Here is a 230,686-nt window from a genome sequence, read left to right as displayed (position 1 = left end):
GGTGGGATGGCCCCATGACCCGGTATTGATTAACACGGTGCGCCTGATGCAGAAGGAAATCGACGTGTGCCCGTCCAGAAACTCCAACGGGAAATTCCCGGAGGCCATCGGTCTGGTAAACGAGGGCAAGGTACCCACAGACGCCATCATAACAAAAATGATTGAACTGGACCAGGTGGAGGATACCATAAAGGATATGATTCAGTCCCCGTCCGATTATCTGAAAGTCATCGTGAACATCTGAGAAGGAGAAAAGCATGCTGACAACCACTTATGAAATGCTACAGAAGGCTTATGAAGGACATTATGCGGTTCCCGCCATCAATACCCAGGGGGGAACCTATGACATCATACGGGCCGTATGTATGGCTGCGGAGGAGCTTCGTTCCCCTGTTATATTGGCCCACTATGTGAATACCGGGGCCTATTCAGGCCATGACTGGTTTTATGAGACGGCAAAATGGATGGCCGGCAAGGTATCTGTGCCGGTTGCAATCCATCTGGATCACGGGGACAGCTTTGAGCGCTGCATGGAGATGCTGAAGCTGGGATTCACCTCTATTATGTTTGACGGTTCCGCCCTGCCTGTGGAGGAAAATGCGGCTGCCACAGAGGCAGTGGCCAGGGTGTGCAGGTCCTTTGGCGTGCCGCTGGAAGCGGAAATCGGCGAGCTGTGCCGCTTGGATGACAGGGGAAACAAGATAGGCGCATCCAATATTGCGGATCCGGATGTGGTGAGGCAGTATCTTAAGCTCTGCCATCCCGATTCACTGGCCATCGGCATCGGCAATGCCCACGGGTTTTACAGCGGCCCTGTGGATATCCGGGTGGAGGTGCTGGAGGAGTGCAGGAAGTTTACAGATATACCCTTTGTTCTTCACGGCTGTACGGGTATGGATGAGGAGCTGGTGAAGCGCTCCATTGACAGCGGAGTGGCCAAAATCAATTTCGGCACCCAGGTGCGCTGCCAGTATGTGAACTATCTGAAAGAGGGGCTGGCTGAGGGGAAGGACCAGGGCCATGCCTGGAAATTATCACAGTACGCGGAACTGCGGCTGCGCGAAGATATAAAAGACATTATCCGGCTTGCAGGTTCTAAGGAAAAGGCATGACGCTGCAGGGGATGAAACGTCGGAAAAGGAAGGTAAAATATGACATTGATTCCATTGAGGCCTCTCATGGAGGCTTCTGTTAAACATGGATTTGCCCAGGGCGCTTTCAACGTCAATGCGGTGGCCCAGGCAAAGGCTGCCATCCAGGTCCATGAGATGTTCCGCTCCGCTGCCATACTGCAGGGGGCCGACCTGGCAAACGGCTTTATGGGGGGAAGATGCGACTTTATGAACGCGACCCTGGAGGATAAGAAAAAGGGCGCTGAAAATATTGCCGGGGCCGTGAAAAAATATGGGGAGGACAGCCCCATACCCATTGTCCTTCATCTGGACCATGGGCGGGATTCTGACTCCTGTGCGGCCGCCATAGCAGGGGGATATACCTCTGTGATGATAGACGGGTCGTCCCTTGCCTTTGATGAGAATGTGGAGCTGACCCGGGAGGTGGTGAAATACGCGCATGCAAGAGGCGTCAGCGTGGAAGGGGAGCTGGGAGTGCTGGCCGGGGTGGAGGACCATGTGTTTTCAGAGGGATCCACTTATACCAATCCCTTAAAGGCAGTTGAATTTTTCAGGAAGACCGGCGTGGATGCCCTGGCCATATCCTACGGAACCATGCACGGGGCTTCCAAGGGAAAGAATGTAAAGCTGCGCAAGGAGATAGCGGTGGCCATCCGGGAGTGCCTGAATCATGAGGGTATTTTCGGGGCACTGGTATCCCATGGCTCGTCCACGGTTCCGGCCTATATTGTGGATGAAATCAACGGGCTGGGAGGCACGCTGACCGGCACCTATGGAATTGCCGTCAGTGAACTGCAGGAAGCGGCCAGATGCGGTATCAACAAGATTAATGTGGATACGGACATCAGGCTGGCTGTTACCCGCAATATGAAGGAGTTTTTCGCAGGGAACCCGGAGAAGAGAAACAGCAGCTCCATCGGGGCCATCTATGAGCTTTTAGAGTCTAAAAGAGAGCAGTTTGACCCAAGGGTATTCCTGACTCCAATCATGGATACGGTGATGACCGGCGTCATACCGGATGAGGACACGGCAGCCATAACGGACTGTATTGAACGGGGCGTGAAGGAAGTGGTGGGAACCCTCATCGTACAGTTTGGCTCTTACGGCAAAGCTCCCCTGGTGGAACAGGTTTCCCTGGAGGAGATGGCTGAGCGCTATAAGAAAATGCAGATTTAATAAAATCCAGATTGAATCAACAAGAAAGGTGGTAGAGGCAATGTCGGCAAATGTTCTGGTGGTCCATGGCGGCGGCCCCACAGCTGTTATCAATGCTTCCCTGTATGGCGTAGTGGAGGAAGCCAAAAGCTCCGGCAGCATAGGCAGGGTGTACGGGGCAATTGGCGGAAGTGAAGGAATCCTGAAGGAGAGTTTTCTGGATTTGATGCAGTATCCGGAGGAAAAGCTGAGTCTTCTGCTTCAGACGCCGGCCACCGCAATCGGATCCTCAAGGTATGCCCTTAAACAGGAGGACTACAATGCCATGGCGGGAATCTTCCGGAAATATGGAATACGGTATGTACTCCTCAACGGGGGAAACGGAACCATGGATACCTGCGGCCGCATCTTTGAGGCGTGCAGGGGAGAGGACATCTATGTGGTGGGAATTCCCAAGACCATTGACAATGACATTGCCATAACAGACCATACTCCGGGATATGGAAGCGCGGCCAGGTTCATTGCCGCGTCCGCCGCAGAGGTGGGAGCGGATGTCAAAGCCCTGCCCATCCATGTGTGCGTCATGGAGGCCATGGGACGCAACGCAGGATGGATTACAGCTGCGTCTGCCCTGGCCAGGAAGAAGCCGGGGGATGCGCCCCATCTGATTTATCTGCCGGAGCGTCCCTTTCATGAGGAGGAATTCCTGGAGGATGTAAAACGCCTTTACGATGAAAAGGGAGGCGTGGTGGTGGTTGCCAGCGAGGGGCTTAAAAATGAAAAAGGAGAGCCCATTGTGCCTCCTATTTTTAAGGTTGGGAGAGCTACTTACTATGGGGATGTCAGCGCTTATCTGGCGAATCTGGTCATTCAGAAGCTGGGAATCAAGGCCAGAAGCGAAAAGCCCGGTCTTTGCGGAAGAGCGTCCATTGCCTGGCAGTCTCCTGTGGACCGGGACGAGGCAGTTCTGGCCGGCCGTCAGGCACTGCGCACAGCCATGGCCGGCCGCAGCGGCGTCATGGTCGGCCTTATACGGGATGAGAAAGAGGACAGCGGGTATCATGTCCATACCTCGGCCATACCCATCAAAGAGGTGATGCTTCATGAGCGGGTTCTGCCGGATGAGTACATAAATGACAGGGGCAATGATGTGACGGACGCGTTTCTGAAATGGTGCAGGCCTCTTATCGGACCAGAACTGAGGGATTTTGTGGATTTTAAAGAAGAGTATGAAAAGATGGGAGTGGGAAAATGAAACACATATTTCTGAACCTGAAACGGTTCGATATACCCAGGGAGTACGGAGGGGTCAACGGTGTGGCGCCCATGGAGGAATGGGGAAGCTATATTGTTCAGAACACCCAGGAAAAGCTGAAGGCGTACAGCGCAGAGGATGTGGAGTTCGTCATGTATTTCCCGGAAGCCCATCTTATTCCGGCAGTAAAAGCCCTGTGTGAGGACAGTCCGGTTAAGATTGGCTGTCAGGGAGTGTACAGGGATGATACGGCTGAGAACGGCAATTTCGGCGCATTTACCACCAACCGCACGGCCAATGCAGCTAAGGCAATGGGATGCAGTTCTGTCATTATCGGACACTGCGAGGAGCGCAGGGATAAGGCCGGAATCCTGGAAGAAGCCGGGGTCACGGATGAAGACGCAATAGGAAGGCTGCTGAATCAGGAAATCAAGGCAGCCATCCAGGCCGGTCTTACCGTTCTTTACTGTATCGGAGAAACAGCCGGTGAACAGGAACACTGGCAGGAAGTACTGAAATCGCAGCTGGAAACAGGGCTTAAGGATGTGGACAAGGAGAAGGTGGTCATTGCTTATGAACCCATATGGGCCATCGGGCCAGGCAAGACGCCGCCGGATGAAGCATATATCACGAAGATTGGTACCTATATTAAGGAGATGACCGGAGGGATGGATGTGGTCTATGGAGGCGGACTTAAGACGGACAATGCCAGGATGCTGGCTTCGGTTCCTGTCATGGACGGCGGCCTGATTGCCCTCACCAGGTTCCAGGGACAGATTGGATTCTATCCTGAGGAGTATCTGGAGATCGTGCGCACCTATCTGGAGCGAGACTGAATATTACGAACCCAATTGAAAATCACAGGAGGATTATCATATGAAGTTATCATTTGAATATGGTGCGGGGCTTATGGCGGCAGAGCTTCCTGACAACACCGACGTGTTCATACCCGGCGAGACTGTGGCAGACCCGCCCTGTATCCCGGAGGACCAGCTGGTGGAGAAAACCCTGGAATCCATACGAAACCCCATGGGAATGGAGCCACTGTCCAAACTGGCCCATAAGGGCTCCAAAGTGACCATCATTTTCCCGGACAGGGTAAAGGGAGGGGAACAGCCCACTTCCCACAGAAAAATATCCATTAAATTGATACTTAAGGAGCTGTACGGCGCGGGAGTGGAGAAGAAGGACATCCTTTTAATCTGTTCCAACGGACTTCACAGGAAGAACACGGAGACGGAAATCCACAACATCCTTGGGGATGAGCTGTTTCATGAGTTCTGGCACACACATCAGATTATCAACCATGACAGCGAGGATTACGAGCATCTGGTGGACCTGGGCACCACGGACCGCGGCGATCCGGTGCTCATGAATAAATATGTGTATGACAGCGATGTGGCAATCCTGATCGGACACACCCAGGGCAACCCCTACGGCGGCTACTCAGGAGGGTATAAGCACTGCGCCACGGGCATCACCCATTGGCGATCCATAGCCTCACACCATGTACCTGAGGTCATGCACCGGAAGGATTTTACTCCGGTCAGCGGAACGTCGCTTATGAGGACAAAATTTGATGAGATTGGCCAGTACATGGAAAAATGCATGGGAAAGAAGTTTTTCTGCTGTGACGCAGTGCTGGACACCAGGTCCCGTCAGATAGAGATTAACAGCGGATATGCAAAAGTCATGCAGCCCCACTCCTGGATTACGGCGGATAAGAGGACCTATGTGCCGTGGGCTGAAAAGAAGTATGATGTAATGATATTCGGCATGCCCCAGTTCTTCCATTACGGCGAGGGCATGGGCACCAATCCCATTATGCTGATGCAGGCCATCTCGGCCCAGGTCATCCGGCATAAGCGTATCATGAGCGATAACTGCGTGATTATCTGCTCTTCCCTGTGCAACGGCTATTTCCACGATGAGCTGTGGCCCTACACCAGGGAAATGTATGAGATGTTCCAGCACGATTTTATGAATACCCTGCCGGACATGAACCGGTACGGCGAATACTTCGCCACCAATGAGGAATACATCAGAAAATACCGTTACTGCAATGCGTTCCATCCATTCCACGGCTTTTCCATGATTAGCTGCGGTCATATAGCGGAAATGAATACCTCCGCCATCTATCTGTGCGGCGCCCAGGAACCGGGCTATGCCAGGGGGATGGGCCTTAAGACCAGGGCCACCATCGAGGAAGCGCTGGCTGACGCCAGAAAAAAGTTCGTGGGACAAAATCCCAATATCCTGGCCCTTTCCCAGACCTTTAAGCTGGGCGCCGTCCATCTGATGATGAAGGATGAGGCGTATGAAGGTAAGGGACAGGAGGACTGCGGGTGCGCGTGCCATATGCATGGTAAGCTGATGTAAACCTTAGGAAAACAGAATAAAGAGGCAATGTACACTGCCGTATCAACACCCTCCCTTTTATGGTATTGCGTTTATTTTGCGCAAACATCCATAAAACGGGAGGGTGTTTTGCCGGTTTCTGATGACTCATAAAAACTGGTATAGAATTAAGCTATAAACCCGGCTTCCATCTTAGTTATTTTAAATTGTACAGTCCGTTGAATTTGGATTAAAATAAAAACGCGATATTTTAATGCTTTAATATCCATCACATGCAGAGGAGAAGGACTATGTCAACTACTATGGAGGAAAAGCCTGTCTCTGGCAGCAGCCAGATAAATCCGCTGGGACATCTGACGAGACAGCAGCTAAAGGAACTGGAGCAGAAGGAAAAAACACGCGGTCAGAAAATCCTGGACCTCGTTATTATGCTGCTTCCGGTTATCTGCGGTTTCATCGCTGTTATCGAGTACTGGGAGGTCCCAAACGGAAGTCCAAACAGCCATCCTTACACCTATGTGTGGGCAGTGGCAGCCTTTATGACTGCATACGCGCTCTATGCCCTTGCAGCCGGGATTAAATACAGGAAGGGGGACAGGCGGACTGCGGAGGACCTGCGCTACCGAGCGCCTTTGTTTTCTGCTTTTTTTCTCCTGCTTACCTTTTATGATTATCTGACTCTGAAAACTGGCATCCTGTCCCAGCCCTTTGTTCCGTGTATGAACAGCATATTGAACATTGCATGGGAGGACCGGGCTTATCTGCTTGAATGTACGCTTCACACGCTGCGCCTGCTGTTTTTGGGATATTTTATCGGAATTGCCCTGGGATTGGTTACGGGAATTACCTGTGGTTATTCTGAGAAGGCGCGGTACTGGATTAATCCCGTTATCAAATTTCTGGGCCCCATTCCCACCGCAACCTGGATTCCCATTATCATGGTTGTGGCAGCCTCCCTGTTCAGGGGAGCCGTGTTTATCATCGCCCTTGGATCCTGGTTTGCAGTTACCGTGGCATCCATGTCCGGCATCCAGAATGTGGACAAGGATTTCTTCGAGGCCGCAAGGACCCTGGGGGCAAGTGAGGGGCAGCTTGTATTCCGGGTGGCGATTCCTCATGCAATGCCCTCTATTTTACAGGGCTGCACCCAGGCCATGAGCTCCTCCTGTGTTGCAATCATGATTGCGGAGATGATGGGGGTAAAGGCAGGACTTGGATGGTATATGAACTGGGCTAAATCCTGGGCGGCCTACGACAAAATGTTTGCAGCGCTGTTTGTCATCTGTTTTATTTTTACTATTGTGACAAAGGTGCTGGATTTGATTAAACGCCGGGTTCTCAGGTGGCAGAACGGAGTAGTGAAATAATGGCAGAAAATACAGTTATCCTTCGGTTGGACAATGTATCAAAAAGTTTTGCAAAGGTGGAGCACGACGAGGTTACCCACGCGTTAAACGAGGTGAATCTTTCCATGAAGAGCGGTGAATTTATCAGTCTTGTGGGGCCGTCGGGATGCGGAAAATCCACCATACTCCGCCTTGTGGCCGGGCTGATTCCGCCTACCACCGGCTATCTGACCGTAAATGGGGCGCAGATTACAGGGCCGTCGCCGGAGCGGGGAATGATGTTTCAGAAACCCACCCTTTTTCCATGGCTGACAGTGGAAAAAAATATTTCCTTCAGCTTAAAGCTGCAGGGAAAGCTGAAGGGGAATGAGGAGAAGGTAGAGAGGATGCTTAAAATTATCGGTCTTGAATCCTTCAGGAACGACTACCCGGGACAGCTTTCCGGCGGCATGGCACAGCGGGTTTCACTGGTGCGGTCTCTGATTAACGAGCCGGATATACTGCTGTTAGACGAGCCCCTGGGAGCGCTGGACGCATTCACACGTATGAATATGCAGGATGAAATCTTAAAGGTGTGGCAGGAGAAAAAGCAGCTTGCGCTCATGGTTACCCATGATGTGGATGAAGCTATTTATATGGGAACCCGGGTCATTGTCATGGACGCGCATCCGGGGCGGGTGGTTTCTGATATTAAAATAGACCAGGCCTACCCCAGGGAGCGCTCATCGCAGACCTTTGTGGCCTGCCGGAATGAAATCCTCAACTGCCTGCACTTCGGCGGAAAAAACAGAGGTCAGCGGTAAATCGGACAGGACCCTGCAAAGAAAAAAACGCAGACCCCATGGTTTGTGTACATAAATAACTATTAAAAGCAAAAAGGAGAACAGTATGATGAAAAAGACAAATGCGAAACGCATTCTGGCGGCAGCGCTTGCGGGAATGATGGCCTTATCCCTGAGCGCCTGCGGGGAACAGGGGGGAGGCTCTCCCACAGAAGGCGCAACCACAGAAAGCGCATCCACAGCAGCTGTGGCAGCGGAGACAAAAGCGGAAGCAGGGTCAGCGGCAGAGCCACAGGATTCCGGGAAAACCGGTGAGGAGGCAACCGGAGGCGCCGCCCGCCCGGAGGCTGTGTCCCAGGAGGATTGGGAGGCCATGCAGAAGGAGCCTGCCTTCGGAACAACATTAAATTATCTGTTTAACGGAGGGGCCTGCGTGTCTGCGGTATACCTTGCCGAGGCACTGGGCTATTATGAGGATTACGGTATTAACGCGGAATACATTGAAGGAGAGTCTGTTGTGATCACGGTTGGCACAGGGAAGTGCCTGTGGGGAACAGACCATATCGCAACCATGCTTGTGCCGGTGACAAACGGTGTGGATATGACATTCGTAGCAGGAGCCCACATGGGCTGCAAATCTATCTACGTATTCAATGACAGCGAGATAAAGACGGCTGAGGATTTAAAGGGAAAGACCATTGCCATCCATGACGGCATCGGAAACTCCGACCAGAATATTATCTACCGAATGCTGGACGGGGAGGGGATAGACCCTACCTCTGAGGTGGAATATCTTGATATCGCAGACAGCGCGGCCAGCGTTGCGGCTATGGAGAGCGGCGAGATAGACGCTTCCATTTTCTCGGATTATTTTGTAATCGCCAATTACAGAGATAAGATGCGCAAGGTATGCTCCATTACCCCCGGCGATGAGTTCGAGGGAGAGGTGTGCTGCGCAACCGCCATGAACAATGATTTTCTTGCGAAGAACCCGGTTCACGCAAAATACATTGTTATGGCGATTAAACGTGCAGGGCAGTATGCCCGTCTCCACTCTGAGGATGCCGTGCAGTTAATGTTTGACACCAATAAGATGACAGGTGAGTTTGAAAATCAGCTGGAGTTCTGGGATTCCCTGGATTTCGGCCTGTCTGACGCAATCACAGAGGAGGCCCTTGGCAATATTGCAGCCGACTACATCCGCCTGGGAGTGATCCAGAAGAAGGAGCTGACAGCAGACGATGTCATGAAGCTTGCATGGACAAACGCGTGCCCGGATGAGGAGGTCCCGGGACTGACCGTGGGAGACCCGAAAGACGTGGAGGGACGTACCGTAGAGGTTCAGCAGAAGGGGGAATAAATTAAGAGACTGGTAAGAAAGGCGCATAGATACGCTTAAAAGTTCCCGGGGCGGTGTTGGTTCCCCGGGAACTTTTCTCCTCATGGGGATGGTTCAGGCAGACTGTTTAATATATGGGCAAACGTTTGGCAAGAAAAGCGTTGATTTTTTGCGGACTTTTGCGTATAATTTTCTTAACGGCTGACAGAAGTCAGCATCCAGAATGAACCAGACAAGCGCATTTTAGTGAGATTGAATAAGTTTTAAGAAGTAAGGGATACCAGGAAGGTAGGATGTATTCTCAAGGAATACACTTATTCTGGTATTTTTTTATGCTTTTGCGCCGGGGTGCGGATTGAGTTCATGGCGTCTGCGCTTACAGGAATAGGATGTGAGTGTATGGAATGTAAGTTTATGGAATGTAAGTTTATGGAATCCAGGCATACGGACAGGGCATGAAAAAGAAATGGAGAGGAAAATGAGACGAGGAATGAGAACGGGAATGAAATATGCCGTGGCAGCCATGGCGGCCGTGTCCATGGCTGTGACGGGCTGCGCAGGCAGCGGAACAGGAAACAGCGCTAAGGACAGCGGAATATCTGCGGCTGCAGACAGTGCAGGGAGCAGTGCGGGAAACCGTGCAGGAGATATTGCTGGGGACAGCGCGGGAAACCGTGCGGAAAACAGTGCGGGAAAGGGCGCCGGGGAGACGGGGAATAATGGAACAAGGGACGACGTGGTGGTTGTCATGGGACCAACCTCAGAGCCGGAGGCCGGATTTGATCCTGCCTACGGATGGGGGGCGGGCGAACATGTCCACGAGCCGCTGATTCAGAGTACGCTGACCGTGACGACTGCTGACCTGAAAATAGGATATGACCTGGCAACCAGTATGGAGGTGAGCCAGGACGGGCTTACCTGGACCGTGAATATACGGGATGATGTTAATTTTACAGACGGAGAGAAGCTGACTGCCCGGGATGTGGCATTTACATACAATACCCTGCGGGACACCAGCTCTGTCAACGACTTTACCATGTTAGAGAGTGCTGAGGCGCTGGATGATACCACGGTGGTATTTCATATGAAACGCCCCTACTCCATCTGGCCCTATACCATGGCAATTGTCGGTATTGTACCGGAACATGCCTATGGGGCGGATTACGGTTCACATCCCATTGGATCCGGCAGATATATCATGAAACAGTGGGATAAGGGACAGCAGGTCATATTTGAGGCGAACCCGGATTATTACGGGACAGAGCCGAAAATGAAGAAAGTGACCATACTTTTCATGGAGGAGGACGCGGCTTATGCAGCTGTCATGTCCGGGCAGGTGGACCTGGCCTATACGGCTGCGTCCTATTCAGATCAGACCCTTCCCGGATATGAGCTCCTTTCCTTCGAGACAGTGGATAACCGGGGCTTTAACCTTCCGGCTGTAAAGTCAGGCACTGTAACTGACGGCAAAACCGTTGTGGGAAATGATTTTACGTCGGATGTACAGGTGAGAAGGGCTGTGAACATTGGGATTGACAGGAATGAAATGATTGACCATGTGCTGAACGGCTACGGAAGCCCGGCATACAGCGTGTGTGACAAGATGCCCTGGTACAATGAGTCTGCGAAAACAGAGTATGACCCGGAAAAGGCAGCAGAGCTTTTGGAGGAAGCCGGATGGAAGGCTGGAGCGGATGGAATCAGGGAAAAGGATGGTGTCAGGGCCGGATTTACACTGATGTACCCGGCCAGCGATTCCGTACGCCAGGCTCTGGCAGCGGACACGGCCAACCAGCTTAAGGAAGTGGGAATTGAAGTGAAGATAGAGGGTGTTGGCTGGGATGACGCCTATGACCGCGCCCAGACAGAGCCGCTTATGTGGGGCTGGGGCGCCCATACGCCTATGGAGCTTTACAATATTTACCATACCATGAAGGATACCGGCCTGGCGGAGTATTCTCCCTATGCCAATGACAGTGTGGACCGGTACATGGACGAAGCCCTGGCCAGCGGGAATCTGGAGGATTCCTACGAGCTGTGGAAGAAGGCCCAGTGGGACGGGACCGCGGGAGTGACCCAGGATGGGGATATCCCCTGGATTTGGCTGGTTAATATAGACCATCTGTACTGGTCCAGGGACGGACTAAAGGTGGCGGAACAGAAAATTCATCCCCATGGACACGGATGGTCCATTGTAAATAATGTGGACCAGTGGAGCTGGGAATAAAATCAGACAGAATTGTATGTGGGCAGGAAGGATAAAATCATGAGTTGGAAACAGGCGGGTGTTAATTTCATACGGATGGCGGTTCTGCTGGTGCTGGTGAGTATGGCGGCGTTTTTCCTGGTGTCGGTTTCTCCCCTGGATCCGCTTACCACCAATGTGGGGCAGGCGGCCCTTGGAAGCATGAGCAGCGAGCAGATTGCCAGACTCCAGGAATACTGGGGCGTCAACACGCCGCCTGTAACCCGTTATCTGGCCTGGGCCGGTGATTTTCTTAAGGGAGATATGGGTATCTCCCTTTTGTACCGCAGGCCTGTTGCCCAGGTAATCGGGGAGAAGCTGGCCAATTCCCTTTGGATTATGGCGGCGGCATGGATTTTGTCGGGATTGATTGGATTTCTCATGGGAATCATTGCCGGGGCAAAGAAGGGAAAGACTGCGGACCGAATTATCTCTTCCTATGCCCTGGTAACTGCCAGTACGCCGGCCTTTTGGGTGGCTCTGGTACTGCTTGTCGTGTTCGCGGTCTGGCTTAAGCTGCTCCCCATAGGACTTTCTGTTCCAATCGGGGTGGAGGCGTCGGCTGTGACCATGAAGGACCGCCTGATTCATGGCATACTGCCTGCGGCGGCATTGTCCATTACAGGCATCTCCAACATTGCCCTTCATACAAGGGAGAAGATGGCGCAGGTCATGGAAAGCGATTATGTGCTGTTTGCCAGGGCCAGGGGAGAGTCAGAATGGTCCATTATCCGCAGGCATGGAATCCGCAACATCCTTCTTCCTGCCATGACGCTCCAGTTTGCCTCAGTCAGCGAGATATTCGGAGGATCCGTGCTGGTGGAGCAGGTATTTTCCTATCCGGGCCTGGGACAGGCGGCTGTGACAGCCGGATTAGGCGGGGATGTGCCGCTGCTTATGGGAATTACAATTATCAGCGCGGCCATTGTATTTTTAGGGAATTTCACCGCCAACCTCCTGTACGGAACGGTGGATCCCAGAATCAGGAGGAGCAGGGCATGAGCGCACAAAGACACCGATGGAACCGCCGCAAGGCCATGGCTGCGCTGCTGGCGGTATCGGTCCTCCTGCTGGCAGCCATTGCCATTGCCGGCCAGGTATTAAGGGAGCAGGCCCTGGCCACGGATTTCACCAGAAAAAATCTGCCGCCCAGCCTGGCCTATCCCTTTGGGACAGACTGGATGGGGCGGGACATGTTTGTCCGCAGCCTTACAGGGCTATCCATCAGCATACGCATCGGGCTTTTGACGGCATGCATCAGCGCGGTGGTGGCTTTCATCCTGGGAACCATGGCCGCCTGTCTGGGCAGGGTCACGGATGCTGTCATAGGAGGAATCATTGATCTGGTCATGGGAATACCCCATATCCTGCTTCTGATTCTCATTTCCTTTGCAGTGGGAAAGGGATTCTGGGGTGTACTGATTGGGATTTCACTGACTCACTGGACTTCCCTGGCCAGGCTTCTCCGCGGGGAGGTCATACAGCTTCGTGAGAGCCAGTACATACAGATTGCAAAGAAGCTGGGAAAGGGAAGGTTTTATATTGCCTTCAAACATATGACGCCCCATCTGCTGCCCCAGCTTTTTGTGGGCATGGTTCTGCTGTTTCCCCATGCAATTCTTCATGAGGCAAGCATAACCTTTCTGGGCTTCGGGCTGCCGCCGGAGCAGCCTGCCGTGGGTGTTATCCTGTCTGAGAGCATGAAATACCTGGTCATGGGGAAGTGGTGGCTGGCCCTGTTTCCCGGTCTTTTGCTGGTATTTGTGGTGGTCCTGTTCCATTTTATCGGGGATACGCTGAGCCGTCTGCTGGACCCGGCCCAGGCCCATCTGTAAAATCGCCTGTGCCGTGGCAGAGGTTTGTTGTGTAGGAGGTTGTTTTGGAGGAAAAACAAGTCATATTGTCGGTGGAGCATCTGATGATCTCATTTTCCCAGTATGTGGGGGGATGGCGCCAGAGGGAGCTTCCCGTGATTCGGGATCTGAACATAAAGGTACGGGAACATGAGGTGGTGGCCGTAGCCGGATCCAGCGGTTCGGGAAAGAGCCTGCTGGCCCATGCGGTCATGGGACTTCTGCCGCAGAATGCCGCCTGTCAGGGGACGGTTTCCTTTGAGGGAGAAATCCTGACCCAGAAGAAAAAGGAACAGCTTCGGGGGAGCCGGATGGTATTGGTCCCCCAGAGCGTGTCGTATCTGGATCCGCTTATGAAGGTGGGAGAACAGGTACGAAGGGGACAAAAAGACAGGGAGAGCGTGAAGCGCTGCCGCCAATCCATGGGGCGCTACGGGCTGGGAGAGGATACGGAAGAGCTGTATCCTTTTGAACTGTCCGGGGGAATGACCAGAAGGGTACTTATTTCCACAGCCGTGATGGAGCATCCCAGACTGGTTATTGCAGATGAACCCACGCCGGGCCTTCATATCAGCGCGGCCAGGCGTGTGCTGTCCCACTTCCGGGAGATAGCGGACCAGGGGGCAGGGGTCCTTCTTATCACCCATGATTTGGAGCTGGCTTTGGAGGTGGCTGACAGAATCGTGGTATTTTACGCAGGTACCAATGTGGAGGAGGCCCTGGCAGAGGATTTTGAGGATGAGCAAAGGCTTCGCCACCCCTATACCAAAGCTCTATTCCGGGCCATGCCCCGTCACGGATTTAAGGCAGCATCCGGGACCCAGCCCTATGCGGCGGATATGCCCGCGGGATGTCCCTATGGGCCCCGCTGCCCGGACATGGATGAAGGCTGTCTCCAGGAAATTTCTTATCGCAGTTTTCGCGGCGGCATGGTAAAATGCAGGAAGGCGGGAATATGAAGCTGGAAGCTATGAATATTTCTTTCCAATACGACAATGGGAACAGGAAAATACTGAACAATGTCAGCATAAGCCTGGAGAGCGGGGAACGTGTGGGGCTGACAGCTCCCAGCGGTTTTGGAAAGACGACCTTTTGCAAGATACTGGCTGGTTATGAGAAACCGGACCATGGGACTGTGGTGTTAGACGGGAAAAATATTTCTTCCTGTGCCGGTTACAATCCGGTGCAGATGATATGGCAGCATCCGGAACTGTCAGTAAATCCCCGCCTTAAGATGCGGGAAGTTCTGAGGGAAGGGGATTTTGTGGAGGAACGGGTGGTCCGCGGTCTGGGAATTGAACCGGACTGGCTGAACCGGTATCCGGGTGAGCTGTCCGGAGGAGAGCTGCAGCGGTTCTGTATAGCCAGGGCATTGGGGAAGCGCACCCGGTTCATTCTGGCGGATGAGATAAGCACCATGCTGGACCTTATCACCCAGAGCCAGATCTGGGGATTCCTTTTGGAGGAAGTGAAGACGCGGGACCTGGGCCTGCTGGTGGTCAGCCATTCAGAGGAGCTGCTGGAGCGTGTTTGCGGCAGGGTGGTTGATTTGAGGACGGATTAGGGACGGAGCGGCCGGATGATTTGTATGTGGAAGGATTGGAAACGGGACGGCCAAGCCGTATGGATTTGAGAGAGGAGAACGAAAGATGGATGTCAGGGAATTACTGGAGCAGGTAAAGTCCGGCGGTGTTAACATAGAAGAAGCAGAGAAGCAGCTTAAGAACCTGCCTTATGAGGATTTGGGATATGCCAAGCTGGACCATCACAGGAAGCTGCGATCCGGTTTTGGGGAAACTGTATTCTGCCAGGGAAAGCCGGATGCGTATTTGCTGGAAATATATAAGAAATTTTATGAGAGGGACGGGGAGGTTCTGGGAACCAGGGCTTCTGAGAAGCAGGCTGAGCTGGTGAGAACAGCGGTGCCGGAGGTGGTGTATGATCCCATATCCCGGATACTTAAGGTGGAGAAGCCGGGAAAGGAGCGCAAGGGGTATGTGGCAGTGTGCACAGGAGGCACGGCGGATATACCGGTGGCAGAGGAAGCAGCCCAGACAGCTGAATATTTCGGATGCAGGGTAGACCGTATATTTGATGTGGGAGTTGCCGGAATCCACAGGCTCCTGGCCCAGAGGGAACGTCTGGACAAGGCCAGCTGCATTGTGGCAGTGGCCGGAATGGAAGGAGCGCTGGGCACGGTGATAGCAGGCCTGGTGGAATGCCCTGTAGTGGCAGTCCCCACCTCCGTGGGATACGGAGCCAGCTTCCACGGGCTGTCGGCCCTTCTTACAATGCTTAATTCCTGTGCCAACGGGATATCGGTGGTTAATATTGACAATGGATACGGCGCCGGCTACCTGGCGACCCAAATAAACAGAATGGCGGTGAGATAAAATGGGGAAGATTTTATATCTGGAATGTAATTCGGGCATCAGCGGGGATATGACGGTAGGAGCCCTGCTTGATCTGGGAGCGGACAGGCAGGTGCTGGAGAATGCGCTGGAGAGCCTGGGAGTGGATGGATACCATCTGCATTTTGGACGGAAGGTTGTGAGCGGTCTGGATGCATTTGATTTTGATGTGCATTTGGAGGAGCATGAGCATGGTCATGAGGAAGGCCACGGTCATGAGGAAGGCCACTGGCATGAGGAAGGTCACCGGCATGAAGATGGTCACGGCCATGAGCATGAGCACGGTCATGAGGATGGTCACCGGCATGAGGCTGGTCACGGTCATGAGGTTGGTCACGGTCATGAGCATGAGCACAGTCATGAGGCTGATCACGGTCATGAGCATGAGCACAGTCATGAGGCTGGTCACGGTCATCCGCATCCCCACATTCACAGGAACCTCCACGACATTTATCATATCATAGACCGTCTGGATTCCAATGAGAGGGTGAAGGAAATGGCCCGGACCATGTTCCGCATTGTGGCAGAGGCGGAATCCAAGGCCCATGGGCTTCCTGTTGAACAGGTTCATTTCCACGAAGTGGGGGCCATTGATTCTATAGTGGACATTATCAGTGCGGCAGTCTGTATCGACAATCTGGGTGTGGAGGATGTGGTGGTTTCTGCATTGTCTGAAGGTCACGGCCATGTCTACTGCCAGCACGGCGTACTGCCGGTTCCTGTTCCGGCTACTGCTAATATTGCTTCCTCCTATGGACTTAAGCTGCATTTTACAGACAATGACGGGGAAATGGTTACACCTACCGGGGCAGCAATTGCCGCCGCTCTGCGGACAAAGGACCGGCTGCCTTCTTCCTGCCGTCTGCTTAAGGTCGGAATGGGTGCGGGGAACAAGGTGTTTAAACAGGCGAATGTGCTTCGGGCCATGCTGCTGGAGACTTCACAGGAAGAGGACCGTACCATGTGGGTATTGGAGACGAACCTGGATGACTGTACCGGGGAAATGCTGGGCCTTGCCATGGAGATGCTCCTTGATGCCGGGGCCGCGGATGTGTGGTATACCCCTATTCACATGAAGAAAAACCGTCCCGCCTACATGCTGTCTGTGCTTTGCCGTGAATCATCCATAGAGGCCATGGAGGAAATCATTCTTACCCAGACCACTACCATTGGAATCCGCCGTTATCCGACGGAGAGGACCATTCTTGATCGGAGTGAAATCCAGGTGGAAACCAGTTACGGGCCGGCGGATGTGAAGGTGTGTGCTTACAAGGGCAGAACGTTTTTTTATCCGGAATATGAAAGCATCCGGCGGATTTGTAGGGAACAGGGTGTGGATTTTCAGACCGCATATCATCAGGCACGTATGAAGGCAGAGGAAAGCCGGCAGGATTAAATGTATGGATAATGTCAGATTAGGAGATTCGTATGAATACGGTAAATAACAGTTTCAGTGATGAAATGTCATCTCCGGACCAGATGAAAAAGTGTCTGGAGGCCAGGATGGAGCAGCTGGCCAAAGAGGATATATGCCTTGCATTTTCCGGCGGAGTTGATTCAAGCCTGCTTTTAAAGACAGCAGCAGACGCAGCTGCCCATACGGGAAGAAAGGTGTACGCCGTTACGTTTGACAGCCGCCTGCATCCTTCCTGCGACCTGGAGATTGCCAGGCGCGTGGCAGGGGAGCTGGGAGGAATCCATGAGGTTATTACCGTGGATGAGCTGGAGCAGGAGTCAATAAAAAACAACCCGGTAAACCGCTGTTATCTGTGTAAGCGCCATCTGTTCTCCAGACTGGCAGAGCTGGCAGAGGCCAGGGGAATCAGGTATATCCTGGACGGTACAAATGAGGACGATATGCATGTATACCGCCCCGGAATCCGGGCACTTAAGGAGCTGGGAATCATTAGTCCCCTGGCAGAGCTGCACATAACCAAGGCTCAGGTAAAGGCCCTGGCGTCAGAGTACGGAATATCGGTGGCATCCCGTCCGTCCACTCCCTGCATGGCTACCCGCCTGCCCTACGGCGCTGCTCTGGACTATGAGGTGCTGAGAAGAATTGGGGAGGGAGAAGCCTATGTCAGGACTATGGTTCCCGGCAATGTACGTCTCAGGCTTCACGGAGATATCGTGCGCCTGGAACTGGATCCGGAAGCCTTTGAGGTATTTATGAAAGGCCGGAAAGAAATCGTCAGCCGTTTGAAGAAAATGGGGTTTGTGTATATAACCCTGGATGCAGAAGGGTTCCGCTCCGGGAGCATGGATGCAGGGCTGAACGGACCGGAAGTCCAATAAAAAAACAGAGTTCCAATAAAAACCGAATATACAAATGAAGGACAAAACATTATCAATAATTGGAGTATGTTTCTGCTGAGAGTGTACAAAGAGTATGAAACCATATTTGTCCTGTCTGCTTCGCCTGTATTATCTATATATAGATAATACAGGCGTTTTCCATTTTATCCCATAACATTTCTATTATCCAAAAACGAATATTTTCCTTTGTTTCTTAACGAAATTGAACTTTACTACCATAAAAAACCGTGTTAGAATTAAAATCGTGAGTTTGTAAATTTTACGTAAAGATAAAGTAAATAATTAAGCCTGCAAATAAAAAGTCAATAGGAAAATGAGAAATTTTCAAGATTTATTGTTGATTAAATTTCAGGTACAACAAATAGACCACCATTATCTGCTGGTCTGAAAGGATGTGGTATTCTCTATTCTGGAAGAGACATTAGATATTCTTTTACTCTTCCGTAATAGATACGCAGAAACTTATTAGCGCCTGCAGTCATGTAGACATAGTAAGGCTTTCCTTGAGCACGTTTCTTATCAATAAACGCATATACAGGGTCGTCCTGCGGTTTTGTTTTGATGAGACAGTCCATGACCTGAAATAAGGTTTTTCGGAGGGAAGATGAGCCGCGTTTGGAGGTTGGAACGCTTTTTTGTTCATAGGTTCCGGATTCGTTGACACCTGGGTCTACACCAGCAAATGCAGTGATAGCCCCTTTGTGGGTAAAGCGTGTGACATCTCCGATTTCAGCCATAAGCTGAGGGCCAAGAGACGGGCCAACACCCTTCATACCCATAACAACGGGATATTCCGGCAGCTTGGCGGCTGTGTCATTCATCAGGGTACGGAGCTCTTCCACGGTCTTGGAAGCAGTGTTTAATTGTTCTATGGACTGTTTCACGATCAGCTTGGTTAGATCATCTTTTGGAAGTATAGGAACAAGCTCCTTTGCAGCTCCATAGATTTCTTCAGCCTTGTCTTTGCTAAAGTTATACTTCCTACGTTTGCACCACTTCTGATAATGGTCGACAAATGCATTTAATGAGAATTTACGAACATAGTCCACATGCCAGTATGTAGTAGCAAAATCAACCCACTTCTGGCTGCCGTCCTCACGGGCAGGGCTATCAAAGTAAGTATTAACACCAGGGTAAGTCTGATCGAGGATACCGATGAGGTTATTCTTCATAGCTGTTTTGTGTTTCATGTAGAAGCCAAACTGACGGTTCATGGTCTTTAGTTGATTGCGTAGTTCGTCCATAAGACTATACTGTTTCAATTCCGTCCAACTGTCAAGGGTGTAACGAGCTATTTTTACAGCGTCAGCTTTATCAGATTTTACTTTGCGGAGAGAATGAGCTCCAAAATCTTTAATGAGCTTAGGATTTACGGCAGTTACAAAAAGACCTGCCAGAGAAAGCTCACGAGCCAGTGGTTCGTAGTAACGGCCAGTATGTTCCATAACGATGCGTGATTCACCTTCGATTGATCGGATCTGCTCAATTAAGGATTGGATGTTACTGGAGGTGTGCTTGATTTCAAAGGGAGAAGAAACGATTTCTCCATAAGGTCGTAGAATGGCGATCATACTTTTGCCTTTGGAAACATCAATACCAACAGCGTTCATGTTCATAAATTTGTCACTCCTAAAGATTATTGCAATAGATAAGTACCAGTTTTACTCATTGCCTATTCAATCTACTGTGGTGTGACACGAACGTACCAAAGGCAGTTCAACCTGCATAAAACGAACGCTGCAAATGAGGAGCTGGTTATCAGTCTTAATTACGGACGCGAAGTCCAAGAAAGGAGGCCGATATACCGATTGCTCCAACATTGTAACAGCTTAAGCAACAAGATGGATAATTCCTTACTGGCTGTAAGGGATATTAACCATAAATATATTGTAGTAGAGAGTAGGTAAAAAAGAATTATGGACATGTCGTTTTCCTTTTTCCTGCGGCAGCTGGTGACAAATCCGGCATTGTTGATTACAGTCCTTCTGACTCTTGGGGTCATCTGTGTCAATGGTATCACGGATGCGCCAAATGCCATTGCCACCTGCGTGTCAACCAGATCGCTGGATGTGAATCTGGCCATTGTTATGGCGGCAGTATGCAACTGCGCAGGGGTGGTTGTGATGACCATGGTGAATTCCACGGTTGCCATGACCATTACCAATATGGTCAATTTCGGGGAAGATACTTCAATTGCTCTGGTTGCCCTGTGTGCCGCGCTTTTTTCCATTGTGGTCTGGTCGTCCTTTGCTGTTTCCATTGGATGTCCCACCAGTGAGAGCCATGCGCTCATAGCTGGCCTTACCGGCGCTGCCGTGGCTATCCGCGGAGGATTTTCAGCCATTAACTCGGCAGAGTGGATGAAGGTGGTCTATGGTCTGATTTTTTCCGTTGTATTGGGATTTTTAAGCGGTTATCTTTCATGCAAGCTGGTGGCCTGGACCTGCCGGGATATGGACCGCCGGAAAACCACTGGATTTTTCCGGTATGCCCAGATTGGCGGAGCAGCCGCCATGGCATTTATGCACGGTGCACAGGACGGACAGAAATTCATGGGAGTCATGCTGTTAGGTATCTGTATGGTCAACGGGTCCAGCAATACCCAGGGAGTACAGTTCCCTCTGTGGATGCTTTTGCTGGGATCCGCAGCCATGGCCCTGGGAACGTCCATCGGAGGAAAGAAAATCATCAAATCCGTGGGCATGGATATGGTGCGGCTGGAGAAATACCAGGGCTTTTCCGCGGATATGGCGGGAGCTGCCTGTCTTCTCGGATTTTCCATTTTCGGTATTCCCGTCAGTACCACACATACAAAGACCACAGCCATTATGGGTGTGGGAGCGGTGAAACGTCTGTCGGCCATTAACTTCAGCGTGGTTAAGGACATGGTGATGACCTGGGTCATGACATTCCCCGGCTGCGGCATCATCGGATTCCTGATAGCGAAGCTGTTTATGGTGTTGTTCCACGGATAAGTAAAGGAGAAGATAAGATGTCTAAGAAAAGTGATAGTTACTATTTTCAGAATTTCATAGAGTGCGTTGAGTGCGGATGCCAGGCAGCCAAAATGCTGGAGGATAATTTAAACCATTTTGATACAGGGCTTTTACAGGACAAGCTGGACGAGCTGCACCGGATTGAACATGACGCGGACAAGAAAAAGCATGAGATGATGGCTGTGCTGGTCAAGGCGTTTATCACCCCCATTGAGCGGGAGGATATTATTCTTTTGAGCCAGAGTATCGACGAGGTGACGGACAAGATTGAGGATGTACTGATTCGTATTTACATAAACAATGTTCAGCAAATCCGTCCCGAGGCCCTTGCCTTCATAAAGGTCATCATCCGCTGCTGCGAGGCGCTTAAGGAGGTTATGGAGGAGTTTGCGGACTTCAGGAAATCCAAGACACTTCACGGCCTGATCATCGAGATTAACGCTCTGGAGGAGGAAGGCGACCGGCTGTTCATTGAGTCCATGCGCAGGCTTCACGCCGAGGTGACCGATCCCATTGAAATCATTGCCTGGAGGGAGATTTACGTATACTTAGAGAAATGCTGCGATGCCTGCGAGCATGTGGCAGATGTGGTGGAAAGCGTTATCATGAAGAATACCTGATGTCCGGTGCTGTCTGAACAGCCCTGGAGTGTATATATAAGAATAAAGGCAGAATGTGAGAAGGCACCCAGGATTGCGGGGAGCGGTGCCTTTTTATGGGTTGGTTTTTGCGGTGTGGTTTTCTGGTTAATAGATGCTGCCTCCTATATGCACCAGCTGTTCAAGAAGGTTCTGCATCTTGGGGACAGCGGGATGGTTTTCCAGTCCGTATTCACCGAATACCTTGTCCAGGCGTGGGAAGGCCAGCCATGTGCTTCCGGCTTCATCCTCCCATACACTGATGCGCAGGGGCAGTTCCAAGGATACGCTCTGATCTTCTTCCATGAGTCCGGTGCCTACCTGGGGAGAGCCGAATACCAGTACTGTGGTGGGACGGAGGAAAAGCCCTGCACCGGCAGCATTCTGTCCATGGTCAAATTTGGCAAATACAGGGATACCGCGGTCTTTTAAGGCTGATTCCAGGCGTGATACTGTTTCTGCCGCAGGGAACTGGCCTTCCAGAAGATAGAGACGGTTGTCATCGTACCCGGTGGACAGAAGGTCGCCGTATGCGCCGGCTATCCTGCGCCCCAGATTGGTGAAGTCCACCCCTTCCTTGTTGCACATGAGGGTGACGCAGACCAGCTCGGAGGCGTCTGTGAAGCGGCTCAGGAAGGAAGAATAGCCATGGACGGATCCCTTTATATCCATAAGTCCCCGGTGATGGTAAAACTGCCAGCCGGATGCGGCAGGTACTGTCCTCCCGTCGGGAAGATTCCAGGGAGCATATATAAGGGCGCGGTTTTCCGGCTGATGAATCAGGACAGAGCCGGCCAGGCCGATGTCCCAGAAGGAAATATCCTGGGCAGAGGCCCAAATATCGGAAAAGCCCCGGAGCGCCGTAGTTTCTGCCGCCGTGCTGGGAGTACCGCTGCTGTCATAGGATACGGCTGGCTCCGTGGGATTGATATAGAGTCTGTCCTTTTTGAATAACTGGTGGATATCAGCGGTCCGGGATATGTCTTCGTGATGGAACTGGCCTAAATCCTCCTTGAAACCCGTGTGCCCAAGGCCCAGGAACTCAATCTGCCTTTTGGTTACAAAATCGTGGTAACTTAGGCCGCTGACCCGTTCGACGATTTCGGTCAGCAGCAGGAAATTGGTAGCACTCTGCTCCACATCTGTACCAGGAACAAAGTGCAGGGGATTCCTGGCAGCCAATTGGAGCAGGGCATCAAATGTCCACGGTGTGTCCGGGCTGAATTCAGGCGCCCGGCGGTAATCCGGCAGTCCCGATGCATGGCGCAGAAGCTGAAGAACGGTGATGTCATTCCATGTATCAGGAAGTTCCGGTATATATACGGAAGCCCGGCGGTTTACATCCAGTCCGCCGTCCTCATGAAGCTGCATAACGGCCACTGCCGCAAAGGCCTGGGAGATAGGGCCGGCGGGCCACATGGTGTTGGGGGAAGCCAGGCGCCGCCGCTGGCTGTCCGAATAGCCGTATCCGGCTACCCTTGGTATGTAGGGGGCTTGTACAATGGCTAAGGTAAGTCCGTCAATTTTTTCCTGTTCCATAAAGCTCCAAATCATCTGATCAACGGTATGTCCCAGATAGGAGATATCCGGGTTTCCTCTCATCTTCATGGCTGTGTGTTCGCGGGTGTTCATAGGTAAGCTCCTTTCTCGATGCTGTTAACAGACAGGTAATAACTGTAATTCTAAAAGATACATTTTATACTGTAACTATAATACTTACAGATTGATTTGTCAAGGTATTTCCTGGAAGTATTTAATCTTTACAGTTTAATTACAGTTTGAACACACAGTTGCATAAAAATAAAGAATGAATTATAATGTAACAAGTGCAGGATGAATAATATCTGTCTGTGACAGGGCAGCCAGGGGAGAATGAAAGGAGATTCAGAATGAAGAAACGTTTGGCGGTTACATTGGCAGCAGTGGCTCTGAGTGTGGTTATGTCGGTTCCGGCCTATGCAGGTACATGGAAATACGTGAATGATCAGTGGAAGTATCAGAGAGGCGCCAATAAGTTTGCCTACAAGGAATGGATTGAGGATAACGGCAACTGGTACTATATGGATAACAACGGTGTCATGACCACAGGCTGGCAGCAGATTGACGGCCAGTGGTATTACATGGACCAGGCAGGGGTCATGCAGAAGGGCTGGTTTAAGGATAACGACAAATGGTACTTCCTGCTTCCAAACGGAGCCATGGCCACGAACACAGTGATTGACGGACGCCAGATTGGTGCGGACGGCGTATGGATTGCAGCGGAGGGAGAGGTGGAACCGGCCAATATTACAGACCTGTCCACGCCATATCTGGTGCAGAACCTGTTGGACGGCCTTTCCACCAAGGGATACAATATCATTACATCGGGCAAAACATCCACCGGCGAGCGCTGGAATAATGCCATCCGTCTGAAAGGAAAGGGAAGCTATGTAAAATATGCTGCCAACGGACAGTACAGGCTTTTATCCGGCGTCATAGCTCCATCATCCCAGTTCAGCAGCGGAATCATGGCGAAGGTAACTGTATACGGTGACAATGATACTGTACTCTATACATCACAGGATATCCATTACAATGAAAAGCTGATGCATTTTGGCGTGGATGTGACAGGACAGAATGAGATCCGCGTGGAGGTTTCTCTGGTTACGGATAATGAGTGGGATGATCCCATTATACTGATAGACGGTCTGTCGCTGTACAAGTAGGCAGGATGAGGACGCCTGGAAACGGAAAACCCAACAGAATGATAAGATAAGAAAACAGGCTGGGGACCGCACCCTTTGGTGCGGAGACCCGGCCTGTTATTTTTTTGTCATCTTTTGTCAGCAGCCCACGGTCTGCGTATAGTCTCTTGTAAACTGATTTCCCGGAAGATGCGCCCTATAGGCGGTTATACGGCAGAGGCGGCGGTTATATAATGCCGGCCATGGTGCGTGCTGCTTTCAGCGCTGCCTTTCTCTGGGGCTGGCTGCTGGAGGCATTGGCGTCACGCAGCACAAGATACATTTCATCCGCTGCTTCTTCCAGCCTGGAAGCCATCTCACAGAGAAGGCTGTCGTCCAGCCCTTTTTCCGCCAGGGAACAGATGTACTCCTGCAGCCTTTCCTTTACAGGATTCCAGAGGGCGGTGTTGCGGGGATAGTCCTCTTCCAGCTCATAGGAGAGCCGTTCTAATTTCCACCAAAGGGAATCATCGCTGTACCGGGCGCTGCCCTGGGACACCTTCTGAGGAATGGCGGTTTCCATGGTAAAAGGCAGGAAAACCGAGATACAGGGATTGGACATACAGCTCCACCAGACAGGCGTTTTATCCTTTGACAGTTCCACCACGGAACCGGCAGCGGTTTTGCTGGAGGATTCATCCATATTGTGCATGCAGACAGAGGCCAGGATTCCGTCTGCGGGACTCCAGCGGGGCTCAATGATTTCGCCTTCAAAATGGTCCTTCAGTATACTTCCTATGTAGTCCGGCGTCAGGATACCTTTTTTCCTGTCCAGGAGCTGGTTAAGCCTTTTATAGCGGGGATAGGCTGCGCGCAGTTTGAGGTTTACGGCGCCGTAAGCCCTGGCAAAGTCAAAGGTCTGTCCTCTGTCCGCGTAGCCCATCTCATAGGCATGTTCCTGGATGTCTCCGGAGTCCTCATCCCAGTGTTCTCCCGTGCTGTAGCAGTTGGATATGCCCTCTGCATTTTTAACCCGTCTGGCAACCCAGCGTCTGTTAACCGTGTCCAGAATCCAGGCTTCACAGGTATCGGCAATCAGGAACGAATTGTGGTAGCGGAAATCCATGGTCACAGAGGCGTTGCCGCCCTGTCCGTAGGTTTTAAGAAGGTCTGTGATCACGTGGAGGGCCTCATATGCGGTTTTGGACCGTTCCAGTCCCAGGCGTACCAGGTCCATGCCCGGAAGGCCGTTTTCGCGTTCCTCCTCCTCACGTGACCACACGGCTTCATTTCCAATGGCTACGCCCCACTCGTTCATGCCGTGTTCAAATCCCCATATCCAGTAAGGCTTTGAGCCCAGAACCTTATAGGTGCGGCTCACCTGGGGAATGGATATGTAGGTGCATGATAACAGCTCCTGGTCCGGGTAGTCCTTAGCCTCAAACAGGCAAAGGGGCTGGGATTCCCCCAGGGGCCGGTCGCTGTTTTTGGCAAATATTACATTGCCGGACTTTGTACTGTTCCCAAGGGCGACCATGGTATCACATGACAATAATTCATTCATATTTTCTTGCCTCCATCTTTGCGGCTGTCCCTGGCCAGGACCGTAATCAGGGTGGATACCAGTATGCAGGCACAGCCAATCATTATTTTTAACGACAGTTTTTCTTTAAATAGTATGACGCCAAACACCACTCCGGTTGCAGGCTCCAGCATGTTGATGACGGATGCTTTCGCAGCTCCCAGAATCCGTACGCCGGTCATAAGGGTACAGAATGCAAAGACCGTGCACAGAAGGCTGACAGCCATCAGGCATCCCCACTGGTATAGGGAGCAGGGAACCTGCAGTGTGCCTGTAAGAGTACAGCTCAGTCCGAAAAACAGACTGGCTGACAGACTGAACGCGAAGAGACAGAGCATAGGACTCAGACTGCCATAACAGGCCTTTTTGTTGGAGACCACGAAGGCGGAGTAGGTGACGGCGGACAGCAGGGCATATATAACGCCGCCCGGGGAGAAACCGCCTTTTAGATCCACCATCAGGCATATGCCTGCCAGGGCGGCAGCGCATCCCCACAGCCTGGCCGGAGCTGGCTTTTCACCATAAACAGCCAGCATGATAAGGGTTACGAACAGGGGGTAGGCGAAATGCAGCACGGTGGCCAGTCCAATGGGAATATACTGGTAGGAGATGGTCAGAAACTGCATGGTAAAACCGAAGCCCAGTATGCCGAAGAGCGCCAGCAAAACCGCCTGTGGAAGGGTCACGGCCCTAAATCCCCTAAAAGCAGCCAGAATCAGAGCCGAGAACAAACATGTGAGAAAAAAACGGTAAAACACGACACTCTCTGAGTTCATTCCCGACAAAAGCAATAGCTTGGATACCACCGGCATTACACCATATGCCAACGATGCCAGGATGACAGTTCCATATCCTTTGCGGATCTGCTTAGTCATTGGTTTCCAGGCGCCTCCTTACCTCCAGCTCGGCCACAATTTCATGCATTCTGCCTTCATCCAGTTTCCATAGCAGCATGAAGGCCGTCATGATGAGATAGATGGCAGCCGGTATCAGGCAGTATATATTGAGGATGCCCCGCAGTGCGGCGTCTGTCTGCTGCTGATTGGGAACATAGCCGGCCATGTCCAGCAGGATTCCTACAATGGTGCCGGAGAATGCCATTCCAATCTTCTGGCAGAAGGTGTAGAAACCATAGTTTACAGCCCTTACATTCTTGCCCGTGAGCCACATGCCGTAATCGGTGGTGTCTGCTATCATGGTAAAGAAGATGGCCAGGGTAGCGCTCATGACGAACATGCCAATCCAGCAGGTGACTGCCACCACGGCTGTGTTTAAAGGCATAAAATAACGGATGACGCTGGACAGGGCAAAGATAACGCCGCAGCCCATCAGGGCCTTTTTCTTGCCCATGTACCTGGACACAGGAGTCACGCAGAGAGCCGCCACCGCGGAGATGGGAGCCGATATGCCCAGGATAATTCCCATCAGCTTGGCAGAGCCCAGGTAGTAATTGAAATAATAAGCCATGGACGAGGAGTAAATATAATATCCAAGTGTCCTGCAGAAGAAGGCCGCGCTGACCACCAGGAGCTGGCGGTTTTTGAGGATGGCCTTAAAATATTCTTTGCCCGAGGTGCGCTGTCTGGCAGTGGGGGCCTTGGCACGCTCCACGATACCGGCAACGCAGATTAAGGTGCAGACGGTCGCAATGACTGCGAATACCAGCGCGATATTGCCATAGGTGCTGTTGCTTTCCTGTGTGCCGCTTTTCAGGTAAGGCGTGGCGAGGGATATAATCAGGGACGGAACCGCCACAATGGCAAAGCGGATAGAATTGAGGAGAGTCCGTTCCTCTGTATTCTGCGTCATGGTAGACGCAAAGGCGTTAAAAGGAATCGCGTAGCACGTATACATCAAAGTCCAGAAGCAGAAAGCGGCCAGGGCGTATACAGACTGCATTTTCGTGCTCAGATGAAAATTCGTGAACATGATGACAAAGGCCACGGCCGTGGCAATAGAGCCGTATAGAATCCAGCGCTTATAGTGACCGTACCGGTCAGAGATGTAACCCACCGCAATGTCGTTGATGCCGTCAAAGACCCGGCTTCCCATGAAAATCAGGCCGGCCAGGGTGGCGGAGATACCCAGCACATCGGTGTAGAACACGATGGCAAACAGGGCGATGAACTGAAGATACACGTTGGCGGTGATGTCTCCGATACCGTAGCAGATCATTTCCCTCATGGTCAGTTTCTTGTTTTCCATTTTCAGTCCCCCTTATTTTATAAAATTTCGGGAATTGTGCAGGCTGCAGGATGCAGGTCCGCAGTTCCCCCTTCTGTACATGTACAGTAATATTAAAAGCAAATTATATGCCAGAATGAGGGACATCGGTAAAAGAACGCTTTTATGAGGCTTAAAGGGTGCTTTTGGGGCGGAATATGGATAAAACAGGAAAATCAGGAGGGACCTGTAAATAATTTTGGCGCAAATAAAATTGTCACTGCCAGGATATTATACGCTATAATCCATATTTCCTGATTTTGTGCTGGAGCGCCTGCCGGGTAATCTGGAGGGAGCGGGCGGTTGCCGTGATATTGTTGCTGTGGCAGCACAGGGCCGCTGCCAGGAAATTCTTCTCACAGGAATCCATGTAGGCTTTCAGGGGCTGCAGGCTGCGGGGAGAAACGGGGCCTGGGGCGGCCTGGCTGTCGGAAACAGCTTCCGGTTTGCAGGCAGTAAAAAATTCCCTGTAATAGTGGGAGAGATGACCAAGCTGCAAAATCTCCATATCCTTTCGGGAGACAGAGAATGCGCTTTCCACCACATGCTGGAGCTCACGGACATTACCAGGCCAGGGGTATTCCAGAAAACGATCCATCAGTTCAGGATCTATCCTGTGGATATGACGGCCGTATTCCTTATTGAAATGCTTGAGAAAAAAGCTGCACAGCAGAGGAATGTCACTTTTTCGTTCCCGCAGAGGTGGTATATACAGAATACAGGAGGACAGGCGGTAATACAGGTCCCGGCGCAGCTTTCCGTTCTCTATACATGCCAGGGGGGCTTCGTTTAAGGCACAGAGAATACGGCACCGGATTTCCCGCTCCTTCATGTCTCCGATACGCCGCACGGTTTTATTTTCTATGACCTTTAAAAGCTTTGCCTGCAGGGAGATGTCCATGCTGTTGATTTCATCCAGGAACAGAGTGCCGTTCCGGGCCTGTTCAAAGAGTCCGGTGGTGTTGGCGGCGCCTGTATAGGAGCCTTTTACCGTGCCGAAAAACATGCTTTCCAACAAGGTGGAAGGTATGGCGGCGCAGTTGACCGAGATAAAGGGGCCGTTCTGATAGGGGCTTGCGTTGTGAATGCTCTGGGCAAATAATTCCTTTCCGGTCCCTGTCTCGCCGTATATGAGCACGGTGGTCTGGTTCCGGGCTACGCACTTGGCGTCCGAGATTGCCTCCACAAACCGTATATCGCTGCCCACAATGCTCCGGAAGGTATAGCGGGTACCGTTGTGGGGAGTGTTTTCCCTGAAATAATCATAGAGCTCCAGGCTCTGTTCCATGGACTTCTGTATGACAGGCAGGTTCTTAATCAGGGAGAACACAGCCATGGTGCGGCCATGGATATTGACCGGATACATGCGTTCCACCACATTCATTATCTTGTGTGATGACTTTACAACATATTGGTTCAAATGTTCGTTGGGAGCGATGCCTGTGTTTAGGACAGCGGCATGGCTGTTCTTCTTTTTTCCGTTTCCCACAGGGAGATAGAGCTCCTCCATGCGTTTGCCCAGGGACATCCGGGCATCCACGCCTTCAATGGCCTCTGCCGCGCGGTTGATGAATATGACCCTGTTCTCATGGTCTGATATGACAACTCCCTCCTCCACCTCGTTGAGCACGGATTCATATATTACAGGCAGCCTGTCATTACCCTGGGAAAACCCGGAGGCAGAGGCGGTCCGGGAAAATGTAAACATGCAGCAGGTGTATGGTCCGAGAGGAAATACCTGGTATCCCGGAAAGCGGCTTGCAGCCTTTTGGTCTGCCGCAGGTGATTCCGTCCCGGGAACCTGCTCCCGGAAAAATTTCAGACAGTCATCATTACAGTAAAGGACAGATGTGTCGTCACAGGCAAAAAAGCAAACTGGCATAGCGGGTTGACCTCCATTTGGACTGATACTGGTCCCATTATATCATAAATTTTGAATAAGATTAAGAGCAAAAAGGACTAAAATCAGTCCAGATATTCAGGGTGGAAGAATGGATATAATTAAAAACGATGAGAATACGAATATAGGAATGAATATCCGCAGAATCCGAAAGGAAAAAGGGATTGGACAGACAGAGCTGATTCAGAAGATTGACCTGGAAGAGTGGGACTTTGAGGTAAATCTTACCAGGGAGGCCCTGGTGAAAATAGAGCGGGGCATCCAGCATATCAAAGTATCCCAGCTAAAGGCCATCAAGGTCATACTGGAGACGACCTATGATGAGCTGTTAAAGTAGGCGGCGGTCAATGCCGGCAACCGTTTTGCAGTGGTGCTGTGCGGAATGGACGGCAGTGCATGGAATCATTACCGGGAGCATTTTCTGGAAGGACTGGAGCAGGCAGGGGGGATCCGGGTCACAAAGACCCATGGCAGGCGTTCTGTGGCCGGGCTTAACCAGATGGACAACTGTCTGTGGAAAATCCCGGCCCTGGTAAAGAAGGGGCAGCTGTTCCAGCCGGTCCACTGTCATGAGGTGAACCGGGAACGCTGCCGGATGGCTGGATATGAGGGGTATCAGTATCCAGTGCAGTGCTTTAAGGCGGATATGGAGCGGATGCTGTCCGGCCGGCCGGATGAGCTGGCATCATTTCATGATACAATCCTGCAGCAGTCATAGGTCAGGGCCAAAACCGCGTCTCCGGCGTCTGAATCCATGAATATATGTACAGCTATCATGAGCGCCATATACATCCCCTTACAGTTCTCTGTGATGTCCAGACCGCCGCTGTTGCGGAATAGGACGTCGATGGTCCCGTTATCCCGCTCAATCTGCAGCAGGGAAGAGGTCATCTGGGCATATTCCTTGAAGATGGGGAGAAGGGTGTGGTCGAACCACGCATTGTACCGCTCGAATTGGGCCAGCTGCGCGGTTTCACGGATGTTTCGGACCGCCTCCCTGGCCATTTCCAGTTCCTTTTCCGACATGCAATCCAGTAATCCGTAGATATCTTTGGCATTGCCGGTGTCTGTAAAGTCATACTGTTCCATAGGGTCACCTCATTGAATTCTTTAAATGATGGACTGGTTTTGGTCCCATTATAACATAAAATCTCCATAATATGAAGGGTGAAATGGACTGAAATGGGTTCATGTAGTGAGTTCATGGAATGGAATCATGCGTACGGGGGAAGGGTAATGGATGTGATAAAAAATGATAAAGGAACCAATGTTGGCGCCAACATACGCAGAATCAGGCTGGAATCTGACATCGGCCAGACGGATCTGGTCCGTATCCTGCAGCTGATGGGGGCAGACATTACAAGAGAGGCATTGGTGAAAATTGAAAAAGGGACGCAGCATATAAAGGTTTCTCAGCTGAAAGCCATTAAAGCAGCTTTGGGAACCTCTTATGAGGATTTGCTGGAATAAGAAGGAGGGCCGTACACCCAACCCAAGGTGTACGGCCCTCTTAGCGTGCGGGCAAAAGAACATCCACATGGCATCAACAGAAGATTAACAGGATATCCACAAAGTTATCCACATTATCCACCGAAAACACTAGATATTTCATATAAATCGTCTGAAAATACCAGGTCTGGTGTTGTGTATAACTGAATTGAAGGAAGAATGATTGTGGATAAAATAGGAGGGAGGTCCTGCTCTTAAGCTTTATCCCCCACATTCTGCATCCGCCGGATGCTTTCTACCACTGCATCCATCACAACGCCGCGGAATTTTCCTTCTTCCAGGGTATGTACGCCGGCTATTGTGCCGCCTCCGGGGGAACATACCCGGTCTTTGAGAATACCGGGATGTGTATTTGTCTTTAGTACCATTTTACCGGCTCCAATGAGACACTGGGCTGCCAGGTTCAGTGCTACGTCACGGCTGAGTCCCATCTCCACACCGCCGTCAGCCAGGGATTCAATAAAGAGATATGCAAATGCAGGACCGCACCCGCTGATTCCGGTCAATGGATCGATTAGTGATTCAGGCAATACATAGCTGCTTCCGATTACATTAAAAATTGAGGTTACCAACTCCTCTGTTTGGGAAGTACAGCGGGCGCCCAGGGCAATACCCGCGGCACCTTCCATTACCAGCATAGGTGTATTGGGCATCACCCGTACCACTGCCGCGTTTTTGATATACTCTTCTAAAAAGGAGAGTTTTACCCCGCCCATGATTGAAATTACAGTCTGCTCCGGCCGGAAGAGCATGCCTGCTTTAGAGAGTGTTTCTCTGGCATCCTGGGGGCGTACCGACAAAAACACAATATCTGCCCATGATACCAAATCTTCATAGGAATGGGCGGAAGGCGTGAGGATGTTTGTGCGGTAACGGGTTTGCAGGTCTGTAAGCCGTGATTCATTTACATCATACAACAGGATATGCTCCGGTAAAATGGCTCCGGAACTGATAAGACCACTAAAAATTGCTTCGCACATCTGGCCTGCGCCAATATATGCGATACGTTTTTGGATAGCTTGGCTCATAATATTCCCTCCGATTTTGAAATTATACTATAATTTTATTTCATTTTATATTCAAGACAGTATAAAGTCAAGGAGAGAGCCTTAAAAAAACAATTCTTGTGAAAAGTATACAAAATATACAATAAAAAATTGATATAGTCATAGAATTTGTGATTATGTGGAAGAACTGTCTTGTAAATAACATGTATATATGATACTCTTATGGCATGAACAAAAGCCTGGATGAGGTTGCGAACAAGACCGAATTATACTTTTGTTAAATAAAATTTTAGTGGAGGTAAAAAATGAAAGAAGATTTAATCATTGATGGTTGCGCGTTTACCGAGACCGAATTTACGGGTGTCACCGAGGATGTACTGCATTCTAAAATGGACGCGTTTTTTCTGACCATTCCCGGGGAGGGGAATGGGTATGTTGCCAGCACCAGGAGTATTGGTAAGATATACAATATGCTGGACAACCCGAAATATGGCCTCATGATTGCAAAGTCTGTAGCCGATATCTATAAAGCAAAGGAAGATGGGAAAAAGGCTCTTATTTTAGCGTTCCAGAATCCTAACTCAATCGAGAATTCACTGGAGCAGCTCCGCGTTTTTTATGAATTGGGAGTGCGGGTGATCCAGATGACTTATAATGATGCTAACTTCATAGGCACGGGCTGCTGCGAGTCTCAGGACGGCGGACTGACTGACTTTGGCAAACGGGTCCTTAAGATGATGAACCGTCTGGGCATGCTGGCCGACCTGTCTCATGTGGGCAAAAAGACCACCATGGATATTATCCGGCTAAGTGAAAAGCCTGTTGCCGTTACCCATGCCGGTGTTTATAACATCACACCCAGCGTACGAACCAAAACCGATGAGGAAATGCTTGCTATCAAGGAAAACGGCGGTGTCATGGGAATTTCCCCCTGGGCTCCCCTGATTTGGAAAAAAGAGAAGGGCTGCCGTCCGGATGTGAAGGATTATGTAGACCATGTGGATTATGTGGTCAATCTTATTGGTATTGACCATGTGTCGTTCGGCGCTGACAATACCCTGGATGGTAATAAGGATGACAAGGGAACCGCAGACCAGGCTGTGCTTTATCCGGCAGTGGTAGGGGCGTATAACAGCTGCGTGGGCACCCGGTCGGATGAACGCCATGCCAAAGGATTTGAAGGCTGCTGGCAGTTGGAAAACGTGATAGATGAAATGAAACGGCGTGGTTACTCAGAGGAAGATATTGCAAAACTGACCGGCAAAAATCTGCTGCGCGTACTGAGGGCGAATTGGAACTGACACATCACAACGAATATGTTCGATTAAGGAGCAATGTATATGCAAAAGAATAAAAATGTACACACCAATGGCGGAACTGCGGCCACAGCACGCAAGCCCATTAAAATACCGCATGTCTATGTTATTATCTGCGCTATCATTCTGTTTGTGGCAGTCTGTACCTGGTTTGTTCCGCCGGGCCAGTTTGATACCCAGACAGTGGAAGTGGAGGGAGTAAGCCGTACACTGGTTATTCCCGGCACCTTCCACACCCTTGAGGAAAAACATCCGGCCGGACTGGTGACCATTCTGAGTTCTCTCCACAGGGGCCTTGTCAGCGGTGCGGAAGTAACCATGCTGATATTCCTTGTTAACGGTGCTTTTAGCATGGTGCTTAAAACCGGCGCATTTAACGCATTTCTCGGTTCTCTGCTGCGAAGATTCTCGTCCAGGGCAAAGCTGGTAATCCCGGTTTTTTTCCTGACATTTGCTGTACTTTCTTCGACCTTTGGTATGTGGAATGAGTATAATGGATTGATTCCCGTGTTTATGGGGCTTGGTGTGGCGCTGGGCTATGATGCCCTGGCAGGATTTGCCATACTGGAGCTGGGCAAGGGGATTGGCTGGTCTGCCGCCACGCTCAATCCGTTTTCAGTACCCGTATCTCAGGGAATCGCAGGAGTTCCCATCTTTTCGGGAATGGGAATCCGTGTGGTATCCTTTGTGATTTTCAGTACACTGGGAATTGCTTATATTTTCTACTATGGACAGAAAGTGAGCAAAAATCCTTCTAAGAGTCTGATTCTTGGGGATAAGCTGGATATTAACTTTAACCGTGAGGAAATCATAAACACAAAGACCACGAAAAAGCAGATGTGGATTCTTCTGGAAATCCTCGTATCCCTGATAGCCATTTTTTACGGCTCTCTGAAATTGGGATGGGGCAACGCGGAACTGGCCGGCATCTTTGTGCTGATGGGCATATTTGCAGGCACGGTCAGCGGATGGGGACCAAGCAAGATGGCTGAAGAATTTCTTGAAGGCGCATCCTCGGTTGTGATGGGGGCTCTGGTTGTGGGCTTTGCAAAGGCAATCCTGGTCATCCTTCAGGGCGCCATGATCATTGATACAATCGTGTTTTACGCCTCCCAGGTGCTTCAGGGAATGCCGCCAATCATTGCAGCTCAGGGAATGCTGATTCTGCAGACATTGATTAACTTCTTTATTCCCTCCTCCACCGGACAGGCTGCCACTGTGATTCCGATTCTGGCGCCTCTGGGAGATCTGCTGGGAGTCAGCCGGCAGGTAACCTGCCTTGCATTCCAGTTCGGCGACGGTTTCTCCAATATTCTGTGGCCCACATGTTCCCTTGCCATTTCCATCGGTATCAGCGGAATTCCAATGCACAAGTGGTGGAAGTTTTTCATGCCCCTGTTCGGCATCCTATATATTGCGCAGGCACTGATTTTGTCAGCAGCCGTTTTAATGGGAATATGATTGATAGCTCCGTTTTTCTATTTAAAAAGAAGAACGTGACTCCAGCGATAATCCTTTTTGCTAAAATTTGCAGTCAGATACTGTCGGAGTTTTCGGAAATATGGTAAGATAAGCTATGGCATGTGGAGACGTTATCTGTCCTGGCCTGTGAAAGACGCATTTGCTATGGGACAATACTTGTTTATATAACAGGTTCTTGGGGAATTGCCGTCGCTCAACGAATTCTAGTAGAGGTTGCATTATGGTTGGAGAAAAAATTAGAAAATTAAGAAAAGAAAAAAAACTGACGCTGAAGGATATTGCAGAGGCCACAGGACTTTCCATTGGATACATTTCCCAGTTGGAACGCGGAGCGGTTGAACCGTCCCTGTCCTCTCTCCGCAAAGTGAGTGAGTTTCTGGGGGTTTCACCGTATTTGCTGGTGGACCAGTCGGAACATCATCCTGCCATGGTAAAGAGCGACCAGAGACCAATTATCAAGTTTCCCAAAAGTGAGATATTTTACGAGATTGTTTCTCCGATGTCAGCACCGGAATACACACCGTCATCCATGGTGATTCAATTTCAGATTGAACCGGGCGGCCATGACTCCGAAGAATTTTTGACTCACCCATCTGAGGAAATTGTCATTCTGCTGCAGGGGGAAGCCGATATGGTACTGGGAGAGACAAGTTATCATCTGAATGCCGGTGATTCACTGGTGGTGAGGCCCAACATGCCTCACAGAACCATAAATACAGGTGAAACACCTGCAATCGGTTTCTGCGTGATGACACCCATGGGGTGGACGACCTAGCGGTTCTTTCGGCGGTTTTAGAGGGAACAAATATGAAAAGCGATTCTTCTCTGCGCAGGCTGCTTCCCTTTGCCGCCTATTTTAACATCTGTTTTTTCTGGGGGACGGCCGGCGTGGCAAATAAGCTGTCCTCCAGCATAATTCATCCGTTTTTTGCCGGCAGCCTGCGTTTTCTGATTGCGTCTGTATTGATGGCGCTGTGGGTGGGCTTTCGGCATGAGTCCCTTGCTGTCGGCTTACGTGACGGAAAGACCCTGGCAGTGGGAAGTGTCCTTATGTATTTTTTGAACACGGTGCTGCTTTTATTCGCCTCCCGGCGTGTGGATGCGGGAATAAGCACGGTTATGGTCAGCCTGATTCCCATTACGATTTTGCTGGTGGACTCCCTTGCCGCCCGTAAACTGTGCGTCAGCTGGGTGGGGATTGGGGGGATTATCGGAGGTTTTGCCGGTATCGCTGTGGTGGTGGTGGGCAGTGTTTCCGGCGGAAACGCCGACCCTATTGGAATCGCGCTGCTGCTGCTTGCTGATATCGTGTGGTCGGTGGGAACCGTCTATCTGAAATATCAGTCAATTAGCGCCTCCGTACAGGTGCAGATTTTTTACCAGTCCGCGATTCCCGCAATCCTGTTTTTTTTCTGTGCAGTTTTAACCGGAAATTTTGACCTGGGGAAGTTATCGTGGCGCGGCGCTCTTCCCATGGCATATATGGGAATTGCAGATTCCATTGTAGGGTTGACCTCCTATCTGTATCTGCTGCGCAGGTGGAAAACCTCTGTTGTTTCCACGTATGCCTACATCAATCCGGTGGTGGGAATCCTCTTAAGCGCCCTGCTCCTGTCCGAGGAGATTACCATGGCTAAGGTGGGAGGGATGCTTCTTATCCTGGTGTCTGTGTTCGTGATCCAGAGAGAGGATTGGCTGAGCGGATTGCTGACGCGAAAGGTAAAAAGGATAGCTGATTAAAGGAATGCATAATAAATGCATAATATAAGCGGAATCTGAGCTGCTGCGGCATGGGGTTGAGCTGCGGCAGCTCTGATTCTGTTTAGAGTGAATGGATTTGTTTCTGCTGAGTCAGGCAGCACATTTCCCCATTATCTGATTTTCTATTGAGCTGCGTCCATCCATTGAGAGGACCGGCATGCTTGAAGAAAAGGTTCATATATTTGTTATTCTGTCAAGGCTTAAAAATCATATCTTACTATCTTTTTCAGTTCATCGTTGTATTTTATCGGAATTCTGATAGTATCCTCTTGTGTTTTGATTACCTCCTGTTTATTCATTTCCATTTCCGGGGCAGCAATAAGCCTGATCCTTCAACGGTCATGCTTATTCCCTGATTATGAGAAGTCAGCGCAGGAGTCAACGCTCACGCTCATAGAAAATGGATGGAATAATTTAGCAGAACGTGGTATAATCAATCGGGACACGGTGCTGCTGTTAATCACGTTGATGAAAGAAAACGCTGTACGGCAGTACGCCGGGACAAAACGGCTTTTTTTCAGAGGATTGCGCAGGAATTTGTGCACCGGATGTATATGGAAATGTTTTGCTCGGAGTTTGGGTGAGGATATTCTTAAGATATGGTTTGGATTCAGATGGAAGCCTGCGGGTACAGGGTACAAAAAAATGCCAGAATCCTTATAAGATAAGGATTCTGACATATAACAAGTGAATCGGAGTAACAGGATTTGAACCTGCGACCTCTCGGCCCCCAGCCGAGCGCGCTACCAAGCTACGCCATACTCCGTTCTCGAACCTCAATTATTATATCAGATAATTTTCATTTTGAAAAGACCTAATTTTAATTTATTCGGAGAATTTAAAAATGACACAGAAACCAAGTAAGAAAAAGCGGATTGTCAGCTTTGATCTGGATATGACACTGCTGGACCATAAGACCTGGAAAATTCCGGACAGCGCCATGAAAGCACTGGAATTGCTGCGGAAGGACTCGGTCATTGCCATAGGAAGCGGCAGAAACATGGACCATGATATGAGTGTGGTATACCGGGATATGATTATGCCGGACGCGGTGATACACATGAACGGAACGCGGGTTGTGGCTGAGGGAAATGTCCTGTTTGAACATCTGATGGACAAGGAAAGGCTCCGGGCATTGCTGGAATACGGGGATGCCCACGGAATTTCCCTGGGCGTCAGCCAGGAGGGAAAGGATTATTATATCCACCCGGAGGGCGTGGTCCGCATGGACCGGCTTCGCTGGGGTGTTTCGGAGCGCAATTTCATGGATGGATGGGAATTGTTGGATATGCCGGTGAGGACATTGGTTTATATCGGCGGTCCGGAAGGAGCCAGGGAGCTGGAAGCCCATTTTCCTGAATTCAAATTTCCTATGTTCTCCGGGAACATGGGGGCGGATGTGGTGGAGCAGGAGGCTTCCAAGGCAGAGGGGCTGAAACGGCTGTGCCAGTACTATGACATTGGCCTGGAGCAGACAGTGGCCTTTGGAGACAGCATGAATGACTATGAAATTGTCCGTGAGGCAGGTATCGGCATTGCCATGGGCAATTCCGTGGAGGAGCTTAAGGCTGTGGCGGATTACGTGGCAGATGATATTGACCGGGATGGGGTATGGAAGGCATGCAGGCATTTGGGGCTGATTTAGGCTTGCCTTCTTTGAAGAAATGCTTGGAAGAAATTAATTGAAATATAATGTAATCATGATAATTTAAAAGAATAATTTATAAGAACATAAGGGAGAACGGGTATGGCAAGAGAATTTGACGTAGTGATTATAGGAGCCGGGCCAGGGGGCTATACGGCAGCGCTTAAAGCAGCGGAATTTGGCCTTAAGGTTGTGGTGATAGAGGCAAAGAAGATTGGAGGCACATGCGTAAACAGAGGATGCATTCCAACCAAGGCGCTGCTTCACGCCTCTGATATGTTTCATATGATGCAGAGCTGCGATGAATTTGGCGTGTCCACGGATTTTATTTCCTTTGATTTTGGGAAAATGCAGAAGTATAAGAAAAGTGCGGTGGTCAAATACAGGGACGGCATTAAGTACGGCTTTGAGAAGCTGAATGTGGAAATTGTTTACGGAACAGCGGTGCTTCGCAGGGACAGGACCGTGGAGGTGGAGCTAAAGGAAGGCGGCCGCGAATTCTTCCGCGGAAATGCTGTCATTATAGCTACAGGCGCAGTGCCCTACATGAGCCGGATTCCCGGCGCGGACCTTACGGGTGTATGGAACAGCGACAGGCTGCTGGCAGCTGAGAGCTGGAATTTTGACAGGCTGACAATCATGGGCGGAGGCGTTATCGCGGTGGAGTTTGCCACCATGTTCAACAACCTGTGTTCCCATGTGACGATTGTGGAGAAGCAGAAGCATCTGATGGCGCCTATGGATGATGTGATGTCCGCGGAGCTGGAAAAAGAGCTGCGCCAAAAGGGTATTGACGTGTACTGTGATGCCACGGTTACTGAGATATTGGAGGATGAGGGCGGGCTAAGCTGCGTCATCACTCCCAACGGGGAGGGAGAACCCATCAAAATGAGGGCAGGCCAGATACTCATGGCCATCGGACGCCGGCCCAATGTGGAGAAGCTTTTAGGCAAGGATATTTCTCTGGAGATGGAAGGCGGGAAGATTGCCGTAAACAGCGATTTTGAGACAAGCGAGCGGGGAATCTACGCCATCGGGGATGTGTCCGCCAGGACACAGCTGGCCCACGTGGCAGCGGCTCAGGGTACATATGTGGTGGAAAAGATAGCCGGAAGGCCCCACAGCATTAAGCTGGAGGTAGTGCCTAACGGTATGTATGTGTCCCTTCCGATTGTGCCAAACTGTATCTATACGGACCCGGAGATTGCCACTGTCGGCATCACGGAGGAAATTGCCAGGGAAAAGGGGCTGAAGGTGCGCTGCGGTCATTTTTCCATGAGGGAAAATGGAAAATCCATCATAACCGGTGGGGAAAATGGATTTATCCGTCTGGTATTTGAGGCATATTCAAATACCATCGTGGGAGCACAGATGATGTGCCCCAGGGCTACTGATATGATTGGGGAAATAGCCACGGCCATAGCCAACGGACTGAGCGCAGAGGAAATGTCTTTTGCCATGCGGGCACAGCCTACGTACAATGAAGGTATTGGGGCGGCCATAGAGGATGCCATGAGGAAGAAATAAGTGCAGGGAGACGGATGATAAGTTGGGGATTTGAGATAGAAGGATTGGTGGGATAGGGATTGGTGAGACAGGGGGAGTGGAATAGAGGTAGTGGAATAGGGATTAGAAGAAAAGGGGTTAGAAGGAAAATGGTTAGAAGGAAAAGGGTTAGAAGGAAAGGATAGAATGAAACGGAAGGATGGAAATGTTATGAATGTGATTCGTGACAGGTTGGATGCATTGCGGAAATTGATGAAGGAGCGGGGCATGGATGCGTATATGATACCCACGGCAGATTTCCACGAATCCGAATATGTGGGAGAGCATTTCAAATGCAGGGAATATATGACCGGATTTACCGGCTCGGCCGGTACGGCTCTGATTACAATGGACGAAGCATGCCTTTGGGTAGACGGGCGTTACTATGTACAGGCAGCGGCCCAGTTAAAGGATTCCACAGTGACCATGATGAAAATGGGGCAGGAGGGCGTCCCCTCACTGAGAGCATATCTGGAAGATAAGATGCCTGAGGGCGGATGCCTGGGATTTGACGGCCGGGTAGTCAATGCGGCTGAAGGGCTTGCTTTGGAGGAAATGCTTAGGGAGCGGGGAGCGCGTATTTCCTACGGGGAAGACCTGGCAGGCATGATATGGCAGGAACGCCCTGAGCTGTCGGCGGAACCTGCATGGGTTCTGGATGAGAGGTATGCGGGAAAGAGCGCATTGGATAAGATAGCGGATGTGAGGGAGGCTATGGAAAAGGTACATGCATCTGTTCACGTGCTTACCTCCCTGGATGATATAGCGTGGCTGTTAAATATCAGAGGCAATGACATTCTGTATAATCCCGTGGTGCTGTCGTACGCTCTGGTGACCATGGACCAACTGTATCTGTTTGTCAACAGCAGTGTGCTGGAAGGAAAAGCTTATCCGTATCTGGAGGATGAAAAGGGCATAAGCGTGAGGGAGTATCTGGAACGGACAGGCGTCACAGTGATGCCTTATGACGGGGTATACGACATGGTGGAGGGGCTTAAAAACGAGAAAGTCCTGCTGGAGAAATGCCGTATCAACTATGCTGTATACCGCCTGATTGACGGGTCCAATAAGGTGATCGACAGGATAAATCCCACTGCTTCCATGAAGGCGGTTAAAAATGATGTGGAGATAGAGAATGAAAAGCGGGCCCACATCAAGGACGGCGTGGCAATGACCAAGTTTATTTACTGGCTGAAGAAGAATACGGGGCGTATTCCCATGGACGAAATCAGCGTGTCGGATTATCTTGGGAAGCTGCGCATGGACCAGGAGGGATGCATTGGCCTGAGCTTTGCAACCATATCCGCATATGGAGCACATGGAGCCATGTGCCATTACTCTGCCACACCGGAGAGCAGCATCCCTCTGGAGCCCAGGGGACTGTATCTCATTGATTCCGGCGGCCAGTATTATGAAGGGACCACCGACATTACCAGAACCATTGCCATGGGGCCTGTGACTGATGAGGAAAAGGAGCATTTTACCTTGGTGCTTATGAGTATGCTGCGTCTGGGAGATGTGAAGTTTCTTCATGGCTGCCGCGGACTCAGCCTTGATTATGCGGCCAGAGAGCCGCTGTGGAGACGGGGGCTTAACTATGAACACGGTACCGGACACGGGGTGAGCTACCTGTCCAGCGTACATGAACGTCCCAATGGAATCCGCTTCAAAATGGTTCCGGAGCGCCAGGACAATGCGGTGATGGAAGCGGGTATGATTACATCGGATGAACCTGGTGTGTATATTGAGGGAAGCCATGGAATCAGGACCGAGAATCTGGTTTTGTGTGTTGAGGATGAGAAGAATGAATACGGCCAGTTCCTGCGGTTTGAGTATCTGACGTACGTTCCCATTGACTTGGAGGTAATTGACAGGGAGATTATGTCTGAGCGGGATGTAGAGCTGCTGAACCGGTACCATGAGCAGGTGTATGAGAAGATTAGCCCTTATTTGGATGAGGATGAGAGAGTATGGCTGGCGGAGGCTACGAGAGCAGTTTGAGAGATGAGGAGGATTGAGAAGCGGGGAGAAACCTTGAGATAAAGCAGGAGCGGTTGATGATGGCCGGATTGGAAAAAGGCTGGACAGATAAAGATAGTAAATGGATGAAAAAGGCTGGGTAATCCCGCGGCATTGCAGAATGCAGAGCAGTGCTGCGGGAAATATCCGGTCTTTTTTGCGGGAAAGGGTGTGGATTTGTGGCGGGGCGGCTGGGGATGTGGGGACAGGGCATTCATAACAGGTATGGCAAAAATTTATGTTATCCTGTTATTGACAGCAGGGAGATGTGATTTTTAGGATGTAATTTATTCGGTTTATATGGTTATACATTAGGGGAAATATATGGTAGAATGGCCATATGGATTTTGATATAGAAAAGGTTAAGCATGTTTGAATGAAGCTGACAGTAACTTGGAATTTGCTGTAGGCGCATAAAATTATGGATGAATACGAGGAGATAGAAAGATGGATAAAAGAGCGGATAGAGGAATGTCCGGTAAAATGGCTGGAAAGACGGTTAAAAGAGTGGGGACAGATTCGGGTACAGGAAGCAGGAAAGGCGTAAAGAGAGATAAGGGCGGAGTGAGAGACAGGGTGAGAGACAACGTGAAGGACGGAGTGAAAGACAGGGTGAGAGACAACGTGAAGGACGGAGTGAAAGACAGGGTGAGAGACAACGTGAAGGACAGAATGAAAGACAATACAAAAGACAACATAAAAGACAGTAAACACAAGGTGAGGGACGGAGAAGGTAAAAACGGTGCAGGTGAGAGCGGGAAACGGTTTGATGGGAATGAGGGCGCATTTTCCAGGCAGCGCAGTGGAGAAAAATGCAGGGATGGCAGCTCACCAAGGGTACGCAAAGGGGCGGAAGGATTGTCAGTCTCTAAAAAACAAAATGGAGGGGCTCTTAATGCTGAAAAGCGGAGAGAGGATTCCAAAAGAGGAGGCTCATATGGGGGACGGGGAAGCAGACGGAGCAACAGTATTTGTCCGGTGCTGAATCTGTGCGGAGGCTGCCAGCTGCTGGATATGGAGTATGCCAAGCAGCTTGCGTTCAAACAGAAGCAGGCGGAAGAACTGCTAAAAGGACTCTGTCCTGTAAAGCCTATTATAGGCATGAAGGATCCCTTTCATTACCGCAATAAGGTACATGCTGTATTTGACAGGGACAAAAAAGGAAATATCATTTCCGGAATATATGAAGAAAATACACACCATGTAATTCCTGTGGAGAAGTGCCTTATAGAGAACCAGAAAGCAGATGAAATCATCGGTACTATACGCGGAATGCTCAAATCTTTTAAAATCCGGACCTATGATGAGGATACGGGCTTTGGGCTTCTCAGACATGTTTTAATCCGCAAGGGGTTTTCCACAGGGGAAATTATGGTAGTTCTGGTTACAGCATCTCCGGTGTTTCCGTCTAAGAATAACTTTGTTAAGGCTTTGCGGGAGAAACATCCGGAAATTACCACCATCGTCCAGAATATTAACGGAAGAGGAACAAGCATGGTTCTGGGGGATAAGGAGCATGTGCTGTATGGCAAGGGATATATTGTGGACGAGCTGTGCGGATGCCGGTTCCGTATATCATCAAAGTCATTTTATCAGGTGAATCCGGTGCAGACGGAAATTCTTTATGAAAAGGCATTGTCACTGGCCGGTCTTACCGGACAGGAACTGGTGGTGGATGCGTATTGCGGTATCGGAACCATTGGGATTATAGCAAGTAAGGCGGCCGGGAAGGTTATTGGCGTGGAACTGAATCAGGATGCAGTCAGGGATGCTGTTAATAATGCGAAGATGAACGGAATTGAAAATATCCGCTTTTATTGCAATGATGCAGGACGTTTTCTGGTGAATATGGCTGAACAGGGTGAGAAAGCGGATGTGGTTATCATGGACCCTCCCAGAAGCGGAAGTACGGAGGAGTTTATGGACGCCGTAGGGAAGCTGGGAGCCGAGAAGGTGGTGTATGTGTCGTGTAATCCGGAGACGCTGGCCAGGGATGTAAGGTATATGAAGAAAATGGGGTATCGGGCGGCGGAGGCTTGGTTGGTGGATATGTTTCCGGGGACGGTGCATACGGAAAGTATTGTCCTGTTGCAAAAGAGTGTTAAATGATGATTAGGTGAGATTGGATAGTTGCCGTGTGGTGAGGCGTGAAGGCTTTTGGCTTTCGCGCCTTTTCCTTATTGATGAAACGAGGTGATGTGTTTTGAAAAATATATATTATATGCCTGTGAAAAAAGAGAATATGGAACCGCTGCGTGTGGCGGCATATTGCCGCGTCAGCACTAAGAAAGAGACGCAGTTAGCCAGTTTGGCTCATCAAATTGTGGCATATACAGAACAGATATCAGATCATCCGGGTTGGGTATTTTCAGGAGTATTCTGGGATTGCGGAAGAAGTGGATTAAGGAAAAAAGGCCGTAACGGACTGAAACATATGTTAGAAAGCGCTGCAGAGGGGAAATTCGATTACATAATCACTAAATCAGCAAAACGAGTATCCAGGAATACGGTAGAGCTATTGCAGATTATGAGATATTTGAAAGAAAGGGGGATTCAAAGAAAATTTGAGGAAGGATTATTTAGCAGTTACAAATATTTTATGGTGTATCGGTGTGTGGAAGGGGAATTGGTAATCGTTCCGGAGCAGGCCAAAATAGTAGAATTGATTTTTGAGTTATATTCAAAGGGTTACACATTTTCGCAGATAAAAAACACTTGGAGGAAAGTGGTATAAAAACGGTAACAGGCAAAAAGGTATGGAGTGCAAATGTAATCCCGCAGATGCTAAAGAATGAGAAATATAAGGGAGACATGATGCTTCAGAAAACATTTACGGAGGATTATCTGAATGGAATACGAAAGAAAAATATTGGACAGCGTACCAGATATTATGTGAAAGGAAGTCATCCGGCTATTATTTCTCCGGAGATATTTGATAAGGTGCAGGAGGAAATGCTTAATAGAGCCAGACTGCTCAGAACATCTGATGGCAATCAGATTAGTAGTGGTAACCGATATAGAAGTAAATACTCGCTTGGTAATTTATTGGTATGTGGGTATTGTGGCGGAGGATTCAGGCGTAGAACGGAGCGTGGGAAGATTGTGTGGAGATGTGGGACAAGGATGGAAAAAGGAAAGGCAGAGTGTGAAAATTCACCTACCTTGAACGATCAAGATGTAAGAGAGATGTTGGGAAAAGTTGTATGTAATGGGGAATATGATGAAAATGTCGTAAAGGATAGAGTGAAGAGAATAGATGTTTATGAGAAGCGGTTGATAATTTGTTATGCTGAAAAAGAGGGATATCAGATATGTGAGTTTGAATAATAGGTAAACGAGGATGTTATGTTGCAGAGGGGAAAATAAACGGAAATGAAGGAATCTTTCAGATGGTAATGGTGAGGGGAGTATGGTAAAATATAGTGAAATGGATATGGAAACTTAAGGAATAGTATAATCATCGAATTTTTTTCGGAGATCTTTTGGCGGGGGAAGAGAAAGTGGAAAAATCTAATATATTGATGTACACAACAGAGGATGGAGTTACCAAAGTTGAAGTTACGTTTGATAACGATACTGTTTGGTTATCGTTAGATCAGATAGCGGATCTATTTCAAAGAAATAAATCCACGATATCCAGACATATAAAAAATATTTTTTTAGAAGGCGAGTTAAGCCGAAATTCAGTTGTTGCAAATTTTGCAACAACTGGTTCCGACGGAAAAAGATATCATGTGGATTTTTATAATCTTGACGTTATTATCTCTGTTGGCTATCGCGTGAAATCTTTGCGAGGAACACAATTCAGGATTTGGGCTACAAATATCCTGAAAGAATATATGATTAAAGGATTTGCGCTGGATGATGAACGATTAAAGAATCTTGGTGGAGGAAATTATTTTGATGAGTTGCTGGCGCGTATCCGGGATATAAGGTCTTCAGAAAAAGTGTTTTGGAGAAAAGTGCTGGAAATCTATGCGACCAGTATTGACTACAATCCGAAGGCGGAGAGTTCCGTACAGTTTTTTAAACAGGTTCAAAACAAGATGCATTGGGCAGCACATAAGCATACAGCGGCAGAGGTGATTTACCAAAGGGCAGATGCAGATAAAGATAATATGGGACTGACTACATGGAGTGGCAAACGTATAAAACTCTCGGATGTAGAAGTGGCGAAAAATTATCTTGATGAAAAAGAGTTGGATGCACTCAATAAAATTGTAACGGCATATTTGGATATTGCAGAGGTACATGCTTTAAATCAGGAACCAATGTATATGAAAGACTGGCTGGAGACGATTGATGATTATCTCAGGATGACCAGACGTGATATATTAACAACAAAGGGGAAAGTAACACATCAGCAGGCATTAGAGAAAGCACATTTGGAGTATGAAAAGTATAAAAGAAATCCGGAATATATATTATCTCCTGTAGAATGTCACTTTTTGGAAGGTATAGGGGAATTAGATAAACTGGACAGAGACTCTAAATAATGTGTTAATGAGAAACAATTGATATTATAAGGAATTAATCTTGGTTGAAATCTGTGCTATCTTTTGGAATATTAGATGATTACACTATAGAAGAAACGGAGGTATACAGATGCTATTATTTTCAACAGTTTTAGAAATCAATAATTTAATGACAAAGGAAGACTTTATTCAGCTTGCAATTGAATGGAATCAGGGGAGCCCACATTCGGAAAATATTATACAGGGTATAAATTGGAAAGGCGAGAGAAATATACGGTATGGTACGGATTCCCTTTGGCTTGCTATCGAAGAATACCGCAATCAAAATATTATAGCTATACGATATGAAAAAATAGAGAGAGATGGTGTTGTTTGGGATACAGACTATGTGATGAATTTCAATGATATGAAGATGTCTATACGCCTCGACCGGAGTTATTTGGAGGTGGCTCTCGCAGTAAATCCATCTTTCTCAACGCCACATTTTATAACGTTATTGATTGAAAAAGGATATCTCAAGTCAGATGGAGATATGCCAATATCACGTGGTCCTGTTGCAATATCGGAAGATAACGTTGAAATTCTTACGAATGTAATAAATGGTAGGAAAAAGTATCATCTTCCTGTAGTGTACATATCCAGAACCTATTATGATGAAGAACCTATAAATGTTCAAAGGATTGCAGGACGATTAAAAGGTGTTGCACATGTTCTTGTTGAAAAGAGTTTGCAGCTCAATGATAGAATTCGGGAGTTATGTGACAGTAAGAACGAATACTATGGGGCAATAGGAATATATTATCCCAACCCAGCGATAGGGCATAGACGATATCTTTATCGTGAATATGAGGGGAGTGATATTATTCTCCTTGAGAAAGTTATCCGTAATGTTATTCAATATAGCAATTCGCAGCTTGTGGATACGTTGTATACTTGGCAAGGTGTCAGCAATGCGCTGTTGAGAGATCGCCTGAGTAGTCAGCGTGCAGAACGAATGGCTGCTGAAACAGCAAAGAAACAGGCTGAATCTGAAGCGGATCAATTAATTGAGTCCGTAGATGAAGAATTACAAAAATTGCAAAGACAGATAGAAGATTTGACACATGCAAATGAGGCACTTTTGTACGAAAATCAAGGACTACGTGCAAAATTAAATGGTATTGATACAATACCGATTTTATATCTTGGTGACGAGGATGAGTTTTTTCCTAATGAGATAAAGGAAATGATTCTTGTTGCATTAGAGGAAAAACTTGCAAAGATTGATTCTAAAACCAGACAAGCCGATATTCTTAAAGATGTTGTTTATAACAATGGTGGTTGCCAGCATATTGCTAGTCAAAAGGCGCAGAAGCTGAAATCTGCGTTAAAAGGGTATAAGAATGTATCAAGTTCGATGAGACAGTTGTTGACTGAACTTGGCTTTGTAATTTCAGAGGAAGGTAAACATTATAAATTAACCTATTATGGTGATGGGCGCTATTGGACAACTATTGCTAAATCCCCAAGTGATAATAGAACCGGAACTAATGTAGCCTTGACCATTATAAAGAATATGCTCTAACAAATAGCGAAGGAAAGAGACAGGTTATCTTAAATAGGCAAAACAGAGAGGGTTGTAAATAAGTGGCTATTATAAGCTTATATGATGTTATATACGCTTAATTCATTTCTAAATATCAGGAAAAATGCAAATAGTTGTTAATGTTGTTATGAACCGTTTAAAATAGCAGAACAGGATTACTTTGCCTATTCGCCATCATTATTATCCACTCAACACACTGCGAGGTATGTGTCGAATTGTGTCGGAAATAAAAAAGAATGGAGCTGATTTGTTGTTTTTAACTGTTAATAGGGCTAAGTATAAATTATGAATTTACTTTATTTACGGCGTATTGGAAACAATGAACAAATAGGTTAAGATAGAAACCATATCTTACACTTGTGTAGGAAAGTTGTGAAAGTTAAAAAGATTAGAAATAGATGCTGGAGTGAACTCTGGCGGAGATGTGGAGGATAAAAGTAATTATGGCAAGCTGGAAATTAGAGGATAATGTAAATGATTGGGTGAAATCAGAGTTTGCAAGAATAGGACAAAATAATTATACAGTTGAATCTGCAATGTCCCCTCATTTAAAATCGGCATTGCAAATGGGTGTTAAGCTTAAAAGATTAGAGCTTGAAATTGAAGGGGAAAAAGAAAAGGGTAAGTCTTGGAAACCTGATTTTGAGCTAGAGTCATTTAACATCCCTGTTATTATTGAAAATAAATTAGGTACAGCAAAATTATCTGCTATAAAAGAGGGTAAAGTTAAACGTGATATAAAATCAGTACAAAACTTTGCGGTAAATGGTGCAATACATTATGCACAGTGCGCAATAATGAGTAAAAAATATAGTGAAGTGGTTGCAATTGGCATTGCAGGAGACAGTGAGGAAAATGTTTCTATTGAGGTATATTATGTTTTCGGTGCTACTGACGAAACTTATAAACTTGTTAGTAGTTATAATACCTTGGATTTTTTAGAGAATAAATTGTCTTTCGCTGAGTTTTACAAAGCTGCGACACTAACAGAAGAAGAAAAACATAGAGTTTTAATCGATTCTCAAGCAAAACTTCAAGAATATGCAAAAAAGTTAAATAAACTTATGCATAATCATGCTATTACTGCACCACAAAGGGTTCTTTATGTTTCGGGTATGCTATTATCTATGCAGGATATTGCAGATAAGAAAAAGGGACTAATTCCAAATGATTTGAAGGGGTTAGATTTAGACGATGAACGTGATGGAGACTTAATCGTTAAGCATATAAATAATTATCTCAATGTAAAAAAATACCTGCTGACAAAGTTACATTGATGATGAAGTCTTTTACTGAGATTAATAAAGATCATGACCGTGATAAAATCACTGCTCTTGACGATATCGTTGCAGAGCTACTTGAAAAAGAGGCAAGTGTCACAAAACAAATATTTACATATATCTTTGAGAACATCTTTTTATCTATTGACTCAATGAGTGGTCATTTGGATATAATGGGAGAAATGTATTCCGAATTTTTAAAATATGCTTTTGGGGATGGAAAAGAATTAGGAATTGTTTTGACCCCGCCTTATGTCACAAAAATGATGTCTCAAATATTGGATATAGATGAAAACTCAAAAGTTATGGACTTGGCAACTGGGTCTGCTGGTTTTTTAATTTCTGCAATGAAGCTTATGATTGAATGTGTGGAGCAAAAATATGGTAAGAACACAACAAAAGCAAATAAGAAAATTGATGAAATAAAGCAACAACGTTTGCTAGGTGTTGAACTGAATGCAGAAATGTATACACTTGCCTCTACTAATATGATTTTAAGAGGTGATGGTTCTAGTAATATTAGAAAAGGTTCTTCTTTTGATGAGCCACCTGAGCTGTATAGAAATTTTAATGCCAATGCACTACTACTCAATCCACCTTTTACATTTAAGGAAAATGGTTTGCCATTTTTGAAATTTGGGCTTGAAAACATGAAAATAGGGGGGAAAGCTGCTATTATTATACAAGATTCTGCGGGCAGTGGTAGAGGCATTATCAGTTGTAAAGAAATACTTTCTAAAAATCAATTAGTTGCAAGTATTAAAATGCCTGTTGACCTATTTCTTCCTATGGCAGGGGTACAAACGAGTATTTATATTCTAGAACATACAGGTAAAGAACATGACTATAAAAAGCAAGTGAAGTTTATCGATTTTAGAAATGACGGATATAAACGTACAAAGCGTGGTATTTATGAATTGGATAGTCCATCACAAAGATATAGAGATATTGTGGAAGTATATAAAAATGGTATCACAGCCAATGTTTCTTCAGAACTTTGGGACATTAAAAATCAAGTTGTAATGGATGTTATTTCAAGAAATGGAGATGATTGGAATTTTGAGCAACATCAAAAAATTGATTTGGTTCCCACAGAAGAAGATTTTAAAAAGACTGTACGAGATTACTTATCTTGGGAGGTAACGAAATTTCTTAGAGGAGAATAGCAAAGTGAACTATAAAGAAGTCAGGCTGGAAGAAGTTTTAAAATGGCAACCACAAATAGAAATAGATCCATTAACAATTAAAGAGTTGTCTATTGATGATGAGCCTAAGTATCCTTTTTATGGACAAGCAACCAATCATAATGGTATTATCGGATATTATAACTTACATCCAAGCGTTTTAAATAATAAAGAAGGTCTACCAACAATACTCATACATTCAAATAATCAAAATATTGTCTATCTTGAAACACCGTTTTATTTAAAGGATGGTCACGGAGCCACAAGTGTATTGCAATCTAGTTTTCTTAATGTAAAGTCAGCATTATATATTATGACTTCAATCAGAAAGGCAATAGAAACCCGTTTTACCTATAATGCTAAAGCGACAAAAATTGCTTTAAAAAACACAAAAATAGTCCTGCCTATAGGAAAAGATGGTAAAGTTGATTATGCATATATGGAAAACTATGTGTCTTCGTTAGAGAAAGATGGACTAGTCACAATAGAAAACTATTTGAAAAATAATTTATTAGAAGATTTTGATTTAACAGATAAGGAGAAAGAAGTATTAGAATCTTTTAAAACTTTGAAATTTCATGAGTATAATATAGCGGATCTTTTTACCATCAAAAACGCTGGAAGTATTTTATCAAGGAGTATTATTGAAAATAGTGGTGAAACGCCGTATCTATGTGCAAGCGCTGAAAATAATGCGGTTAGTTCTTACATTTCATATAATGAAAAATACCTAGATGAAGGTAATTGTATTTTTATTGGAGGTAAAACTTTTGTTGTAACATATCAAGAAAGTGACTTTTATTCAAATGATAGTCATAATTTGGTCTTGTATTTAATGGATAAAGAAAAAAGGAATAAGCTAATCCAATTATATCTAGTTACTTGCATTAATAATAGTTTGAAACATAAATATTCTTGGGGCGATAGCGTCAGCAAGGCCAAAATACAAAATGATAAAATTTTATTACCAACCAAAAATAATAAACCAGATTATGATTTTATTGAAATGTATATGAAGGCTATGGAAAAGATTGTGCTAAGAGATGTGATTAATTGGAAAAACAATATACTTAAGACAGAGTAGAGTATGCAGGTTAAAACATTATAAGATGGTTTAATCATCTCAGTACCAAGATACTATGAAATGAACAAAAAATTATAGAGTTTATTCTGATGAGCAGATAGAAAATATTGATCAAATGAAAACTACGCCAAGGTCAAACTGCGCCTTTTGGGAATCTTTTTCACAGCCTCAACATATGTAAATGATTTAGAGGCAAAGGCAGAAAATAATTTATTGGATGATAATGTATTCTCAGAAGATTTTATTAAAAATTTATTGAAATGATATTCCGGGATTGCAAAATGGAATAGATATTGTAATCTATGGAAACAGTTTGTTTGATAGATTAATTAAGTTAAAGATAGATGAAGATATTCTTTATAAACAATTTTCTGTAAAGTTAATGTGTATGAATTATTATGAAGTATATATCTTTTGATTCTCAAAATCAATATATTATTTTAGGTCGTAATCTCCAAAATATAATGACAACCAGAGAAAATCTATTTGAGTTAAATACAATTCAAAAAGATGAGATGACTATATTTACACTAAAAGAATATATATAAACACTATTTATTAATACGGTAGCCGTCGCTTGTGAAGAGCGGCGGTTTTTATGAAGAAAAGAGATTGAAAAATGAGGTGGCATATCCCCGTTTTTTGCTGAATTGCCGCTAGAGAAATCCGATGGCAGTCGGCAAGAGATAGAGGAACAGGAGCATGATGAGAGCCATGGCTACTGTATAGAATAAAGTTTTTGATGCTTATGATATCGAAAATTTTATTGTTGGAAGTAGAAAACAAAGAAAGGACGCGTCTCGAAATTAATCCTCGAATAAAACGAGAGTCGCCAGTTCTGAAAAATCATGTTATAATTTTTAGGAAAACAATCATTTCGAGCGATTCGCAAAAAGGAATTTCGTTAGTATCTAAATATGGATTATATCTGCCTAGTAGAAAAGGGTTGGATAATTATGTAAGAAGGGTTTTGAGATATTACGTAAGAAAGAGGGGATGAGCTATATGAGAAAAACAGAGGAAGTACCGGCATATCATGAAATGATGCAGGAATTGTTTCAGGCCATAAAAGAATTAGGGGGGTCGGGAACGATACAAGAGATTGATGATAAAACGATTGAAATATTAGGTTTATCTCCAGAAGTATTAACAATTATGCATGGTGATACCAGTAAATCAGAAGTCGAATATAGGTTGGCGTGGACAAGAACATATATGAAAAAGGTTGGAATTTTAGAGAATTCTGCACGTGGAGTATGGGCGCTAACTACGGTAGGCCGTGAATTACAGGAAATAAATTCGGATGAAATTGTTAAAAAGGTTCGTGAAATGACCTTATTAAAGATGAAAGATACGAAAGAGATAAGTCTTGAGGATCATAATTTAGAAAATGACGGCGTTGATACACCAGATGAAATCCAGACATGGCGCGAAAAACTCAAAAATGTATTAAAAAATTTAAAACCGGATGCATTTGAACGTTTAACACAACGATTATTAAGAGAGTCTGGATTTACACAAGTAAAAGTTACGGGAAAGACTGGGGATGGTGGAATTGATGGAATGGGAATAATAAAATTGAATGGAATAATTAGCTTCCATATGCTTTTTCAGTGTAAAAGATATACAGGAAGTGTGTCTGCTGGTGAAATTCGGGATTTTAGAGGAGCTATGCAGGGAAGGGCTGATAAAGGCCTGTTTATTACAACCGGTAAGTTTTCTGCGCCTGCAATTGAAGAGGCCAATAGACCTGGAGCTACTCCGATTGATTTAGTTGATGGGGATGAATTGGTAGACAAGTTGAGAGAATTACAGTTAGGAGTTGCCCCGGTCAATGACTATGTAATTGATGATGCTTGGTTTTTATCAATTTAGGCCCCGGATTTACTGGTACATCATTTACATAGACAGTATTTATCAACTGGATAGCATCAAGCATTTAATCATAAGCGATATAAAAGGGTAAATATATGAAAAACATACAAAAAAACACAATCCCCAAACACAGAAAACTCCATCTGATATTCAGATTCCTCCAGGGCTCCAAACTCTATTTTGCCGCCGCCGTAGCCGCATCCCTGGTATCAACCATATTAAATGCCCTGACACCGCAGATTTTTCGCTTCAGCATTGATGAGGTGCTCAGTGGAAGCAGCGGAACCATCAGTAGCAGCGGAACCAGCGGAAGTTACCTATCCAGCCACCTCTGGGTTCTGGCGCTGATGATTGTGGCGGTGGCAATCGCCTCCGGTATTTTTACCTACATCAGCCGTACCAATACAGCCAGGGCAGGGGAGAATTTTGCTAAAAATTTGCGGGATACATTATTTATCCATGTGCAGAAGCTTCCCATAAGATGGCATGACAGGAACCAGACAGGGGATATTATCCAGCGGTGTACTTCTGATGTGGAGGTGATACGCGGATTTGTGGTTACCCAGCTTCTGGAGGTGTTCCGCACGGCCTTTCTTGTGCTTACGTCTTTTGTCATGATGCTTTCCATGAATGTAAAGCTTTCCTGCATCGTTCTCCTGTTCGTGCCGGTTGTTGTGGTGTACTCCACTGTGTTTTACCGGCTGATAGCCAAGCGGTTTACCACTGCGGACGAGGCAGAGGGAGAACTTTCCACGGTCGTGCAGGAGAATGCAACAGGAGTGCGCGTGGTGCGGGCATTCGGACGGGAACAATTTGAGATGGAGCGGTTTGACAAGAAGAATAATGCCTTTGCCAAGCTGTGGATTCGTCTGGGGACGTTATCAGGACTGTATTGGGGGATTGGGGATCTGATAACGGGGCTGCAGGTGATTGCGGTTATTATTTTCGGAGTGGTGGAAGCTGTGAATGGTTCCATATCGGTTGGTGAATTTGTGGCGTTTGCGGCTTACAATTCAACGCTGGTGTGGCCAATCCGCGGCCTTGGGCGTATTCTCTCTGATATGAGCAAGGCTGGCGTTTCGTTTGAACGTGTGGATTATATCATACGCTCCCAGGAAGAAGCCTATGGAAAGACAGATGAAAAAGGAGGGAAGGAACGCGAACATTCCAGTGGAAAGTATGATATCTCCTTCCAGCATGTATCCTTCGGATATGAGGAAGGAAAGGATGTGCTCCGGGATATTTCATTTACAGTTCCGGAAGGCAGCACCTTTGGGATTCTGGGCGGAACGGGCAGCGGGAAGTCTACGGTAATACAGCTTCTTTCACGGCTCTATGAGCTGGAGGAAAACAGGGGAAGTATCTGTATTGGCGGCAGAGTTGTTAAGGAAATCCCTATTGAGGAGCTCAGGAGAAATATAGGAATGGTATTGCAGGAACCCTTTTTGTATTCCAGGACAATCCGGGAAAATATAGCGGCTTCCGTACCAGGCGCGTCTCTGGAGGAGATTCGGTACGCGGCTCAGATTGCGTGTATTGACGACGCCATTATGAGTTTTCCGGATGGATATGACACTCTTGTGGGGGAACGGGGAGTTACTTTGTCGGGAGGGCAGAAGCAGAGGATTGCTATTGCCAGAATGCTGCTTCGGAAAGCTCCCATTATGGTGTTTGACGATTCCTTATCAGCAGTGGATTCCCAGACAGATTACCGCATCCGCTGCGCGCTGAAGGAACATATGAGGGAGGCTACGGTTATTCTGATATCCCACAGAGTGACATCTCTTATGGGCGCGGATGAAATCCTGGTACTGAATCAGGGAAAAATAGAAGAACGCGGAACCCACGGGGAACTGATACGGAGAAATGGAATCTATCGCAGGATTTATGAAATACAGATGAGCCGTGATGATAGAGACCTGATGGGACAGGATGAAAAGGATAAAAAGAATAAAAAGGATAAGAAGAGTAAAGAGAATAATAAGATAGAGGATAAGATGGATGGGGGGATAATCAATGGCAGCATATGAAGAACAGGAGTATAACAATCCCTTCAGCTTCCGCATATGGATGAAGCTGTTTCCGTTTTTCAAGCCGTATAAGAAGTTTTTCGCAATTACGCTGGGTCTTAATATTCTGCTTGCGGGAGTGGATATCCTTGTGCCTCTGTTCCAGAGCTATGCCATTGACACATTCATTATCCCGGACCGTTTGGATGGGCTTGGAGTATTTACCCTGGTTTATATTTCTGTTATTGTGGCCCAGACTGTCTGCGTGTATGTGTCGGTTCACGCGGCTACATCCATAGAGATGAATGTGGGAAAGGATTTAAAGAGAGCGCAGTTTAAACATTTGCAGACCTTGTCGTTTTCCTACTATAATACGACTCCGGTGGGATATATCCACGCCCGGGTGATGAGTGATACTCTGAGGATTGCGGGGATGATAGCCTGGGGCCTGGTGGATATGTTCTGGGCCCTGATTTATGTGGTCAGTGTGTTTGTGATTATGTTTATGCTGAACGCGCAGCTGGCATTTATCATCACCATGATTGTTCCGTGTATTGCCCTTTTGACCGTGTATTTCCAGAATCGGATTCTGAAATGGAACCGGAAGGTGAGGCGAATCAATTCCCAGATTACCAGCGCTTACAATGAAGGCATTACCGGGGTTAAGACGTCAAAGAGTATGGTCATTGAATCGGACAATGAAAAACGCTTCTTTGAAAAGACATCGGATATGCATCAGGCGGCGATCCGTTCGGCTAAGCTGAATGCGGTCTATATTCCGGCTATTTTGTTTTTCAGCTCTGTGGCTTCAGCTGTGGTGTTGGCAAAGGGCGGCTATATGGTCCAGGAAAATATCATTAAACTGGGGACGCTGTCTGTATTTATCTCGTATGCGGTTGTTATATTTGAACCCATACAGCAGCTTGCCAGGCTGCTGGCGGAGTTGATTTCCTGTCAGGCAAATATTGAGCGGGTGATGGATCTGCTGGAACAAAAGCCCAATGTGGTGGACAGAACCGATGTGCTCAGGAAGTACGGAGACGCATTTTCACCCAATAAGTGTAATTGGGAAAAAATCCAGGGAGACATTGTGTTTGAGGATGTTTCCTTTATGTACCCGGACGGGAAGGAATATGTGCTGGAACATTTTAACCTTCATGTGCCTGCCGGCATGAATGTTGCCATTGTGGGTGAGACAGGGGCGGGAAAGTCTACCCTTGTGAACCTGGTGGGGCGTTTCTTTGAACCGACAAAGGGAAGGATATTGATTGACGGCGTGGATTACCGGGAACGGTCGCAGCTGTGGCTTCACAGCCAGATTGGTTATGTGCTGCAAAATCCGCACCTGTTTTCGGGAACTGTGCGGGAAAATATAAGGTATGGCCGCCTGGATGCATCGGATGAGGAGATTGAAGAGGCGGCCAGGAATGTGTCTGCGGACATGGTTGTGGCGAAAATGGAAAAGGGGTATGACAGCGATGTGGGTGAAAGCGGAGGCCTGTTGTCCACAGGCGAGAAGCAGCTGATTTCGTTTGCGCGGGCGGTTCTGGCCAATCCTGCCATTTTCGTTCTGGACGAGGCCACCTCCTCCATTGATACCCAGACGGAAAAACTGATTCAGGATGCCACCAACCATCTGCTGAAGGGACATACTTCCTTTGTGATTGCACACCGTTTATCCACAATCCGTCAGGCTGATTTGATATTGGTTGTAAAGGACGGGAAAATCATAGAGCGGGGCAGTCATCCGGAACTGCTGGAGCAAAAGGGATATTATTATGAACTGTATTCCAGGCAGTTTGAGGAAGAGGAGGCTATGAAGGTGTTCGCAGGGGCAACGTTCGCGGGAGAAACAGATTGGGAATCAGTATGCCAGCCATAAATAAGGAGAAAAAATGAGACTTCAAGAAGCGTGTGTCCGGTTTAATAAATTAGCAGGTATCAGATTTGAGGAATTGTTCAGCCAGAACGATATGAACATGATTATCATTAATAAAGGGAAAACAGGCCAGCTTTTGGAGCTGGCCCTGGGAATGCATTTGTCCAGCACAAATCTGGATTTTGATGATGGGGAATTGAAAACTAACAAGTGTGATAATGCGGGTAATCCAAAGGAAACGGTTTTTATTACACAGATTAGCAGTGTGATCGATGAACTTATTCAGGAGCGCCCCTTTGAGGAAACGCATTTGTACGAAAAAATCAGCAATATTTTATATGTGCCGGTCTGTAAAGACGGCAGTCCCAAAGACTGGATGTTTTTGCCCAGCATCCATATCGATCTCAGTTCGCCCCGGTATGCGCAGCTTCGGGATATTTGGCGTTCAGATTACTACTCCATTTGCAGGCAGCTGAGGATGCACATAGAGACAAGCCCGGATAGGCGTATACATACATCCAACGGACAGCATATACAGGTGCGGAGCAAGGATTCAATGCCGTATCACCCTATTTATTCCGGAGTATATGGCCGTTATGTTTCAAATAAGAACCATGCGTTCTATTTCCGTAAGGAGTTTGTCTATGATATCCGCAGTATGAGCAGATAGGTATGGGTACCGGAACATTTGTCAGGAAGGCCGAATCCGGCCTTCTTCTGCCGGCCTTGCCGATTCCGGCTATTCACCGCCGGCCCGTTTTTTAATATACGTCTGATTTCACCCCACCTTTTATTCTGCTAACCGGCCCCCGCCGGTCAATACTCCACATGCATCACTATATTTTGTGGATAATCTCCATATGATTTTCCGAAAATGTTGATTCCGCCCACATGTTTTGCGTCCTTTTTAATTTCTATCTTAAAAGAGATATAGGGCTGGGCTGAAAGCGCAAGGGTATCAATGTTGATTTCTTCTGATTTCATCACCCCGTCTAAATAAGTTCCGCTCCCATCCACGCTGATTGTTTTTAAAAGACCGAATTGTGTGTTTCCGTCTGTCCACCAGATCGGTGTCAGTTTTCCGTGCCTTCCTCCAAAATCACCAGGAGAGGTATAGGTAAGAAGTTCCCTGTCATTGATGGAAAATGTAATGTCGGAGGGCCACACATTCCGGTATCCAGGTGCCTCGGAGCAGATTTCCAGGCTGAATGATACATAATTTGGATTTTTGCCGCTGATGAAATGGTTCGGGAAGCGGTATTCCACAAAACCCCTCTGGAACCAGATTAACTGTGCCGCGCTTCTGCCGGGTGAGTAAAAAGATTTTATATCATCGCAGGAATCAATGTAGGTTTCCTCGTTTACCATTCCGCAGGTCGGATGAATCCTGAAATCGTAATAATTCCCAATGGGCATATCCACGCTGAATGACCGCCGCTCCTTTTCCAGGGGAGAAGTGTTGATAGACAGAAACACATCCTCTGCCCTGGAACTGCATACTTTTTGGGAACCCCGGACGCCCGGAAGCATCTCTGTATTAATCAGATTGGCTTCTTCCAGCATATTCACATGAAATGCAGCCGATGAAACAGGAATCGTAAGCTCCTGCGCCAGTTCCACGATATTCATGGACTTATGTTTTAACAGCGCCAGCATCCGGATTCTGACTCTGGATGAAAGTGCCTTCCCAAGCCGTTCAAATAATTCATAATTCTCTTCCGAATCAATGTCAAGTACAATATGCCGGTCTATCTTTTCTTTTTCATTTGCTGATTGCCGATTCATAGATACCCCCCGCAGCTGACTTTTATGCATAGCCAATTTTACACATAGCTGACTTTTACACACATACAACTTCCTGCATAGCAAACCTTTTTCAGCCATACCCATTCAGAATGCTTTATTGTATTATTATATCGGGTGTAAAAGTAAAAAACAAGGAGATAGAATGTTAATTCTGCCATTTGTTACAGTAATACTGTATTAATAAAACCACACCAAAACATTAATTTTGGAAATATGCACAAATATTTTATTATTATACCCATAATATATTGACATTTTGTACAATAAGTGCTATTTTAAAGATACATTAAAACTGCAAGTAAAGATGTGAGGGTGCCATGACAAAATTTTATAAAAAAGGATATCCCAGACCACAGTTCGTGAGGGAATCATTTTTCTCCCTGAATGGAGAATGGAACTTCAGATTCGATCCCCGAAAGGAGGGAATCAAATGCGGATGGCAGAATGGATTTGAAGACCGTAAAATTATCGTCCCGTTTTCGTATGAAAGTCCGGCGGGCGGAATTGGGGTACAGGATGAATGCAATGTTGTCTGGTATTCCAGAAGCCAGTCATTTGAACTTCACGAAGGGAAAAGAATCCTTTTAAACTTTGAAGGATCGGATTACCGGACGGAGCTCTGGGTCAATGGAATTTATATGGGAGTTCACGAAGGCGGATATACCAGATTCACCTTTGATATTACCGAAGCACTTAAAAAAACGGGGAATCAGCTGGTCTGCCGCATTGAAGATACCTATTCAACCGTACAGCCCAGAGGAAAACAGCGGTGGCTTAAACAAAATTATGACTGCTGGTATACCCAGACAACGGGAATCTGGAAGGATGTATGGGCAGAAGAAACTGACAGCAGTTATTTAACAGCCCTTTATTTAACACCTCTCTATGACGAAAATTCCCTGGAAGTTGATTATGAACTGAATTTATGGAAGGACAGCTCTGATTCATTTGAAATTGAAACCATTATTACATTTGAGAATTTTACCATTTATTCCGGAAAAGATAAAGTCATAAAAAATGCGTTTTCCAAAAAAATCTCTCTTGTTAATGATGAAATCAAGTGGAAAGTACGATACTGGTGTCCTAAATCACCTAACCTCTATGATGTATGCATCAGAATTTATAAAAATGGGAAGGTAATTGATGAGGTTGGTTCCTATTTCGGTTTACGGAAAATATCCACTGATTCCGGCAGAGTAAAACTCAATAACATGGACTTTTATTTAAAGATGGTGCTGGACCAGGGCTACTGGGAATCGTCCCTGCTGACCCCGCCGGATGAAGAGGCGCTGATTCTGGATATTAAAAAAATACTGGAATATGGATACAACGGAGTGAGGAAACACCAAAAGATTGAAGACGAACGCTTCTACTACTGGGCTGATGTCTATGGTCTTACTGTCTGGTGCGAGGCGCCTTCGTTCTATGAATTTGACCGCAGGGCCATTGAATGTGTGACAAAAGAGTGGGTTGACATTGTAAAACAGCATTATAACCATCCGTCCATCATTACCTGGGTTCCATTTAATGAATCCTGGGGGATTCCAAGAATCCTATGTGATAAAAAACAGCAGGTTTTTACGGAAGCCATTTACTATCTGACGAAATCCCTGGACGCCACCCGGCCTGTCATCAGCAACGACGGATGGGAGCACACGAAATCCGATATCATAACACTTCATGATTATGCGGAATATGGGGAGGATCTTCTTAGCCACTGGACGGATTGGGAACAAAACCTGTCCAATACCCAATCCTTTAACGGGGAGCGCTATGTCTTTGCCGGCGGCTTCCGTTATGAGGGACAGCCTATTATTTTAAGTGAATTTGGCGGAATCGCTTTCTGTAAGGATGAAAAGGCGTGGGGATATGGGAACGCAGAAACATCAGAAGGCAGTTATCTGGAACGGCTGAATAGCCTGACAGACGCGATATATAGTATGGATTTTATCAGCGGATATTGTTACACACAGCTGACCGACGTAGAACAGGAACAAAACGGACACATGGATATGAACAGACGGGACAAAGTGGGTGCCGAAAAAATAAGAACCATTATACAAGGAGGAAGAAAATGAGAAAGAGATTATTAGCACTTGGACTGGCAGGAATCATGGCGGCGTCAGCTGCCTTAACCGGATGCTCCGGTTCCAATGGAGCGGCAGAAACAAAAAGTGAAGCAGCCCAGACAGAGGGATCTGAGGGCGGAAAAACAGTAATTACCTTTTGGAACGGTTTTACGGGTTCTGATAAGGACACCCTGGAAGCACTTGTTCAAAAGTACAATGATACCAATGATAAAAACATTGAAGTACAGATGAATATAATGCCCTGGGACAGCCTTTACCAGAAGCTCGCCACGGTACTTCCTGTAGGCGAGGGGCCTGATATCCTGGCATTTGCTCCGTAGCGCCTTGGCACGTATGCGGAACCGGGTGCCCTGGCGCCTGTTGACGATGCTTATGCAGATGGAATCATTGATGAATCAGTGGTGCCCGATGCGCTGAAGGACAATTTAAAGTGGAAGGGGACCTATTACGGCGTACCCATGAACTTTGCAACCCTTCTTTTATATTACAATAAAACAATCTTTACAGAAGCCGGATTAGACCCGGAAACGCCTCCTGCAACCTGGGATGAACTGGAGCAGTATGCAGAGCAGATTGTGGAGAAAACAGGAAAATACGGTTTTGACATGGCGGTTAAGGAGACAACCCCAATGTGGTGTATCATGCTGTGGGGAAATGGCGGAGATTTCATAAAAGATGGAAAAGCTGTTTTCAACAGTCCTGAAAATGTGGAAACCATCACCAGGTGGGCGGAAAATATCCGTGACAAGAAATTTGGTCCGGAGGTTTTAACCGGAGGTGAAATTGACAAGCTGTTTGAAAGCCAGAAGCTGGCCATGTACTTCTGCGGGCCATGGGCAACCACCGGATTTAAGAACGCAGGCATTGATTTTGGTGTTGCGCAGGCGCCAAAGGGACCAGAGCAGCAGGTTACACAGGCAAACGGTGTTGGCATGTTTTTAACTGCATCCAGTAAGAATAAAGAGGCGGTTTACGACTTTTTCAAATACTGGAATTCTGTTGACACACAGGTTGAGTGGTGCCTGGGAACAGGATTTCCGCCTGCAAGAACTGATATCGCGGACGATGCGCGTTTAAACGAAAATCCATATATCAAAGAATTTGCAAAACCGGCAAATGAGAGCCAGATGTATTTGCAGCAGTTAACTAACTTTGCAGATATTGAGAATCAGGCTATTACTCCTGCATTTGAAAAAATTCTTCTGCAGAACGCAGATGTAAAAGAATCCCTGGATGAAGCAAATGACATCATTCAGAGCATGCTGGAATAGGACCCTGTAGAGGAGAATGTAAATGATGAAAACTTCACTGGAAAGAAAGAGGGAAAGAGCCGGCCTTTATTTCGTTCTCCCCTCCATGACCATTTTTACCGTATTCGTATTTATTCCGCTGATTATCGCTTTTATATTCAGCTTTTTCAAATTCGACATGATGTTCCAGAATTTCCAGTTTCAAAAGCTGGGTAATTACGCAAAGCTGGCGGGTGATAAAAAGTTTTGGAATGCCCTTTTTAATACGGTTTATTACACCGCCTTCACGGTTCCCGTGCAAATCGGGCTGGCTCTTGTGACGGCGGTTGCGGTAAAAAGAAAGGGATGGCTGAACGGATTTTTTAAGTCTGTTTATTTTATTCCCGCCATCTGTTCCATGACCATTGTTTCCATCCTATGGAGTTTTCTGGTTAATCCGGACATCGGAATGTTCTGCTACTGGGCAAAACTCCTTGGTTTCAACCCAATCAATGTTTTGAGCAGTCCCACATGGGCCATGCCTACGGTCATTCTTGTCAGCGTATGGAAAAATTTTGGTTTTAATATGGTCATCCTTCTGGCAGGATTAAATGGAATTGATGAGTCCTATTATGAGGCCGCCAATATTGACGGCGCCACCGGATTCCAGAAATTCAGGGGAATCACCATCCCCATGCTGATGCCGACGTTAAGTTTTACGGTTGTGAACTGCATCATAGGCTCCTTCCAGGTATTCGACCAGGTATACATCATGACGAAGGGCGGACCTTTATTTAAGACACAGACACTGGTGCAGCTTATATACAGCATGGCTTTTGATTCGTTCAACATGGGCTACGCGTCCACCATTGCGGTTGCGCTGTTTATCATCACCTTTATTATATCAGTATTCACCTTTAAACATATGACAAAAGGTGAAGAAGATTTGGGCTGACAGGAGGAATACACATGACGCGGACAAATAACATTTACCGGAAAAATACCGGGAAGATCATTATAACCATCCTGCTTGCAGCCCTGGCCTTTATCGTTCTGTACCCGTTTATCTGGATGCTGGTCACATCATTTAAACCGGAAGCCGAGATTGTATCCTATCCGCCAAAGCTGTTTTCGGGAAGGTTCAGTCTGGATTCCTATATCAATATATGGAAGCGGGTTCCATTTTTAAAATACTACCGCAATACCATTATTTTCTCCACAGCAGTGACCGTTACATCACTGGTGTTTGACACCATGGCAGGTTATGCCTTTGCCAGAATGAATTTCCCCGGAAAAAACATTATGTTTCTTATGGTTATGGGAACCATGATGATTCCCTTCCAGGTAATCATGGTTCCGCTCTACATTGAAATTTTTAAATTTGGCCTTATCAATACGTATCCGGGACTGGTCCTTCCGCGGGCAACCAATGCCTTTGGTATTTTCATGATGCGCTCCTTCTTTATCTCCCTTCCCAAAGGGCTGGAAGAAGCCGGACGGATTGACGGCTGCACGGAATTCGGGATTTTTAGGAAAATCATGGTTCCGCTGTGCAAACCGGCCATTGTATCCCTGTTCATATTTCATTTTATGTATCAGTGGAACGACTTATTGTATCCGCTGCTCCTGACAACGGATGATAATATGAAAACCCTTCCCTCTGGTCTTGCCACCTTCATGGGAACCCATGTGGTTGAATACGGTATTATTATGGCGGGCGCGTGCCTGTCCCTTCTGCCAATCTTAATCGCTTACTTTATTGCGCAGAAGCAGTTTGTACAGGGAATCGCAATGACAGGTATGAAAGGATAAAACAAATGAAAGCGGAAATTACTATCAAAGAAGGAAATAAACGGCCTGTAAACCCTCTGATTTTCGGACACTTCATAGAATATATGAGAGACTGTATCGACGAAGGCATGTGGGCGCAGCTGTTAAAAAACAGGAGTTTTGAAATATCGGAGCACGTAAAAGACGGAGTTCCTGATTTCTGGCACCGGACAGGTGTAAAAGATGCCTTTCACTTTGAACAGGACTGGGACCACACTATTTCCCGGGAAGGCTGTTCTCTTAAGATAACAGACCGAAACCATTATGACGGGTATGCCGGAACCGCGCAGACCGGTTTATGTATCCAGAATGGAAGGTATGAAGGATATGTCTGGATGAAGTCTGAGCAGGAGGTTCCTGTTTCCATTGAAATTTACGATAAAGAAGGACGGGAATTTTTAAGCAAAACCATTTCTGTAAACGGGGAATGGAAAAAATACTGTTTTGATTTTCGATCCGCTGCAGTTACTTACACAGGAACAATGGAAATCCGCTTAAAAGCAGCGGGCACATTATGGGTGGATGGCTGTTCTCTCATGCCTTCTGATACGGTAGACGGAATATGGAGAGAAGTATTTGAACGGATAAAAAACATTTCCCCTGCTGTGATACGTTTTCCCGGCGGCTGTTTTGCCGACTGCTATCACTGGGAGGACGGTATCGGTGAGCGGGACACCCGTCCGGTCCGTAAAAATGAGCATTGGGGCGGATACGAGGATAACAGCTTTGGTATGGACGAATATATGGAGTTCTGCCGTAAAATCGGCTGTGAACCTATGATCTGCGTCAACTTTGGAAGCGGGACAGCGGAGGAAGCCGCAAATTGGGTGGAATACTGCAACGGCTTGGCCGACACGCCTTACGGCCGGTTAAGGGCTGCCCACGGCCATCCCGAACCCTGGAACATCAAATACTGGGATATCGGAAATGAAACCTTTGGTGATTGGGAAATAGGCCATCTGGATGCCTCCGGATATGCGGTCAAGTATCTATCCTTTTATGAAGCCATGAAGGAGAAGGATCCGACCATCACTTTCATGGTATGCGGCGGGGACGGAGACAGTATTTCCCAGGAATGGAACCGGAAGATTTCAGAAATCATCGGAGACAAAATGGATGTGGTATGTCTCCATATGTATTCACAGAAAGAGATACAGGGCGAGCATGACAGCAGGGACATCTACTACGCAACAGCTGGTTCCGTGAAAAAGTACGAAGGGATTTTAAACGACTCATGCGAGACCATACGCAAAAGCGGCAATCCGGCTGCCATGGCAGCAGTTACAGAGTATAATGTGGGAACCATTATTGACTCTTACCGGGAACAGACATTAGAGGCCGCTATTTTCAATGCCGGCATGCTCAATATGTTTTTAAGGAATACAGATAAGCTTGCCATGTGTAATTTGTCAGATTTGGTGAATGGATGGCCCGGAGGATGCATTGTAAGCAAGGACGGTCATGCATTTGGGACTGCAACGTACCATGTTATGTCCATGTATTCCGGAAGCCGTTTAAAAGAGGTTTTAGACATAGATGTTTTCTCGCCAACCTACAGTACGTCTGAGCAGATTGGAAATATAGAACCGCTTTCCGGTGTCCCCTACGTGGATGCGGCGGCCTGCCTTGACGAAAATGGAAATACGGTTATTTTTGCGCTGAACCGTTCCTGTGACCAGGAAGCGGTTCTTGAAATTAAATATGAAACTCCAAATAAAACCGTGAAAAAAGCAGAAATCACCACCATTACTTCGGAGAAAACTTCCGATATGAACACATTGCCGGATGAATCCATTGTACCGGCTGCCTGCATGATGCAGACACAGTCCGGCCGAATTACGCTGGCGAAACATTCTGTAAATAGAATCGTACTTCTGCCATAAGATATTCTCATATCACAGACATAGGCTGCACACGAAATGACTCAGACAGTTATTTTTCGTGGCAGCCTTTTGTATTCCTATACTGCGCAAAAGCAGGTAGAAGATTTTACGGTTCGTGATATACTGGAAATAATGGGTTGACAGGGACAGAATATTATGAGGCTGCGGGAAAAGGTATCTATATATAGTGTAAAATAACATTACACCAAGTGGAAGGTTTTAGAACAGGGGGGTTCTATGAGAGATGAGCAGGGAAATAATCTGTATTCAATTGGTAAGCTTGCCGATATTGTAGGGATTCCGGCAACAGCCCTCCGCTTTTATGATGAACAGGGTGTTTTGAAGCCTCAAATAAGGGATGATGAGACGGGATACCGCTATTATACGGAAGAGCAGGTCATGAAATGCATGTTTATATCCGAGATGAGACGCCTGGGTCTCACCGTAGCAGACATTAAGGCACTATGTGAAAAAAGCAGTCTCACATTTCAGCGTGAGGCACTGATTAATAGGATGGTTCTGCTTAACGATGAGCTGGACCATCTGCTTTTCAAAAAGGCATATCTGGAAGAATTGATGAGAAATGTGGATATGGGGTTAGGGTACTTTGAGAGCGCAAAGATTTGCAGGGAAAACCACATTCCTATCAAGATTAAGTATTACCCCGCGGCCTATGCTGTCACCATACCGGTTTACAGGTGTTTTTATGAGCAGGAGAAGTTTTCTACCACCCACAGGCTTCTCTATGATATATGTGAGCAAAAGCATCTGAGAATCTGCGGGCCTGCAACGTCCAGGTTTGAGGACCCTGGTATGGAACATTTAAAAAAACCTTTTTATAAATCCCAGTGGATATTACCTGTGGTAAAGCCGGAAGAGGACATGAAGGGTATTACCCTGTTTCCCGAAATGTGGTGTGTTTACACGTCCCATGTGGGCCCATACAGGAATATTTTGGAGCAGTATGAAAAACTGATGGATTATTGTGCGGAATACGGCCTGAAAATTTCAGGCAATCCCATAGAGGAATACATGATAAGCTGCGCCAATATATGCGGTTCTGAGAATTATATCACCAATGTGATGTTCCCTATTGAGCTGCCTGAATAAATGAATGATTTGATATATGGACCATTTAAAAAGAGAGCGTTTTCCGCTCTTTTTTTGTTTGAAAATTATCAGGTAAACCTTGACTTTACATCAACTTGAATCTCTATAATCAAATTTAGGAAAAACGCGTTTTCTTAATATTTTACAGGAGGAGGTTAGCAGATGAGTACTGATAAAAACCTGCGTCTGGATATGGAAATCGTCCATATAAAGGACATCCGGTTCGGCGCAAAAACAGAAGTCAGGTCCGGCATCCTGTTTATCAACAAACAGGAAATGGTTGAGGCAATCGCGGATCCTTTCTTCAGCTCCATTGACATTGATCTCGCAAGACCAGGTGAATCTGTGAGAATCATACCAGTTAAGGATGTGGTTGAGCCAAGGGTAAAGCTCGACGGCAAGGGAGCAGGTTCATCCTTCCCGGGCTTTGCAGGGGCCTATGAAGGCTGCGGAGAGGGACGGCTTAAGGTATTTAAAGGCTGTGCCATTGTTACTACAGGAACCATAGTTGGTGTGCAGGAGGGTGTGATTGATATGAAGGGAACCTGTGCGGACTATTGTTATTACTCTAAGCTGAACAACATTGTAGTCGTCGGAAATTGCCCGGATGGCACAGAACCCCATGCCCATGAAGCTGCCTGCAGGCTGCTGGGGCTCCATGCTGCCAATTATGTTGCAGAGGCTGCAATGGATGCTGATGCCGACGCATATGAGACTTATCAGCTTACCCCTGTGGACCCTGCCAGGAAACTGCCAAAGGCCGGGGTCATCTATATGGCTATGGCCCAGGGCCTGATTCATGATAACTACATATACGGGGTTAATGCGGGAAAAACAAATCCTGTCTACATGAATCCAAATGAGATCTTTGACGGTGCAATCGTAAATGGATGCTGCGTGATTGCCAGTGATAAAAATACCACATGGGACCACCAGAATAATCCCCTGTTAAAGGAGCTGTATAAGCACCATGGTGTGGATCTGGAATTTGCCGGCTGTATTGTAACACCCACCCATACGGTACTCCATGATAAGGAACGCAACAGTCACGCGGCTGTCAGAATGGCCAGGTCTCTTGGCTGGGATGTTGCAGCGGTAGTGGAAGAGGGAGCGGGAAATCCGGACGCGGATCTGATGATGATGATACGCAGTCTGGAAAAAGCAGGAATCAAAACCGTGGGCATGCTTTCCGCATGCTGTGGGGAAGAGGGCACTACAGACAGCACACCGGAGGCTGATGCCTGTATCAATACCGGGACAGATGCGGACTATATGCCCGTTCACCTGGAAAAGATGGATAGGATTATAGGAGATGCAAAACAGATTAGGGTACTTTCCGGCGGTTCTCTTGACGGTTACAATGCAGATGGCAGTGTTGATGTAAACATGGTCGCCATCATGTGTTCAATGAACCAGATGGGGATGACCAGGATGTACTCCGTGGTTCTGTAAGGAGGATAGGTGAGAATGAAGATTATTCATTATATAAATCAGTTCTATGCCCAGATTGGCGGAGAAGAGAAGGCTGATACACCTCTTTCGGTAAGAGAGAATGCCATGATTGGTCCGGGGGTGGCGCTTAAGGCAGCAATGGGGGATGAAGCTGAGATTGTGGCAACCATTGTATGCGGTGATAATTATTTTAATGAGAACCTTGACGAGGTCACGGCAGGCGTAGCAAAAGCCCTAGAGAATTATAAGCCGGACATAGTAATCGCAGGACCTGCCTTCAATGCGGGACGCTACGGAATGGCCTGCGGTAACATTCTTAAAATCTGCAGTCTGAAAGGCATACCGGCTTTTTCGGGAATGTACCCCGAAAATCCCGGTGCAGAAATGTTCCGTACATACGGTTTTATTACAAAAACCAGAAATTCTGCCGGGAGTATGAGGTCTGCGATAGCGGATATGACTGCCCTGATTAGGAAAGTCCTTACGGACCCCAGGTCCTTAGACCCCAAGGCCGACAACTATATCCAAAGGGGACAGAGAATCAACAAATTTTCCAATAAGACCGGCGCTGAAAGGTGTGTTGAAATGATGCTTAATAAGGTCAATGGAAGGCCCTACGAAACAGAACTGCCGATGCCTACATACAACAGAGTGCCTCCGGCGCCTGCCATTAAGGAGCTGTCCAAGGCTGTCATAGCCCTGGTAACAACTGGTGCTGTTGTGCCGGAGGGGAACCCGGACCATATTGAGACCGGTATTGCAACTAAGTTTGGAAAGTACTCATTTAGTAAGGATTACGGCGGTTTCCATATGCCCAGGCATCAGATGATACATGGAGGCTGCGATCCTGTATATGCCCAGGAAGATCCCAACCGAATGATTCCTGCCGACGTATTAAAGGATATGGAGGCAGAAGGAAAAATCGGTAAGCTCAGCGATACTCTCTTTGTTACTTCGGGAAATGGCTGCGCAACCAACAATGCAGTTGCCTTTGGACAGGCAATTGCTGCAGAGCTTAAGGCGATGAAGGTTGACGGTATTATTCTGACTTCTGCCTGAGGAACCTGTACTCGTTGCGGCGCAACGATTGTCAGGGAAACCGAAGCACAGGGAATTCCGGCAGTGCATGTATGTACTGTAACACCTATTTCCATCAATGTAGGCGCCAACAGGGTTGTGCCTGCCATGGCAATTCCGTATCCGACAGGAAATATTGAACTGGAAAAGGAGGATGAGAAGTTATTCCGCCGCCATATGCTTGATACAGCCGTGGAGGCGCTTGCAACTGAAATTACGGAACAGACAATCTTTTGAGAGGAAAAGGCAGTATGAACGTATTGGTAGTGACAAATAATCCGGAAGCCGGAGAGAGACTGGAAAAACTCGGCCTCTGTGTAGAGTTTACGGATGGGAATGCAAAAAGAAGCCTGCTCCATGCCAGGGACTTAATTATTAAAGGCTGGCATTTGGCTGCTGATCCCAGAGGCGGCTACAATAAAAGATATAATCCCTGCCATACGGTATTCTTGTGTGACGAGGCCATCAGCAATATGGGGGAGGATGTGCTGGTTCTGGAAAAACTGGCTCAGTTTCATGATTCGCCTTATCGCCCCGATGCCCTTTACACGGATTTGGAGCTTAAGGACTTTCAAATATTGGACATGTCGATTGCTCTGAGAACCACAGAGCATCTGAAGTGTTATATGGACGAATTATCATATAAGAAAGTGAGGAAAGTATGAATAAAAAGCTTAATATAGGCAGAGTCGTCACTATCGGCGGCGCATTCATCGCATTTGCTATTGGTTCTGGTTTCTCTACCGGTCAGGAAATTATGCAGTTTTTTGCGGCATATGGAACGGAAATAGTTCTTTGCGCTGTCGTTTTCTTTATAGGCAACCTTTACATGAACTATAATTTTCTGGAGGCGGGCCGCAAAGGCCAGTTTGAAAAAGGAAGCCAGGTTTTTAACTATTTCGGTGGAAAATACATAGGTCTGTTTTTTGACTGGTTCTCCGTCATCTTTTCCTTTGCATCTTATTTTGTCATGATTGCTGGCGCAGGAGCTACCCTGCAGCAGCAGTTTGGTATTCAGCCTGTTATTGGCGCTGTAATAATTGCTGCTCTTGCAGGACTAACGGTAATGCTGGGACTCAATAAACTGGTTGATATCATAGGAAAAATCGGTCCTGCAATTATTGTGCTGTGCCTTCTTGCAGGCCTTGTAGGCATTATCAACGGTAACCTCAGTTTCCAGGAAGCAGAGGTGCTGATTCCCGGCTCCGGAATTATAGCGGCTTCCGGAACATGGTGGGGTTCCATGATTTCCTACCTTGGATTTGGCATGCTGTGGTTTGCACCATTCCTGGCAGCCATTGGCAAGGAGGAGAGGAATCCCAAGGATGCCCAGTACGGTACTATCATGGGAGTTCTTGTCCTGACCCTGGCAGTTTTGATTGTAGGAAGCGCATTGATTAAGAATATAGATTTGGTTGGCGCTTCCCAGATTCCGCTTCTGCTGATTCTGCATCAGAGCAGTCCCTTCCTTGCAACCGTTTTCAGCGTGGTGATTTTTGCGGGAATCTATACCACAGCCTGTCCGCTTCTCTGGACACCGGTAAACCGCGTGGCTAAGGAAGGAACTAATACCTACAAGATTGCTGCCATTGTTCTGGCGGCTGCGGGCTGTGTTATCGGATTGGTAGCGCCTTATGCAGCCATTGTGAATTTCATCTATGCGGTCAACGGAAAGGTGGGTTTCCTGCTGGTGGCCCTGGTTATCATTAAAAACATCAGAGACGCTGCGGCCCGAAAGAATGCATGACCGTTAATGTTTGCCTTCTGTCTGCTGGCGGATTTATTACCGCCGGCAGAAGGGTATACTTTTGCGTATCCTTGGAGAACATAGAAGGGCAAATATTCGTTCATAAGGGGGTGATATCGTGGACAATCAAAACAACAGACCCAATAGGTTAATCAATGAGAAATCGCCCTATCTGCTGCAGCATGCGTACAATCCGGTGCAGTGGTTTCCGTGGGGAGAGGAGGCATTTGAGAAAGCAAGGCTGGAAAATAAGCCTGTTTTCTTATCTATTGGGTACAGCTGACCTGTCCCGGATGAAGTACGTGTCATTGGTGCCATGTGATGGAACGGGAATCATTTGAAAATGAGGTGATTGCGGAAATCCTGAACAGAGAATATGTCTGTGTTAAGGTGGACCGGGAGGAACGGCCGGATGTGGATTCTGTATATATGTCAGTGTGCCAGGCCATGAACGGACAGGGCGGATGGCCGCTGACTATCATAATGACGCCGGACTGCAGGCCCTTTTTTTCCGGTACCTATTTTCCTCCCAGGGCCCGTTATGGCAGGCCGGGTCTGGAAGAACTGCTGACAGCGGCAGCAGGACAGTGGAAGGTGAAAAAAGAAAAACTTCTGGACCAGGCAGGTCAGATAGAGAAATACCTAAAAAGCCAGGAACGGACAGAAAGGCAGGCCGAGCCGGAGCTTGGGGCGGTGCACCAGGCATTCAGGCAGTTGGCGGATTGTTTTGACAGTAAAAACGGCGGTTTTGGAAGTGCGCCCAAGTTTCCCGCGCCCCACAACCTGATATTTCTGATGGAGTATGGCGCAAGGGAGAAGCGGCCTGAGGCATTGGCCATGGCGGAGAAAACCCTGGTGCAGATGTACAGGGGCGGTATCTTTGACCACATTGGAGGCGGATTTTCCAGATATTCCACGGACGGGCAGTGGCTGGTGCCACACTTTGAGAAAATGCTCTACGACAACAGCCTGCTTGTCATGGCTTACATCAAAGCCTATGGAAGCACCGGGCGGAAGATGTATGGGTGTGTGGCGGAAAAGATTCTGGAATATGTCAGGCGGGAGCTTACAGATTCCCAGGGAGGCTTTTACTGCGGCCAGGACGCGGACAGCGATGGTGTGGAAGGAAAATACTATGTATTTACCCGGGAGGAGATAAGGGAGGTACTGGGAGAGAAAGCGGGCAGGGACTTTTGCCGGCAATATGGAATAACAGGGCATGGTAATTTTGAAGGCAGGAGCATACCCAACCTGCTGGAAAATGATAATTACGAGGAGATTTGTGAGGAACCGTGGGGCAATGGTGACCATGGCGGCAATATCTGTCATGGCTCCTGTGACACCATTGGAGGCAGAGAAAATGAGGAGTGCCGAAGACTGTATCAATACCGGATTGACCGCGCCAGGCTTCACAAGGACGACAAGATACTGGTTTCCTGGAACAGTTGGATGATTTGTGCATGCGCGATGGCAGGAGCAGTGCTGGGGGAAGAGCAGTATGTGGATATGGCTGTCAGGGCGGATGCATTTATAAAAAGCCATCTTGTCAAGGAGGGCCGTCTGATGGTGCGCTACCGTGACGGAGATGCAGCGGGAGAGGGAAAACTGGATGATTATGCCTGTTATAGTCTTGCGTTGCTGGAGCTGTACCGGGTGACGTTCCGGGTTGATTACCTGAAAAGGGCAGCTGCCTGGGCGGAGATAATGACGGAACAGTTCTTTGACCGGGAACGCGGGGGATTTTATCTGTATGCCAAGGACGGGGAACAGCTTATTGTGAGGACAAAGGAAACCTATGACGGTGCCATGCCGTCTGGGAATTCCGTGGCAGCTCAGGTGCTGTACCGGCTGACCCGGATTACCGGAGATGTCATATGGCAGAAGGTGCTGGAAAAACAGCTCTGTTACCTGGCAGGCGCTATGGACGGATATCCTTCCGGGCACAGCTATGGGCTTTTAACCATGATGGATGTGCTGTATCCCGCTAAGGAGCTGGTATGTACGCTGTCGTCTGGCTCTGACACGGAAAGGCGCAGGAAGCTGGCTGCTCAGCTTGCGAATCTGGCCGTAACCGCAGAAGGACTGACTGTGGTGATAAAAACAGAGGAAAATGCACGGGAAATGGAGCGTCTTATACCCTATACAAAAGATTATCCGGTGCCTGATACCGGTGAATTATTTTATCTCTGTGTGGGGCATGAATGTATGCAGCCGGTTCCGCAGCTTGAACAGCTGATTGAGAAACTTTAAGAGAGGACATGAGCCTTAAGAAAATGTCCGGGAATATTGAGATACATGTCATTGCTGGGGAAAAAATGCCAGGATATCTGGAATAAGCCGGGAGGCCCGATGGTCCTTCCGGCTTGCTTTTTTCAGGGGTTTGCATCAGTCCTCTGTTTCAGAGCATTGCTGCAGGTCTTTGCTTCCGGGTCTTTGCTTCAGCCGCGGAACCGGGTAGATATGAGCGGGAGAATATGGTAAACTTGATGCAGTGGCAGGAAACGCTATATAAGATGATTATGGAGAAAGACGAGGGTATTATGATCAAAAAAGAGACAGTAACAAAGACGGATTTATTGAAGGTATTGGACCTGATGGAGGCATCCGGCATACAGTACTGGCTGGACGGCGGCTGGGGTGTGGACGTGCTGGTCGGGAAGCAGACCAGGGAGCACAGGGACGTAGATATCAACTTTGATGCCCGGTGCACAGACGTATTGCTTGACACCTTGGTTTCCCGAGGTTATGAAATCGTGACAGACTGGCGCCCGGTGCGGATTGAACTTTACCACCCGGAGCTGAGTTATGTGGACATCCATCCATTTGTAATCAATGATGATGGAACTGCAAAGCAGGCAGACCTGGAAGGCGGATGGTACGAATTTGAGGCGGATTATTTCGGAAGCGCGGTTTTTGAGGGCAGGACCATACCGTGTATCTCGGCAAAGGGTCAGAAAGTATTCCATACAGGGTATGAACTCAGGGAAGTGGATAAGCATGACATCCGGAATATCGACCATTTGCTTGCTGTTCAAGCCAGCAGCAGGGATGAGACAGGGGGCGATGTATGCCAGGCAGAAAAATAGGGGGAAAGTTGTCTGCGTATTTGAGAAGAAAACAGGAATCCAGGCCGCCCAATCCGTCTAATACATATGAACCATTGTCGGACGCCCATGCCGCATACCTAAAGGATTTAGTTAAGCGGGCAGGAAAAAAGGACGGTACGCGTGAAATTTTCGGTTCGTCCAAACATGGATACAAACTGAATCCCACCGTGACACGGGAGGAGGTCAGGAGGTTTGAGGCGCGCTGGCACCTGACTCTTCCGGATGAATATGTATTTTTTCTCACCAAGGTGGGAAATGGCGGCGCAGGACCGTATTATGGCCTTTACTCCCTGGAAAATCTGGACCGGTACAACGAATATCTGGGGTTCTATGATGCCAGGGATAAGGAAGCCCTGCCTCCGTTCATTGACCGGAATATGAGTCCTGTTAACTGGGCGCGGGCCATGGAAGAGATGGAGGATATAAATGATGATAATGAATATGATGTCCGGATGAAGCAGGTCTGCTCCGGCCTGTTGGTCATAGGCACCCAGGGGTGCACCTACGATAATCTGCTGATGTGGAAGGGGAGCGAGAGAGGAAAAATTGTATATATAGACTGGAATATGGAGCCGGAATACGGTCCCTTTTTAACGGGTCTCACATTTCTGGAGTGGTTTGAGCAGTATTTCCTGGAAATTCTGGCCGGGCATAACCTTACATCCTATGGTTATATCAGCCTTAAATCCCAGCAGGAACTCAGAAAGGAGTATGGGGGAGCTGTTCTGACAGAGGACAAGCTTAGGATTCTGGCCGGATTCCATAAGTTTACAGAGGCGGAGCCTGAAACAATTGAGCTTCTGTTACAGCGGGACAGACCGGAGACAGATGGGGCAAAGGGAGAGCTGCTTTTTAAACTGGCGCCAATGAAAGGGCTGAAGATGTTTGAAGAAACTATCGTTGGAAACCATCCCCAGGGAGCCGTGGCCTGCGCCAGGAGAATGCCGGACCAGTATAAGGACCGGTTTTACGGGAAAATGCTGGGTCTGCTGTACCGCCCTGATATAAAGGACAAGGCCCGTATCTTATTTTTTCTGGGAGACTGCAGTAACAGGAAGGCTGCGGATTTAAAGGGATTTGCAGAAAATATGGAAAACAGCAGCGAGGACAGGAGTACAGCTGTTTACGTGATGGGAAAATGCCCGGATAAACTGGATTTTGCGGAATTTTTTGCAAAACGGATGCAGGGGGAGGATTACTGGCTGGCCCACGCCGCACTGCAGGCAATGTCCCGGACTCCCTGTGCGGAGCTGACAGATACATATGAGTGGATGTGGAAGCGATATGAGGGGGACCGCATGATGCGCTCCAATCTGCAGATTGCATTTGAGGCAAATGGGATTGAGAAGAAGTAGAACCATTGATGCAGAACCGGCTCAAGGATGACCGGAAGAGATATACCCTGACGGTATGTATCTGAATGATGGTGAACCCAGGCGCAACACTGTTGCATATATCCCCCTCTCTTTGTTGCAGATATGTTACACAATTGTCAAAGTTGCTTTTTAGGCTGTTATTCCTTTTTGCCGGAAACCTTTGTATTTAAAATGGATTTCCCTGTTTTTTGTTCATTTCTTTATGAGGCTGGTTTTGGCATCATATTTGCTAATATAGTTAATAGCAGCAGATTTGTCGAGTAAGCGTGGGAAATAAAATACAAAACAGAAAGGAATTGCACAGTATGGATTACACAACTTTATTGAAGAACAGCGGCGGGAAAAAATCGAGAGTAGGAATCATTGGTGCGACTCGCGGTTATGGCTATACATTGTTAGCACAGATTCCAAAGGTTGATTTAATGGAATTGAGGCTTATTTCTTCACGGCATGCAGCTGAATGTATAGAGGTGCTTACCGGATTGGGGTATGATAAAGACAGCATTACCGTATGTGAGAATAAAGAACAGGTCCGGGATGCGGCCGGGGATGCAGTGATTATTGTAAATGATTACCGGCTGGTATTGGAAAGCGATATAACAGCTTTGGTCGAGTGCACCGGCAATACGGCGGTAAGCTCGGAGGTTGCAGAAAATGCCCTGAGGAGGGGAATCAATGTATATATGGTTTCCAAAGAAACGGACAGTGTGTGCGGACCGGTATTAAACCATATTGCAGACCAATACGGTACGGTGTACTCTCTTGTAAACGGGGATCAACCGCGAAATCTTCTGGATCTTTATTCATGGGGAAAGATTTTGGGGCTGGAAATCGTAGCTGCCGGAAAAGCCAGCGAATATGACTTTGTCTGGAATCCGGATACCTGCGAGTTCATCTATATGGAAGGAGAGGAAAAGCCGCATGAGATTATGCCGGAGCTCAGGGAGTTTTGGCATTATGAAGGACGGGAAACACTTGAAGGGCGCCGTAAGGTTTTAGAGAGATACATGGCTGTCATTTCGGCGGATCTTTGTGAAATGAATCTTGTATCCAATGTTACAGGACTGCTTCCTGCGGATGCACGCCTCAATTATCCGGTTGCAAAAATCAGTGAGCTGGCAGATATCTTTATTCCGGAAGAAGATGGAGGAATTTTAAAAAAAACAGGAGTCGTGGATGTGTTCTGTAACTTACGGGCTCCGGATGAGGCAAGCTTTGCAGGCGGTGTATTTATCATCATAAGGTGCGGGAATGAAACTGTGTGGAAACTGCTTACAAGCAAAGGACACGTGGTCAGCCGCAATGGTAAATATGCCTGTGTCTATCTGCCATATCATTATATGGGCCTTGAAACGCCCCTGTCCATTCTTCTGGGAGATATATTGGGAATAGGTACTCATGGCGAGTGCCGCCAGGTTTCTGTCATGACAGGGGTTGCCCAGAGAAATTTGGCAAAGGGAACCATCCTGAAGGTACAGGGACACCATCATTCCATTGAAGGCCTGATACCTGAGTTATGGGAACTGAAGGAGGCAGGGAATGTTGCGCCTTTCTATCTGCTGAATGGTATGGAGCTTCTTGAAGATGTAATGGCAGGGAGTCCCATAACAAAGGATGTAGTGGATTTGTCGGGGAGTCTGCCATATGAATTATATAACAGGGGAATAAGGCTTTAGGGAGGTAAACTATGCCAATATTCGGATGTGTAGCCGATGATTTTACAGGCGCCAGCGACGCCGCTTCATTTTTGGTAAAGGGAGGCATGTCGGTCCAGCTCTTTAACGGAATTCCGGCAAAAGGAAGCAGGGTTGGGGAGGGAATACAGGCCATTGTAATAGCGCTTAAATCCAGGACCCAGGATACCGGGGAGGCAGTGGCGGATACCCTGCGGGCTCTGGGGTGGTTAAAGGAGCAGGGGGTTGAGAGGTTTTATCTGAAATACTGTTCCACCTTTGACTCTACTCCGAAGGGGAATATCGGCCCTGCTGCCGATGCGGCCATGGAATTTCTCGGCGTGTCCTATACGGTCCTGTGCCCGGCGCTTCCGGTCAACGGACGGGTGGTAATGAAGGGGGAATTGTATGTGGGCGGTGTGCCTCTGCATGAGAGCCCCATGAAGAACCATCCTCTGACCCCCATGTGGGACGCCAGAATCGCGAATCTGATGAAGCCCCAGAGCAAGTATTCCTGCGTGGAGCTATGGAAGGAGCAGATGGACAGGCCGGCAGATGAAATCCATGCCATGCTCTCGGATCAGGCGGACACACAGGAGCATTACTATGTGATACCGGATTACCAGGATATGGAGGATGGGGAGCGGATTGTGGAGCTGTTCGGGGATTTGGCCCTGCTGACAGGAGGGAGCGGGATTCTGGAGCCGCTGGCAAAGCATCTGAGCCGCCGTCAGGATATACTGCCGGAGCTTGATATTCGGGCAGAAGGAGCCGCCGTCCTGATTGCGGGAAGCTGTTCCAGGGCTACCCTGGAACAGATTGCCCATTTCCAAACCCACGGCGGATTCAGCTATAAGATGGATCCCATGGCTATGCTTGAGGGCAGGGAGTCTCTGGAGGACGCATGGAGGTTTGTGAGAGAGAACTGGGGAACACCAGTGCTTATTTACAGCTCCGATACAGCCCGGAACGTGAAAGAAGTGCAGCAATATGGACAGGAGCGTGTGGCTGAGATGTTGGAACAGGCAGCCGCAGAGCTGGCGGAACGGGCAGTAGCCCATGGAATCAGGAGGGTGGTGGTGGCAGGAGGGGAAACCTCGGGCGCGGTAACAAAACGGCTGGGATTCTCTTCCTACAGGATTGGCGCCAGCGTTGCGCCCGGAGTGCCGGTAATGGTGCCCATGGAGAATGAGGCGCTTCGCCTGGTATTAAAGTCCGGGAATTTTGGACAGGAAGATTTTTTTGTGAGAGTATTGGAGATGACGCAGACGGAGGATGGAAAATGATGGATAGGGAGTTAGCGCAGAAATTAGATGATGCGGTCTGGATTGGAAGGAGCCTGTTTGAGCGCAGCAAGACATCTGGTTCATCGGCCAATATAAGCTTTTTCCACAATGGAACGATGTACATCAGCCGGAGCGGAAGCTGCTTTGGTACCCTGAAGGCGGATGAATTTGCAGTCATGGATATGAACGGTGCAAGTCTGAGCGGCAGCAAGCCCAGCAAGGAATGGCCCCTGCACCTGAAGGTATACCAGAAGAAACCGGGAACAGGCGCGGTCATCCATACCCATGGCACCTATGGGGTACTGTGGAGTTTTGTGCCTGCTGAGGACGAAACAGACGTAATTCCGGATCATACCCCGTATCTGAAGATGAAGCTGGGTAAGGTGGGACTGGTTCCTTATGAGAAGCCTGGTTCCCAGGCACTGTTTGACGCCTTTGAACAGCGTGTAATGGACAGCGACGGCTATCTGCTGAAACAGCATGGGGCAGTGGTGCCGGGAAAAAGTCTGATGGATGCCTTCTTCTGTCTGGAAGAGCTGGAGGAAAGTGCCAGGATTGCCTGGATGCTGAGACAGGCTGGAATGAGGTAGAGGCGGATTTTGACCGCACCCGGATTGTTTCTGTGAGGTGTTGGATGTTTTGGATTGTAGATAAGTTATCATGCCGGGCCCTGGAAAACCAGGGCTTTTTTGGCGGCCGGCTGCGGCCTGGCGGCGCCCGGGGCCTTGTCTTTATGCCGTAGTACTGCGCTATGTCTGTTTAATCTGCAGGGCGGCCATTTTTGGGATAGCAAGTCAGCTGAATACGTGATAAAATAAATAACAGCAAGCTGTACAGCAGAAATGGGACAAAAGAAGGAGCTCTGATATGAAAAATGCATTACAAGCAGGAAAAAAGATAGCAGGAATGGCGTGTATCCTGGTCTTTGGGTGCTTGTTGTCTGTGCTGCCATGCAGCGATGCGCAGGCAGGTGAGGGGGATCAGGATAAGGCACAGGGACCGGACAGGATACTGCGGGTGGCCTACCCTGAGCTGAAGGGGATGTCGGAGACAGATGAGAATGGGACCAGACACGGTATTGTGGTGGACTATCTCAATGAGATAGCAAAATATACGGGCTGGCAGTATGAGTATATTGATACGGCTGCAGAGGACATAATTCCGGAATTTCTGGACGGGCAGTATGATCTGATGGGCGGAACCTATTACCAGCCAGAATTTGAACAGTATTTTGCCTATCCGGACTACAATACAGGTTACAATAAATCCGTGCTGCTGGTCCGCCGTGATGATAAAAGCATTAAGACTTATGACTGGAAAAGCATGAGCGGTAAGACGATCGGAGTATATGAACGGGCTGAGGAAAACATACGAAGGCTCCAGGCATTTCTGGACCTCAATGGAATTGACTGTACCATCAGGTACTTTTCCAAAGACCAGTTGGTGGATGGGAACCTTTATCAGTGTCTTGAAGACAGAGAAGTGGATATGCTTTTGGGGAATAATGCAGATGTAAAGGGGAACCTCCGGGTAGTTGCGGAATTTGATTCCCAGCCGTATTATATTGTGACCACTCCGGATAATCAGGAGGTTCTGGACGGTATGAACATGGCCCTGGGCAAGATTGTGGACTCTAATCCGAATTTCGCAGAGGAACGGTATAATGCAAATTTTCCGGACAGCGGAATTGAGAGCATCTGTCTGAATGATGAGGAGCAGGCCTATATCCGCGAAAAACAAAAGGTATCGGTTGCAGTTGTGAAGGAATGGCATCCCCTGTTCAGCCAGGAAGAAGATACGGATATGCACAACGGCCTGATACCGGATGTGTTGGAGAAGGTAACTGAATTTTCAGGGCTGGAATTCAGCTACGAGTATACGGACACCTATGGGGATGCGCTGAATCTGGTAAATCAGGGCAAGGCAGATATATTAGGAGCTTTTCTGGGATCTGAGGAGGATGGGGCAGACATGGGGCTGGCTCTTTCCAAGGCATATGCATCCATGAGTGATATTATCGTCAGGAATAAGGGGGTCAGCTATCCCTCGGATGGATTGGTGGGAGCGGTCATTGAAGGGCGGCGCATGCCAACGGGTATAAAGGCGGATGAGATCAGATATTTTCCTGATGTCAGGGCGGCATTGCGGGCTGTGAACAATGGGGAGGTTGATTTCTTTTACGGAATCTCCACCAAAATCGAGCACGATATGCAGGCACACCACTATCCCAATGTTGTTCCCAATACCCTGGTTAATAACAGAAATGATATCTGTTTTGCAGTGACCAGGCCGGTTGACGGCGAACTGCTTCCAATATTGAATAAGTCGGTCAACAGCCTGAGCAGTGAACAGAAGACGGCATTGACAAACCAGAATATGATAACCATAGGGTCCCGATCTGCATCAATTGTGGAATTAATGTATGCCAATCCAGTGATGTTTGTAACGGTGACTGCATGTGTTTTCCTTGCCGTGATGATTCTTGTAATGGCAGCTGCCCGTTCCAGAATACGGGCAGCCAGGATGCAGAGCAGCCTGGAGAGGGCAGAGGCAGCTAACCGCGCAAAGGGTGAATTTCTTTCCAGGATGAGCCATGAGATACGTACGCCCATGAATGCCATTGTGGGGCTCAGCGACTTAACATCAATGATGGATGATGTACCGGAACAGGTAAGGGAAAACCTGGGGAAAATCCGGTCCTCATCCCAGTATCTGCTGAGATTAATCAGCGATATCCTGGATATGAGCCGTATTGAGAGCGGGAAAATGACAGTGTCAAATGAGGCATTTTCCATGAACCGGGCCGTGGAAGAGCTTGAGGACATGCTGACCGCAGAGGCTACGCGCCGCGGATTGGAGTTCACTGTAGAAAAGGACGTGGAAAACCGTACGCTTATGGGGGATGTTATCCGTCTCCAGCAGGTTCTGACCAATCTGGTTTCCAATGCCTTTAAATTCACACCGGCAGGCGGCAGTATCATCATGCGTGTGACCCGGACCAAAAGCACGAATCAGCAGGTGATCTACAAGTTTCAGGTGATTGATAACGGTGTGGGCATATCTGTGGAGAATCAGAAACGCGTATTCGGAGCCTTTGAGCAGGTGGGACCCAATTATTCCAAGAGCCAGGGAACCGGGCTGGGACTTACTATCAGCAGGACCATTGTGGGGCTGATGGGGGGAGAACTGAAGCTTAAGAGTGAGCTGGGCAAGGGAAGCGAATTCTATTTTTCAGCTGCATTTTCCCTGGCGGATTCGAATGTGGAAGAAGAAATAAAGATAAAACAGGAGAAACAGAAGGCTGGAGGGGTGGAAAGCAGCTGCCTGGAGCACATAAATATCCTGCTGGCTGAGGATAATGACCTGAATGCAGAGATAGCCACTGAGCTTCTGAAGATGAAGGGGGCCAGCGTGCGCAGGGCGGAGAACGGAAAACAGGCTGTGGAACTGTTCATGCAGAGCAGTCCCGGAACCTATCATGCCATTCTTATGGATCTCCAGATGCCTGAGATGAACGGCCTGGAAGCCTGCCGCGCCATCCGCAGAATACAGAGGCAGGACGCTGTTTCCATCCCCATCATTGCTATGACGGCTAACTCTTTTAAGGAGGATGCAGACGCGGCGGCTGAGGCGGGGATGGACGGCTTTGTGACCAAGCCTGTGGATGTGGAATATCTTTACCAGGTATTAGATCGCGTCCTGAGACGCGGGTAGCTGGCAAAAGCCGGCGGGCTGATTGAGGGCTGCCAGCGATTTTATGCCGGTTTGTGCATCCGGATTGCCGGGCAGTGATGCAGAGGTGATGCAGCTGCTGCCGTATGTTTTGAAGAAGTATTCTCTGGAGGAGAGATTGATGAAGGCTGTGTACTGGGTATAATCCGGTGTATTTCGGCTTGTGATGACCGGGCCCTTTGGGATACTGACACTTTCCATTATATGGAAACAGGTCAGCGCCGCTTCATCCCTGCCTGCCGGAATGGGAGTATGAGTCTTTAGAAATGCGGTCCTGACAAACCTGGAAGGAGGAGTATAATCACCGGGCAGGCCAAAGCCGCCGCCGCCCTGTCCGAAGGGGGTCAGCTCCAGGCTGCCCCAGGTCTGTGACTGCTCCTGTGTGGGGGAGAGATTCATGTAATTGCGCAGATTGGTCAGGTGCCACTGGAAGTCAGGGCTGTTGGAGAGAACACCTACAGGGTTATCCATGAGATGCAGGCCGTCAGCTGTCTTTTCAATGACCATGGATTTGCCGGTCCGGTCCGCCACGAGCCAGTGGAGCGGGGCAATGGTTCCGGTTATGGAGTCTTCGGCGCCAACGATTCGGATGGTGCGGAGAATGGATGCTGCTTCCTCCACGGACGCGCTTAAACCTAAGAGAAATCCCGTGAGTTCCAGTGCTGTGATGGCAGGCCGGGACGAATCCTCAGGGTCCGGGACATCATACTGGGCATAGCCGGGGAAATAGAGGACAGCGGCCCCGAAGCCCATCTCATTGACCCCGTCTGCAAAGACCACCGGGGATATGTCCTGCCCGATTCCCATGAAACGGTAACGGTTGCGGACCTGGTGGGTGTTCATGATATTATTCCATTGATAGCCTTTGGGAACAAAATACAGTTCAGGCTCAAGGGGATAAGAGAAATCCATGGTCCGGCCAAAATAAATGTCCCCCTGGGACGTCTGTGTGACCATAGCTGTGCACATGGGCAAAAACCTCCTTTATACGAAGTTTGCAGAAGATATGGTTATGTATATTCCGTTTGGAGGAGGAACATTCCCCGCCATAAGCGGTTTCATTAAATACAAGATTGATTTGGAGAAAAACATGGAATATCAATGGGATACAGTGACAGAGGAAGAACTGAAGCATTTATACTATGAGGAAGGCATGACGGACAGGAAGATCGCAGAACGGTTTGGGGTTTCCATGGGGAAAGTGGCCTATAAGAGAAGGAAGTATGGGATATCCATTAAAAATATGATATACCAGCAGTTTATGGATGAAAATTCGGAGCTGTTTGCACAGCTGAACGAAAATTCCAGAGAGCGGCTGCTCAGGGGGGAAAATATTGACGCCATTTCCAAGGCAGTGACTCATTACGCGTTCAGAAACGGCCCGGTTGAGGACATGCATGCCAATGGGCAGCTGTCCCAGCAGGATATGAAGACATTGAACAAATATATGGTCAACCGCATTGCTGGGCTGTTGGCTGCGGCTATGGACGGGAGCTGGCTGCAGCTGGAGCAGCTGTTTTCCTATTACCGATTTTTTGGCGGTGACTGGGATGCCGCGGAGCCGGATATGGGAGAGATGAAGCTTTTGATGGAGCGGTTAAAGAAACGCTGACAGATGTCTGGGAAAGGAGGCGGGGATGAACCGGATATTGATTGTGGAGGATGACAGGGACATCGCGGGCAACCTCCTGCTTCTGCTGAAAAAGGAAGGGTTTACGGCTGTTGCGGTGGGAACCAGGGAGGAAAGCCTTGAACAGATACGGCGGGAATCCTTTGACCTGGTCTTGCTGGATTTAATGCTTCCTGACGGAAACGGGTATTCTGTCTGCACTGCCATAAAACGGGAGGCTGATATTCCGGTTATCTTCCTGACGGCTATGGGGGACGAGGAAAGCGTGGTGACCGGATTTGAGCTGGGGGCGGATGACTATATTGCAAAGCCCTTCCGCCCCCTGGAACTGGTATCCAGGGTGAAAAACGTGCTCAGGAGAAGGGGCAGGAGCCGGTCCGTGCTGCGGGCAGGGGATCTGCTTGTGGACACTGTGAAGGGGACTGTAACCAGGGACGGACAGGAAATTATATTGTCAGCCCTGGAGTACAGGCTGTTTCTGGTCTTTTTGAACCGGCAGGGTGAAGTGCTGACCAGGAACCGGTTATTGGAAGAGATATGGGACATTGCCGGGGATTATGTAAATGATAATACCCTTACGGTTTACATAAAGAGACTACGGGATAAAATTGAGAAAGATCCGGCTCATCCGGAAATCATAGAGACTGTCCGGGGGAGGGGATATAAGGTGGGATGAGAGATGGCTGAATGGTTGAGAAATCCAGAGGTGAGGCTGCAGACGGGCATTCACGGAGTACTTCTGGTTACAGCGGCTGCGGCAGCCGCCATAATCTGGGATATAGGCTGTGCCCTGTATGCTGCCGCCCTCTGTCTGGCGGGCAGCGGAATATCCCTTTGGTTTACCGCAAAACGATATGACAGGCTTTTACAGCTCTCACGGGAGGTGGACCGGGTGCTGTACGGAAATGACAGCATGGCCGGCATACCTGACGAGGAAGGGGAGCTGGCTGTCCTGGCAAGCAAGATTTATAAGATGACCATACGTCTCAGGGACCAGGCAGAGGAGCTGAGGACAGACAAGGCATATCTTCAGGAATCTCTGGCCGATATATCGCATCAGGTAAAAACACCCCTGACTTCCATACACATGCTTCTGCGGCAGCTTAAGGAGGAAGAAAATGAACAGGAAAGGTCCAGGATATCCCGAAGCATAGGCAGCCTGCTGGCAAGGATTGAGTGGCTGATTGCGGCCCTTTTAAAGATGGCCAGTCTGGAGTCCGGTACCGTGGTCTTAAAACAAGAGATGGTTCTGGCCGGGGATGTGATTCAAAAGGCAGCAGAGCCTCTGGCGGTGCCCATGGAACTTAAGGGACAGCAGCTGATACTTAAAGGGCAGGAGGGCGCCCGGTACACAGGAGATTTTTTGTGGTCAGTGGAAGCGCTGGGCAATATTCTCAAAAACTGCATGGAACATACACCGGCAGGCGGGACAGTTACGGTCAGCACAGAGGAGAATCCTGTGTATACACAGATACAGGTGGAGGATACAGGCAAGGGATTCTCAAAGGCAGATCTGAAGCATATCTTTGAACGGTTTTACCGGGGGGAGAATGCCTGCGGTGACAGCGTGGGGATTGGGCTTGCCTTATCCGGTATGATTATAAAAGAACAAAAGGGAACCATACTGGCTTCCAACCGGGAGAATGGCGGGGCCAGGTTCTGCATCCGGTTTTACAAAGGAGCTGTATAGAGCGTGTTTGAATATTCATTCCCGCCATCTGCATGTCCCGGGGCGTTTTATGCCACGCTCCGGGGCTTCTTTTTTTCTGCACCGTAATTTTGTATGCCTGACCGCAATGTGACAATATTGTTATGAAAAATTCACCGGGCTGTCATGGTGAAAATGGTATACTGATTGCGGTGAAACAGGATGACGTTAGGAGAGAAGGAGGATGGAAAATGGAGCTGTTGAGAACGGAACATTTGTGCAAAGTATACGGAACAGGGGAGAATCAGGTGCATGCCCTGAGGGATGTATCATTTTCCGTGGAAAAGGGTGAATTTGTGGCAATCATAGGACAGTCCGGATCGGGAAAGTCCACCCTGCTCCACATGATAGGAGGCGTGGATGTCCCCTCATCCGGCCATGTTTGGGTGGATGGAAGCGATGTATATGCCAGGAACAGGAAAGAACTGGCCATATTCAGGCGCAGGCAGGTGGGGCTAATTTATCAGTTTTATAATCTGATACCGGTTCTGAACGTGGTGGATAACATGACATTGCCGGTGAAGCTGGACGGGCAGAAGGTGAACCGGGAACGTCTGGAAGAGCTTTTGGACATTCTGGATTTGAGGGACAGGGCAGCCCATCTGCCGAGACAGCTGTCAGGAGGGCAGCAGCAGAGGGCAGCCATCGGCAGGGCGCTTTTATATGCCCCCGCCCTGGTTCTGGCAGATGAACCCACGGGAAATCTGGACAGCAGGAACAGCCAGGAGATTATGAATCTGCTTAAGTACTCCAACAGGACATACAGGCAGACCCTGATTCTTATTACCCATGACCAGGAAATAGCGCTTCAGGCTGACCGCATCATCCGCCTGGAAGACGGACGTATTGTCTCTGACGCGCCCAATGGGAGACAGGGGGGACGGATATGATATGGAAAGAGTATTCCAGGAAATATCTGAAAGACCATAGGGAGTCCTCTGTTTCTATCATGGCGGCAGCCTTTGTGTCCTCCCTGTTTATTTCCTTCATAACCACCCTGTTTTACAATATGTGGGTGGATTCAGTCAGACGGGCCGCAGAAAAGGGCGGGGACTGGCAGGCCGGTGCGCAGCCTTCCTTACTCACCGGATTTTATTTTGTCATCATGTGCATGGTCTGTCTGTCCATGGCACTGGTACTGTATCACGCATTTGTGATGGGAGCGGATGAGCGCATGCATCAGTTGGGAATCCTGCAGACAGTGGGGGCCACACCGGGCCAGATAAGAGCGTGTCTGCTGCAGGAGGCCATTGCTTTAAGCCTGCTGCCTGTTCTGGCGGGAATTGCTGCCGGCGTGGGGGCTGCGGCCCTGTTTCTGCATATGGCTAATTCCATCAGCAGGGCCCTGGGAATGAAGGCAGCTTATTTAACGTATCATCCCCTTTTGTTCCTTCTGTCCCTGGGCATATGCGTTCTGACCGTGGGCGCGGCCGGCGGCCGCGCAGCCATACAGCTGAGCCGGGTAAACCCTCTGGATGCAGTCATGGGAGGAAGGGAAGAGCCTGTCCGTCAGGTGAAATCATCCCGTCTTTTTTCTGAAATTTGGGGTGTGGAGGGAGAACTTGCCAGGAAGTCCCTGTATGCCAGAAGAAAGGCGTTTCGGGCCTCCTCCCTGTCCCTCACCCTGTCCTTTATGGTGTTCAGCCTGTTTCTGAATTTCTGGGTATTATCCGGGCTCAGTACAAAGTACACGTATTTTGAGCGGTACAAGGATACCTGGGATTTAATGGCCGCGGTCAAAGAAGAATCTGGCGGCATGCCGCCCGGGCTGCTGGGGGACATCCGCAGCCTGTCCGGGGTCACCCGGTGTATCCGTTATGAAAAGGCAGAGGGCTATACCTGGCTGGAGGAGGGGATGCTGTCAGAAGAACTCAGGAAAGCAGGCGGTCTGGAAAGCCTTAAAAATACCGGGATTCAAAAACTGGATGGAAGATATCGGATAAAGGTTTCCATGGTAATACTGGACCAGGACAGCTTTCATGAGTTCCTGGAGGAGGCGGGGCTTGACAGCTCTGTCACTGAGGTCACAGTCAACCGGATATGGGACAATGTGAACAGCCATTTCCGGGCAAAGGCTTACCTCCCTTTTATCAGTGCGCTTGATCATCCTGTGGCTGTTGCAGTAGATGAAGGGAATGGAATGGGGGAAAACGGGGACCGTGGAAGTATACAGCTGCACACAGGAGCATATACAAACCAGGTACCGGATTTGAGGGAAGAATATCCTGATTTTTCACTGGTGCACATCATGCCGGAGCAAATATATGAGGAGAAGGCGGGGGACAGGGTTCCGGGGGAAGTGTATTACCAAATCAAAGCCGTATCGGATGAGGCGGTCCCGAAGCTGGAAGAAAGCGTGAGCAGACTGATGGACGGGAAAATGGACTATGAGCTGGAAAACCGGCAGACAGAGGAAGCTTATGAGATGGATGTAAGGAGGGGATACCAGCTTATCATGGGCAGCCTTTGCGGGCTTCTGGCCCTGGTGGGAATTGCCAATGTATATGCCAATACCCTGGGCGGACTTTATATGAGAAAACGGGAATTTGCACGGTATCTGTCAGTGGGAGTCACACCGGGGGGACTGGCGCGGATATTGGCCATGGAGGCCTGCATTGTAGGCATTAGGCCCATTCTGGCCAGCATTCCGGTCAATATAGGATTTGTCATATTCACGGTCCGGCAGAGCCGGTTTACGTTCAGTGATTATCTGTCCGTCATACCCTTAAAGCCCCTGGCTCTGTTTGGGGGAGCGATTCTGGTATTTGTGGGTATGGCATACTGGACAGCCGGCAGAAGGACAGGCAATATCAATATAGTGGAGGGCATGAGGGACGATACCATGATTTGATGGTTCAATACTCTGGCCCCGGAGCGGAGCGCGGACTCTTTGGCGGGGCAGATGGGGGGAAATGAAATTGGAAAGCACGAAGCTGGCAGGCACACTGGAAAGCACGAAACTGGCAGGCACACCGGCAGTATCTTTTGGAAACCATGGCACTTTATAGTGCGTAATTTACCACGTTTCCCGGATGGGGTATAATGAAGGCAGATTGGGCGGAGGCCCTGGAAAGGACGGGATGACATTGGATACAGGGGATTATCTGAACATATTAAAGGATGATATCCATTCCGTGGTATTTGCCACTGTGGACAGGGACGGACATCCGGCGGCCAGGGTCATTGACATTATGCTGGCAGATGAAAATACCCTTTATTTTATTACAGCCAAGGGCAAGGAATTTTACCGGCAGCTGACAGAGCGGAAGTATGTGGCCATCAGCGGAATGACGGGAGGCGGGGGTTCTCTCAGCAAAAAGGCCATATCCATCCGGGGCGAGGTGAAGGAACTGGGTGCAGGACTGGTAGACAGGGTATTTGAAGAAAATCCTTATATGGCTGAGATATATCCTGATAAGGAGAGCCGCATGGCCATAACCGTATTTTGTGTAACCCGGGGCAGGGGAGAGTATTTTGATTTATCCGTAAAACCTATTACCAGGAAGGGATTTTTAATTGGGGATTGGGATAAGGAGGAAGCAGGCGGATATTTTATCACCAGGCAATGCCGCGGATGTGGAAACTGTCTTTCCAAATGCCCCCAAACGTGTATAACCACGGCACAAGTGCCCTTTGAAATACAGAAAGAGCACTGCATCCGGTGCGGAAACTGTCTGGAGGTATGTCCGTTCGGAGCAGTAGTGCGCCGGGAGGAGGACGGGACAACGGCGGGACAATGGCGGAAGGACGATGGGAGAGGCAGCTGAAAAGATGACAGGAGGCGTGACCCCTGGGGGTTAGAACAGGAGATACCCGAAGGCATCAGGCGGGAACAGAAGAGAAAAAACGGGAATAAAGAAAGTATGACGGCAAAATGAATCAAAGGGAAGTGGAAATATGAAAGGCAGAGGACAGAAAACCGCAGCGCAGGAAACTGGAATACAGGAAACTGGAATGCAGAAAACCGCAGTGCAGGAAACCGAAGCACAGAAAAAGGATGAAAAGGATATCGGAGACCCGAATCCCGCATATGGGGATTGTCTCCTGGCGCTGAAACGGCGTCTGGAGCAGGCTGACGCTGTTGTCATCGGAGCAGGAAGCGGCTTGTCTGCTGCGGCCGGCCTGACCTATGCAGGCAGGCGGTTTGAGGATCATTTTAGGGAATTCATAGAACGGTACGGCATGAGGGACATGTACTCAGCGGGGTTCTATCCGTTTCCCACCCAGGAGGAGAAGTGGGCCTATTGGAGCCGCCATATTTATTATAACAGGTACGACATGCCGGCGGCAAAGCTGTACAGGGATTTGTATGCCATGATGAAGGATAAAAACCACTTTGTCCTGACCACCAATGTGGACCACCAGTTCTGGCTGGCCGGTTTTCAGGACGAGTGTATATTTGCAACCCAGGGAGACTACGGGCTGTTCCAGTGCAAACAGGCATGCCATAAGAGACTGTATGACAATGAGGCGCAGATCCGGGCCATGCTGAGGGAACAGAAGGACTGCAGGATTCCCTCCTGTCAGGTGCCCAAGTGTCCGGTGTGCGGAGGCGACATGGAAGTACATCTGAGGTGCGACGGTAACTTTGTGGAGGATGAGGCGTGGTACCGGGCAGCGGTACGGTATGAAACATTTCTGCGCAATAATCAGGAAAAAACACTGGTTTTCCTGGAATTAGGGGTGGGTATGAACACGCCCGGCATTATAAAATACCCCTTCTGGAGAATGACAAAGCAGTGGAAACAGGCATTTTATATCAGCGTCAATCTGGAGCAGGCGTGGGTGCCGGATGACATCATGGACCGGTCACTGGTGCTGAAGGCTGACATCGCGCATGTGCTGGAGCATCTGGCAGGAACAGACGCAGGATGCAATGACGGGGCCGGTTGGGGAGAAGGGAGCTGTCAGCCATGAAGCAGATGGGCCAGGAAGCACGTCTTAACTATATTGTGGAAGAACTTAAGAAGGATTCGGTCAGCTTCAGGGACATGGAGGTAAGGCCCCGGGACCGGCGCAGGGTCATGCGTTCCCTTATGAATATCCGTATGCCCGGGCCACTGCCTGCCGGATTCCTGGAGATTCAGGATGAATTCCTGAGGGAGGAAGCCAGGGAAAAGGGAATTGTGAGCCTGGCTGACATACCAACCGTAAAGGAGCAATATGGAAGCGGCGTCCTGTTTGGGGACCGTATATCCATATGGCAGGGCGATATTACACGGCTGCAGGCAGATGCCATTGTCAACGCGGCCAATTCCCGTATGCTGGGGTGCTTTGTGCCATGCCACGGCTGTATTGACAACGCCATTCATTCCGCTGCAGGTCTGAGGCTGCGTGAGGCCTGCAGCCGGTATATGGATGACAGGCGCAGGGAGGACCCGGATTATGAGGAGCCTGTCGGAAGGGCAGTGCTGACGCCGGGGTTCTGCCTTCCCTGCCGGTATGTGATTCACACCGTGGGACCTGTGGTGGGAATGAGGCTGACAAAAGAACTGAAACAGGACCTGAGAAACTGTTATGTTTCCTGCCTGGAGGCAGCTGCGGACCAGGGATTAAGGAGCATCGCCTTCTGCTGTATTTCTACCGGGGAATTCCATTTTCCCAATGATAAGGGGGCTGAGATTGCGGTGGATACAGTGACGAAATTCATAAAACAGCGCAAAGCGGCCTTTGACCGGATTGTTTTTAATGTGTTTAAGGATGGGGACAGGGAATTATATGAAAAACTGTTGTCATAAGAATGTTTTTACAGACGTTCCAGAGGCTGAAGCTGCCGGCACTTTTTACTTGCGGCATACCGGCATCTTTATGTAGCGGAATACAGAATCAAATACAAATGAAAAAGAAGCATGAAAAGAAGCGCCCTCAAACCATTCAGGCATACTTGAATGGTTTGAGGGCGCTTTGCTTCCGGTTTTATTGCGCGGCCTGCATATTCTGCGTATTGCCCGCCGCAGGCTTTCGGCAGTATTTTCTGGATGCAGCATACGCGCCCACCCATCCCGCGAAGGCGCCCAGGGTCAGGATAAGAAGGAGAATCCAGGCTGTGTTGTAGGAGCCGCTGGTGTCGTATATGGCAGCCACCATGAGCGCTCCCAGGGAAAGGCCGATTTGTGTAAAGCTGTTGGCGATTCCGTATGCCTCGCCGTATTTTTCAGCGCCAAAGATGGCGGAGGTGATAAGCGGAGGGGTGACGGTGCCGATAGCATCTCCCAGGCCGAAGAGGAAGGCCATGATGTAGAGCATGCTGATATTCTGGCCAAACAGGATGAAGATAAAGGAAAGGGCAAAGGTGATGCATCCAAAAGCAGTACTGGCCACAACGCCGAACCTGTCATTGAGCCATCCAAGGACCAGCTTCCCGAAAATGCCAATCATGGAATACAGGGAGATGATTAATGCCTGTACCTGGGGGCCCTGAAGTTCCTCGATGGCCGGAGGGAAGTGGCCCAGGGAGCCCGTATTAATCAGTCCGTTGCACAGCATGCCGAATATGAAAAGGATAAAGAACAGCTTTGTCCTGGATTCCTTTACGCTCAGCGGAAACATCACGTCTGCCTTTTGGGGGATTCGTTTGGAGGCGGCATCCCTGGAGGAGGAATCCTGAAGGGAGGAATTCTCAATGGTGGAATCCTGGCTGCCATAGGGTAAAAGTCCCATGTCCTCCGGACGTTTTCTGAGGATGAACAGGGCAGCGGGAAGGGCCAGTACCAGGATAATGAGTGCCATGATCCGGTAGGTGCTCCTCCAGCCATATGCCCCCAGCAGCCATGTGATCACAGGGCTGAAGATGGTGCCGCCCACGCCGATTCCGGCCATGGCAATGCTCATGGCAAGTCCTCTCTTTTTGACAAACCAGTTGGTAATCATCATGCTCACCGGAATCAGGGAAGCGTTTAAAAAGAAAATACCGGTAAAGAAGGAGGAAATGTATAGATGAATCACATTGGTGGCAAGGGAGAAGGAAGCGTAGGAAAGGACAAAGCCGATAATGCTGACGGTCTGAATCCGTTTCATGTTGCCTCTTGCAAGCCTGGCCGACACAACAGGGGACAGGAAGATTCCGAGACCCTGGAGAATGGTATTGGCCAGGGTGAAGGCGCTTCTGGAAATCTGGAGCTCACCCGTAACCTGTATCAGGAATTTATTGCTGAGCGCCATGATGGGGGGCACCATGGTACATGTAATCATGAGACAACCAAAGACAACGAACCAGCCATAGTATATTTTTTTGCGTTCCATTATGCGTTCCTCCTGTTCAGCCAGTTAAATGCGCAGGCTGCGTGTACTGCGGCCCCGTAGGGCATGACGGTTTCATCGAATAATACGCCCGGATTATGGTGCTGAACCGTGCACCCATCCACCCTGCATCCTATCATGAAGTAGACGGTGGGGACCTTTTCGGACACGCGGGCAAAGTCATCGGAAGGTGTTACGGAGTAATCGGTGTGTTTGATGAAATCAGGAACCACCTCAGAGGCATATTCTGCCAGCTCCCTGGTAAGATCCGGGTCAGAGCAGGTGGAGGGCACCTCGGAGAGGGATTCGTATTCAATGGCCACTCCAAAGACCTTTCCCGTGTATTCTGCAATCTCATGCATCCTTTTTACAAGCCTGGCGCGCAAGTCCTTGTTATAGGTGCGCAGGGTGCCCATGAGTACGGCGCTGTCAGGAATAATGTTGGAGGTGTTTCCCGCATTAAACGCACCCAGGGTAAGACTTGCCTTCTCGCCTGGATCACACTCCCTGGCTATGAGATTCTGGAAGGCGCTGTAAATATGAAAGCCCACATTGATGGGATCAATACCCAGATGAGGCATGGCCCCATGGCAGCCCACACCTTTTACCGTGATTTTAAAACCGTCGCAGGAGGACGTCATGAAGCCCGTGCCATAGTTGAGGGAGGGAACCGGGGTATCTAACATCACATGTATGCCCATGGCGGCATCTACCGTGGGATTGGAAAGAATTCCCGCCTTAATCATGTTCTCAGAACCAGTAAAAACCTCTTCCGCCGGCTGGAACATCAGCTTGACGCTGCCGCAGAGCTCATCTCTGCGCTCATGCAGAATCTGGGCAGCAGCAAGAAGCATGGCGGTATGTATGTCATGTCCGCAGTTGTGGGCCGCCTCCGTGACTGTCTGAAAGGGAAGACTGTTCATCTCTTTCATGGGGAGCGCATCCATGTCAGCTCTGAGAAGTATGGTCTTGCCGGGGCAGCTGCCCTCAATCAGGGCAGTGATGCCTGAGTCGCAGATTTCCCGGGGGGAAAGCCCTATGGAAGAAAGGCGTTCCATGACATATTTAGTGGTTCCGGGCAGGTGTTCCCCTGCTTCGGCATGCTGGTGCAGGTAGCGGCGGTCCTTCTGCATCTGGTGTTCGAGTTCCTTTGCTCGTCGTAAGAATTCGTTCATTGCGGTACCCTCCTTGGAATATAAAAAGACTATATAAAGACGTGTCTTTATTATAGCAAAAAGACCATGTTTGTCAAGGGGATAAAAAATATTTATATGCACAATTGACAAAAAGCCGGGGATTTTTCCATTTGGAGGATGCGGATTTTCCTTTGCTATGTTAAGATAAAAGACAAAGCGGTTTTGGGAGGAATGGAATTGAAGAGAAAGATTGCAGTCATCGCAACAGAATATATAAAAGAGTTTCTCCAGTCCATGCTTGGGGACCTGGACGTTGATTATTGCATATTTACATATAAAACATTTTCAGATATACAGTATATCTATGAAAATGTTACGGAGGAGTTTGACGGCATCCTGACTTCCGGCAGTTTTCCTGCGCACATGATACATCTTTATTATAAAGAAGAAAAGCGCCCCATCTGTTTTTTCAACACTGATGAGGCTGCCCTGTACCGTTTATTTCTAAAGCTGTTAAATGAGAACAGAAACCTGGATTTTACAAGGGTTTACGCTGATATTGTGGAAATCTTCGGAGTGGGACTAAAGGATTTTGTGGAGGGGCGCAGCCCCATGCCCGATATCCGGGAGCTTTCAGCGGATGAATTTGACATGGAGCGGATGCTGGGAATTGAGCAGGAGGAGTACGGGAAACATGTAAGGCTCTGGGAGGAAGGAAAGATTGATTTATCCGTCACGCGGTTTTCCAGTATTGTGCCGGCACTGCAGGAGGCCGGCGTGAAGGTCTATTTCCCGTTCCCCAGCAAACGGTATGTGGGGGAGATGTGCGACAAGCTTCTCAATGAGATTGAGCGCAGGAAGCTGGAGGAGCAGATACCGGGAGTCATCATCGTGAAACTGTCGGAAAATGGTTCCGGCGGCGAGATGTTCCAGGGCCTGGATTATGATTACATGAGGCTTGAAAATCTTGTGATTGAATTTATAGGGGCATCCATGATTGACTGTTCGGTCCACAGGCGCCATTACGGGCTGGAAATCGTGTCTACCAAGAAACATGTTTCGGGCTGGACCGGAGATTTTAAGGAGGACCGCCTCAGCCCGTTTCTGAGGGAAAAAAAGCTGTCCGCCCGTTTCAGCATCGGCTGCGGTCTTGGGAACAGTCTTTCACAGGCCCGGTTAAATGCTCTTGACGCCTGCCATGAGGCTGAACTTAAGCAGTCTCTGGCATACCTGATCAATGAGAGGGAGCAGATTATTGGTCCCATGGGGGACTGCGGCCAGCTTCTCCTTAATGTGGACAACAGTGAGGTGCTGGACGTGCAGTCCAAGCTTTCACCCCTGACAGTAAAGAAAATATTTACTGCTATCAGCGCCTCCGAAAAGCAGGAAATCACAGCCAGGACCCTTGCGCTCAGGCTGGGCATCACCAAGCGGAGCGCCAACCGTTTTCTGGCTGTATTGGAGCAGGAGGGATATCTGAAGATTGCATATAAGACCAGGACCACCACCAAGGGGCGGCCGGAAAGTGTGTATATCAGGACCGGCGGTCCGGGGAACCCGGAAGAACAACAGGGACAGCAGCAGGAATATTTCTGACTGCGTGCCTTATAAATTGTCTTCCGGAAGCTCATGCCCCTTGGTAATATGGTCCTTGATGGCCCGGAAGCTTTCTGCGCTGACCACATGTTCAATGCGGCAGGCATCCTCCGCGGCTGTCTGTTCATCCACGCCAAGGTACATGAGCCACTGGGAGAGCATGGTGTGGCGTTCGTACATGGTTTCGGCGATTTCCTTTCCCATGCTGCTGAGGGTGATGTGCCCCTGGTCATCCATGAGGATATAACCGTTTTCACGCAGATTCTTCATTGCCACGCTGACACTGGGCTTGGAAAAGGCCAGTTCGTTGGCGATGTCGATGGAGCGGACATAGGGGTTTTTGCGGCTTAAAATCAAGATTGTTTCCAGATAGTTTTCAGCTGATTCCTGTATTTTCAATTTAATCAAATCCTCCCACTGATAAATATTAGTTAGTTCAAAGTCTGCGGCGGCTATTTTCTATTTTATCATACCCGGAAAGGAAACGCAAATTAGCGCCAGGTCTGAAAGAGCAAAAAACCTGCAATTAAATTGAAAAAAATGATTGACATTTCGGTTAACTGGTGCTAACCTAAATTTGCAGTTAGGATACCATAACTTTCCAGCTGCAATATAGAAATTTCAGGAAACAGAATCACATCAGGTTCAGAAAGAGGAGTGATGGGTATGCCGTTGACATTGGTAAAAGAAGGTACGGTGGCATCCATAGTCCGGGTGGGCGGCAAGGAAGAGGTAAAGCGTCATCTGGAGAACATGGGGTTTGTGCCGGGAGCGAGTGTGACTGTTGTTTCAGCTAACAATGGCAATGTGATTGTCAATGTAAAGGAATCAAGGGTTGCTATCAGCAAAGAGATGGCCAATAAGATTATGGTGTAAGCTGGCCGCGGGTATGAGAAGGAAAGGAGCATTAATAAGATGCGCACATTGAAGGAAGTAAAATGCAAAAGCACGGTAACGGTTGTTAAACTTCACGGAGAAGGGGCCGTAAAGCGGCGAATCATGGATATGGGCATCACAAAAGGGACGGAAGTCTATGTCCGCAAGGTGGCGCCTCTGGGGGACCCTGTGGAGGTGAATGTTAGGGGCTATGAGCTGTCCTTAAGGAAAGCGGATGCCGAGATGATTGAAGTGCAGTAGAAACTGCTTTTTTTTAAAAGAATGAGTTAGCTACAACTAATTTATTGATAAATTTTCTCAATAAGAGAATGAGGAGGATATGAAAATGTCAATCAAAATTGCTTTGGCCGGTAATCCCAACTGCGGAAAGACCACGCTGTTCAATGGTCTTACCGGATCCAATCAGTTTGTTGGAAACTGGCCTGGTGTCACGGTGGAAAAGAAGGAAGGAAAACTTAAGGGGAACAAGGATGTCATCATCATGGACCTTCCGGGTATCTATTCATTGTCGCCTTACACGCTGGAGGAAGTGGTCGCCAGGAACTACCTGATTACCCAGCGGCCGGATGCCATCTTAAACATTGTGGACGGAACCAACCTGGAGCGCAACCTGTACCTGACCACCCAGTTAATGGAGCTGGGGATTCCCGTGCTGATGGCTGTCAACATGATGGACGTGGTTAAAAAGAGCGGGGACCGGATTGACATTCAGGCTCTGAGCAGGGAGCTGGGCTGCCCGGTGGTGGAGATTTCCGCATTAAAGGGCACCGGCATCATGGAGGCCGCCAACAAGGCAGTGGAGCTTGCAAGGGACAGCAGAGCATCTGTACCGGTACACAAATTCTGCGCCGATGTGGAGGCGGCTCTGGAGGAAATCGAGCAATGCATCGGAGGAAATGTGCCTGAGGCGCAGAGGCGTTTCTATGCCATCAAGCTGTTTGAGCGGGATGACAAGATTGGGGCCCAGATGACCATGGTTCCGGATGTGGGAAGCATCACAGCGCGCATGGAGGAGGCCATGGACGATGACGCTGAGAGTATCATCACAAATGAGCGCTATACCTACATTACATCTATTATTGGCAGGTGTTATACAAAAAAGAGCAGAGAGAAGATGAGCGTCTCCGATAAAATTGACCATATCGTCACCAACCGTTTCCTGGCTCTGCCTATATTTGCGGCGGTCATGTGGGTTGTCTACTATGTTTCAGTTACCACAGTGGGAACCTGGGCCACTGACTGGGCTAACGACGGAGTGTTTGGGGAAGGCTGGAGTCTGTTTGGCTTGGAAGTGCCGGGCATACCTGTTGTTGTGGAGGGATTCCTCGCCGCGGTGGGCTGTGCTGACTGGCTCTCCAGCCTGATATTAGATGGTATTGTGGCTGGCGTGGGCGCTGTGCTTGGCTTTGTGCCCCAGATGCTGGTGCTGTTTATTTTCCTTGCGTTTCTTGAATCCTGCGGTTACATGGCCAGGGTGGCGTTTATCATGGACAGAATTTTCCGGAAATTCGGATTGTCAGGAAAGTCCTTTATTCCCATGCTGATCGGAACCGGCTGCGGTGTTCCCGGCATCATGGCTTCCCGTACCATTGAGAATGACAGGGACCGCAAAATGACCATCATGACCACCACCTTTATTCCATGCGGAGCAAAGCTTCCTATTATTGCGCTGTTTGCGGGAGCCCTGTTCGGAGGCGCTTCCTGGGTAGCACCCAGCGCCTACTTCGTAGGAATTGCAGCCATTATCTGCTCCGGCATCATCTTAAAGAAAACAAAAATGTTTGCAGGGGATCCGGCGCCGTTTGTAATGGAGCTTCCTGCTTACCACCTTCCAACTGTGTCGAATGTTCTGCGCAGCATGTGGGAGAGAGGCTGGTCCTTTATCAAGAAGGCAGGAACCGTAATCCTGCTGTCCACTATTTTTATTTGGTTTACATCCAGCTTTGGGTTTGTGGACGGACATTTTGGTATGGTGGAAGATTTGTCGGATGGAATTCTGGCGTCAATCGGTCAGGCCATTGCCTGGATATTCGCTCCTCTGGGATGGGGGAACTGGCAGGCAGCTGTGGCGGCCATCACGGGTCTGGTTGCAAAGGAAAACGTAGTTGGCACCTTCGGCATTCTCTATGGTTTTGCGGAAGTGGCTGAGGACGGATCAGAAATCTGGGGAACACTGGCCCAGAGCTTTACAGCCGTCAGCGCATATTCCTTCCTGGTGTTCAATCTGCTGTGCGCTCCCTGTTTTGCTGCCATAGGCGCCATCAAGCGTGAGATGAACAATGCAAGGTGGACCTGGTTTGCAATCGGTTATCAGACCATACTTGCATATGTGGTGGCACTGTGCATATACCAGTTTGGCAGATGGTTTACAGAGGGAACCTTTGGAGTCGGAACCGTTGCGGCAATTGGGGCCGTGGCCGTATTCATCTATCTGTTAGTAAGGCCTTATAAAGAGGGCAGTTCTCTTAATGTGAATGTAAAGGCCAAGACAGCATCATAACAGCCCTGCATACTCTTTTGTGCCTGATAAGGATTGTTTACATATAATTTAGGAGGATAAAGGAATGATCGATTGTTTTAAATGTAAAAAAATGGGCCTTTTTTTAGGCGGCGTCCTGTTTGGAACAGCAGGTGTGAAGATTCTGGGAAGCGATGATGCCAAAAAGTTATATATCAACTGCCTGGCTGCCGGATTAAGGGCTAAAAACTGTGTGATGACCACCGCCTCCAATATCCAGGAGAACGCTGAGGATATTCTGGCAGAGGCCAGGGAAATCAATGCACAGCGCTGTCAGGAGGTATTTGAGGATGAAAGCAGGGAGGAGTCCCCTGAGCATACCTCAGAATATTTGAAGGAAGATGAGACAGCTTCTGCTGATACGGTTACAGCGTAATGTATAATCCGCCTGGGGAAGAAATCTCCGGGCGGTAATTTTTTCATTTACTCTGAAAATGTGTCCAGGACAGTTGAAAATAGGAGCTTGAAACAATGAAGTTTGTAATTAGACATGAGATAAGGGGAAGGGTCAGGGTTCATTTTTATCAGAAGGATATGAGCATACGGCAGGCTGATTTGCTGCATTATTATCTCTGCACCCTTCCCGGAGTAAAAAATGTCAGGGTATATGAGAGAACAGCGGATGCCGCTGTGGTGTATGAAGGCAGCCGCAGGTGCATACTGGAGGGAATACAGAGGTTTTCTTATGATAGTGAGCGGATGGAAGAGCTGGTGCCGAAGAACAGCGGAAGGGCCCTGAACCGCGAATACAAGGAGAAGCTGGTCCGGAAAGTGGTGGTCAGGGCATTTGCCAAATCCTTTCTGCCGGCTTCTGTCAGAGCCGTCTATACGGCCGCCCACTCCGTCAGGTACCTGCTAAAGGGAGTCCGCTGTCTGCTCAGGGGCAAGCTGGAGGTGGAGGTTTTGGATGCCGCAGCGATTGCCGTGTCTGTCCTGAGACGGGATTTCGACACGGCGGGTTCTGTTATGTTCCTTCTGGGGATTGGGGAACTTCTGGAAGAATGGACCCGCAAAAAGTCAGTGGGCGACCTTGCCAGGAGCATGTCCTTAAACATTTCCGGGGTATGGCAGAATGTGGATGGGACAGAGGTCCTGGTTCCTGTTTCAAAAATCAGGGAGGGAGACCTGGTAACGGTCCATATGGGAAATGTGATTCCTCTGGACGGAGTGGTCGCTTCCGGGGACGCCATGGTGAATCAGGCTTCCATGACAGGGGAATCAGTGCCTGTCAGGAAGGAGGAGGGCTCCTACGTGTATGCGGGAACAGCCGTAGAGGAGGGAGAGATTACCCTGCGGGTGAGGACGGCTGCGGGCGACACCAGGTTTGAACGGATTGTGACCATGATTGAGGAGTCGGAGCAGCTTAAGTCCACGGCTGAGGGAAAGGCAGCCACCCTGGCGGACGCGTTGGTTCCCTGGAGTCTGGGCGGAACCATACTTACGTGGCTGCTGACCCGCAATGTGACAAAGGCCCTGTCCATCCTGATGGTGGATTTTTCCTGCGCGCTGAAGCTGGCTATGCCCCTGTCTGTGCTCTCGGCCATGCGCGAGGCCGGCAGCTGCCATATTACGGTAAAAGGAGGCAGGTATATGGAGGCAGCGGCTGCTGCCGACACCATTATCTTTGACAAGACAGGAACCCTGACAAAGGCCAGGCCCCAGGTGGCGGATGTGGTGGTATTCAATGACATGGGAAAGGAAGAGCTGCTGCGCATTGCTGCCTGCCTGGAGGAGCATTTCCCCCACTCCATGGCTAAGGCTGTGGTAAATGAGGCAGTGAAGCGGGGGCTGGTCCACAAGGAGATGCATTCCAGGGTGGATTATATTGTAGCACACGGCATTGCCACCTATGTGGGAGATGAAAGGGTGGTGATTGGAAGCTATCACTTTGTGTTTGAAGATGAGGGGTGCAGGATACCGGAGGATAAGAGAACGGTATTTGACAGCCTTCCCGTGGAATATTCCCACCTCTACCTGGCCATCGGAGGAAGTCTGGCAGCCGTTATCTGCATTGAGGACCCTCTGAGGGATGAGGCGGATGCGGTCATCGCCGCCCTTCACAGGCAGGGAATCACCAAGATTGTCATGATGACAGGAGACAGTGAGCGCACAGCCGCCGCTGTTGCCGGACGGGTGGGAGTGGACGAGTATTATTCGGAGGTCCTTCCCGAGGACAAGGCCCGGTTCGTGGACGAAGAAAAGAAAAAGGGCCGCAAGGTTATTATGATTGGCGACGGAATCAATGATTCGCCGGCCCTGTCGGCTGCTGACGCGGGAATTGCCATCAGCGAAGGGGCTGAGATTGCCAGGGAGATAGCAGATATCACCATCTCGGAGGACAACCTGTTCCAACTGGTGACACTGAGGGCTATCAGCCGGGCACTCATGGACCGGATTGACCGGAACTACAGGTTTGTTATCGGATTCAACCTGGGTCTTATTCTTCTGGGAGTGGGAGGCGTCATAACCCCGGCCGCATCAGCTATGCTCCACAATACATCCACTCTGGCTATCAGTTTAAAGAGTATGACCAATCTTCTGGATTGATTTTTGAAGGCGCGTACAGAAAAAAAATAAAATCCCCCTTCCTGTATTTTACAATTATTTTGGGAATGGAAGAGAGTAAATGGACATATGTTTATTTTCTGTCATTTATTGTGAAAAAAATTGTGCCGTATGCATAAAAAAACGGTATGTTTTTTGTGAAAAAGAAATAAACTGAACATAATTCTATTGCTTTTTTCTATGTTTGATGTTAAAATATAAACAAAGTTAATGACAGACCGGTTGATGAATTCGGGAGAGATTACCGCCAGGTAACGCCGAAGGGGATGCGCAAACTCTCAGGCAAAAGAATCGAATTCGGACGGGACTCTGGAGAAGGTCACTAAAATGTGAATACCGATGAAGCAACCGGCGGCATAGCAGCAACCGCGTCAGGGAAACTTTCAGGTAAAAGGACAGAGGCAGACATCTACGCTACGTTTATGTCTGTCTCTGTTTTTTTGCAATTTTGGGGACTTCTTCGTTACCTGCATTGCGAAAACTCTACCAAGGATATACCTTAGCTTAAGAGCTATCACAGCGGTAACGGCGGTCTGTGGTGGAAAGCGGCCAAGCATATCTGCGGAGAGCAAAAAACAGGAGGAACGTAGATTTATGACAATTATTACGGGGTTAGGATTACTATTATTGACGCTGGCAGCTTTCTCACTTTTCAGTATGAAGGCGCCCAAAGGTTCAGCGGCCATGTCGGGAATGGCCAATGCAGCAGTTGCAACTTTCCTTGTGGAGGCTGTCCACAGGTACATATCCGGAGATTTGCTTCACCTGGCATTCCTTGGGGAAACGGGCACCATATCGGGCAACATGGGCGGCGTGGCAGCGGCAATTATGGTACCGATAGGCATGGGAGTGAATCCCGTATTTGCAGTAGTTGCCGGTGTTGCTCTGGGAGGATACGGCATCCTTCCGGGATTTATCGCAGGATATGCAATTGGCTTCATTGCGCCGTTTATTGAGAAACACCTTCCGCCGGGCCTGGATTCCGTGCTGGGTGCTCTCATGATTGCACCGATTGCCAGATTCATCGCCTTCCTGGTGGATCCGGCTGTGAATGCAGCCCTGGCGCACATCGGCGGCATGATTTCGGCAGCTACAGAGCAGTCGCCCATTCTCATGGGACTTCTGCTGGGAGGGGTTATCAAGATGATTTGTACGTCTCCCCTCAGTTCCATGGCTCTTACCGCCATGCTGGGACTTACAGGACTGCCCATGGGTATTGCAGCTATTGCCTGCTTCGGCGGTTCCTTTACCAATGGTGTCATCTTTAAAATGCTCCACTTCGGGGATAACAGCAACGTGGCAGCTGTTATGATGGAGCCGCTGACACAGGCCCATATCATAACAAAGCACCCCATACCGATTTATTGTTCCAACTTTTTCGGGGGAGGCTTTTCGGGAGTGGCCGCCGCATTCCTGGGCATTATCAACAATGCCCCGGGAACAGCATCTCCCATACCCGGACTGCTGGCGCCCTTTGCCTTCAATCCGCCGTTAAAGGTACTTATGGCGCTGCTGCTGGCTGCCATCAGCGGTACCCTGGCTGGAATCGTGGGAGCCATAGTATTTAAGAAGAAGTATGATATGAAGCCGGAATTATCCGTCATTAATTCGTTTGAGGAGTAATAACGCAGCATGGGAACAGCCAGATGGGGAAACTTGTCTGGCTGTTATTTTTATTTTTTTTGCAATAAACAATATTAATAATAATTATCAATATTGTTTATTGACAAAAGGGATTAGTTCTGGTAAAATATGAGTAAATTAGACAAAACTAACAACCGGGCAGCGGGCAATGGATTTCTGTTTCAAGGGTAACGGGATAGAAGGCAAGGCAGCAGTAAACCATCACAAAAACCAGGAGGAAACAATATGTCATTAATAGGAAAAGAAATCAGCGATTTTACAGTACAGGCCTATGCAGGCGGAGCGTTCAGGGAAGTGAAGAAATCAGATGTTTTAGGGAAGTGGGCTGTATTTTTCTTTTATCCCGCGGATTTTACATTTGTTTGCCCCACTGAGCTGGAGGACCTGGCGGATAAGTATGAGGACTTCAAGTCAGCCGGCTGCGAGATATACAGCGTATCCTGCGACAGCCATTTTGTCCACAAGGCATGGCATGACGCATCAAGGACCATACAGAAAATCAAGTATCCCATGCTGGCGGATCCCACGGGCAGTCTGGCCAGGGATTTCGATGTGATGATAGAGGCTGACGGAATGGCTGAAAGAGGAAGCTTTATCGTGAATCCGGAAGGAAAGATTGTTGCCTGCGAGGTAATCGCGGGAAATGTGGGCAGGAATGCGGACGAGCTGTTCAGACGTGTTCAGGCATCCCAGTTTGTGGCGGAGCACGGTGATCAGGTATGCCCGGCAAAATGGCAGCCGGGAGCAGATACTTTAAAACCGAGCCTGGAGCTGGTGGGGCTCTTATAAGCCGCCCTCTACAATATGGCAGGTCCCGGACAGATGGTGGATGAAGGGCTGAGAAAGTACGCTGCATTCATTGGTTTTGAGAAGTTTTTTCAAAAAAACATATAAAATGGTTTAATGAGAAAAGGTATCGGTTATATGTATTGACGGATGCCTTTTTTTGTACCATAATAACCATGTTATATAACAGTGTTATAATGATATGGGAAAAGGTTGGAGTGATTGTCATGGAGGACAGGTACAACGGTACGGTTACTGCCATATTGGAGGCAGGAAAGAAGGAATTTCTCACATATGGATATGAGAAAGCGTCGCTCAGGAGAATCGCAAAGGAGGCATCGGTGACAACCGGAGCCATATACGGTTATTTTCCGGGGAAGAAAGCATTGTTTGACGCGCTGACCTCAGATACGGCGGAGGAACTGCTGGATCTGTACCGTAAAGAGCACAGGGACTTTGCTGCGCTGCCGCCTGAACAGCAGCCAGCCAGGCTGAATGAGATTACAGAGCAGTACATACCCTGGATGGTGAATTATATCTATGATCATTTTGAGGTGTTCAAGCTGCTTCTTTGCTGCGGCGCCCAGGAAGCCAGGGACCGTTATTTTGACAGGCTGGCCGCGGTGGAGGAGCAGTCCTGCCGGGATTTTATAAAAGCTATGGAATCTTTGGGACATTCGGCTGAAGGAATGAGCAACACACTGATTCATATTCTGTGCAGGTCCTTTTTCCAGCAGCTCCATGAATTTGTGTCCCACGACCTGCCGAGAGAACAGGCAATTACCTGTGCTGTCACATTAAGCCGTTTTCAGCATGCGGGCTGGGTGCGAATCATGGAGTTGGGTGAGTAAGAGATGAGGCTTGAGGGCGGAAAGCCGGAAGGCAGAAGCCTGACAGCCTTATTTTTAAAACAATGAGTTAGTTGAAACTAACGAAAAGGAGGATGAAAAAGTGGATGGCAGCAGGAAACATATTATGACACGGCTTCCCGATACAGGTAAGGTGACTCTGATGACCTTTGCAGGGAAGTATAAATACCTTACAGTGACAGGATGCATTCTGTCAGGTATCAGCGCGGTTATAGCGCTGGTGCCGTATCTGTGCATGTGGATGGTGATAAAGCTGGCGGTCCTGAACTGGCCGGGAGGACTGGCCGGCGGAACGCTGGTTTACTGGGGGTGGATGGCGGTGGCTTCCTCACTCCTGAGCATGCTTATCTATTTTGGGGCTCTTATGTGTACCCATCTTTCGGCCTTCCGGACAGCCAGAAATATGAAGACGGCTGCCCTTCACCACCTGGCAGAGCTGCCCATTGGCTATTTGAGGGGGACCGGAAGCGGAAAACTGCGCCGTATCATTGACGACGGGGCAGGACAGACAGAGACTTATCTGGCCCATCAGTTACCGGATTTGGCGGGAGCATTGGTGACGCCGGCGGCAGTGCTGGTACTTCTTCTGGTGTTTGACTGGAGATTTGGCCTTATCAGCCTCATTCCCATGGCGGTGGGTACATTTTTCCTCAGCAGGATGATGGGGACGGGAATGGCAGAGTGCATGAAGCAGTACCAGAATGCCCTGGAGGACATGAACAGCGAGGCCGTGGAGTATGTGCGCGGAATCCCTGTGGTAAAGACATTCCAGCAGAGCATTTTTTCCTTTAAGAGCTTTCATGATTCCATCATTCGCTATAAGAACTGGGCTGTGAATTATACCCTGTCCCTCAGAATTCCCATGTGCTGTTATTCGGTCAGCATCAACAGCATATTTGCCGTTCTCATACCTGCGGGCCTTCTTCTGGCAGGGGATGCGGCGGGCGGGCAGGGTTTTGTGACCATGGCCCTGGATCTGGTTTTCTATATCCTGTTTACACCTGTCTGCGTGACTATGATGGACAAAATCATGTGGACCAGTGAAAATACCATGGCTGCCAATGACGCGCTGGAGCGAATATTGAATGTTATCAGAGAGAAGCCTCTTTCTGAGCCCGCAGCTCCCAGGAAGCCTGAAAATCACAGGATTGAGATTAAGGACGTCTCGTTTTCCTATAACAAGGACGGTGTAAACGCTCTGGAGCATGTGTCTCTTACTGTGCCGCAGGGAGCCACCACAGCTATTGTAGGGGCTTCCGGAAGCGGCAAGACTACTCTGGTCAGCCTGATTCCAAGGTTTTTTGATGTGGACCAGGGAAGCATTTGTATCGGCGGTGTGGATGTGAGGGAGATGGAGACAAAAGAACTGATGAAGAGGGTCAGCTTTGTATTCCAGGACAGCCATCTATTTAAGGACAGTCTGATGAACAACATACGGGCGGCAAAACCGGAGGCAGATAAGGAGGAAGTCATGGGGGCCGTGAAGGCAGCCAGATGTGAGGACATTATTAAGAAGATGCCCCAGGGTCTGGATACGGTGGTTGGAACCAAAGGGGTGTACCTGTCGGGCGGTGAAATGCAGAGAATTGCACTGGCCAGAGCAATCTTAAAGGACGCTCCCATTGTGCTCCTGGACGAGGCCACGGCATTTGCCGACCCTGACAATGAATATCTGATTCAGCTGGCCTTTGAGAAGCTGGTGGAGGGCAAGACCGTGATAATGATCGCCCACAGGCTGTCTACGGTGTGCCGGGCTCACCGTATCTTCGTGATGGAGAAAGGCCGTGTGGCTGAACAGGGAAGCCATGATGAACTTTTGAAGGCCAGGGGGCTGTATGCAAAAATGTGGAAGGATTATCAGACATCAGCAGAGTGGAAGGTAGGTGGAAAGGCATGAGCAAGTATCTGCAGAAAAAATTCGCCTTGAGCGAACAGGGAGGAAGGGATCTGACAAAGGCCATATTTTCCTGTGCTCTCACCAATATGGGGCTGATATTCCCCATGGGCATCCTGTTCCTCTTTATGGAACGGCTTCTGGGCCCGTTGGTGGGGATTCAGGCTCCTTCCCTGGGAATGGCCGGGTATGTGGCAGCCTGCATTGTACTGCTGGTTATAATATTCATTTTCTGGAGAATCCAGTATGACGCTACCTTTGTGGCATCCTATACGGAAAGCGCCAATATGCGTATTCGTCTGGCGGAGAGGCTCAGAACCCTGCCCATGTCTTTTTTTGGAAAACGGGATCTGGCGGATTTGACCACCACCATTATGGCGGACAGCGCGTTTATTGAAAAGGCATTTTCCCATTTTATTCCTGAACTCATAGGGGCCTTCCTATCCACGGCGATCATAGGAGTGTGTCTTATGGCGGCTGACTGGCGGATGGGGCTGGCTGTGCTGTGGGTGGTTCCCATATCCTTTCTTCTGGCAGCAGGTACAAGACCCATGGTGGACCAGGTGGAGCGCAGGCAGAAGGGAAAGAAAATCGCTGCTTCGGACGGAATCCAGGAGTGCATTGAGAATATCCAGGACATCAGGGCCAACAACCAGCAGGAGGAGTATCTGAGGGGGCTGGACCAGAAGATTCTGAACGTGGAATCCATCACCATACGTCTGGAACTGTTAAACGGCACCATGGTCACAGCGTCCCAGATGTTCCTGAAAGTCGGCATGGCTACCACGGTACTGGCGGGAGCTGCTCTTCTGTCATCCCATTCCATCGGCTTTATGATGTTCCTCATGTTTATGGTGGCGTCCACCAGGCTGTACGGACCTCTTACCGGCTGTCTGCAGAACCTGTCGGCTGTGTACTCTGCTTTACTGGTGGTGGAACAGATGAAGGGGATTGAGGAGCAGCCTGTTCAGCAGGGAAGCAGGGAAGCTGCGTACGATGGATATGATATTGTATTTGACCATGTGGGATTTTCCTATAAAGAGGGGAAACAGATTTTAAAGGATGTGTCATTTACAGCAAGACAGGGACAGGTGACAGCTCTGGTAGGGCCGTCAGGAGGCGGAAAATCTACCAGTGCAAAACTGGCTGCCAGGTTCTGGGATATTGACAGAGGAAAGATTACGCTGGGAGGTACGGATATCAGCGGGATAGAGCCGGAGACCCTGCTTAGAAGCTTTTCCATTGTATTCCAGGATGTGGTCCTGTTTAACAATACCATCATGGAGAACATCCGTCTGGGACGCAAAGACGCATCTGACCAGGAGGTGATGGAAGCGGCCAGGGCAGCCCAGTGTGAGGAATTTATTCATCGTCTTCCAAACGGATATGAGACCCGGATTGGGGAAAATGGTTCTGCCTTATCCGGCGGGGAACGGCAGCGGCTGTCCATTGCCAGGGCCCTTTTAAAGAATGCCCCCGTGATTCTCATGGATGAGGCCACGGCGTCTCTGGATGTGGAAAATGAGACTCTGGTACAGCAGGCCATATCCAATCTGGTCAAGAATAAGACTGTGCTGATTATTGCGCACCGGATGAGGACTGTGGCAGGCGCAGACCGGATTGTGGTGCTAAAGGATGGTTATGTGGCGGAGCAGGGTACGCCGGAGGAACTGTTGGAGAAGAAAGGGATATACCATCACATGGCAGAGCTTCAGGGTAAGAGCCTGAACTGGAGTCTGTAAGCAGATGGTGAGAGGAAAGCCGCCGGGAATGGATGGAGTCCCGGCGGTGTTTTTTACATTTATGCAAATTTCATGATGTTTTTTGAATATATTTTCGGGTGTTCATAGTCTGCCAGATTAACCTGGCTCCCATGCCCGCCAAGTATTCGGTGCGGTCCAGCAAAACTTCGGAATTAGGATACTCTTCCTCTAATACTTGGGACAGAGCAAGGGCCATTGTTCCCCTTCCGCCAATTACAATTTTAAAACCGTGATTAAAGATGATTGCCTTGGAACCTCTCAGAGCCTCCAGGTCTAGGGCGAGGACTGTTCCAAGGAGGTAGCTGCCTAATTGCTGTGGAGAAAGTTCACAGAACAAGTGAAGGACCCTGGTCAGAAATGCAGCTCTTCCTATACCTAATTCACAGCTATTTTTATATCCGTTCAGGAGCCAATGCCTGTCCAGTTCAGACTCATCCAAAAAACTGCAATTGACAGAGGCTGCCAGTATTGTATTTTGAGTGAGGGACGAGAGTATTTCACCGCTCATTGAAGTCATGCATCCGGTAATCCGGCTCTGCTCATCCACCGATATATATTTGTTGTGGGAGCCAGGAAGAATGAGCAGCATAGGACTGCCGGTGTGATGGAGCCTTAATAAGGCCATACTTTCTGTTTCTTCTCCGCGCATCATATCCATCTGGTCTATGGATTCAAAATCCAGATGGTTTACGTGATTTTTTACTCCGGGAATAAAATGAATGGGTACAGGACTCACTTCGGGAAGCAATATGGTTTGTATGCCCTCAGACAATTCTTTTAATCCGGCGGGTGTACTTAAATGAGGCAATTCGTATAGTCCTGAGGAACAGGTAATCATGCCGCATGCCAGGATATATTCCACATCTCTCCAGGAATGGCCTGAGGATGTTAATACCTGTTCCAGATTGTGTTTAAGCTGAACCTTTAAAGTATCATTTCCGTGTTCCATAGCGCCATTGCGCGCTCCAATATTGCATTTGCAGCTGGCAATGACCCTTGCCTCCTGGTCCCAAATCAGACAGCGGGTATTGGTGGTGCCCCCATCTATTGTTATACATACATTTCCCATAGATATACCTGCTTTACTTAGTTTTGCTATACAGCTGTGTCCACAATTTCTTTATAAGCTCTGGCTAAAGAACTAATCTTTCGGTAATCGCCTGCCTGTATTGCCTTTTTGTCTGCCAGGTTCCCGCCTACTGCAATCATTTGGTAGCCAGACATCAGCAACTTTCCGGCATTTTCAAGATTGACTCCTCCCACAGCCGCCAAGGGAATAAAATTTAGAGGACCCTTTATTGCTTTGATATAATCTGTCCCCAGATTTCCGGCCGGGAATATCTTAACAATATCGGCACCATTTTTGTAAGCGTCTACAATCTCCGAGGGGGTCATAGCTCCTGGCATGGAGGCCAGTCCCAAAGACTTCGTCTTTTTTATGACTTCGGGGTCCATATTAGGAGATATGATGTATTTTGCTCCGGCATTGGCCGCGGACTCAGCTTCTTCAGGGCTTAATATGGTTCCGGCACCCAGGAAAATCTGATCTCCAAAAGTCTCATGGGATTTTTGGATTGTACGGAGGCTGGCGGCCTTGGCGGCGGGAGTACTGTGGTTTAACGGAATCTCAATGGATATGATACCTCCACCCACCAAAGCGTTTATTACGTCTACAATGTTTTCTGCATCCACATCTCTGAGAATAGCAATTATCCTGTTATCCAGTATATTCATTAGCACTTACCTCTCTATATGGAAAGCTTTCTGTTTCTTGCTGTTACTTCCCAAATATCAACAATTTGTCCATCCAGGGCAACCAGGGCCTCCGGATACAGGGCGCTGGTGGGACAGATATGAGTGGGAATTACATATAATACAGAGCCAATACCGGGCCGCTGGTCTTCATAACCCTCATCCATTTTCCAAATCCAATGTTCTTCATTCTGATTTATGGGGCTGGCATGCCAGTCTCCCATAAGACAGCCTTTGAGACCAGGAGGATCGGCGGCGATTCCTTTATAGCCCAAATCTAATGTAAAGAGTCCAGGTCCACCATGACTGATAACGCGGGTCATGAGTAAGCCTGCAGGTATGAAGGTCTCATCTGTAAATTTACTGGCATAACCGAAGTCAGAGATAATGCCTGTGCCAGGCGACAGATACACACGTTTATACCGGGCATGGCAGGGAAAAGAGGGGGTTCCTCCCATGACCAGAACCGGGCATGGGAGACCTGTCTGCTCCAGTGCAGCCACTGTTGAGAAAACTGCCCGGTCTATTTTGTCTACAGCCTTTTCTCTGGCATCGTATTCAGCAATCCCGTTGTTACCGTCATAGCAGTGAAGTCCTTGGACAGAGAGCCAGGGAAGTTTACAGCAGTTCCGGTAAAAATCTGGCAGTGTATTGATAGAAATTCCAGTTCTGTTGGTACCCATGTTAACATCGGCCAAAAAATTCACTATGGTTTCTTGGCTGCCGGCAGCGCTGTTAAGCAGAGATACCTGCTCCAGGTCATCGCCAATGGCCCAGAAACGTGTACCAGCATATGTTTTGACTAATTCAAGGAATCGGTCTATGTTGGGCCCTACCAATGGATAAGCTACCAGTGCATCGGAAGCACCACTTTCGGCAACCATTTGAGCTTCAGCTATAGTAGCGCATTTGAACCTTGTTATTCCCATTTTTATCTGCAGTTCCACTAATTTTTTCATCTTATGGGATTTTACATGGGGCCATAAACGGTTTGCATTGCCTGCAACAGATATCATTTCTTTTATATTCTGCTCAATGATATCCTTATAATAGATTAAGCAAGGGGTGATAATCTCGTCCGTGTGTTTAAGAAGATAACGATTTTCGTCCATTCCTATTCTTCCTTCCCAATATAAGCCAGCCTGCTTCAGATTTCAAATATAAATTCAATTTCTACTGAGATATTACCAGGTAATTCGATGGCAGAGATAGCAGAACGGGCACCCACTCCGTTGTCATCACCAAAGATATCCTTTAAGAGCTGGGAGGCGCCGTCAACCACGGCAGGCTGGGAATTAAATCCCGGAGCGCTGGCTACAAATGCCAGAATCTTAACAACACTTTTGATTTTATTTAAATCACCAAGATATTCATGGAGCACACTTAATGCATTCAGTGTGCAGATTCTGGCAGCTTCCTGACCCTCTTCTATGGTCCGTTCGCTTCCAAGTTTCCCGGAGACAACAGGCTGTCCATCCTTTGTGGCTCCCTGGCCTGAGATATACAACAGATTACCTACCTGCTTAACTGGTTTATAAATGCCTCCTTTGGGCGGACTTGGGGGTAATTCGTATCCTGATTTCCTAATATTTTCATATACATCCATAGTGCTATATCCTTTCTGTATTTTTATTTTATTCTTTTTCCAAGACGGACCGCAGGAATGAGCGGGTGCGGGCTTCCTTAGGGTCTGTAAATAACTCTTCAGGGGGGCCCTGCTCTATGATGTGGCTGTCGGCCATTACAATTACGCGGTCCGCCACCTCCTTGGCAAACTTCATTTCATGAGTCACGATAATCATTGTCATACCGTCTTTTGCAAGCTGGCGCATGACTTCCAGTACTTCGCCAATCAGCTCCGGATCCAGGGCGGAAGTGGGCTCGTCGAATAGCATGTATTCCGGATTCATGGCCAGTGCCCTGGCTATGGCAATCCGTTGCTGCTGGCCTCCCGACAGTTGAGGGGGATAACTAAACTTTTTATCAGATAACCCTACCTTTGCCAAGAGGTCATCCACAGTTTTATCCATGTCTTCTTTAGACATGCTTTGCACACGTTTTGGACCCAGGGTGATGTTGTCGTAGACATTCATGTGGGGAAAAAGATTAAATTGCTGGAAGACCATTCCCAGATTGGCCCTCACTTTCCGGATTTGGCCGGATTTTCCAGTGAGAATCTCGCCATCCACCACGATTTCACCCTTATCAGGAGTTTCCAGATGGTTGATGCATCGCAGCAGTGTGCTTTTTCCTGAACCGCTGGGACCTATGATAACTACTACCTCGCCCTTGTTCACAGTCAGAGATACATCCTTCAGAACATCCAGAGTGCCAAAGGATTTATAAATATTTTTTACCTCAATCATAAGCCTGCCTTCCTTTCTGTCCACCCAACGTATTTTGAAAGCGGATAACATATAATGAAATAAATCACTGCCACCAGAATGTAAGTCTCGAAAGGATATCCCGTGACATTCATGATGGTTTTCCCTTCTCGTAGAAGTTCAGAATATCCAATGATGGATGCAATAGATGTATCCTTGATTAGTCCAAGATGAAAACCAATCAGTGCTGGCAGAGATATTTTAAAGGATTGCGGCAGAACGACGTCTCTGAGTACATCCACAGGATTTAAGCCAATACATTTGGCAGCTTCCCACTGCCCCTTTGGAATACTTTCAATTCCGGAACGTATTATTTCTGCTATATAGGCACCTCCGTACAGAGTGTACACTAATACCACAGCTGAAAAAATGTCTATTTGTATACCAAGATAAGCCAGACCGTAATAACCCATAAACAGCTGCATGAGAAGAGGACATCCCCTGAATAATTCCACATATATCCTTAAAACACCTCTGATTCCCCTGTTTTTTAAAGTAAAGAGCATACCGCATATCACACCTAAAAGTGTGCTGGTAATGATTACTGTGAGAGAAAGCTTAAGTGTAATCAAAAAACCATCCAGCAGCAGCCTCCAATAGGAGAAAACTCGTAAAAAACCATCCATTTATTTTACCTCCCGCCGTTGCTGATACTTGGAAAGAACCGGTTGTTAACATATCTTAAAATTTTAGAGCAGATCACTGACATAATGTAGTAGATGCCAATAGCAAAGGTGAACAACTCCAGAGTTCGGAAATTTTGGGAATTTAGTATGGAGGCCACCTGGGTAAGATCTTTGATGTCAAGAACAGAAAGCAGGCTTGTACCAAAGAGTATCATGATGAATTGATTAATAAGCGAAGGGAAAATGTTGCGCAGAGCTTGGGGAAAAATGACATCCAAAAACGTATGGATGGGCTTTAATCCCAGACAATTGGCAGCTTCCCACTGGCCTTTGGGGATAGACTGGATACCGGAGCGGACGATTTCCGCTATGTAAGCTGTGTTATTAATGGTCAGTCCCAGAATACCAGCGAACAAGGCAGGAAGATAAATCTTAAATTGGGGGAGACCGAAATAGAGAAAGAAAATTTGAACCAGCATGGGGGTGTTGCGGATTAATTCCACATATACGGTTGCGATGCGGTAACCAGCTTTGTGGTGTTTGTTATACCGCAGAAAACCCACAATCGTTCCGAAGAACAGGGAGAGTGCGAAGACTGTCAATGTAAGTTCAAGGGATACAAGTGCGCCTTTAAGCAGCGCCGGAAGATTTTCGATGGGAGTCCACCAATCCAGGAACATATTAACACCTCTTTCTATAGAATGGGGCTACCAGAACGGAGCCCCATTTACTTTAATTAATATTGAGGATTTAAATCAAATGGCATTGGTTCTCCAAACCATTTTGAGTACATTTCATCATTTTTCCCCGATACATTGGTGTTGAAGATGAAAAGGTTCAGATAATTGAGCCAGTCCTGATCACCCTTCTTTACTCCAATTGCATTGTATTCCAGAGAAATGAGGGAATCGCCTACCACCTCAAGGTCATCGTTCTGAGCAGCCTGGTACTGCTGGAAGTTACTGTCCTCCAAGAAGGTTGCACACTGGCCGTTCTTCACAGCCTGAAGTGCATCTGCAGATGTTTCAAAGAATACCACCTCAGCGTTTGGGTTTAGTGTTGCCATCAGTTCTGCATTTGTTGACCCTTTTGTAACAGCTACCTTTTTACCAGTTAAATCATCTACGGTATTGATTCCGCTTCCTTTTTTAACGAGAAGCCGTTCGCCGGCAACAACATAAGGATTTGAAAAGTCAATTTTCTGTGCCCTCTCCAGTGTTCTTGTGAAGTTTCCGAATACAGCGTCAACTTTACCTGTCTCCAGGCTTGGGATCCTGGCATCGGCAGTAACTTCAACAATCTCAACTTCCACACCTAAAGAATCCGCCAGTTCATGTATCATATCCACGTCATAACCCATGGGAGTACCATCCTCCGATTTGTAGCCGAAGGGAGGGAATGACAGGATGCATCCTACTGTCATCTTCCTCTCCTTAAGCACTTTCTGGAGGGTTCCTGTCTGGGTTGAATTTCCCTGGGAGTCAGTTTTCTGCTGACAGGCCGTTAACCCCACTGCTACTGAAACCGCCATTACAACTGCTGCAATTCTCTTGATCTGTTTGATTTTTTTCATTACTACCTCGCCGTCCTTTCTTAATCTTCTACTCTTTGGTAGAAATTTTATTTCTAAATGGACTCTTTACGTTCACGTACTTCATCCAAATAGTTATACAAGGTAAACTTGGAGATCTCCAAAATCTGACAGATTTTTGTACTGGATTTACTGATGAGAAAAGCTCCTCGATCATCCAGAAAACGTAATACCTTCATTTTGTCTTCCTTGGTCATCTCACTGACAGGTCTTCCAATGTTATTTATCCCCTGGTCTATTAGGTATACTAATAAATCAGACACATCTGTAGCGAAGAATTCTTCGTTGCTGTCCTTTTTATTTAGTTCTTCGGGAAGCGAGGAGTCCAAATATTCCTTTATCTTGATTCTCTCGGATATATCTGTGTTAATACACAGCGCACCCAAAGCCTGTCCATCGTCATTCTTTATATACATGGTCGAGGACAATAGGACTTTTCCTTCCCTTGTGCGAGTGACATAGTTACATTTCATATCGCTTGTAGCGGTTCCGCGTATCACTTCCAAGCCCAGATTACTGCCGCAGTCTCCAATCTTGCGGTTTGTGATATGTCCGTTTTCAATAGCTACTACACTATGGTCATAACCTTTTGACCAGTCATGCAGGATAAATTCTGACTCCATACCAAACTGATTTTTTAAAAGCTTTAGCAGGGTTTGGAAAAAGGGCATTTCATTCTCGATGGTCTTCATATAATTTCCTCCTAAGTATAAATGTACTTAGATTGTAACCCTAATGTTTTAAAAAATAAAGTTTTTATTATATTCTGAAAATTATAACTTTATGTTATATGAACTGTGCAGGGGCTGGCAGAAAACATTTAAATAATGTAAAAGCCCCCTCACTGTTTTGAAGTTACATTGTCATTTTAAAATTAAAATTAATTTGAATTATTGCAATTTTAAAACTTTTAGTCTTTACACATTCAATATAGCAAATGTTTTGTTTTTTGTCAATTGTTAATTTTTTATTTATTTATTTTTCTATTTTTGATTAATTGGCAAATTATATGCACTATTATTTCGGGCTTTTGGAAAACACTGTAAAAGGGTTGGCATAAAAAAATAATGTGTGTTTTTTGAACATTTAATTCTTATACGATAACTTTTTGCAAAAAATGGAAAAATCTGGGCTGTGCTTTTAAGCCTTTTTATAAATATCTCCTGCAGCAATCTTTCTGTCTTTTCCATTGATTAAAAAAGGAGAACATTTCTGGACAATATCCGGAAAATCCCCTGTCAGTTCACGGAAAATCCCCGGACCGTTCACAGAAAGCTCATGGTTTCCAGGATTTTTTTAAGGTTTGTTTCAGCTTGGGCTGTTAGGATAAAAGCCATAAAAGATGAAGGAGGCCATGTGTATGACTCAGGAAATATTCAAACGCTACGAGAAAAAATATATGCTCACCCAAAAACAGTATGATGCTTTGATGCCTGCTCTGGAAAGACAGATGGATACAGACCATTACGGGGAATATACCATATCCAATATTTACTTTGATACACCGGATTTCCAGCTGGTCAGACAATCCATTGAAAAACCGGAATATAAAGAAAAGCTGCGTTTGAGGGCATATGGGAAGGCGACGGACACCAGCGTGGTATATGCGGAATTAAAGAAAAAGTTTGACGGGGTGGTGTACAAACGCCGGATACCAGTGCCTCTCTGCCAGGCGAGAAAGTATCTGTATTATGGAATCCGGCGGATTGAGGAGAGCCAGATATTGAAGGAAATAGAGTATGTTTTGAATCGGTATGACTTAAAACCCGCGGCTTTTGTGGCCTATGACCGGGCGGCATATTACGGAAAGGGCAATGAAGAATTAAGAATTACCTTTGACCGGAATATTTGCTGCAGGTGCAGCGGACTGGATCTGAAGAATGGAGTTTATGGAACAATGCTTTTGGATAAGGACCAAATTCTGATGGAGGTGAAAATTCCTGGGGCGATGCCGTTATGGATGAGCAGGCTTTTTTCCGATATGGGGCTTTTTCCGGTGTCTTATTCAAAATATGGTGCCTATTATAAAGAGTACCTGTATCAAGGGATATTTATAGAGGGAGGTAGAATCTGTGCTTGAGAGTGTGTTGACAGAAACTGTAAATACCGGTATTACAATGGGACAATTTTTACTCTGTACCATTACATCAGTAATGCTGGGGGCAGTGCTGGCTGCGGTTCATACATACAGGAACCAGTATTCCAGAAGCTTTATTCTTACTCTGGTCCTGCTGCCTGTTATGGTCCAGACCGTGATCATGCTGGTAAACGGAAACCTGGGTACCGGAGTGGCGGTCATGGGGGCGTTCAGTCTGGTGCGGTTCAGGTCCTTGCCCGGCAATGCAAGAGAGATTGGAAGTATATTCCTGGCCATGGCTCTGGGTCTGGCCGCTGGAATGGGGTATCTGGGAACCGCTATGCTTTTGATGATTGTGTCTGGCGGAATTACCATCCTTTTGATATCCCTTCCGGCAGGCAGGGCCGGGAGAAAGGAATTGAAAATTACGATACCGGAAAATCTGGACTATTCAGGGATTTTTGACGATATATTTGCGAAGTATACTAAAAAGTCAGAGCTTGTGCGGGTCAGGACCGTGAATATGGGCAGTCTCTATGAACTGTGCTACCAGGTGGATTTAAAGTCGGAATTTATTGAAAAGAACATGCTGGATGAAATACGGTGCAGAAATGGGAACCTTACCATTGTCTGCGGCCGGCTGCCGGATGGCAGGGATGAATTATAGGAGGATAATCATATGGGCAGAAATGGACTGAAATACAGGAAACTTAAGATATTTGGAATAGCGGCCGGACTGGCCGGTGTTCTGTTTCTTGCCGGATGCACAAAGACAGCCGGGCAGGATGGGAGTAAGGCGGGAGCCGCTGGAACATCGGAAACAGCAGGCATCCAGGAAGCGGCAGGGACGCAGGACACAAACCGGACAGATGCAGACAGTTCCTTTGGTGATGGAGAGGAAACACGAATCACTGGAAATGGAACAACAGTGGCCATTGAAGGGACAGGGGCTGCGGCTGACGGGGCCAATGTCACTATTTCATCTTCCGGAACATACCGCCTGACAGGAAACATTACAGGGGGAGGCGTGGTGGTGGACGCGGGAAAGGAGGATGAGGTATGTCTGATACTGGACGGCGTTTCCATTACAAGTCCGGATTATTCCGCAATCTATGCCAGCCAAAGCGGACTTCTGACCATTGTCCTGGAGGATAGGACAGAAAACAGGGTATCTGACGGAAATACATATACTTATCCGCAGACAGGGGAGGATGAGCCGGATGCAGCCATTTTCAGCAAGGATGATGTGGTATTTGAGGGGAACGGCATGCTGACAGTCAGCGGTAATTATATGAATGGTATACGGGGAAAGGATCGCCTTACCATTAATTCCGGTACCTATGTCATTGAGGCGGCGGAAGATGGCGTGAAAGGAAAGGACGCCGTAGAGGTGAACGGCGGAGAGATTACCATTACAGCAGGCAGCGACGGGATACAGTCAAATAATAATGGGGAAGAAGACAAGGGATATGTGAGAATCACCGGAGGAACAACGGCCATCACAGCAGGAAAGAAAGGAATACTGGCCGAAACGCTGGTTGAGGTTACAGGCGGCATCATTGACATAAATGCTCAGGATGACGGTATACACAGCGGCAAGAATGTAAGGTTGTTCTCAGGTGAGCTGACGCTGTCCGCAGGCGACGATGCAGTTCACAGTGATAATCTGGTGGAAGTCTCAGGCGGAACCATAATCGTGGAACAAAGCCGCGAGGGACTGGAAGGGCTCTGTTTGGAAATCACTGGAGGAACCATTCAGATTAACTCAGAGGATGATGGAATTAATGCAGCCCGGGGTACAGATACATCCGGCGGTCCAAATGCAGCCGGCGGTTCTTTTGGTGCAACAGAAGGGGCTTATATCCGTATTACGGGAGGAAACGTGAAGATCAATGCTTCCGGGGATGGTATAGACTCCAATGGAGACCTGTATCTGGAGGGAGGTACCGTCCTCGCAGAAGGCCCGGCAGAAGGGGGGAATGGTGCTTTGGATTACAATGGTACGGGAACCATTTCAGGAGGAACCATATTGGCTGTGGGAAGTGCGGGAATGTTCCAGACGTTTTCTGAGAGTTCATCCCAGCCCATGCTGATGGTTTACTTTGATGAAATGCAGGATGCCGGAACAACCATATCAATAAAGGACGGGCTGGGAAATCAATTGACGGAAACAGAGATTTCAAAGCCCTTTGAGGCTCTGCTTTTCAGCTCGCCAGAATTAAAATCAGGGGAGACTTATTACATAGAGGCCGGAGAACAGGATATTCAGATGGCGGTGGACGGCATCCTGAATCAGTATGGCACGCCTTCCAGCGGAGGTTTTAGAAGAATCCCAGGCGGCGGAGAAGGAAAGTTAAAAGAAAGGCCGGGAGCAGGAACCGGAGAGGAAAACTTCGGAAGAACACAGGAAGGTAGAGAAGGAGAGAATGCTGGAGGAAGCCGGGAGGGAAGGCGGAAAATGCAGCCGGAAGCGGGAAACGCAGATAATATTGGCAGTGAATCAGAAGCGGAAGGAGCCGGAAATGTTTCCGGCAAAGCCTCCGTTGTTGTAATACAGGAGACTTTGCTGGCAGGGAATTCGCCGGAAGAGAGCTTGCCGGAAGGTATCCATGTTCTGGGAAGCAGCGGTAGCATGGAGTAAGCCGAAGCCTTGAAGCATGCCGGGTGGCCGGGAATACTTTCTTATTCCTGTATGGGCAGCCGAACTATAAATGAGTTTGTTGCGAAACCATCCGTGCTGGCCTCAATCTTTCCTCCATGCTCAGATACAATGCTTTGGGCAATGGAAAGTCCGAGGCCGTAGCCGGGGATATTGCTGCGGGCAGTGTCTCCGCGGTAAAAGCGGAGAAACAGGTGTTTGATTTCTTCTTTCGTGAGAGGTGCCCCCTCATCTGAGACAGTGAGGAGCGCCTCTTTTGCGCTGGTCTTTTTCAGGGTAACACAGATGGAGCCGTTATCCTGACTGTATTTGCAGGCATTGTCAAGGAGAATGTCTGTCAGCTGCCGGAGTTTTTTATCATCTCCATTTACATGAAGTGAAGCTTCGATATCATAGGTGATGTGTTTATCCATGTCAAAAGCCAGAGGCTCAAAGGCCATAAGACTGCTGTTTACAATAAAGCTCAGGTCAACTGGTGCGCAGACCGCAGACTCCTGTCCTGAGTCACTCCGGGCCATGGCGAGAAGGCTTTCTATCAGCTGTTTCATCCGCAGGGACTCAGCCTTTATATGGCTTATCCGCTGCCGGTTTTGTCCCTTCGGTATATCGCGGTCTTTTTCAAGCATATCGGCATTGGAGAGGATGACGGTGAGAGGTGTTTTTAATTCGTGAGAGGCATCCGCAACAAACTGGCGCTGCCGCTGCCAGGCAATCTCCACTGGTTTCACAGCCCATCCGGAGAGAAGGATGGAGAACAGGAAAAAGACAGCAAACGAACTTGCTCCGATAATGGAAGAGTGAATCACCTGCCAATAGAGTGAATTCTGTTCCTCATATATATCGGCGAATACATACCGCACTGTTTGGTCAGGCTTGGTTTTTCCACGGAGAAAACGCAGGTGCAGGTCTTTTAAGGTACCGGACTCACCGCCCTTGCTTTCCGCCAGGGATATCAGGGTTTCGGCCTCCTGGCTTTCTATATCTGGAAGCTGGTTCTTTACTACAGTATAGTTGCCCTGCCTTATATCAACCACCATCAGAGGAAGTTCCTGCCTGCGGGGGCGGGAGGGAGGACGCTGGCCCGCAGAGGGCGGCTGCCCTGCCTGTTCCCGCATACTGCCCGGATAATTTTCCAGCATGGCGGAATGCAGGGTGCCCATGCTCCGCTGAACGTAGTTTGCTTTTGTTGTGTAGTACAGCGTTATGAAAATGACAGCCAGCAGAAAAGCGACAATGGTCATCATGATGGCTGAAAATTTCCATCTGAGTTTTCGTATCATAGGGACACCCCCAGCTTATATCCAATGTTTCTCATGACGGAGATAGAAACACAGGATCCCAGCAGCGAGAGTTTCTTGCGCAGAAATGATATGTAGGCCTCCACACTGTTGGAATTCACATTGGCGTCATATCCCCAGACCTTAAGGAGTAAGGTTTCTTTGGGGAGATACTGACTGCTGTTTTGTATCAGCAGGCTCATTAGTTCCAGTTCCTTGGCGCTTAAAGACACACTGTTTTCTCCGCAGATAAGTTCAGGCATGGAGGGTGTGAGGATAAGGTCGCCAAAGGTCAGAGTGTCGGGCGCAATATCTCCGTGGCGCCTTAGCACGGTGCGCAGACAGGCCAGGAATTCTTCGGTGGCAAATGGCTTTGTCAGATAGTAGTCGGCTCCGGCATCTAATCCCCTCACCCGGTCCGAAAGCTCCGACCTGGCAGTCAGCATGAGCACCGGCGTCATGTTGCGGGTGCTTCTTAAGTTTTTCAGAACCGCATATCCATCCATTCCGGGAAGCATCACATCCAGGACAATGGCATCGTAAATGCCGGTTTGTGCAAGCTCCAGTCCCTCGGCCCCGTCATGGGAGACATCTGTATAATATCCTGCCCCGCCTATCATGTCAGCCAGAGTAAATGCCAGCCGTTTCTCATCTTCAATCACTAATATGCGCATGGAATCCCTCCTGTGGTTCATTGGAATAAGTCTATTATAACATGAAGCCTGGGGAGGGAATTTTGAACTTTGTGTGAAACATGTATGTTAGTTAAGGATATAGTTTTTCTGTATCAGCATATGAGGAGCGGAGTGAATTTGAAGTATTATGGTGAAAGATTAAAGGAAGAAAGTTGGAAGGGGACAGGACTGAAAAAGGCTGCAGACTTTTAAATCCGCGGCCTTTCCAAGCTCGTATCATATATCAATCTCACCTCTACGGAAGCAATACATAGAGTGCGGCGGCCACGGAACAAATCATAAAAAATATCCCGCTGACCCGGATAAATGTCAAATAAAGACCGGTTGGCCCTACGCCGTCCACTGCGAAAATATGTTCAACCTCCCAGAGATATTCCGGCTTTATAATCATGGCCAGACCTAAAACAAATAAAGGAATCAGACCCAGATAATCCATCGCAACCTCCTTGAAATTATGGTATCATATCCATGCAATCAGGATATGTATGTTTCATAAACAGAGTATATCATATAAAAAATGGAATATAGCGATATTCATGAAATGGAAATAGAATCTTAAAGATGGAATAAAAATAGAACAAAAAAAGTAATAATTTCTCAGTTTTCGATCTGATGAATGAATATAATTCATTGACTTTTGTTCAATTGAGTGGTATTCTATGTATATAGCAGACGGTCAGCTTGTTGGGAAACAGGTATGGAACCCTGCTGACTAATGAAAACAGAGTATTAAGCAGAAGGATTCTGTTCAGAAAAAGGGGAGATTGACAGATGGAACGCAAGACAGCCAGAATATCCAAGGAACCGGAGGTCCGCAGACAGGAAATATTGGACACGGCCATGTCTGTTTTTATGGAAAAGGGGTATGAGGCAGCTACCATGAGAGATATTGCGGCAGCCATGCATGTGGTGCCGGGACTGTGTTACCGGTATTTTGAGTCCAAGCAGATGCTGTATGATACTGCAATTGAGCAGTATGTAAAGGATATTACGCATCCCATGATTGAACGTCTGAAAGAGAAGGATGATTCGCTGGATGGTTTCCTGGACAAAATGGAACAGCTGTTTATTCAAACAGATGGAAAGGAAAAGTACCATCATTTTTTTCATAAAAAGGAGAATCACGATCTTCAGATGCTTATGTCGGTTAAGCTGTGTGAGACCATTGAACCGTATATGGAGGAAAAGCTGCGGGAGATGAATGAAAATGGAATCACAAGGGTTGGGAATATACCGCTGACAGCGTCATACATGCTCTTTGGCGCGGTTCCTGTCCTGGAGAACGACGGATTGTCAACGGCTGAGAAAGCGTTGGGCATCCGCATGATTATGAAATGTATTTTAGAAGCGTAAGCGCGCTTGGAATGGTAAATAGGACGGCAGATAAGAGAAGGATTCCCGTTGCCGGTGTTTCGGGAATTTCTTTTTTTAAATAATGAATGAACAATGTTCATTTAATCAAGGAGGCGGAAGATTGAAACATTATGCACTGATAACAGGGGCAACCAGCGGTCTGGGGCTGGCTTATGCCAAGTGGTTCGCAGGAAAAGGATATGATTTAATCATGACCGGCAGGAGAAAAGAAGTGATTGAAAGGAGAGCTCAGGAAATCAGGGATAAGTTTGCGTGTAAGGTAATTGTGATACTGGTAGATCTTGCTCAGGAGGACGGGGTAAGAAAGCTGCTTGCATCGTTAGAGGGAAGGGAGATTCATGTACTGGTGAATAATGCGTGCTTTGGTTTCAGAACCCCATTTAGTGATACGGATATAGATGGATTGAAGCGTCTTATTTATCTTCAGACAATTGCTGTGGCAGAAATCACCCATTATGTCCTGAGAGGAATGAAAGAGCGAAATAAAGGCATTATCATCAATATTTCGTCGGACGGGGCATTTGCAGTGGTGCCCGGCAATGTCACCTATGCCGCTGCAAAACGCTTCATCGTCACATTGACTGAAGGGCTTCACATGGAGCTCATGGGCACGGGAATCCGGGTTCAGGCCGTGTGTCCGGGCTTTGTGGATACGGATTTTCACGAAAATAACGGAATGTATGTGGATAAGACGAGAAAGGGTATGTTTGGATTCCGTCAGCCTGGGGAGGTAGTGGATGAGGCCATGAAGGAGTTTGAAAAAGGCAGTATTGTCTGTGTACCTGATAAGGCCGGAAAACTTGTGAAGGCCATGGCAGAGTATATGCCAAAAAAGATGTATTACCGGTTTGCAGATGATTTTGTGAATAAGAATATCCGGAAGAACTGACAGTCACAAATGCCGACAGAAGATCTGCTAAGAACAGAAAACCTTTTTAAACAGAAAACCCAATAAAACAAGCAGAAAAACCAATAAAACAAACTTATGAAAAGGCGCCCATTACAGCTGACTGCCAGCGGTTATGGGCGCCTTTTGCGTGAAAACCTTCTTAAATAATAAATTTGAACTTGTCCCCAATGCAGAGCTGGCGGCAGAGGTTCGTAATCGTGTTATCCACATCGTGTATAACGCTTTCTATCCTCAAAAGGGGGTACCCGCTTGAAATTCCCAGGGCTTTGGCTTCTTTTGAGGTGGCGAATACGATGTCCAGGGTTTTTTGGGAATGGTCTAAAATTATATTATGTTTTTTCAGAATCTCATACAGGGAACTGTCGTTTAAATTTTCGCTGAATAAAAAGGAAAAAGACTCAGGAAATTTATTCAGCTCTAACTGGACCGGTTTTCCGTCAGCATACCGTATTCGCTCTAACACCAGTATCTTTTCGTCCTTGTCTAAGGACATCAGCTCCATCTCTTTTTCAGTGGGATCCTCCAGGGCTATTTTCGTGATCTTGGCACCGGGGGATGCATTCATCATACGGCACATGTCGGTGAAGCTTAAAACCCCATTGGTGATACCCCGCTGAATCTTTTTTTCTGCGACAAATGTTCCCTTCCCGGATTTGCGGTAAAGATAACCTAATTCAGATAGTCCGGCCAGAGCTTTCCTGACCGTGACACGGCTTACATTATATGTTTCGCTTAATTCGTTCTCTGTGGGAAGCCGGCTTCCGGCAGGCCGCTCGCCGGTTTCTATCTCTTTCTGCAGCTTTTCCTCCAGTTGCTTGTATAGAGGGGTAGCAATTGTATTATTTAGTTCCATATATATCCTCCGCGTTACCCTTAAGTTATAATACTCAGTTATATTATAATACAAATTGGCCTGATTGTATATAATTGCGAAAAATTAAATTTGTTATTGACAATAAGTATTATATTGTATTATCATAAACATAGAAACAATTAAAAACAATATGCAAAGGAGATTTGAGACAATGGCATACTTTGGCGCGGATATCAAAAATATTATTGCTGAAATTTTGGAAGCGAAGAAATCAAAGGGCGGGGTAAAGAACCTGTATTTTGTGGGATGCGGAGGGTCACTGGGAGCTCTTTATCCGGCTAAGACATTTATGGAGAAGGAGTGTGCTTCCATAAAATCCGCCTGGATTAACAGCAATGAATTCGTTCACAGCACCCCCAGGGACTTTGGGGAAAATTCTATCATCTGCCTGGCATGTCACAAGGGCAATACACCGGAAACCATTGAGGCAGCAAAGCTGGGAAAAGAAAAGGGAGCTGCTGTCATTGTTCTGACCTGGCTTGAGGAATCGGAAATTATAGAATTTGGCGACTACATCATCCGTTATGCGTTTGACGCCAGCCCGGACCATCTTAAAGGCGATATTGACTATGCGGGGGAGAAAACCATATGTGCTCTTTTGGTGGCGGTTGAACTGACTGCGCAGACAGAAGGCTATGAAAACTATGACAAGTTCCAGGAGGGCCTGGGCATGATTAGCAATATCATTAAGAATGCACGTGCCCATGTTGCAGAGAGAGCCCTGGAGTTTGCCGAAACGTATAAAAACGATCCTGTAATCTATACCATGGGAAGCGGGGCTGCTTACGGCGCTGCCTATATGGAGAGCATCTGTATTTTTATGGAAATGCAGTGGCTGGATTCCAGCAGCATCCATACCGGAGAGTATTTCCACGGTCCGTTTGAGATAACAGATGCAAACCGTCCGTTTATGCTTCAGATTTCGGAGGGCTCCACCCGTCCGCTGGATGAACGGGCCTTAAAGTTCCTTCGTACCTATGCAAAAAGGATTGAAGTCCTGGACGCAAAGGAGCTGGGCCTTTCTACCATTGATGCTTCTGTGGTGGATTATTTTAACCACTCCCTGTTTAATAACGTATATCCAATCTACAACCACGCCCTTGCAGAAAAGCGTGAGCATCCGCTTGTGACACGCCGCTACATGTGGAAAGTGGAGTATTAAGCTACAGCGAAAGTACGATAAGATATTCATTCCCGCGAAGGCAGCGTGCCGGAGTATTTTTTAATACGCTTTAAGCCGTATACGGCCCGGATCTCTGCCCGCGGGGCCCAAACCCCGCAGCGTACTGCGGGGTATTTTGCTCTACAAGGAGGAAAATGTATGAAAATTTCTCAGCTCTGCGCAGCAAATTACCATTACAAACGATATACGCTGGATTACTTCCTGGATTCCGCAAACCGTCTGGGATTCCAGTCTGTTGAACTGTGGGCTTCCGGGCCTCATCTGCATCTGGAGGATTTTGATGGGGGACGTCTGCGTGAATTAAACAGGACCATTAAGGACCATCACCTGAAGATTGCCTGTTTTACGCCTGAGCAATGTGTTTATCCCATCAGTGTCTCCCATCCGGATAAGAGATACCGTGACAGGACCGTGGATTTCTTTCAAAGGCACATAGAGGCGGCGGTGTGCCTGGATTGCAGCTGCATGGTGGTATCCACCGGGTTTGCCTATCTGGATGTGGATGGGGAAGATGCCTTTAAATGGACTGCAGATTCATTTTTTCAAATCTGCCGGAAAGCGGAAAGCGAGGGCGTTACCCTGGCTCTGGAACCATTCACAAAATACACCACTCATATCTGCAATGAGGCAAGCCAGCTCCTTCGCCTGCTGCGCACGGTGGGAAGTCCGGCCCTCAAAGGCCTTGGGGATACGGATGTGATTGCCACCACAGGAGTGGATACATTTGAAACATTCATCGGAATACTGGGAAGGGAGAACCTGGCCCATGTACATTTCGTGGACGGAAATCCCGGCGGGCACCTGGTTCCGGGAGATGGAAACCTGAATCTGGACCAGGCGCTTCATACCCTGGAAGCCTTTGACTACAAGGGGTATCTGGGGCTGGAAATACTGGACAGGAGATATGTCATGAATCCGGAAGATGCCATGAGAAGGGCGCTTGCATGGTATTCAGAGCGCATAGGATAATGGACTGATGATGGAAGACGCGAAAAAACAGCGGCAGACAAATGGTTAGGGGACAAATGTATTTAAATGTATTTAAATATATTTGTAATGGCGATACATTTGATACAGGCTTGGATGTATAATATGCACAAAAATAATGATGAAAACTGTGTATTATATACAAAATGATAAATAGCAATTGACAAATCTATTAAATGAATATACTATTGTATTAGATACAAAACAATACAGAGCAATACAAAGAAATACAAAACTGGATTGCTTTTGTATTACCAAGAATGTGCGCACCATTCTTAAAACAAAAGATTGAATCATTTCTTAGACCATAAAGGGGAAACATTTTACAAAGGATTAGGAGGATAATTTATGTTTTGGATAGAATTGATTATCGTTCTGGCTATCATTTTTCTGGGGGTACGAATTGGTGGTACGTTCCTGGCGATGGCAGGCGGAATAGGAATGTTCATTATGACATTTATACTGCATGTAACACCTTCCGATCCGCCGATTACCGTTATTCTGATTATGATTGCAGTAATCTGTGCGGCAGCCACCATGCAGGCCTGCGGCGGACTGGACTATCTTGTTAAAATCGCTGAGAAGATACTACGCAGAAACCCCAGGATGATTACCGTACTGGATCCGGTTGTGGCTTATATTTTCACCTTCATGTGTGGAACAGGCCACATTGTATACAGCCTTCTTCCTGTTATCAATGAGATTGCCATTGAGACAGGCGTCAGGCCTGAACGGCCCATCTCAGCCTCGATTGTTTCATCCCAGCAGGCCATTACAGCGTGCCCGATTTCAGCGGCTACCGTGGCAGTCCTTGCTTTTATGGCTGAGGCCACAGGCTATGGCTCCGTCAATATCTTTACCCTGCTGCTTGTCTGCATCCCTGCCACTCTGGTTGGTACCGTGGTCTGCGCGCTTGCAGTTATCAAGAAGGGCAAAGAACTGGCAGATGACCCGGAATTTAAAGCCCGTGTTGCAGCAGGACAGATAGAGGATTATACAAAGGCGGAGAAGAAGGAAAGACCTGCCACAAAGGAAGCCAAGATTTCTGTGGCAATCTTCCTCATTGCCATGGCAGGCATTGTTTTGCTGGGCGCTGTGAAGCCTCTTGTACCTACACTTGCTGACGGAAACAAATTACCGCTGACAACTGTTATTGAAATCTTTATGCTGGTGGCAGCCGCAGCCATGGTGCTTATCACAAAGCTCGACAGCGACAAGGTTCTGGACCAGCCGGTATTCCGTACAGGTATGTTCGCAGTGGTACTGGCATTTGGCCTGTGCTGGCTGGTAAATACTTTTATCGGAGACCAGTCCTCCTTCATCACTGACAATATGTCGGCCCTGACCAACCAGTATCCATGGATTTATATTATTGCTGTATTCATTGTGGGAGCCATTACCACAAGCCAGTCCTCCACAACCATGATTATGGTGCCAATCGGTATTGCGCTGGGCCTTCCGGCTAACATCATAGTGGCCGGCTGGATTGCCTGCTCATCCAATTACTTTATTCCCGCTTCGGGACAGTGTGTTGCTGCCATTGCGTTTGACTCGGCCGGAACTACAAAAATTGGAAAATTTGTCCTGAATCACAGTTACATGGTACCGGGACTTGTGTGTACAGTGGTATCTGTGGCAGCAGCCCTGCTTCTTGGAAGCGTAATCTTTTAATGCAGTCCGGCAGCAGCCGGAGCCGTGACGGGTTTTATGACAGGCTCCGGTGCTGCCAGTTTTGTGAAAGCGCAGCTTGTGATATAGAAGGAGGCCTCATTATATGAAATTTGCTCCAATGAATTACCATTATTTACGTTATCCCATAAAAAAGTTCCTGGACAAAGTGGAGAGCTCTCCCTTTGACAGTATCGACCTTTACTGCTCGGCGCCCCAGCTTAACATTTTTGATTATTCCCTGAGCCGGCTGATTGAGCTGGACCGGGATATCAGGCAGAGAAACCTGAAGGTAATGGCTATGACGCCTGAAAATTGTGTTTATCCTGTAAATTTCTGTACCCAGGATCCTGTGACAAGGCAGTCCAGCATCCGCTATTACCAGAGAGCCATTGACACGGCGGAGTTCCTGGGATGCCCTAACATCCAAATCAGTACAGGCTTCGGTTATTTTGACCAGCCCAGGGAAGAGGCGTGGAAATACTGCCGGGAGTCGCTGGCACAGCTGGCCGTGTACTGCCAGAGGAAACAGGTCCGGCTTTTCCTGGAGGAGCTGAAGGTCACCACCACCAATGTCCTGATTACAAGCAAAGACATAGCCGGGATGCTGGATGAAATCGGCTCCCCCTGCATCGTTGGAATGGTGGATATGGACCAGATGACGTATGCCGGGGAGACAGTGGATGATTATTTCGACCATCTGGGAGAACGGCTTATGCATATACACTTCAATGACAGGGGGCATACGGTTCCCGGCCACGGGGATTTCCCCATGAAGGAGTATTACGATGCCATCAAGAGAAGAGGATACGATGGAACCGTTTCATTTGAAATCTGTGACCGCAGATATTACTGTGACCCGGATAAGGCTATCGACGACATCGTTTCCTGGATGAAGAAAAATACCCATGAATTAGGGGATGTAATAGAGGAGATATGATATGTGGATTCATGACATGTTTGGAGCAGATAAGCCCATTATCGCACTGCTTCATCTGGATGCCCTTCCGGGGGACCCGGGGTTTTGCGGGGACATGGATGTGGTGCTGGACCATGCGGCCCACGACCTCACGGCATTGCAGGATGGAGGCGTGGATGGGATTCTTATTGCCAACGAGTTCAGCCTGCCGTACCAGCCGGTGGCGGATATTGCCGTTATATCTGCCATGGCATACATAATCGGGAAGCTGAAGGACAGAATCAGGGTTCCTTTTGGGGTCAACGTTGTAAAGAATCCCATTGCGACCATTGACCTGGCGGCGGCAACAGGCGCCCGCTTTGGGCGGAGCTGTTTTTCAGGTGCATATATGGGAGAGTATGGGGTCTATGTCTCTAACAGCGGAGAGGCCGTCCGGCACAGAAAGGCTCTGGGAATGGAGCACCTTAAGCTCCTGTTTAAGGTGAATCCGGAGGCGGATGCCTACCTTGTGCAGCGGGATATCCAGGTGGTGGCCAGGTCCATTATGTTCGGGGATTTTGCAGACGGCCTCTGCGTATCAGGGGCAGCAGCGGGAGCAGAGCCTGACGATGTGGTTCTGTCCAGGGTCCATGAGGCAGCGAAGCAGAAGAATGTTCCGGTGTTCTGCAACACCGGGTGCAATCACCAGAATGTAAGGGAAAAGCTGAAACATTGTGATGCTGTATGCATTGGATCAGCCTTTAAAAAGGATGGTATTTTTAACCAACGGGTGGATGAAAAACGGGTCCGTGATTTTATGGAAATTGTCAAAGAGATCCGCGGGGAATCATAAGGAGATGTGATGATTGAAACAATATTTTATGGGAATTGACATTGGAACCTATGAATCCAGAGGAATGCTCATAGGGGAAGATTTCAGGGTGACAGCGGAACATACCATGGCCCATGGAATGAGTCATCCAAGGCAGGGGTGGTTTGAACATGATGCAGATAAGGTGTGGTGGGGGGATTTCTGCGGGATATCCAGACACCTGATTGAAGCCGGCGGTATTGCCCCGGAACAGATAAGCTGTATCGGAGCCAGCACCCTGGGGACGGACTGCCTGCCTGTGGATGAGCAGTGCAGGCCGCTGCGCCCGGCCATCCTGTACGGCATTGATTCCAGGGCTGACAAGGAAATACAGTGGCTCACCAGGCATTACGGCAGGGATGTCCGAAGGCTGTTTGGGCATCCCATCTGTTCCGGCGACACGGCCACGAAGATACTGTGGATTAAGAACAATGAGCCGGAGGTATACAGAAGGACCTATAAATTTCTCACAGGAAGTTCTTTTATCACGGCAAAGCTGACAGGCAGGTATGTGATAGACCAGTTTTTGGCCAAGGGTTCCTTCCGGCCTCTTTACCGGGCGGACGGAACGGTCAATGAGGAGGAATGCGGACTTTACTGCAGGCCGGACCAGATTGCGGCCTGTGCATATTCCACAGATGTGGCAGGCCGTGTCACCAGGGAGGCTGCGGCCCAGACAGGACTGGCAGAGGGAACACCGGTTATCTGCGGTACCGGGGATTCCACATCGGAGGCAATCAGCGTGGGGCTGACAGAACCGGGAACCGCATTTTTCCAGTATGGTTCATCTATGTTTTATTACTACTGCGTGGATCGTATGGTGCAGGACTATATATCCTCCGGAGGAAACGGTTCTGTTAAAGGTGGCAAGGTATTTACCATACCAGGCACGTTCTGCCTGGGGGACGGCACCAACGCAGCCGGTACACTGACCCGGTGGGTACGGAATACCTTTTATGGGGAAGAGCTGGAAATGGAACGTAAGGGCGGGAAAAATGCATATGCAGTCATGGCAGGGGAAGCCGGTGAAATTCAGCCCGGCTCAGAGGGCCTGATAATTCTGCCTTATATATACGGGGAGCGCAGTCCCATACAGGACCCGCTGGCCACAGGCATGATATTTGGGCTGAAGGGAAGTCATACGAGGAAACATATCAACCGGGCGGCGCTGGAAGCTGTGGGATATTCCACGTTACAGCATCTGATGCTGTTTAGGGAAATGGGGCTTCCGCCGCATACCCTGATAACAGCCGGCGGAGGTACGAAAAATGATGTCTGGATGCAGATTATCTGCGATATGACCGGAATGCCCCTTCATATACCGGAAACATTCCAGTGTTCCTCCTATGGGGATGCCATGCTGGCTGCCCTGGGAGCGGGATGTTTAAAGGATTTTCACCAGCTTAAGGAGAAACTTCCAGAGGGAAGAATCATTGGACCGGACAGGGAAAACCATGAATTTTATCAGAGAAACTATCCCATATACAGGGATTTGTATTTGAATAACAGGGAACTGATGCACAGGATGCATATGGATAAGGAATAGCCGGAGCAGTTTCTTTGTGCTGGAAATGCGATAGACAGGGAGGCAACAGACATGGTAATAGATACGCATATACGCCCCGCGCTTTTTGGACCAATCTGCCGGGACAGGGACAGATTCAGAAAACGGTGCGATGAGATGAATTATCATCTGATGGGACCTTCGGACATGGATTTGCTGAAGAAGCAGTATGCCCTGGCCGATATACAGAAGATTTTCATGCTGCCGGATGACAATTCATCTAAAACAGGGGAACCAGCCATATCCAATGATGAGATAGCGCAGCTGGCAGCCTGTGATTCTGATTTTTTTATCGGGTTTGCGGCGGCGGATCCGGGAAATAAGGATGGGGCGGATGAACTCAGACGTGCATTTGGAGAGCTGGGACTGAAGGGGTTGTATGTCAATACGGCCAGGCTTCACATGTATCCCTATGATGAGAGATTGACGCCTCTGTATGACATATGCAGGGAATTTGGCAGGCCGATTATCTTTCACTCAGGACTTAGCCTGGAACAGCAGGCATTTTCAAGGTTTTCCAGACCAGCTGATTTTGAGGAGATATGCTGCAGATATCCGGATATCAATATCTGCCTGACCCATGTGGGATGGCCCTGGGTCCAGGAGACAGCCGCCCTTCTTCTGAAATATGAAAATTGTTATACAAGCACGGCGCTGATGAATTTTGACGGCCCTTACCAGATATACCATAAGGTATTTAAGGAAGATATGGGGGAGCTGTGGGTGGAGCATAATATTTCCCGTAAAATCATGTTTGGCTCCGGTTCGCCCAGAATACGGCCTGTCCGGTGCAAGCGGGGACTGGACAGTCTGGGGTTCTCTTCCGAAACCCTTGAGAACATATATTATAAAAATGCCCTCAGGTTTTTGGGACATGCATAAAAATGCCGGGCATACCCTTTGGGGATTGGAGGAATAGATAGATGGAGTTCAAACTAAAGGAAGCAGCTGTCTGTGCGGACCGGGAATTTGAGATGATTAAGATTACCCCTGAGGTCAGAGCGTTTGTGGAAGAAAGCGGGATTGAGAACGGGCTGGTCTATGTGATCACGGAGCATACCACCACGGGCATCACGGTCAATGAAAGCCTGGACTGTGTGGAAAAAGACATTATGGAATGCTTAAGCCGCATTGCCCCGGAGGACTATCCGTACCATCATAACCATTACCTGCCCACATACGGGACCATCGGAGGAAACACACCGGGTCATCTGAAGTCCCTGCTGACAGGAAATCACTGTGTATTTCCCATTGTGCGGGGAGAGCTGAAGCTGGGCCATGCAGCGGACATTTATTTCTGCGAATACGACGGAATCAAAATGCGCCATTATATGATATACGCTGTGGGGGAAAGGAAGGAATAGAACATGAAGCGGGCAATTGCAATGGCAGATAACTGCATTGATGTGTACTATAAGCTGGACCGGTATTACCTCACCGGAAACAGCATTGATTTTGCGTTTAATTACCGGGATTTGGGCGGTGATGTGACGGAGATGACCATTCTTGGCAATGACGTATTTGCCATGGCTCTGGAAGAACGCCTGAAGGAGAGGGGAATAGCCCTTCGCGTTCTGAAACGCGCGGACCGCCCCACCGGAATGGCCACCATGGATATTGTGGATGGGGATAAGAAGCATCTTCACTTTGAAGGGAATGCCATGGAGGAGATTGAACTTTCAGGAGAGGACCTGGAATTTGTGAAATCCTTTGATATTGTATACGCTGAGCGCTGGTCCAGGATTGACCGCTATATTAAGGAGTTAAAGCAGCCCGGGCAGATTTGGGTGTATGATTTTTCCAAACGGCTGGAGCAGGAGGGCAATGACCTGATATTGCCCTATCTTGACTACGCATTTTTCTCTTATGACCGGGACGACAGCTATATCAGGGACTTCATGGTAAAAGTGAGAAAAAAGGGCACCGGTACTGTGATTGCCATGTTAGGAGAACACGGCAGCCTTGCCTATGACGGGGACCGGTTCTATGAAAAGGAAGCAGAGAAGGTGCCTGTGGTGAACACGGTGGGAGCCGGGGATTCCTATATCGCAGCATTTACCTATGGCGTAAGCCTGGGGGAATCCATATCCCAATGTATGGACAGGGGAAAGAAGCGGGCCACGGAAATCATCCGGCAGTTCAATCCATATAAATAAAAGAAAGCGGGAAATGAAATGAAGGATTACAAAATAATCGCGGTGGGAGATAATGTCTGTGATAAATACCTTTCCAGAGGCAGGATGTACCCGGGGGGCCAGTGTGTCAATACATGTGTGTACGCCAAACTCAACGGGGCTTATACTGCTTACCTTGGAAAATACGGCACTGACCAGGTGGCTGAATGTGTCCGGGATACACTGAAGCAGATAGGGATTGACGACAGCCATAGCCGCTGCCATGAGGGTGAGAACGGATTTGCCCTGGTGACACTGAAAGGAAATGACCGGGTATTTCTGGGCTCCAATAAGGGAGGAGTCGCCAGGGAGTATGGCTATGATTTTACAGAGGAGGATTTTGCGTATATCAGCCAATTTAATCTGATTTATACTAATTTGAATTCTTACATCGAAGATGATTTAAAGAGTCTTAAAGAAACCGGAGTTGCCATTGCCTATGATTTTTCCACCAGATGGACAGACGCGTATCTGGAGAAGGTGTGCCCGTATGTCACGGTGGCCATTCTTTCCTGCGCCCATTTGACCAGGCAGGAGCGGGAAACGGAGATGAAGAAGGTACAGTCCTATGGAGTTAAGGTGGTCCTTGGCACCATTGGGGAGGACGGATCCTATGTACTGTATGATGACAGCTTTTTGTATGCGCCCGCTGTCCATGCGGACGATGTGATCGATACCATGGGCGCAGGTGATTCTTACTTTGCAGCCTTCCTGTGCTCTTTGTTAGAAACCTCGCAGACAGGTGCTGTGGTGGAGGGTACAGAGGAGCGCATGAAGGAAAGACTGGTGGAAGCAATGGAGAGGGGAGCTGCGTTTGCGGCTAAAATGTGCGCCAAAGAAGGGGCATTTGGCTACGGCGTGCCTGTTCTTGGGAGGACTGAAATATAGGAGCCAGGTGCCAGTGACATGTATCGCACGTAAGAGTCTGGAGAACAGGCGCTAAGTGCTCATAACCAGCCACTGCGCTAAGTGCTCATAATTTAGGAGGAAATGATAATGAGACCGGATGTGTATGAAAATAATGGTGAAGGTATCCTGTGTGTTTATAAAAATGAAAAGTGGCTTGTCAGTATCAAGAACTGGAAGCCGGACAATGACATTGACGGTATTGCCCACCTGGAAATCCATCATTCTACGGATGAACAGTTTATTCTGGCAGCGGGAAAGGCGATTCTGATTACCGCAGCGAAGGCGGATGACGGGTTTAAGATTGAACTGACTTTGATGGAGCAGGGGAAGGTGTATAATGTGCCGGCAGAGTGCTGGTTCTATTCCATCACCCAGAAGGATACCAAGATGATGTATGTCCAGGATTCCAACTGCTCCATGGAAAACAGCGATTTCTGCGACCTTTCCAGGGATGAGATTGCGTACATACAGACCAATGCCCGCAGGCTGTTCGCACAGTAGACGGAGCGCCTATGGGAACGGAGTTTGTGCTGTTTGACTTTGACGGTGTTATTGCAAATACAGAGGAGAGCAATGCAGCATATCTGGAAAAGGCCCTGTCGGCCTTTGGAATCCAACTGACGGATGATGACCGGAAGGCTTTAATCGGTACCAATGACAAAGCCAGAATCGAGAGCCTGCTTTCCAGGTCTTTGGTCAAGGTCACGGCAGAGGACCTGGCGGGAAAGCGCCGGCAGGTGGGAAATACATACGAAAACAGCTGTATCCGCCCCATGCCGGGGGTGGTATCCCTGATTCAGGAGATACGGGGCCGGGGAATGAAGACAGGACTGGTGACCTCTACCTCCACCCGGCTGATTATGATTGCACTGAACCGGATGAGGATGACCGCGCTGTTTGATGTTGTCATATGCGGCGATATGTGCGCCAACCATAAACCGGATCCGGAGTGCTATAAAAAGGCAATGGATTATCTGGGAGCGGAGCCTTGTAAGTGCATTGTGTTTGAGGATTCCGCTGTGGGCATACACGCTGCCAGGCTGGCAGGAGCCCGGGTGGCGGCGTACCGCGGCTCGGGAATCCAGCAGGATGTAAGTGAAGCTGATTTGATTGTGGATTCATATGATGAGTGTAAGGATATGCTGGATGACATAATGCAGGGCAGAAAAATGCAAGACAGAATAACGCAGGGCGGAATAATACCCTGTAAATAGAGTGACGGCAGATTGGGCCGGTTTTTCCTGTTGGGGAAAACCGGCTCTGTTTATTTTCATGGAAGCCGGAGAATAATGATTGGTAAATTTATATTGCCGGCGCAGGGGTTATGGGATAAAATATAGTAACGCTTAATATGGGAGGGAGACACTATGATTTTATCAGACAGGACACTATTTAAAATGCTGGAGGCAGGTACCTTGTCAATCACGCCGTTAGATAAAGAGCAGGTACAGCCGGCCAGTGTGGATATACGTCTGGGGAATACCTTCAGTATTGTGGAGGATTTATCCACGGGAGTCATTACTTTAAAGGATGAGGTCAGGTACAAGACCATAAATACAGATACATACATCCTTCTTCCGGGCCAGTTTGTGCTTGCCACAACCATGGAGTATGTTTCCCTGCCTGACAACCTGACTGCTTTTGTGGAGGGGAGAAGTTCCCTGGGGCGTCTGGGTCTGTTCATACAGAATGCGGGCTGGGTGGACCCGGGCTTTCAGGGGGAGATTACCCTTGAACTGTTTAATGCAAACCGATGTGCCATTGAGCTGAAGGCAGGACGAAGGGTTGGCCAGCTTGTGTTTGCGGAAATGGATGACACAGCCCTGAAACCATACAATGGAAAATACCAGGGGCAGAAGGGTGCCACCGGGTCGCGGGTATATATGGACTGACGGCCGGGCCGGACTTCAGGCAAAGAGACGCTCTGACTGGAACTGCTGCGTATATGATAATACATGACGGAGAACGTCCGCTCATTGATTGACGGAAGATATGGGGGCATGATATGATAGTACCAGTTACAAGGTTCGGCGGAGAATAAATATAAAATTGAAAAGGAGAAATAACATGGCATTCTATTTTGAGGAACCTTCCCGCACGTTCAGCGAGTATCTTCTGATTCCAGGCTATTCATCCACCCAGTGTATCCCTTCCCAGGTGAATCTGAAGACGCCTCTGGTAAAATATAAGAAAGGAACAGAACCGGACATATCCATCAATATCCCCATGGTTTCTGCCATCATGCAGTCCGTATCGGATGACAGGATGGCTGTTGCCCTTGCGCAGGAAGGCGGGATTTCCTTTATATACGGGTCCCAGGCCATTGAGAAGCAGGCTGAGATGATTCACAAGGTGAAGCGGTACAGGGCCGGTTTTGTGGTGAGTGATTCCAATGTATCGCCGGATATGACGCTGGCAGATGTGCTGGCCATCACGGAGGAGACAGGCCATTCCACCATTGCGGTGACTGCGGACGGACAGCCCAACGGAAAGCTGTTAGGCATTGTCACCAATAAGGATTACCGTGTCAGCAGGATGGGACCTGACACTAAGGTAAAGGACTTTATGACAACGCTGGATAATTTGGTTTATGCTGACGAGTCCACTACCCTGAAGGAAGCCAATGATATTATCTGGGAGCACAAGATTAACTGCCTTCCGCTGGTGAATAAGAACCAGGAGCTGGTGTACCTGGTTTTCCGTAAGGACTATGACACCCATAAAAAGAATGAGAACGAACTCATTGACAGCTCCAAGCGGTATATGGTGGGAGCAGGTATCAATACAAGGGACTATGAACAGCGTGTGCCGGCCCTGTTGGACGCGGGAGCGGATGTGCTGTGCATTGACAGCTCCGAAGGCTTCTCTGAGTGGCAGAAGATTACCATTGACTACATCCGGAAGAATTTTGGGGATTCGGTGAAGGTAGGAGCCGGCAATGTTGTGGACGGAGACGGATTCCGGTTCCTGGCAGAGGCAGGAGCTGATTTTGTCAAGGTGGGAATTGGCGGCGGCGCCATCTGTATTACCCGTGAACAGAAGGGAATCGGAAGAGGACAGGCCACGGCCCTGATTGAGGTGGCAAAGGCCAGGGACGAGTATTATAAAGAGACTGGCGTATACGTGCCCATCTGTTCGGACGGCGGCATTGTACACGATTACCATATCACGCTGGCGCTGGCCATGGGCGCTGATTTCATCATGCTGGGACGGTACTTTGCCAGATTTGACGAGAGCCCTACCAAGAGGGTGAATGTCAATGGAAGCTACATGAAGGAATACTGGGGTGAAGGCAGCGCCAGAGCCAGGAACTGGCAGCGCTATGATATGGGCGGGGATAAGAAGCTGTCCTTTGAGGAGGGCGTGGACTCCTTTGTTCCATATGCCGGCAGCCTTAAGGACAATGTGAACCTCACTTTGAGCAAGGTGCGCTCCACCATGTGCAACTGCGGGGCGCTTACCATTCCGGAGCTCCAGGAGAAGGCAAAAATCACCCTGGTATCTTCCACCAGTATTGTGGAAGGCGGGGCACATGATGTTATGCTGAGGGATAAGAGATAAAAGACAGAAGATGAGAGATAAAGGCTGAAGAACAGAAAACAGAAAATAAAAAACAAAAGTTAAGAGGACTGCTGCAATGGATTGTTGCCGCAGTCCTTTTGAACAACTGGCAGGTATTGGAAAATGTTAACAGGACATTCTTAACGTCATTCAGAATACCGTCAATGCCGCAAAACAGAACTGAGTGCCTTGATTTTCCGCCTGCAATTGTTTATAGTAACGGAGTAAGGGCTTAAGAAGAATGGAAAATGATTTTACATAGAGGAAAGGGGATTTTACAGATATGGATATCAGGATACGGGAGTATACAGAGGCGGACGCAGAAGAGGCAGTCAGGATATGGAACCATATTGTGGAGGAGGGAGCGGCATTTCCGCAGCTGGAGCTTCTTACGGCAGAGACAGGGAACCGTTTTTTTTCAGAGCAGTCATTTACAGGGATTGCGTATGACGGTGGGGGAGGAGAAATCGTGGGACTGTATATTCTCCATCCCAATAATGTGGGGCGCTGCGGCCATATCTGCAATGCCAGCTACGCGGTTAAATCCCAGCTGCGGGGACACCATATCGGAGAGGCATTGGTGAAGCATTGCATGGAGCAGGGGAAAAAGCTGGGATTCAGGATACTTCAGTTTAACGCTGTGGTGAAGAGTAATGCGTCGGCGCTCCATCTGTATGAAAAGCTTGGATTTACACAGTTGGGCGTGATACCAGGAGGATTCCTTATGAAGGATGGGAGTTATGAGGACATCATTCCCCATTATCATGTCCTGTGACGTGCAGTGCCTTATATAGTATCCTGTTATCATTTTTAAAAATGTTCTTGCTTTTCATTTTTAATCATTATATGCTTTTTTCATACACCGGTGTACCTATAAACGTGAAGGAGCTTATATGATGCAAAATGAAAATTGGCCTGTCCCGGAGTGGCGGACAACAGATCCCGGGGAGCAGGGCATGGACCGGGCATTACCTGAAAAACTGCGTTCGGTTATCACATCAGAATACGCAAATACCAATGGCATCGTGGTGGTCAGAAATGGCTGTATTGTCTGTGAGGAGTACTTTCATGGCTTTGGACCGGATGTTCCGGTCCATGTGGCATCGGTGACTAAGAGCGTGCTGTCCGCGTTGACGGGCATTGCGGTGGACAAGGGATATATACCGTCTGTCAGCCGGAGGATAATGGAGTATTTACCGGAGTATGTTTCGGAAACACATAACAGGAACTGCGGGAATGTGACCATTGAAAATCTGCTGACTATGACGGTGCCCTATGCTTTTGAGGAATGGAAGGAACCCTTGGAACAGCTGTGTACATCTCCCGACTGGGTGGGATTCACCCTGGATATGATGAGGGATGTGAGGGAAACCGATAAACCCCGTAGGCATTTCCAATATTGTACGGCAGGAGCCCATCTTTTGTCCGCGGTTTTACAGCGGGCGGTTGGGATGAGTACCAGAGAATTTGCAAACCGCTATCTGTTTGAGCCTGTTGGAATGACGGTGATTCCGGATTATCCCATGGAAACCTATACATGTGACAGTCTGTTTGGGGAAGGAGTCAGGGGGTGGGTGCACGATCCTGACGGCGTCACCGCAGGCGGATGGGGGCTGACCATGACTCCCAGGGATATGGCGCGGCTCGGCCTTCTGTATCTGAACATGGGCAGGTGGAATGGAGCGCGTATCATTTCAGAATCATGGGTCCGTCAGTCTGTGAAGAGAACCTTCAGCCGCTATGGTTATATGTGGTGGCGGTTTGAGAAAAAAGGAGTGGCTGTCCACGCCGCCATGGGAGATGGAGGAAACATGATTTGCTGGGTTCCTGACAGGAACCTGGTGGCGGCGATTGCGTCCGGTTTTGTGCCGGAGGCGAAGAACAGGTGGCTGATGGTCAGGGATTATATACTGCCGGCTGTTGAGGAAAACAGGGTGTGAGACGGGGCATATGAAAATTAGGGAAGAGTATACGTGCCCGCTGGAGCTGGTTGGGATGTGAGAAAGGGTAAGTATACAAATTAAATGGTAGGTGCAATTCACATAGAACATAGGCTCAACGCAGCAGCGGCGGAATCCTCAGCATGTTTTCAGTTATAGGCTGTAGTGAAAAAGGCACGGCAGATACCGGCCAATGGTATCAACCAGTTCATCATTAGGGTGAACTGGTTTTTTTATGTCCTAAAAGGGCGCAAAATGCCCCAGGACCTATAAAACTAACATATGAAAGCATTACAAAAAATAGATGCTAAAATACCATAAATTGTAAAATACCCCTACCTTCCCCATGGACATTCCTTTATGTTAGGATAATACAGAATGGCACAAAAAATGACAGGAGAAAGAAACGTATGAATATATATGGCGAATTTCAGGAAAAACTATGTCTGTTTCGAAATTATCTATTGGAGGAAGAACGTTCCGCTGCAACCATTGAAAAATATGGAAGGGATGTCCTGGCTTTCCTATCATGGCTGTCTGACCGTGAAGAGATTTCAAAAGAAGTGGTGGTTGGATATAAGCAGGCAATCATTGGGAAATACAAAACAACAAGCGCCAACAGCATGCTGGTATCAGTAAACCGTTTTCTGGATTTTATCGGAAAAAAGGACTGTCAGGTAAAACTATTTAAGATACAGAGAAATCCATTTCGGAAAAAGGATAAAGAGCTGACTAAAGAGGAATATAACAGGCTGATCCTGGCTGCAAAGGCAAAATCAAGCAGCCGCCTGTTTCTTATGATCCAGGCAATATGCAGTACCGGTATCCGTGTCAGCGAGCACCGTTTTATCACTAGGGAGGCGCTGGAGAGAGGAAGAATCACTATTTACAACAAAGGCAAGGAGCGCGTAGTCTTTCTGCCAAAGAAGCTGAAAAAATGCCTGCTCCAATACTGCAGGCAGAATGGAATCTACTCCGGACCTGTTTTTGTCACCAAAAATGGTACACCGGTTAACCGTTGTAATGTATGGGCAGAAATGAAGGCATTGTGCAAAGAGGCCGGGGTCAGCCCGGAAAAAGTTTTTCCGCATAATCTGCGCCATCTGTTCGCGGTTACTTATTACCGGATGCAGAAGGATATCGTGCATCTGGCCGATATCCTGGGCCACTCCAATATTGAGTATACCAGAATTTACACATTTACCAGTGAAGAGGAGCATGCCCGTGTATTGTCAAGGATGTGCCTGCTGATATAAAAATGACCAGAACATAATATACATTATGTCATGGTCATTAACATGGATATCCTCATCCCGTTTTTATTATGCATCTAAAGTCAGCTTTTTTCAATAGTTTTCCAGTTTCTGGCCTCTGACTTTTCATTATTTTTCCCAAAACACATGAGCAGAGTTAAATTTGGATATAGCAAAGGTTCCCGATGAAAGCGTTTTTATTCTTTTCATCGGAAGTCTATTACATAATGTATATTATGTGATATCCTCAGCAGACGCAGCTTTTAAGAAAACCAATGATATAAAAAATAATTAGCAAAACTGGTGAAAGCTAGTGACGCAAAGCTACAGGGATTTCTCTCTAAAAAGAGGTGTCAGCCAGCTGCATGATTTGTGAAGCCGGCCTGTGTATGCAGCGCAGGCTTTATTATTGTATGTTTTACTTAATCCTGATATGCCGCCCTCCTTAGATCCGGGACCATGGAGTGGACGGGGCTGAGCATTGGGGGGAGGCGCATAGGAAAATGGAACATGATAGGAACCAGTTTATTGTGAATGTGTTTACAAATGGGGCTGCTCCGGAAGAGAAAAGAGGGGATTCACAGGAACATGACATGGCTTATATAGAGTCCTGCCGGGAGATGTTCCGGCTCAGGCAGAAGCTGCAGCATGACATTTCTTCAAAGGAGGAAGGCAAATGAGCAGAGACAGGAAGATCTCAGTCCGGTCCGTTATGGGCGGGATATTGTGCGTTATCTTTATACCGGTGATTTTTATAAACCTGACATTGATTATCAGCACCTACACAAAGCCCGGTGAGATGCCGGGAGTATTTGGTATAAAACCTGTTATTGTCCTGTCCGGCTCCATGGAGCCGGTGATACAGACAGGGGATATGATATTTTTACATAGTACGGATCCGGCCCGGCTTCAAACAGGTGACGTGATCTGTTATCTGGACTCCGGCCAGGCCATTACACACAGGATTGTAGGAATTCGGGAGGGAGAGGATGGGCAGGTACGGTATGTCACGCAGGGCGACGGGAACAATACAGCAGACCGGCAGGCCGTAAGCGCGGACCAGGTACAGGGAATCTGGCGCGGAGGTAAAATTCCCGGGATGGGTAGTGGGATTATGTTCATGCAGTCTGCAGCCGGAATGATTCTGTTTATGATATGCCCGTTGTGCCTGTTTATTCTGTGGGATATCTGGAGAAGAAGGCGCCTTGACAGGGAGGAGGCAGAACACAGGGCTGCTCTGGAGGCAGAATTGAGAGAATACAGGTCCAGAGAAAAGGGAGATCCGGACAGTAAGTGAAATTAGGATGCACCGGCTGATTTCACAGGCACAGTGTGAGAAAAGCCGTTATAGAACCAGGAGGAATACCTGGGTGCAGCGATTCAGACACTTGGGAACCATGTCTGGGCTGTTATATATGGTTCCCAGTTTGAAATGAAAGAGAGGACAATACATATGAGAGAAAAATCTTATGTAGCACGTCTTGGTGCATTAGCCTTGGTATTGACTCTGATGACAACCTGTCTGACAGGGGGGACACTGGCAAAGTTTGTTACTGAGGTAGAAGGCGAAGCAGAGGCAACAGTGGCTGCCTGGGAGTTTAAGGCAACCGGAAATAATGGAGCTGCGCTAAGTTCAATTGATATGGGAAGAACTGCCTATAAGGGGGAAACGATTGGTGATAATGTCATTGCTCCGGGAACACAGGGATCATTTGACATTGTGCTGGACGGAACGGGCAGTGATGTGGGTATTGATTATATTGTTACAATTGACAAGTCATCTGAGCCGGATACGCCGGATTTACCGGATGATTTGGTGTTCCAGGTTGATGGTACAGATTATAGTCTGGGCAATGAAATAGAAGGAAAAATTGAGCATGCAGCAGGAGACGATGCTATGAAAAGGACCATTACCGTCAGCTGGAAATGGGATTATGGCAGCGCAGATACCGCAGAAGCAGATAAAAACGACAATAAGTATGCAGGAAAGTCTTGGAAGCTGAAGATTAAAGCCACCGGTACGCAGACAAAACCAACGGAAACAACAGCTCCAACAGCGTAACTAACTCCGCCTCCCTGTGCCGGAGGCAGGATGTTTCAGAGTATTCAGCCTAAGAGAAAGAACGTGGCAAGTCGCCGCGTTTTTTCTCATAGACCGAATATCAACGGCGGTTATCAGCAGAGGAGAAGGCAAATATGATAAAAAAACATGGAAATAGATTTGCTCCTGAAAAGAAGACAGGGAATCATAAATGGATTCCGTTACTGTTGTTATTTTTACTTATGCTTTTGTCCTCCTGTGCGGCGGGATATATTCTCGGCAGATCTGCATTTCCCGAATCATCAGGCAGGAGAATCGACACAATACTTCTGACACCTGATGGAGACGCAGCAGAGCAGCAGATGCAGCAGATATTTCATCTGGCAGGAAAAATTAATTATACCAATGGCAGGCCCTATGCTCAGGGGAGGGTTCAGCTTCACAGTGAACCAAGGGAAACCGTTACGGACACAAACGGGAGCTTTACGTTTTTTCATGTGGAGGGCGGGGAGCACCAGATTCGTATTTTGGACCGTACGGGTAATGTTTTGGGAGAACGGAAAGTCAACCTTTTTTCGGCTCAGGCGGAATCAGGAGTCAATGTCAGCCTGCAGCAAAACGGGCAGTATACCATTGAGGTGGCAGTCGATGTCAGGCTGATGGAGGTGGCAATCGAGCTGGATGAAAAGAATAACTCATTGTATATTAATCCGGAGAAATTGACCTACCTGACATCAGACGGCCGTCTTGTGACACCAACAGGGGAAGCGTATTATTGGGAGGGAACACTTGTCACACCAGGCGGTCTGGTGATTACAGCAGACAAAACTGTGGTTGCGCCGGCAAGTGAGGGACCTTTGGGGATCGCTCTTTTGACCCCGGAAAACCAGGTGATTTACCCGGAACAGGATGCAGCTTTGCCTGATGGGACCAAACTGCTGGAAAATGGGAATATTTTACTTCCGGGAGAAACGATGATTGAGAGGAACGAGAATGGAACCGTAATCCTTACACCAGATGGGCTGCGCGGACAGCCGGGAGCAGGTGGTGTTGTTATATCCGGTGATAATCAGGTGTCGCCTATCGGGACAGGTACAAGTGGTCCAGATTCAAATACACATGGTAATCCCGCCGGACCGAATGAAAGTGTATCAGGAAACGGCTATGACACTGGGACGAACCCGGCGGAACGTAATGATTCCTCTCAAATTGGGAATGGCAGCGGCGGTGTTAATGCCGGACTTGGATCCGGGGAAGGCGGAGAAAGCAATGCGGGAAGCGGCGGCGTCAGTGGAGATAGCAGCGAAGGCAATGACAAGGACGGGGGAGGCATTAGCGGCGGAGGCGGCAGTGGAGACAGCAGCGGAGGTAATAGCGGAGACAGCAGCGGAGGCAATAGCGGAAACAGCGGTGGAGAGACCGGCGGTGATAACGGAGGCGGCGGAGATGACAAAGATGAAGGACCGATTCCGAATTTTCGTGTGAGCTGGACACAAGGTCAGGAAATAGAATTGTTTTCCGATTTGTCGGGAAATGTGCAGACCCTTTTGCCGGGCGCGGAAGGAAGCTACCCGTTTATACTTGAAAATAATAATTCCTTTCATGTTATCTTTACCCTATCAATTGAGGAAGACAGCTTACACATTCCCATGCGTTTCCGTATTGTTACATATAAAGACAGAAAGCCGCTTACCGATTGGTGGGATACACAAAACGGCGGCGCTGCGGAAAGTGATACCGTACGCCTGGGTGCAGGTGAAAGCAAATCCTATCTTTTGGAGTGGCAGTGGCCTTATGAGAGCGGAAAGGACGGGATTGACACAAATGCAGGCAAGGCAGACCTTGATTATAGGGTCAGGCTTAAAATATGGGCTCAGCAGGAAGGTCCGTAGATACATGCACGGGAAAAGGACGGTTTTATAAGGCGCGCGGGAAAATACAGTTTTTCTGGGGGCGGATATGATTGGGATGGTCAAACAATCTGGAGGGAACATATAAGAATGGGAAAGCATTTGACGAAAACCGGAATTGCAGGATACGGCCTGCTGCTTGCGGCCGCAAGCATATCTGTATGGTCGTTCTCCTATGCACGGTTTACGGCTCAGGAGAATGGCATGGCGGCTGCCACGGTGGCGGCCTGGGGCAGCGGCAGCAGTACCATTGATATCAATGTAAGCGGACTGCGGCCTGGGGATAAAAAAACCTATATTTTTGAGGTTACCAATACGGAAAATGGAGTCACAAGTGAAGTGGGACAGGATTATTCCATAATAGTTGAGACAACGGGGAATCTGCCATTGGACTTTGCTCTTACCTATGACAACAGTAATCCTGATCATCAGGGATTATTCGTGAATACGGGAGAGAATGGAACATTGACCTTCAATGGCGGGATGGCGGCTGTCCGGGGCGGCCGTCTGCCCCATTCAGTTTCCGCCATTCATACATATACTCTGGCTGTTTCATGGCCGGAGGACAAGGCGGGGACTGAATATACGGATGAGATTGATTTGGTGACACTGACAGTCAGCTCGGAACAGACTGTGCCGGCTATACAAGAATAGGAGGCGTCTAATGATGAACAAAATCCGCAGGAAACGGCAGAGGGCGGCTCTTATGCTGATTACTGCTGCGGGGATTATGCTGTCTCTGGCAGGCATAGCGGCTGCGCGTTATATGAAACAGGAAAGCCAGAGCGGAGTTGTGGAAGCACAGACATTTTACTTTACCAGTGATTTACTGAAAGAGGATGGGGGAACTGCGGCGTATTTTATTGATCCAATGGCGCAGTCCTTCACAATTGAACTCTATAACTTTGCGGATTCAGAGCGGGTAACCTCTGCGGATATAACATACAGGGTGAGTGTGACGGGAGGCACGGTTGAGGGAGGCGATACCGGGATTCAGGGAACAATAAAAGCCGGTGAAAAAAGCACTGTGCCGATTTCAGTGATTCCCGCGGCCAAACCTGAAGGCGGCGGAGGAACAGTAGAATTAGAGGAAATAAGAGTGGTGGCGGAATCTGTGTTTCCTTATAAGAAAACCCTTACGGGTGTATTTAAAAGGCAGCTGGGTAATCAGTATGTAGTGGAGGATGAGAGCGGCCGCAACGCGGCTGTGCTGACCATGGTATGTGCGGACGGGGAAAAGGATATAACCGTCACATTGCCTTCAGGTGTGATACCGGATGAAGCGGATATCCGGGTCACTGGTTATAAAGACAATAAATGCACATTTCATTCGCCCGGATACGGGATTTATTCATTGGTACTGCTGAAATCAGAGGCGGATATAGGATTATCGGGTAAGGACTCATTTGCCGATGCAATTGATTTAAGCCAATCCGGCGGATAATACTGCGGCTCAACCAGAATAACAGTCAATTTTTTATGTAGTGGAGGGAATGCAATGGATGGGAAACGCCAGAAATTTCAATTGAGGAGGCAGAGACACAATCGGCAGCGCATACTGGCGTTTTGCCTTATTTTTTCTCTTGTATTGAGCAATCTGAACTTCGGGTCCATGCTTACATATGCAACAGAAGGAAAACGGAGAACCTTTGAAATTGGCAGTGATGTGAAAGCCGTTCTGAAAGACGGCGTACTGACGGTTAAAGGATATGGCGATACAAGAGATTTCAGTTGCGATACGGCTCCATTTGCAGAATATGCAGATGAAATCCGGACATTGGTCATTGAGGATGGGATTACCTATATTGGGAGCTGTCTCTTTTATGGGCTGGGCGGATTACAGGGGGAGCTTATACTGCCTGAAAGTATTGTGGGAATCGGGGATTATGCGTTTTCTGGAGAAAGTCCGGCTCAGGCCGCACGGTTCACTGTGATTCGAAACGAATTTGAAGGAGGAGAAATCACAGAATGGAAAAAAGCAGAGCCCGAAGAAAGTGAGACAATCACTTTGGCGACCCCGTCTCAGGCTGAGAAAGTAACCTCTGAGGAACGGATAGAAGAAGGGGAGCAAAACGGAGAAGCGGATAAAACCGGAGATGAGAACGCTGTTAATGAAGGAAATAGAGAAGAAACCAAGCAGGAAACTGCGGAACAGACAGAACAGGGGGAGACAGAACCGGGGAAACCGGATAGAATAGAACAGGGGGAGACGGAGCAGGAAGAGACGGAGCAGGAGGAAGCGGAGCGGACAGAACCGAAAGAGACGCAGGAGGAGATGGAGCGGACAGAACCGGAAGAGACGGAGCAGGAGGAGACGGAGCGGACAGAACAGGAGGAGACGGCACATGGGGATACACTTTCCCTGATAGCAAGAATTGAAAATCATCAGGTCCCTTTCGTGGGAGAAGGAATGCCGGAAGGGGATTCGGATTCCTCTGGCAGTGAGTCCGGCATGGATGCCGGAAGCGCAGACTCCGGTGACGATAGTGGAGATGCCGGCAGCGGAGGCGCGGATACCGGCGGCGGTGGGGACGCCGACAGCGGAAGCGGGGATACCGGCGGCGGTGGGGACGCCGACAGCGGAAGCGGGGATACCGGCGGCGGTGGGGACACTAACAACGGAAGCGGGGATACCGGCAGTGGGGATGCCAATAGCGGTAGTACAGATACCGGAAGCGGCAATACAGATGTAGACAGCGGTAGTACGGATACCGGCGGTGATAATGCGGACGCTGATGGCGGGGGCAGCCCTGACACGGGCAGCGGACAGGAAGGCGGATTATCCAAGGATGACAGTATGGACAGTGGGGACAATACTGAGGCCGGGGATACATCTGGAACATCTGGAGATAAGCCGGGTGATGCAGCCGGACAGGGCAGCCATAACCAGGAGCTGCCGTCTGAAAGTGAAAACGGAACGGGCGGTAAGGACAGCAGACCTCAAAAGGTAACGGAAAACCTTGAAGCTGAAAATCCGGACTATGATATTGAATATATTTCACAGCAGAAGATAGAGAATCCGGAAACTGTTTTCTATGAAGGGCAGACCGGTATGGTCATATGTTCTCCTGAGAATGGTACGTTTATTGAGGCGGCGGAATATGCAGGTTATGTGATGGCGGACAGTTGTATTACGGTAATTCTGGATGATATGATGGAGATGGAACTTCCGGCCTGTGAAGGGCAGGTGTGTCTGCCGGAATGTCCTGAAGAAATAAAATGCCCATGGGATGACAATGCCATTTTTACTGCTAAATTTGCGGGATGGACATTAGAACCAGGGACAGAACCGGCTAAAGCACTGGTTCCGGGAACATATACGGATACTGGGGAGGAGCATCTCAACCTGTATTCTGTCTGGAAGCCCGTTGGAACATATCAGATGGGCGTCAGGGCAGAACGGCAGGGCGGGACAGCGATCTACACCCTGTTTGATAAGGAAACCGGTGAAACGGTAAACAGCATGGACGGCTATGCCTTTTTGTATCAATGGCAGTATTCAGCACAGGGTGCGGATATCCCGGATGATAAGAACCCATACGGCGAAGATGTTAACCTGACTGATAATCATGGAAATGGAGACGATGGTCTATGGGAAGATATTGCAGGTGAGGACTCACCTGTATATAAACGTTCCGTGAAAGCAGGGGATATGGGAATGCGGTTCCGCTGCGCGGTGACTCCTGTGAAGATGACCAGAAGCATGACAGCGGCCAGCTCTGTTACATTGTACTCGGAGCCTGCAAACGGGGTGGCTGTGCTTGAAACGGTTTATGTGAATCAGACCAGCGGGGATGACGGCAATTCTGGTTTGGAAAATGCCCCGGTTAAAACCGTGGAAGCTGCTGTGAAAAAATTAAAATCCAGGGAGGATGGCGGAACGTCAGACGGTAATCAGATTATCTTAATGCAAGATTATGACTATGGCAATACAACTGATTTTCTGAAAGAACATGCGGTTCCGGTGACAATCAAAGGAATTACGGCAGACATAGAATTTTTCAGTACTGCAGCGGGAACAGAAAGTGATTTTCATTTGTATGAGGATATCACGTTTGATTCACTGACCATTGAAAAGATGAACCATCTATATGGGAATGGCCACAATATAACCATAGGGGATAATGTTTCATGCAGTGGATTGTATTTGTACGGAGCATCAAAAGATGGTACTCTGACAGTAAAGCCGGGTATCATTCAGGTCCGCAGCGGCAGTATTGCCAGGATTATAGGATATATACGGAGCAATGGATCTGTTGACGCAAATAACAACGAGGCAGTTATCATTGTGGACGGAACTGCAAAAGTTGACACCATTGTAGCCGGAAGCGCCAGCGGGGAGATTAAGAACGGGAATGTAGGCATCTATATCCGAGGAGGAACAGTAAACAAAATAATCGGCGGATGCCAGGGATTCAGCAATGTGAAGGCGCCGTACACGGGGAAAACTTCAATTAATATTTCCGGCGGGACTGTTAATATGGTCTACGGGGCAGGCTCAGGAAGGGCAACAGGCATCCCGACGTATCAGGGAATTCTGGACATCATTGTGACGGGAGGAAGTATTTCAAGCATCTATGGCTCCGGCTCTGCTGCATACGTAGTAAGCGGCGAAGATGCAACAAAGGTAAATATATCCGTGTCAGCGGGAACCGTAGGCAATATATACGCCGCGGGCGTAGGCGGGGAGGCGGGAGTTGATGGCGGCAACGATGTAAATGGAACCCCGGCAGCTGATTTCGGCAGTTTAACCGGAAAGGCAGACATCACAATAGACAATGACGCTGTTATAACAGGTAACATATATGCAAGCGGCCAAGGGTACACGCAAAAGGATTATGGCAAGGGAAATGCATACCTGGATGGAGAGGCCAATATTACGGTAAATGGAGGTACAATCAAAGGTAATATCTACGGCGGAGGCGAGGGAGTCAATAAGGCCGGGTTTGAAAAATCTGCCAGGGTATGTAAGAACTCAAAGGTTACGGTTGAAATAAAAGGCGGACTAATAGAAGGTTATGTCTATGGAGGGGGGAAGGTAGCTGAGGTAGAGGGCTCAACAAATGTAATCATCAGCGGAGGAACCATCAAAGGAAACGTCTATGGCGGCGGAGAAGCGGGGCTGACCCATGGGAGGGCGGCTGTACATATGGCCAACGGAACCGTAAACGGCTCCATATATGGTGGTGCGCTGGGAAAAGTAGGCGACCGGTTTGTTTACGGGGGTTCTACGGTCAATATGACGGGCGGCTGGGTTCGCGGGAATGTCTATGGAGGAAGCGAGCTGAGTAATGACGGTAAAAGCGGAGAACAGGATGAGAAATCCGCGTCCGGCCTTGTATTTGTAAATCTGGCAGGCGGTACTGTCAGCGGTAAGGTTTTTGGTGGAGGTTTCCAGGGAATTGTTAATGGTTCCACCCATGTCCATATTGGACTGGGAGCCATTGATAAATGCAACTATTATAAATCCCATGCAGAGGAAAAACCAGTTTTAGACGCCTCCGGCCTGTCTGTGGGCGGTTCCGTTTATGCGGGCGGTGATTACGGCGGTGACAGCGCTGACCTGAATTATGATACCATAACAGTAAACGGTTTTTCTCATGTTTATATTGACGGAACAGATTACAGTTTTGGCGCGGGGGATACTGGCGGCAAAAAGATGGAGATTGCGGGCGGTGTGTTTGGAAGCGGTGCATCCTGCGACGCTGGTGATGTGCGTCTGGTAACGCTGGATCATTTTGGCGCGGCTGCCTCTGGCGGCGGACAGCCGGAACAGGTTACAGGTACAGTTACATCCATACAAAGAGCAGATCAGGTACGCCTGATTCAGACTCATGTCCGGCTGGCCGGCCAGTCTGATGTTGCAAACTCGAATCAGACGACTCCCTATTCCCTGAATCGGATTGGGGATAAAGGGAATTTTGATAAATTGGGAGAACTGGGAAACAGTCTTGTTTTAGAAGGCGGAAGTACCCTGGTATTGGATTCGGCGTCCAACAGTGTGGCAAATCTGAAAAGCGTGGATGACACGGAAAGCAAGGTGGTAACCCAGGCAGATCTTGCGCATTGCCCAAATACAGTGGTACTTTCCACCGGTACTGTATTCCGTATTTCCAACACATCCCAGGGGGACTCGGAAGAGTATGGAGCCGTTACAGGATATTTTTATATGATTGCAGGTGATACGGCGGATGCATATGCGTTTGCCAGGGCGAAGACAGAGACTCTTAATCCATCAGACGGAGGTTTTGTGGTTCCCGGAGAAAAGACGGAGCTGGGATACACAAATATAGGCACGTCGTACCGCTACTGGAAGGTGGCAGGAGATAATGCCGGTGCTACACGCCACGTTGTGCTGACAGCCCGCAATTCAGACAGCCTGGGGATTGGAGAGGATGGCTTTGCCGCGGCAGAGGGAACCATCGAGCTTCCGCCTGTTGGTGATACAGAGAATATCAGATATGCAATCAAATCAATTACGCTGTCAGACAAAATGACACTGGTGGACGCGGCAATGAACCTGGAAACAGGAACGTGGATCACATCAGGTCCGGATGTGAGCGCGGAGCAGGAAAAAGCGAGGATACGGAACACACCGGCTTCCACTTTTGGTTTAGTGATGTGGCAGAATACCGGTAAAACAGAAGTGGTTTCAAATGTTATCTCAGACCAGACGGCCGGAACAGATAACAGTAATTCAATCATCGGAAAGGATTGGGAATATCATGTCCTGGACCAGGAAACGTCAGGCATTCCGAACATTGAATTTAAACTGACCTATTATAATGATGGAATTCGTATAAGTCAGAACCTGGGAACGGTGAGCGTGGTGGTGGAACGGTACGCGGGCGATATCCTGGCGGAGGAGATAACCATGAATGTGGAGGTTGTCACCAGGGCCAGTGCGCTGTCGGAGCAGACGATTGACCTTTATGCGTCGGAGAGCGGAAGCTATACGGGCAGGATGGTGATCCCGGCAGATTCCAGCAGAAACCTGAGTCTGGCAGGGGTTAAGGTACCTGAAAATGGAATCACACTGAAAGCTGTAAACAGTGAATTGGAACATTATGATGTGGCGGTCACTCTGCAGCCTGTCCAGAGCCAGGGGTGGAATACCGCGAATCTTATGAGCGAACCATATGATATAAGCACGTATAAAGAATCTGCCGGTACGGTTTTACTCGGAACAACGGACAGCCGGTATGAGGCCCCTATAGATTTTGTACTGTACAATCATGGTGCTTTTGCGCCTAAGGACACAGACGAAATTATTTTGACACTGTCTGACGCAGATGGGAATAAGGTTCCCGTCACACTGAATATTCACTGGAAAGAATCTATTGTTTCGGCTGTTCAGATGGCATCCGGAAAACAATATGAGGGTATGAATGATACAGCTCCGGTGGTAATATCTCAAGAGAGTGCTGTTACTGCGATGTTCACCCTTGGAAGTCAGAATGGAACCCTCGCCGCTTCAAGTGTGTGGCTGGAGCTGCGGGACAGCAGTGGAATCAGACACGCGCTGCCGGACGGTGCTAAGCTCACACTGCTGAGCGGAAACCGATACTATCTCTATACCCTGACAGGGGGAGAGAAGGACGGAAAAATTCCTCTGGACAATTTTGCAGAGATGTGGGGGAGTAGTCGATTTAATGAAAATATTGCCGCCAAAACAATTACAGTCATAGCGGCATTTGACAAAACAGCCAGTCTTATGCCGGGGGAATACAGTTTGAGATTGCGCAATGACACGGGAGCTGACTCCGTAGGCGGGTATTTTACAGTCAATAATTCAACGGCTGCAATAACACTGGACAGCCAGGAGGGACTGGCCAGAGGGGAGCACCGTATCAGCATTTTTGTATCTCCCCAGCAGGATACACGTTTATCAGACAAAGCGGCAGTGGTGCTCACAACACCGGAGGGTGAGGCGTTTCCCAAGGGGACTGCGTTTATCTACGGAGAAAAACGCTGCTACCCTGTTAACGGCAGGGTATATTTGATTCTGGACCGGGGGCAGGCTCATACAGTTATCATGGATACAACCGATACGGCCGGTCTGACACTGGAAAATAACCGCATCAGCGCACAGCTGTTTGCAGCAGGTGTGAACGCAGGTAAAGGTAGGATTACCGGTACAGAATTAACTTACAATATAAAAGCGAATCCTGTATATGGCCTCAGTGTGAAAGCTGATCAAGGGGAAGAACGCGTGGCCACGCCCGGAGCAGCCATTGGATTTACGGTATCATACTCCATGGAACACATTACGCAGGCGGAAATAATTCAGGTTGAAGTCAGAAGGAAGGAGGACGGTGCGTATATTGAAGCAGACGGCTGGGAAGTAAGCGGCGATTTGGATCTGGGACAGGGAGACGGCGCAAAGAGGGAGGGAAATGCTGCTGTAACCATTACAGTTCCTGAGAACACCGGGGAAGGTACTTATCGTCTAATCTTCAAACTGGGAGATAAGAAGGCATTGTACAATATAATCATCCGGAGCTGCGACTGAGATATTACGATATCGTGGAACAACTACAGATGGAGGAAGTGAGCCGCATAGGATTGGACCACCCATGAAAATGTTGGCCTTTTGTGAATATATGTATACAGACGACGGACTCTACCGTGTGATTTATGAATATTTTGAGACCAGAATCCTGTTCGGGATGTACAGAACTGGTGAACACCTTCCGGCTATTGCGGAGACAGAGCGGTTTTTCCATATGGGTCCTACAGCGGTTCAATCCGCTTTGGAACTGCTTGGGCGAAAAGGGTATATAAGGATGGACGGAAAACGGACGGCAATTGTTGTCTATGAAGCTGAACCGGATAAGATAAGAGAACATGCCGCAAAATATTTTGCCCTCAGGGAAGAAGGAATAAAAGATATGATTCATTCGGTTCCGCTGCTTATGGGGCCGTTGTGGCTGGAGGGATTGAGAAGAGGGACGAATCAGGACTGGGATAAAATCAGAAATGCGCTTGCCTGCCCTTCGCTGGGGGTCATATCCATACTGGTGGAGCTTTACAGCCTGACACTGGGCACACTGAAAAACAAGCTGATTCTGAATCTGTTCTGGGAAGAAATCCGATATTTACGTTTCCCGTATCTGACAGATAAATTGCTGGAGATTCAGGAAACACTGAAACCGGAAGCGTCCAAAGAAGAGATAGTTGCCCGGTTGAGACGGATTTTTTTTGGTTCTTATAAAAAAATGGTGGAAGATATGTCCCTTTTTATCAGGAAAGAGGGCGGAATGTATTTAATTGACAACAGCAGGATTCCGTTCCAATGGAATATTTACCGCAGGAGGCCCTAGCTTAAATATTCCCTGGCCGGGCGCATCATATGGGAGGTGGTGAAGGGGGCGTATCCCATAGGCAGCTATCTGCCCTCGTTACCCCAGATTGCACAGCGGTATGATGTATCCGTAGCCACCGTAAGGCGTACCCTGATGCTTTTAGCCCAGCTGGGAGTCACCCAGTCATTCCATGGAAAGGGTACTTTGGTGGTAATGAGGACGGCCAAAATGAATTTCAGGATGCCGGAGATTCTGGAGGGAATGAGCCTGTACCTGGAAAGCCTCCAGCTGCTTGCTTTGACAATCAGGGATATAACATTGTATACAATAAAATCCTGCAGCGGGGAGGCACAGGAGCGTTTGACCGGAAAGTTTGATTTGTTAAGGCAGGAAAACAAGGTGCATCTTTGTTTTGAACTGTACTTTAAATGGATTGAGCACCAGTGCCCTATGGTAATGATACGTGAATGTTATCGAAAACAGTATGGTTTACTGACCTGGGGATATCCCATTATGTTATACCGGATTAGAAACCAGAAACTCCAGTTACGGTACATGGGATTTACAGAGGAGATAATTAAATTGCTGCGTGAAAAAAGATGGGAGGATTTTTCAGAGGCATGGAAGGGGCTTATGGAACAGGAAGAGCGGGAGGCCCGTAAATTCATGCTAGATGTAAATTTGAGGCTATGATTGCGCTAAGCAAGCTGACAGGAGCTGGTGATACCAGCTCCTGTCAGCTGTTTTATCAGCAATTATGGCTGGGAGGCATAAAGTATGCATTATCAGCGCAGTGTGTCATGCAGAAGTACGCTGCAGACATAGCAGATGGCCTGACAGAAAACATTGCTTTCTATTGGGAGGTGGGGGACTTACTGGTTCCCCTCCACTATAATCATGTCCTCCTGCTCCAGTGCGTCTGCAATCCAGCTGATGAACCGGCTGTAAAAGTCAAAGACAGTATCATCGAAATGAATATGGCTCATGTCATTTTCGATTTTCTGTATTATGATATTCCAGGTCCCGGCAGGGATGCGGTTATCCCAACAGACATCAAATTCCGGGAATTCGGATTCCAGATAGGACAGCAGGAGCTTTGTATAGTCTGTATCATAAATGCACAGTGATTCCTGGCAGTATGTATCGTGGTCTCCCGGTCCGGTGCCGCAGCTGCAGGGATAAAAGCAGAGATTTACCTTTTCATCCGGAGCCGAAAAACATCTTAATACCATAATCATCCCCCCGTATATCATTCCATTGCCGTGTACCGGGTCTTTCTAAGGCTAAGACCGCAGTCTGAACGTGATAATTAAATTATATCACGCCGGGGGGAGATTTGATAGTGTGAAAAAATAAGCCGCTGTTAAACCAGTCGCTGTTAAACTTGGGGCAGTTTGTAAGTTGGATTGACAGGAACTGGGGGTGGCTATAAAATAGAGGAATACCGATATTTTATTATAATGTGTGGCTGGGGGAAAATAGCTATGGACGGACAGAGGATACGGATTATTAAAAAGAATGATGAATATTCCATGGAATACCAGGTTGGAGATATCTTTTTGGTGGACAGCACATGGTATGGCGGCGTGAATGTGACCAGTAAGTCGGGAATACCCCTGTCTCTGGACAAGGAGGAGTATGAGTTTGTGAACAGGGAGGAGGCTGTACATGTAATTGACACCTATTCCTACGGGCTGGGAGCCATGGACTGCTTCTGCGAGATGGTGTCTGCCGGCCTTAAGACACTGGCCATGAGCCACCCCTGCGATACCAGGGAGGAACGGGATTCCTACCTGCAGGATGCAGAAAAGCTGTGCAGGAAGTACGGGGTGAAGCTTTATCCGGAGGACGAGGCTTTTATTACGGATTTATTCCCCGAGGAGTTGAATAAGGGTAAGTATAATTACCTCTTTTACCGGACCGGCGATGTGCTGGAGCGCTATATGGGACTGAAGGAACAACAGAAACGATTGATTGCAGACCACTCCTATACAGGGCAGGAGAGATACAGGATTGCCGTGGAGTTCGGGAAGCTTCTGTCCTACCCTGAGGATGGGATAGAGAGGCTGATTGAGAGGGCAGGCAGAGAAAAACAATGAAAACCCGGGTACGCTTGGAACGTATAATTGTAATTGCTGGAATACTGGTAGTGCTGTTCCTCACGCTGGTCACCAGCTCCTATTATCAGAATGTTTTAAATCAGGTGGGGAAGGACGGCGGGGAGGATGGAAACGAATACCGCTACCATTATGTCATGATTGTGGAGGATTGTGACATGCCTTTCTGGAAGGATGTGTACGAGAGCACCAGGGAGGCTGCAAGGGAGCACAATGCCCTGGTGGAACTAATGGGAAAGAGTCTTTCCTCCACCATAGAGATAGAGAGTCTCATGGACATGGCCATTGCTTCTGGGGTGGATGGAATTATCCTGGAATACACGGGCGGCCATAAGATAGATGAGCGGATTAATGAGGCCGGTAAGGCGGGAATACCCGTGGTCACGGTTCTCAAGGATGCGCCGGATACCAGCCGTATAAGTTTTGTGGGGGTCAATGACTACCAGCTGGGCCGGCAGTACGGGGAACAGATTTTAAAGCTGGTGCCGCCGGATAAGGATGATGTGGAGGTGATGCTTCTGCTCCACGACAGGGATAACAGCAGCCAGGTGCAGATAGCAGAACAGATCAATAACCTGCTGGTGACTTCACCGGACACATCGGGACGGGTCAGGCTCATACAGGAGACCATGCGATCCACCGGGAAGGTGGATGCGGATGAGACCATAAGGAACATATTTTTCCGCAAGGAGGGAATCCCGGATGTCCTTGTGTGTACAGAGGCCGTGGATACAGAGGCTGCCTACCAGGCCATGATTGATTACAATAAGGTGGGGGAGCTGCAGCTCCTGGGGTATTACAAGTCAGATCAGATTTTAGAGGCTGTCAGGAAGGGGAATATTCCGGTAACGCTTGTCATTGATACGGAGCAGATGGGGCGGTACTGTGTGCAGGCATTGGAGGAATATCTGCAGGAGGGACACGCAAATTCCTATTACAGTGTGGATTTGCAGTTTGTCACAAAGGAAAATGTGGATTAGAGCCTGTTTGAAAAGTGAGCGATGAGTATGGAGAGACCGGGAAAGAACATATGGAGCCATCTGAGCCTGGAGAAGAAAATACTGCTGGCCGTGACCCTTATGATACTGACATTATTTATAAGCAACATATTTATCTATCTCCAGGTAAACAAGATTGCCGGCAAGATGGATACGGTATATGCCAGCAATGTAAACCTAAGCGAGCTGTCAGAGGCCCTGGAGCATGTGCAGAAGGACATGGGAGACTATGTGTCCGTAAAGAGCTCGGACAGCCTTGAGAGCTATTACAAAAGCCAGCAGGAATACCAGGGATTGTTAGAACGCCTGAACGATAAGACCATTGACAAGCCGGGAAAAATCCTGGAAAAGAACATCCGCATGATGTCGGAATCCTATCTGGATATGACCCAGGATGCGGTGCAGGCCAAGCGGGGGCGGAACGTGGAGCGGTACAGGGAGGCATATGAGAGGGCCCTTACCCTCTATCAGTACATCAACACGCGTATATCGGAGCTCAATGAGCTGCAGTTTAAAAACAACTCTGCCAGCTACCAGACCATGAGGGAGGCCCTTCGCTACATGGAGGTGTTCAACATGGTAATCCTGATGATTGTCATGCTGGCAGGGCTTATGGTGCTCAGGATGCTGGTAAAGGATATGGTAACGCCCCTTACCAGTCTGGCCAGGACCGCCAATCTGGTGGGGCAGGGGAACTTTAATGTAAAGATGCCGGATACGGATTCCAACGACGAGATTGGCATTGTCACCAGGACCTTCAACCAGATGGTAGGAAGCCTGGAGGAATATGTGGCTAAGGTAAAGGAGGGGGCTGAGAAGGAGCAGGAGCTTTTGGAGCGGGAGCTCCTGATGGAAAACCACCTGAAGGAAGCCCGCCTTAAATACCTGCAGTCCCAGATAAATCCCCATTTTCTGTTTAATTCCCTCAATGCGGGGGCCCAGCTGGCCATGATGGAGGACGCGGAAAAAACCTGCATTTTCCTGGATAAGATGGCGGAATTTTTCCGCTATAATGTAAAGAAAGGATTGGAGGATGCCACGGTAGGGGATGAGACGGCTGCGGCTGAAAATTATATCTACATACTGAATGTGAGATTTGCAGGGGACATACAGTTTAAAGAATCCATAGACCAGCGGGTATTGGATGTGAAGATGCCCAGCATGATACTGCAGCCCATTGTGGAGAATGCGGTCAGACACGGGATCCGCGGCATGGAAGAGAATGGGACGATTCTTCTTACGGTTCATGGATGCAGGGACTCCATCCGCATCAGCGTACGGGATAACGGTAAGGGTATGAGCCGAGAGAGAATTCTTGAGGTTATGGAAGGCAGAAAGCAGGAAACACCGGATGACGGCGATTCCACGGGAATCGGCCTGGACAATGTGGTCAGCCGTCTGGAGCTGTATTATCAGCAAAAGGGGCTGGTCCAGATTGTAAGCGAAGGTCCCGGAATGGGGACCGAGGTCATCATCCATATTCCGGTGAAGGAGGAGATTGGACATGTTTCGGATATTACTGGCAGATGATGAGGGAATTATGCTGGAGTCCCTTAAGAAGATCATTACCACCAGCTTTGGAAGTGAATGCGATATACGGTGTGTCAAGACCGGCAGAGGTGTTGTGGAGATGGCGGAGAGCTTTCACCCGGATATTGCATTTGTGGACATCCATATGCCGGGGCTCAGCGGAATCCAGGCCATCCAGGAAATACGCAAGGTGGATAAGGAGATGATGATTATTATCATCACAGCCTACGATAAATTCGCCTATGCAAAGGAGGCTGTGAACCTGGGTGTTATGGAATATCTGACCAAGCCCATTTCCAATAAAAAGATAATCCTGGACGTATGCATGAAAGCCATGCAGCGGGTGGAGGAAGCCAGACAGAAGAGAAGCGACGACCTTAAAATAAGGGAGAGGCTGGAAATCGTGGTTCCCATGATTGAGAGCGGATTTATCTACAATATGCTGCAGGACGACGGCGCGGACAGCTCCGGCTACGAGGAACTGCTGGGAATCAGGGAGCATTACGGTTTCTGCCTGGTTCTGGAATTCGGAGACAGGGATGAGAGCGGCAGGCTGACCAATGTAATCGGATCCAGCGTAAAGGCCAACAAGTATTACCAGGCCATGAGGGAAATCGTGAGGGATTATTTTTCCTGTATCGCCGGACCTGTCATGGGAAACCGGGTGGTGCTGTTTGTGCCTTCCCCTGAGCCGGTGCTTAAGTATGAAGAGAGGGTGGAGGTCATCACAAGGACCAGGACCATGCTCCAGAAGCTGGAGGAACACATTGGCAGTGATTTCCGCAGCGGTATCGGTAGCACAAAAACTCTGGGAAATGCAAAGGAGTCATACGGGGAGGCGCTGAGGGCACTGCGGGAGAGCGTCAGCCATGTGGTCCACATCACGGATATCCCAAGCAGGCAGGAGGACGTGGCCGGGGAATACCCAAAGGAGCTGGAAAACAGTTATTACGAGCGGGGATTGAAGGCGGACAGCGAGGGGGCCGCTGCCTGCGGAGCCGAGCTGTTTTCGTGTATGCAGGGAAGGTATGACTGCCGTGAAGACTTGGAGGCCAAGGTGCTGGAGCTCATCATGCAGCTGGAGTACCGGATATGCGCAAAGGACGGCACTGAGTTTGGCTTAAAGCCCAGGGGCAGTTATATCCGGGAGATAAAAGAGGCATCTGACAGCGACAAATTGTGCCGCTGGTTCCTGGAAAAAACACGGGAAATATGTCAATGCGCGGGTACTGAGAAAAAGAAGGAGATGGAGTACCTGGTGGATACGGTGAGAAAATACATTGACGAAAATTACCAGAAGGATATATCCCTGGACGAGATATCCAGGATGGTGAATATAAGCCCTTACTATTTCAGCAAGCTGTTCAAGCAGGGAACAGGGGAAAATTTCATCGAATACCTGACACGGACCAGAATGAGACAGGCCTGTGTCTGCCTCCGGAATCCGGATTACAGCATCAAGCAGATATGCGCCATGGTGGGATACAGCGACCCCAATTACTTCAGCCGTATTTTTAAGAAATACGAGGGCGTCAATCCCAGCGAGTACAGGGAACGGATGGAGAATGGGGCAGGGAAGGTTTAAGGACAGGTTTAGGACTGGTTAAGGAAAGGATAGGGAAACCATATGGGGATACGTAAAAAGAGGACCGCAGGCAGTATTGTCTGCATATTGTTCACAGCCCTGTTCTCGGTCCTGGCGGTCTCAGGCTGCGCCAAGACAGAGGACGCGGCGGCAGGCAGCGTGGAGCAGGAGGAGCAGGAGGTACAGATTGGTCTCAGCTTTGAATCCTTTGTCATAGAGCGGTGGATGCGGGAGAGGGATGTGTTTGTGTCCGCTGCAAAGGAGCTGGGGGCGGAGGTCAATGTACAGAATGCCAACGGGGATGTGGAGGAACAGATTTCCCAGATTGAGTATTTCATTAAGAAGCAGGTGGATGTCATCGTGGTGGTGGCAGGAGACTGTGAGGCGCTGTCAGATGTGATGATTAAAGCCAGGGAAGCGGGAATCAAGACTGTTTCCTATGACCGGCTCATAATGAATGCCGGGTGCGATTTATACATATCGTTTGACAACACCGAGGTGGGCAGGCTGATGGCTGAGAGCATGCTGGAAAATATTCCGGACGGAGGCGATATCTTCCTGATTCAGGGGCCCCTGACCGACAACAATGTTTCGCTGATCCGGGAGGGGATTGACGAGACCCTGGCCGGCAGCAATCTCAATGTGGTCTATGAAGCCAACTGCCCTGGCTGGATTGCGGAAAATGCCTATACCTATACGAAGGAAGGATTAAAGCTGGACCGCAATGCAAAGGGAATCATCTGCGGAAACGATGATCTGGCCAGCCAGGCCTTTAGGGCCTTGTCCGAAGAACGGCTGGCCGGAAAGGTGTGCGTGACCGGTCAGGACGGTGACCTGGCAGCCTGTCAGCGCATCGTGGAGGAAACCCAGGAAATGACGGCTTTTAAATCCGTGGAACAGGAGGCCAGCCTGGCAGCCAAATGCGCGGTTCTCCTGGGACTGGGGGAGGAAATCGAGGAGGTGCAGGACACTGCCTATGACGGTACCTATAACGTACCTTACCTGGAGCTGCAGCCCATTGCCGTCACAAAGGAAAATATGGACGAGGTTATCATTAAGGGCGGGTTTCATGCAAAGGAGGATGTGTATTTGAATGTGAACTGACTTTTCTGTCAGTAAGATACAGCCACAAAATAAGGATGGGTTGTACTGTCTTTGCTGGAAATGATTTATGGCAAGGTGAGAAAAAGTGAAGAAATACTATTATGACAAAAGGGAGTCTCTTATATGTCAATGTATGGGAATAGATTGGTCAAACATGAAGCGCTAAAAAGATGGGTTAAGACTATTTCGCTGGATAATATTAATACTGTGGATATTGGAGGGGAATTGCTTGAATTGACGGAAAAATCAAAGAAAATTTTAGATATACAAATTGCTTTGTTTTCTAAGCTGGTTGAGTCTATGAAACCAGGGGATGATTGGCGTGCACTTCAAAATGTACTTTCTCCACTATTTTATAATGCTTTTTTCCGCGTAGGTAATAATGCTATTCGGATAGCAAACTATTATGAGTGTATGGTCATACCTAGCAACATGAAGACGTATAAGAAAATAATCAAGGGAGTTGACTATCAGGAAATTGGCTCCGTAAAATTGTATGATGGGAAAAGGTGTATTGGTGAGATTGGAGCTAAGAGCGATCTGATGTGGAGCGTTTTTTACGACTATTTTATCAATATAGGTAAATGGGGTGAAATTACCCATACGCATACGAATCATGAAAGATATTTATCAATACAATTATTTGATATAGAATTCTTAAGCAATGATGAAATATGCCGTATGATTAACGAGATATTGCTGAAAGTCTCAATGGAACATGACTTAGACTTTTCTGTTGTTGAGATGGATGCAATCTATAAATTAGAGGGGGAAGCCAAAACATATGGAATTCAGTTTCATTCACTAGAATTCGAGTATATACCAGCCTTATACTTAATCAATGCCCTGAATACCAGAGAGGCGAGATTGGCATATTTAAGTTACTATCAAGTATTAGAATACTTTTTTGTCAGAGCACAAAATTATTATTTTTTAAACGAATATGGCGCGTTGTCAATGCCTGCTGTAAATCACAATGAACTTAGAAAGGTATTGCACAAATACAAAAATATATTAAATGAGAGAGAGTCATTGAAATTAGTGCTGACAAGGAGTTTAGATATATCAAAGTTTAAATCCTGGATATTACAAGATAAAAACAGGGTAAATAAATACTGTAATTCACAGAAGAACTCAATTGATATAACAAAAAGTGATGAAAAAATAGTGGGAAGACTTGGAGAACGGATATATTCAATGAGGTGTTCTATAGCACATGCAAAAGGGGATGTTGACGAATATATTGCAGTTCCAACGGTAAGCGATAGCGAAATTAGTTTAGAAATTGAGTTGATTAAGTATGCTGCCTACGAAGCATTAAAAGCATGTTCAGAAATAAAATAGAAGTTTATAAATGGAGTGTTGGGGAGATATGGTTTTTATCTAATGTGTATTCGTTCGCTTTTCATGACCAGGAAGTTCTGCAAAGACCATGATAGCACATTTTTAACTAAAAATAAAATAAACTGAGCAAAAATGTCCTGTATCCTGCAGGGCATTTTTTTAAACCTCTTAAAAGTGTGCAGATGGGTGCCAAGCAAGTCCAGAGCGGGCTGTGGTATATTTAAACTATCAAAACATTATGGAGGAGGATTTACAATATGAAAAAGAAATTGTTAGTGACCATGCTTACATTAGCCATGGCAGGCAGCCTTATGGCATGCGGAAGTAAGGAGGGAGCTGCTCCTGCTTCAGAGGCAAAGACAGAGGCCCAGACCGAAGCAAAGGCAGAGGACGCCAAAGCAGAGGACACCAAGGCTGAGACAGAAGCAGCAAAGGATGAGGCTGCATCCGGCGAAAAGCACCTGGTTGGCGTGGCAATGCCCACCAAGGACCTGCAGAGATGGAACCAGGACGGAAGCAATATGAAGGCAGAGCTGGAGGCGGCCGGATATGAGGTAGACCTTCAGTACGCCAGCAACGATGTACAGACCCAGGTATCCCAGGTGGAGAACATGATTTCCAACGGCTGTGAGCTGCTGGTCATCGCATCCATCGACGGAAGCTCTCTGGGCGAGCCTCTGGGACAGGCCAAGGAAGCAGGCATACCTGTTATTTCCTATGACAGGCTTCTGATGAACTCTGACGCTGTTACATATTACGCAACCTTTGACAACTACATGGTAGGACAGAAGCAGGGCGAATATCTGGTAGAGGCCCTTGGATTAGAGGAGAACGACGGACCGTTCAACATCGAGATGTTCACCGGCGACCCGGCTGACAATAACTGCAACTTCTTCTTCGGCGGAGCCATGGACGTGCTTCAGCCATACATTGACAGCGGAAAGCTGGTTGTAAAGTCCGGCCAGACCACATTCGAGCAGGTGGCAACCGCTAACTGGGATTCAGAGAAGGCACAGAACAGAATGGATACCATCATTGCAGGAAATTACTCCGACGGAACCGTTTTAAACGCAGTGCTTTGCTCCAACGACTCTACTGCACTGGGTGTTGAGAATGCCCTTGCATCCTCCTATACCGGCGAATATCCCATTATCACCGGTCAGGACTGTGATATTGCCAATGTAAAAAACCTGATTGCAGGCAAGCAGGCTATGTCCGTATTCAAGGATACACGTACCCTGGCCTCACAGGTAGTTAAGATGGTAGACGCCGTTATGCAGGGCGGAGAGGCAGAAGTTAATGATACCAAGTCTTATGATAACGGCACAGGCGTAATCCCCACATATCTCTGCGAGCCGGTTGTTGTCACAATTGATAATTACAAAGAAATGCTGATTGATTCCGGCTATTACACGGAAGACCAGTTAAAGTAATCAGATGGACCGGCCAATCAGGCCGGAAAAGATGAGAATCGTACAGGCGGGGAGAAACACCCGCCTGTATGGTTGTAGGAGGGATAGAATGGCAGAGATACTTTTGGAAATGAGAAATATCACCAAGACCTTCCCCGGAGTAAAAGCCCTTGACAATGTAAACCTGAAGGTGGAAAAGGGAGAAATCCATGCGCTGGTGGGGGAAAACGGAGCCGGTAAATCCACTCTCATGAACGTGCTCAGCGGCATATATCCCTACGGCACATATGAGGGCGACATCATTTACGACGGTCAGGTGTGCAAGTTTGATAAAATCAGTGACAGTGAGGAAAAGGGAATCGTCATCATCCACCAGGAGCTGGCATTGATTCCGTATATGTCCATTGGCGAGAACATGTACCTTGGAAATGAAAAAGGAAAGAAAATGGCAATTAACTGGGACCAGACATACGACGAGGCTGACCGCTATTTAAAAACAGTGGGCCTTAACGAGTCCTCACATACATTGATCAAGGATATCGGAGTGGGAAAGCAGCAGCTGGTGGAGATAGCCAAGGCCCTTGCCAAAAAGGCCCGGTTGCTGATTCTGGACGAACCAACGGCTTCCCTCAATGAGGATGATTCCAAGGCCCTGCTGGAGCTGCTGCTTAAATTCAAGCAGGAGGGCATGACATCCATTATTATTTCCCATAAGCTCAATGAGATCGCATATGTGGCTGACAAGATAACGGTCATCCGTGACGGCTCCACCATAGAGACCCTGGATAAACAGACAGACGACATCTCAGAGGACCGGATCATAAAGGGAATGGTGGGACGTGAGCTGACAGACCGGTTCCCCAGGAGGGAGAATATCAACATCGGCAATACTGCCCTGGAGGTCAGGGACTGGGTGGTATACCATCCCCTGTACTCAGACAGGAAGGTGGTGGACCATGTGTCCATTCATGTGAACAAAGGGGAAGTGGTGGGAATCTGCGGGCTTATGGGAGCGGGACGTACGGAGCTGGCCATGAGCATTTTCGGAAAGAGCTACGGTACCAATATTTCGGGACAGCTTTTTATTGAGGGAAAAGAAGTCCATCTGAATACGGTGCACGACGCCATCAGCCATAAGATCGCATATGTGACTGAGGACAGGAAGGGAAACGGCCTTATCCTGTCCAATCCCATACGTGTAAACACCACCCTTGCCAACATGGGAGCGGTCAGCAGCCATGGAGTCATAGACAAGGACAAAGAATACATGGTGGCTGTGGAGTACAAGGATAAGCTGAAGACAAAATGTCCTGGAGTGGAACAGAACGCAGGAAATCTAAGCGGCGGCAACCAGCAGAAGGTGCTTCTGGCAAAATGGATGTTCACGGAGCCGGATGTTCTGATTCTGGATGAGCCCACAAGGGGAATCGACGTAGGCGCAAAGTATGAGATATACTGTATCATAAACCGTCTGGTGGAGGAAGGGAAGTCCGTCATCATGATATCGTCGGAGCTGCCCGAGGTGCTGGGCATGTCAGACCGCATTTATATCATGAATGAGGGCAGGCTGGCCGGGGAAGTGGACGCTTCGGAAGCTACCCAGGAATATATTATGTCCTGTATTCTTAAAGCTGATAAAGGAGAGTAGACCATGGATCAAAAGCTGAAAATCTCAGAGGTTCTGAAAAAATATACAATGATTATCGCTCTTGCGGTTATCGTCATACTGTTTACCGTGAACACGGGAGGCAAGATGCTTCTTCCTCAGAACGTAAACAACCTGATTGCCCAGAATGCCTATGTATTTATCCTGGCCACCGGCATGCTGTTCTGTATTCTGACCGGAGGCAACATCGACCTGTCGGTTGGTTCCGTGGTATGCTTCGTGGGCGCCATCGGAGGCAAGATGATGGTGGAAATGGGCATCAGCCCTTACCTTACACTTATCGCCATGGCCATCATGGGAATGTTAGTGGGAGCATGGCAGGGATTCTGGATTGCCTATGTCAGGATTCCTCCGTTTATCGTTACCCTGGCCGGCATGCTGATGTTCAGGGGACTTTCCAACGTGGTGCTTCAGGGAATGACGCTGGCTCCCATACCGGACCAGTTTCTGGTGCTGTTCAATACCTATGTGCCGGATTTCTTTGCTGTGGAGGGCTTTAACCTGACCTGCTTCCTGGTGGGAGTTATTGCCTGTGTTGTCTATGCCTTTATTGTTTTCAATGGAAGGCGGCAGAAGCTGGCTAAGGGGTACTATGTGGAGCCTCTTACGGGAGTTGTGATCAAAATGGCAGTCATCTGCGTTGTCCTGCTCTCCTTCATGTTCCGCCTGGCCCAGTACAAGGGAATTCCAAACGCTCTTATCTGGGTAGCGGTTATCATCGGAATCTACAGCTATATTGCCTCCAAGACCACCACAGGCCGTTACTTCTATGCTGTGGGCGGCAATGAGAAGGCAACCAAGCTTTCCGGTATCAATACCAACCGGGTATATTTCCTGGCCTACTTAAACATGGGCCTTCTGGCAGCCATCGCGGGCATGGTCACGGTAGCCAGACTGAACTCCGCCAACCCCACGGCCGGAAACAGCTATGAGATGGACGCCATCGGCGCGTGCTTCATCGGCGGCGCTTCCGCATACGGCGGCACCGGTACGGTCCCCGGGGTTATTGTGGGCGCAACTCTTATGGGCGTGCTGAATCTGGGTATGAGCATCATGGGCGTGGACCAGAACCTGCAGAAGGTGGTAAAGGGCGGCGTTCTGCTGGCAGCGGTTATCTTTGATGTGGTGAGTAAGAGAAAGTCGTTTATTGTTAAATAATCATGTGTGAACAAGTTTCATATTGGATGGAATAAAATACCCCGGAGCCGTTGTCTTTAAGTCTGCTCCAGGGTATTTTCCTTGAGAAATGAACCTGTGTCATGTATAATAAGATGTATGTGAAAAGAAAAGCGCAGGATGATACAAAGAAGTAAAAAGAAGTTAAAAGGAAGTTAAAAAGAAGTGCGCTGCAGCATACAAAGGAGATACAATATGACAAAGGAAAAACTTGCATTGGAAATCATAGACCGCCTGAAAAAAGAATATCCCGATGCAGGCTGTACCCTGGACTATGACCATGCCTGGAAGCTGCTGGTCAGTGTGCGCCTGGCGGCACAGTGTACAGACGCAAGAGTGAACGTGGTGGTTGAGGACCTTTACGCCAAATATCCGGATGTGGATGCCCTGGCAGAGGCGGATGTGGAAGATATTGAGCGGATAGTGAAGCCCTGCGGCCTGGGACACAGCAAGGCCAGGGACATAAGCGCCTGCATGAAGATACTGAAGGAACAGTATGGAGGCAAGGTGCCCGATGACTTTGACGCCCTGTTAAAGCTTCCCGGAGTGGGAAGAAAGAGCGCAAACCTGATTATGGGGGATGTGTTCGGAAAGCCTGCCATTGTGACGGACACACACTGTATCCGCCTGGTGAACCGTATGGGCCTGGTGGACGGAATCAAGGAGCCAAAGAAGGTGGAAATGGTACTGTGGAAGCTTGTGCCGCCTGAGGAGGGCAGCGATTTCTGCCACAGATTGGTATTCCATGGCCGGGACGTCTGTACAGCCAGGACAAAACCCCGCTGTGAGGCATGCTGTCTCAATGATATTTGCAAAAAAGCGGGAGTGGAGTGATTTTTTGCAGGGATGGAATAAAGATTGGACTTGAAAATAAGTTTTATGGAAAATGCTTTCCGGCATATCATGCAGCCGGAGGGCATTTTTTGCGTAACAGGTTAATTCCGCTTGCAGAAACAGGCTGATGGAACGCGGGAAAAGTATACAAAAACAGAGAGGTTCCCTCTGCACAGAACTCACAAAGTTTTTTTGAGGAGAAAGTTCTCCTTTGAAATTTGTTTTGGGAAAATGGTAAAATAATGACTGAGATAATCCGGAAGAATACGGATGAAGCAGCTCAATGAGCTCAATGGATGATGAGCAGGGAACAGTCAACGCTTTTGCAGGAAGGTGAGAAGATGAAAAATGAATCCGTGAAACATGTCAGATATGGGACTGGAAGAGTGGCGGAGGTGGTACAGAACCATATGGTGGTTCTGTTTGATGGTGAAGCCGGGAGAAAGGTATTTGCGTATCCCGATGCCTTTGAGCGATTTCTTTGTTTTGACGATCCAATCCTTCAGAAGCGGGCAGAAGCCGCGGTCATGGAATTAAAGAAGAAGCGGACGGAAGAAGCAAAACAGCGTCTTGTGGTTTATCAGTTATATGAGGCAAAAAGGAAACAGGAGCAGACGGAATTGTTAAAGAAAAGAAGGAAAGCGGCAAGGGAACGGCTGGCAAGGGAAAAGATGGCAAAGGTTATTTAGAAGAGGATTAGAAATAAGGACGAAAGTAAGGAAGAAAGTAAGAACGGAAGAAAAGCTGAAAGTACGGCCGGAAGAGAGGTTAAGAGAAAGGTTTTAAAGAAAGGAGTCGGATAACATGAGAATTATGAATCAAAAGGTGGAGCATAAGCGCTATGGCATAGGGACTATATTTGCGCTGAAGGGGAAGAAGGTCTACGTGGCATTCGGCAAGTTATATGGGGACATGGCATTTCCATATCCCAAGGTGTTTGAGGGTGACATGAAATTGGTGAACCAGGAGCTGCAGGAAGAACTGATGGAGGAACTTGCATAAAGGCGGCTGTGGAAAATCAGCGGCAGCAGAGGGATGCATACAACGAAATGCCAGTTACTGCTGGAAAGGGGTTTTCGGGAGGCAGAATCAGGACCGGACATGCGTTATGTCGGGGACAATGCTTTTGGGAAGCTCCTTTTTGCATGTAAGAATTTTTTATTTAAAAAGTATTGACTCTTACGTAACGTGATAGTGTACAGTAGTGGTAAAAGATAAAGCTGATGCGGATATTCCGCTGCCGGCAGATAATCATAGGCGGAAGCTCTGAAATTGAAAGAAGGATGATTGGTATGATGACAGTGAAACAGATGTCTTCCCTGACTGGTGTCAGCGTTAGGACATTGCAGTTTTATGATGAAATTGGTCTGCTTAAGCCCGCTCAGGTGACCGAAGCAGGATACAGGATGTATGATGAAAATGCAGTGGCAGAGCTGCAGCAGATACTGTTTTTTAAGGAGCTGGATTTCACATTAAAGGAAATAAAGGCTGTTATGGCAAGTCCTTTGTATGACAGGAAGGATGCATTTGAAAAACAGCGGGAACTGATTCGGATTAAGAGGGACAGGTTAAACGCGCTGCTGGAGCTGTTGGACAGACTTATAAAAGGAGAGAGAACTTTGGATTTCAAGGAATTTGATATGAGCAATTATTTTCAGGTTCTAACAGATTATAAAAGGACACATATGGAAGAAATCATAAAGCAGCTTGGCAGTATGGAGAGCTTTGACGAAATGATTTCTGAGTTAAAGGCCAACGAAGGCCACATAGCACAGATGGCAGTAAAACAATATGGCAGCATTGAGAAATTCACAAAGGCCATGGAGGAAAATCTGCAGCATTTTCTGGAAAATGGACCTGGGTTCACACAGAAAGAGGCAGATGAGGCCGTGGATAAAACGGATACGCTGACAAAGAAGCTTACCGCGGATTTGAGTAAGGAAGCCGGTTCGGACGAAGTACAGAAGATAGCCGGTGAACTGGTATTACTTATCAATGAAAGCAATGGAGGAATGGATATGGGCAGCAGCTACTGGTCCTTCATGGTCAATAATTATATGACGAATCCCGCGTTTCAGGAAATAACAGACAGAAAATACGGGGAAGGTGCATCGGAGTTTATGGGGAGGGCGTTAAAGGTGTATTTCGGGATGGAGTAAGCGGTGGATGGAGAGAGCGGTGGATGGAGCAAGCGGCAGAGAGCATGGCTATATAAAATAATTTAGAATATCAAGGGTTCCTAAAATGCGGGATGTGTGCTATATTAGAGAATAATATTTTGCTGCCAGTCAATCATGCTGCGCACATCCTTTGTATGTGCAGGAAAGGAGAGGAACCTTATGAAGAATTCCGGAACCGTAAGAATGGAGACAAAGCGGCTGGTGCTGCGCCCTTATGTGATAGAGGACGCTGACGCCATGTTTAGAAACTGGGCAAACGATCCCCAGGTCACGAAATACCTCTCCTGGGAACCTCACAAGGATGTGGAGGAGACAAAGCAAATTCTGGAGGGATGGATTAAGTCATACGAGTCTAAGGATTTTTACACCTGGGCGATAGCGCGGAAGGAAGACGAGGGAAATGTCATCGGAAGCATTTCTGTTCCGCAGCTTAACCAGAAGGCGGGCCGTGTGACGGTGGGATACTGCCTGGGCAGGAATTGGTGGGGCCACAAAATCATGAAGGAGGCATTTGCGGAACTGATTCGGTTCTTTTTCGAGGTGGAGGGTGCCAATCGCGTGGAGGCCCTGCACGATACACGCAATGTGAACAGCGGAAAGGTTATGGCGGCCTGCGGGCTTAAGAAGGAGGGCACCCTCCGCCGGTATGGGTGGAATAATCAGGGGATATGCGATGAGTGTATCTATGGGATGGTGGCTTCGGATTATTTTGAAGGGAAACAACGTTGGGAAAATAAATTAGGAAAGCAGGAAATAGAAGGTTATGTATGGACAGCCGGGTACAGATAGTGTGCCTGGCTGTTTTTTTGCAGTACTAACAGGATATGTTTTTGGGAACGCGATAGGGAGAGTTCGTTAAACTATTAATTAACATATTGCTATTTCCAATTAATTGTATTTAAACATATTATGTTTTGCAGATAAAAATATAAGATATGCATAAAAATAACCATGAAATACTGGATAACCACACTGAAAATAGTAAAATATGCCCAAAATTATTGACATATAAGGTCGAAAATAGTATTATTTTACTATGATAATTCTGAGAGACAGCAATGTATCCGGATACAAAAATAATACCTTTTGGAATTATTAATAAGATGTTTGTTTGGAGAAAGGATAAAATTATGGGCAGAGATTTACAAGGAAGAGTGGCAATCGTAACCGGATCCGGGCGTGGCATTGGTTTGGGAATTGCGAAGAAGCTTTCTGAGAAAGGGGCTTCGATAGTGATATCTGATGTGAATGAGGACAATGCCAGGAATGGCGTGGCTGAGATAGAGGCAATGGGTGGCAAGGCTATCTATATACTGGCTGATGTTTCTAAATATGAGGATGCGCAGAATCTGGTTGACGCCACAATCAAAGAAATGGGAAGCCTTGATATATTGGTGAATAATGCAGGAATCAATAAAGACAGGATGCTTCACAAGATGTCTGTGGATGATTGGAATGCTGTGATTGCAGTGAACCTGACAGGAGTATTTAATTGTATGAGAGCAGCCGTTAATTACATGAGGGAAAGGGAGTATGGACGCATTATCAACATATCCTCAGCATCCTACCTTAACGGCAACATCGGCCAGGCAAACTATGCGGCAGCCAAGGCGGGAGTGGTGGCTCTGACTAAGACCTGCGCAAAAGAAAATGGAAAGAAAAATATTACATGCAATGCCATTGTACCGGGATTTATCGATACGGAGATGACAAGAGGAGTGCCGGAGAAAGCTTGGGACATCATGGTTGGAAAAATTTCCATGGGCCGTGCCGGTACACCGGAAGATATAGGAAATATGATTGCGTTTTTGGCATCAGATGAGGCGTCGTATATTACACAGGGTGTATTTGAAGTGGGCGGCGGAATGGTACTGTAAGGGAGGAAAAAATGAGCGAACGTATTGTGATTGTATCCGGTTGCAGAACTGCGGTGGGTAAATTTGGAGGAGCGTTAAAGGATCTGGAAGCAACGGATCTTGGAGGTATCGTGATTAAGGAAGCCGTTAAGCGGTCTGGCCTTAAGCCGGAAGATATTGAAGAGGTAGTGTATGGGTGTGTGGGGCAGGCGGCCGAGAACGCATTTGCTGCAAGGCTGGCATCGGTAAAAGCGGGAATTCCGTATGAAGCTACCGCACTTACCGTCAACCGGCTATGTTCATCTGGTCTACAGGCTATCGTCACAGCTGCTCAGGAAATCGAAAGTGGTATGTGTGAGATTGCTGTGGCAGGCGGATGTGAAAGTATGACGAATATTCCTTTTTATTTGAGAAAGGCCCGGTACGGGTACCGTATGGGACATGGAGAGTTGGAGGATGGACTGATTACGGCTCTGTCTGATCCTTTTACGCGCAGCCACATGGGTATTACAGCTGAGAATGTTGCCAATCAGTATAATGTGACCAGACAGGAACAGGACCGATGGGCGGCTATCAGCCAGCAGCGCGCAAGCAAGGCTCAGGAAGAAGGGAAATTTGACAGTGAAATTGTACCTATCGAAGTAAAGGTGAGCAAGAAAGAAACCATGATTTTTGATAAAGATGAGCATGTGCGTCCGGGAACAACAGCGGAAAGCCTGGCAAAATTGCGTCCGGCTTTTAAGGATGACGGAAGCGTAACAGCAGGTAATGCAGCGGGAATCAACGATGCCGCCGCCGCCGTGGTGCTTATGAAGGAATCCAAAGCAAACGCTTTGGGATTAAAACCTTTAGTCCGCCTTGTGGATGTGGCAGCGGCAGGGGTGGATCCGTCCATCATGGGAATTGGACCCGTGCCGGCATTCAGAAAATTGCTGAAGAAGACAGGGATTAGAAAAGAAGAAATAGGACTCATTGAACTGAATGAGGCATTTGCCGCACAGGCAGTGGCCTGCATGAAGGAACTGGAACTGGATGAGAATATTGTCAATGTAAACGGAAGCGGGATTTCCCTTGGTCATCCCATCGGAGCTACAGGATGCATCATTACCATTAAGCTGATTAACGAGATGATTCGCCGGAAGGTAAGATACGGAGTATCCACGTTATGCATTGGAGGAGGCCAGGGCCTTGCCGTGTTATTTGAACTCTGCTCTTAAGGGAGGGGAAATAAACAGATAAAGGTGTGCTGACGCAAATAGCACAGAGAATGGAGAAGATTATGAGAAAACCTATATTTGTTTCGGCACAGGAAGCAATTGGAATGATTCAGGATCATTCGACATTATGTACCATTGGGATGACATTGGTATCTGCCAGTGAAACTGTGCTGAAGGCAATTGAACAGAAATTCCTGGACACAGGTACGCCGCGCGGCCTTACATTATTCCATACCTGCGGACAGTCTGACAGAAAGGACGGAATAGCCCATCTGGCCCATGAAGGACTGGTAACGAAAGTCATAGGAGGGCATTGGGGTCTTTGTCCTCCTTTCATGGAAATGATTTCGGAAAACCGTTTGGAGGCATACAACCTTCCACAGGGGCAGATGGCCAACATGTTCCACAGCATGGCACTGCGCGAACCTGGAAAATTAAGTAAAATCGGACTGGGCACCTTTGTGGATCCCCGGATTGAAGGGGGAAAGATGAATTCCAGGACCATGGACAAGGAAGATATAGTGGCAGTGGTAACTGTGGATGGGGAAGAATATATGCAGTACCGTGAGGTGCCCATTGATACACTGGTCATACGGGGGACCTACGCAGATGAAGCAGGGAATATCAGTACGGAAGAAGAGGCAATGGTTCTGGAGGTTCTTCCTGCTGTCATGGCAGCCAAACGGTTTGGAGGAAAGGTAATCTGCCAGGTGAAGCAGGTTGTACGGACCGGCACCCTGGATCCAAAACGGGTGGCTGTACCGGGGGTTATGGTAGATGCGGTGGTGGTTTGCGAAAATCCCATGGAGGAGCATAAACAGACATCATCCTGGTATTTTGACCCTTCCTACAGCGGTCAGATTCATACTCCGCTCAGAGCGTCATCCTCTATTCCGCTCAACATAAGAAAAGTCATAGGCCGCCGTGCTGCCATGCTTCTTAAAAGCGATGTCATCATAAATGTGGGTACTGGTATCCCCAATGATGTCATAGGTCCTATACTGGCGGAGGAAGATGTTCAGGACGATGTGATGCTGACGGTTGAGTCCGGCATATATGGGGGCGTGCCGGCCGGGGGGATTGACTTTGGCATTTCGTGCAGTCCACAGGCGCTGATACCCCATGACCGGCAGTTTGAATATTATACAGGGGCAGGAATTGATTATACATTCATGGGCGCAGGGGAAATGGACGCGCAGGGGAATGTGAATGCAACCAAAATGGGGGCTGTTGCGGCCGGCGCCGGTGGTTTTATTGATATTACCAGCACTGCAAAGAACGTGGTATTCTGTTCTACCTTTACAGGTGGCCAAATCAAGGTGGAATTTGACGAATGTGGAATAAAAATACTCCAGGAAGGCCGGTTCAGGAAACTGGTAAAGAAGGTTCAGCAGATATCCTATAACGGGAAAATGGCGGTTTCCAGAGGACAGAATATGTTTTATGTCACGGAGCGGGCTGTGTTCCAGCTGACAGAGGATGGTCCCATGCTGATTGAAATTGCCAGAGGGGCGGATCTGGAACGGGATATACTGGCCAATATGGAGTTTCGTCCGCTGATAGCCGAACATATAAAAGAAACTCCGATACACATATACAGAGAGGGTCCATTTGGTTTAAAGAATATCATAAAAGGATGACAGGTGCTGGTTATGGAACATATGAAACTTCATCATGTGGGAATAGTCATGAATTCCCAGGAAAGAGCAGACCGGTTTATGAAAAAATTTGGTCTGGAAAAAGATTATATGGAATATGTGGAGTCTTACAAATCCAACTGCCTTTTTACAAAGCATAAGGAGGATGAGACGCCCATTGAACTGGTGATACCTTTGGAAGGGGTCCTGGCTACATATAATAATGGAAAAGGGGGGATGCATCACATTGCCTTTGAAGTGGAGGACGTGGAAGAGGTCAAAAGGAAGTATGAAGCAGAGGGGATGAAACTTCTGGAAGAATCAGCTGTACCGGGGGCGGGAGGAATTATCGTAAACTTCCTCCGTCCCAGATTTGGAGAAGGAATCCTGGTGGAATTTGTACAGAAGTTAAAGAAATGAATTGGAGGAAAAAACTATGATGAGAAGATATGGTTTCTTGGTAATGGCGGCTGTATTACTATTGGCGGGGTGCGGAAAAAAAGACGCGGGCAGTGCTGAACAGACGGCAAAACCGGCATCCGGTGAGACATTTACACTGAAGATAGGCAATACGGTTTCTGATATCGATCCATTTAATGTTGCGTACCGGGAGTTTGAGGAAGAGGTGGAAAAGGCTTCTGAAGGCCGTATACAGGTGGAGCTGTTTACCAGCGGTTCCATTGGCGAGACGGATGCCGACGTGCTGGACAAGGTACGCTCCAATACCCTTCAGATGGGCAACACCACACCCAATTGTTTTGCCGACCTTTCCGGAATGTCTGAGTATTATGTATATGGAATTCCATATCTGATGTCCACGGATGAGGAACTGAACGCGGTTGCCGAGAGCGAGTGGTTTATGGGATTGAATAAAGACTTTGCAAAAGCAACGGGCGTAAAGGTATTTGACGGCGGAGTAAATATGGGATGGTTTGGTTTTTCTGCCACAGGTAAGGAAATACATCAGATTGCCGACTTAAAGGGGATGGCAATCCGAATCAATCAGACAAACCAGATGATTGCCCTGTCTGAAGGCGCCGGGATCAATCCTCAATTCATTGCATTTTCAGAGGTGTATACAGCATTAGCCCAGGGTACCGTTGATGGTATGGTGACCAATGTGCCGTTGTTTTATTCCAATGGCTTTTATGACCAGTTAAAGAGTATACTGACCACACATTGCGGAGAAAGTTATCATTTTTATATTATAAATGATAAGTTTTACAATTCGCTTCCGGATGATTTGAAACCCATTATAGATAAAAATGTGGATAAGCTGATCGCCAGGACAAGGGAATTGGAAGTGGATTATCTGGAAGAAGCAATCGGAAAAATGAGGGAAAAGAATGTAATTGTGACCGAAGCATCCAAGGAAGACGAGGACATGCTGAGACAGATTTCCGTGGACAAAGTGTGGTGGGATGAGAACGTCTCTCTTACATCGAAGGAAAATGTGAAAAAGGTTCTGGAGATCCTTGGCCGCACCGATGAAGCTCAGTAACTGATTTTTGATTCAGGAGGAGCATATGAAGGCTTATTATAACGAGAATAAATTTTATAATCACCTGGAAGAATGGGTGGGCGCTGTTCTTCTGGCGGTCATGGTAGTGATGCTTTTTGTACAGGTAGTCATGAGATATATATTTAAGGCATCCGCTGCATGGATTTCAGAATATTCACTCTATATGTTTATGTACTTTGTATTCCTGGCATGCAGCGGGGCCTTCCTCAGAAATGACCATATTCAGATAATGGCTGTCATTGACAAGCTTCCGGGAAAAGTAAAAGAGGCTGCCCATTTGTTCCTGTATGTTGTTGACTTCCTTTTTGTCACGGTTGTGGGATATTATGTTTTTTTGAGGGTGATTGACCAGTTTCAGATGAAGACCGTATCCATTACCCAGTTTCCGCTGTGGATTATGTCGGCATCGCTTTTTGTGGGAATGGGAGCATCCGCTATCCGGTGCCTTATGAATATTTACTTTATCATACGTTATGAATTTATCAGTGGCAGGGAGGGAGAATAGATGGCTGGTACAATATTAATTGGCGGTTTGTTCGTGCTGGTATTTATGGGATTTCCCATAGCCATCGCATTGGGGCTGGTATGCTGCCTGTATTCGAATCTGTTTGGCACCATAGATATGTCGCTGATTGTGGAGTCCTTCCTCAATGGAACCAACAGCTTTACCCTTCTGGCTATCCCGTTTTTCATTCTCTCGGGGGAACTGATGATCGAGGGAGGAATATCCCAGAGGCTGATTAATTTCTGTATGAGCCTGGTGAAAGACAGACCAGGCGGACTTGCAATTGTTACAATTATTGCCAGCATGTTCTTTGCTGCCATATCAGGCTCAGGTCCTGCCACAGTTGCCTGCATTGGAGGCATCATGATTCCGCAGATGATTCGTGCCGGATACAGTAAGGAGTTTTCCACGGCGGCCGCAGCAGCCGGAGGGGCATTAGGGCCTATTATCCCTCCCAGTATTCTGTTTTTGCTGTATGGAGTGGCGACAAACACATCGGTTGCAAAGTTGTTTCTGGCAGGAGCCTTTCCGGGAATCCTTCTGGGTATCGCAATGATTATCATTGCAAAGAAGATATCGGTAAAGGAAAAATATGTTCCGGGACCAGAGGTAAAGGCAGAACTGCAAAAAGTTTATGACATGGGGTTCTGGTATAATTTTAAGGAAGCTATCTGGGCTCTGCTGGTGCCAATCATTATTCTGGGCGGAATTTATTCCGGTGTTTTTTCTCCTACCGAGGCTTCGGTTGTGGCCTGTGTGTATGCACTTTTTGCAGGTATGTTCATTTATAAGGACCTGAAGCTTACGAATCTTCCGGGAGTCTTTATGCGGGCTGCCAAGAGCTGCAGTTTTATTGTTATTATCTCTTTCTCCACGGCATTTGCAAAGCTGCTCACACTGGAAGGAGTGACCTCGTCCATAGCGAACGGTGTTCTGGATATGACTACAAATAAATATCTTATCCTTATATTGATTAACGTCCTGCTCCTTGTAGTGGGCATGATTATGGACGCGGCTCCTGCTACCATTATCCTCAGCCCCATTCTGCTGAAAATTGTCCAGCCCCTGGGCGTGGATCCGATTCAGCTGGGTGTTATCATTGTAATGAATCTGTCCATTGGTATGATTACACCGCCGGTAGGAATCAATTTGTTCGTAGGATGTAAAATCAGTAAAATACAGTTGGAGAGTACTTTGAAATTCGCATTGCAGCTACTGGTATACATGCTGGTGGTGCTGGCCTTGACCACGTATATTCCGGCCATAAGCCTTTTCCTTCCGCAGATGCTTACATAATCAAGTGCGATGCTCCTGATGTCGGCGGGGAAACTTGCGGTTTAAAACAGCTGATGTTATAATTTGGTAAAATGAGCTGGCAGGGGGGAGGATGGCAATGGGAGAGGGAAAGAAAAAATATAAGTACGATATTGTTGCGGATCAAATTTTAGAAGAAATAAGGAAGGGCAGATGGAAGGTGGGAGACAGACTTCCTCCTGAAGCGGAGCTGGCTTTGGAATTTTGTGTGAGCCGGGTCTGCCTCAGGGAAGGCCTGAAAAAACTGAATGTTCTCGGAATCGTTAAAATCATGCAGGGCGATGGTACATATGTAAACGAAGTGAATCCTTCTGAATTTATGAAGCCTCTGTTTAACCTGCTGACAGTGACGGAAAATGATATCGATGAAATCTATAATGCCAGACTGTTTGTGGAGAGCGGGGCATGCAGACTGGCAGCTAAAAACAGAACGGAGGAGGAGATTAAGGTACTTAAACGTTACCTCGACAATATGGAAGAGGCCATTGCCTTTAATGAGTTTGCTTCCTATTCGAAATACGACAGGAAGTTTCATGATCTGCTGGTTTCAGCGTCTAAGAACCGGATTCTCGTCCTTATATCCCAGATGTTCAATGATATTGCTCAGAGATACACGGACCGCCTGAACAGAGATCCGAAAATCGTATCCCGGTCCATGATGGACCACCGTCAGTTATTCGGTGCAGTGGAAGACGGGGATGGGGATTTTGCCTGTCATATTATGCAGGTCCATTTGGAACGTTCCAGAAGAGCCCTGTTAGATATCGAACATTCAGAATAGTCTGTCCTGCCTTTCCGTATGAGGGGAAAAGGAAATGTTATCTTGGGAAAATTATTGGCCGGACCTGCTGCGTGAACGTATAAAAGAAGCCGGGGCAGGCGGCCGGAACATCCATGTGTATGAAGGCATGGCAGACAGCATATATCATGCGGTTGGCCTTACCGCTGCCAGGTGGCCGGGTAAAACAGCGGTGGTGGATGACAAAGGACAAGCATTGACCTATGGCCGGCTGCTGGATATGACAGACAGGATGGCTGCGTCACTTAAGAAAAAAACAGGCATACAAAAAGGGGAGCGAATTGGAATTCTCCTGTATAACGGGCCGGAATTTTGTGTGTCATATCTGGCCGCCAATAAAATTGGCGGGGTGGCGGTTCCTCTCCCGGGAAAGTTTCAGAGGCCGGAAATCCTGTCTTTGTTAGAGAAAGCAGATGTTACAACTATAATTTGTGAAGAAAAGTTTGAGCCCTGGTTTGAAAATTTAGAGCACGTAACTGTTATTGTATCGAAAAGTGGACCGGATTTTGGATTGGACTGGATACTCCGTGATATGGAGGATAACGAAATAACGGATGGTGTGGGTACGTGGGATGATTCCGCCATTCTCATGTTTACTTCAGGCACTACATCCAGAAGCAAAGGCGTTGCCATGAAAAATTATCAGGTCATGAATTCAGTAGAAGCATACGCCGCAACCTTAAGGCTGACCCAGCTTGACAGTTCTGTAATAGCTACCCCGATGTACCATGTGACAGGAATGATATGTATTTTGTCTGTTATGCTGGCGGTGGGTGGCACGGTCTATCTCATGAAAAAGGTGGATGCGGACCGGATATTGACTTGTTTTCTTGAAAATAATATTACATTCTATCACGCGTCTCCTACCGTGTTTACAATACTGCTGGAAAAGAGGAGCAGCTATCCGTTAATTCCTTCTGTGAAGTCTTTTGCGTGCGGAAGCGGAAATATGGCTCCTGAGAACATACGGAAACTGAAAGAATGGATGCCCCAGGCTGAGTTCCATACTGTATATGGAATGACGGAGACTTCCGGAGCCGGAACCATATTTCCGGGCGGTGCGGCGGACAGCCCGTGGATTGGGGCTTCCGGCATTCCTATGCCGGACCTGCGGATCAAGATTGCAGATGATGATGGCACGGAATTGATGGAAAATCAAATCGGGGAGATATGTTTAAAAGGGAGTTTTGTAGTGGAGGAATACTACAAACAGAAGGTTGATTCTATTACAGAAGACGGATGGCTGAGAACAGGAGATTTAGGTTACTATAACCAGGCGGGTTATCTGTATATCGTGGACAGAAAGAAGGATATGATTAACCGCGGCGGGGAAAAGGTGTGCAGTTTTGATATTGAAAACACCATCCACACCCTTCCGGGCGTGGTGGAGGCCGTGGTCGTAGGGGTACCTGATTCCAAGTATATGGAAGTACCGGCTGCGGTAATCAAACTGGAAAAGGGAACGAATGTCCGGGCTGAAGATATAAAGGAGATGCTTAAGACCAGAGTGGCTCGTTTTAAGATACCGGAGTATATTGTCTTTGTGGAGGATATTCCCAAAACCCATAATGGCAAGATTGACAAACGAATGATAAAAGAGTGGATGAGAAATATAATGGAAGGGAGTCCGGAAATTTCCGGTGTGAAATAGAAAACAGGTATTTATGGGCGGACAGCCGGAAATAGATATTGTTTCCGGCTGTCCGCCCATAAATTATATATCTTGAAGGATTAATTTGTGTTTTTCCGCCAAACATAGTATAATCAAAATGTTGCAGACAACGAAAGAATTAAGGAGAATTATATGGAACCATTTGAAAATGATAAGAATCAGAATACGGAGCCTGTAATGGCAGAGAATATGACATCAGCCCCAGCAAAGCGATATGAAGGCAAGTCCTTCATTTTCTCAGATATCCCGTCACAGGAAAAAATCATTCAGGTTTTGTGTACAACCTTTGGCTTGGACCCGGAGGGAAAGGGAGATACCCTTGTACTGCATAACGGAGATATAGAAATCCGTCTGGCAGTGGCCAGCGAGTCTGCCGGTGAAAAGGCGGAGGAGTTTATAAAGAGACAGGTGGAGGGAACCTGCGACCATTTTTATCAGGTTAAAACAGGGGTTGTGGATGTTAAGACCAACCTGCTGTACCAGATTGGACGGGCCAGAAGTTTTGTGCTGGTGGAATATGCCTTTGACGTGGAGGACGAAGAGGATATTGAGGACAAGAAGACCATGATTGAGGATATGTTCGTGTCCATTTTAAACGATCTGGAGGGAATTATCCTGATTCAGAACCAGGATGAGAAAGAGGACGGCATGTTCTGCAGCGGGGAAAATGGGGAAAAGCTACTGATTCTGTCCGACAAGGGCGGAAGCGCCTTTACCCGCTATCTTCCCTATCAGGAGCCGGACTTAAAGGCCGGAAAGGATATCACCCAGGAGCAGGTGGACCGCAGGATGCGCACCATGCAGACGCTTATCGGAAATGCAATCTATGTACCAGGATGGCTGCCCGCAGTTGCGCCTGCTTCACAGATAACCTGCCCCTCCCTGGAGGAGACTGCTCAGAGGGCACTGGCCATTATGGGCGTTGCCATTTATTCGGAATGCCTTCTGGATGAAAAACAGGGCATGGAAAAGGCACAGAATTTCCTGATGGATTATATTGATAATAACAATACCCAGGATTATTTCTCTCCAAAGGAGTGGAAGTATCTGCACGATACGGCTCCCGACAGGAAGGAAATCCTGTCTTTCTTAAGGCAGTATGAATCCCTTCATGTGGTAGAATGGGCGCTGGGACTGGTGGAGGAGCTGGGATTCCCGGATCATCCCTGCAATCCCGCTGATTTGGTAAAGCTACTGAGAAATGGCACCAGTATCAGTAAAATCATGGCAAAATCCAGGCCTAAGAGCCCCAGAGAGCTGTTGGATGCCTGCGACCTTATTTCCTGTCTGGAATGGTCCTGCATCAACGCCAGACGCCATGAACTGCCGGAGCCTGTGGGCATGAAGACCGGGGTGGTAAGGGAGTGGCACAAGGCTCTGAACTGGCTGACAGGCCATGGCCAGTGGGATGAGGTAAGAACTAATTCCTAAAATACGCCTGTAAAGAGGTAGATGGAAATGAAAACTGGAATTGTTGTGGAAGGCGGCGGAATGCGGGGCATTTACGCCGCCGGCGTATTGGACGTATTATTGGAACATGGGATTAAGGCAGATGGTCTGGTAGGAGTTTCGGCAGGAGCCATCCATGGGTGCAGCTTTGTGGCGGGACAGGCAGGGCGCTCCATACGCTATAATCTGAAGTACTGCCGCGACCCGCGGTATATGAGTTTCCGGTCGTTGGTAATGACCGGCGATCTGGTGGGAAATGAGTTCTGTTATCACGAACTGCCGGAGCGGCTGGACCCATTTGACAATGACGCCTTTGAGGCTTCGCCCATGGAGTTTTATGCCACCTGCACAGATGTGGAAACCGGCAGGCCGGTATACCACAGATGCGGCAGCCTGAGGGGGGAGAACATACAATGGATCAGGGCATCCGCCTCCATGCCTCTGGTTTCCAGGATTGTGGAGATAGACGGACAGAAGCTTCTGGACGGAGGCGTATCCGACTCCATTCCCGTTGCTGCATTCCGTAAAATGGGCTTTAAAAGAAGCCTGGTCATACTTACCCGGCCGGATGGTTACCGCAAAAAGCCAAACCAAATGCTCCCCGCTATCCGCAGGGTATACCGTAGATATCCCGAATTTATAAAAACCATGGAGTGCCGCCATCTGATGTATAACCGGGAACTGGAGGAGGTCAGACGCATGGAGTCTGCCGGGGAAATCTTTGTCATACGTCCCAGCCGTCTTATTAAAATCAGCCGGACAGAAAACAGACCGGAGAAGATACAGCAAATGTATGATTTAGGGCGTCTTGACGGTATGAAGGCGCTTCAGGACACAGCGGTTTTTTTAGGACTGGATCCGGCTGCACAGGCATAATATTATAGTAATTTCACATAAGGATCATATAAGGATCACATAAGGATCATATAAGAGCCATGGTCCCCGGATTTGAGAGAAACCGGGGGCACGGCTCTTTGTGCGTTTACATTTGTCCTATGTTCTTTTTGTAATCCGTTCCCCAGGCTACCATGGAGTCCAGTATGGGTTTCAGGCTGTACCCTGTTTCGGTCAGGGTATATTCCACCTTCGGGGGGACCTGGGGATATATTTTGCGGGTAATCAGGCCTGCCTGTTCCATGGCCCTGAGGTGGCTGGTCAGGACTTTCTGGGTTATGCCGTTCACTGACCGCATGAGCTCGTTGAACCGTTTTGTCCCTGTGAGCAAATCCCGGATGATGAGAACCTTCCATTTATCGCCGATAAGCTGCAGGGTCATTTCCACGGGACAATCAGGTATTTTTATTGCGTTATCCATTCTGTATCACCTCCTGAGTATCTTTATAGGCGTATAGTATAAAAAAACTGTTAGTATAATTATATACCTGTAAAGGGGATTTGACAATGGGAAGGGAGGACGGGGATGTGAATTTTAATGTGGGAGAATCCCAAGGAATATTTTTGAAACTCAGACATAGCCAATCATAACAAAAAATTAGAGCAGACCATAGAAAATATAATTTTACATCTTACATACATGAATATATAATGGTTAAATGTATTGTAAACTGTGTTTGAAAGGAGTCAATACCATGGAATATAAGCGATTTGGACAAAAAATCATTCTCCGCCTGAATCCGGGCGAGGAAGTGACAGAGTGTATCCGGGAAGTGTGCAGAACAGAAAAGGTGGCTCTGGGAGAGGTTTCCGGGCTGGGAGCTGCTTGTGAGGTGGAACTCGGGGTATTTGATACAACGGAGAAGAAGTATTATGGAAAGTCCTTCAAGGGAATCTATGAAATTGCCTTCCTTACAGGCAACATTACACAGCAGGGAGAAAACCCCTATCTTCATCTGCACATGGTAATCGGCAATCCGCTGGTGGGAGAGTGCCACGGAGGCCATTTGAACAGGGCGGTTATCAGCGCCACCGCTGAGATTTTCATTACAGTGATTGACGGAACCGCAGGCAGAAGGATGAGTGAATCCATCGGACTGAATCTGATTGAGTTCCCCCAGGCGTAATATCTAAAAAGGCATACAGACCCGGACTGTCTCGACTGAGGAGACGGTCCGGATTTTTTTGCCTTACCCTTTAATTGGGATTTGGAAATCGGATGGAATCATGATATACTTAGGAAAACGCGTTGTACGGGAACGAAAACAGCGCAGAGGGAGGCTTTGAGGTGGAACGGACCATTCTGTTATTGGGAAATCCTGAATTATATGAGGCCAGTCAGGAAGTGAAAATAGAAGAGCTTCATCAGATGGAACAGGTGAGGGAGGATTTAAAGGATACTCTGTTGGCATTTAGGGCCCGCTATGGAGTGGGAAGGGCCATTGCGGCGCCCCAGATTGGGGTGAAGAAACGTGTTATTTACCGTCATCTGGACACGCCGGTGCTGTTTATCAATCCCCGGCTTACCTTTCCAGAACAGGAAATGATAGACGTGCTGGATGATTGTATGTCGTTTCCTGACCTGCTGGTAAGGGTAAAGCGGTATAAACGGTGCATCATATATTATAAAGACCTGGAATGGAACGATTGCTCCATGGAACTGAAAGGGGATATGTCGGAACTGATTCAGCATGAGTACGATCACCTGGACGGAATACTGGCAACCCTGCGGGCAGTGGATGAAAGAGCGTTGGTGATGAAGCCCCATTGACGGATAAAGTACGGCGTCAGTAAGGATATGCAGACATTTTAGACACAGGAGGAATGATACCGGATGATTGATAAGGAAAAATTTTTAACAAGCTACAACATTGAACCTGAGGAACTTAAGGCGGCCGGACTGAACTGGGAGGAGCTGGCGGCCATCTATGATGACTATTTGTCTGTTGAGGGAAAACTGCGCAGCATTGGTAAGGATTTTGTGTACGATTATCTCTATGATATTGAGAGGGCAGGCATCCATTCCTACCGGTACCGCACTAAGGATCCCGGCCATCTGATAGAGAAAATCATACGCAAGCGCAACGAGCATTTTGAACGGTTTGAGGATATAAACAGGGGCAATTACCATAAGTACATCACGGACCTGATTGGAATTCGTGTGTTTTTCCTTTACCGGGAGGATTGGATTCATTTCCACAAATATATAACCAGTGTATTTGAGAATAACCCTGATCTATATGTGGTGGACCGCATAAAGGATTTTGATGAGGACACCGGGCATTATTACATCGCGGAACGGCCAAAGGTCTACCGCAGAAACGGGGACACCAGGATTTATGACGAGAATTTGATTGAGATTAAGTCCAACGGTATATACCGCTCCCTCCACTATATCATCAAATATAAGGAATATTATGTGGAGATCCAGGGAAGAACCCTGTTCGAGGAGGGCTGGAGCGAGATTGACCATGATATCGTATACCCCTATTTCCAGGACGATGAAATGTTAAAGGATTTCTCCACGCTCCTAAACCGTCTGTCAGGCATGGCGGATGAGATGAGCTCTTATTTCCGCAGGATGAAAGGGGTAAAGGAGGAATGGGAGAAACAATTGGAGAGATATGATGATGAAGGATAGACAGGATCCGTTTTCCGGCATGAGCCTGGAGGAACTGTGGCAGCTGTTCCCTGTTTTCCTCACAGAGCACAGGCCGGTCTGGACGCAGTGGTACCAGGAGGAAAGGGAGCGGCTGTCTGGTATCCTTCCCATGGAGGATATCTGCGAAATCAGTCATGTGGGAAGCACATCCATCCCATCCATCTGGGCCAAGCCCATAGTGGATATCCTGGTGGAAATGAGGGAATGTGGGGATATGCAGGCCATGAAGGAACATATTATCGGGGGCGGCTACATCTGCATGATGGAAAAGGCAGGGAGGATTTCGTTCAACAGGGGTTACACGCCGTTGGGATTTGCGGAGAAGGTATTCCATCTGCATCTGAGAGAGGCGGGGGATAACGACGAGCTGTATTTTAGGGATTATCTGAGGGAGCATCCGGAAGCAGCCAGGGAATATGAGGAGCTGAAGCTGGGACTCTGGAAAGAATATGAACATGACCGGGATGGGTATACGGAGCAGAAAAAAGCTGTGGTGGAAAGATTTACCAGGGAGGCAAAGAATCTTTATCCCGGCCGGTATAAAAGGCAGGCTCTGAGGTTTGCCAGGGCTGAGCCCGAAGATACGGAGGCGCTGCGCCGGCTTGCCAGGGCTTCGGAGGCACACTGGGGATATGATGAGGCGTTTATGGAAAACTTTGACGCAGGGTTTAATGTTACGGAAGATTTTATCCGCCGTAATCCTGTGTATGCGGCAGGTGAACGCGGCTGTCCGGCTGCCTTCTGGGGAATCAGGCAGGATAGAGATGCATGGGAATTAGAGTATTTTTATGTGGCAGAGGAAAGGCTGGGGAGGGGACTGGGAAAACAGATGTGGGAGCATATGACCGGCTGGTGCGGAAAACAGGAAATATGCCGCATTCATTTTGTTACCAGCCCCCAAGCAGTGGGATTTTACAGAAAAATGGGCGCGGTCCGGGACGGGGAAACACGGTCCCCTGTGGACGGCCGTCCGGTTCCGCATTTTGTGTATGACCTGTGATATTACATGGAAAAAGGCGGATAAGGTATACTGCGGTCAAGGCTTGTATAGTCTGTATTGGCGGAAGAGGTGCTGAGACTGGTAAAATGGTAACGTATGAACAGGCGCGCGGCCGGGAAAAAACGGCCGGACGCCTGTTTTTGTCTGCGGTCCGTGCTTTATTTTAAGAACAAAAGGGGAAAAATGCATTTAGGCATTTGCATTTTTCATGGGCTGGTATATAATCGGTACTGTTAAAAGCGGAATGTATCGCACGTAAGAGACCAAAGGACGGGTCACTAAGTGCTCATAACGAACCGCTGCACTAAGCGGTCAAAGGACGCCCGCCAAGTGCCAGCGGAATGTATCGCACGTAAGAGACCAAAGGACGGGTCACTAAGTGCTCATAACGAACCGCTGCACTAAGCGGTCAAAGGACGCCCGCCAAGTGCCAGCGGAATGTATCGCACGTAAGAGACCAAAGGACGGTCTCTAAGTGCTCATAACAAGGAGGCAGGAATATGCGAGGAGTGGAGACACGTATACAGGAAATCAGACACAGGATATTCAGGGAAGTGGCAAGGATGGCCTATCATACGGAATGGCCGGTGGATAAACGTATTGAAGAGCTTCCGTATAAAATCATACCGGGAGAAGTGGGGAATTTCCGCAATGACGTTTTTTTGGAACGGGCTATTGTCGGGGAACGGCTCAGATTGGCCATGGGGCTTCCGTACCGCAGCGCGGCGGAACATGCGCCGGTTTCGGATAACATAGAGGCTGCGGACAGACCGGAGACTTATTATACGCCTCCCCTGATTAATGTGATTAAATTTGCCTGCAATGCCTGTCATGAAAAGCGTGTATTTGTAACAGACGGCTGCCAGGGCTGTCTGGCCCATCCATGTGAGGAGGTGTGCCCTAAGGATGCCATCAAGCTGGACAGGACCAATGGACGCTCCCACATCAATGACGACAAATGCATCAAATGCGGAAGGTGCGCGGATGTTTGTTCCTATAAGGCCATCATTATCCAGGAAAGACCCTGCGCCGCTGCCTGCGGTATGGACGCCATTTCCACGGATGAGAATGGAAAGGCGGATATTGATTACGATAAATGCGTATCCTGCGGAATGTGTCTGGTGAACTGCCCCTTTGGAGCCATAGCGGATAAATCGCAGATATTCCAGGTTATACGGGCCATCCAGTCAGGGGAAAGGGTTTATGCGGCAGTTGCCCCGGCTTTTGTGGGGCAGTTCGGACCAAAGGTGACGCCCGGCAAGCTGCGTGCAGCCATGAAGGCGCTGGGGTTTGCGGACGTTTTTGAGGTGGCGGTGGGAGCCGACCTGTGCGCTACCCAGGAGGCAATTGACTTTATCCAGGAAGTGCCGGAAAAGCTTCCCTTTATGGCTACATCCTGCTGCCCGGCCTGGTCCATGATGGCTAAGAAGCTGTTCCCGGAGCATGCGGACTGTATTTCCATGGCATTGACCCCCATGACCCTGACGGCAAGGCTGATTAAGCGGCACCATTCTAATGCAAAGGTTGTATTCATCGGTCCCTGCGCAGCCAAGAAGCTGGAGGCCATGCGTACGGACATACGAAGCGATGTGGATTTCGTTCTTACCTTTGAAGAAATGGACGGCATCTTTGACGCCCGGCATGTGGACGTGGAGAAGATAGAAGAAGATCCGGAAGGCGTCAATGACGCTTCCATGGACGGCCGTAACTTTGCGGTGGCAGGCGGGGTGGCCAAGTCCGTAGTGGATGTGATTCATGAGCGTTATCCGGATAAGGAAATCAAGGTAGCCAATGCAGAGGGCCTTAAGGAATGCAGAAAACTGCTGACCATGGCAAAGGCCGGGAAATACAATGGCTACCTTCTGGAGGGAATGGCGTGTCCGGGCGGATGTGTGGCCGGAGCAGGAACCATGCAGCCTATTAAGAAGTCCCAGGCATCCGTGAACCTGTACGCATCCAAGGCAAAGCATAAAACCTCCAATGAGACAGAACATGTGAAGGAACTGGATAAGCTGGTGGACTAAAGGGCGGATTAATCTTTCTCCATCATGATTTCCAGAATGGTGCGGTCTGTCTGTGCCATGCCGGGATTGCTGATTCGTCCCATATTGCGGATGGCGCCCTCCGGTGTGGCGTGGCATATGCCGTCCTTTGGATCCAGCACAGTTTTGTCCACGGCCAGACAGGCGCTCATAAGGGCTGCCCCGCTGGCTGTAGCCAGTTTTAAGGCACATCCGATTTTTCCGCCGTCACATATCATGCCGGTCAGGTTGCCGCTCATATTGATGATGGCATATCCCATCTGTTCATGGCTGCCGCCCATGAGCCAGACCATGGAAGCAGAGGCGGCAGAAGCAGCGGAGACACCGCATCCGCAGGTGGCGGACAGCTTGCCGGTGAATTCCTTGATGTACACATTGATGGAATGGGATATGGCCAGCGCCTTTACCAGATGTTCTTTGTCAGAGCCAAGATACCGGGCTGTTTCCACTACAGGCAGAATGGTGGTAAGGCCGTGGTTGCCGCTGCCTGCGCTGCTCATGACTGCATAGGGACAGCCGCACATGCGGCCTTCCGCGCTGCCGGCCATAAGGGTCATAATACGGCTCATAAGGGAGTTTCCCACAATATCGGTCCGGCAGTATTTTGCCAGGGAGGAGGCGGCTCCGATGCCAAGTTTGTGCTGCATGCCGTAATCGGCCAGGGCAGAGTTCATCCGGGCTCCGTCTTCCATGAAGGCCAGTTCCTCCGGGGAACAGCTTTCGACCAGCGATACAATCTGCGAAATGGTCATGGAGGCCAGCTTTTCATGGAGAGCCGTCCTGCCGGTAAGGGAGTATTCCTTCTGAAAGAAAGGCGTGAGAACTCCGTTTACTGTCCGGGCGGTACAGACAATATTGGAATGGGTATTTCTTATTGTGCTGGCTCCTGTACCGGCAGAGGACACTGCTTCTGCATGGGCATAGAGCAGGGGCTCGTCCTCCTTGAGCTTAAGTGTGACCATTCCGGATTCCACCAGGTTTATGGCCTGGCTGCTGACAGCAGGGGAAAGGTCCTCCAGGAGTTTAAGTCCTTTCTGAGGATTGGCCAGGCAGGCGCCCAGGGCAGCGGCATATTTGAGTCCCACCCGGTCAAAACCGGGAATACCTACATTCATACCGTTCTTATAGATGCCTGGATTCATTTCTACCCTGACGGACAGAATGGTTCCTCCGGCAGCCTTTGCGGCATCTGCCGCGGCCAGGGCCACACACACTGGCTCAGTACAGCCCAGGGCAGGCACTACCTCCTGCTTTAACAATGCAATCAATTCTTCTTTATTCATGATGTTCCTCCTTTGCAATTCCCGCACCATGCAGCCCTGACGAATGACAGGGCGTTCAGCGCAAATCCTATCTATCTCTCATTATAAGCAAGATTCATGCCTGAAAATTCAGCTTGCGGAAAGGCGGGTTTTGGTCTTATAATGGTTTTAATGGTTGAAATGGAGGGATAAAATGGTTAAAAAGGTAGCGGTCATTGCCCTGGACCCAAGAGCCAGCGCATTTTACGGAAAACAGGTGCAGGAGCTGTTCGGGGAATACGTGAGGGTGAATTCATACAGTGTGAGAGAAGGAACGATTTCCAATATGGAGCGGGCGGATCTGTATCTCATGTCAACAGACGCATTTGACAACCGGGAGGATGTGCCCCAGTACATCCCCATTGAAGCGCAGATCAGCGAGATTCACGTGACCTATCTATGGGAAACCATACGGCTGCTGCGGACCATTCCTGCCGGAACCAGGGCACTGTTTGTGAATATGACGGAGAAAATGGTCCGGGAAGCCACATCGGGTTTGAACCAGCTGGGGGTGAACCACATTGAATTTATACCCTTTTATCCGGGAGCGGAGCCGGTGGAGGGCATTGGCCTGGCTGTCACTCCGGACGAAGAACGGTATGTCCCGGACAGCGTGAAGCAGGTGGTCAACATAGGACAGCGCTGTCTGACTTCGGAGACCATGATTGAGGCAGCGTTAAAACTGGGCCTGGAGGAACTGTTGGAGACGCCTAAGTTCCAGGCATATTTTTCAAGTGTGGTCACCAGCACCTACAATTTTGACATGATGTTCGCCAGGTCCAGAAGGCTGGAAAGCCAGTTTGACATACTGATGGAGATATTGGACGAGGGAATCATCGGTATCAATGAGCGGGCCGAGATATTTGCCATGAACAGGAAGGCGGAAACGATTACGGGGCTGAGCCGTACGCTGGTGATGCATAAGCAGGCATCTGCCTCCCTGGCCTATTTGCCGTTTATTGAGTGCCTTAAGACAAAAGAGAAGATAGAGCCCAGGGTAATCCGCATCAACAATGTGAATGTAGGCGTCACAGTGGTTCCGGTGCTGCGCAGGGAGGACTGCATCGGCGCGTTTGCCATCCTGCAGCCCTTTAATGATGCTGAGAACCGCCAGCATGAGCTGCGCAACCAGCTGATGCACAAGGGGTACCGGGCCAAGTACACCTTTGAGGATGTGATTGGGGTGTCCGGGGAGATATTGAGGACAAAGGCTATTTTAAGGCGCATGGCCTACACGGAATCACCGGTACTCTTAATTGGTGAGACAGGCACTGGCAAGGAGTTGTTTGCCAACGCAGTGCATCTGGCTTCCAGGAGGGAAAAGGGGCCGTTTGTGGCCATAAACTGCGGGGCTATGCCGGAAAATCTGCTGGAAAGCGAGCTTTTCGGGTATGAGGAGGGCGCGTTTACCGGGGCCAAAAAAGGCGGAAGACCAGGGCTGTTTGAATTCGCCCATCACGGCACCTTGTTTCTGGATGAGGTGGAGGGCATGAGTCCGGCCCTCCAGGTAAAATTGCTTCGGGTGCTTCAGGAGCATGAGATCATGCGGGTGGGCGGCAATAAGATTATCAGCGTGGATGTACGTATCGTGGCAGCCACCAATGAATCCCTGGAAGAAAAGGTGCGTGACGGCAGCTTCCGGCGGGACCTGTATTACCGTCTGAACACACTGCCGGTCCTCATTCCTCCCCTGTGCCGGAGGGGGGAGGATGTATTCCTTCTAATGGAACGGTTCTGCCGGGAGCTGAAGGGAGAGTTTGTGCTCTCAGAGGAGGTAAAGAAGATTTTCCGCACGTACAGCTGGCCGGGGAATATCCGGGAACTGCGCAACCTGGCGGAGTACTTTTGCTTTACAGGCAGCCAGGTCATCACTGTAAAGGATTTGCCCCCCACATTTCAGTATGATGGGATTGGGACAGGATTATCGTACTGCGTGTCCAAAAAGGCGGAATATCCGGAACCGGTTTTGCAGCCTGATACCGCACCGTGGAAACAGGCAATGCGGGAACAGGGGCTGGAACCGGAGGAATACTGGTTTGTACTAAAAATGTTATACTGTTCCTCTGAAAATGGAGAGACAGTGGGACGGGAGCGGATTCTGGAAGCTGCCAGAAAAGAAAAGCTCCTTCTCTCCCAGCCGGCCGTCAGGTCTATCCTGGGAATATTCAGGGAATATGGCCTGGCCAGGGTTGGACGGGGAAGAGGCGGAAGCCGTATAACATCCCTGGGCAGGAAGATATGGGAAGGATATGAATTTAACCAAATAAACCATATTATCAACCAAAAATAAAAGAATACAACCAATTGGTGGCCAATATAACCATTTGATTTGGTTTGGGGAATAATTTAAATACAGCGGAAAAGGATTTGATTTAATAAGGAATCAAGTCCTTTTTTTGCGTGGATTTCAATATGATTGTAAAAGTTGGCATGATGCTTGCTTATTAAATAGGCAGATGCGGAAAAGCACAGCCAGATGCGTAAAAGCACAAGCAGCTGCGGAAAAGCACAGCCAGCATAAACAATGAAAGAAAGGCGGTATATGACATGAAGTATAATTTTGACGAAGTCATTGACAGGAGCCACAACAGGGCAGCCAAGTATGATGAGAGGATGAAGAAATTCGGCAGGGAGGATGTGATTCCCTTATGGGTGGCCGATATGGATTTCAGGACAGCTGAGCCCATCATAGACGCCCTTAAGGAGAGGGCCGAAGAGGGGATCTGGGGATATACCTCCAGGCCGGATTCCTACTTTGAGGCGATCCGGGGCTGGCAGAAGCGGCGCAACGGATGGGATATAAAAAAGGAGATGATGAGCTGGAGCCTGGGAGTGGTGCCGGCCCTGTCATCCATTGTAAAGCTGTTTTCAGAACCGGGTGACAGCATCATGATTCAGACGCCTGTGTACTCGGAATTCTACGATGTAACAGAGGCGTGGGGACGGAATGTGCTGGAAAACCGACTGGTGGAAAAGGACGGTGCATGGGGAATTGACTTCGAGGATTTTGAAGCCAAGGCTAAGGAAGCCAGGATATTCCTTTTGTGCAGCCCCCACAATCCACTGGGAATTGTATGGAGCAGGGAGGAGATGACCAGAATGGCAGATATCTGTATGGCCAACAACACTCTGCTGGTTTCCGACGAGATACATTCTGACCTGGTATTCCATGGAAAAAAACATATTCCAACCGCCACATTGTCCGCGGAGACGGCCGGAAGGGTAATCAGCTGTATTTCCGGTACAAAGACCTTCAACCTGGCGGGGCTTCAGGCATCCACCACAATTTTTCCCAATCTGGAGATGAAGAAGAAATTTGATGACTTCTGGATGGCTATGGATATCCATAGAAATAACGCGTTCAGTTCCGTGGCAATGGAGGCAGCGTTTAATGAGGGGGAAGAGTGGCTGGAACAGCTGCTTGCGTATCTGGATGGGAACTTTACCTTCATAAGGGAATACTGCAGCGCCAATATACCCAAAATCAAGCCCACGGTGCCGGATGCCACTTATCTTGTGTGGCTGGACTGCCGTGAACTGAATATGGATAATGAGACCCTGCGTACCTTTATGATCGAGAAAGCCGGTTTGGGACTGAATGAGGGGTATACCTTCGGACGGAGCCTGTCCGGTTACATGAGGCTGAATGCCGCCTGCCCAAGGAGTGTACTGGAAAGGGCCCTGGGACAGTTAAAGAACGCAGTGGATCGTCTGTAGACCGGGCTGCGCCAAAGGAGAAGGAGGAAGTAAGGGATGAACAAATCAGAAATATGGAAAAATTACCGTTTTCCAATCATTTTATTATCAGGCATCATGATTGGCGCCGTCATCGGGGTGATATTTGGCGAAAAGGCAAAGGTTCTGGCTCCCCTGGGAGATATTTTTCTGAACCTGATGTTTACGATTGTGGTTCCAATGGTTTTTGTTTCCATATCCAGCGCAGTGGGGAACATGGTGAACATGAAACGGCTGGGGAAGATACTGAGCAGTCTGGTGATGGTATTTGTGATTACCGGTGCCATCGCAGGTGTCCTGGTGCTGGTGGTAGTAAATGTATTTCCGCCGGCGGCAGGCACCAGCATCCATTTTGCCAGCGCTGAGATGGAGGAAATGAGCGGAATCGGGGAAATGGTGGTAGGCGCACTGACGGTTGACGATTTTTCAGGGCTTATGAGCAGGAAGAACATGCTGCCCATCATTGTATTCGCCATTTTGTCCGGTTTCTGCGTCAGCGCCTGCGGAGGTGAGGACAGTCCTGTGGGAAGGATGCTCAATAACCTGAATTCAATTATCATGAAAATCGTGAGTATTATCATGCTGTACGCGCCGATTGGACTGGGAGCGTATTTTGCATCCCTGGTGGGAGAGTTCGGCCCGGGACTGATCGGAGACTACGGACATGCCATGCTGGTATATTATCCCATGTGCATTGTTTATTTCATGGCAGCATTTCCGGCATATTCTTATTTCGCAGGAGGAAGAGAGGGAGTGAGGCGTATGTTCAAACATATACTGAATCCTGCGGTCACTGCATTTGCCACTCAGAGCTCCATTGCCGCCCTGCCTGTAAACTGCGAGGCGTGTGACAAGATAGGGGTGCCAAGGGACATCCGGGATATTGTGCTGCCCATGGGGGCGACTATGCATATGGATGGTTCCGTGCTCTCCTCCATAGTGAAGATAAGTTTTCTGTTTGGTATATTCGGCCAGTCCTTTACCGGAATCGGTACCTATGCCATGGCTATGGCGGTTGCTATCCTGAGCGCCTTTGTGCTGTCCGGTGCTCCCGGGGGCGGCCTGGTGGGAGAAATGCTTATTGTCAGCCTCTTCGGTTTTCCGGCAGAAGCCTTCCCGCTGATTGCCACCATAGGATTTCTGGTGGACCCGGCCGCAACCTGCCTTAATGCCAGCGGCGATACCATTGCTTCCATGATGGTGACCAGGCTGGTGGAAGGAAAAGACTGGCTGGAAAAACAGATTTACAAAGAAAATTCCATGGGAAATACTGCCGCGGCACAAGCCGCTATAGCAGAAACCAAATAGAATCATATGATAGAAAAGGAGATTTATAGTATGAAAGTAACTGTTATAGGAAGTCATTTATGTCCTGACACACTGTATGCATTATGTAAACTGACAGAGAAGCAGGCGGACATTGATTTTAAGAACCTGTCTGCCAGCCTTCCGGATTTGAAGCAGTATCTGGAGGTCCGGGAACAGAATGAGATGTATGAATCTGTGCGCCGGGCAGGAGGAATCGGCATACCGTATTTTGAACTGGAGGACGGTACCGGAACATTGGATTTAAATGAAGTTATGGCGCGGATATAAGACAGGTTTTGCGTTTCGGTGTAAGGCTGTTTCCGGAACAGGTACAGGATGGGGTTCGGGGCGGCGGGATTATGGAATCATATAGGTATGGATAACGGCAGGAAAACGCGGGTAAGCATCTGAACGCGTTTTCCTGCTGTTTTGCTGATAAATATAATGCGGCAGGCGTGTTCCTTCCTGTCCGGCAGATATGCGCTTCCATTTAATGGAACATATGCTCTTCCCATTTAACTTCTTTCCAATCACCTCAAAATAATATATAATGTAAAAATGGCATGTGCACAACCATATACGGCGGGGAGGTACAGATTTGCGCAGAGGCATTTTTCATAAATATTTGTTGGGTTTTACATCTTTTTTTCTGGTGCCTATGGTGGTACTTTCTATTTGTTTACAAATTATTATGTACCGTAATCTGTCCAGGGAGATTCTTGGGTACAATGAAAATATTCTGGAGCGTCTGGGAGATGATTTGGTAACCATGAACGGCCGCCTTATGGAGGCTGGGAACCGAATCAGCTTCAGCGGCCCTGTGGTATCCAGAAGCCGGGATGCCCAAAACCAGATTCAGATGGTGGACATGCTGCGCGAGGAGAATGCAGCCAATCCTTACATAACAAAGGCGTATATCCTCTACGAAAATGAAGATATGAGTTTTTCTTCCCAAGGGCGGTATGCCAAGGATATTCTTCTGGCGGGCCAGCTGAGGCTGCCGGAGGAAGAAAGGCAGCCATTCCTGGAAAAACTGTATAATATGGACCATCCCGGGTACGATGTTATCAACAAGGAGTACCACATGAAGGACGGAATCATAACAAGACCGCAGATGGTATTCATTTATCCGGTATATAATTATTCCTTTAAGGTTGAATCCTGGGTGGTGCTGGAACTGCAGCCCTCCAAAATCAGCCGGAGTATGACCACGTCCCCGGGCAGCTACAGCCATGGAATCGCTGTGCTGAACGGAGAGGGAAAGATACTGGCAACAGAAGGGGAGGATCTGGGGCTGGATGAGGTGATGGGACGGGTCCTGGAGGCAGAGCCGGGAAGTTGTACCACCTTTCAGGAGAGAGCGGGACAGGGCCGTTATATCGTATATCCTATGGACCATCCCTCTCTTATCATATTGAGTAAGATAACCATGCCCGACCTGCTGGCAGATGTGGTACAGAATAACAGCCTGCTGGTCACCGGAGTTTTACTCTTTTTAATCCTGGGATGCTTTATGGCAATCTACATGGCCTACCATTATTACAAGCCCATACACCAGCTGGCTCAATATATGAAACAGGACAATGAAAACAGTGAGGACAGAAGCAGGGACGAGCTGGTATTTATAAAGCATCAGTATGACAGCTTGAATTCTGTCAGGGATTCCCTTGCAAAGGAGATTGAAAAGCAGTGGCCCCTGGTGGAGGAACGGCTTGTGACAAAGCTGCTCTATGGGGAGGACGACACCCGGGAGGACGGTACCCGGGAGGACGACATGGTGAACGGCATTCTAACGGAGCAGATGAAGGGGCGGAATCATATGGTGATTCTGGCGGCCGGAGGAAACATGTCTTCCAGGGAGTTATCCGCTTTGTACAAAGAAAAGGAAGGTCCCATAAAAGAGAGATTTCAGACGGATTACGGCGTGTATACAAGTTTCCTGTACTATTTCGGCGCAATTGCCGTCATTCTCAGCCGCAAGGTCCTGACTGAGGAACACAGGATTGGGGCCAGGGAGCGTTTGAAGGAGATATTCGGCAGTTGCGAGTGCGTCATTTCCGCAGGAAATATTCATGAGGATGCGTCAGGTGTGCATCTGTCCTATCTGGAGGCCCTTACCAACATGAAGTTCCGTCTGTTAAATCCCCACAAAGAGCTGGATTTTGAGAACATGGAGCAGGGAAAGGGTGAGGAGTACAGCGCTACCATCAGCCGCTATCAGACCGAATGTCTCTTGTGTATCAGCCGGTGTCTGGAAAGCGGTTCGCCGGAGGGGGTGGAGGGCTCTGTGCAGGAAGTGGTGCTGAGCCTGGAGGAGCTTCCGGGACAGATGGCGCTGATGTGCTGTTATGATATCGTAAGCCATCTTCTGAAGGAAGTGAAGAAAAATGACATCCGGCTGACGGAGAAGGAACTGTACCAGCTGACCGCGTTCAGGACTGTGGAAGAATTCGGTGAAAAGCTGGGAGATGCTCTTATGAGAATCAATGGTGTCCTTGCGGCCTCCAGGCAGGACACCCGCAATGATTTAGTTAAGCAGGTGCTTGTATACATAGAAGATAATTACAGGGACAGCAGTCTCTGCCTGGTGGGAATGGCGGAACACTTTGGCTATTCATCCAGCTATATGAGTAAATTCATAACCCAGAACCTGAATACCAGTTTCTCCGAACTGATATCCAAAAAACGTCTGGATTACACCAAGGATTGTCTGATTCACACAGATAAGCAGATAGCCCAGATTGCCCAGGATGCGGGATATGCCAATCTGTCCAACTTTACAAGGAGGTTTAAGAGTTCAGAGAATATGACGCCGGGGCAGTATAGGAATTTGTATGGGGATGGGAAGTAGGGGCAGGTTTAATTCACATATAAATATATCTATATTTTCTGCATCTTAAGAAATTTCAGATATTTATAATAATTTGTTCACATTCGGTTCAGAGGCAGGCATTATACTTAAATAAGAATACGGGAAAAAGGAGTGAAAAAATGAACATACTGTTTTTCCTGACTCCTAAAAGTGATGTGGCGTATATAAGCGAGGATGATACGTTAAGACAGGCTTTGGAGAAAATGGAGCACCACAAGTATTCCGCAGTACCGATTGTCAGCAGGACAGGTCGCTATGTGGGGACGCTGACGGAGGGTGACCTGTTATGGGGAATCAAGAACCAGTTTAATCTGGATCTAAAAGGGGCTGAGAGGATACCTGTTACAGCCATACGCCGCCGGTGTGACAACCGTCCGGTTAAGGCAGACGCAGATATGGAGGATCTGATCGGAAAGGCATTGAACCAGAACTTTGTGCCGGTACTGGATGATCAGAAGAGTTTCATTGGTATCATTACCAGAAAGGACATTATCAAATATTTTTACCAGAAGTGCGAAACCGCCGAGGAACGTTCCAAGAAGTGTCAGGACCAGGGCGGAAAGGAACATAAAAAGACGGACCTGTCCGCGGTGGTAAAGCTGCGCAGTCAGGAGGGAGTCCTGGTGTAGCGGGACAGGGCGGTCCGGCACGGTGAGGGCTGTGCGATTGCAGGGAACCATGGAAAACGCCATAAGGCGGGAGACATGGTTCCCTGTTAATATACAGGGACATGGTCAATATGTCCCTGTCCTAATATGAGCCCTAATATGGCCTAAGTCATGAAACTGTGATAAGATGTAGCTATGGATGCTGTTAGGTTTTGTGCAGATGCTTCCGGTGTAAAAACCGCAAACAGAAAACTCATATGGAATTTGCATGAAAACAGCAGACAAACCCGGGAAAAGATGGTATAATGTCGCCAGACAATATAATGCGCCAATGCGTTGTCACGTCAAAGTAAGATAGTACAGGAAACCAGACAGGAGATGCGGGGGCAGGGAAAGGGAGGTCAGACAACATGATTTGGGCAAAAGAGGAGACAATGTCCAGGGCGGAGATTGAAGCGATACAGCTGAGCCGCCTAAAAGACACGGTGAACCGGGTTTATGAAAAGGTACCGGCATACCGCGCCAAGATGGAGGAGGCAGGTGTAAGGCCGGAGCATATACAGACACTGAAGGATTTACAGAAGCTTCCGTTTGTGACGAAACAGGATATGAGGGACAATTACCCCTATGGCCTGTTTGCGGTTCCAAAGAAGGAACTGCGCAGAATCCACGCATCCAGCGGTACCACGGGAAAGCCAACTGTGGTGGGTTATACGGAGAATGACCTGGAGGTGTGGAAGGAATGTGTGGCCCGTCTGGCCGTGGCAGGAGGCGCCTCGGACGAGGATGTTGCCCAGATTTGTTTTGGGTATGGCATGTTCACCGGCGCCCTGGGACTTCACAATGGACTGGAGAAGGTAGGAGCTGCGGTGGTTCCGTCCTCTACCGGCAATACCCAGAAGCAGCTGATGTATATGAAGGATTTTGAGACTACCCTGCTGGTGGCCACTCCCTCCTATGCCATGCGCATTGCTGAGGTGGCCCTGGAGATGGGAATTAATCCCAGGAAAGACCTGAAGGTAAAGACCCTTGTACTGGGCAGCGAGCTGATGACAGAGGCCATGAGGAATGAGCTTTACAAGGTATGGGGAGAGGATGTGAATTTGACCCAGAATTACGGCATGAGCGAGCTGATGGGTCCCGGCGTGTCGGGAGAATGCCTGGAACTTAAGGGAATGCATATCAATGAGGACCATTTTATTGCGGAGGTAATAGATTCCGCCACAGGGGAAGTGCTTCCTCCCGGCGAAAAGGGAGAGCTGGTTATCACCTGCATTTCCAAGGAGGCGCTGCCTCTCATTCGTTACCGTACCAGGGATATTACCAGGCTAATGTATGAACCCTGTCCCTGCGGCCGCACCACCGCCAGGATGGAGAACCTGTCAGGACGTACGGATGATATGTTAAAGATTCGGGGCGTCAACGTATTCCCGAGCCAGATTGAGGAAGTGCTGATTAATACAGAGGGAATCGGGCCTAACTATGAAATCGTGGTGGACAGGAAGAACCACTCCGACATCCTGATTATCAAGGTTGAGGTGGAAGCTGAGAGTATGATGGACTCCTATGCTGCCCTTGAGCGGCTGGAGGACACTTTGAAGGATAAGATGCGCCTGATGCTTGGTCTGGATGCCAAGATTCAGCTGGTATCCCCCAACACCCTTCAGCGGTTTGAGGGAAAGGCAAAGAGGGTCACGGACCTGCGAAAGGAAGTCTGATGAGGCATCAGGACAGTTATTAAGAGGTCCGGTGCAGTTAATACATACTGAAAGGAAGGAAAAAACGTGTCAGAGAAAAGAATATTACTTGGCAATGAAGCCATAGCAAGAGGTGCCTATGAGGCAGGGGTAAAGGTATCCGCAGCCTATCCGGGCACACCCAGTACGGAGGTCAGCGAGTCTCTGGTCCAGTACGATGAGATTTACGCGGAGTGGGCTCCCAACGAGAAGGTGGCTACAGAGGTGGCCATCGGTGCATCCATAGCAGGCGTGCGTTCCATGTGCGTCATGAAGCATGTGGGGATGAATGTGGCTGCGGATCCGCTATATACGGCGGCATACACCGGCGTTCGGGGCGGACTGGTGCTGGTGGTGGCAGATGACCCGGGCATGTACAGCTCTCAGAATGAGCAGGACAGCCGGATGGTGGCCAGGGCTGCTATGGTCCCCATTGTGGAGCCCTCCGACAGTGCCGAAGCCAAGGAATTCATGAAATATGCTTACGATCTCAGTGAGAAATATGATACCCCTGTTATTCTGCGCAGTACCACCCGTCTGTCTCATTCCCAGGGGCTGGTGGAACTGGAGGAGAGGGCAGAGCCCTTTGACATCCCCTATGAGAGGGATATGGCAAAGTATGTCATGATGCCCGGCAATGCCATCAAACGCCACGTGGTGGTGGAAGCGCGCATGAAACAAATGGCAGAGGATGCCAACAGCCTGCCCATCAACCGGGTGGAATACAATGATTTATCCGTGGGCTTTATCACCAACGGTATTGCATACCAGTATGTGAAGGAAGCCATGCCTCAGGCGTCTGTCCTGAAGCTGGGGCTTCTCAATCCCCTTCCAAGGAAGCTCATCGAGGAATTTGCGGCCAAGGTGGATAAGCTTTACATATTTGAGGAGCTGGAGCCGGTGGTGGAGGAACAGGTTAAATCCTGGGGCATTCAGAAGGCAGTGGGCAAGGAAATATTCACGGTTCAGGGTGAATACAGCGCAAACCTGATCAGGGAGCGTGTGCTGGGCCAGACATCACAGGTGGATAAGGCGGCCCAGGTTCCTGCAAGACCTCCCATCCTGTGTCCGGGATGTCCCCACAGAAGCGTATACACTGTGCTTAACAAGCTGAAGATACATGCTGCCGGAGATATCGGCTGCTATACACTGGGGGCAGTGGCGCCCTTAAGCGTCATTGACACCACGATCTGTATGGGAGCCAGCATCAGCACTCTCCACGGTATGGAGAAGGCAAAGGGAAGAGAGTATATTAAGAGCTGGGTGGCTGTAATCGGTGATTCCACCTTCATGCACACAGGCATCAACTCTCTCATGAACATGGTCTACAACCAGGCCACCGGCACAGTCATCATCCTGGATAATTCCACCACGGGAATGACAGGCCACCAGGATCATGCCGCCACAGGCAAGACCCTTAAAGGACAGGTGGTTCCTGCCATCAATATTTACGGTCTGTGCAAGTCACTGGGCATTGAGCATGTCTGCGAGGTGGACGCCTTTGACCAGGCGGAGCTGGAGCGCGTAATCAAAGAGGAAGTGGCAAGGGATGCGGTATCCGTCATCATCACCAAGGCGCCCTGCGCCCTGCTTAAGGGAATCAAATTCCCCAACAAGTGCAGGCCGCTGCCGGATAAGTGTAAGAAATGCGGAGCTTGTTTAAGACCGGGCTGTCCTGCCCTGACAAAGAATGAGGACGGCACCATATCCATTGACGAGACCATGTGCAATGGCTGCGGACTGTGTAAACAGCTGTGTAAATTTGACGCAATCAATCTGGTAAAGGCGGGTGAATAAAATGACATCAAAGAATATTATGATAGTAGGTGTAGGCGGCCAGGGAACCCTTCTTACCAGCCGCATACTTGGAAAGCTTGCAATCGGGGCGGGCTTTGACGTGAAGTTGTCCGAGGTGCACGGCATGGCCCAGCGCGGCGGCAGCGTGGTAACCTTTGTGAGATATGGAGAAAAAGTGGCAGAACCCATTGTAGAGGAAGGCCAGGCAGACGTGCTGATTGCCTTTGAGCGTCTGGAGGCACTGCGGTATCTGCATTTCCTCAAAAAAGACGGCGTGGTCATTGTCAATGACTGGCGCATTGATCCCATTACGGTGGTGACAGGGGTGGCTCAGTATCCGGAAGGAATCATTGACCGGTTAAAGGAAGCCCGCAGAACCATTGTGGTGGAGGCCACGGAGGAAGCGAAAAAGATGGGCGCGCCCAAGGCATTCAATGTCATTGTCCTGGGAGCCGCTGCAAAGCACATGGGATTTGAGAAGGAAGACTGGCTGAAGGTAATCGAGACAACGGTTCCGCCTAAGACGGTGGAAATTAATAAAAAGGCATTTGAGACCGGTTATGCGCTTTCTGTTTAGACGGACAGAAGCCGGTCAAACAGAAGCCAGTCGGACAGAAGCCGGGAAGTAAACCGGAGAGTGGACTGTAAGCAGATAAGGGATATAAAAATATGTCATGTGAGAGTTGGAGGGGTTACAGGCAAATGATATGGAATGAGACAAAGGAGTGCATGAGCAGGGATGAGATGACCAACCTGCAGAGCGCAAGGCTGAGAAAATTAGTTGACAGGGTGTACCACAGTGTGGAGTATTACCGCAAGAAAATGCAGGCAGTAGGATTGGAGCCGGGAGACATCCGGGGAATCGAGGACCTGGAAAGGCTACCGTTCACCACAAAGGATGATTTGAGAGATACATACCCCTTCGGCATGTTTGCGGTGCCTAATTCCCAGATTACCCGTATCCACGCATCCAGCGGCACCACGGGAAAGTCCACGGTGGTGGGATATACCCGCAAGGACATTGACGTGTGGAGTGAGTGCGTGGCCCGGTGCATTACCATGGCCGGACTGGGAAGCAATGACATCATCCAGGTGGCTTACGGATACGGTCTGTTTACCGGAGGCCTGGGAGCCCACTATGGTGCAGAGGAGATGGGAGCCACCGTGGTCCCCATGTCCACAGGCAACACCAAGAAGCTGGTGACCATGATGGTGGATTTCGGTGTGACAGGAATCATGTGTACGCCGTCCTACCTTCTTCATATTGCAGAAACCATCGAGGAGATGGGGGTCAAGGATAAGATTAAACTGAAGGCATCCATCAACGGAGCAGAGCCCTGGACTGAGAAAATGAGAACCCAGATTGAGCGTCAGCTGGGAATCCACGCCCACGATATCTACGGCCTCAGCGAAATCATGGGACCGGGCGTTGCCACAGACTGCCAGTTCCATGAGGGACTCCATATTCATGAGGACCATTTCCTGCCGGAGATCGTGGACCAGAATACATTGAAGCCGCTGAGAGACGGCATGACCGGCGAACTGGTTATTTCCACCCTGACCAAGGAAGGGCTGCCTTTAATCCGTTACCGCACAAAGGATTTGACCAGCCTTGATCACAGTACCTGCCAGTGCGGAAGGACCACGGCCAGGATTGCCAGATTCACAGGAAGGACCGATGACATGCTGATTATCCGAGGCGTCAACGTATTCCCATCCCAGATAGAGTCTGCCCTGCTGGAAATGGGCGGCACCACGCCTCATTACCTGCTGATTGTGGACCGTGTGAACAATCTGGACACCTTAGAGGTGCAGGTGGAAGTGGAGGAGCGATTCTTCTCAGATGAAATCCGGGAGCTGGAGAATCTGACAGGAAAGATCGCCTATATGATTCAGCAGGCCATAGGTCTTGCTGTGAAGGTAAAGCTGGTGGAGCCAAAGAGCATTGAGCGGAGCATGGGTAAAACGAAGCATGTGATTGACAAGAGGAATCTGAATTAAGAAAGGGCGGGGTGCAAGAATGTTTGTAAAACAATTATCTGTATTTATAGAAAACCGTGAAGGCAGACTGGAGCAGGTCACAGAAGTACTGAAGGAGCAGGACATCAACATACTGTCCCTCAGCATGGCGGATACCACGGAGTACGGTATGCTGAGAATGATTGTGTCTGATCCGGATAAGGCAAAGGCAGCGCTGAGGGAAAAAGGATTTTCAGCCATGCTGACCGATGTGCTGGCAGTAAAACTAGAGGACCAGGTGGGGGAACTGCACAAGATGACACATATCCTCTGCAGCCAGGGGCTGAACATTGAGTACATGTACGCACTGGCTTCCGCCAACCGCAGGGCAATGATTGTGAAGGCATCTGACGGAGAGACGGCAGCCAGGGCAGTGACAGACGGCGGATTGGTGCTGTACAGTAATGAGGAAATGTGCTGGTAGTCTGGTATGACCGGAATATAATGGATAGTGAGTGAAAGGTAAGATAAAGGTAAGATAAAGGTAAGATAAAGGTAAGATAAAGGTAAGATAAAGGTAAGATAAAGGTGCCGAGAAACCATCATTTGAGATGATTTCTCGGCACCTTTGCATGATTGCTGCCTGATACCCCGGAAATACGGCTTGGCATATTTGGAGAGAAGGCGCAGGATGCGGGTGATTGATTCCTCTATCCTTTGGAGAAACCGCTGGCCGTTACGTGGGCCACCTCATTGCCCAGGTCATCCTTCACCTCCACCAGATAGTAGCAGGTGCTCCGTCCTTCCTTTACCTTTCTGGCTTCCGCTATGAGGCGTGTGCCTCTGGCAACACCCAGGTAGGTGATCTGGGATGTGGTTGAGACATGGAGGGGCTTGTTCCAGTTGGAAGCAACCGCAAAGGCAAAGTCAGCCAAGGTAAAGATGGCCCCTCCCATGACTGTGCCGGCTGCATTAAGATGGTGTGGTTGTATTTCCAACCAACATTTTGCATATCCCTCATCCACCTGCTCAATGACAGCCCCGTTATCCGTAGCGAAACGGTCGTTGGCAAAGACCTTCTGTATCTGTTCCAGTTTTTGTGCATCCATATGGAAAACCTCCTGTGGTTCTATGTATGAAATGATAGTGAATATAAGCTAACTATATACCAGAAAAAGGAAGATTGTCAATGGTCGTCTGTGATGTAGAGGTGATTAGGAAAGAAAGAGTGTGTAAAAAAGAGCAGATGCAAAACAGAGAAGATGCAAAACAGGGCCTCGTAGGAGGCCCTGTCAGACTGTAGACAAATTCCGAGGACAAGTGCCTCGGAATTTCTTCGCGATTGAGCCAGAAAAGTCAGCACTTACAAGACTTTGAGGCTCTTTTTTGGTATAATAGATGTATCAAATACAGGCGGTGAGATGCTTATGATGACACAGAATGCGGATAAAAAAAGAGAACAGATTCAGTTGTTTTGCATGGATGACATGGTTCCACAGGACCATCTGCTGCGGATCATCGACAAAGCAATCGACTGGTCCTTCATTTATGAACTGGTAGAAGATAAATACAGTCAGGACAACGGACGCCCCAGTATGGACCCCGTCATGCTGATCAAGATTCCTTTCATCCAATATCTTTATGGCATTAAAAGCATGCGCCAGACGGTAAAAGAGATTGAGGTAAATGTCGCCTATCGCTGGTTCCTCGGGTTGGATATGCTGGATAAAGTGCCACATTTTTCAACCTTTGGAAAGAACTATACGAGACGCTTTAAAGACACCGACCTGTTTGAACAGATATTCGCGCATATCCTTTCTGAATGCTACAAATTTAAGCTGGTAGACCCTAATGAAGTTTTTGTGGATGCCACCCATGTAAAAGCCAGAGCAAACAATAAAAAGATGCAGAAGCGTATTGCTCATGATGAGGCATTATTTTTTGAAGATCTGCTGAAACAGGAAATCAATGAAGACCGTGAAGCACACGGGAAACGTCCGCTGAAAGAAAAAGAGGATGACAACAATACACCATCCGGTGGAGCCGGCGGCAAAGAAGAAAAGACAGTGAAAGCAAGCACTTCTGATCCGGAAAGCGGATGGTTTCGCAAAGGAGAACATAAACATGTATTTGCTTATGCAGTACAGACCGCATGTGATAAGAATGGATGGATTCTCAGCTATAGCGTTCATCCCGGGAACAATCATGACAGCAGAACCTTCAAGTCTTTATATGACAAGATAAAAGGGATCGGAATAGAGACCCTGATAGCCGATGCAGGATATAAAACTCCCGGTATAGCAAAACTTTTGATCGATCAAGGAGTCAAACCGCTCCTACCATACAAACGCCCCCTGACAAAAGAGGGTTTCTTCAAGAAATACGAGTACGTTTATGATGAGTATTACGACTGCTATATCTGTCCCAACAATCAGGTGCTGACCTATCGAACAACCAACCGTGAGGGATATCGCGAGTACAAAAGCTGTGGAAGTGCCTGTGCAAGCTGTGCCTATCTTGCAAAATGTACCCAAAGCAAAGATCATGTAAAGACGGTTATGCGCCACATATGGGAACCTTACATGGAGATGTGTGAGGAGATCCGCCAAACCCTGGGTATGAAAGAATTATATTCACAAAGGAAAGAAACCATAGAACGAATCTTTGGAAGTGCAAAGGAGAATCATGGTTTTCGATATACACAGATGTTTGGAAAAGCCCGAATGGAAATGAAAGTCGGGCTTACATTTGCCTGCATGAATCTGAAAAAGCTGGCCAGGATGAAAGCGAAATGGGGAGAAGCCCATTTCACAAACTTTATTTTGAACGCAATTTGGTTAATAAAAGAAAACTGGCTTTGGGATACAAAGCCCAAAACCAGTTTGTCTACAGTCTGACAGGGCCTCGTAGGAGGCCCTGTTCCGTATACCTGTTGTTTGCCAATTTCTATTAGTTGTTACAGCCGCAGCTGTTTTCGGCGATAGCTGGACCAGGTCCTCCGGCCGTGCGGGGGGTGGGGCCGCCGCAGCCTGGATTGCCCCAGGTTGCATCGTTGAAGCCTTCCCAATAGCCATTGCGGAAGCCTTCCCTGTATGCCTGGCGTCTGGCGCCTGCACAGATATCATGGCCGCCGCAACCGCTGTTGTTTCCTCCACCGCAAGAGCAACCACAGCCGCATCCGCTGTTACTGCCGCATCCACAGCCACAGCCACTGTCATTGCTGCAGCCGCATCCGCTGTTACTGCCGCCGCAAGAGCAGCCACTGTTGCTGCCGCATCCACAACCACTGTTGTTACAGCCACAGCCACATCCACAATTACAACGATTCCATCCACATCTACAAAGTCTAAAGCAACACATATATTGTACTCTCCTTTTTTGTTGGTTTGTACTATATCATATGGGACGCCCAGACAAAGTGTGAGTGATTGTCTCAATGTATTTTATTGTCACCCGTTGTTTTTCTTCTCATAAACTATAGTAGAAAAAGATAATTGGAAGGAGTATCCAACCTATGGATTCTTATACAGATGTAAGTACCCAGTGCTGCGGCCGCGGCCGCATGTCTTGCGGTACATCGTTTGGAAATGGATGCGGTTCTTATACAAGTCCGGATTATCCGGACATGAACGCATTCCCATGGGACTCATGGGGAAGCAATCCTGCGCTTTCCTATCCTACACCTGCAGCCCCAGTCACTCAGCCAGCCAATATGTCGTGTCCCTCCACAGAGGGAGGCGTGCTGGAACAGCAGTTTCCGGTGGCCATGGCTTATGTACCGTGGCAGCAGTGGCAGACCACCTATGCCCCTGAAAGAGGCCTTGTCCAGGGGACTATTTTCCCTGACCTGGATTTACAGTTTAATTACGGGAGGTGCGGAAGATGATGAATCCCGACTTTAATGCCTCCCGTGAGGCCATGCTTCGTGAAGTGGACCAGGCCGGCTTTGCAGTGGTTGATGCCAACCTCTACCTTGACACCCATCCATGTGACGCAGCCGCCATTGATTACTATAATCAGATGGCAAACGCATACAGAAACGCCGCCGCAGCCTTTGAGGCGCAGTTTGGACCTTTGACAGCTTCCGCTAATACAGATGCTGCATACTGGTCCTGGATTAACGATCCGTGGCCATGGGAAGGAGGGTGCTATTAATGTGGATTTATGAGAAGAGATTGGAATTTCCAGTTAATATCAAAGAGCCCAATGCCCAGATGGCTCAGTTTATAATGAGTCAGTATGGTGGGCCGGACGGCGAAATGGGCGCCTCCATGCGTTATCTTTCCCAGCGCTACGCCATGCCATATAAAGAGTGTAAGGGAACCTTGACCGATATCGGTACGGAGGAATGTGTACACAATCTCTATACGTAAAGGGAAAAATTAAAGACGTGGAAACAATTTAAGCGTAAACTGGTCCATACCGCCGTTCTGACGGTTTCCTTTATGAGGCTTTGAGTATTCAATACGTGTTAGGAGCTCCTTCATTAGCGCATTTTTCACCGCGGGGTCATCTACTTGCGGATACAAAGAGAGAATTCTCTCCCAGCGGGCAATGACTTCTTCTTTTTGCACTGCTTTTGTGCGAATAGAATCTATTTTGACTGACAAATCAGAAATACTTCTACTGGACAGAGCTATCTTCTCATTCAGTTCCGATGCACGCTGCTGAAACATTTCCACAGAGTATATATCTTTCTCTAACAAGTCCATGGCTTTTGAGAGCTGTTTTTTAGAGGTTTCAGACTCGTTCTGCGCAGCATTTAGTTGTGACTGAAGCAAATTAAGCTGCTGTGCATAATTTTCAGGGGAAATATCTTTTACCTGTATTCTATAATCCTCCAACCATTTATTAAGCGATACCAATAGTTTTTCTTCAATGTAATGATAATAGGATGCGGAAGTAGGACATCCATGCGTAGTGCATTGAATCATATCTTCTTTGCAACGTTTTCCGGCTGGGCGGCGATACATGGATTTGCCGCATACAGAACAGTATATCAAGCCGGCCAATGGATTTTTGATACCCTCAAAGAAAGGTTTTTGGTAGTTTGCTTTTCTCTTCTCCTGCGCTTTAAGAAAAAGTGCATCATCAATTATCGCAGGATGCAACCCATCGGCTATTTTTGCATTCTTATTTATTGGACGGGAAATCTTGACTACACCATTTAAAGTTTTCTTTTGGGTACTCCTGCGCCCCATGTGAACTTTACCGATATAGGTAGGATTCGACAATATTTGTCGTATCGTACATGGCTGCCAAGTCTCACCGATAGGCGGGCTGATATGGAGGTTATCTAAAATCCGACATATCTTAGATGTGCCCACGGGGATGTTGTTTGACGCATTAGAGCCATAAATGAACAACTGGAATATCAACCGCACCACATCAGCATCCTCTGGTACGATTTTAAGGGTAAACCCTTTCTCGCCAGCAAGCTTTACCCTTTCATATCCAAAAGGGGCTTTATTTCCAGTCCATTTTCCCTCGTTGAAGGAGGCAATCTTGCCATCTCTCAATCTTCGATTAATGGTTTTATATTCTCTGCGGCTCATGAATAAACCAAACTCGGCATATTCCTCGTCGCGCTCGTCCGTGGGGTCATAAATTTTCATGGGGGTTATAATTCTTGTTCCTGAGTACTTAAAAGTCTCTAAAACAAGTCCTTGGTCTCTTGTATCTCCTCGAGCAAGGCGCTCTATCTCAACTACCAGGACTCCGTCTGGGGACAATGATTCAATATCATCCAGCATAGCCAGCATTTGTGGTCTGGATGCGATTGTTTCACCAGATACAACTTCGGAATAAAATTTAGCAATTTTTATTTTGTGGTATTTAGCCAGATCCTCCAGCATTCGTTGGTGTCTCTTTAGTGTTTCGCCATAACCGTGGAGCTCAGCCTCACGATCCTCACGCGACTTTCTAAGATAAGCAAAATAAATCCCATTCGGGTCCAACATAATATCATCTCCTTAAATATGGTATGAAATAAAAGGTACAAAAATACGCCCCTTGCCAAGGACGTACCAGAAATGATATAATTAGTTTGCGAGACAGATTATATCTTCCGGAGCGTCCGGCAAGAGAGAATCTACGTGAAAGCCGTTCTGTGCTGAGGCACTGCACGGCTTTTGTTGTTGCTTACATGTTGCCGTTAAGGCTGTTTAATCAAGGTTCTCGATAGCATAAGCTGCCTCTTCCTGTGTGAACTTCTCACCAAATTCAGAAGAAAGCTGGTCCCTGATTGCTTCTGGGGACATACTCATAGTATCCTGATAATCTTTTGCCTTTGCCAGCGCATTTGCTTTCCAATCAGCGGTGACATTGTCAATGGCATACTGTGCTTCTTCAGGAGTGAACTGCTCACCATATTCAGACGTAAGCTGATCGTATACTCCCTGTTTGGACATGTGCATTGTTTCGCTATAGTCCTGAGCTTTTTTCAAAGCATTGTCATTCCAATCAGCCGTCATATTATCAACGGCATACTGGGCGGCCTCCTCGGAAAATTTATCGCCATACTCAGAGGTAAGCTGTTTAAAAATACCAATCTTAGACATATGCATCATATCACTATAAGAACCGGCTTTTTTAAGCGCTGACTTATATTCTGTCGGAATGCTTTCATCTTCAACTGGTTCCTCCTCTTTAGTGGCCTCGGTTTCAGGTGCAGCTTCTCCCTCGGCAGCAGCGGTTGTTTCTGCAGCCGCTGTTGTTTCAGTTGCTGTAACAGCAGCCGTTGTTTCGGATGGAGTAGCACTTCCTCCGCAAGCAGTAATTGCCACGGATGACAGTGCGGCCACCATGATTAACTTTGTCTTTCTCATATAACTCTTCCTCCTATGAATAAAATATTATTAAAAAGCCAATGGCTATTTAATTCTACATATTGAAAAGGAACAAATGTTCTGATATAATGAAAAACGAACGTAAGTTCCGAATTATTTCATCACTTTAAGCAGATACTATCTGCGAGGTGATGAAATGGACGTTGAAATAATCTTTCATATCAAAGAGTTCAGGGAGGAAAAAAAGATAACCCTTCGGGAACTCTCTGAAAAATCAGGAATCAGCAAATCCGAGATAAGCTTCATCGAAAATGGTCAGCGGGACCCCACTTTGCATACCATGTGCCTCCTTTCCCTGGCATTAGGCGTGCCGCCTGCGAAACTGTTCACAGTGAATGTAAAGCGCTGAATCCTGGACCTTGTCCACAATAGTGGACAAAACTACATATTTCGAGGATTTTCAACAGCCATCACGTTCAAATAGTAAAATAGTCGTTATAACGGCTACAGGGAAAGGGTGGTACATATTATGATAATTGATGATTACAAACAGTTAATTTTTGATCTAATTGAAAAGAGTGAAGATATTGATTATGTAATTGCAGTATATTCATTCGCTGATTCATACCCTGATAAAAGTAAGAATGAAGAAACTTAATTATCGTCCGGTATATCAAGATTATTTAAAAACTCTAATCCAAACTCCAATAAAACTTTACGATTGGAAGGACTCAGTTTACTGTATGTGGCGACAAACGCTTCAAATACTGGGTCCTTCTCACCCAATAATTGAGCGGCCCTGGCAATAAGGTCGTTTTTTTGTGGTTTAATAAACATATCGCCTTCGCCTCCCTCGCCAGAGCGAAGCCATTTTTCATTCACATTAAATTCTGAACATATAAGTTTCAACATTGTATCTGTTATTTGATATGTACCTAATTCCATTTTACTTACAGCTGTTTTGGTGACACCGAGCTTTTTCCCAAATTCTTCTTGGCTTAATCCGCATTTTTTTCTTAACTCTCTGAGTCGTTCATTCAAACATTTCACCCCCTCTCACGGACTGATAGTATTAGAGTAACACAAAAGGTAGCGTAAGTCAACAAAAAGGTATTGACAATGTAGCGAATATATACTAAGATGTAAACATAGGCAACTGGAAAGCGAGGTGAGAAAATGAACAAGAAAGATTTGGAAGTCAGCAGTAGTGAGATGGAGATGCTTGTAAAGATTTACAGAAACTTGTCTGAACCCAGAAGGAGCATTTTGGTAATGGGAGGAAATTTACTACTGGCCAGCCAGAATGCAGAATGTAATACGAAGAATGGTCCACGAAAAGCCGGATAGTATATAGCGGCACATTGGAAACCAAATAGGAAGAGAGGTGAGAAAAATGTGGATATCAAGGAAAAAGTGGATGGTTATGGAGAAAAAAATATCCGACCTTGAACTTGCACTTCAAGGCCAGATATGTATGACAAATCTAAATCATGAGTTCTGTAAAAGTGTTGCTAATAAAAATAAGATGTCATTTAGTTCCTATCAACAACTGTACAGCCCATCCTCCGATAGCGATGAGAAGGTCAGAATGCTTTTTGATAAGATTCGAGAACTTGGATAAAGCGCCTTCAACCAATATTGGATGATTAGATTCAGTGGTATCTTTTAAAATCGTGAGGAGTTCATTGGCCTCTGTTTGTTCTGTTGGAGAAAGTTTTTCAATAATAGCTTCAATGTCAGATAAATTAGAACCAATGTTAAATACGACATTAGCTTGACTTCCAATAGCGGAATTCCCGTTGACAGAGTGAATATTGATAGTAGTTGAATTGTTGTTTACGTTTAGTTGTTGCTTATATTCAAGTTCCGTTTGGTACTTCACCATCCAGTCTACTGGCTGGCCGCCAACTATGATGGGGTGGGCATCTAAAACATAATAGCGTTGGTTTGTAGTAGTATCAATGAGCCAATCACCGTTTTTGATATCAACATTCTCAACAAGTTGGATAGTGCTCGGGTAGTTTTTTCCACAGAAGAATCCGCGGGAAGAGCAAATAACAGAATTGTCGCGCTCCACATCAAATTTAATAGTAGCTTCGTTTAGCAAAGATGATGGAATTGAAAATGGATTGAATGAAGACATAAAGTCACTCCTTTTTTGTTTATTTCAACCTGGAGGGGTTGTTAAGAAAATTGTATCACAGTGAGGGGATGATTGCCAGCAGGAAAGAAGGTGGAGAGAAAGATGGATAAAAGCGGTACGGAATGTATTAGGAAAGCTAGCCAGATTATGAATTTCAATGATTCACAAAAAGTAAAAGGTGTGGAGATTCTTAAAATATTGGAAGAAACAACAGTAGAAGAGGGAATCGAAATTTTGGAAAAATGTATATTTCAACATTCCTATTTTGGATGGGAAAGAAAGTACATGGCAGAGCCCCTGCCTTTCGGAGCAGGCCCTTCAAAACCAACACACTGTTAATGAGGAAAGAGCGGGAAGACATGGAACAGTTAGCCAAAATGGTTAGATAGTCTACTGCTATGCATTGGAAACAGAATAGGAAGCGAGGTGAGGAGATAGATGGGAAAGTTTATTTTGGTTTTTGAAACAAGCAAAGAAGAATTACCAGATGTTTTAGATTGGTACAAAAAGATAAAAAGGGATTACCCTTATGCAATAGTTAACATAAGGGTAAGAGAATCACATTCTAATGCTCGATAATAATTTCCAGTGTCTTAGCGTGATTCATATCCACTGAGGCAAAGATGTCATCGCCATAGAAAAAAATAAGTACCACGCAGGGGGAAACGGTGAGAGAGTATTTCCTTTTCGGATACTGTCTGATATCCGTCGGGGGTAGTGTATTCAATTTTGTCTATACCACTGAATTCTCTATAAGATTGGTCTGCAAAATTAATAATTATGTGATACATGTAACATTCTCCTTTCTGTTGTACTCGACCTGCCGGGGCCTGTAAGGAAATTGTATCACAGTGAGGGGATGATTACCAGTCGGAAAGCGAGAAGGACAACGCAAGAAGTACAACCAATACCACATACAATCTACCAGAGAGGGGTGGTGATATGAAAGTAGCAGAATACAAAATCGGCAATGGAACGGTGGAAATCTATGATGACAACATCGCGAAAACTGCCGAGGAAAGGGAGAAAATCCTTGACCGAGTTGGAAAGATATATTCCGCTTATTTTTCTGACAAAGAGAAGGAGCAGACCGCCTAAAGGCGGCCCTGAGGGACGAGCCTTAAAAATAATCAGGAGAAAACAAAATGAAGAGAAAGATTGAGCTAATCATCCCACTTGAGTATTGGGCCGGGGAATCGGACTGGCGTCTGGATCATGTTGGCCCGGACACAGTGGCTCTTACCAATGCAAAGGGAATGCGGTGGATACTAATGATTATAGGCAACAGGAGACCAGGTTTGAAATGGAGATGGGTTATCCTGCTGCTGGTGTGGTCAATTGGTATGACGATAGTGGCAATTGTGGTCATGGCGTTGGCCATGGGCGTGAGGCTTTAAATGGGAAGTGAGGAAAAATACATGAGGAAGAAACGGACGTTGACAATCGAACTGTGCGATGAGGACATGGAACGATTATGCAAAAAAGCCGGAAGTGTGAGCATGACGGCCGGGGAACTGCTGGAGAATTTCATTGCGGACCTGATATGTGGGGAACGTACAAACGGATCCGATGAGCGGGAGTGTGCCGACCGATGGTTCGACCGATGTGGTTTCGCCATATTAAAGGACAAGACTTTCCTGGTCTGGCTGATTGGTACGGACATGCTGGATGATGTCGCATGGATATGGGAGGAAATCCAGTACATAAACCGGATGGGGATTAAGGACCAGGATGACCAGGAGGAACTGGATGAATATTGGGACGAGCTTAAAACCTGGTTTAACGAGTATAAGGATGCCGGCGGGGAATACGATGAGCTGGAGAGCGAGATGGAAAAGGTAATGGCCTGGAAACAGGAATATGACCGTCTCATGGAAGGGGAAGGCGATGAGGAAGCAGGGCCGGAACCGGATGAACATTGACAATAAAAAATGCTCCTGAAGCCACGGAAATAGCTTCAGGAGCCGGTCCTCCACAGACCAAAACACTATGTATACATTATACCTGTGGATGGACCGAAAGTCAAGGATTATGGCGGTTTAAGACCGCTTTTACAACTTGTTAAGTTTATTATCTTTTGGACAAGCGGGAGAGGTATATGCCGTACTTTGAAAAAATAGCAACAGCAGGGATAACGGAAGCACACTATAGCTATCATGATAGGAGCAGGCCGGAGCCGGGGGCGGGGAAAAGGCGGAAACGGAAAAAGCCAACCCCGGAATCGCAGAGGAAGAATAATATCCGGAGGTCCATGCAAAGGCTTACATTGGATTTGAATGAGAACTTCGGGCCGGACTGCTGGTACATAACCTGGAACTATGCCATAGAGAACCGGCCAAAGAATAAAAAGGAACTGATTTCGCAGATAACTAAAGTGCTACGGAAATTAAGAAATATATATCATCGGAATGGCAAGGTACTCAAATATGTATGGGTGCCAGAAGTGGGACCCAGGGGTGGGAGCCATATACATATCGTGGTCTCCCCCATAGATGTCAGACTGATAAAGGATGTATGGCCCTACGGCGGTCTACATTTTGAGCCTATGCGTAAGGATCGGAATTACCGTAAGTTGGCAGGGTATTTTATAGAATATTCAGAGCTGACTCAAAAGACCTATGGAGGAAAACAGGCTGGAAGATATAACCCCAGCAAGAATCTTGTACATGCGGAGATGAAAAAGCATCGGAAGCGGAAGAAAACCTTTAGTGCGGGCGAGATTACGGTGCCTGAAGGATGGTATCTCGATAAAGGCAGCGTGGAGGAATGGGTAAATGATTTTGGGTATAAATACCTGTACTACCTCCTGGTAAAGCTTCCAGAACCGGAAAGGAGCAAGGGAAAGTGCAGGACGTGAACATCTACATAGAGACCTCCTTCCATGGACCGGCCAGGAAGGACGGCGAATATCTTTATCTCCTGGAATGCATCAGGAACGGGGCGCCGGCCACCAGGGAGGGACGGGGAGCCATGGAGCGGGCTACAGAGAACCAGCTCGCCCTTACGGCCCTGGCAGAGGCCCTGGGCCGCCTGAACTGCCCGTGTGAGCTGCGGATATACACCACCTGTCAGCATATTATCAACGCAATGCAAAACAGATGGGCCAGACAGTGGCAGAAAAACGAGTGGAGAAACGCCAAGGGAACACCCGTAAAGAACGCGGACCTTTGGGAAAAAATCCTTCAGGAGCTGGACCCGCACCGGTACCTGTTTACAGACGAACACCACGAATACAGGCAATGGATGCAATCAGAATTTAGGAAAGGGAAGATAACATGAAATCTCATCAGGAAGAATCCCGGACAGACCGAGTAAATACTGGGGGAAAGCCGGGAAACGATAAAGTAAAGGGCGGCATTGAACCGCTTGAAGTTGAGGCGTTTAAACGCCGGATAAAAGAAGGGGACAGGCTGTACTGCTACAGGCCGCGTCGGAGGGGTGACGATGAAGTCATCCTGGAAAAGATGTCAGTCATCAAACCGCATGGACACATCGTCACCATGGCTTATCACGGAGTAAGGGGAAACACATATGAGACCAGTATGACATGGGGCGAGGCCATCCAGTTAAACCGTATGACACAGAAGCAGCTGGCGCGGGAACTGGCGCGGATGCGGAAAGAAATGGGGATAGCATGCTCCAGCGACAGCTGCCCTGAAGAGGTAAAAGCCCCAGGCCGCCGCAGAATAAACAGGAAGGAATACGCGGGCCGAATTATGACATTCAGAAACATGGGTATGACCTATGCGCAGATATCCTGCCTGGTGGGAATCTCCGCCAGTACGGTAAGAGAAATTTACATAGAGGAGGCGAAACAGAATGTTTGATAAATTTGGAGAATTTGACAGCGCGGACGAAATGAACCGGGCAGCAGCGGCGCAGAGGAAGGAAGGAGACAACGAGGCCATCCTTGCCATCGCGGAGGAAAACGGGATAGACAAGGAGGATGCCATGGACTTTATAGACGGCTATGTGGCAGCCTTTGTGACCCCGCTCATGGCAGCCTACGGAAAACTGGACATCGAGGCAAAGGAATTGAAGCCGTACGAAATCATGGAGGACTGGCTGCAGTACATCAAGCTGAGGTGCGCGGAGGAACCGGAGATGGCCGTGGCCGTCAGGCGGAAAGGAAAGAGCCTGAAGGGATGCATTGCGGCCCTGCTGGAATGGAGCATGAAGAACCAGCATCCGGTAGACAGCGACATCCTAAAGGCGGTCAAAATCAATTACAAGGTAACGCTGGGAATACCAGGGATGGGACGTGCCAAGAAAATCATCACGGAATACTACATGGGAAAGGAGCAGTAAGATGCTTGCATACAAAGGATTCAATGCGGACCTGACCTGCACCTGCGGGAGAGGAACGTTTCAGTATGAGATAGGAAAAACCATAAAAGAAAGCAAATCCAAATGCCGGAATTCAGGCGCGCATTGTGCCGAGTACCCGTTAGAGTGTCTGCGGTGGTATCCGCTGGGATGCGGAAACAGGTATTTTCTGGTGGAGGCCTCCGGAAGCCTGGACGAACTGGGTGGGACCGATACCCAGCTGGCCTGTACAGAAATCACCCTGTTAAAGGAGCTGTCCCTCCGGGAGCTGGTTGGCCATGCCATGATGTATATGGTCAATCATCCGCTCCGGGAGTGGGAAATGAACATGCAGTGCTGCAGCGTCAGAAAGGATAAGGCAGAGGCATGGAGCGAGGGAAGCATGGCAATTGCCAGAGGCCCGCATCCCAAAGTCAAGGGAGCGGCCGGCAGCGTCCTGGGATTAATCCGGGAAGTAAACGGCGAGATTGAGGATGCAAGGCTGTTTAAAGTAAACGGAACTATAAAACCGAATACATGGTACACCCTGGAGGGCAGGGAACCGAAGGAGGCAGAGGGATGAAACGGAGCAGCGTATTAAAAACAGAGCCGGTGCGGCCGGACCAGGACGGGGCGGTATTGACCGCTCAGGCCGTAGAGAAAATCCTGATACTGAATTACTGGAAGGACCGGGAGCTGATTGGACGGTACTGCATGAACACCATAACAGGGGAATATGAGACCTATTATATTAAGACCGGCATATGGAGGCAGACAGTGCTCCAGACCTTATGCGAATACGATGCGACGCATTACTGGTATTACGATCTGGACGGAAACATACCAATCAATTCCGAAGCGGATAAGAAGCTGATTAAGGAGCTGCTGCCGGAGAGATTCAGCACGATGGAACCACTGACCCGCATCAAGCACAAGGAGAATGATTACAACAGCAACCAGAGGGAGTCAAAGGAGAGCCGCCGTCTGGAGCGCATCCGGAACCTGATGGACAAAATCCCTCCTCTCCCGAAAGATTTTAACGAATGGATTGTCAAGACGGCATCAGGGGACCGGGATTATGCCTTTTATGACAAGGATTCCGAACGATGGAGCTGCACGGCCTGCGGAAAGGATGGAAACGCTGGAAAATTTAAAAGGCCGGACGGGAAAAAGGTAAGACACAATGACCATATAACATGCCCCTATTGCGGAAAAACCATACAGGCAAAAACACGGACCCATGCCATACAGCTAAAAACGAACGCCGCCGTCATGCAGGATATAGACAGTGACAGGAGCGTGGTGAGGCATTTAGACATAAGAATCACATGGGAAAGACGGGGGCACAAGATTGAAATATCGGAAGCGGTGCGCGTATTCCCGCTCCGAAACCACAAAAAACTTGCATGTGACATTTACTATAACCAGTTTGACCGGGGGTTTGAGTGGAATTCTCCGTGGGATAACCGAGGCTGCTTCGACATTAAAAACCCAGTCAACCGAAGGATGAACGAGGAATACCTGTATCCGGAAGGGATTGAGGCCGCGCTGGAGGGAACCTGCTATGAGGCCTGGAAAAGGACGTTCCGCCAGCTGGCAGAGGCCGGGAAGAAACTGGAGTATAACCGGCTGATGTGGGCGCAAAGCAATAAAGGCCTGATAAACATGGTGGAATATCTGTTCAAGGGCCGGTTTAACCGGCTGCTGCAGGAGACAACCAGAAAAGTAAGTTGCTGGACCTGTGAGTACTACGGACCTCTGTATAAGGATGGAGAGACCATAGAAGAGGTATTTAATCTCTCTGACCGGCAGATAATCAACCGCATCCGGGAGTGTGACGGAGGGGAGAATGCCGTGCAGTGGATGCGATGGGCTGAGGAAACAGGAAAGAAGATAGACCAGGAAACCCTGGGATGGCTTACATCCGAGAATATAGAAATGGCAAACCTGTCATTCGTGCAAGCCCAGATGTCACCCCGCCAGGTCATGAATTATGTGAAACGCCAGCAGGCAGAGGGATATGCCGGAAGGCGCGCAAGGGCAGTCCTGGAACAATGGGCGGACTACCTGGACATGTGCCGGCAAAAAAAGAAAGATACAACAGACGAGATGGTATACCGGCCAAGGGAGTTGAAACGCAGACACAATGAGCTGGTGGAGGAAATGCGGAAGGAAAGAATGCTGGAACAGCTGAAACGGGACGAGAAAGCCAACGAAGAAATGGCCAGGAAGATGGCGGAGAAGTATCCGGGAGCAGAGAAGATACTGGAAGAAATCCGCGATAAATACGACTACCAGAATGAGGAATACATGATGATTGTACCCAGGAGCCTGGTTGACATTGCCATAGACGGGAGTGCCCTTCATCATTGCACCGGGTGGAGCGAGCGTTATTACGAGCGAATCATGCAGAGGGAGACATACATCTGTTTCCTCCGCAGGAAGGCTGAGCCGGATATCCCATATTACACCATTGAGGTGGAACCGGGCGGAACGATCCGGCAGCACAGGTCGTATCTGGATGAAGAACCAGGCGTTGAGGAGATAAGAGGATTTCTGCGGGAGTGGCAGAGGGAAATAAAGAACCGTCTGACGAAGGAGGACCATAGACTGGCCAGCGTAAGCGTCATCAAGCGACAAAAGAACATAGACGAACTGAAAGAAAAGAACAACACCAGAGTGTTAAAGTGCCTGGAGGAAGATTTTATGGAGGCCATATAAAATGGATGAAGTGAATAAAAGCGGTACATATGCAAGCTATGAGACATACAAAGAGGCATTTGACGCTGAGGTAAAGAGGACGGAATTAGGGTTCGTCCGGATCGGGTACATGCTCCGGGTGGCCACGGATACGGACATCCTGAAGGAATCCGGATACGCAACCATGGAAGAATTTGCCTGGAACGAGTACCGGCTGGACAGGAGCCAGACATCGCGGTTCATGAATATCAATAAAAGGTTCTCCGTGGATGGGTATTCAGACCAGCTGCCGGAGCGATTCCAGGGATATGGAGTGGCAAAGCTGGGAGAGATGCTGACCCTGCCGGCAGAGGTGATTGAGATTCTTTCACCAAAGTTGACCCGGCCCGACATACAAAAGATTAAAAAGGAAATCCAGGAAGAAAAGAACGTGACGGACCTTGAAGTCATGATGGAGGAGCCTGACGAGGCCCAGGAGGCCATGGAAAGCAATCTGGGGCGCTTTATGCATCAGTACATACATGACAACCCGAAGTCATTGCAGGGATTCTGCGAGGCCGTGAAGATGGACGGGGAGCATATGACGGGATACCTGATGGACTTGCTTGCCCCGTCGGGATACGCCGTACAGATGGCCAGAATACCGGGGACGGGGAAAATGATGCTGACCATATCCGGAAAGAGCCAGCCCATTATCTTAATGAATGTCAGGACCAACGACAAGGAAGAATTTGCCTGGAATGACCTGCAGGGTATTCTCCACCGCCTTATCACGGAGGAAACCGCGGAGGACTGCTGGAACGCGCTGTATGAGGAGCCCTATCCGCCGGCAGAGGAGGAAAAGGAAGCTCAGAGGCAGAGGAAGGCCGAAGCGGAAAGAAAGGCGGAGGAAAAGCGGAAAGAGCAGGAGGCCAAAGAGAGGGAGAAGGCCCGACAGGCAGAGGCGCAGAGAATCCAGAAAGACAAGGAACACCAGGAGCGGGAAGCAGCAGCCCAAAAGCAGGCAGTTGCACCGGTACAACCGGAAACCCAGGCAGCGCCGGAGCCAAAAGAGGAGCCACAAGAGGAACCAAAAGAGGCGCCAAAGGAAGAACTGGCCCAGGAACCCCAGGAGCCAGGTACATTCCCGATGCCGGAGCCGCAAGAGGACACGCCAAACAGCCCGCAGGAAGCGGTGCAGATGGAGGTGGAGGATTATCCGGGAGTCGTCCCGGAGAAGTACATCACCTGCCACGACGGCACCCAGGTCATAAAGCCAATGGAAAGCCTGCGGGACGAAGGCTGCCGGCTGGCGGATGAAGTAACGCAATGGATGCGGACCGGAACCATGGAATATGCCCGGGAGACCCAAAGGAACATTGCACGCCTGGGAGAAATTATAAAGGAGATGTTGCAGGATGAAGAGTGTGATTGAGGCGGAACCCGTCACCCAATGTTTTTTATGCGAACGCTGAGGGCCATTGGAAAAGCATCATATATTTGGCGGAACAAACAGGAAGTGGTCAGAAAAGTATGGCCTGACCGTCCACCTGTGCAAAACCTGCCACACGGACAACAAGAAAGGGGTGCACGCGGATGCGAATAAGGCAGAGAAACTGCACAAAATTGGACAGGCAGCATTTGAGCGGACACACACAAGACAGGAATTTTTTAATATATTTGGGCGCTATTATCTTGACAAGGAGGATGAGCAGGAGGAAACGGTATCCGAGCCGGAAAAAGATGGATTCTTCTTCCTTCCGGACGATGACCTGTGAGGACCTGATTGGAAGGACCATCCGCTTCCGGGACAGGATACAGTGCTATGAGTGCGACGAGCCGGATCCATATGAGATGTGCCCGGATATTGGCAACCCGGACAACTGCCCGAAAAAGGACTACGAGGTTAAGGTCCAGAAAGTATCCGTAAGCCGGGTGAAAGGGGAAACCATATACACCATTAATGATGATTATGAGTTCCCTGCCGGGGACTTTTGGAAGGTGGTAAGGATTGGAAAAGCAGGATGAAACGGCAGAGGCTATGAAAACCGCTATGTCCATAGAGAGCATGCCGGAAGAGGCCGGGCCGGCGGAATACATCGGAAAGAAACAGTCAGGGGACCGGACCTACCTGCTGTACAGGGACAAGCAGGGGTTGTACTGGTATAAGACGGTTTTTAAGACCGCGGCCGGCTACATATCGGAATATGAATACATTTTTGGACCAAAGAAGAACAGGAGGAGAAGATGAACAGAGTCATACTAATGGGAAGGCTGACCAAGGACCCGGATATAAGGTACACCCAGGGTGAGCGCTCCATGGCCATTGCAAGGTACACCCTTGCAGTGGACAGGAGGGGCCGCAGGGGACAGGACAGCTCCGCAGAGCAGCAGACTGCCGATTTTATCAACTGTGTTGCATTTGACCGCGCTGCCGAGTTTGCCGAGAAGTATTTCCGTCAGGGAATGCGGGTGCTTGTATCGGGCAGGATACAGACAGGAAGCTATGTGAACCAGGAGGGCCGGAAGGTATACACAACGGATATCGTCCTGGATGACCAGGAGTTCGCGGACAGCAAGGGAGCGTCGGGCAGAGGTCCGGAGCAGCGGCAGGTCCAGGGCGCGGACATCGGGGAAGGCTTTATGAGCATTCCGGATGGCATCGAGGATGAAGGGCTGCCATTCTCTTAATTAAAAATACAAATGGAGGACAAACAATATGTTAAATAATACAGAAAACAACAAGGTAAGCATGATGGGTGAGATTGCTTCCGGATTTACCTTCAGCCACGAAGTGTTCGGAGAAGGATTTTATATGGCGGATGTGGCTGTCGGCCGGCTCAGCGGGCAGGTAGACATTATTCCCCTAATGGTATCCGAGAGCCTGATAGACATACATAAAGACTATACTGGCCATGCCATGGAGTGTACAGGCCAGTTCCGCTCCCATAACCAACATGAAGGAGTCAGGAACCGGTTAAAACTGTCTGTGTTTGTAAGAGAAATCCATTTGACCCAGCCTGTTCCGATGGATTGCACAAAAAATAACCAGATATTCCTGGATGGCTATATTTGTAAGCCGCCTGTCTACAGGAAAACTCCGCTTGAAAAGGAAATAGCGGACATCCTTCTGGCCGTAAACCGTCCATACGGCAAATCGGACTATATCCCCTGCATCTGCTGGGGGCGCAATGCACGCCGTGCTTCCGAATTCGAGGTGGGAACCAGGATAGAGACATGGGGCCGCGTACAGAGCCGGGGATACATCAAAAGACTCAGCAAGACAGAAACTGAGCTGCGTACTGCCTATGAGGTATCAATACTAAAGCTGAAGAGGAGAGAAGAAAATGAAGGAATATATTAATGACGTACCGGTATTTTCTTTGGAAGAAATGAACACTTCGGATGGCGCGTATGGAGTGAAAGAGTCAGGGATAGTCAGGGCATATCTGAAGAATCTACACAAATTAGGATACCTTATTCCGGGGGATCCAATCCTTCCTATTATCTTCCAGGCCGCGGGAGGAGAGTACAGGGCCGCGTACGATGGATTCTGTTATATACGTTTTGAAGAAAAAGGCAGAGCCATTATGTTTGTAGAGCTTGACCGGATAAAAACGGAATATGACAAGATATATCCTCCCAAAAAAACCAAACCGGTGGACACATATGATAAATCCATATTAAAGACCATGATAAGCCTGGAGGAAGATAAGCTAAAAATGTTTGGCAGACATTGGCTGGAAAACGAGCCTTATAAATATACCAGCCACACAATGGCGCTTGAAGCATACAGGATGCTAATGGAAGCGCATGAGGTAGAGGGATGACCATAGAAAAGAAAATAGAATTGATTGCTGAAAGGTACGGATATGAGCCTCAGAGCCGCCAGTGCATAGAAGAAATGGCAGAGCTTACCCAGGCAATCAACAAGCTATGGAGAAAACGCAACTTCGGAGGAAATGACAGGCAGATAGCAGAGGCAGAGGATGCAGTCCTGGACGAGATGGCCGATACCTTAATCATGCTGTGGCAGATAAAGTATCTACTGGGTTTTGGAGAGGGGCCGCTTGCAAAGCGAATTGACGAGAAACTAAATAGGCAGCTTGAGCGGATGGGAGTGACAGAGGAATGATAAAGATAGCAAAACTTGCTACAGCCCACATGTTTGATGAAAATAATCCAGAAGATTCCGACTATGAGTTATGGAAAGGCATAGCTGAATATATGGACGGAGAGGATGCCTATGTTGTCGAAAGCACAGCCATGGAAGGAAAATATGTTTTCCTTGGCCTGTGTGATGGGAACAAGGATAAAGAACTTGCCTATATGATGGAACAGGATGGCATGACAGGGGTATTTATTGACGACCGGGAAGGATTTGAAGCGGCCTGGGAATTAAAAGAATATGAACACGAAGGATGTTTTTGCATAGAGCCGCAATGGATAGAATCATGCAAAGGCCTGAAGGAGGAAAACGATTCATGAAGGATAAATGGTGTTACAGCTGGAATGAAGAGAATTTTAGAGGTAGTTTTGACTCGGAAGAAGAGGCTATAAAAGCAGCAAGAAAGGAAGGCCCAAATGCGCCGTATGTATACATAGGCACATGTACAGAATGCACGCTGGGATGGCCGGGAATATCAGCAAGCGACGTTATTGAGGCTATCAGCGAGAATTTGTATGAACAATGTGGAGAAGCTGCTGAAAGTTTTGACGTGTCATCCGAGGATGAAGCGGCCTTGGACAATGTGCTGAATGAAGTAATAGAAAAGTGGATTGAGGATAGAAACATAAAGGCCGGATGTTACTGTGTTCTGGATGCCGAAAAGGTGTGGTTAAAAGATTGAACGGAGGCAGAGGGATGATAGATAGACAAGGAGCAATTGCGATATTACAAGAACACATTAATACATACCGCTACCAAACCACAGATAAGGGATGGGAGCAAATGGTGCGTACAGGTATTGTCGGAAACACGATACCTGCCAAGATAGATTTTATAGCAGAGGCGGAGAAGCAGATACAGGCTTATGAGATGGCTATTAAGGCCCTGGAGAGCGGAGAGGCAGAGACATTTGTGGACCGGTGTTACCTTGGCAGCCCATGCCCATACCAGATGCCGGTATGATAAAAGCGGGCTTATTTTTCAGGGATGTAGTATTTTCATCAACTTTACCATCATTGCTGTCCTATCGAGGCAATACGGGGCAAGGACGAACGAGGGACCTTGTAAAAAAATCTCTGGAGCAAAAACCAGATAGACAATAAAAAAGAGGGTGAGCTGATAACGCGCCGAGAAAGCAACGGGAGCGCCATGCCAAAGTTGGACGGCAGCCGGGGCCGTTGATTGGGCCAAAGCCAAAGCTGGGAGCCAGTACCGGAAATTTTTTAATCGTAGTTTATAACACAGCAGCGCATACCGGTACCTGATTCGCAGGACCGAGACTGCGTAAAGATAGCTGGCATGGCTCTGGTGTATGCACAACCAGTAAGACCAGCAGCGGATGTGCCTATGGAGAGATAATGGAGGACCATACGGCCAGGGGTTCCGGTCTGGCGCACATCCACTATATCGTTATTTGGTCTGTGAAATTAACATTAGTGGCGGTGTATGGTACACAGGGCCAGGTTCAACTCCTGGGCGGCCTCCAGGTCCGCAACCGTGGGGAAAGTAAGAGAGTGCCGGTTCAAGTCCGGCCGCCGCCAACTTAATATTCCTAGGAACCGGAGGAGAAAGTAGATATGAATGTAAAAATATATATACGGAATTTTGATGGGACATGGGACTTGGAAAAAGAATTTGATGAAAAGGTGATTTCCATTACGGTTGCAAATGGAAACTATGTTTTGGTGTTAGAACAGGAAGATTATTTTGGTAAGCTTGTCTTTTTGTATGATATGAGCAAATACAAAATCGAGGCTCTTCCACAGTAAAATTAATATTTGAAGGAGGAATGGAATTGTCACTAATTAAGGCATTGGTGGTAAGCATGGCAATATCCGCAGTCTGGTACGGCATGGAGTGGATGCAGTACCAAGAACTACAATGGGATAGGAAGTGCGATAATGTGGTTTGGGCATTGTATCTGGTGGTATTATGGTGGCTGTTTGCACACCAGAATTAACATTTGAAGGAGGAATAAGCCATGGATAAAAAGACGATAGTATTTGATTTTGATGGAGTGATACATAGTTACACAAGCGGGTGGCAGGGTATATCAGTTATACCAGACCCGGTTGTGCCAGAGATACAGGCAGCAATCAATTACTTACGCATGGAAGGGTACGAGGTAATTGTGGTATCTACCAGATGTGCAAGGCCAGAGGGTATGGGAGCGGTTAGGCGCTATTTGAGAGATAACCATATTGTGGTTGATGATGTAGTTGCACACAAGCCGCCTGCAATCTGCTATATAGACGATAGAGCAATATGCTTTGACGGAGACGCATTAGGACTAATTGGGAAGATTAGGGCTTTTAAACCCTGGAATCAAAATTAACATTTCCGGGAGAACCGGAGAAAGGAAAAGTTATGAGACTGATAGATGCGGATAAGGTGGATTTTAACGAGGTTTTTATGGGTATATCTGATTTTGCAAAAAATATAAGAGAGGCAGCACAATCGCTGATTGATAACCAGCCGGATATAGAGAGGTGGATTCCGGTGGAGGAGCGGACGCCGGAAAAACCGAAAGAAAATCCGCTATATGATAACAAGCCACTGGAGATATATTTAGTGTCTGTCAAAAATACAGACTGTGTGATTAGGGCATTTTGGAACGGAGCATCATTTACTGACGGGTGGGAGAAACTGGATGTGCTGGCCTGGATGCCATTGCCGGAACCGTATAGACCGGAGACGCTGCGAGGGCCAGGGGCCAAAGCAGGACAGGATGCAGCGGAGCCTGTATTTCAGTCAGCAACTTAAGTACGAAATTTCCGGGAGAACTGGAGGAAGGAACAGCGTATGGGAATTGATTTGAGTAGATTTAAGGTAATCCACGGAGACAAGGTATTAAATGCAGTGGCGCTTATGGAGGTAAGGATGCCGGAAGGAACGTGGGAAAATAGAGAGACTATTGTTAAACCTAAAATACTTGAGATTTTGGCTATTAATGAGGATGGGAACATTGTGTCTATCATGGATGAGGCGTGGATGTTTCAGTTTCTTCCCATAGTCTCGAATTAGCATTTGGCTGCCGACTGCCAAGTGTCGGAGAAAGCAGGAAATATGATTATAACAGGAATGAAACATTTTGAAAGTGTATGCAAAAGAAAACTTGTAGATTGGTATAACTGTGACGTGGAGACCAAAGGCACACGCATTGATTTGGATGACGTTTATATTGTATGGGCTTGCAAGACTTTACAGAACTACAAGTGTTTAGCTTCAACTTCGGTTAGTGGCGACGGTATTTATGCTGAGTATACGTATAATGGGGACAAACAGGAATTATACGAAGATGTATACAAAAAATTGACGAATACTTGCCATAGAGAAGAATAGTTAAAACTGACACTTGTGATACGAAGGGAGGTACCTGATTGAGGTTGAAATTTATTTCTTGTGTGATTGCCATTATCATTACAGTAATAGTAGTGTATGTGAGACTAAATATATTTGCATATTTATTAAAAATAGTATGATTTTTGAAGGGTAAAGAATGAAAGTAGAACATGAAAACATGCTGATTTTTATAGTCAAATACATAAAAGAAAAAGGATACCCGCCTACTACAAGAGAAATATGCCACGGAACCCGATACCAATCAACCGCATCGGTGAATACGCATCTCAAAGCAATGCGAGATGCAGGCCTGATAAATTATGTTGATAGAAGTCCGAGGACTATTACAGTGGCAGGATACCAATATGTAAAAAAGAATATAAATAAAGAGGAGATAGTACGGAGGTAAAATGATGGGAACTATTTTAGATGCATTTGCAAAAGAGGACAGAGTAGAAGTGACTTTTTCAGATTTCTATAGACTTATGCGGGAGAGTACCAAGGCCGAGATTGTAATGAATGCAGTGAATTGTAATGTTCCGCACAAATACATACGTGAGATGACAACAGGAAAGCCTGAGAACATAGATTTAAAAGCTAATATTAAGTGCAAAGACAATGGAAACGTTGATGAGATTGCCGATGCTATACATAAAAAATTTGAAGAACATATAAGCGGTGCCGGAAGGGATGAGCGTGTTGATGGGGGTGCGGAAAAAGCCGCATCACGGGATATTAAGCTCACATACTAACCTTTGGAAGAAAAAAATAGAGATACAGGAAATACATGGCTCTCCTGCAGAGGGGGAGCCGCCGAAGAAAAAACTCGGGGCATGTATTGAACGAGGTGAGTTACAAATGGACGAAAATAAATTAAAAGACGAATTGATAGCAAAGCTGTCCAGTAATGTGGACACAACGGTATTGCAGATGGTTGACACAGCTCTCGCATCCGTATTAAGCGATTATGAAGTGGCCAAACGCAATACACAACTGAGCACAGGGGTATTGAGATTTCCCGAACTGGAAATATACATCGCTAAGATGCGGTTTGATAATAAAGCAAAGAGTACCATTGACCAATACAGCAAATTCCTGGGGGATATGTTGTGCTATCTGGGAAAACCAGTGGACAAGATCCAGGACTTCGACATCATGAACTTCCTGAACTTTTATGCAGAGACAAATGGAATATCGGATAGCACCAAGAATCATAAACGCCTGATAGCCAGCTCATTCTTTACGTTTCTACACAAGCGCGGATACATAATAAAAAATCCCATGGCCACGGTGGACACAATTAAGTATACGGCGCAGGTCCGGGAAGCATTGACGCAAAAGGAAGTGGAGCGCATGAGAGTGGCGTGTGGAGAAAACCTAAGGGACAATGTGGTGCTGGAGCTATTCCTGGCATCCGGATGCCGAGTATCAGAAGTGGCCGGCATGAGGGTGGA

223 protein-coding genes, 2 tRNA genes, 2 pseudogenes and 3 riboswitches (2 of these 230 cut by a window edge) are annotated in these 230,686 nt (G+C 48.1%); of the genes and pseudogenes, 191 read left to right on the top strand and 36 right to left on the bottom strand.

Features of this window, described 5'->3' with window-relative positions; genetic code table 11:
• From CGC65_RS25580 to larE, 17 genes are all read left to right on the top strand, one after another.
• Positions 1-244: the end of a zinc-dependent alcohol dehydrogenase gene (locus tag CGC65_RS25580; RefSeq protein ID WP_002566086.1), read on the top strand. Its footprint begins 773 nt before the window's first position; only the last 244 of its 1,017 coding nucleotides appear in the window; its start codon lies off the left edge, out of view; it ends in the stop codon at positions 242-244.
• 13 nt (positions 245-257) lie between these two features.
• Positions 258-1,112 carry a class II fructose-bisphosphate aldolase gene (locus CGC65_RS25575; protein WP_002566085.1) on the top strand — a complete coding sequence of 285 codons (855 nt, stop codon included), beginning with the start codon at positions 258-260 and terminating at the stop codon, positions 1,110-1,112.
• Between the two features lie 39 nt (positions 1,113-1,151).
• Positions 1,152-2,309, top strand: a complete 1,158-nt coding sequence (locus CGC65_RS25570; protein ID WP_038281417.1) for a class II fructose-bisphosphate aldolase — start codon at positions 1,152-1,154, stop codon at positions 2,307-2,309.
• A 40-nt stretch (positions 2,310-2,349) separates the two neighbouring features.
• Positions 2,350-3,543 (top strand): diphosphate--fructose-6-phosphate 1-phosphotransferase, encoded by a 1,194-nt coding sequence (locus tag CGC65_RS25565; protein WP_002566083.1) that lies wholly within the window; start codon positions 2,350-2,352, stop codon positions 3,541-3,543.
• Positions 3,540-4,379 (top strand): triose-phosphate isomerase family protein, encoded by an 840-nt coding sequence (locus tag CGC65_RS25560; RefSeq protein ID WP_002566082.1) that lies wholly within the window; start codon positions 3,540-3,542, stop codon positions 4,377-4,379. The genes CGC65_RS25565 and CGC65_RS25560 overlap by 4 nt, the downstream gene beginning before the upstream one ends.
• Before the next feature lie 40 nt (positions 4,380-4,419).
• Positions 4,420-5,922, top strand: a complete 1,503-nt coding sequence (locus tag CGC65_RS25555; protein WP_002566081.1) for a lactate racemase domain-containing protein — start codon at positions 4,420-4,422, stop codon at positions 5,920-5,922.
• A 269-nt stretch (positions 5,923-6,191) separates the two neighbouring features.
• Entirely contained in the window at positions 6,192-7,268 is a 1,077-nt protein-coding gene (locus CGC65_RS25550; protein WP_002566080.1) for an ABC transporter permease, read from the top strand.
• On the top strand, positions 7,268-8,050 hold the full coding sequence (locus tag CGC65_RS25545; RefSeq protein ID WP_002566079.1) for an ABC transporter ATP-binding protein: 783 nt from the start codon (positions 7,268-7,270) through the stop codon (positions 8,048-8,050). Before CGC65_RS25550 ends, CGC65_RS25545 begins: the two co-directional genes overlap by 1 nt.
• 85 nt (positions 8,051-8,135) lie before the next feature.
• Positions 8,136-9,389 carry an ABC transporter substrate-binding protein gene (locus CGC65_RS25540; protein WP_002566078.1) on the top strand — a complete coding sequence of 418 codons (1,254 nt, stop codon included), beginning with the start codon at positions 8,136-8,138 and terminating at the stop codon, positions 9,387-9,389.
• Between the two features lie 457 nt (positions 9,390-9,846).
• Positions 9,847-11,595, top strand: coding sequence for an ABC transporter substrate-binding protein (locus tag CGC65_RS25535; RefSeq protein WP_002566077.1), 1,749 nt, complete (start codon positions 9,847-9,849; stop codon positions 11,593-11,595).
• Between the two features lie 39 nt (positions 11,596-11,634).
• Positions 11,635-12,615 carry an ABC transporter permease gene (locus CGC65_RS25530; RefSeq protein WP_002566076.1) on the top strand — a complete coding sequence of 327 codons (981 nt, stop codon included), beginning with the start codon at positions 11,635-11,637 and terminating at the stop codon, positions 12,613-12,615.
• A complete protein-coding gene (locus CGC65_RS25525; RefSeq protein WP_002566075.1) occupies positions 12,612-13,448 on the top strand; it encodes an ABC transporter permease in 837 nt (278 codons plus the stop codon). The genes CGC65_RS25530 and CGC65_RS25525 overlap by 4 nt, the downstream gene beginning before the upstream one ends.
• 44 nt (positions 13,449-13,492) lie before the next feature.
• Entirely contained in the window at positions 13,493-14,425 is a 933-nt protein-coding gene (locus tag CGC65_RS25520) for an oligopeptide/dipeptide ABC transporter ATP-binding protein (RefSeq protein ID WP_002566074.1), read from the top strand.
• Positions 14,422-15,030, top strand: coding sequence for an ABC transporter ATP-binding protein (locus CGC65_RS25515; RefSeq protein ID WP_002566073.1), 609 nt, complete (start codon positions 14,422-14,424; stop codon positions 15,028-15,030). Before CGC65_RS25520 ends, CGC65_RS25515 begins: the two co-directional genes overlap by 4 nt.
• Positions 15,031-15,115: 85 nt before the next feature.
• Positions 15,116-15,859, top strand: coding sequence for a nickel pincer cofactor biosynthesis protein LarB (gene larB / locus CGC65_RS25510; protein ID WP_002566072.1), 744 nt, complete (start codon positions 15,116-15,118; stop codon positions 15,857-15,859).
• A gap of 1 nt (position 15,860) precedes the next feature.
• On the top strand, positions 15,861-17,273 hold the full coding sequence (gene larC / locus CGC65_RS25505; RefSeq protein ID WP_002566071.1) for a nickel pincer cofactor biosynthesis protein LarC: 1,413 nt from the start codon (positions 15,861-15,863) through the stop codon (positions 17,271-17,273).
• A 32-nt stretch (positions 17,274-17,305) separates the two neighbouring features.
• On the top strand, positions 17,306-18,172 hold the full coding sequence (gene larE / locus CGC65_RS25500; RefSeq protein ID WP_002566070.1) for an ATP-dependent sacrificial sulfur transferase LarE: 867 nt from the start codon (positions 17,306-17,308) through the stop codon (positions 18,170-18,172).
• 425 nt (positions 18,173-18,597) lie between these two features.
• Here larE and CGC65_RS25495 read toward each other — a convergent pair whose 3' ends face one another.
• Positions 18,598-19,803: an IS110 family RNA-guided transposase gene (locus CGC65_RS25495; RefSeq protein WP_193466550.1), complete on the bottom strand. Its 1,206-nt coding sequence runs from the start codon at positions 19,801-19,803 to the stop codon at positions 18,598-18,600.
• Between the two features lie 306 nt (positions 19,804-20,109).
• Between CGC65_RS25495 and CGC65_RS25490 the strand changes: the two genes are divergently transcribed.
• The gene (locus CGC65_RS25490; RefSeq protein WP_002565637.1) at positions 20,110-21,168 is read left to right on the top strand and encodes an inorganic phosphate transporter; all 1,059 of its coding nucleotides are present in this window, start codon (positions 20,110-20,112) and stop codon (positions 21,166-21,168) included.
• Positions 21,169-21,185: 17 nt separating this feature from the next.
• Complete coding sequence (locus CGC65_RS25485; protein ID WP_002565636.1) at positions 21,186-21,809, top strand: DUF47 domain-containing protein; 624 nt, start codon at positions 21,186-21,188, stop codon at positions 21,807-21,809.
• A 126-nt stretch (positions 21,810-21,935) separates the two neighbouring features.
• Here the strand turns inward: CGC65_RS25485 and CGC65_RS25480 are convergent, their stop codons facing one another.
• Positions 21,936-23,459, bottom strand: a complete 1,524-nt coding sequence (locus tag CGC65_RS25480) for a serine hydrolase (protein ID WP_002565635.1) — start codon at positions 23,457-23,459, stop codon at positions 21,936-21,938.
• A 257-nt stretch (positions 23,460-23,716) separates the two neighbouring features.
• Between CGC65_RS25480 and CGC65_RS25475 the strand changes: the two genes are divergently transcribed.
• Positions 23,717-24,532, top strand: coding sequence for an NPCBM/NEW2 domain-containing protein (locus CGC65_RS25475; RefSeq protein WP_002565634.1), 816 nt, complete (start codon positions 23,717-23,719; stop codon positions 24,530-24,532).
• A 205-nt stretch (positions 24,533-24,737) separates the two neighbouring features.
• On the opposite strand, the gene CGC65_RS25470 is transcribed toward CGC65_RS25475, so the two are convergent.
• The 4 genes from CGC65_RS25470 to CGC65_RS25455 form a co-directional block, all read right to left on the bottom strand.
• The gene (locus CGC65_RS25470; RefSeq protein ID WP_002565633.1) at positions 24,738-26,054 is read right to left on the bottom strand and encodes a C69 family dipeptidase; all 1,317 of its coding nucleotides are present in this window, start codon (positions 26,052-26,054) and stop codon (positions 24,738-24,740) included.
• Positions 26,051-26,947: a DMT family transporter gene (locus CGC65_RS25465; protein ID WP_002565632.1), complete on the bottom strand. Its 897-nt coding sequence runs from the start codon at positions 26,945-26,947 to the stop codon at positions 26,051-26,053. The genes CGC65_RS25470 and CGC65_RS25465 overlap by 4 nt, the downstream gene beginning before the upstream one ends.
• The gene (locus CGC65_RS25460; protein ID WP_002565631.1) at positions 26,940-28,277 is read right to left on the bottom strand and encodes an MFS transporter; all 1,338 of its coding nucleotides are present in this window, start codon (positions 28,275-28,277) and stop codon (positions 26,940-26,942) included. Before CGC65_RS25460 ends, CGC65_RS25465 begins: the two co-directional genes overlap by 8 nt.
• Positions 28,278-28,533: 256 nt before the next feature.
• Positions 28,534-30,177, bottom strand: a complete 1,644-nt coding sequence (locus CGC65_RS25455; protein WP_002565630.1) for a sigma-54 interaction domain-containing protein — start codon at positions 30,175-30,177, stop codon at positions 28,534-28,536.
• 109 nt (positions 30,178-30,286) lie between these two features.
• Here CGC65_RS25455 and CGC65_RS25450 point away from each other — a divergent pair, with 109 nt between their 5' ends.
• A complete protein-coding gene (locus CGC65_RS25450) occupies positions 30,287-30,532 on the top strand; it encodes a helix-turn-helix domain-containing protein (RefSeq protein WP_002565629.1) in 246 nt (81 codons plus the stop codon).
• A 45-nt stretch (positions 30,533-30,577) separates the two neighbouring features.
• Positions 30,578-30,913 (top strand): hypothetical protein, encoded by a 336-nt coding sequence (locus CGC65_RS25445; protein WP_002565628.1) that lies wholly within the window; start codon positions 30,578-30,580, stop codon positions 30,911-30,913.
• Here CGC65_RS25445 and CGC65_RS25440 read toward each other — a convergent pair.
• A complete protein-coding gene (locus tag CGC65_RS25440; RefSeq protein ID WP_002565627.1) occupies positions 30,886-31,284 on the bottom strand; it encodes a hypothetical protein in 399 nt (132 codons plus the stop codon). The genes CGC65_RS25445 and CGC65_RS25440 overlap by 28 nt on opposite strands.
• Before the next feature lie 147 nt (positions 31,285-31,431).
• Here CGC65_RS25440 and CGC65_RS25435 point away from each other — a divergent pair, with 147 nt between their 5' ends.
• A complete protein-coding gene (locus CGC65_RS25435; RefSeq protein WP_038281423.1) occupies positions 31,432-31,665 on the top strand; it encodes a helix-turn-helix domain-containing protein in 234 nt (77 codons plus the stop codon).
• 233 nt (positions 31,666-31,898) lie between these two features.
• On the opposite strand, the gene proC is transcribed toward CGC65_RS25435, so the two are convergent.
• On the bottom strand, positions 31,899-32,732 hold the full coding sequence (gene proC / locus CGC65_RS25425; protein WP_002565624.1) for a pyrroline-5-carboxylate reductase: 834 nt from the start codon (positions 32,730-32,732) through the stop codon (positions 31,899-31,901).
• A 284-nt stretch (positions 32,733-33,016) separates the two neighbouring features.
• On the opposite strand from proC, the gene CGC65_RS25420 reads away from it, so the two are divergent.
• From CGC65_RS25420 to CGC65_RS25405, 4 genes are all read left to right on the top strand, one after another.
• Complete coding sequence (locus tag CGC65_RS25420) at positions 33,017-34,012, top strand: dipeptidase (protein ID WP_002565623.1); 996 nt, start codon at positions 33,017-33,019, stop codon at positions 34,010-34,012.
• A gap of 39 nt (positions 34,013-34,051) precedes the next feature.
• Positions 34,052-35,488 (top strand): YfcC family protein, encoded by a 1,437-nt coding sequence (locus CGC65_RS25415; protein ID WP_002565622.1) that lies wholly within the window; start codon positions 34,052-34,054, stop codon positions 35,486-35,488.
• A 241-nt stretch (positions 35,489-35,729) separates the two neighbouring features.
• Positions 35,730-36,284, top strand: a complete 555-nt coding sequence (locus CGC65_RS25410; RefSeq protein WP_002565621.1) for a helix-turn-helix domain-containing protein — start codon at positions 35,730-35,732, stop codon at positions 36,282-36,284.
• A gap of 32 nt (positions 36,285-36,316) precedes the next feature.
• A complete protein-coding gene (locus CGC65_RS25405; protein WP_002565620.1) occupies positions 36,317-37,249 on the top strand; it encodes a DMT family transporter in 933 nt (310 codons plus the stop codon).
• Positions 37,250-37,962: 713 nt separating this feature from the next.
• On the opposite strand, the gene CGC65_RS25395 is transcribed toward CGC65_RS25405, so the two are convergent.
• Positions 37,963-38,036, bottom strand: a tRNA-Pro gene (locus CGC65_RS25395).
• Positions 38,037-38,114: 78 nt separating this feature from the next.
• On the opposite strand from CGC65_RS25395, the gene CGC65_RS25390 reads away from it, so the two are divergent.
• From CGC65_RS25390 to CGC65_RS25310, 15 genes are all read left to right on the top strand, one after another.
• Positions 38,115-38,915 carry an HAD family hydrolase gene (locus tag CGC65_RS25390; protein WP_002565619.1) on the top strand — a complete coding sequence of 267 codons (801 nt, stop codon included), beginning with the start codon at positions 38,115-38,117 and terminating at the stop codon, positions 38,913-38,915.
• A 102-nt stretch (positions 38,916-39,017) separates the two neighbouring features.
• Positions 39,018-40,442, top strand: a complete 1,425-nt coding sequence (gene lpdA, locus CGC65_RS25385) for a dihydrolipoyl dehydrogenase (protein ID WP_002565618.1) — start codon at positions 39,018-39,020, stop codon at positions 40,440-40,442.
• A 189-nt stretch (positions 40,443-40,631) separates the two neighbouring features.
• Positions 40,632-42,461 (top strand): aminopeptidase P family protein, encoded by a 1,830-nt coding sequence (locus tag CGC65_RS25380; RefSeq protein WP_038281812.1) that lies wholly within the window; start codon positions 40,632-40,634, stop codon positions 42,459-42,461.
• 465 nt (positions 42,462-42,926) lie between these two features.
• Positions 42,927-44,588, top strand: coding sequence for a 23S rRNA (uracil(1939)-C(5))-methyltransferase RlmD (rlmD, locus tag CGC65_RS25370; protein ID WP_002578266.1), 1,662 nt, complete (start codon positions 42,927-42,929; stop codon positions 44,586-44,588).
• Between the two features lie 94 nt (positions 44,589-44,682).
• Positions 44,683-45,213, top strand: coding sequence for a recombinase family protein (locus CGC65_RS25365; protein WP_002565614.1), 531 nt, complete (start codon positions 44,683-44,685; stop codon positions 45,211-45,213).
• Entirely contained in the window at positions 45,195-45,806 is a 612-nt protein-coding gene (locus CGC65_RS25360; RefSeq protein WP_007035811.1) for a recombinase family protein, read from the top strand. Before CGC65_RS25365 ends, CGC65_RS25360 begins: the two co-directional genes overlap by 19 nt.
• Positions 45,807-45,961: 155 nt before the next feature.
• Positions 45,962-46,975 (top strand): virulence RhuM family protein, encoded by a 1,014-nt coding sequence (locus CGC65_RS25355; RefSeq protein ID WP_002565612.1) that lies wholly within the window; start codon positions 45,962-45,964, stop codon positions 46,973-46,975.
• 109 nt (positions 46,976-47,084) lie between these two features.
• A complete protein-coding gene (locus CGC65_RS25350) occupies positions 47,085-48,518 on the top strand; it encodes a hypothetical protein (protein ID WP_002565611.1) in 1,434 nt (477 codons plus the stop codon).
• A gap of 464 nt (positions 48,519-48,982) precedes the next feature.
• The gene (locus tag CGC65_RS31585; protein ID WP_002565610.1) at positions 48,983-49,816 is read left to right on the top strand and encodes a hypothetical protein; all 834 of its coding nucleotides are present in this window, start codon (positions 48,983-48,985) and stop codon (positions 49,814-49,816) included.
• Positions 49,816-50,985, top strand: a complete 1,170-nt coding sequence (locus tag CGC65_RS31580; protein WP_002565609.1) for an HsdM family class I SAM-dependent methyltransferase — start codon at positions 49,816-49,818, stop codon at positions 50,983-50,985. The genes CGC65_RS31585 and CGC65_RS31580 overlap by 1 nt, the downstream gene beginning before the upstream one ends.
• Before the next feature lie 4 nt (positions 50,986-50,989).
• Entirely contained in the window at positions 50,990-52,087 is a 1,098-nt protein-coding gene (locus tag CGC65_RS25335; RefSeq protein ID WP_002565608.1) for a restriction endonuclease subunit S, read from the top strand.
• A gap of 1,005 nt (positions 52,088-53,092) precedes the next feature.
• Positions 53,093-53,962 carry a restriction endonuclease gene (locus CGC65_RS25325; protein ID WP_002565607.1) on the top strand — a complete coding sequence of 290 codons (870 nt, stop codon included), beginning with the start codon at positions 53,093-53,095 and terminating at the stop codon, positions 53,960-53,962.
• A gap of 95 nt (positions 53,963-54,057) precedes the next feature.
• Complete coding sequence (locus CGC65_RS25320) at positions 54,058-55,992, top strand: ABC transporter ATP-binding protein (RefSeq protein WP_002565606.1); 1,935 nt, start codon at positions 54,058-54,060, stop codon at positions 55,990-55,992.
• Complete coding sequence (locus tag CGC65_RS25315) at positions 55,979-57,853, top strand: ABC transporter ATP-binding protein (RefSeq protein ID WP_002565605.1); 1,875 nt, start codon at positions 55,979-55,981, stop codon at positions 57,851-57,853. The genes CGC65_RS25320 and CGC65_RS25315 overlap by 14 nt, the downstream gene beginning before the upstream one ends.
• 13 nt (positions 57,854-57,866) lie before the next feature.
• Entirely contained in the window at positions 57,867-58,520 is a 654-nt protein-coding gene (locus CGC65_RS25310) for a MutH/Sau3AI family endonuclease (protein ID WP_002565604.1), read from the top strand.
• Between the two features lie 146 nt (positions 58,521-58,666).
• Here CGC65_RS25310 and CGC65_RS25305 read toward each other — a convergent pair whose 3' ends face one another.
• On the bottom strand, positions 58,667-59,635 hold the full coding sequence (locus tag CGC65_RS25305; protein ID WP_002565603.1) for an ArsR/SmtB family transcription factor: 969 nt from the start codon (positions 59,633-59,635) through the stop codon (positions 58,667-58,669).
• Positions 59,636-59,973: 338 nt separating this feature from the next.
• On the opposite strand from CGC65_RS25305, the gene CGC65_RS25300 reads away from it, so the two are divergent.
• The 19 genes and pseudogenes from CGC65_RS25300 (at position 59,974) to CGC65_RS25215 (ending at position 83,230) form a co-directional block, all read left to right on the top strand.
• A complete protein-coding gene (locus CGC65_RS25300; RefSeq protein WP_002565602.1) occupies positions 59,974-61,734 on the top strand; it encodes a glycoside hydrolase family 2 protein in 1,761 nt (586 codons plus the stop codon).
• Positions 61,731-62,066, top strand: a complete 336-nt coding sequence (locus CGC65_RS31955; protein WP_002565601.1) for a type 2 periplasmic-binding domain-containing protein — start codon at positions 61,731-61,733, stop codon at positions 62,064-62,066. Before CGC65_RS25300 ends, CGC65_RS31955 begins: the two co-directional genes overlap by 4 nt.
• A 15-nt stretch (positions 62,067-62,081) precedes the next feature.
• A pseudogene (locus tag CGC65_RS25295) lies at positions 62,082-63,017 on the top strand (ABC transporter substrate-binding protein); the annotation flags it as partial.
• 22 nt (positions 63,018-63,039) lie between these two features.
• Positions 63,040-63,930 (top strand): carbohydrate ABC transporter permease, encoded by an 891-nt coding sequence (locus tag CGC65_RS25290; protein ID WP_007035801.1) that lies wholly within the window; start codon positions 63,040-63,042, stop codon positions 63,928-63,930.
• Between the two features lie 14 nt (positions 63,931-63,944).
• The gene (locus CGC65_RS25285) at positions 63,945-64,787 is read left to right on the top strand and encodes a carbohydrate ABC transporter permease (RefSeq protein ID WP_002565598.1); all 843 of its coding nucleotides are present in this window, start codon (positions 63,945-63,947) and stop codon (positions 64,785-64,787) included.
• Between the two features lie 5 nt (positions 64,788-64,792).
• Positions 64,793-66,688 (top strand): alpha-L-arabinofuranosidase C-terminal domain-containing protein, encoded by a 1,896-nt coding sequence (locus CGC65_RS25280; RefSeq protein WP_002565597.1) that lies wholly within the window; start codon positions 64,793-64,795, stop codon positions 66,686-66,688.
• A 237-nt stretch (positions 66,689-66,925) separates the two neighbouring features.
• Entirely contained in the window at positions 66,926-67,798 is an 873-nt protein-coding gene (locus CGC65_RS25275) for a MerR family transcriptional regulator (protein WP_002565596.1), read from the top strand.
• A 162-nt stretch (positions 67,799-67,960) separates the two neighbouring features.
• Positions 67,961-69,250, top strand: coding sequence for a glycine/sarcosine/betaine reductase component B subunit (locus CGC65_RS25270; protein WP_002565595.1), 1,290 nt, complete (start codon positions 67,961-67,963; stop codon positions 69,248-69,250).
• A 15-nt stretch (positions 69,251-69,265) separates the two neighbouring features.
• Positions 69,266-70,564, top strand: a complete 1,299-nt coding sequence (locus tag CGC65_RS25265; protein WP_080548674.1) for a glycine/betaine/sarcosine/D-proline family reductase selenoprotein B — start codon at positions 69,266-69,268, stop codon at positions 70,562-70,564.
• A 14-nt stretch (positions 70,565-70,578) separates the two neighbouring features.
• Positions 70,579-70,992, top strand: coding sequence for a hypothetical protein (locus tag CGC65_RS25260; protein ID WP_002565593.1), 414 nt, complete (start codon positions 70,579-70,581; stop codon positions 70,990-70,992).
• Positions 70,989-72,074 carry a YkvI family membrane protein gene (locus CGC65_RS25255; protein WP_002565592.1) on the top strand — a complete coding sequence of 362 codons (1,086 nt, stop codon included), beginning with the start codon at positions 70,989-70,991 and terminating at the stop codon, positions 72,072-72,074. Before CGC65_RS25260 ends, CGC65_RS25255 begins: the two co-directional genes overlap by 4 nt.
• A 118-nt stretch (positions 72,075-72,192) precedes the next feature.
• Positions 72,193-72,357, top strand: a complete 165-nt coding sequence (locus CGC65_RS32150; protein ID WP_007035798.1) for a DUF255 domain-containing protein — start codon at positions 72,193-72,195, stop codon at positions 72,355-72,357.
• A gap of 38 nt (positions 72,358-72,395) precedes the next feature.
• Positions 72,396-74,324, top strand: a complete 1,929-nt coding sequence (locus CGC65_RS25245) for a thioredoxin domain-containing protein (protein WP_002565591.1) — start codon at positions 72,396-72,398, stop codon at positions 74,322-74,324.
• 290 nt (positions 74,325-74,614) lie between these two features.
• Complete coding sequence (locus CGC65_RS25240; protein WP_038281817.1) at positions 74,615-75,160, top strand: nucleotidyltransferase domain-containing protein; 546 nt, start codon at positions 74,615-74,617, stop codon at positions 75,158-75,160.
• Entirely contained in the window at positions 75,142-76,536 is a 1,395-nt protein-coding gene (locus tag CGC65_RS25235; RefSeq protein WP_002565589.1) for an SMI1/KNR4 family protein, read from the top strand. The genes CGC65_RS25240 and CGC65_RS25235 overlap by 19 nt, the downstream gene beginning before the upstream one ends.
• Positions 76,537-76,862: 326 nt before the next feature.
• Complete coding sequence (locus CGC65_RS25230; protein WP_002565588.1) at positions 76,863-78,233, top strand: hypothetical protein; 1,371 nt, start codon at positions 76,863-76,865, stop codon at positions 78,231-78,233.
• Between the two features lie 11 nt (positions 78,234-78,244).
• Positions 78,245-79,516 carry a 3-oxo-tetronate kinase gene (otnK, locus tag CGC65_RS25225; RefSeq protein WP_002565587.1) on the top strand — a complete coding sequence of 424 codons (1,272 nt, stop codon included), beginning with the start codon at positions 78,245-78,247 and terminating at the stop codon, positions 79,514-79,516.
• Positions 79,513-80,106 carry a class II aldolase/adducin family protein gene (locus CGC65_RS25220; protein WP_002565586.1) on the top strand — a complete coding sequence of 198 codons (594 nt, stop codon included), beginning with the start codon at positions 79,513-79,515 and terminating at the stop codon, positions 80,104-80,106. Before otnK ends, CGC65_RS25220 begins: the two co-directional genes overlap by 4 nt.
• Before the next feature lie 277 nt (positions 80,107-80,383).
• Entirely contained in the window at positions 80,384-83,230 is a 2,847-nt protein-coding gene (locus tag CGC65_RS25215) for a response regulator (RefSeq protein ID WP_007035793.1), read from the top strand.
• Here CGC65_RS25215 and CGC65_RS25210 read toward each other — a convergent pair.
• Entirely contained in the window at positions 83,204-84,217 is a 1,014-nt protein-coding gene (locus CGC65_RS25210; protein ID WP_002565584.1) for a linear amide C-N hydrolase, read from the bottom strand. The two genes, CGC65_RS25215 and CGC65_RS25210, sit on opposite strands and share 27 nt — an antisense overlap.
• A gap of 121 nt (positions 84,218-84,338) precedes the next feature.
• On the opposite strand from CGC65_RS25210, the gene CGC65_RS25205 reads away from it, so the two are divergent.
• The 8 genes from CGC65_RS25205 (at position 84,339) to CGC65_RS25170 (ending at position 92,324) form a co-directional block, all read left to right on the top strand.
• Complete coding sequence (locus CGC65_RS25205) at positions 84,339-84,860, top strand: hypothetical protein (RefSeq protein ID WP_002565583.1); 522 nt, start codon at positions 84,339-84,341, stop codon at positions 84,858-84,860.
• A gap of 25 nt (positions 84,861-84,885) precedes the next feature.
• A complete protein-coding gene (locus CGC65_RS25200) occupies positions 84,886-85,554 on the top strand; it encodes a response regulator transcription factor (RefSeq protein WP_002565582.1) in 669 nt (222 codons plus the stop codon).
• A gap of 3 nt (positions 85,555-85,557) precedes the next feature.
• Positions 85,558-86,568, top strand: a complete 1,011-nt coding sequence (locus tag CGC65_RS25195; RefSeq protein WP_002565581.1) for a sensor histidine kinase — start codon at positions 85,558-85,560, stop codon at positions 86,566-86,568.
• 209 nt (positions 86,569-86,777) lie between these two features.
• Positions 86,778-87,476 (top strand): ABC transporter ATP-binding protein, encoded by a 699-nt coding sequence (locus CGC65_RS25190; protein WP_002565580.1) that lies wholly within the window; start codon positions 86,778-86,780, stop codon positions 87,474-87,476.
• Positions 87,473-89,437 carry an FtsX-like permease family protein gene (locus tag CGC65_RS25185; RefSeq protein WP_002565579.1) on the top strand — a complete coding sequence of 655 codons (1,965 nt, stop codon included), beginning with the start codon at positions 87,473-87,475 and terminating at the stop codon, positions 89,435-89,437. The genes CGC65_RS25190 and CGC65_RS25185 overlap by 4 nt, the downstream gene beginning before the upstream one ends.
• Before the next feature lie 229 nt (positions 89,438-89,666).
• Positions 89,667-90,353 carry a pyridoxamine 5'-phosphate oxidase family protein gene (locus CGC65_RS25180; protein WP_002565578.1) on the top strand — a complete coding sequence of 229 codons (687 nt, stop codon included), beginning with the start codon at positions 89,667-89,669 and terminating at the stop codon, positions 90,351-90,353.
• Between the two features lie 187 nt (positions 90,354-90,540).
• Positions 90,541-91,503 (top strand): SIR2 family NAD-dependent protein deacylase, encoded by a 963-nt coding sequence (locus CGC65_RS25175; protein ID WP_002565577.1) that lies wholly within the window; start codon positions 90,541-90,543, stop codon positions 91,501-91,503.
• On the top strand, positions 91,500-92,324 hold the full coding sequence (locus CGC65_RS25170; protein ID WP_002565576.1) for a protein-ADP-ribose hydrolase: 825 nt from the start codon (positions 91,500-91,502) through the stop codon (positions 92,322-92,324). The genes CGC65_RS25175 and CGC65_RS25170 overlap by 4 nt, the downstream gene beginning before the upstream one ends.
• Before the next feature lie 178 nt (positions 92,325-92,502).
• Here the strand turns inward: CGC65_RS25170 and CGC65_RS25165 are convergent, their stop codons facing one another.
• Entirely contained in the window at positions 92,503-93,828 is a 1,326-nt protein-coding gene (locus CGC65_RS25165) for an MFS transporter (RefSeq protein ID WP_002565575.1), read from the bottom strand.
• Complete coding sequence (locus CGC65_RS25160) at positions 93,828-95,000, bottom strand: M20 metallopeptidase family protein (protein WP_002565574.1); 1,173 nt, start codon at positions 94,998-95,000, stop codon at positions 93,828-93,830. The genes CGC65_RS25165 and CGC65_RS25160 overlap by 1 nt, the downstream gene beginning before the upstream one ends.
• A gap of 198 nt (positions 95,001-95,198) precedes the next feature.
• Here CGC65_RS25160 and CGC65_RS25155 point away from each other — a divergent pair, with 198 nt between their 5' ends.
• Positions 95,199-96,557: a helix-turn-helix domain-containing protein gene (locus CGC65_RS25155; protein ID WP_002565573.1), complete on the top strand. Its 1,359-nt coding sequence runs from the start codon at positions 95,199-95,201 to the stop codon at positions 96,555-96,557.
• 9 nt (positions 96,558-96,566) lie between these two features.
• On the opposite strand, the gene CGC65_RS25150 is transcribed toward CGC65_RS25155, so the two are convergent.
• Positions 96,567-96,956 carry a metal-dependent transcriptional regulator gene (locus CGC65_RS25150; RefSeq protein ID WP_002565572.1) on the bottom strand — a complete coding sequence of 130 codons (390 nt, stop codon included), beginning with the start codon at positions 96,954-96,956 and terminating at the stop codon, positions 96,567-96,569.
• 267 nt (positions 96,957-97,223) lie between these two features.
• Here CGC65_RS25150 and CGC65_RS25145 point away from each other — a divergent pair, with 267 nt between their 5' ends.
• The 10 genes from CGC65_RS25145 (at position 97,224) to CGC65_RS25100 (ending at position 109,472) form a co-directional block, all read left to right on the top strand.
• A complete protein-coding gene (locus CGC65_RS25145; RefSeq protein WP_002565571.1) occupies positions 97,224-97,433 on the top strand; it encodes a FeoA family protein in 210 nt (69 codons plus the stop codon).
• A 39-nt stretch (positions 97,434-97,472) separates the two neighbouring features.
• Positions 97,473-97,694: a FeoA family protein gene (locus tag CGC65_RS25140; protein WP_002565570.1), complete on the top strand. Its 222-nt coding sequence runs from the start codon at positions 97,473-97,475 to the stop codon at positions 97,692-97,694.
• An 85-nt stretch (positions 97,695-97,779) separates the two neighbouring features.
• Positions 97,780-99,954, top strand: a complete 2,175-nt coding sequence (gene feoB, locus CGC65_RS25135; RefSeq protein ID WP_002565569.1) for a ferrous iron transport protein B — start codon at positions 97,780-97,782, stop codon at positions 99,952-99,954.
• 64 nt (positions 99,955-100,018) lie between these two features.
• A complete protein-coding gene (locus CGC65_RS25130; RefSeq protein WP_002565568.1) occupies positions 100,019-100,348 on the top strand; it encodes a DUF6110 family protein in 330 nt (109 codons plus the stop codon).
• Positions 100,349-100,443: 95 nt separating this feature from the next.
• A complete protein-coding gene (locus tag CGC65_RS25125) occupies positions 100,444-102,519 on the top strand; it encodes a heavy metal translocating P-type ATPase (protein WP_002565567.1) in 2,076 nt (691 codons plus the stop codon).
• A 240-nt stretch (positions 102,520-102,759) separates the two neighbouring features.
• Positions 102,760-102,841: riboswitch (glycine riboswitch) on the top strand.
• Position 102,842: 1 nt separating this feature from the next.
• A riboswitch (glycine riboswitch) is annotated at positions 102,843-102,940 on the top strand.
• A 191-nt stretch (positions 102,941-103,131) separates the two neighbouring features.
• Positions 103,132-104,160, top strand: coding sequence for a PTS sugar transporter subunit IIC (locus tag CGC65_RS25120; RefSeq protein ID WP_002565566.1), 1,029 nt, complete (start codon positions 103,132-103,134; stop codon positions 104,158-104,160).
• A gap of 246 nt (positions 104,161-104,406) precedes the next feature.
• The gene (gene ahpC / locus CGC65_RS25115) at positions 104,407-104,970 is read left to right on the top strand and encodes an alkyl hydroperoxide reductase subunit C (RefSeq protein ID WP_002565565.1); all 564 of its coding nucleotides are present in this window, start codon (positions 104,407-104,409) and stop codon (positions 104,968-104,970) included.
• A 224-nt stretch (positions 104,971-105,194) separates the two neighbouring features.
• Positions 105,195-105,818 (top strand): TetR/AcrR family transcriptional regulator, encoded by a 624-nt coding sequence (locus CGC65_RS25110; protein WP_002565564.1) that lies wholly within the window; start codon positions 105,195-105,197, stop codon positions 105,816-105,818.
• A gap of 100 nt (positions 105,819-105,918) precedes the next feature.
• Entirely contained in the window at positions 105,919-107,733 is a 1,815-nt protein-coding gene (locus tag CGC65_RS25105) for an ABC transporter ATP-binding protein (RefSeq protein WP_002565563.1), read from the top strand.
• On the top strand, positions 107,730-109,472 hold the full coding sequence (locus CGC65_RS25100) for an ABC transporter ATP-binding protein (protein WP_002565562.1): 1,743 nt from the start codon (positions 107,730-107,732) through the stop codon (positions 109,470-109,472). Before CGC65_RS25105 ends, CGC65_RS25100 begins: the two co-directional genes overlap by 4 nt.
• A 70-nt stretch (positions 109,473-109,542) precedes the next feature.
• On the opposite strand, the gene CGC65_RS25095 is transcribed toward CGC65_RS25100, so the two are convergent.
• From CGC65_RS25095 to CGC65_RS25055, 9 genes are read right to left on the bottom strand one after another with little or no spacing between them, the layout of a single operon-like run.
• Positions 109,543-110,562, bottom strand: coding sequence for a 2-dehydro-3-deoxygalactonokinase (locus CGC65_RS25095; protein WP_002565561.1), 1,020 nt, complete (start codon positions 110,560-110,562; stop codon positions 109,543-109,545).
• A 26-nt stretch (positions 110,563-110,588) separates the two neighbouring features.
• Complete coding sequence (locus CGC65_RS25090) at positions 110,589-111,227, bottom strand: bifunctional 4-hydroxy-2-oxoglutarate aldolase/2-dehydro-3-deoxy-phosphogluconate aldolase (protein WP_002565560.1); 639 nt, start codon at positions 111,225-111,227, stop codon at positions 110,589-110,591.
• A 14-nt stretch (positions 111,228-111,241) separates the two neighbouring features.
• Complete coding sequence (locus CGC65_RS25085; RefSeq protein ID WP_002565559.1) at positions 111,242-112,357, bottom strand: D-TA family PLP-dependent enzyme; 1,116 nt, start codon at positions 112,355-112,357, stop codon at positions 111,242-111,244.
• Between the two features lie 35 nt (positions 112,358-112,392).
• Positions 112,393-112,851, bottom strand: coding sequence for a RidA family protein (locus tag CGC65_RS25080; protein WP_002565558.1), 459 nt, complete (start codon positions 112,849-112,851; stop codon positions 112,393-112,395).
• A gap of 28 nt (positions 112,852-112,879) precedes the next feature.
• Positions 112,880-113,611, bottom strand: a complete 732-nt coding sequence (locus CGC65_RS25075) for an amino acid ABC transporter ATP-binding protein (protein ID WP_002565557.1) — start codon at positions 113,609-113,611, stop codon at positions 112,880-112,882.
• The gene (locus CGC65_RS25070) at positions 113,608-114,255 is read right to left on the bottom strand and encodes an amino acid ABC transporter permease (RefSeq protein ID WP_002565556.1); all 648 of its coding nucleotides are present in this window, start codon (positions 114,253-114,255) and stop codon (positions 113,608-113,610) included. Before CGC65_RS25070 ends, CGC65_RS25075 begins: the two co-directional genes overlap by 4 nt.
• Before the next feature lie 5 nt (positions 114,256-114,260).
• Positions 114,261-114,935 carry an amino acid ABC transporter permease gene (locus tag CGC65_RS25065; RefSeq protein ID WP_002565555.1) on the bottom strand — a complete coding sequence of 225 codons (675 nt, stop codon included), beginning with the start codon at positions 114,933-114,935 and terminating at the stop codon, positions 114,261-114,263.
• A 56-nt stretch (positions 114,936-114,991) separates the two neighbouring features.
• Positions 114,992-115,828 carry a transporter substrate-binding domain-containing protein gene (locus tag CGC65_RS25060; RefSeq protein WP_002565554.1) on the bottom strand — a complete coding sequence of 279 codons (837 nt, stop codon included), beginning with the start codon at positions 115,826-115,828 and terminating at the stop codon, positions 114,992-114,994.
• 53 nt (positions 115,829-115,881) lie between these two features.
• Positions 115,882-116,538 carry a helix-turn-helix transcriptional regulator gene (locus CGC65_RS25055; protein ID WP_002565553.1) on the bottom strand — a complete coding sequence of 219 codons (657 nt, stop codon included), beginning with the start codon at positions 116,536-116,538 and terminating at the stop codon, positions 115,882-115,884.
• A gap of 668 nt (positions 116,539-117,206) precedes the next feature.
• On the opposite strand from CGC65_RS25055, the gene CGC65_RS25050 reads away from it, so the two are divergent.
• From CGC65_RS25050 to CGC65_RS25040, 3 genes are read left to right on the top strand one after another with little or no spacing between them, the layout of a single operon-like run.
• A complete protein-coding gene (locus CGC65_RS25050) occupies positions 117,207-117,926 on the top strand; it encodes a polyphosphate polymerase domain-containing protein (RefSeq protein WP_002565552.1) in 720 nt (239 codons plus the stop codon).
• A complete protein-coding gene (locus tag CGC65_RS25045; RefSeq protein ID WP_002565551.1) occupies positions 117,919-118,590 on the top strand; it encodes a DUF4956 domain-containing protein in 672 nt (223 codons plus the stop codon). Before CGC65_RS25050 ends, CGC65_RS25045 begins: the two co-directional genes overlap by 8 nt.
• A gap of 12 nt (positions 118,591-118,602) precedes the next feature.
• On the top strand, positions 118,603-120,564 hold the full coding sequence (locus CGC65_RS25040; RefSeq protein WP_002565550.1) for a carbohydrate-binding domain-containing protein: 1,962 nt from the start codon (positions 118,603-118,605) through the stop codon (positions 120,562-120,564).
• 41 nt (positions 120,565-120,605) lie between these two features.
• Here CGC65_RS25040 and CGC65_RS25035 read toward each other — a convergent pair whose 3' ends face one another.
• From CGC65_RS25035 to CGC65_RS25025, 3 genes are all read right to left on the bottom strand, one after another.
• Positions 120,606-121,862 carry a sensor histidine kinase gene (locus CGC65_RS25035; RefSeq protein ID WP_007035771.1) on the bottom strand — a complete coding sequence of 419 codons (1,257 nt, stop codon included), beginning with the start codon at positions 121,860-121,862 and terminating at the stop codon, positions 120,606-120,608.
• Positions 121,859-122,533: a response regulator transcription factor gene (locus tag CGC65_RS25030; RefSeq protein ID WP_002565548.1), complete on the bottom strand. Its 675-nt coding sequence runs from the start codon at positions 122,531-122,533 to the stop codon at positions 121,859-121,861. Before CGC65_RS25030 ends, CGC65_RS25035 begins: the two co-directional genes overlap by 4 nt.
• Before the next feature lie 256 nt (positions 122,534-122,789).
• The gene (locus CGC65_RS25025; protein ID WP_002565547.1) at positions 122,790-122,990 is read right to left on the bottom strand and encodes a DUF6199 family natural product biosynthesis protein; all 201 of its coding nucleotides are present in this window, start codon (positions 122,988-122,990) and stop codon (positions 122,790-122,792) included.
• A 335-nt stretch (positions 122,991-123,325) separates the two neighbouring features.
• Here CGC65_RS25025 and CGC65_RS25020 point away from each other — a divergent pair, with 335 nt between their 5' ends.
• Positions 123,326-123,907 carry a TetR/AcrR family transcriptional regulator gene (locus CGC65_RS25020; protein WP_002565546.1) on the top strand — a complete coding sequence of 194 codons (582 nt, stop codon included), beginning with the start codon at positions 123,326-123,328 and terminating at the stop codon, positions 123,905-123,907.
• A gap of 121 nt (positions 123,908-124,028) precedes the next feature.
• Positions 124,029-124,817 (top strand): SDR family NAD(P)-dependent oxidoreductase, encoded by a 789-nt coding sequence (locus tag CGC65_RS25015; RefSeq protein ID WP_002565545.1) that lies wholly within the window; start codon positions 124,029-124,031, stop codon positions 124,815-124,817.
• A gap of 160 nt (positions 124,818-124,977) precedes the next feature.
• Here the strand turns inward: CGC65_RS25015 and CGC65_RS25010 are convergent, their stop codons facing one another.
• Positions 124,978-125,691 carry a GntR family transcriptional regulator gene (locus tag CGC65_RS25010; RefSeq protein ID WP_002565544.1) on the bottom strand — a complete coding sequence of 238 codons (714 nt, stop codon included), beginning with the start codon at positions 125,689-125,691 and terminating at the stop codon, positions 124,978-124,980.
• Positions 125,692-125,863: 172 nt separating this feature from the next.
• Between CGC65_RS25010 and CGC65_RS25005 the strand changes: the two genes are divergently transcribed.
• From CGC65_RS25005 to CGC65_RS31945, 26 genes are all read left to right on the top strand, one after another.
• On the top strand, positions 125,864-126,874 hold the full coding sequence (locus tag CGC65_RS25005; protein WP_002565543.1) for an SIS domain-containing protein: 1,011 nt from the start codon (positions 125,864-125,866) through the stop codon (positions 126,872-126,874).
• A gap of 159 nt (positions 126,875-127,033) precedes the next feature.
• Positions 127,034-127,864: a sugar phosphate isomerase/epimerase family protein gene (locus CGC65_RS25000; protein WP_002565542.1), complete on the top strand. Its 831-nt coding sequence runs from the start codon at positions 127,034-127,036 to the stop codon at positions 127,862-127,864.
• Between the two features lie 366 nt (positions 127,865-128,230).
• Positions 128,231-129,553, top strand: coding sequence for an anaerobic C4-dicarboxylate transporter family protein (locus tag CGC65_RS24995; protein ID WP_007035764.1), 1,323 nt, complete (start codon positions 128,231-128,233; stop codon positions 129,551-129,553).
• A 103-nt stretch (positions 129,554-129,656) separates the two neighbouring features.
• A complete protein-coding gene (locus CGC65_RS24990; RefSeq protein ID WP_002565540.1) occupies positions 129,657-130,490 on the top strand; it encodes a sugar phosphate isomerase/epimerase family protein in 834 nt (277 codons plus the stop codon).
• Position 130,491: 1 nt separating this feature from the next.
• Entirely contained in the window at positions 130,492-131,301 is an 810-nt protein-coding gene (locus tag CGC65_RS24985) for a BtpA/SgcQ family protein (protein ID WP_002565539.1), read from the top strand.
• A 13-nt stretch (positions 131,302-131,314) separates the two neighbouring features.
• Positions 131,315-132,865, top strand: a complete 1,551-nt coding sequence (locus tag CGC65_RS24980; protein WP_002565538.1) for an FGGY-family carbohydrate kinase — start codon at positions 131,315-131,317, stop codon at positions 132,863-132,865.
• Positions 132,866-132,916: 51 nt separating this feature from the next.
• Entirely contained in the window at positions 132,917-133,765 is an 849-nt protein-coding gene (locus tag CGC65_RS24975) for an amidohydrolase family protein (protein ID WP_002565537.1), read from the top strand.
• A gap of 41 nt (positions 133,766-133,806) precedes the next feature.
• A complete protein-coding gene (locus CGC65_RS24970; protein WP_002565536.1) occupies positions 133,807-134,247 on the top strand; it encodes a secondary thiamine-phosphate synthase enzyme YjbQ in 441 nt (146 codons plus the stop codon).
• A gap of 3 nt (positions 134,248-134,250) precedes the next feature.
• Positions 134,251-135,039, top strand: coding sequence for a PfkB family carbohydrate kinase (locus tag CGC65_RS24965; protein WP_002565535.1), 789 nt, complete (start codon positions 134,251-134,253; stop codon positions 135,037-135,039).
• Between the two features lie 18 nt (positions 135,040-135,057).
• Positions 135,058-135,945: a fructoselysine 6-kinase gene (locus CGC65_RS24960; RefSeq protein WP_002565534.1), complete on the top strand. Its 888-nt coding sequence runs from the start codon at positions 135,058-135,060 to the stop codon at positions 135,943-135,945.
• A gap of 108 nt (positions 135,946-136,053) precedes the next feature.
• The gene (locus CGC65_RS24955) at positions 136,054-136,467 is read left to right on the top strand and encodes a hypothetical protein (protein ID WP_002565533.1); all 414 of its coding nucleotides are present in this window, start codon (positions 136,054-136,056) and stop codon (positions 136,465-136,467) included.
• Positions 136,468-136,478: 11 nt separating this feature from the next.
• Positions 136,479-137,180 carry an HAD family hydrolase gene (locus CGC65_RS24950; RefSeq protein ID WP_002565532.1) on the top strand — a complete coding sequence of 234 codons (702 nt, stop codon included), beginning with the start codon at positions 136,479-136,481 and terminating at the stop codon, positions 137,178-137,180.
• A gap of 153 nt (positions 137,181-137,333) precedes the next feature.
• On the top strand, positions 137,334-137,858 hold the full coding sequence (gene dcd, locus CGC65_RS24945) for a dCTP deaminase (protein ID WP_002565531.1): 525 nt from the start codon (positions 137,334-137,336) through the stop codon (positions 137,856-137,858).
• Between the two features lie 175 nt (positions 137,859-138,033).
• Entirely contained in the window at positions 138,034-139,527 is a 1,494-nt protein-coding gene (locus CGC65_RS24940; RefSeq protein WP_002565530.1) for an IMP dehydrogenase, read from the top strand.
• A gap of 283 nt (positions 139,528-139,810) precedes the next feature.
• Positions 139,811-140,302, top strand: a complete 492-nt coding sequence (locus CGC65_RS24935; protein WP_002565529.1) for a GNAT family N-acetyltransferase — start codon at positions 139,811-139,813, stop codon at positions 140,300-140,302.
• 118 nt (positions 140,303-140,420) lie between these two features.
• Entirely contained in the window at positions 140,421-141,467 is a 1,047-nt protein-coding gene (locus CGC65_RS24930) for a serine hydrolase domain-containing protein (RefSeq protein ID WP_002565528.1), read from the top strand.
• Between the two features lie 410 nt (positions 141,468-141,877).
• A complete protein-coding gene (locus tag CGC65_RS24925) occupies positions 141,878-142,723 on the top strand; it encodes a tyrosine-type recombinase/integrase (protein WP_002565527.1) in 846 nt (281 codons plus the stop codon).
• Positions 142,724-143,003: 280 nt separating this feature from the next.
• A riboswitch (cyclic di-GMP riboswitch) is annotated at positions 143,004-143,089 on the top strand.
• A gap of 134 nt (positions 143,090-143,223) precedes the next feature.
• Positions 143,224-143,400, top strand: a complete 177-nt coding sequence (locus CGC65_RS31455; RefSeq protein ID WP_002565526.1) for a hypothetical protein — start codon at positions 143,224-143,226, stop codon at positions 143,398-143,400.
• Positions 143,397-144,017, top strand: coding sequence for a signal peptidase I (locus CGC65_RS24920; RefSeq protein WP_002565525.1), 621 nt, complete (start codon positions 143,397-143,399; stop codon positions 144,015-144,017). The genes CGC65_RS31455 and CGC65_RS24920 overlap by 4 nt, the downstream gene beginning before the upstream one ends.
• 156 nt (positions 144,018-144,173) lie before the next feature.
• The gene (locus CGC65_RS24915) at positions 144,174-144,782 is read left to right on the top strand and encodes a hypothetical protein (protein WP_002565524.1); all 609 of its coding nucleotides are present in this window, start codon (positions 144,174-144,176) and stop codon (positions 144,780-144,782) included.
• Positions 144,783-144,916: 134 nt separating this feature from the next.
• On the top strand, positions 144,917-146,653 hold the full coding sequence (locus tag CGC65_RS24910; protein ID WP_002565523.1) for a carboxypeptidase regulatory-like domain-containing protein: 1,737 nt from the start codon (positions 144,917-144,919) through the stop codon (positions 146,651-146,653).
• A gap of 108 nt (positions 146,654-146,761) precedes the next feature.
• Positions 146,762-147,325, top strand: a complete 564-nt coding sequence (locus tag CGC65_RS24905; protein WP_002565522.1) for a hypothetical protein — start codon at positions 146,762-146,764, stop codon at positions 147,323-147,325.
• Between the two features lie 10 nt (positions 147,326-147,335).
• On the top strand, positions 147,336-148,115 hold the full coding sequence (locus tag CGC65_RS24900) for a hypothetical protein (protein ID WP_007035754.1): 780 nt from the start codon (positions 147,336-147,338) through the stop codon (positions 148,113-148,115).
• Between the two features lie 54 nt (positions 148,116-148,169).
• Positions 148,170-155,183, top strand: coding sequence for a leucine-rich repeat domain-containing protein (locus CGC65_RS24895; RefSeq protein WP_002565520.1), 7,014 nt, complete (start codon positions 148,170-148,172; stop codon positions 155,181-155,183).
• Between the two features lie 64 nt (positions 155,184-155,247).
• The gene (locus tag CGC65_RS31950) at positions 155,248-155,994 is read left to right on the top strand and encodes a helix-turn-helix domain-containing protein (RefSeq protein WP_002565519.1); all 747 of its coding nucleotides are present in this window, start codon (positions 155,248-155,250) and stop codon (positions 155,992-155,994) included.
• A 12-nt stretch (positions 155,995-156,006) separates the two neighbouring features.
• Positions 156,007-156,669 (top strand): GntR family transcriptional regulator, encoded by a 663-nt coding sequence (locus tag CGC65_RS31945; RefSeq protein WP_105105464.1) that lies wholly within the window; start codon positions 156,007-156,009, stop codon positions 156,667-156,669.
• Between the two features lie 179 nt (positions 156,670-156,848).
• On the opposite strand, the gene CGC65_RS24885 is transcribed toward CGC65_RS31945, so the two are convergent.
• A complete protein-coding gene (locus CGC65_RS24885; RefSeq protein WP_002565517.1) occupies positions 156,849-157,208 on the bottom strand; it encodes a hypothetical protein in 360 nt (119 codons plus the stop codon).
• 252 nt (positions 157,209-157,460) lie between these two features.
• On the opposite strand from CGC65_RS24885, the gene CGC65_RS24880 reads away from it, so the two are divergent.
• The 25 genes from CGC65_RS24880 (at position 157,461) to CGC65_RS24760 (ending at position 184,769) form a co-directional block, all read left to right on the top strand.
• Positions 157,461-158,075 (top strand): hypothetical protein, encoded by a 615-nt coding sequence (locus CGC65_RS24880; RefSeq protein WP_002565516.1) that lies wholly within the window; start codon positions 157,461-157,463, stop codon positions 158,073-158,075.
• Complete coding sequence (locus CGC65_RS24875; RefSeq protein WP_002565515.1) at positions 158,072-159,073, top strand: substrate-binding domain-containing protein; 1,002 nt, start codon at positions 158,072-158,074, stop codon at positions 159,071-159,073. Before CGC65_RS24880 ends, CGC65_RS24875 begins: the two co-directional genes overlap by 4 nt.
• A 21-nt stretch (positions 159,074-159,094) precedes the next feature.
• Positions 159,095-160,621, top strand: coding sequence for a sensor histidine kinase (locus CGC65_RS24870; RefSeq protein ID WP_007035748.1), 1,527 nt, complete (start codon positions 159,095-159,097; stop codon positions 160,619-160,621).
• The gene (locus CGC65_RS24865) at positions 160,596-162,206 is read left to right on the top strand and encodes a response regulator (protein WP_002565513.1); all 1,611 of its coding nucleotides are present in this window, start codon (positions 160,596-160,598) and stop codon (positions 162,204-162,206) included. The genes CGC65_RS24870 and CGC65_RS24865 overlap by 26 nt, the downstream gene beginning before the upstream one ends.
• Before the next feature lie 42 nt (positions 162,207-162,248).
• On the top strand, positions 162,249-163,310 hold the full coding sequence (locus CGC65_RS24860) for a sugar ABC transporter substrate-binding protein (RefSeq protein ID WP_002565512.1): 1,062 nt from the start codon (positions 162,249-162,251) through the stop codon (positions 163,308-163,310).
• 123 nt (positions 163,311-163,433) lie between these two features.
• Positions 163,434-164,654 (top strand): hypothetical protein, encoded by a 1,221-nt coding sequence (locus tag CGC65_RS24855; RefSeq protein ID WP_002565511.1) that lies wholly within the window; start codon positions 163,434-163,436, stop codon positions 164,652-164,654.
• Between the two features lie 257 nt (positions 164,655-164,911).
• Positions 164,912-166,087 carry a multiple monosaccharide ABC transporter substrate-binding protein gene (gene chvE / locus CGC65_RS24850; RefSeq protein WP_002565510.1) on the top strand — a complete coding sequence of 392 codons (1,176 nt, stop codon included), beginning with the start codon at positions 164,912-164,914 and terminating at the stop codon, positions 166,085-166,087.
• 88 nt (positions 166,088-166,175) lie between these two features.
• Complete coding sequence (mmsA, locus tag CGC65_RS24845) at positions 166,176-167,714, top strand: multiple monosaccharide ABC transporter ATP-binding protein (protein WP_002565509.1); 1,539 nt, start codon at positions 166,176-166,178, stop codon at positions 167,712-167,714.
• A 3-nt stretch (positions 167,715-167,717) separates the two neighbouring features.
• On the top strand, positions 167,718-168,890 hold the full coding sequence (gene mmsB / locus CGC65_RS24840; protein WP_002565508.1) for a multiple monosaccharide ABC transporter permease: 1,173 nt from the start codon (positions 167,718-167,720) through the stop codon (positions 168,888-168,890).
• A 213-nt stretch (positions 168,891-169,103) separates the two neighbouring features.
• Positions 169,104-169,742, top strand: a complete 639-nt coding sequence (locus CGC65_RS24835) for an endonuclease III domain-containing protein (RefSeq protein WP_002565507.1) — start codon at positions 169,104-169,106, stop codon at positions 169,740-169,742.
• A 341-nt stretch (positions 169,743-170,083) separates the two neighbouring features.
• Entirely contained in the window at positions 170,084-170,431 is a 348-nt protein-coding gene (locus CGC65_RS24830; RefSeq protein ID WP_235622143.1) for a hypothetical protein, read from the top strand.
• A 115-nt stretch (positions 170,432-170,546) separates the two neighbouring features.
• The gene (locus tag CGC65_RS24825; protein ID WP_002565505.1) at positions 170,547-170,744 is read left to right on the top strand and encodes a hypothetical protein; all 198 of its coding nucleotides are present in this window, start codon (positions 170,547-170,549) and stop codon (positions 170,742-170,744) included.
• A 290-nt stretch (positions 170,745-171,034) separates the two neighbouring features.
• Positions 171,035-171,901 carry a MerR family transcriptional regulator gene (locus CGC65_RS24820; protein ID WP_002565504.1) on the top strand — a complete coding sequence of 289 codons (867 nt, stop codon included), beginning with the start codon at positions 171,035-171,037 and terminating at the stop codon, positions 171,899-171,901.
• Positions 171,902-172,081: 180 nt separating this feature from the next.
• Positions 172,082-172,711 (top strand): GNAT family N-acetyltransferase, encoded by a 630-nt coding sequence (locus CGC65_RS24815; RefSeq protein WP_002565503.1) that lies wholly within the window; start codon positions 172,082-172,084, stop codon positions 172,709-172,711.
• A gap of 269 nt (positions 172,712-172,980) precedes the next feature.
• A complete protein-coding gene (gene fabG / locus CGC65_RS24810; protein WP_002565502.1) occupies positions 172,981-173,799 on the top strand; it encodes a 3-oxoacyl-ACP reductase FabG in 819 nt (272 codons plus the stop codon).
• A gap of 11 nt (positions 173,800-173,810) precedes the next feature.
• The gene (locus tag CGC65_RS24805; protein WP_002565501.1) at positions 173,811-174,995 is read left to right on the top strand and encodes a thiolase family protein; all 1,185 of its coding nucleotides are present in this window, start codon (positions 173,811-173,813) and stop codon (positions 174,993-174,995) included.
• Between the two features lie 62 nt (positions 174,996-175,057).
• Positions 175,058-176,635, top strand: a complete 1,578-nt coding sequence (locus CGC65_RS24800; RefSeq protein WP_002565500.1) for an acyl CoA:acetate/3-ketoacid CoA transferase — start codon at positions 175,058-175,060, stop codon at positions 176,633-176,635.
• A gap of 12 nt (positions 176,636-176,647) precedes the next feature.
• On the top strand, positions 176,648-177,052 hold the full coding sequence (locus tag CGC65_RS24795) for a VOC family protein (protein ID WP_002565499.1): 405 nt from the start codon (positions 176,648-176,650) through the stop codon (positions 177,050-177,052).
• Between the two features lie 16 nt (positions 177,053-177,068).
• On the top strand, positions 177,069-178,133 hold the full coding sequence (locus CGC65_RS24790; protein ID WP_002565498.1) for a TRAP transporter substrate-binding protein: 1,065 nt from the start codon (positions 177,069-177,071) through the stop codon (positions 178,131-178,133).
• A 25-nt stretch (positions 178,134-178,158) separates the two neighbouring features.
• Positions 178,159-178,659, top strand: a complete 501-nt coding sequence (locus tag CGC65_RS24785; protein WP_002565497.1) for a TRAP transporter small permease — start codon at positions 178,159-178,161, stop codon at positions 178,657-178,659.
• Positions 178,660-179,955, top strand: coding sequence for a TRAP transporter large permease (locus CGC65_RS24780; protein WP_002565496.1), 1,296 nt, complete (start codon positions 178,660-178,662; stop codon positions 179,953-179,955). It begins immediately after the preceding gene.
• A gap of 97 nt (positions 179,956-180,052) precedes the next feature.
• On the top strand, positions 180,053-180,754 hold the full coding sequence (locus tag CGC65_RS24775; protein ID WP_002565495.1) for a FadR/GntR family transcriptional regulator: 702 nt from the start codon (positions 180,053-180,055) through the stop codon (positions 180,752-180,754).
• Positions 180,755-180,788: 34 nt separating this feature from the next.
• Positions 180,789-182,423 carry a class I adenylate-forming enzyme family protein gene (locus tag CGC65_RS24770; protein ID WP_002565494.1) on the top strand — a complete coding sequence of 545 codons (1,635 nt, stop codon included), beginning with the start codon at positions 180,789-180,791 and terminating at the stop codon, positions 182,421-182,423.
• Positions 182,424-182,576: 153 nt separating this feature from the next.
• Positions 182,577-183,875, top strand: coding sequence for a DUF4272 domain-containing protein (locus tag CGC65_RS24765; protein ID WP_002565493.1), 1,299 nt, complete (start codon positions 182,577-182,579; stop codon positions 183,873-183,875).
• Positions 183,876-183,902: 27 nt separating this feature from the next.
• Entirely contained in the window at positions 183,903-184,769 is an 867-nt protein-coding gene (locus CGC65_RS24760; RefSeq protein ID WP_002565492.1) for a patatin-like phospholipase family protein, read from the top strand.
• Positions 184,770-184,875: 106 nt separating this feature from the next.
• Here the strand turns inward: CGC65_RS24760 and CGC65_RS24755 are convergent, their stop codons facing one another.
• Positions 184,876-185,208, bottom strand: coding sequence for a winged helix-turn-helix transcriptional regulator (locus tag CGC65_RS24755; RefSeq protein WP_002565491.1), 333 nt, complete (start codon positions 185,206-185,208; stop codon positions 184,876-184,878).
• A gap of 274 nt (positions 185,209-185,482) precedes the next feature.
• Here CGC65_RS24755 and CGC65_RS24750 point away from each other — a divergent pair, with 274 nt between their 5' ends.
• From CGC65_RS24750 to CGC65_RS24730, 5 genes are all read left to right on the top strand, one after another.
• On the top strand, positions 185,483-185,914 hold the full coding sequence (locus CGC65_RS24750; RefSeq protein ID WP_002565490.1) for a PPC domain-containing DNA-binding protein: 432 nt from the start codon (positions 185,483-185,485) through the stop codon (positions 185,912-185,914).
• Positions 185,915-186,036: 122 nt separating this feature from the next.
• The gene (locus tag CGC65_RS24745) at positions 186,037-186,558 is read left to right on the top strand and encodes a peptide deformylase (RefSeq protein ID WP_002565489.1); all 522 of its coding nucleotides are present in this window, start codon (positions 186,037-186,039) and stop codon (positions 186,556-186,558) included.
• 63 nt (positions 186,559-186,621) lie between these two features.
• On the top strand, positions 186,622-187,428 hold the full coding sequence (locus tag CGC65_RS24740; RefSeq protein ID WP_002565488.1) for a hypothetical protein: 807 nt from the start codon (positions 186,622-186,624) through the stop codon (positions 187,426-187,428).
• The gene (locus tag CGC65_RS24735; protein WP_002565487.1) at positions 187,415-188,449 is read left to right on the top strand and encodes a bifunctional GrpB family protein/GNAT family N-acetyltransferase; all 1,035 of its coding nucleotides are present in this window, start codon (positions 187,415-187,417) and stop codon (positions 188,447-188,449) included. Before CGC65_RS24740 ends, CGC65_RS24735 begins: the two co-directional genes overlap by 14 nt.
• A 500-nt stretch (positions 188,450-188,949) precedes the next feature.
• Positions 188,950-190,473, top strand: coding sequence for a 4Fe-4S dicluster domain-containing protein (locus tag CGC65_RS24730; RefSeq protein ID WP_002565486.1), 1,524 nt, complete (start codon positions 188,950-188,952; stop codon positions 190,471-190,473).
• Positions 190,474-190,481: 8 nt separating this feature from the next.
• Here the strand turns inward: CGC65_RS24730 and CGC65_RS24725 are convergent, their stop codons facing one another.
• A complete protein-coding gene (locus CGC65_RS24725; RefSeq protein ID WP_002565485.1) occupies positions 190,482-191,774 on the bottom strand; it encodes an L-cysteine desulfidase family protein in 1,293 nt (430 codons plus the stop codon).
• A 172-nt stretch (positions 191,775-191,946) separates the two neighbouring features.
• On the opposite strand from CGC65_RS24725, the gene CGC65_RS24720 reads away from it, so the two are divergent.
• The 11 genes from CGC65_RS24720 (at position 191,947) to CGC65_RS24670 (ending at position 206,291) form a co-directional block, all read left to right on the top strand.
• Positions 191,947-194,082, top strand: a complete 2,136-nt coding sequence (locus CGC65_RS24720; RefSeq protein WP_002565484.1) for a sigma-54 interaction domain-containing protein — start codon at positions 191,947-191,949, stop codon at positions 194,080-194,082.
• Positions 194,083-194,339: 257 nt separating this feature from the next.
• Complete coding sequence (locus CGC65_RS24715; protein WP_002565483.1) at positions 194,340-195,509, top strand: MalY/PatB family protein; 1,170 nt, start codon at positions 194,340-194,342, stop codon at positions 195,507-195,509.
• Between the two features lie 36 nt (positions 195,510-195,545).
• On the top strand, positions 195,546-196,835 hold the full coding sequence (locus CGC65_RS24710) for a dicarboxylate/amino acid:cation symporter (protein ID WP_002565482.1): 1,290 nt from the start codon (positions 195,546-195,548) through the stop codon (positions 196,833-196,835).
• Positions 196,836-196,865: 30 nt separating this feature from the next.
• Entirely contained in the window at positions 196,866-197,123 is a 258-nt protein-coding gene (locus CGC65_RS24705) for a hypothetical protein (protein WP_002565481.1), read from the top strand.
• Between the two features lie 310 nt (positions 197,124-197,433).
• Positions 197,434-199,686, top strand: a complete 2,253-nt coding sequence (locus tag CGC65_RS24700) for a helix-turn-helix domain-containing protein (protein WP_002565480.1) — start codon at positions 197,434-197,436, stop codon at positions 199,684-199,686.
• 140 nt (positions 199,687-199,826) lie between these two features.
• A complete protein-coding gene (locus tag CGC65_RS24695; RefSeq protein WP_002565479.1) occupies positions 199,827-200,336 on the top strand; it encodes a CBS domain-containing protein in 510 nt (169 codons plus the stop codon).
• 389 nt (positions 200,337-200,725) lie between these two features.
• Positions 200,726-202,033: a phenylacetate--CoA ligase family protein gene (locus tag CGC65_RS24690; RefSeq protein ID WP_002565478.1), complete on the top strand. Its 1,308-nt coding sequence runs from the start codon at positions 200,726-200,728 to the stop codon at positions 202,031-202,033.
• A 66-nt stretch (positions 202,034-202,099) separates the two neighbouring features.
• On the top strand, positions 202,100-203,848 hold the full coding sequence (gene iorA / locus CGC65_RS24685; RefSeq protein WP_002565477.1) for an indolepyruvate ferredoxin oxidoreductase subunit alpha: 1,749 nt from the start codon (positions 202,100-202,102) through the stop codon (positions 203,846-203,848).
• Position 203,849: 1 nt separating this feature from the next.
• Complete coding sequence (locus CGC65_RS24680; RefSeq protein WP_002565476.1) at positions 203,850-204,425, top strand: indolepyruvate oxidoreductase subunit beta; 576 nt, start codon at positions 203,850-203,852, stop codon at positions 204,423-204,425.
• 125 nt (positions 204,426-204,550) lie between these two features.
• A complete protein-coding gene (locus tag CGC65_RS24675; RefSeq protein ID WP_002565475.1) occupies positions 204,551-205,849 on the top strand; it encodes a phenylacetate--CoA ligase family protein in 1,299 nt (432 codons plus the stop codon).
• Between the two features lie 19 nt (positions 205,850-205,868).
• Positions 205,869-206,291: a hypothetical protein gene (locus CGC65_RS24670; RefSeq protein ID WP_002565474.1), complete on the top strand. Its 423-nt coding sequence runs from the start codon at positions 205,869-205,871 to the stop codon at positions 206,289-206,291.
• Positions 206,292-206,517: 226 nt separating this feature from the next.
• Here CGC65_RS24670 and CGC65_RS24665 read toward each other — a convergent pair whose 3' ends face one another.
• Positions 206,518-206,916, bottom strand: a complete 399-nt coding sequence (locus CGC65_RS24665) for a PaaI family thioesterase (protein WP_002565473.1) — start codon at positions 206,914-206,916, stop codon at positions 206,518-206,520.
• Positions 206,917-207,228: 312 nt separating this feature from the next.
• On the opposite strand from CGC65_RS24665, the gene CGC65_RS24660 reads away from it, so the two are divergent.
• The gene (locus CGC65_RS24660; RefSeq protein ID WP_080637201.1) at positions 207,229-208,704 is read left to right on the top strand and encodes an IS1182-like element ISClbo1 family transposase; all 1,476 of its coding nucleotides are present in this window, start codon (positions 207,229-207,231) and stop codon (positions 208,702-208,704) included.
• Here CGC65_RS24660 and CGC65_RS31110 read toward each other — a convergent pair.
• Complete coding sequence (locus CGC65_RS31110; RefSeq protein WP_154656947.1) at positions 208,645-209,244, bottom strand: hypothetical protein; 600 nt, start codon at positions 209,242-209,244, stop codon at positions 208,645-208,647. The two genes, CGC65_RS24660 and CGC65_RS31110, sit on opposite strands and share 60 nt — an antisense overlap.
• 77 nt (positions 209,245-209,321) lie before the next feature.
• Between CGC65_RS31110 and CGC65_RS24650 the strand changes: the two genes are divergently transcribed.
• From CGC65_RS24650 to CGC65_RS24640, 3 genes and pseudogenes are all read left to right on the top strand, one after another.
• On the top strand, positions 209,322-209,693 hold the full coding sequence (locus tag CGC65_RS24650) for a spore coat associated protein CotJA (RefSeq protein ID WP_002568897.1): 372 nt from the start codon (positions 209,322-209,324) through the stop codon (positions 209,691-209,693).
• Positions 209,690-209,962, top strand: a complete 273-nt coding sequence (locus CGC65_RS24645; RefSeq protein WP_002568896.1) for a spore coat protein CotJB — start codon at positions 209,690-209,692, stop codon at positions 209,960-209,962. The genes CGC65_RS24650 and CGC65_RS24645 overlap by 4 nt, the downstream gene beginning before the upstream one ends.
• Positions 209,962-210,165, top strand: a pseudogene (locus CGC65_RS24640) (manganese catalase family protein); the annotation flags it as partial. The gene CGC65_RS24645 and the pseudogene CGC65_RS24640, both read left to right, overlap by 1 nt.
• A gap of 24 nt (positions 210,166-210,189) precedes the next feature.
• Here the strand turns inward: CGC65_RS24640 and CGC65_RS24635 are convergent.
• The gene (locus CGC65_RS24635; RefSeq protein WP_002578627.1) at positions 210,190-211,767 is read right to left on the bottom strand and encodes a recombinase family protein; all 1,578 of its coding nucleotides are present in this window, start codon (positions 211,765-211,767) and stop codon (positions 210,190-210,192) included.
• Between the two features lie 204 nt (positions 211,768-211,971).
• Positions 211,972-212,634, bottom strand: a complete 663-nt coding sequence (locus CGC65_RS24630) for an Ltp family lipoprotein (RefSeq protein WP_002578628.1) — start codon at positions 212,632-212,634, stop codon at positions 211,972-211,974.
• A gap of 157 nt (positions 212,635-212,791) precedes the next feature.
• On the opposite strand from CGC65_RS24630, the gene CGC65_RS24625 reads away from it, so the two are divergent.
• Both CGC65_RS24625 and CGC65_RS32145 read left to right on the top strand, forming a co-directional pair.
• Positions 212,792-213,004 carry a helix-turn-helix domain-containing protein gene (locus CGC65_RS24625; RefSeq protein ID WP_002578629.1) on the top strand — a complete coding sequence of 71 codons (213 nt, stop codon included), beginning with the start codon at positions 212,792-212,794 and terminating at the stop codon, positions 213,002-213,004.
• A gap of 120 nt (positions 213,005-213,124) precedes the next feature.
• A complete protein-coding gene (locus CGC65_RS32145) occupies positions 213,125-213,253 on the top strand; it encodes a hypothetical protein (protein ID WP_002578630.1) in 129 nt (42 codons plus the stop codon).
• On the opposite strand, the gene CGC65_RS24620 is transcribed toward CGC65_RS32145, so the two are convergent.
• Positions 213,250-213,645: a helix-turn-helix domain-containing protein gene (locus CGC65_RS24620; RefSeq protein WP_007037991.1), complete on the bottom strand. Its 396-nt coding sequence runs from the start codon at positions 213,643-213,645 to the stop codon at positions 213,250-213,252. The genes CGC65_RS32145 and CGC65_RS24620 overlap by 4 nt on opposite strands.
• Positions 213,646-213,771: 126 nt before the next feature.
• Here CGC65_RS24620 and CGC65_RS31450 point away from each other — a divergent pair, with 126 nt between their 5' ends.
• Positions 213,772-213,942: a hypothetical protein gene (locus CGC65_RS31450; protein ID WP_002578632.1), complete on the top strand. Its 171-nt coding sequence runs from the start codon at positions 213,772-213,774 to the stop codon at positions 213,940-213,942.
• A 181-nt stretch (positions 213,943-214,123) separates the two neighbouring features.
• On the opposite strand, the gene CGC65_RS24610 is transcribed toward CGC65_RS31450, so the two are convergent.
• Entirely contained in the window at positions 214,124-214,738 is a 615-nt protein-coding gene (locus CGC65_RS24610; protein WP_002578634.1) for a hypothetical protein, read from the bottom strand.
• Positions 214,739-214,840: 102 nt separating this feature from the next.
• Here CGC65_RS24610 and CGC65_RS24605 point away from each other — a divergent pair, with 102 nt between their 5' ends.
• From CGC65_RS24605 to CGC65_RS24465, 32 genes are all read left to right on the top strand, one after another.
• Positions 214,841-215,077: a hypothetical protein gene (locus CGC65_RS24605; RefSeq protein ID WP_002578635.1), complete on the top strand. Its 237-nt coding sequence runs from the start codon at positions 214,841-214,843 to the stop codon at positions 215,075-215,077.
• A gap of 99 nt (positions 215,078-215,176) precedes the next feature.
• Positions 215,177-215,317, top strand: coding sequence for a hypothetical protein (locus CGC65_RS31105; protein WP_154656946.1), 141 nt, complete (start codon positions 215,177-215,179; stop codon positions 215,315-215,317).
• Positions 215,318-215,680: 363 nt separating this feature from the next.
• Positions 215,681-215,836 carry a hypothetical protein gene (locus CGC65_RS31445; protein ID WP_002578637.1) on the top strand — a complete coding sequence of 52 codons (156 nt, stop codon included), beginning with the start codon at positions 215,681-215,683 and terminating at the stop codon, positions 215,834-215,836.
• Positions 215,837-215,883: 47 nt separating this feature from the next.
• The gene (locus CGC65_RS24600) at positions 215,884-216,135 is read left to right on the top strand and encodes a hypothetical protein (protein ID WP_002578638.1); all 252 of its coding nucleotides are present in this window, start codon (positions 215,884-215,886) and stop codon (positions 216,133-216,135) included.
• A 21-nt stretch (positions 216,136-216,156) separates the two neighbouring features.
• Positions 216,157-216,660 carry a hypothetical protein gene (locus CGC65_RS24595; RefSeq protein ID WP_235622273.1) on the top strand — a complete coding sequence of 168 codons (504 nt, stop codon included), beginning with the start codon at positions 216,157-216,159 and terminating at the stop codon, positions 216,658-216,660.
• A gap of 176 nt (positions 216,661-216,836) precedes the next feature.
• Positions 216,837-217,595: a rolling circle replication-associated protein gene (locus CGC65_RS24590; protein WP_002578640.1), complete on the top strand. Its 759-nt coding sequence runs from the start codon at positions 216,837-216,839 to the stop codon at positions 217,593-217,595.
• Positions 217,583-218,017 (top strand): RNase H family protein, encoded by a 435-nt coding sequence (locus tag CGC65_RS24585; protein WP_002578641.1) that lies wholly within the window; start codon positions 217,583-217,585, stop codon positions 218,015-218,017. Before CGC65_RS24590 ends, CGC65_RS24585 begins: the two co-directional genes overlap by 13 nt.
• The gene (locus CGC65_RS24580) at positions 218,014-218,565 is read left to right on the top strand and encodes a hypothetical protein (RefSeq protein ID WP_002578642.1); all 552 of its coding nucleotides are present in this window, start codon (positions 218,014-218,016) and stop codon (positions 218,563-218,565) included. The genes CGC65_RS24585 and CGC65_RS24580 overlap by 4 nt, the downstream gene beginning before the upstream one ends.
• Positions 218,558-219,046: a hypothetical protein gene (locus CGC65_RS24575; RefSeq protein ID WP_002578643.1), complete on the top strand. Its 489-nt coding sequence runs from the start codon at positions 218,558-218,560 to the stop codon at positions 219,044-219,046. The genes CGC65_RS24580 and CGC65_RS24575 overlap by 8 nt, the downstream gene beginning before the upstream one ends.
• Position 219,047: 1 nt before the next feature.
• Positions 219,048-219,626: a DUF7666 domain-containing protein gene (locus tag CGC65_RS24570; protein WP_002578644.1), complete on the top strand. Its 579-nt coding sequence runs from the start codon at positions 219,048-219,050 to the stop codon at positions 219,624-219,626.
• Positions 219,623-221,764: a PcfJ domain-containing protein gene (locus CGC65_RS24565; protein WP_002578645.1), complete on the top strand. Its 2,142-nt coding sequence runs from the start codon at positions 219,623-219,625 to the stop codon at positions 221,762-221,764. The genes CGC65_RS24570 and CGC65_RS24565 overlap by 4 nt, the downstream gene beginning before the upstream one ends.
• 1 nt (position 221,765) lies before the next feature.
• Positions 221,766-223,157 (top strand): hypothetical protein, encoded by a 1,392-nt coding sequence (locus tag CGC65_RS24560; RefSeq protein WP_002578646.1) that lies wholly within the window; start codon positions 221,766-221,768, stop codon positions 223,155-223,157.
• Between the two features lie 46 nt (positions 223,158-223,203).
• Complete coding sequence (locus CGC65_RS24555) at positions 223,204-223,500, top strand: hypothetical protein (protein WP_002578647.1); 297 nt, start codon at positions 223,204-223,206, stop codon at positions 223,498-223,500.
• Positions 223,430-223,750: a hypothetical protein gene (locus CGC65_RS24550; RefSeq protein WP_227130073.1), complete on the top strand. Its 321-nt coding sequence runs from the start codon at positions 223,430-223,432 to the stop codon at positions 223,748-223,750. The genes CGC65_RS24555 and CGC65_RS24550 overlap by 71 nt, the downstream gene beginning before the upstream one ends.
• Entirely contained in the window at positions 223,734-223,973 is a 240-nt protein-coding gene (locus CGC65_RS24545; protein ID WP_002578649.1) for a hypothetical protein, read from the top strand. Before CGC65_RS24550 ends, CGC65_RS24545 begins: the two co-directional genes overlap by 17 nt.
• A complete protein-coding gene (locus tag CGC65_RS24540) occupies positions 223,970-224,413 on the top strand; it encodes a single-stranded DNA-binding protein (RefSeq protein ID WP_002578650.1) in 444 nt (147 codons plus the stop codon). Before CGC65_RS24545 ends, CGC65_RS24540 begins: the two co-directional genes overlap by 4 nt.
• Positions 224,414-224,441: 28 nt before the next feature.
• Positions 224,442-225,086 (top strand): single-stranded DNA-binding protein, encoded by a 645-nt coding sequence (locus CGC65_RS24535; RefSeq protein WP_002578651.1) that lies wholly within the window; start codon positions 224,442-224,444, stop codon positions 225,084-225,086.
• Positions 225,070-225,552 carry a hypothetical protein gene (locus CGC65_RS24530; RefSeq protein ID WP_002578652.1) on the top strand — a complete coding sequence of 161 codons (483 nt, stop codon included), beginning with the start codon at positions 225,070-225,072 and terminating at the stop codon, positions 225,550-225,552. Before CGC65_RS24535 ends, CGC65_RS24530 begins: the two co-directional genes overlap by 17 nt.
• Positions 225,549-225,857 (top strand): nucleoside triphosphate pyrophosphohydrolase family protein, encoded by a 309-nt coding sequence (locus tag CGC65_RS24525; protein WP_002578653.1) that lies wholly within the window; start codon positions 225,549-225,551, stop codon positions 225,855-225,857. The genes CGC65_RS24530 and CGC65_RS24525 overlap by 4 nt, the downstream gene beginning before the upstream one ends.
• The gene (locus CGC65_RS24520; RefSeq protein ID WP_002578654.1) at positions 225,854-226,210 is read left to right on the top strand and encodes a hypothetical protein; all 357 of its coding nucleotides are present in this window, start codon (positions 225,854-225,856) and stop codon (positions 226,208-226,210) included. The genes CGC65_RS24525 and CGC65_RS24520 overlap by 4 nt, the downstream gene beginning before the upstream one ends.
• On the top strand, positions 226,207-226,572 hold the full coding sequence (locus CGC65_RS24515; RefSeq protein ID WP_002578655.1) for a hypothetical protein: 366 nt from the start codon (positions 226,207-226,209) through the stop codon (positions 226,570-226,572). The genes CGC65_RS24520 and CGC65_RS24515 overlap by 4 nt, the downstream gene beginning before the upstream one ends.
• A 14-nt stretch (positions 226,573-226,586) precedes the next feature.
• Positions 226,587-226,853 carry a hypothetical protein gene (locus tag CGC65_RS24510; protein ID WP_002578656.1) on the top strand — a complete coding sequence of 89 codons (267 nt, stop codon included), beginning with the start codon at positions 226,587-226,589 and terminating at the stop codon, positions 226,851-226,853.
• Between the two features lie 475 nt (positions 226,854-227,328).
• Positions 227,329-227,431 (top strand) — tRNA-OTHER (locus tag CGC65_RS31100).
• A gap of 36 nt (positions 227,432-227,467) precedes the next feature.
• On the top strand, positions 227,468-227,659 hold the full coding sequence (locus tag CGC65_RS24500; RefSeq protein ID WP_002573202.1) for a hypothetical protein: 192 nt from the start codon (positions 227,468-227,470) through the stop codon (positions 227,657-227,659).
• Between the two features lie 26 nt (positions 227,660-227,685).
• Positions 227,686-227,850: a hypothetical protein gene (locus CGC65_RS31095; RefSeq protein WP_154656945.1), complete on the top strand. Its 165-nt coding sequence runs from the start codon at positions 227,686-227,688 to the stop codon at positions 227,848-227,850.
• A 21-nt stretch (positions 227,851-227,871) separates the two neighbouring features.
• Positions 227,872-228,225: an HAD family hydrolase gene (locus tag CGC65_RS24495; RefSeq protein ID WP_002578657.1), complete on the top strand. Its 354-nt coding sequence runs from the start codon at positions 227,872-227,874 to the stop codon at positions 228,223-228,225.
• 32 nt (positions 228,226-228,257) lie between these two features.
• Positions 228,258-228,653: a DUF551 domain-containing protein gene (locus tag CGC65_RS24490; RefSeq protein ID WP_002578658.1), complete on the top strand. Its 396-nt coding sequence runs from the start codon at positions 228,258-228,260 to the stop codon at positions 228,651-228,653.
• 39 nt (positions 228,654-228,692) lie between these two features.
• On the top strand, positions 228,693-228,914 hold the full coding sequence (locus CGC65_RS24485; RefSeq protein ID WP_002578659.1) for a hypothetical protein: 222 nt from the start codon (positions 228,693-228,695) through the stop codon (positions 228,912-228,914).
• A gap of 42 nt (positions 228,915-228,956) precedes the next feature.
• Positions 228,957-229,232, top strand: a complete 276-nt coding sequence (locus tag CGC65_RS31940) for a DUF6275 family protein (RefSeq protein ID WP_002565380.1) — start codon at positions 228,957-228,959, stop codon at positions 229,230-229,232.
• Positions 229,233-229,389: 157 nt separating this feature from the next.
• Positions 229,390-229,641: a LexA family protein gene (locus CGC65_RS24475; RefSeq protein WP_007037982.1), complete on the top strand. Its 252-nt coding sequence runs from the start codon at positions 229,390-229,392 to the stop codon at positions 229,639-229,641.
• A gap of 1 nt (position 229,642) precedes the next feature.
• On the top strand, positions 229,643-229,984 hold the full coding sequence (locus CGC65_RS24470; RefSeq protein WP_007037981.1) for a hypothetical protein: 342 nt from the start codon (positions 229,643-229,645) through the stop codon (positions 229,982-229,984).
• A 106-nt stretch (positions 229,985-230,090) separates the two neighbouring features.
• Positions 230,091-230,686, top strand: the 5' portion of a protein-coding gene (locus tag CGC65_RS24465; protein WP_002578661.1) for a tyrosine-type recombinase/integrase. 397 nt of this gene lie beyond the right edge of the window; the window shows 596 of its 993 coding nt (coding positions 1-596); its start codon is at positions 230,091-230,093; the stop codon falls past the right edge of the window.

The sequence above is a fragment of the Enterocloster bolteae genome (assembly GCF_002234575.2).
Taxonomy (GTDB): Bacteria; Bacillota; Clostridia; order Lachnospirales; family Lachnospiraceae; genus Enterocloster; species Enterocloster bolteae.
Note: the sequence above shows the minus strand (reverse complement) of the source record. Positions and strands in the feature narration are given on the sequence as shown.

What these genes read in the sequence shown, in the direction of transcription:
- CGC65_RS25575 (WP_002566085.1), top strand. Translation starts at nt 258, where the DNA reads ATGCTGACAACCACTTATGAAATGCTACAGAAGGCTTATGAAGGACAT.
- CGC65_RS25570 (WP_038281417.1), top strand. Translation starts at nt 1,152, where the DNA reads ATGACATTGATTCCATTGAGGCCTCTCATGGAGGCTTCTGTTAAACAT.
- CGC65_RS25565 (WP_002566083.1), top strand. Translation starts at nt 2,350, where the DNA reads ATGTCGGCAAATGTTCTGGTGGTCCATGGCGGCGGCCCCACAGCTGTT.
- CGC65_RS25560 (WP_002566082.1), top strand. Translation starts at nt 3,540, where the DNA reads ATGAAACACATATTTCTGAACCTGAAACGGTTCGATATACCCAGGGAG.
- CGC65_RS25555 (WP_002566081.1), top strand. Translation starts at nt 4,420, where the DNA reads ATGAAGTTATCATTTGAATATGGTGCGGGGCTTATGGCGGCAGAGCTT.
- CGC65_RS25550 (WP_002566080.1), top strand. Translation starts at nt 6,192, where the DNA reads ATGTCAACTACTATGGAGGAAAAGCCTGTCTCTGGCAGCAGCCAGATA.
- CGC65_RS25545 (WP_002566079.1), top strand. Translation starts at nt 7,268, where the DNA reads ATGGCAGAAAATACAGTTATCCTTCGGTTGGACAATGTATCAAAAAGT.
- CGC65_RS25540 (WP_002566078.1), top strand. Translation starts at nt 8,136, where the DNA reads ATGATGAAAAAGACAAATGCGAAACGCATTCTGGCGGCAGCGCTTGCG.
- CGC65_RS25535 (WP_002566077.1), top strand. Translation starts at nt 9,847, where the DNA reads ATGAGACGAGGAATGAGAACGGGAATGAAATATGCCGTGGCAGCCATG.
- CGC65_RS25530 (WP_002566076.1), top strand. Translation starts at nt 11,635, where the DNA reads ATGAGTTGGAAACAGGCGGGTGTTAATTTCATACGGATGGCGGTTCTG.
- CGC65_RS25525 (WP_002566075.1), top strand. Translation starts at nt 12,612, where the DNA reads ATGAGCGCACAAAGACACCGATGGAACCGCCGCAAGGCCATGGCTGCG.
- CGC65_RS25515 (WP_002566073.1), top strand. Translation starts at nt 14,422, where the DNA reads ATGAAGCTGGAAGCTATGAATATTTCTTTCCAATACGACAATGGGAAC.
- larB (WP_002566072.1), top strand. Translation starts at nt 15,116, where the DNA reads ATGGATGTCAGGGAATTACTGGAGCAGGTAAAGTCCGGCGGTGTTAAC.
- larC (WP_002566071.1), top strand. Translation starts at nt 15,861, where the DNA reads ATGGGGAAGATTTTATATCTGGAATGTAATTCGGGCATCAGCGGGGAT.
- larE (WP_002566070.1), top strand. Translation starts at nt 17,306, where the DNA reads ATGAATACGGTAAATAACAGTTTCAGTGATGAAATGTCATCTCCGGAC.
- CGC65_RS25495 (WP_193466550.1), bottom strand. Translation starts at nt 19,803, where the DNA reads ATGAACGCTGTTGGTATTGATGTTTCCAAAGGCAAAAGTATGATCGCC.
- CGC65_RS25490 (WP_002565637.1), top strand. Translation starts at nt 20,110, where the DNA reads ATGGACATGTCGTTTTCCTTTTTCCTGCGGCAGCTGGTGACAAATCCG.
- CGC65_RS25485 (WP_002565636.1), top strand. Translation starts at nt 21,186, where the DNA reads ATGTCTAAGAAAAGTGATAGTTACTATTTTCAGAATTTCATAGAGTGC.
- CGC65_RS25480 (WP_002565635.1), bottom strand. Translation starts at nt 23,459, where the DNA reads ATGAACACCCGCGAACACACAGCCATGAAGATGAGAGGAAACCCGGAT.
- CGC65_RS25475 (WP_002565634.1), top strand. Translation starts at nt 23,717, where the DNA reads ATGAAGAAACGTTTGGCGGTTACATTGGCAGCAGTGGCTCTGAGTGTG.
- CGC65_RS25470 (WP_002565633.1), bottom strand. Translation starts at nt 26,054, where the DNA reads ATGAATGAATTATTGTCATGTGATACCATGGTCGCCCTTGGGAACAGT.
- CGC65_RS25465 (WP_002565632.1), bottom strand. Translation starts at nt 26,947, where the DNA reads ATGACTAAGCAGATCCGCAAAGGATATGGAACTGTCATCCTGGCATCG.
- CGC65_RS25460 (WP_002565631.1), bottom strand. Translation starts at nt 28,277, where the DNA reads ATGGAAAACAAGAAACTGACCATGAGGGAAATGATCTGCTACGGTATC.
- CGC65_RS25455 (WP_002565630.1), bottom strand. Translation starts at nt 30,177, where the DNA reads ATGCCAGTTTGCTTTTTTGCCTGTGACGACACATCTGTCCTTTACTGT.
- CGC65_RS25450 (WP_002565629.1), top strand. Translation starts at nt 30,287, where the DNA reads ATGGATATAATTAAAAACGATGAGAATACGAATATAGGAATGAATATC.
- CGC65_RS25445 (WP_002565628.1), top strand. Translation starts at nt 30,578, where the DNA reads ATGGACGGCAGTGCATGGAATCATTACCGGGAGCATTTTCTGGAAGGA.
- CGC65_RS25440 (WP_002565627.1), bottom strand. Translation starts at nt 31,284, where the DNA reads ATGGAACAGTATGACTTTACAGACACCGGCAATGCCAAAGATATCTAC.
- CGC65_RS25435 (WP_038281423.1), top strand. Translation starts at nt 31,432, where the DNA reads ATGGATGTGATAAAAAATGATAAAGGAACCAATGTTGGCGCCAACATA.
- proC (WP_002565624.1), bottom strand. Translation starts at nt 32,732, where the DNA reads ATGAGCCAAGCTATCCAAAAACGTATCGCATATATTGGCGCAGGCCAG.
- CGC65_RS25420 (WP_002565623.1), top strand. Translation starts at nt 33,017, where the DNA reads ATGAAAGAAGATTTAATCATTGATGGTTGCGCGTTTACCGAGACCGAA.
- CGC65_RS25415 (WP_002565622.1), top strand. Translation starts at nt 34,052, where the DNA reads ATGCAAAAGAATAAAAATGTACACACCAATGGCGGAACTGCGGCCACA.
- CGC65_RS25410 (WP_002565621.1), top strand. Translation starts at nt 35,730, where the DNA reads ATGGTTGGAGAAAAAATTAGAAAATTAAGAAAAGAAAAAAAACTGACG.
- CGC65_RS25405 (WP_002565620.1), top strand. Translation starts at nt 36,317, where the DNA reads ATGAAAAGCGATTCTTCTCTGCGCAGGCTGCTTCCCTTTGCCGCCTAT.
- CGC65_RS25390 (WP_002565619.1), top strand. Translation starts at nt 38,115, where the DNA reads ATGACACAGAAACCAAGTAAGAAAAAGCGGATTGTCAGCTTTGATCTG.
- lpdA (WP_002565618.1), top strand. Translation starts at nt 39,018, where the DNA reads ATGGCAAGAGAATTTGACGTAGTGATTATAGGAGCCGGGCCAGGGGGC.
- CGC65_RS25380 (WP_038281812.1), top strand. Translation starts at nt 40,632, where the DNA reads ATGAATGTGATTCGTGACAGGTTGGATGCATTGCGGAAATTGATGAAG.
- rlmD (WP_002578266.1), top strand. Translation starts at nt 42,927, where the DNA reads ATGGATAAAAGAGCGGATAGAGGAATGTCCGGTAAAATGGCTGGAAAG.
- CGC65_RS25350 (WP_002565611.1), top strand. Translation starts at nt 47,085, where the DNA reads ATGCTATTATTTTCAACAGTTTTAGAAATCAATAATTTAATGACAAAG.
- CGC65_RS31585 (WP_002565610.1), top strand. Translation starts at nt 48,983, where the DNA reads ATGGCAAGCTGGAAATTAGAGGATAATGTAAATGATTGGGTGAAATCA.
- CGC65_RS31580 (WP_002565609.1), top strand. Translation starts at nt 49,816, where the DNA reads ATGATGAAGTCTTTTACTGAGATTAATAAAGATCATGACCGTGATAAA.
- CGC65_RS25325 (WP_002565607.1), top strand. Translation starts at nt 53,093, where the DNA reads ATGAGAAAAACAGAGGAAGTACCGGCATATCATGAAATGATGCAGGAA.
- CGC65_RS25320 (WP_002565606.1), top strand. Translation starts at nt 54,058, where the DNA reads ATGAAAAACATACAAAAAAACACAATCCCCAAACACAGAAAACTCCAT.
- CGC65_RS25315 (WP_002565605.1), top strand. Translation starts at nt 55,979, where the DNA reads ATGGCAGCATATGAAGAACAGGAGTATAACAATCCCTTCAGCTTCCGC.
- CGC65_RS25310 (WP_002565604.1), top strand. Translation starts at nt 57,867, where the DNA reads ATGAGACTTCAAGAAGCGTGTGTCCGGTTTAATAAATTAGCAGGTATC.
- CGC65_RS25305 (WP_002565603.1), bottom strand. Translation starts at nt 59,635, where the DNA reads ATGAATCGGCAATCAGCAAATGAAAAAGAAAAGATAGACCGGCATATT.
- CGC65_RS25300 (WP_002565602.1), top strand. Translation starts at nt 59,974, where the DNA reads ATGACAAAATTTTATAAAAAAGGATATCCCAGACCACAGTTCGTGAGG.
- CGC65_RS31955 (WP_002565601.1), top strand. Translation starts at nt 61,731, where the DNA reads ATGAGAAAGAGATTATTAGCACTTGGACTGGCAGGAATCATGGCGGCG.
- CGC65_RS25290 (WP_007035801.1), top strand. Translation starts at nt 63,040, where the DNA reads ATGATGAAAACTTCACTGGAAAGAAAGAGGGAAAGAGCCGGCCTTTAT.
- CGC65_RS25285 (WP_002565598.1), top strand. Translation starts at nt 63,945, where the DNA reads ATGACGCGGACAAATAACATTTACCGGAAAAATACCGGGAAGATCATT.
- CGC65_RS25280 (WP_002565597.1), top strand. Translation starts at nt 64,793, where the DNA reads ATGAAAGCGGAAATTACTATCAAAGAAGGAAATAAACGGCCTGTAAAC.
- CGC65_RS25275 (WP_002565596.1), top strand. Translation starts at nt 66,926, where the DNA reads ATGAGAGATGAGCAGGGAAATAATCTGTATTCAATTGGTAAGCTTGCC.
- CGC65_RS25270 (WP_002565595.1), top strand. Translation starts at nt 67,961, where the DNA reads ATGAGTACTGATAAAAACCTGCGTCTGGATATGGAAATCGTCCATATA.
- CGC65_RS25260 (WP_002565593.1), top strand. Translation starts at nt 70,579, where the DNA reads ATGAACGTATTGGTAGTGACAAATAATCCGGAAGCCGGAGAGAGACTG.
- CGC65_RS25255 (WP_002565592.1), top strand. Translation starts at nt 70,989, where the DNA reads ATGAATAAAAAGCTTAATATAGGCAGAGTCGTCACTATCGGCGGCGCA.
- CGC65_RS25245 (WP_002565591.1), top strand. Translation starts at nt 72,396, where the DNA reads ATGGAACGGGAATCATTTGAAAATGAGGTGATTGCGGAAATCCTGAAC.
- CGC65_RS25240 (WP_038281817.1), top strand. Translation starts at nt 74,615, where the DNA reads ATGATCAAAAAAGAGACAGTAACAAAGACGGATTTATTGAAGGTATTG.
- CGC65_RS25235 (WP_002565589.1), top strand. Translation starts at nt 75,142, where the DNA reads ATGCCAGGCAGAAAAATAGGGGGAAAGTTGTCTGCGTATTTGAGAAGA.
- CGC65_RS25230 (WP_002565588.1), top strand. Translation starts at nt 76,863, where the DNA reads ATGGATTACACAACTTTATTGAAGAACAGCGGCGGGAAAAAATCGAGA.
- otnK (WP_002565587.1), top strand. Translation starts at nt 78,245, where the DNA reads ATGCCAATATTCGGATGTGTAGCCGATGATTTTACAGGCGCCAGCGAC.
- CGC65_RS25220 (WP_002565586.1), top strand. Translation starts at nt 79,513, where the DNA reads ATGATGGATAGGGAGTTAGCGCAGAAATTAGATGATGCGGTCTGGATT.
- CGC65_RS25215 (WP_007035793.1), top strand. Translation starts at nt 80,384, where the DNA reads ATGAAAAATGCATTACAAGCAGGAAAAAAGATAGCAGGAATGGCGTGT.
- CGC65_RS25210 (WP_002565584.1), bottom strand. Translation starts at nt 84,217, where the DNA reads ATGTGCACAGCTATGGTCACACAGACGTCCCAGGGGGACATTTATTTT.
- CGC65_RS25205 (WP_002565583.1), top strand. Translation starts at nt 84,339, where the DNA reads ATGGAATATCAATGGGATACAGTGACAGAGGAAGAACTGAAGCATTTA.
- CGC65_RS25200 (WP_002565582.1), top strand. Translation starts at nt 84,886, where the DNA reads ATGAACCGGATATTGATTGTGGAGGATGACAGGGACATCGCGGGCAAC.
- CGC65_RS25195 (WP_002565581.1), top strand. Translation starts at nt 85,558, where the DNA reads ATGGCTGAATGGTTGAGAAATCCAGAGGTGAGGCTGCAGACGGGCATT.
- CGC65_RS25190 (WP_002565580.1), top strand. Translation starts at nt 86,778, where the DNA reads ATGGAGCTGTTGAGAACGGAACATTTGTGCAAAGTATACGGAACAGGG.
- CGC65_RS25185 (WP_002565579.1), top strand. Translation starts at nt 87,473, where the DNA reads ATGATATGGAAAGAGTATTCCAGGAAATATCTGAAAGACCATAGGGAG.
- CGC65_RS25180 (WP_002565578.1), top strand. Translation starts at nt 89,667, where the DNA reads ATGACATTGGATACAGGGGATTATCTGAACATATTAAAGGATGATATC.
- CGC65_RS25175 (WP_002565577.1), top strand. Translation starts at nt 90,541, where the DNA reads ATGCAGAAAACCGCAGTGCAGGAAACCGAAGCACAGAAAAAGGATGAA.
- CGC65_RS25170 (WP_002565576.1), top strand. Translation starts at nt 91,500, where the DNA reads ATGAAGCAGATGGGCCAGGAAGCACGTCTTAACTATATTGTGGAAGAA.
- CGC65_RS25165 (WP_002565575.1), bottom strand. Translation starts at nt 93,828, where the DNA reads ATGGAACGCAAAAAAATATACTATGGCTGGTTCGTTGTCTTTGGTTGT.
- CGC65_RS25160 (WP_002565574.1), bottom strand. Translation starts at nt 95,000, where the DNA reads ATGAACGAATTCTTACGACGAGCAAAGGAACTCGAACACCAGATGCAG.
- CGC65_RS25145 (WP_002565571.1), top strand. Translation starts at nt 97,224, where the DNA reads ATGCCGTTGACATTGGTAAAAGAAGGTACGGTGGCATCCATAGTCCGG.
- CGC65_RS25140 (WP_002565570.1), top strand. Translation starts at nt 97,473, where the DNA reads ATGCGCACATTGAAGGAAGTAAAATGCAAAAGCACGGTAACGGTTGTT.
- feoB (WP_002565569.1), top strand. Translation starts at nt 97,780, where the DNA reads ATGTCAATCAAAATTGCTTTGGCCGGTAATCCCAACTGCGGAAAGACC.
- CGC65_RS25130 (WP_002565568.1), top strand. Translation starts at nt 100,019, where the DNA reads ATGATCGATTGTTTTAAATGTAAAAAAATGGGCCTTTTTTTAGGCGGC.
- CGC65_RS25125 (WP_002565567.1), top strand. Translation starts at nt 100,444, where the DNA reads ATGAAGTTTGTAATTAGACATGAGATAAGGGGAAGGGTCAGGGTTCAT.
- CGC65_RS25120 (WP_002565566.1), top strand. Translation starts at nt 103,132, where the DNA reads ATGACAATTATTACGGGGTTAGGATTACTATTATTGACGCTGGCAGCT.
- ahpC (WP_002565565.1), top strand. Translation starts at nt 104,407, where the DNA reads ATGTCATTAATAGGAAAAGAAATCAGCGATTTTACAGTACAGGCCTAT.
- CGC65_RS25110 (WP_002565564.1), top strand. Translation starts at nt 105,195, where the DNA reads ATGGAGGACAGGTACAACGGTACGGTTACTGCCATATTGGAGGCAGGA.
- CGC65_RS25100 (WP_002565562.1), top strand. Translation starts at nt 107,730, where the DNA reads ATGAGCAAGTATCTGCAGAAAAAATTCGCCTTGAGCGAACAGGGAGGA.
- CGC65_RS25095 (WP_002565561.1), bottom strand. Translation starts at nt 110,562, where the DNA reads ATGGGAAATGTATGTATAACAATAGATGGGGGCACCACCAATACCCGC.
- CGC65_RS25090 (WP_002565560.1), bottom strand. Translation starts at nt 111,227, where the DNA reads ATGAATATACTGGATAACAGGATAATTGCTATTCTCAGAGATGTGGAT.
- CGC65_RS25085 (WP_002565559.1), bottom strand. Translation starts at nt 112,357, where the DNA reads ATGGACGAAAATCGTTATCTTCTTAAACACACGGACGAGATTATCACC.
- CGC65_RS25080 (WP_002565558.1), bottom strand. Translation starts at nt 112,851, where the DNA reads ATGGATGTATATGAAAATATTAGGAAATCAGGATACGAATTACCCCCA.
- CGC65_RS25075 (WP_002565557.1), bottom strand. Translation starts at nt 113,611, where the DNA reads ATGATTGAGGTAAAAAATATTTATAAATCCTTTGGCACTCTGGATGTT.
- CGC65_RS25070 (WP_002565556.1), bottom strand. Translation starts at nt 114,255, where the DNA reads ATGGATGGTTTTTTACGAGTTTTCTCCTATTGGAGGCTGCTGCTGGAT.
- CGC65_RS25065 (WP_002565555.1), bottom strand. Translation starts at nt 114,935, where the DNA reads ATGTTCCTGGATTGGTGGACTCCCATCGAAAATCTTCCGGCGCTGCTT.
- CGC65_RS25060 (WP_002565554.1), bottom strand. Translation starts at nt 115,828, where the DNA reads ATGAAAAAAATCAAACAGATCAAGAGAATTGCAGCAGTTGTAATGGCG.
- CGC65_RS25055 (WP_002565553.1), bottom strand. Translation starts at nt 116,538, where the DNA reads ATGAAGACCATCGAGAATGAAATGCCCTTTTTCCAAACCCTGCTAAAG.
- CGC65_RS25050 (WP_002565552.1), top strand. Translation starts at nt 117,207, where the DNA reads ATGACTCAGGAAATATTCAAACGCTACGAGAAAAAATATATGCTCACC.
- CGC65_RS25040 (WP_002565550.1), top strand. Translation starts at nt 118,603, where the DNA reads ATGGGCAGAAATGGACTGAAATACAGGAAACTTAAGATATTTGGAATA.
- CGC65_RS25035 (WP_007035771.1), bottom strand. Translation starts at nt 121,862, where the DNA reads ATGATACGAAAACTCAGATGGAAATTTTCAGCCATCATGATGACCATT.
- CGC65_RS25030 (WP_002565548.1), bottom strand. Translation starts at nt 122,533, where the DNA reads ATGCGCATATTAGTGATTGAAGATGAGAAACGGCTGGCATTTACTCTG.
- CGC65_RS25025 (WP_002565547.1), bottom strand. Translation starts at nt 122,990, where the DNA reads ATGGATTATCTGGGTCTGATTCCTTTATTTGTTTTAGGTCTGGCCATG.
- CGC65_RS25020 (WP_002565546.1), top strand. Translation starts at nt 123,326, where the DNA reads ATGGAACGCAAGACAGCCAGAATATCCAAGGAACCGGAGGTCCGCAGA.
- CGC65_RS25010 (WP_002565544.1), bottom strand. Translation starts at nt 125,691, where the DNA reads ATGGAACTAAATAATACAATTGCTACCCCTCTATACAAGCAACTGGAG.
- CGC65_RS25005 (WP_002565543.1), top strand. Translation starts at nt 125,864, where the DNA reads ATGGCATACTTTGGCGCGGATATCAAAAATATTATTGCTGAAATTTTG.
- CGC65_RS25000 (WP_002565542.1), top strand. Translation starts at nt 127,034, where the DNA reads ATGAAAATTTCTCAGCTCTGCGCAGCAAATTACCATTACAAACGATAT.
- CGC65_RS24995 (WP_007035764.1), top strand. Translation starts at nt 128,231, where the DNA reads ATGTTTTGGATAGAATTGATTATCGTTCTGGCTATCATTTTTCTGGGG.
- CGC65_RS24990 (WP_002565540.1), top strand. Translation starts at nt 129,657, where the DNA reads ATGAAATTTGCTCCAATGAATTACCATTATTTACGTTATCCCATAAAA.
- CGC65_RS24985 (WP_002565539.1), top strand. Translation starts at nt 130,492, where the DNA reads ATGTGGATTCATGACATGTTTGGAGCAGATAAGCCCATTATCGCACTG.
- CGC65_RS24975 (WP_002565537.1), top strand. Translation starts at nt 132,917, where the DNA reads ATGGTAATAGATACGCATATACGCCCCGCGCTTTTTGGACCAATCTGC.
- CGC65_RS24970 (WP_002565536.1), top strand. Translation starts at nt 133,807, where the DNA reads ATGGAGTTCAAACTAAAGGAAGCAGCTGTCTGTGCGGACCGGGAATTT.
- CGC65_RS24965 (WP_002565535.1), top strand. Translation starts at nt 134,251, where the DNA reads ATGAAGCGGGCAATTGCAATGGCAGATAACTGCATTGATGTGTACTAT.
- CGC65_RS24960 (WP_002565534.1), top strand. Translation starts at nt 135,058, where the DNA reads ATGAAGGATTACAAAATAATCGCGGTGGGAGATAATGTCTGTGATAAA.
- CGC65_RS24955 (WP_002565533.1), top strand. Translation starts at nt 136,054, where the DNA reads ATGAGACCGGATGTGTATGAAAATAATGGTGAAGGTATCCTGTGTGTT.
- CGC65_RS24950 (WP_002565532.1), top strand. Translation starts at nt 136,479, where the DNA reads ATGGGAACGGAGTTTGTGCTGTTTGACTTTGACGGTGTTATTGCAAAT.
- dcd (WP_002565531.1), top strand. Translation starts at nt 137,334, where the DNA reads ATGATTTTATCAGACAGGACACTATTTAAAATGCTGGAGGCAGGTACC.
- CGC65_RS24940 (WP_002565530.1), top strand. Translation starts at nt 138,034, where the DNA reads ATGGCATTCTATTTTGAGGAACCTTCCCGCACGTTCAGCGAGTATCTT.
- CGC65_RS24935 (WP_002565529.1), top strand. Translation starts at nt 139,811, where the DNA reads ATGGATATCAGGATACGGGAGTATACAGAGGCGGACGCAGAAGAGGCA.
- CGC65_RS24930 (WP_002565528.1), top strand. Translation starts at nt 140,421, where the DNA reads ATGATGCAAAATGAAAATTGGCCTGTCCCGGAGTGGCGGACAACAGAT.
- CGC65_RS24925 (WP_002565527.1), top strand. Translation starts at nt 141,878, where the DNA reads ATGAATATATATGGCGAATTTCAGGAAAAACTATGTCTGTTTCGAAAT.
- CGC65_RS31455 (WP_002565526.1), top strand. Translation starts at nt 143,224, where the DNA reads ATGGAACATGATAGGAACCAGTTTATTGTGAATGTGTTTACAAATGGG.
- CGC65_RS24920 (WP_002565525.1), top strand. Translation starts at nt 143,397, where the DNA reads ATGAGCAGAGACAGGAAGATCTCAGTCCGGTCCGTTATGGGCGGGATA.
- CGC65_RS24915 (WP_002565524.1), top strand. Translation starts at nt 144,174, where the DNA reads ATGAGAGAAAAATCTTATGTAGCACGTCTTGGTGCATTAGCCTTGGTA.
- CGC65_RS24910 (WP_002565523.1), top strand. Translation starts at nt 144,917, where the DNA reads ATGATAAAAAAACATGGAAATAGATTTGCTCCTGAAAAGAAGACAGGG.
- CGC65_RS24905 (WP_002565522.1), top strand. Translation starts at nt 146,762, where the DNA reads ATGGGAAAGCATTTGACGAAAACCGGAATTGCAGGATACGGCCTGCTG.
- CGC65_RS24900 (WP_007035754.1), top strand. Translation starts at nt 147,336, where the DNA reads ATGATGAACAAAATCCGCAGGAAACGGCAGAGGGCGGCTCTTATGCTG.
- CGC65_RS24895 (WP_002565520.1), top strand. Translation starts at nt 148,170, where the DNA reads ATGGATGGGAAACGCCAGAAATTTCAATTGAGGAGGCAGAGACACAAT.
- CGC65_RS31950 (WP_002565519.1), top strand. Translation starts at nt 155,248, where the DNA reads ATGAAAATGTTGGCCTTTTGTGAATATATGTATACAGACGACGGACTC.
- CGC65_RS24885 (WP_002565517.1), bottom strand. Translation starts at nt 157,208, where the DNA reads ATGGTATTAAGATGTTTTTCGGCTCCGGATGAAAAGGTAAATCTCTGC.
- CGC65_RS24880 (WP_002565516.1), top strand. Translation starts at nt 157,461, where the DNA reads ATGGACGGACAGAGGATACGGATTATTAAAAAGAATGATGAATATTCC.
- CGC65_RS24875 (WP_002565515.1), top strand. Translation starts at nt 158,072, where the DNA reads ATGAAAACCCGGGTACGCTTGGAACGTATAATTGTAATTGCTGGAATA.
- CGC65_RS24870 (WP_007035748.1), top strand. Translation starts at nt 159,095, where the DNA reads ATGAGTATGGAGAGACCGGGAAAGAACATATGGAGCCATCTGAGCCTG.
- CGC65_RS24865 (WP_002565513.1), top strand. Translation starts at nt 160,596, where the DNA reads ATGTTTCGGATATTACTGGCAGATGATGAGGGAATTATGCTGGAGTCC.
- CGC65_RS24860 (WP_002565512.1), top strand. Translation starts at nt 162,249, where the DNA reads ATGGGGATACGTAAAAAGAGGACCGCAGGCAGTATTGTCTGCATATTG.
- CGC65_RS24855 (WP_002565511.1), top strand. Translation starts at nt 163,434, where the DNA reads ATGTCAATGTATGGGAATAGATTGGTCAAACATGAAGCGCTAAAAAGA.
- chvE (WP_002565510.1), top strand. Translation starts at nt 164,912, where the DNA reads ATGAAAAAGAAATTGTTAGTGACCATGCTTACATTAGCCATGGCAGGC.
- mmsA (WP_002565509.1), top strand. Translation starts at nt 166,176, where the DNA reads ATGGCAGAGATACTTTTGGAAATGAGAAATATCACCAAGACCTTCCCC.
- mmsB (WP_002565508.1), top strand. Translation starts at nt 167,718, where the DNA reads ATGGATCAAAAGCTGAAAATCTCAGAGGTTCTGAAAAAATATACAATG.
- CGC65_RS24835 (WP_002565507.1), top strand. Translation starts at nt 169,104, where the DNA reads ATGACAAAGGAAAAACTTGCATTGGAAATCATAGACCGCCTGAAAAAA.
- CGC65_RS24830 (WP_235622143.1), top strand. Translation starts at nt 170,084, where the DNA reads ATGAAAAATGAATCCGTGAAACATGTCAGATATGGGACTGGAAGAGTG.
- CGC65_RS24825 (WP_002565505.1), top strand. Translation starts at nt 170,547, where the DNA reads ATGAGAATTATGAATCAAAAGGTGGAGCATAAGCGCTATGGCATAGGG.
- CGC65_RS24820 (WP_002565504.1), top strand. Translation starts at nt 171,035, where the DNA reads ATGATGACAGTGAAACAGATGTCTTCCCTGACTGGTGTCAGCGTTAGG.
- CGC65_RS24815 (WP_002565503.1), top strand. Translation starts at nt 172,082, where the DNA reads ATGAAGAATTCCGGAACCGTAAGAATGGAGACAAAGCGGCTGGTGCTG.
- fabG (WP_002565502.1), top strand. Translation starts at nt 172,981, where the DNA reads ATGTATCCGGATACAAAAATAATACCTTTTGGAATTATTAATAAGATG.
- CGC65_RS24805 (WP_002565501.1), top strand. Translation starts at nt 173,811, where the DNA reads ATGAGCGAACGTATTGTGATTGTATCCGGTTGCAGAACTGCGGTGGGT.
- CGC65_RS24800 (WP_002565500.1), top strand. Translation starts at nt 175,058, where the DNA reads ATGAGAAAACCTATATTTGTTTCGGCACAGGAAGCAATTGGAATGATT.
- CGC65_RS24795 (WP_002565499.1), top strand. Translation starts at nt 176,648, where the DNA reads ATGGAACATATGAAACTTCATCATGTGGGAATAGTCATGAATTCCCAG.
- CGC65_RS24790 (WP_002565498.1), top strand. Translation starts at nt 177,069, where the DNA reads ATGATGAGAAGATATGGTTTCTTGGTAATGGCGGCTGTATTACTATTG.
- CGC65_RS24785 (WP_002565497.1), top strand. Translation starts at nt 178,159, where the DNA reads ATGAAGGCTTATTATAACGAGAATAAATTTTATAATCACCTGGAAGAA.
- CGC65_RS24780 (WP_002565496.1), top strand. Translation starts at nt 178,660, where the DNA reads ATGGCTGGTACAATATTAATTGGCGGTTTGTTCGTGCTGGTATTTATG.
- CGC65_RS24775 (WP_002565495.1), top strand. Translation starts at nt 180,053, where the DNA reads ATGGGAGAGGGAAAGAAAAAATATAAGTACGATATTGTTGCGGATCAA.
- CGC65_RS24770 (WP_002565494.1), top strand. Translation starts at nt 180,789, where the DNA reads ATGTTATCTTGGGAAAATTATTGGCCGGACCTGCTGCGTGAACGTATA.
- CGC65_RS24765 (WP_002565493.1), top strand. Translation starts at nt 182,577, where the DNA reads ATGGAACCATTTGAAAATGATAAGAATCAGAATACGGAGCCTGTAATG.
- CGC65_RS24760 (WP_002565492.1), top strand. Translation starts at nt 183,903, where the DNA reads ATGAAAACTGGAATTGTTGTGGAAGGCGGCGGAATGCGGGGCATTTAC.
- CGC65_RS24755 (WP_002565491.1), bottom strand. Translation starts at nt 185,208, where the DNA reads ATGGATAACGCAATAAAAATACCTGATTGTCCCGTGGAAATGACCCTG.
- CGC65_RS24750 (WP_002565490.1), top strand. Translation starts at nt 185,483, where the DNA reads ATGGAATATAAGCGATTTGGACAAAAAATCATTCTCCGCCTGAATCCG.
- CGC65_RS24740 (WP_002565488.1), top strand. Translation starts at nt 186,622, where the DNA reads ATGATTGATAAGGAAAAATTTTTAACAAGCTACAACATTGAACCTGAG.
- CGC65_RS24735 (WP_002565487.1), top strand. Translation starts at nt 187,415, where the DNA reads ATGATGAAGGATAGACAGGATCCGTTTTCCGGCATGAGCCTGGAGGAA.
- CGC65_RS24730 (WP_002565486.1), top strand. Translation starts at nt 188,950, where the DNA reads ATGCGAGGAGTGGAGACACGTATACAGGAAATCAGACACAGGATATTC.
- CGC65_RS24725 (WP_002565485.1), bottom strand. Translation starts at nt 191,774, where the DNA reads ATGAATAAAGAAGAATTGATTGCATTGTTAAAGCAGGAGGTAGTGCCT.
- CGC65_RS24720 (WP_002565484.1), top strand. Translation starts at nt 191,947, where the DNA reads ATGGTTAAAAAGGTAGCGGTCATTGCCCTGGACCCAAGAGCCAGCGCA.
- CGC65_RS24715 (WP_002565483.1), top strand. Translation starts at nt 194,340, where the DNA reads ATGAAGTATAATTTTGACGAAGTCATTGACAGGAGCCACAACAGGGCA.
- CGC65_RS24710 (WP_002565482.1), top strand. Translation starts at nt 195,546, where the DNA reads ATGAACAAATCAGAAATATGGAAAAATTACCGTTTTCCAATCATTTTA.
- CGC65_RS24705 (WP_002565481.1), top strand. Translation starts at nt 196,866, where the DNA reads ATGAAAGTAACTGTTATAGGAAGTCATTTATGTCCTGACACACTGTAT.
- CGC65_RS24695 (WP_002565479.1), top strand. Translation starts at nt 199,827, where the DNA reads ATGAACATACTGTTTTTCCTGACTCCTAAAAGTGATGTGGCGTATATA.
- CGC65_RS24690 (WP_002565478.1), top strand. Translation starts at nt 200,726, where the DNA reads ATGATTTGGGCAAAAGAGGAGACAATGTCCAGGGCGGAGATTGAAGCG.
- CGC65_RS24680 (WP_002565476.1), top strand. Translation starts at nt 203,850, where the DNA reads ATGACATCAAAGAATATTATGATAGTAGGTGTAGGCGGCCAGGGAACC.
- CGC65_RS24675 (WP_002565475.1), top strand. Translation starts at nt 204,551, where the DNA reads ATGATATGGAATGAGACAAAGGAGTGCATGAGCAGGGATGAGATGACC.
- CGC65_RS24670 (WP_002565474.1), top strand. Translation starts at nt 205,869, where the DNA reads ATGTTTGTAAAACAATTATCTGTATTTATAGAAAACCGTGAAGGCAGA.
- CGC65_RS24665 (WP_002565473.1), bottom strand. Translation starts at nt 206,916, where the DNA reads ATGGATGCACAAAAACTGGAACAGATACAGAAGGTCTTTGCCAACGAC.
- CGC65_RS24660 (WP_080637201.1), top strand. Translation starts at nt 207,229, where the DNA reads ATGCTTATGATGACACAGAATGCGGATAAAAAAAGAGAACAGATTCAG.
- CGC65_RS24650 (WP_002568897.1), top strand. Translation starts at nt 209,322, where the DNA reads ATGGATTCTTATACAGATGTAAGTACCCAGTGCTGCGGCCGCGGCCGC.
- CGC65_RS24645 (WP_002568896.1), top strand. Translation starts at nt 209,690, where the DNA reads ATGATGAATCCCGACTTTAATGCCTCCCGTGAGGCCATGCTTCGTGAA.
- CGC65_RS24635 (WP_002578627.1), bottom strand. Translation starts at nt 211,767, where the DNA reads ATGTTGGACCCGAATGGGATTTATTTTGCTTATCTTAGAAAGTCGCGT.
- CGC65_RS24630 (WP_002578628.1), bottom strand. Translation starts at nt 212,634, where the DNA reads ATGAGAAAGACAAAGTTAATCATGGTGGCCGCACTGTCATCCGTGGCA.
- CGC65_RS24625 (WP_002578629.1), top strand. Translation starts at nt 212,792, where the DNA reads ATGGACGTTGAAATAATCTTTCATATCAAAGAGTTCAGGGAGGAAAAA.
- CGC65_RS32145 (WP_002578630.1), top strand. Translation starts at nt 213,125, where the DNA reads ATGATAATTGATGATTACAAACAGTTAATTTTTGATCTAATTGAAAAG.
- CGC65_RS31450 (WP_002578632.1), top strand. Translation starts at nt 213,772, where the DNA reads ATGAACAAGAAAGATTTGGAAGTCAGCAGTAGTGAGATGGAGATGCTT.
- CGC65_RS24610 (WP_002578634.1), bottom strand. Translation starts at nt 214,738, where the DNA reads ATGTCTTCATTCAATCCATTTTCAATTCCATCATCTTTGCTAAACGAA.
- CGC65_RS24605 (WP_002578635.1), top strand. Translation starts at nt 214,841, where the DNA reads ATGGATAAAAGCGGTACGGAATGTATTAGGAAAGCTAGCCAGATTATG.
- CGC65_RS31105 (WP_154656946.1), top strand. Translation starts at nt 215,177, where the DNA reads ATGGGAAAGTTTATTTTGGTTTTTGAAACAAGCAAAGAAGAATTACCA.
- CGC65_RS31445 (WP_002578637.1), top strand. Translation starts at nt 215,681, where the DNA reads ATGAAAGTAGCAGAATACAAAATCGGCAATGGAACGGTGGAAATCTAT.
- CGC65_RS24600 (WP_002578638.1), top strand. Translation starts at nt 215,884, where the DNA reads ATGAAGAGAAAGATTGAGCTAATCATCCCACTTGAGTATTGGGCCGGG.
- CGC65_RS24595 (WP_235622273.1), top strand. Translation starts at nt 216,157, where the DNA reads ATGAGGAAGAAACGGACGTTGACAATCGAACTGTGCGATGAGGACATG.
- CGC65_RS24590 (WP_002578640.1), top strand. Translation starts at nt 216,837, where the DNA reads ATGCCGTACTTTGAAAAAATAGCAACAGCAGGGATAACGGAAGCACAC.
- CGC65_RS24580 (WP_002578642.1), top strand. Translation starts at nt 218,014, where the DNA reads ATGAAATCTCATCAGGAAGAATCCCGGACAGACCGAGTAAATACTGGG.
- CGC65_RS24575 (WP_002578643.1), top strand. Translation starts at nt 218,558, where the DNA reads ATGTTTGATAAATTTGGAGAATTTGACAGCGCGGACGAAATGAACCGG.
- CGC65_RS24570 (WP_002578644.1), top strand. Translation starts at nt 219,048, where the DNA reads ATGCTTGCATACAAAGGATTCAATGCGGACCTGACCTGCACCTGCGGG.
- CGC65_RS24565 (WP_002578645.1), top strand. Translation starts at nt 219,623, where the DNA reads ATGAAACGGAGCAGCGTATTAAAAACAGAGCCGGTGCGGCCGGACCAG.
- CGC65_RS24560 (WP_002578646.1), top strand. Translation starts at nt 221,766, where the DNA reads ATGGATGAAGTGAATAAAAGCGGTACATATGCAAGCTATGAGACATAC.
- CGC65_RS24550 (WP_227130073.1), top strand. Translation starts at nt 223,430, where the DNA reads ATGAGCAGGAGGAAACGGTATCCGAGCCGGAAAAAGATGGATTCTTCT.
- CGC65_RS24540 (WP_002578650.1), top strand. Translation starts at nt 223,970, where the DNA reads ATGAACAGAGTCATACTAATGGGAAGGCTGACCAAGGACCCGGATATA.
- CGC65_RS24535 (WP_002578651.1), top strand. Translation starts at nt 224,442, where the DNA reads ATGTTAAATAATACAGAAAACAACAAGGTAAGCATGATGGGTGAGATT.
- CGC65_RS24530 (WP_002578652.1), top strand. Translation starts at nt 225,070, where the DNA reads ATGAAGGAATATATTAATGACGTACCGGTATTTTCTTTGGAAGAAATG.
- CGC65_RS24525 (WP_002578653.1), top strand. Translation starts at nt 225,549, where the DNA reads ATGACCATAGAAAAGAAAATAGAATTGATTGCTGAAAGGTACGGATAT.
- CGC65_RS24520 (WP_002578654.1), top strand. Translation starts at nt 225,854, where the DNA reads ATGATAAAGATAGCAAAACTTGCTACAGCCCACATGTTTGATGAAAAT.
- CGC65_RS24515 (WP_002578655.1), top strand. Translation starts at nt 226,207, where the DNA reads ATGAAGGATAAATGGTGTTACAGCTGGAATGAAGAGAATTTTAGAGGT.
- CGC65_RS24510 (WP_002578656.1), top strand. Translation starts at nt 226,587, where the DNA reads ATGATAGATAGACAAGGAGCAATTGCGATATTACAAGAACACATTAAT.
- CGC65_RS24500 (WP_002573202.1), top strand. Translation starts at nt 227,468, where the DNA reads ATGAATGTAAAAATATATATACGGAATTTTGATGGGACATGGGACTTG.
- CGC65_RS24495 (WP_002578657.1), top strand. Translation starts at nt 227,872, where the DNA reads ATGGATAAAAAGACGATAGTATTTGATTTTGATGGAGTGATACATAGT.
- CGC65_RS24490 (WP_002578658.1), top strand. Translation starts at nt 228,258, where the DNA reads ATGAGACTGATAGATGCGGATAAGGTGGATTTTAACGAGGTTTTTATG.
- CGC65_RS24485 (WP_002578659.1), top strand. Translation starts at nt 228,693, where the DNA reads ATGGGAATTGATTTGAGTAGATTTAAGGTAATCCACGGAGACAAGGTA.
- CGC65_RS31940 (WP_002565380.1), top strand. Translation starts at nt 228,957, where the DNA reads ATGATTATAACAGGAATGAAACATTTTGAAAGTGTATGCAAAAGAAAA.
- CGC65_RS24475 (WP_007037982.1), top strand. Translation starts at nt 229,390, where the DNA reads ATGAAAGTAGAACATGAAAACATGCTGATTTTTATAGTCAAATACATA.
- CGC65_RS24470 (WP_007037981.1), top strand. Translation starts at nt 229,643, where the DNA reads ATGATGGGAACTATTTTAGATGCATTTGCAAAAGAGGACAGAGTAGAA.